General features: G+C 72.8%; 133 protein-coding genes and 2 pseudogenes. 73 read left to right on the plus strand and 62 right to left on the minus strand.

What is annotated here, in order from left to right:
- Positions 1-250 precede the first annotated feature (250 nt).
- Positions 251-1,543 carry a DUF6986 family protein gene (locus J2Z30_RS41355; protein ID WP_044582308.1) on the plus strand — a complete coding sequence of 431 codons (1,293 nt, stop codon included), beginning with the start codon at positions 251-253 and terminating at the stop codon, positions 1,541-1,543.
- A 140-nt stretch (positions 1,544-1,683) separates the two neighbouring features.
- Positions 1,684-2,895, plus strand: coding sequence for a hypothetical protein (locus J2Z30_RS41360; RefSeq protein WP_044582309.1), 1,212 nt, complete (start codon positions 1,684-1,686; stop codon positions 2,893-2,895).
- A 53-nt stretch (positions 2,896-2,948) separates the two neighbouring features.
- Here the strand turns inward: J2Z30_RS41360 and J2Z30_RS41365 are convergent, their stop codons facing one another.
- The gene (locus J2Z30_RS41365; protein WP_044579148.1) at positions 2,949-3,581 is read right to left on the minus strand and encodes a GAP family protein; all 633 of its coding nucleotides are present in this window, start codon (positions 3,579-3,581) and stop codon (positions 2,949-2,951) included.
- Between the two features lie 177 nt (positions 3,582-3,758).
- On the opposite strand from J2Z30_RS41365, the gene J2Z30_RS41370 reads away from it, so the two are divergent.
- On the plus strand, positions 3,759-4,142 hold the full coding sequence (locus J2Z30_RS41370) for an SHOCT domain-containing protein (protein WP_044579150.1): 384 nt from the start codon (positions 3,759-3,761) through the stop codon (positions 4,140-4,142).
- Positions 4,143-4,193: 51 nt separating this feature from the next.
- Here J2Z30_RS41370 and J2Z30_RS41375 read toward each other — a convergent pair whose 3' ends face one another.
- From J2Z30_RS41375 to J2Z30_RS41385, 3 genes are all read right to left on the minus strand, one after another.
- Positions 4,194-5,066, minus strand: coding sequence for an alpha/beta fold hydrolase (locus J2Z30_RS41375; RefSeq protein ID WP_044579153.1), 873 nt, complete (start codon positions 5,064-5,066; stop codon positions 4,194-4,196).
- A 94-nt stretch (positions 5,067-5,160) separates the two neighbouring features.
- Positions 5,161-5,613, minus strand: a complete 453-nt coding sequence (locus tag J2Z30_RS41380) for a hypothetical protein (protein ID WP_052701745.1) — start codon at positions 5,611-5,613, stop codon at positions 5,161-5,163.
- Between the two features lie 171 nt (positions 5,614-5,784).
- Complete coding sequence (locus J2Z30_RS41385; RefSeq protein WP_044579156.1) at positions 5,785-6,852, minus strand: LacI family DNA-binding transcriptional regulator; 1,068 nt, start codon at positions 6,850-6,852, stop codon at positions 5,785-5,787.
- A 145-nt stretch (positions 6,853-6,997) separates the two neighbouring features.
- Here J2Z30_RS41385 and J2Z30_RS41390 point away from each other — a divergent pair, with 145 nt between their 5' ends.
- Complete coding sequence (locus J2Z30_RS41390; RefSeq protein WP_044579158.1) at positions 6,998-7,972, plus strand: ROK family protein; 975 nt, start codon at positions 6,998-7,000, stop codon at positions 7,970-7,972.
- A gap of 297 nt (positions 7,973-8,269) precedes the next feature.
- The gene (locus J2Z30_RS41395) at positions 8,270-9,844 is read left to right on the plus strand and encodes a serine/threonine-protein kinase (RefSeq protein ID WP_044579160.1); all 1,575 of its coding nucleotides are present in this window, start codon (positions 8,270-8,272) and stop codon (positions 9,842-9,844) included.
- A gap of 120 nt (positions 9,845-9,964) precedes the next feature.
- Here J2Z30_RS41395 and J2Z30_RS41400 read toward each other — a convergent pair whose 3' ends face one another.
- Positions 9,965-12,022 (minus strand): NPCBM/NEW2 domain-containing protein, encoded by a 2,058-nt coding sequence (locus tag J2Z30_RS41400; RefSeq protein WP_044579163.1) that lies wholly within the window; start codon positions 12,020-12,022, stop codon positions 9,965-9,967.
- A 213-nt stretch (positions 12,023-12,235) separates the two neighbouring features.
- On the opposite strand from J2Z30_RS41400, the gene J2Z30_RS41405 reads away from it, so the two are divergent.
- The 4 genes from J2Z30_RS41405 to J2Z30_RS41420 all read left to right on the plus strand — a co-directional run bounded on the left by J2Z30_RS41405 (position 12,236) and on the right by J2Z30_RS41420 (position 16,605).
- The gene (locus J2Z30_RS41405) at positions 12,236-13,519 is read left to right on the plus strand and encodes an ABC transporter substrate-binding protein (RefSeq protein WP_209469056.1); all 1,284 of its coding nucleotides are present in this window, start codon (positions 12,236-12,238) and stop codon (positions 13,517-13,519) included.
- A 12-nt stretch (positions 13,520-13,531) separates the two neighbouring features.
- On the plus strand, positions 13,532-14,446 hold the full coding sequence (locus J2Z30_RS41410; protein WP_044579164.1) for a carbohydrate ABC transporter permease: 915 nt from the start codon (positions 13,532-13,534) through the stop codon (positions 14,444-14,446).
- The gene (locus J2Z30_RS41415; protein ID WP_044579166.1) at positions 14,443-15,363 is read left to right on the plus strand and encodes a carbohydrate ABC transporter permease; all 921 of its coding nucleotides are present in this window, start codon (positions 14,443-14,445) and stop codon (positions 15,361-15,363) included. The genes J2Z30_RS41410 and J2Z30_RS41415 overlap by 4 nt, the downstream gene beginning before the upstream one ends.
- A 207-nt stretch (positions 15,364-15,570) precedes the next feature.
- Positions 15,571-16,605, plus strand: coding sequence for an NUDIX hydrolase (locus J2Z30_RS41420; RefSeq protein WP_044579168.1), 1,035 nt, complete (start codon positions 15,571-15,573; stop codon positions 16,603-16,605).
- Between the two features lie 55 nt (positions 16,606-16,660).
- On the opposite strand, the gene J2Z30_RS41425 is transcribed toward J2Z30_RS41420, so the two are convergent.
- Positions 16,661-18,022, minus strand: coding sequence for a dipeptidase (locus tag J2Z30_RS41425; RefSeq protein WP_044579170.1), 1,362 nt, complete (start codon positions 18,020-18,022; stop codon positions 16,661-16,663).
- Between the two features lie 168 nt (positions 18,023-18,190).
- Here J2Z30_RS41425 and J2Z30_RS41430 point away from each other — a divergent pair, with 168 nt between their 5' ends.
- The 3 genes from J2Z30_RS41430 (at position 18,191) to J2Z30_RS41440 (ending at position 21,815) form a co-directional block, all read left to right on the plus strand.
- Positions 18,191-19,396 carry a geranylgeranyl reductase family protein gene (locus J2Z30_RS41430; RefSeq protein ID WP_044579171.1) on the plus strand — a complete coding sequence of 402 codons (1,206 nt, stop codon included), beginning with the start codon at positions 18,191-18,193 and terminating at the stop codon, positions 19,394-19,396.
- 466 nt (positions 19,397-19,862) lie between these two features.
- Positions 19,863-21,098, plus strand: a complete 1,236-nt coding sequence (locus J2Z30_RS41435) for a sensor histidine kinase (protein ID WP_044579173.1) — start codon at positions 19,863-19,865, stop codon at positions 21,096-21,098.
- 51 nt (positions 21,099-21,149) lie between these two features.
- A complete protein-coding gene (locus tag J2Z30_RS41440) occupies positions 21,150-21,815 on the plus strand; it encodes a response regulator transcription factor (RefSeq protein ID WP_044582312.1) in 666 nt (221 codons plus the stop codon).
- 117 nt (positions 21,816-21,932) lie between these two features.
- On the opposite strand, the gene J2Z30_RS41445 is transcribed toward J2Z30_RS41440, so the two are convergent.
- The 5 genes from J2Z30_RS41445 to J2Z30_RS41465 form a co-directional block, all read right to left on the minus strand.
- Positions 21,933-22,892, minus strand: a complete 960-nt coding sequence (locus J2Z30_RS41445) for a DUF2797 domain-containing protein (protein WP_078957082.1) — start codon at positions 22,890-22,892, stop codon at positions 21,933-21,935.
- Positions 22,892-23,134 (minus strand): DUF6332 family protein, encoded by a 243-nt coding sequence (locus tag J2Z30_RS41450; protein WP_044579177.1) that lies wholly within the window; start codon positions 23,132-23,134, stop codon positions 22,892-22,894. Before J2Z30_RS41450 ends, J2Z30_RS41445 begins: the two co-directional genes overlap by 1 nt.
- A gap of 6 nt (positions 23,135-23,140) precedes the next feature.
- Positions 23,141-23,671 carry a DUF4442 domain-containing protein gene (locus J2Z30_RS41455; protein WP_245389034.1) on the minus strand — a complete coding sequence of 177 codons (531 nt, stop codon included), beginning with the start codon at positions 23,669-23,671 and terminating at the stop codon, positions 23,141-23,143.
- 144 nt (positions 23,672-23,815) lie between these two features.
- Positions 23,816-24,550 (minus strand): maleylpyruvate isomerase family mycothiol-dependent enzyme, encoded by a 735-nt coding sequence (locus J2Z30_RS41460; protein ID WP_044579180.1) that lies wholly within the window; start codon positions 24,548-24,550, stop codon positions 23,816-23,818.
- A gap of 52 nt (positions 24,551-24,602) precedes the next feature.
- Positions 24,603-25,859, minus strand: a complete 1,257-nt coding sequence (locus tag J2Z30_RS41465; RefSeq protein WP_044579181.1) for an MFS transporter — start codon at positions 25,857-25,859, stop codon at positions 24,603-24,605.
- Between the two features lie 17 nt (positions 25,860-25,876).
- Between J2Z30_RS41465 and J2Z30_RS41470 the strand changes: the two genes are divergently transcribed.
- Complete coding sequence (locus J2Z30_RS41470; RefSeq protein WP_044579182.1) at positions 25,877-27,106, plus strand: ROK family protein; 1,230 nt, start codon at positions 25,877-25,879, stop codon at positions 27,104-27,106.
- Positions 27,107-27,110: 4 nt separating this feature from the next.
- Here the strand turns inward: J2Z30_RS41470 and J2Z30_RS41475 are convergent, their stop codons facing one another.
- The 4 genes from J2Z30_RS41475 to J2Z30_RS41490 form a co-directional block, all read right to left on the minus strand.
- Positions 27,111-28,778 (minus strand): carboxylesterase/lipase family protein, encoded by a 1,668-nt coding sequence (locus J2Z30_RS41475; RefSeq protein WP_044579183.1) that lies wholly within the window; start codon positions 28,776-28,778, stop codon positions 27,111-27,113.
- Between the two features lie 26 nt (positions 28,779-28,804).
- Positions 28,805-29,344, minus strand: coding sequence for a hypothetical protein (locus tag J2Z30_RS41480; RefSeq protein ID WP_209469057.1), 540 nt, complete (start codon positions 29,342-29,344; stop codon positions 28,805-28,807).
- A gap of 123 nt (positions 29,345-29,467) precedes the next feature.
- Positions 29,468-30,364, minus strand: a complete 897-nt coding sequence (locus tag J2Z30_RS41485; RefSeq protein WP_044579184.1) for a hypothetical protein — start codon at positions 30,362-30,364, stop codon at positions 29,468-29,470.
- Between the two features lie 285 nt (positions 30,365-30,649).
- Positions 30,650-31,255 (minus strand): TetR/AcrR family transcriptional regulator, encoded by a 606-nt coding sequence (locus J2Z30_RS41490; protein WP_052701749.1) that lies wholly within the window; start codon positions 31,253-31,255, stop codon positions 30,650-30,652.
- 87 nt (positions 31,256-31,342) lie between these two features.
- Between J2Z30_RS41490 and J2Z30_RS41495 the strand changes: the two genes are divergently transcribed.
- On the plus strand, positions 31,343-34,168 hold the full coding sequence (locus tag J2Z30_RS41495; RefSeq protein WP_052701751.1) for a helix-turn-helix transcriptional regulator: 2,826 nt from the start codon (positions 31,343-31,345) through the stop codon (positions 34,166-34,168).
- A gap of 73 nt (positions 34,169-34,241) precedes the next feature.
- Here the strand turns inward: J2Z30_RS41495 and J2Z30_RS41500 are convergent, their stop codons facing one another.
- Positions 34,242-34,826, minus strand: coding sequence for a DUF4865 family protein (locus J2Z30_RS41500; protein ID WP_044579185.1), 585 nt, complete (start codon positions 34,824-34,826; stop codon positions 34,242-34,244).
- A gap of 231 nt (positions 34,827-35,057) precedes the next feature.
- Here J2Z30_RS41500 and J2Z30_RS41505 point away from each other — a divergent pair, with 231 nt between their 5' ends.
- Positions 35,058-35,360, plus strand: a complete 303-nt coding sequence (locus J2Z30_RS41505; RefSeq protein WP_044579186.1) for an SHOCT domain-containing protein — start codon at positions 35,058-35,060, stop codon at positions 35,358-35,360.
- A gap of 286 nt (positions 35,361-35,646) precedes the next feature.
- Here J2Z30_RS41505 and J2Z30_RS50280 read toward each other — a convergent pair.
- Both J2Z30_RS50280 and J2Z30_RS41515 read right to left on the minus strand, forming a co-directional pair.
- A pseudogene (locus J2Z30_RS50280) lies at positions 35,647-36,150 on the minus strand (ATP-binding protein); the annotation flags it as partial.
- 184 nt (positions 36,151-36,334) lie between these two features.
- Positions 36,335-36,670: a hypothetical protein gene (locus J2Z30_RS41515; protein ID WP_020873483.1), complete on the minus strand. Its 336-nt coding sequence runs from the start codon at positions 36,668-36,670 to the stop codon at positions 36,335-36,337.
- A gap of 178 nt (positions 36,671-36,848) precedes the next feature.
- On the opposite strand from J2Z30_RS41515, the gene J2Z30_RS41520 reads away from it, so the two are divergent.
- Positions 36,849-37,997, plus strand: a complete 1,149-nt coding sequence (locus J2Z30_RS41520; protein ID WP_044579190.1) for a PLP-dependent cysteine synthase family protein — start codon at positions 36,849-36,851, stop codon at positions 37,995-37,997.
- A gap of 86 nt (positions 37,998-38,083) precedes the next feature.
- On the opposite strand, the gene J2Z30_RS41525 is transcribed toward J2Z30_RS41520, so the two are convergent.
- Positions 38,084-38,554: an SRPBCC family protein gene (locus tag J2Z30_RS41525; protein ID WP_044579191.1), complete on the minus strand. Its 471-nt coding sequence runs from the start codon at positions 38,552-38,554 to the stop codon at positions 38,084-38,086.
- 24 nt (positions 38,555-38,578) lie between these two features.
- On the minus strand, positions 38,579-39,424 hold the full coding sequence (locus J2Z30_RS41530; RefSeq protein WP_044579192.1) for a DeoR/GlpR family DNA-binding transcription regulator: 846 nt from the start codon (positions 39,422-39,424) through the stop codon (positions 38,579-38,581).
- 202 nt (positions 39,425-39,626) lie between these two features.
- Between J2Z30_RS41530 and J2Z30_RS41535 the strand changes: the two genes are divergently transcribed.
- Positions 39,627-42,011 carry a hypothetical protein gene (locus J2Z30_RS41535; RefSeq protein WP_372453394.1) on the plus strand — a complete coding sequence of 795 codons (2,385 nt, stop codon included), beginning with the start codon at positions 39,627-39,629 and terminating at the stop codon, positions 42,009-42,011.
- On the opposite strand, the gene J2Z30_RS41540 is transcribed toward J2Z30_RS41535, so the two are convergent.
- The 5 genes from J2Z30_RS41540 to J2Z30_RS41560 all read right to left on the minus strand — a co-directional run bounded on the left by J2Z30_RS41540 (position 41,981) and on the right by J2Z30_RS41560 (position 48,748).
- The gene (locus tag J2Z30_RS41540) at positions 41,981-44,416 is read right to left on the minus strand and encodes a right-handed parallel beta-helix repeat-containing protein (protein ID WP_044579194.1); all 2,436 of its coding nucleotides are present in this window, start codon (positions 44,414-44,416) and stop codon (positions 41,981-41,983) included. The two genes, J2Z30_RS41535 and J2Z30_RS41540, sit on opposite strands and share 31 nt — an antisense overlap.
- A gap of 204 nt (positions 44,417-44,620) precedes the next feature.
- Complete coding sequence (locus tag J2Z30_RS41545) at positions 44,621-45,223, minus strand: Rv1733c family protein (protein WP_044579196.1); 603 nt, start codon at positions 45,221-45,223, stop codon at positions 44,621-44,623.
- A gap of 80 nt (positions 45,224-45,303) precedes the next feature.
- On the minus strand, positions 45,304-47,061 hold the full coding sequence (locus tag J2Z30_RS41550; RefSeq protein WP_044579197.1) for a GAF domain-containing sensor histidine kinase: 1,758 nt from the start codon (positions 47,059-47,061) through the stop codon (positions 45,304-45,306).
- 114 nt (positions 47,062-47,175) lie between these two features.
- Positions 47,176-48,261: a universal stress protein gene (locus J2Z30_RS41555; RefSeq protein WP_372453395.1), complete on the minus strand. Its 1,086-nt coding sequence runs from the start codon at positions 48,259-48,261 to the stop codon at positions 47,176-47,178.
- 61 nt (positions 48,262-48,322) lie between these two features.
- On the minus strand, positions 48,323-48,748 hold the full coding sequence (locus J2Z30_RS41560) for an ATP-binding protein (protein WP_044582319.1): 426 nt from the start codon (positions 48,746-48,748) through the stop codon (positions 48,323-48,325).
- Positions 48,749-49,010: 262 nt separating this feature from the next.
- Here J2Z30_RS41560 and J2Z30_RS41565 point away from each other — a divergent pair, with 262 nt between their 5' ends.
- Together J2Z30_RS41565 and J2Z30_RS41570 are read left to right on the plus strand one after the other, a co-directional pair.
- Positions 49,011-49,460, plus strand: a complete 450-nt coding sequence (locus J2Z30_RS41565; RefSeq protein ID WP_044579199.1) for a Crp/Fnr family transcriptional regulator — start codon at positions 49,011-49,013, stop codon at positions 49,458-49,460.
- Positions 49,461-49,582: 122 nt separating this feature from the next.
- The gene (locus tag J2Z30_RS41570; protein ID WP_020873494.1) at positions 49,583-50,275 is read left to right on the plus strand and encodes a response regulator; all 693 of its coding nucleotides are present in this window, start codon (positions 49,583-49,585) and stop codon (positions 50,273-50,275) included.
- Positions 50,276-50,638: 363 nt separating this feature from the next.
- Here J2Z30_RS41570 and J2Z30_RS41575 read toward each other — a convergent pair whose 3' ends face one another.
- Entirely contained in the window at positions 50,639-51,136 is a 498-nt protein-coding gene (locus J2Z30_RS41575; RefSeq protein WP_044579201.1) for a DUF6643 family protein, read from the minus strand.
- Between the two features lie 237 nt (positions 51,137-51,373).
- Here J2Z30_RS41575 and J2Z30_RS41580 point away from each other — a divergent pair, with 237 nt between their 5' ends.
- Complete coding sequence (locus J2Z30_RS41580; protein ID WP_209469060.1) at positions 51,374-52,783, plus strand: TerD family protein; 1,410 nt, start codon at positions 51,374-51,376, stop codon at positions 52,781-52,783.
- A gap of 25 nt (positions 52,784-52,808) precedes the next feature.
- Here the strand turns inward: J2Z30_RS41580 and J2Z30_RS41585 are convergent, their stop codons facing one another.
- On the minus strand, positions 52,809-54,089 hold the full coding sequence (locus J2Z30_RS41585; RefSeq protein ID WP_044579203.1) for a glycosyltransferase: 1,281 nt from the start codon (positions 54,087-54,089) through the stop codon (positions 52,809-52,811).
- A gap of 80 nt (positions 54,090-54,169) precedes the next feature.
- Between J2Z30_RS41585 and J2Z30_RS41590 the strand changes: the two genes are divergently transcribed.
- Together J2Z30_RS41590 and J2Z30_RS41595 are read left to right on the plus strand one after the other, a co-directional pair.
- Positions 54,170-54,964, plus strand: a complete 795-nt coding sequence (locus tag J2Z30_RS41590) for a glutamate racemase (RefSeq protein WP_044579205.1) — start codon at positions 54,170-54,172, stop codon at positions 54,962-54,964.
- Positions 54,965-55,062: 98 nt separating this feature from the next.
- Positions 55,063-55,620 (plus strand): hypothetical protein, encoded by a 558-nt coding sequence (locus J2Z30_RS41595; protein WP_044579207.1) that lies wholly within the window; start codon positions 55,063-55,065, stop codon positions 55,618-55,620.
- A gap of 59 nt (positions 55,621-55,679) precedes the next feature.
- Here J2Z30_RS41595 and J2Z30_RS41600 read toward each other — a convergent pair whose 3' ends face one another.
- Positions 55,680-56,705 carry an O-antigen ligase family protein gene (locus tag J2Z30_RS41600; protein ID WP_245389036.1) on the minus strand — a complete coding sequence of 342 codons (1,026 nt, stop codon included), beginning with the start codon at positions 56,703-56,705 and terminating at the stop codon, positions 55,680-55,682.
- A gap of 203 nt (positions 56,706-56,908) precedes the next feature.
- Between J2Z30_RS41600 and J2Z30_RS41605 the strand changes: the two genes are divergently transcribed.
- The 3 genes from J2Z30_RS41605 (at position 56,909) to J2Z30_RS41615 (ending at position 60,550) form a co-directional block, all read left to right on the plus strand.
- Positions 56,909-57,388, plus strand: coding sequence for an NUDIX hydrolase (locus J2Z30_RS41605; RefSeq protein WP_044579208.1), 480 nt, complete (start codon positions 56,909-56,911; stop codon positions 57,386-57,388).
- Positions 57,389-57,443: 55 nt separating this feature from the next.
- Complete coding sequence (locus J2Z30_RS41610) at positions 57,444-58,250, plus strand: 3-hydroxybutyrate dehydrogenase (protein WP_044579210.1); 807 nt, start codon at positions 57,444-57,446, stop codon at positions 58,248-58,250.
- A 221-nt stretch (positions 58,251-58,471) separates the two neighbouring features.
- Positions 58,472-60,550: a helix-turn-helix domain-containing protein gene (locus J2Z30_RS41615; RefSeq protein WP_044579212.1), complete on the plus strand. Its 2,079-nt coding sequence runs from the start codon at positions 58,472-58,474 to the stop codon at positions 60,548-60,550.
- A gap of 13 nt (positions 60,551-60,563) precedes the next feature.
- Here J2Z30_RS41615 and J2Z30_RS41620 read toward each other — a convergent pair whose 3' ends face one another.
- Positions 60,564-61,991, minus strand: a complete 1,428-nt coding sequence (locus tag J2Z30_RS41620) for an MFS transporter (RefSeq protein WP_044579214.1) — start codon at positions 61,989-61,991, stop codon at positions 60,564-60,566.
- Between the two features lie 221 nt (positions 61,992-62,212).
- Positions 62,213-62,893: a TetR/AcrR family transcriptional regulator gene (locus J2Z30_RS41625; RefSeq protein ID WP_044579215.1), complete on the minus strand. Its 681-nt coding sequence runs from the start codon at positions 62,891-62,893 to the stop codon at positions 62,213-62,215.
- A gap of 123 nt (positions 62,894-63,016) precedes the next feature.
- Here J2Z30_RS41625 and J2Z30_RS41630 point away from each other — a divergent pair, with 123 nt between their 5' ends.
- Positions 63,017-64,210: a cytochrome P450 family protein gene (locus J2Z30_RS41630; protein ID WP_044579216.1), complete on the plus strand. Its 1,194-nt coding sequence runs from the start codon at positions 63,017-63,019 to the stop codon at positions 64,208-64,210.
- A 74-nt stretch (positions 64,211-64,284) separates the two neighbouring features.
- Here the strand turns inward: J2Z30_RS41630 and J2Z30_RS41635 are convergent, their stop codons facing one another.
- The 7 genes from J2Z30_RS41635 to dhaK all read right to left on the minus strand — a co-directional run bounded on the left by J2Z30_RS41635 (position 64,285) and on the right by dhaK (position 71,923).
- Entirely contained in the window at positions 64,285-65,646 is a 1,362-nt protein-coding gene (locus tag J2Z30_RS41635) for a cytochrome P450 (protein ID WP_044582323.1), read from the minus strand.
- A gap of 82 nt (positions 65,647-65,728) precedes the next feature.
- Positions 65,729-67,090: a cytochrome P450 gene (locus tag J2Z30_RS41640; RefSeq protein WP_044579217.1), complete on the minus strand. Its 1,362-nt coding sequence runs from the start codon at positions 67,088-67,090 to the stop codon at positions 65,729-65,731.
- A 14-nt stretch (positions 67,091-67,104) separates the two neighbouring features.
- Positions 67,105-68,028, minus strand: coding sequence for a terpene synthase family protein (locus J2Z30_RS41645; RefSeq protein ID WP_044579218.1), 924 nt, complete (start codon positions 68,026-68,028; stop codon positions 67,105-67,107).
- A complete protein-coding gene (locus J2Z30_RS41650; RefSeq protein ID WP_044579219.1) occupies positions 68,025-69,104 on the minus strand; it encodes a polyprenyl synthetase family protein in 1,080 nt (359 codons plus the stop codon). Before J2Z30_RS41650 ends, J2Z30_RS41645 begins: the two co-directional genes overlap by 4 nt.
- A 724-nt stretch (positions 69,105-69,828) precedes the next feature.
- Positions 69,829-70,239, minus strand: coding sequence for a dihydroxyacetone kinase phosphoryl donor subunit DhaM (gene dhaM / locus J2Z30_RS41655; RefSeq protein WP_044579220.1), 411 nt, complete (start codon positions 70,237-70,239; stop codon positions 69,829-69,831).
- Positions 70,236-70,871, minus strand: a complete 636-nt coding sequence (dhaL, locus tag J2Z30_RS41660; RefSeq protein ID WP_063791014.1) for a dihydroxyacetone kinase subunit DhaL — start codon at positions 70,869-70,871, stop codon at positions 70,236-70,238. Before dhaL ends, dhaM begins: the two co-directional genes overlap by 4 nt.
- Before the next feature lie 59 nt (positions 70,872-70,930).
- Positions 70,931-71,923 (minus strand): dihydroxyacetone kinase subunit DhaK, encoded by a 993-nt coding sequence (dhaK, locus tag J2Z30_RS41665; protein ID WP_044579221.1) that lies wholly within the window; start codon positions 71,921-71,923, stop codon positions 70,931-70,933.
- Positions 71,924-72,064: 141 nt separating this feature from the next.
- On the opposite strand from dhaK, the gene J2Z30_RS41670 reads away from it, so the two are divergent.
- Together J2Z30_RS41670 and J2Z30_RS41675 are read left to right on the plus strand one after the other, a co-directional pair.
- Positions 72,065-74,173: a pyridoxamine 5'-phosphate oxidase family protein gene (locus J2Z30_RS41670; protein WP_044579222.1), complete on the plus strand. Its 2,109-nt coding sequence runs from the start codon at positions 72,065-72,067 to the stop codon at positions 74,171-74,173.
- Between the two features lie 136 nt (positions 74,174-74,309).
- Positions 74,310-75,500, plus strand: coding sequence for an acyl-CoA dehydrogenase family protein (locus J2Z30_RS41675; protein WP_044579223.1), 1,191 nt, complete (start codon positions 74,310-74,312; stop codon positions 75,498-75,500).
- Between the two features lie 36 nt (positions 75,501-75,536).
- On the opposite strand, the gene J2Z30_RS41680 is transcribed toward J2Z30_RS41675, so the two are convergent.
- Entirely contained in the window at positions 75,537-77,930 is a 2,394-nt protein-coding gene (locus J2Z30_RS41680) for an ATP-binding cassette domain-containing protein (protein WP_044579225.1), read from the minus strand.
- A gap of 210 nt (positions 77,931-78,140) precedes the next feature.
- On the opposite strand from J2Z30_RS41680, the gene J2Z30_RS41685 reads away from it, so the two are divergent.
- The 8 genes from J2Z30_RS41685 to J2Z30_RS41720 all read left to right on the plus strand — a co-directional run bounded on the left by J2Z30_RS41685 (position 78,141) and on the right by J2Z30_RS41720 (position 87,780).
- A complete protein-coding gene (locus tag J2Z30_RS41685; RefSeq protein WP_044579226.1) occupies positions 78,141-78,569 on the plus strand; it encodes a helix-turn-helix transcriptional regulator in 429 nt (142 codons plus the stop codon).
- 10 nt (positions 78,570-78,579) lie between these two features.
- Positions 78,580-78,996: a VOC family protein gene (locus J2Z30_RS41690; protein ID WP_044582325.1), complete on the plus strand. Its 417-nt coding sequence runs from the start codon at positions 78,580-78,582 to the stop codon at positions 78,994-78,996.
- Between the two features lie 154 nt (positions 78,997-79,150).
- Complete coding sequence (locus J2Z30_RS41695; RefSeq protein WP_044579228.1) at positions 79,151-80,122, plus strand: oxygenase MpaB family protein; 972 nt, start codon at positions 79,151-79,153, stop codon at positions 80,120-80,122.
- A 22-nt stretch (positions 80,123-80,144) separates the two neighbouring features.
- Positions 80,145-82,403, plus strand: a complete 2,259-nt coding sequence (locus J2Z30_RS41700; protein ID WP_078957087.1) for a serine/threonine-protein kinase — start codon at positions 80,145-80,147, stop codon at positions 82,401-82,403.
- A gap of 141 nt (positions 82,404-82,544) precedes the next feature.
- A complete protein-coding gene (locus J2Z30_RS41705) occupies positions 82,545-84,101 on the plus strand; it encodes a phytoene desaturase family protein (RefSeq protein WP_044579229.1) in 1,557 nt (518 codons plus the stop codon).
- Positions 84,102-84,209: 108 nt separating this feature from the next.
- Entirely contained in the window at positions 84,210-85,313 is a 1,104-nt protein-coding gene (locus J2Z30_RS41710; RefSeq protein ID WP_044579231.1) for an NAD(P)H-dependent flavin oxidoreductase, read from the plus strand.
- Positions 85,314-85,406: 93 nt separating this feature from the next.
- On the plus strand, positions 85,407-86,978 hold the full coding sequence (locus J2Z30_RS41715) for an acyl-CoA synthetase (protein ID WP_044579233.1): 1,572 nt from the start codon (positions 85,407-85,409) through the stop codon (positions 86,976-86,978).
- A gap of 196 nt (positions 86,979-87,174) precedes the next feature.
- Positions 87,175-87,780 carry a chorismate mutase gene (locus tag J2Z30_RS41720; protein WP_044579235.1) on the plus strand — a complete coding sequence of 202 codons (606 nt, stop codon included), beginning with the start codon at positions 87,175-87,177 and terminating at the stop codon, positions 87,778-87,780.
- A gap of 128 nt (positions 87,781-87,908) precedes the next feature.
- Here the strand turns inward: J2Z30_RS41720 and J2Z30_RS41725 are convergent, their stop codons facing one another.
- Entirely contained in the window at positions 87,909-89,537 is a 1,629-nt protein-coding gene (locus J2Z30_RS41725; RefSeq protein WP_044579237.1) for an acyl-CoA synthetase, read from the minus strand.
- 165 nt (positions 89,538-89,702) lie between these two features.
- On the opposite strand from J2Z30_RS41725, the gene J2Z30_RS41730 reads away from it, so the two are divergent.
- The 6 genes from J2Z30_RS41730 to J2Z30_RS41755 all read left to right on the plus strand — a co-directional run bounded on the left by J2Z30_RS41730 (position 89,703) and on the right by J2Z30_RS41755 (position 96,281).
- Positions 89,703-90,509, plus strand: coding sequence for a crotonase/enoyl-CoA hydratase family protein (locus J2Z30_RS41730; protein ID WP_044579239.1), 807 nt, complete (start codon positions 89,703-89,705; stop codon positions 90,507-90,509).
- Between the two features lie 60 nt (positions 90,510-90,569).
- Positions 90,570-91,529, plus strand: coding sequence for a Zn-ribbon domain-containing OB-fold protein (locus tag J2Z30_RS41735; protein ID WP_044579240.1), 960 nt, complete (start codon positions 90,570-90,572; stop codon positions 91,527-91,529).
- Positions 91,530-92,606 (plus strand): thiolase family protein, encoded by a 1,077-nt coding sequence (locus tag J2Z30_RS41740; protein ID WP_044579242.1) that lies wholly within the window; start codon positions 91,530-91,532, stop codon positions 92,604-92,606.
- On the plus strand, positions 92,603-93,769 hold the full coding sequence (locus tag J2Z30_RS41745; RefSeq protein WP_044579244.1) for a thiolase family protein: 1,167 nt from the start codon (positions 92,603-92,605) through the stop codon (positions 93,767-93,769). Before J2Z30_RS41740 ends, J2Z30_RS41745 begins: the two co-directional genes overlap by 4 nt.
- 93 nt (positions 93,770-93,862) lie before the next feature.
- On the plus strand, positions 93,863-94,108 hold the full coding sequence (locus tag J2Z30_RS41750; protein WP_020873530.1) for a DUF397 domain-containing protein: 246 nt from the start codon (positions 93,863-93,865) through the stop codon (positions 94,106-94,108).
- A 340-nt stretch (positions 94,109-94,448) separates the two neighbouring features.
- Entirely contained in the window at positions 94,449-96,281 is a 1,833-nt protein-coding gene (locus tag J2Z30_RS41755) for an AMP-dependent synthetase/ligase (RefSeq protein ID WP_044579247.1), read from the plus strand.
- A gap of 33 nt (positions 96,282-96,314) precedes the next feature.
- Here the strand turns inward: J2Z30_RS41755 and J2Z30_RS41760 are convergent, their stop codons facing one another.
- Positions 96,315-97,415: an isoafricanol synthase gene (locus tag J2Z30_RS41760; RefSeq protein ID WP_044579249.1), complete on the minus strand. Its 1,101-nt coding sequence runs from the start codon at positions 97,413-97,415 to the stop codon at positions 96,315-96,317.
- 252 nt (positions 97,416-97,667) lie between these two features.
- Here J2Z30_RS41760 and J2Z30_RS41765 point away from each other — a divergent pair.
- Both J2Z30_RS41765 and J2Z30_RS41770 read left to right on the plus strand, forming a co-directional pair.
- Positions 97,668-100,595, plus strand: a pseudogene (locus J2Z30_RS41765) (ATP-binding protein).
- Between the two features lie 61 nt (positions 100,596-100,656).
- A complete protein-coding gene (locus tag J2Z30_RS41770) occupies positions 100,657-101,157 on the plus strand; it encodes a hypothetical protein (protein ID WP_044579251.1) in 501 nt (166 codons plus the stop codon).
- 88 nt (positions 101,158-101,245) lie between these two features.
- On the opposite strand, the gene J2Z30_RS41775 is transcribed toward J2Z30_RS41770, so the two are convergent.
- Both J2Z30_RS41775 and J2Z30_RS41780 read right to left on the minus strand, forming a co-directional pair.
- Positions 101,246-103,270 carry an N-acetylmuramoyl-L-alanine amidase gene (locus J2Z30_RS41775; protein ID WP_044579252.1) on the minus strand — a complete coding sequence of 675 codons (2,025 nt, stop codon included), beginning with the start codon at positions 103,268-103,270 and terminating at the stop codon, positions 101,246-101,248.
- 168 nt (positions 103,271-103,438) lie between these two features.
- Positions 103,439-104,542 (minus strand): aminoglycoside phosphotransferase family protein, encoded by a 1,104-nt coding sequence (locus tag J2Z30_RS41780; protein WP_044579254.1) that lies wholly within the window; start codon positions 104,540-104,542, stop codon positions 103,439-103,441.
- A 247-nt stretch (positions 104,543-104,789) separates the two neighbouring features.
- Between J2Z30_RS41780 and J2Z30_RS41785 the strand changes: the two genes are divergently transcribed.
- Complete coding sequence (locus tag J2Z30_RS41785) at positions 104,790-106,298, plus strand: DNA-binding protein NsdB (RefSeq protein ID WP_044579256.1); 1,509 nt, start codon at positions 104,790-104,792, stop codon at positions 106,296-106,298.
- A 174-nt stretch (positions 106,299-106,472) separates the two neighbouring features.
- On the opposite strand, the gene J2Z30_RS41790 is transcribed toward J2Z30_RS41785, so the two are convergent.
- A complete protein-coding gene (locus J2Z30_RS41790) occupies positions 106,473-108,047 on the minus strand; it encodes a PP2C family protein-serine/threonine phosphatase (RefSeq protein ID WP_044579257.1) in 1,575 nt (524 codons plus the stop codon).
- Positions 108,048-108,360: 313 nt separating this feature from the next.
- Between J2Z30_RS41790 and J2Z30_RS41795 the strand changes: the two genes are divergently transcribed.
- The 7 genes from J2Z30_RS41795 to J2Z30_RS41825 all read left to right on the plus strand — a co-directional run bounded on the left by J2Z30_RS41795 (position 108,361) and on the right by J2Z30_RS41825 (position 119,148).
- Positions 108,361-109,785: a hypothetical protein gene (locus J2Z30_RS41795; RefSeq protein ID WP_044579259.1), complete on the plus strand. Its 1,425-nt coding sequence runs from the start codon at positions 108,361-108,363 to the stop codon at positions 109,783-109,785.
- Between the two features lie 459 nt (positions 109,786-110,244).
- Entirely contained in the window at positions 110,245-111,411 is a 1,167-nt protein-coding gene (locus J2Z30_RS41800) for a glycosyltransferase family 4 protein (protein WP_044579261.1), read from the plus strand.
- A 118-nt stretch (positions 111,412-111,529) separates the two neighbouring features.
- Complete coding sequence (locus J2Z30_RS41805) at positions 111,530-112,744, plus strand: glycosyltransferase (RefSeq protein WP_044579263.1); 1,215 nt, start codon at positions 111,530-111,532, stop codon at positions 112,742-112,744.
- A 311-nt stretch (positions 112,745-113,055) separates the two neighbouring features.
- Positions 113,056-113,982 (plus strand): SGNH/GDSL hydrolase family protein, encoded by a 927-nt coding sequence (locus tag J2Z30_RS41810; protein WP_078957419.1) that lies wholly within the window; start codon positions 113,056-113,058, stop codon positions 113,980-113,982.
- Positions 113,979-117,623, plus strand: coding sequence for a hydantoinase B/oxoprolinase family protein (locus J2Z30_RS41815; RefSeq protein WP_044579265.1), 3,645 nt, complete (start codon positions 113,979-113,981; stop codon positions 117,621-117,623). The genes J2Z30_RS41810 and J2Z30_RS41815 overlap by 4 nt, the downstream gene beginning before the upstream one ends.
- Positions 117,620-118,624, plus strand: coding sequence for an ankyrin repeat domain-containing protein (locus J2Z30_RS41820; protein ID WP_052701755.1), 1,005 nt, complete (start codon positions 117,620-117,622; stop codon positions 118,622-118,624). The genes J2Z30_RS41815 and J2Z30_RS41820 overlap by 4 nt, the downstream gene beginning before the upstream one ends.
- A 257-nt stretch (positions 118,625-118,881) precedes the next feature.
- A complete protein-coding gene (locus J2Z30_RS41825) occupies positions 118,882-119,148 on the plus strand; it encodes a WhiB family transcriptional regulator (RefSeq protein WP_044579267.1) in 267 nt (88 codons plus the stop codon).
- A 220-nt stretch (positions 119,149-119,368) separates the two neighbouring features.
- Here J2Z30_RS41825 and J2Z30_RS41830 read toward each other — a convergent pair whose 3' ends face one another.
- The 3 genes from J2Z30_RS41830 to J2Z30_RS41840 are packed head-to-tail and all read right to left on the minus strand — an operon-like array spanning position 119,369 to position 121,703.
- Complete coding sequence (locus J2Z30_RS41830; protein WP_044579268.1) at positions 119,369-120,280, minus strand: 5-oxoprolinase subunit C family protein; 912 nt, start codon at positions 120,278-120,280, stop codon at positions 119,369-119,371.
- On the minus strand, positions 120,277-120,927 hold the full coding sequence (pxpB, locus tag J2Z30_RS41835) for a 5-oxoprolinase subunit PxpB (RefSeq protein WP_044579269.1): 651 nt from the start codon (positions 120,925-120,927) through the stop codon (positions 120,277-120,279). Before pxpB ends, J2Z30_RS41830 begins: the two co-directional genes overlap by 4 nt.
- The gene (locus J2Z30_RS41840) at positions 120,924-121,703 is read right to left on the minus strand and encodes a LamB/YcsF family protein (protein ID WP_107073413.1); all 780 of its coding nucleotides are present in this window, start codon (positions 121,701-121,703) and stop codon (positions 120,924-120,926) included. Before J2Z30_RS41840 ends, pxpB begins: the two co-directional genes overlap by 4 nt.
- A 241-nt stretch (positions 121,704-121,944) precedes the next feature.
- Here J2Z30_RS41840 and J2Z30_RS41845 point away from each other — a divergent pair, with 241 nt between their 5' ends.
- From J2Z30_RS41845 to J2Z30_RS41880, 8 genes are all read left to right on the plus strand, one after another.
- Entirely contained in the window at positions 121,945-122,691 is a 747-nt protein-coding gene (locus J2Z30_RS41845; RefSeq protein WP_245389040.1) for a GntR family transcriptional regulator, read from the plus strand.
- 140 nt (positions 122,692-122,831) lie between these two features.
- On the plus strand, positions 122,832-123,554 hold the full coding sequence (locus J2Z30_RS41850) for a DUF969 domain-containing protein (RefSeq protein WP_020873553.1): 723 nt from the start codon (positions 122,832-122,834) through the stop codon (positions 123,552-123,554).
- Entirely contained in the window at positions 123,551-124,519 is a 969-nt protein-coding gene (locus J2Z30_RS41855) for a DUF979 domain-containing protein (RefSeq protein ID WP_044579271.1), read from the plus strand. The genes J2Z30_RS41850 and J2Z30_RS41855 overlap by 4 nt, the downstream gene beginning before the upstream one ends.
- 14 nt (positions 124,520-124,533) lie before the next feature.
- On the plus strand, positions 124,534-125,178 hold the full coding sequence (gene pcp, locus J2Z30_RS41860; RefSeq protein ID WP_044579273.1) for a pyroglutamyl-peptidase I: 645 nt from the start codon (positions 124,534-124,536) through the stop codon (positions 125,176-125,178).
- 92 nt (positions 125,179-125,270) lie between these two features.
- Positions 125,271-126,314 carry a DUF2891 domain-containing protein gene (locus J2Z30_RS41865; RefSeq protein ID WP_044582331.1) on the plus strand — a complete coding sequence of 348 codons (1,044 nt, stop codon included), beginning with the start codon at positions 125,271-125,273 and terminating at the stop codon, positions 126,312-126,314.
- Positions 126,315-126,444: 130 nt separating this feature from the next.
- Positions 126,445-127,977 carry a hypothetical protein gene (locus J2Z30_RS41870; protein ID WP_044579276.1) on the plus strand — a complete coding sequence of 511 codons (1,533 nt, stop codon included), beginning with the start codon at positions 126,445-126,447 and terminating at the stop codon, positions 127,975-127,977.
- A gap of 67 nt (positions 127,978-128,044) precedes the next feature.
- The gene (locus tag J2Z30_RS41875; RefSeq protein WP_245389059.1) at positions 128,045-128,905 is read left to right on the plus strand and encodes a hypothetical protein; all 861 of its coding nucleotides are present in this window, start codon (positions 128,045-128,047) and stop codon (positions 128,903-128,905) included.
- 66 nt (positions 128,906-128,971) lie between these two features.
- The gene (locus tag J2Z30_RS41880; RefSeq protein WP_044579278.1) at positions 128,972-134,716 is read left to right on the plus strand and encodes a hypothetical protein; all 5,745 of its coding nucleotides are present in this window, start codon (positions 128,972-128,974) and stop codon (positions 134,714-134,716) included.
- Positions 134,717-134,726: 10 nt separating this feature from the next.
- Here J2Z30_RS41880 and J2Z30_RS41885 read toward each other — a convergent pair whose 3' ends face one another.
- The 6 genes from J2Z30_RS41885 to J2Z30_RS41910 all read right to left on the minus strand — a co-directional run bounded on the left by J2Z30_RS41885 (position 134,727) and on the right by J2Z30_RS41910 (position 152,008).
- A complete protein-coding gene (locus J2Z30_RS41885) occupies positions 134,727-144,359 on the minus strand; it encodes an Ig-like domain repeat protein (protein ID WP_044579279.1) in 9,633 nt (3,210 codons plus the stop codon).
- A gap of 245 nt (positions 144,360-144,604) precedes the next feature.
- Positions 144,605-146,071: an aldehyde dehydrogenase family protein gene (locus tag J2Z30_RS41890; RefSeq protein ID WP_044582332.1), complete on the minus strand. Its 1,467-nt coding sequence runs from the start codon at positions 146,069-146,071 to the stop codon at positions 144,605-144,607.
- The gene (locus J2Z30_RS41895) at positions 146,068-147,225 is read right to left on the minus strand and encodes an aromatic ring-hydroxylating oxygenase subunit alpha (protein WP_044579281.1); all 1,158 of its coding nucleotides are present in this window, start codon (positions 147,223-147,225) and stop codon (positions 146,068-146,070) included. The genes J2Z30_RS41890 and J2Z30_RS41895 overlap by 4 nt, the downstream gene beginning before the upstream one ends.
- Before the next feature lie 128 nt (positions 147,226-147,353).
- On the minus strand, positions 147,354-149,792 hold the full coding sequence (locus tag J2Z30_RS41900; protein WP_044579283.1) for a GcvT family protein: 2,439 nt from the start codon (positions 149,790-149,792) through the stop codon (positions 147,354-147,356).
- 8 nt (positions 149,793-149,800) lie between these two features.
- A complete protein-coding gene (locus tag J2Z30_RS41905) occupies positions 149,801-150,886 on the minus strand; it encodes an S-(hydroxymethyl)mycothiol dehydrogenase (protein ID WP_044579285.1) in 1,086 nt (361 codons plus the stop codon).
- 324 nt (positions 150,887-151,210) lie between these two features.
- Positions 151,211-152,008, minus strand: a complete 798-nt coding sequence (locus J2Z30_RS41910) for an IclR family transcriptional regulator (protein ID WP_044579287.1) — start codon at positions 152,006-152,008, stop codon at positions 151,211-151,213.
- A 151-nt stretch (positions 152,009-152,159) separates the two neighbouring features.
- Between J2Z30_RS41910 and J2Z30_RS41915 the strand changes: the two genes are divergently transcribed.
- A complete protein-coding gene (locus J2Z30_RS41915) occupies positions 152,160-152,522 on the plus strand; it encodes a bifunctional 3-phenylpropionate/cinnamic acid dioxygenase ferredoxin subunit (RefSeq protein WP_044579289.1) in 363 nt (120 codons plus the stop codon).
- The gene (locus J2Z30_RS41920; RefSeq protein WP_044579291.1) at positions 152,519-153,721 is read left to right on the plus strand and encodes an NAD(P)/FAD-dependent oxidoreductase; all 1,203 of its coding nucleotides are present in this window, start codon (positions 152,519-152,521) and stop codon (positions 153,719-153,721) included. Before J2Z30_RS41915 ends, J2Z30_RS41920 begins: the two co-directional genes overlap by 4 nt.
- On the opposite strand, the gene J2Z30_RS41925 is transcribed toward J2Z30_RS41920, so the two are convergent.
- Positions 153,669-154,118, minus strand: coding sequence for a hypothetical protein (locus J2Z30_RS41925; protein WP_281062813.1), 450 nt, complete (start codon positions 154,116-154,118; stop codon positions 153,669-153,671). The two genes, J2Z30_RS41920 and J2Z30_RS41925, sit on opposite strands and share 53 nt — an antisense overlap.
- Before the next feature lie 343 nt (positions 154,119-154,461).
- Here J2Z30_RS41925 and J2Z30_RS41930 point away from each other — a divergent pair, with 343 nt between their 5' ends.
- Genes J2Z30_RS41930 through J2Z30_RS41945 form a run of 4 tightly spaced genes read left to right on the plus strand, consistent with a single transcriptional unit; the run spans position 154,462 to position 158,553 of the window.
- Complete coding sequence (locus tag J2Z30_RS41930; RefSeq protein ID WP_044579293.1) at positions 154,462-157,146, plus strand: nitrate- and nitrite sensing domain-containing protein; 2,685 nt, start codon at positions 154,462-154,464, stop codon at positions 157,144-157,146.
- Positions 157,143-157,571: a roadblock/LC7 domain-containing protein gene (locus J2Z30_RS41935; protein ID WP_020873578.1), complete on the plus strand. Its 429-nt coding sequence runs from the start codon at positions 157,143-157,145 to the stop codon at positions 157,569-157,571. Before J2Z30_RS41930 ends, J2Z30_RS41935 begins: the two co-directional genes overlap by 4 nt.
- 15 nt (positions 157,572-157,586) lie before the next feature.
- A complete protein-coding gene (locus J2Z30_RS41940; RefSeq protein ID WP_044579295.1) occupies positions 157,587-157,982 on the plus strand; it encodes a DUF742 domain-containing protein in 396 nt (131 codons plus the stop codon).
- Entirely contained in the window at positions 157,963-158,553 is a 591-nt protein-coding gene (locus tag J2Z30_RS41945; RefSeq protein WP_044579297.1) for a GTP-binding protein, read from the plus strand. The genes J2Z30_RS41940 and J2Z30_RS41945 overlap by 20 nt, the downstream gene beginning before the upstream one ends.
- Before the next feature lie 88 nt (positions 158,554-158,641).
- Here the strand turns inward: J2Z30_RS41945 and glpK are convergent, their stop codons facing one another.
- From glpK to J2Z30_RS41965, 4 genes are all read right to left on the minus strand, one after another.
- Positions 158,642-160,174 (minus strand): glycerol kinase GlpK, encoded by a 1,533-nt coding sequence (gene glpK, locus J2Z30_RS41950; RefSeq protein WP_044579299.1) that lies wholly within the window; start codon positions 160,172-160,174, stop codon positions 158,642-158,644.
- Between the two features lie 14 nt (positions 160,175-160,188).
- Complete coding sequence (locus tag J2Z30_RS41955) at positions 160,189-160,953, minus strand: MIP/aquaporin family protein (RefSeq protein WP_044579300.1); 765 nt, start codon at positions 160,951-160,953, stop codon at positions 160,189-160,191.
- Positions 160,954-161,265: 312 nt separating this feature from the next.
- Positions 161,266-162,456, minus strand: a complete 1,191-nt coding sequence (locus tag J2Z30_RS41960; protein WP_044579302.1) for a lipid-transfer protein — start codon at positions 162,454-162,456, stop codon at positions 161,266-161,268.
- A complete protein-coding gene (locus J2Z30_RS41965) occupies positions 162,453-162,938 on the minus strand; it encodes a Zn-ribbon domain-containing OB-fold protein (RefSeq protein WP_209469058.1) in 486 nt (161 codons plus the stop codon). Before J2Z30_RS41965 ends, J2Z30_RS41960 begins: the two co-directional genes overlap by 4 nt.
- 140 nt (positions 162,939-163,078) lie before the next feature.
- Here J2Z30_RS41965 and J2Z30_RS41970 point away from each other — a divergent pair, with 140 nt between their 5' ends.
- The 4 genes from J2Z30_RS41970 (at position 163,079) to J2Z30_RS41985 (ending at position 167,138) form a co-directional block, all read left to right on the plus strand.
- Entirely contained in the window at positions 163,079-164,158 is a 1,080-nt protein-coding gene (locus J2Z30_RS41970; protein ID WP_044579303.1) for an ABC transporter ATP-binding protein, read from the plus strand.
- A gap of 91 nt (positions 164,159-164,249) precedes the next feature.
- A complete protein-coding gene (locus J2Z30_RS41975; protein WP_044579304.1) occupies positions 164,250-165,431 on the plus strand; it encodes an ABC transporter substrate-binding protein in 1,182 nt (393 codons plus the stop codon).
- A gap of 1 nt (position 165,432) precedes the next feature.
- Positions 165,433-166,278 carry an ABC transporter permease gene (locus J2Z30_RS41980; RefSeq protein ID WP_044579306.1) on the plus strand — a complete coding sequence of 282 codons (846 nt, stop codon included), beginning with the start codon at positions 165,433-165,435 and terminating at the stop codon, positions 166,276-166,278.
- 47 nt (positions 166,279-166,325) lie between these two features.
- The gene (locus tag J2Z30_RS41985) at positions 166,326-167,138 is read left to right on the plus strand and encodes an ABC transporter permease (RefSeq protein ID WP_044579308.1); all 813 of its coding nucleotides are present in this window, start codon (positions 166,326-166,328) and stop codon (positions 167,136-167,138) included.
- A 7-nt stretch (positions 167,139-167,145) separates the two neighbouring features.
- On the opposite strand, the gene J2Z30_RS41990 is transcribed toward J2Z30_RS41985, so the two are convergent.
- The gene (locus J2Z30_RS41990) at positions 167,146-167,946 is read right to left on the minus strand and encodes a M15 family metallopeptidase (protein WP_044582334.1); all 801 of its coding nucleotides are present in this window, start codon (positions 167,944-167,946) and stop codon (positions 167,146-167,148) included.
- Between the two features lie 552 nt (positions 167,947-168,498).
- Entirely contained in the window at positions 168,499-171,315 is a 2,817-nt protein-coding gene (locus J2Z30_RS41995; RefSeq protein WP_245389042.1) for a glycoside hydrolase family 31 protein, read from the minus strand.
- A 209-nt stretch (positions 171,316-171,524) separates the two neighbouring features.
- Between J2Z30_RS41995 and J2Z30_RS42005 the strand changes: the two genes are divergently transcribed.
- Complete coding sequence (locus J2Z30_RS42005) at positions 171,525-173,543, plus strand: acetoacetate--CoA ligase (protein WP_044579310.1); 2,019 nt, start codon at positions 171,525-171,527, stop codon at positions 173,541-173,543.
- A 402-nt stretch (positions 173,544-173,945) separates the two neighbouring features.
- Here J2Z30_RS42005 and J2Z30_RS42010 read toward each other — a convergent pair whose 3' ends face one another.
- Positions 173,946-175,346, minus strand: coding sequence for an aminotransferase class I/II-fold pyridoxal phosphate-dependent enzyme (locus tag J2Z30_RS42010; RefSeq protein ID WP_044579311.1), 1,401 nt, complete (start codon positions 175,344-175,346; stop codon positions 173,946-173,948).
- Between the two features lie 48 nt (positions 175,347-175,394).
- Between J2Z30_RS42010 and J2Z30_RS42015 the strand changes: the two genes are divergently transcribed.
- Entirely contained in the window at positions 175,395-176,759 is a 1,365-nt protein-coding gene (locus tag J2Z30_RS42015; RefSeq protein ID WP_308280238.1) for an MFS transporter, read from the plus strand.
- 22 nt (positions 176,760-176,781) lie between these two features.
- Positions 176,782-177,750: a DUF8829 domain-containing protein gene (locus J2Z30_RS42020; RefSeq protein WP_044579314.1), complete on the plus strand. Its 969-nt coding sequence runs from the start codon at positions 176,782-176,784 to the stop codon at positions 177,748-177,750.
- A gap of 87 nt (positions 177,751-177,837) precedes the next feature.
- Here J2Z30_RS42020 and ptsP read toward each other — a convergent pair whose 3' ends face one another.
- Both ptsP and J2Z30_RS42030 read right to left on the minus strand, forming a co-directional pair.
- Positions 177,838-179,508 (minus strand): phosphoenolpyruvate--protein phosphotransferase, encoded by a 1,671-nt coding sequence (ptsP, locus tag J2Z30_RS42025; protein WP_044579319.1) that lies wholly within the window; start codon positions 179,506-179,508, stop codon positions 177,838-177,840.
- Between the two features lie 105 nt (positions 179,509-179,613).
- On the minus strand, positions 179,614-180,060 hold the full coding sequence (locus tag J2Z30_RS42030) for a PTS sugar transporter subunit IIA (protein ID WP_044579320.1): 447 nt from the start codon (positions 180,058-180,060) through the stop codon (positions 179,614-179,616).
- Between the last annotated feature and the right edge of the window lie 427 nt (positions 180,061-180,487).

Here is a 180,487-nt window from a genome sequence, read left to right on the forward strand (position 1 = left end):
CCGATCTTCGATCTGGTCGACTACGGCGTGGTCGGCGACCTCTTCGAGGTCGTCCCGCAGCTGACCGAGGAGGTCAAGACCCGCAAGGGCTGACACCCGCCGGACCTCCGCGAGGCCCCGTACGCGATGCGCGTGCGGGGCCTCGCGGCTGCCGGGAGGGTGTTGACCCGCCGTTCCGTGGCTGGCTAACTTCACCTCACGGATCATCGTTTCCGTACAGCGGAAATGACGGGAAGGGTGGCGAATGGACATGGAGCCTCAGAAGACGGTGCGGACCAGCCTGCCCGGTGCCGTACGGGCGTCCATCGCCGACTCCCTCGCCGCCGTCGACGCCGAGCTCGCCCGCCGCTACCCCGGCGACCCGGGCACCCGTCAGCCAGTCCACACCGTCTACGTCCCCGCCGACCTCTTCACCGCCGGTACGGTGCGCGACTGGGGCGACCAGGCGCTGGCGGCCCTCGACCGGCACGCCCCCGACGCCGCCTCCTTCGCCGCCGTCCTCGGCCTCCCCGAGGAACTCGCCGAGCCCGTCCACACCCGGGTGCGGGCCAAGCTGGAGCGCGAGCCCGTGGAGGATCTGCGGATCGACTTCGAGGACGGCTACGGCCCCCGCCCCGACGCCGAGGAGGACGCCGCGGCCGCCCGCGCCGCCTCGCTCGTCGCGGCCGCCCGCGCCGAGGGCACCGCGCCGCCCTATGTGGGCATCCGCATGAAGTGCCTGGAGGCCGCCGTACGCGACCGCGGCATCCGCACGCTCGACATCTTCCTCACCGGGCTGATGGCGGCCGGAGGGCGGCCGGCCGGCCTCGTGCTCACCCTCCCCAAGGTGACGTACGCAGAGCAGGTCACCGCGATGGTCCGGCTGTGCGAGGAGTTCGAGAAGGCGCACGGGCCGGCCCCGGGCCGTATCGGCTTCGAGATCCAGATCGAGACCACTCAGGCCATCCTCGGCCCCGACGGCCGCGCCACCGTCGCCCGGATGATCGACGCCGCCGAGGGGCGGGCCACCGGACTGCACTACGGCACCTTCGACTACAGCGCCTCCTGCGGCGTCGGCGCCGCCCATCAGTCCATGGACCACCCCGTGGCCGATCACGCCAAGGCCGTGATGCAGGTCGCCGCCGCCGGAACCGGAGTACGGCTCTCCGACGGCTCCACCAACGTACTGCCGGTCGGCCCCACCGAGCGGGTCCACGACGCCTGGCGGCTCCACCACCGCCTGGTCCGGCGGTCGTTGGCCCGCGCGTACTACCAGGGCTGGGACATGCACCCCGGCCACCTACCGACCCGCTACGCCGCCGTCTACGCGTTCTACCGCGAGGGCCTGGAGGCGGCCGCGGAACGGCTCGCCGCGTATGTGGACCGTACGGCCGGAGGCACCGGCATCGCCGACGAACCGGCCACCGCGAAGGCGCTCAGCGGCCATCTGGTGCGCGGGCTGGACTGCGGGGCGCTCGACGGCGCCGAGGTCGAGCGGCTGACCGGGCTCGGCCGCGCCGAACTCGACGCGCTGGCGGGCCGCGCCGCCCCGGCCGCTTCCTGACCGACCCCGGAACACCAGATCCGCAGGAGCCCACAGATCGGCTCGTCCCGCCGGGCCCGCTGATCCGCTTGGCCACATCCGCTCACTCGCACGTGTCACCCGGGATGCGGCTGCGCCGGTGAAGGCGGGAGATGGGTGTCATGGCCAGAAGCGCCGTGTCGGCCCTGCTGATCCTGCTCGGTTGCCTCCTCGTACCGGTGTCCGTGCTGACGGTCTGGGTCCACGACATCGTCCTGGACACCGACCGCTATGTGGCGACCGTCGCCCCGCTCGCCAAGGACCCGGCGATCCAGGACACCGCCGTGGAACAGGTCAGCAAGGCCGTCGACATCCGCCACAACAGCCAGGAGATCACCGCCGACATCGCCTCCTGGCTGCGCGCCCACGGGCTCCCGGAGCGGGCCGCCGACACCATCGAGGGGCTGGCCCCGCAGCTGGACTCGGCCCTGGACCAGGCGGTGCGGAAGGTGGCCGCCCACATCGTGCGCAGCGAGCAGTTCCCCGCCGTGTGGACCGGCGCCAACCGGGCCGCCCACACCGCCGTCGTGAGCGCCCTCACCGGCAAGGGCGGCGGGCCGGTCGGCGTCGAGGGCCACACCGTCACCCTCAACGTCGGCGCCGCCGTGGAGCGGGTCAGACAGCAACTGGTGGACGCCGGGCTCCCCGCGGTGACCGGCGTCCCGGACATCCACCAGCGGCTCGTCCTCTTCCACTCCGACCGGCTCGACACCTTTCGGCGGTCGGCGCGCCTGCTCGACCTGGCCGGGAACTGGCTGCCCGTGCTGACGGTGACCCTCGGCGGCACCGGAGTGCTGCTCGCCCGCCGGCGCCGCCGTGCGCTCGCCCGCGCGGCCCTGGGCACCGCGCTCGCCTCCCTCGCCCTGGCCCTGATCCTGGTGGTGGGCCGCCGCTACTACCTCGACCATGTGCCGACGAGCGTGCTGTCCAGGGAGGCCGCCTCGGTCCTCTTCGACACGGTGGTCCGCTTCCTGCGGGTCACCGTGCTCACCGTGCTGGTGCTCGGCCTGGTGGTCGCGCTCGGCGCCTATCTGGTGGGGCCGGGGCGGCTGCCGAGCACGGTACGCGGCCGGGCCGAGATCCTCGCCGACGGCGCGGCCTGCTGGGGCGCGGCCCACGGGATGCGCACCGGCCGGGCCGGCACCTGGACCGCCGACCACCGACGGGGACTGACGACGGCGGCCCTGCTGGTGCCGGTCGCGGTGTTCGCCCTGTGGAACCACCCCACCGTGCTGACGGTGCTCTTCCTGGTGCTGATCCTGCTGGCCGCCCTCGGGGTGATCGCCCTGCTGGCCGCCACGGGCCGCACGGGCGCACACGGCCGGGGCGGTTGAAGCCGGGCCGGGGTCCGCCCACACGCCGTCAGCCGGGACCCGCCCACAGGCCATCAGGGGGCGAGGATGAGCACGATGAAGATCAGACACGCGGCGACATTGACCACCCAGCTATGGGTGGTGAGCCATTCCCGGAGCCGGGGCATCGCGTGCCGCGCCCGGTCACCGAGAAGGAGGTAGACCAGCAGCGGCAGTGCCGCGATCAGCACGGTGGCGGCGACGAACGGCAGCGCCGCCGTCCATTCCGCGTCATGCTGCTCCAGATTCGCCCCCACCGTCAGCATGACCGCGATGTCGGACGGCATGACCAGGATGATCAGAAAGCCGGTCGTGAGCGCCTTACGGGGACCGGCTTCCATCAGCGAGCCCAGCCACTTCGGCGGCTCGACCGTCCGCCGCTTCACCACGTTCTTCACGGCGACCAGCGCCAGCAGTCCCACCAGCACCAGCTGGACGACGACCGCCGCCACACCCCGATCGGACGGGTTGCCCGGTGCGATCGCCTGCCCCAGCAGCGCGAAGATCCCCCGGGCCAGGGCGACTCCCGCCGCCGTGGCGATCGCCACCCCCAGCAGAAACGCCAGGCACACCCGCACCGGTCGCGCCGTGGTCACGAGGACGACGGCGGCCACGATCTGCGGCCCCGCCATCATCGTGACGGCCAGGGGAAGAACCTGGAGCTCCATGGCCCACCCGCCCTTCCGGCCTCCGCCGCGTGGTGATGCCCCGCCTTCCCATTGGTACGCACCGCCGGCCCTCGTGGCATCCGCTGCTGCGCCGACCGGGGGCCGCCGTAAGCTGAAGATGTGGGCCCTGGTGGGGCCCTGGCGGCCCCGCCGGGCGTGTCCGACGGGAGGCAGACGATGGACTACCCACTGCTGAATATATTTCTGACCACGATGTGGGTCTTTCTGTGGATCCTGTGGCTGTTTCTGTTGTTCCGCGTGTTCGCCGATCTCTTCCGCGACGACTCGCTGAACGGATGGGCCAAGGCGGGCTGGACCGTCTTCGTCCTGGTGCTGCCCTTCCTCGGCGTCTTCGTGTATCTGGTGGCGCGTGGCCGGGGGATGGGCATGCGTGAGATGAAGCGGGCCGAGAAGGCGGAGGCGGACTTCCGGGAGTTCGTGCGGACGACCGCCACCACGGGCCGCGCGGCGGAGCTCGAGCACCTCGTGGAGCTCAAGAACCACGGCGACCTCACGCCCGAGGAGTACGAGCGCGCCAAGGCCAAGGTGCTCGCCGCCTGAGAGGCCGTGGAACCGACCGGCACGGGCGGGGTGCCGGGGTGTGTGCGGGGTTCAGCGCGCGCCCACGTGGGTGCCGAGGAACTTCCGCATCAGGGGGACCACCTCGTCCAGGCCGGTTTCGAGGAGGAAGTGACCGCCCTCCTGGAGGTGCACCTCGGCCTTCGGGTTGTCGCGGGCGAAGGCACGGGCGCCGTCGGGGCCGAAGATGGGGTCGTCGCGGCCCCATACGGCGAGCAGGGGCGGCTGGTGGGTGCGGAAGTACTCGTGCACCCGGGGGTACAGCGGGCTGTTGGTGGCGTAGTCCCGGAAGAGCTTGAGCTGGACCAGGTCGTTGCCGGGGCGGGACACCTGCTGGAAGTCGTGGTGCCAGGTGTCGGGGCTGACCAGGCTCTCGTCGGGAGCGCCGGTGACGTACTGCCATTTGATCAGGTCCAGGGAGAGGGCCTGGCGGATGGCCTCCTCGTTCTTCGGGCTCTGATCCTCCTGATAGGCCCACACCGGTCGCCAGAAGTCCTCGACGAAGCCCTCGTCGTAGGCGTTGCCGTTCTGCGTCACGATCGCGGTGACCGCTTCGGGGGTGCGCAGGGCCAGGCGCCAGCCGATGGGCGCGCCGTAGTCCTGGACGTAGAGGGCGTAGCGGTCGAGGCCGAGGTGGTCGAGGAGACCGGCGGTGAGGCCGGTGAGGGCGTCGAAGGTGTAGTCGAACTCGTCGACGCCGGGGGCGTCGGAGAAGCCGAAGCCCAGGTGGTCGGGGGCGATGAGGTGGTAGCCGTCCGCCAGGCGGGGCATGAGGTCGCGGAACATGAACGAGCTGGTGGGGAAGCCGTGCAGGAGGACGAGCGCGGGGGCGTCCGCGGGACCGGCCTCGCGGTAGAACAGCCGTCGGCCCTGGATGTCCGCGAACCGGTGGTGCACCTGTGACATGGCCTCTGCGCCTTTCGAGCCTGGTTCCTGGTCCCCTTGGGTCCTTGGGTCCTCGGGTCCTCGGGTCCTGGTGGTCAGTACCGGTCGGTGCCGGTCAGTACCGCACCGCCGTGCCCACGTTCGCCGTGATGCGGCCGGTGAGCTTGCGGTGGCTGCGGGCGGTGGCCGGAGTGGGCTGGTTCGGGGGCACCTTGGACAGGCGCAGGACGACGGCGTCCACCAAGTCCCCGCTCGTATTGCGGAAGTTGACCTCGATGGCGTAGCCGGCCGGGTGCTTGCTCCCGTTGGTCACGGTCAGCGGTGCCACGGCCCGTCCCACGCCGTCGCGGCTCACCCGGCCGACCTTCACCTCGCGCTTGGCCTGGGAGCCGCCCTTGATCTTGTCCAGCTCGGCCTGGGCCGACGCCCTCGCGGACGCGATGGCGGCGGAGGCCCGGGACACCTCGGACGATGGGGTGCCCCCGTCGTCCGAACAGCCGACGGCGGCCGGCGCCAGCACGGCCATGAGGCTCACCGCGCAGATCGTCCGCGTTCGGCGCCCGCTCATCGCGTCTCCCTCGTTCCGTCGGACGGGCCCCGGGCCCTCCGCCTCCACCCTCGGGGGAGTGGGAGACCGAGGCAACCGGAGCGGGGCCGTTCAGGCGTTCGGGGGAAGTGCGCCGTTCGGGGAGGGCCGATCGGACGTTCGGGGAGGGCGTGCCGCTGGAGGAGGGGCCGCTCAGGATGTCGCGGGCGGGGGCAGTTCGCCCGAGCCGCGCGGGATCAGCCGGGTCGGCAGGACGAGCCGCCGGGGGTCCCCGCCCGCGCCGTCGAGGCGGCGGAACAGCAGATCGGCGGCGGTGCGGCCGAGCTGGGCCGAGTCCTGGGCTATGACGGTGATCCCGGGGGAGAGCAGATCGGCGAGCTCGAAGTCGTCGAAGCCGATGAGGGCCACCGGCGTGGCGGGCGCGGGGCGCTCGGCCAGGACCCGTACGACCGTGACGGTGACCCGGTTGTTGCCCGCGAAGAGCGCCGTGACCGGCTCGGCGGCGTCCAGCATCGCGGTGGCCGCGGTCCGGACCCGCTCCGGATCGGTGGGGCCGAGCGAGACCCAGGCGTCATGGACCGGCAACCCGGCCTCGCTCATCGCCGCGTGATAGCCGCGCAGCCGCTCGGCGGCCGTGTGGATGCCCGGCAGGTCGCCGAGGAAGCCGATCCGGCGGTGGCCGTGGGCGATCAGGTGGGCGACGGCGTCGTGGGAACCTCCGAAGCTGTCGGCGAGCACGGCGTCGGCGTCGATGCGTCCCGCGGGCCGGTCGACGAAGACGGTGGCGATCCCGGCCGCCATCTCGGGCGCCAGATAGCGGTGGTCATGGCCGGCCGGGATGATGACGAGGCCGTCGACCCGGCGCGCGCACAGCGCCAGCACCAGCTCCTGCTCCCGCTCGGGGTCCTCCGCGCTGGACCCGTTGATCAGCAGCGCGCCATGGGCTCGGGCGACCTCCTCGACGGCGCGGCTCAGCGGACCGTAGAAAGGGTCGGCCAGATCCTCCAGGACCAGTCCGATGCTGGCCGTACGGCCCTTCCGCAGAATGCGGGCACTGTCGTTGCGGCGGAAGCCGAGCGCGGTGATGGCCTCCTGGACGCGGCGCTCGGTGTCGGGGGTGACGCCCGGCTCGCCGTTGACCACTCTGGAGACGGTCTTGAGGCCGACCCCGGCCCGTGCGGCGACGTCCTTCATAGTGGGCCGGGTGCCGTAACGGCGTGTGGGGGTGCGGTTGGCGGTGCCCGGGGCGGTGTCGGTCACAGTGCGCTCGTCCCGTCGCTGGTCGTCGTGGGGGAAGGAGTGACGAGCATAGCCCCTGGACAACGTTGTCACCGCCGGGAAGACTATTGCCGCACACTGAACGCGTCCATGCCCATCAGCATGCCCACCAGGAGAGTCGACACCTATGCCACGTGACCTCATCGCCGCACTGGACATCGGCGGGACCAAGATCGCGGGCGCTCTGGTGGACGGGAGCGGAAAGCTGGCCGTACGGACCCGCCGCGCCACCCGCGCCCAGGAGGCCGGCGCCACGGTGATGGGCCAGGTCACCGCCGTGCTCGAGGAGCTCGCGGCCACCGCGCACTGGTCGCGGGTCGCCGCCGTCGGCATCGGCAGCGCGGGTCCGGTGGACGCCTCCGTGGGCACCGTCAGCCCCGTCAACATCCCCGGCTGGCGTGACTTCCCGCTGGTCGCCGGGGTCCGGCAGACCACCGGCGCGCTGCCGGTGTCGCTGGTCGGCGACGGACCGGCGATGACGGCCGCCGAACACTGGCAGGGCGCGGCGCGCGGCCGTAGGAGCGCGCTGTGCATGGTGGTCTCCACCGGCGTGGGCGGTGGACTGGTCCTGGGCGGCCGGCTGCACCCGGGCCCCACCGGAAACGCCGGGCACATCGGCCACATCAGCGTGGAGCTGAACGGCGACCCGTGCCCCTGCGGCGGACGCGGCTGCGTGGAGCGGATCGCCAGCGGCCCCAACATCGCCCGCCGCGCCCTGGACGGCGGCTGGCGCCCGGGGCCGGACGGCGACACCAGTGCCGAGGCCGTCGCCGCCTCGGCGCGGGCCGGAGACCCCGTGGCGCAGGCCTCCTTCGAACGGGCCGCCCAGGCCCTGGCCGCCGGGATCGCCGCGACCGCCGCGCTCGTCGAGATCGAGGTGGCGGTCATCGGCGGTGGCGTGGCGGGTGCCGGGGACGTGCTCTTCGCGCCCCTGCGGCGCGCCCTGCGCGACTACGCGACCCTGTCGTTCGTCCAGGGGCTGGAGGTCGTCCCGGCGCAGATGGGCACCGACGCGGGCCTGGTGGGAGCGGCCGCCGCGGCGGCGCAGGAGGCGCGTCTCGAGGGGTTCGGCCCGGCGGGCACACCTCCCACCGGGGACTGAGCCCCGCTCCTTCACCGTTTGACCATGACCCGCTGTCACCGTCTGCCCCTAAGCTGTTCGCCCTGAGCCCGGCAGTGGCCGGGCGGGACCGAGGAGCGCGCTAGGGTCTGTCGTCAAAGGGGGCGCCCGGCCGCGAGCGGCGTCTGGTGCGGTCGATCGCAAGGCGGAGCATCGCCCTCGTACTGGGCGTACTCGGGTGATGCGACAACGCGGCGAGCGGCCGTGCCAGGCGTCGGGAGCAGGGCGCTCCGTTTGACGACAGGCCCTAGGGGAGGCGGATCGGTGGCACCGGCGGACATGGGCGGCGATCTGTCCGGGCGGCTGCTGGGCGGGCGGTACCGGGTGACGGGCAGCCTCGGCCGGGGCGGCATGGGCGTGGTCTGCAGGGCCGTGGACGCGGTGCTCGGCCGGGAGGTCGCGGTCAAGGTGCTGCGCACCCACACCGACGCCTCCAGCGCCGAACTGGCCGATCTGCGCACCCGGATGCAGCGGGAGGCGCGGGCGGCGGCCCGGATCCGGCACTCCGGTGTGATCACGGTCCACGACGTGGCCGAGGAGGGCGGGCTGCCGCTCATCGTCATGGAGCTGATCGACGGGCCCTCGCTCGACGATGTGCTCGACGAGCGGGGCACCCTCGACCCCCGGGAGGCCGCGGGGATCGGCGCCGAGGTCGCGGACGCGCTCGGCGCGGCCCATGGCGCCGGGGTGCTGCACCGGGATGTGAAGCCCGGCAATGTGCTGCTGGACCGCGAGGGCCGTGTCGTCCTCACGGACTTCGGCATCGCGAGCCTGGAGGCGCCCGAGGACGGCGCGACCACCAAGCTGACCCGCAGCGGCGAGCTGATCGGCTCCCTGGACTATCTCGCGCCGGAGCGCGCCCAGGGCCAGGACCCGAGCCCGGCCTCGGACATCTGGGCGCTGGGGATGACGCTGTACGCGGCGGTGGAGGGCTCGTCGCCGTTCCGCCGCACCTCCGTATGGTCCACGCTCACCGCGATCGTCAATGAGCCGCTGCCCGAGCCCCGGCTGGCCGGACCGCTGGCGCCCGTGCTCCATGCGCTGATGGACAAGGACCCGCGAGGGCGGCCGTCCGCCGCCGAGGCGCGCCGGATGCTGGCGGAGGTGGCGGCGGGGGAGACGCCGCGCGGCGCGGCGGGGCCGCCGTCCGTTCCACTGAGCGAGCCGGCCCCCTCCGTCCCGCCTCCGGGCTTCGGCCCGCCGCCCGTGGTGGAGCCGCTGGTGAGCGGGGAGCCGGGCGCGGTGGACGGGGCCGGTGCGCGAAGTGCGGGGCGCAGGCGCCGCGGAGCGCTCATCGCGGCCGCGGCCGCCACCGTCGCGCTCATCGGCGGCGGGCTGACGTACGCACTGGTCGGAGGCGATGACCACACCACGGAGTCGGGGCGGACGAAGGATCCGCCGAGCGAGCCGGCGGGCCCGGGGAAGACCGCCGCGCCGGGCGGCGGAAAGGCGAGCGCCACGGCCGGGCAGGGCAGCGCGCGGCCGGATGACACGGCCTCACCCACTCCGGGCGGCGGCAACGGCGACCAGGGCGGCCCGGCGGCTTCTTCGGCGCCGCCCTCGGGCATCGCGCCCGTCTGCCATGGCGGCGACGGCGGGCGGTACGACTGCGAGGTGTGGCGTGACGCCACCTCGTACACCCACGGCGGTGAGCCGGTCGGCACCCTCAAGCACGGAGTGAACTACTTCTACTGCCAGGAGAACCTGGGCCGCCGGGAGACCTACGGCAAGTGGACGAACGTGTGGTGGGCCAGGACCGACGACGACAACGGCCATCGGGATGTCTATGTGAGCGTCGTCTATGTCAAGGGCGGCGACAATGACGCGCCCCTTCCCGGGCTGCCCGAGTGCTGAGCCCGGGACGGCCGTGGGAAGGGGCGGATCTCATTGGCGGATCCCAGCGGGGCGGAGACGTCTCAGCGTGGTGGACTCAGCGGGGCCGAGACGTCTCAGCGTGGTGGTCTCAGCGGGGTCTCAGCAGGCGAAGGCCGCGTCGGCCCAGTCCCCGTGGTCGCTGGTGACCCCGTCCCCGCCGTCGGTGACGACGAGCCGGACCGTCTTCGCCCCGCCGATGGCGGCGTCGAGGGCGGTGGCCGGATCGGCGTTGGTCAGCGTCTTCGACGATGCCACCTTGGCGTCGTCCGCCCACACCTCGAAGCCGACCGTCCCGGCGGTGTCCTCCTCGTCGTCCACGCCGACCCGCGCGGTGAAGCGCGAGCACCGGCCCCCGGTGTAGTACGTGACCTCACTCGGCGCGTGCACGCCCAGGCCCTTGTCGTACGTGGTGCCGCCGAGGGTGAGCGGATGGCCGTCACCCGCCTCGTTCTCGCCGACGCTGGTGTTCTTCTCCACCGGGCCCCAGCCGTTGAGCGCGCTCAGCCAGGGCAGATCGCTCGCGTACGAGCTGCCGGAGGGCGGGGCGACCACCACATGGACCGCCGAGACCAGCCGGGCGGCCGCCTTGCCGCCTCCGGGTGAGCGGTAGTCGGCGCTGACCGTCAGGTCGTACGCACCGGGCGCGGCCCCGGCGGGCGCGGTCACCCGCCAGCGCGTGGCCAGCTTCGAACCGGTGGGCAGCGAGGCGGCCCGGGTCGGGGAGGTGGCCTTGATCCGCCAGCCGTCGGGGCCGGTGAGCCGGACCGAGACCTGCTGGGCCGGGGTCCGGCCGAGGTCGGTGAGCGTGGTGTCGACCTGGGCCGCGGCTCCGGCCTCGGTCAGCGCCGTGCCGTCGAGGCCGAGTTCGGCGGCGGGCGGGTAGGAGGCCCAGCGGGTGTCGGCCGAGGCCTGGTAGAGCACGGTGCCATGGGCCGGGACGGTGGCCGAGATGGCTCCGGCGGTGTTGTAGTCCTTGTGCGCCCACAGGTCGCGCAGCCGGTACGCGGTCGCCCGGGGCAGCCCGACCCCGGTCGCCGTGGTGGCGATGTGCTGCGGCCGGTCGGTCTCGTTGAACAGCGCGACGGCGCGGCTGCCGTCCGCCATCTCCTTGGCGATGACCCAGCGCCCGCCCTCGGAGGAGACCACGGTGCCCTGCTTGCCCAGCGGGTCCTGATCGACGGCGATCACTTCGTGATTGCCGAGGATTTCATAGGTCTCGGCGTTGGCCTTGCGCAGATCGGTCCCGATCAGCAGCGGTGCGGCCATGATCGACCACAGCGAGAAGTGGCTGCGGTACTCGGTGGCCGTCATCCCGCCGTTGCCGACCTCCAGCATGTCGGGGTCGTTCCAGTGGCCGGGCCCGGCGTATTTCGCGAGCGGCAGGTTCTGCTTGGCGATCGACAGCATGCTGCCCCAGCTGTCGCTGATGTCGCCCGTGGTCCGCCACAGATGGCCGACTTCCCCGGCCCATTCCCAGGGCTTGTTCTCGCCCCATTCGCAGATGCTGTAGACGATGGGGCGGCCGGTGGTCTCGGTCGCGGCCTTCAGGGCGTCGCGCATGGTGCGGTAGCGCTGTTTGGCGTCGACACCCTGGTTATTGCAGTTGTCGTACTTGAGGTAGTCGATGCCCCAGTCGGCGAACTGCTGGGCGTCGGACTTCTCATGGCCGAGCCCCCCGGGGAAGCCGGCGCTGTTGCAGGTCTTGGTGCCCGCGCTGGTGTAGATGCCGATCTTCAGTCCCTTGGAGTGGACATAGTCGGCGACGGCCTTGATGCCGTTCGGAAAGCGGACCGGGTCGGGCACCAGCTTGCCGTTGGCATCGCGCTGCGGCAGCGCCCAGCAGTCGTCGAGGTTGACGTACTGGTATCCGGCGTCCTTCAGTCCCTTGGCCACGAAGATGTCGGCGATGCCCTTGACCATCGCCTCGTTGAACTCCGCGCGGCAGTGGGTGGAGTTCCAGTTGTTGAACCCCATCGGAGGGGTGAGGGCGAGCCCGTCACCGGGCGCTGCGCCCGGGTCGGAGGCCGGTGTGGTGACCTCGGCGGGATGCGCGGGCTGGGCGACGGCCGGGAGGGCCAGGCCGACCGTGGCCAGCAGACCGGCGCTCAGTGCTCCGATGACTCTTCGTCTCGCGGGTCGAAAACAGCGGTGGCGCACGATGCGGGTCCTCCGTTCTCAACGGGGGTAACGCAGTGTCATGGCTGCGTCACATGCGAGCGTTTACGGTAGACCCTGTTGGAGTCTGTTGGAAGAGATGCGATAACAGTTGTTCGATATCTCGTCAAAACCCTTGACGATCCGCCTGGCCGCCGGGTGAGATCCCCTCACTTGCGTTCGGTTGTGTTTGATTGAACCTCTGTGGAGGGGCACATGGCACCGTCATCGTCAGGACATCGGATCTCCCGCCGTGCGCTACTGCGAGGCACCGCGGCCGGAGCCGGCGCGGTAGCCCTTCCGACGCTGCTGACCGCCTGCGGTGGTCCGGGCAACGAAGTGAAGATCGGCTCCAACGCCTCCGACGCCGTGCCCCGTAAGGCGTTCGCCGAGGTGTTCAACGCGTACGAGAAGAAGTCGGACAAGAAGGTCAAGGTCAATACCGTCAACCACGAGGCCTTCCAGGAGGGCATCAACCGCTATCTGAAGGGCACCCCCGACGACGTCTTCATGTGGTTCGCCGGGTACCGCATGCAGTTCTTCGCCGAACAGGGGCAGCTCGCCGAGATCAGCGACCTCTGGAAGGGCTTCGACGGCTTCTCCGACGCGCTCAAGGCGCAGTCCACCGGCAAGGACGGCAAGCAGTACCTCGTGCCGTACTACTACTACCCCTGGGCCGTCTTCTACCGGAAGAGCGTCTTCGCTCAGCGCGGCTACGAGGTTCCGAAGACCTTCGACGAGTTCCGGGCGCTCTCCAAGCGGATGGACAAGGACGGCCTCGACGCCATCGCCTTCGGCGACAAGGACGGCTGGCCCGCCATGGGGACCTTCGACTATCTCAATATGCGGGCCAACGGCTACGACTTCCATATCTCCCTCATGGGCGGCAAGGAGTCCTGGACCGACCCCAAGGTCCGAAACGTCTTCGACCTGTGGCGCGGGCTGATGCCGTATCACCAGAAGGGCGCCAACGGGCGGACCTGGCAGGAGGCCGCCCAGAGCCTGGCGCAGAAGAAGTCCGGTATGGCGGTCTTCGGGCTGCCCCACCCCGGGCAGCAGTTCTCCGCCGCCGACCGCGATGATCTGGACTTCTTCCCCTTCCCCGAGATCGACTCCGCCTATGGACAGGACGCGGTGGAGGCGCCGATCGACGGCTTTCTGCTGGCGAAGAAGTCCAAGCGGCAGAAGGAGGGCAAGGAGCTGATGAAGTACCTCGCCACCCCCGCCGCCGAGGAGATCTACCTGAAGCGGGACCCGAACAACATCGCCGTCAACGACAAGGCGTCCAGCTCCTCGTACAACGCGCTCCAGAAGAAGGCCGTCGACCTCGTCTCGAACGCCAAGCAGATATCGCAGTTCATGGACCGCGACACCCGGCCGGACTTCGCGTCCCAGGTGATGATCCGGGCTATTCAGCAGTTCATCAACAAGCCGAACGACATCGACTCCCTCACCAAGGACATCGAGTCCCAGAAGAAGACCATCTTCGCCAGCGACTAGGAGATTCGCGCCGTGCCGCTCACGACCGCGCGGCGTGCCAAACGGCGGGGTCCGCGGAGGTTCACCTCCCGCGACCTCGCCGTCATCGGCGTGCTGCTGGGCATACCCATCCTGCTCGAACTGGCCCTGATCTGGGGCCCGACCCTCGCCTCCATCGGCCTGTCCTTCACCAGCTGGGACGGCATCGGCGATATCCACTGGGTGGGCATCGACAACTACAAGACTCTCTTCACGGACTATCCGCCGTTCTGGCCCGCGGTCCGCAACAATCTGCTCTGGGTGGCCTTTCTCGGCTTGGTCGCGACCCCCTTCGGACTGCTGCTGGCCGTACTGCTGGACAAGGGCGTCCGGTTCAGCCGCTTCTACCAGTCCACCCTCTATATGCCGGTGGTGCTCTCCCTCGCCATCGTCGGCTTCATCGCGCAGCTGGTCTTCTCCCGCGACCAGGGTGCGCTGAACGCGATCCTCGCCAACAGACACGACCCGGTGGACTGGCTCGGAGACCCGGAGCTCAATATCTGGATGGTGCTGCTGGCGGCAGCCTGGCGGCACACCGGGTATGTGATGATCCTCTATCTGGCCGGGCTGAAATCCGTCGATCCCTCGCTCAAGGAAGCGGCCGCGATCGACGGCGCCAGCGAGACCCAGACCTTCTTCCGGGTGGTGCTGCCCACCCTGCGGCCGGTCAATGTCATCGTCGGCGTCATCACCGTGATCGAGGCATTGCGCGCCTTCGACATCGTCTATGCCATCAACCATGGCCGTAACGGGCTCGAACTGCTCTCGGTGCTGGTCACCGACAACATCATCGGCGAGGCCAGCCGGATCGGATTCGGCTCCGCGATCGCCGTCGTCCTGCTGACCGTGTCCCTGGGATTCATCGTGACCTATCTGATCCAGGAGTTGCGAGGGGGGAAGAAGGGATGACCGTCACCACTCCGCCCGCCCCCGTACGGACCGTGACCCCGGTGACCGGCACCGGCAAGCGCCGGGTGACCCGTGGCCGACTCGGGCTGCACGCCTTTCTGATGGTCGTGTCGCTCGCGTTCCTCGCCCCGCTGCTTCTCGCCATCTACGCCTCGCTGCGGCCGTACGAGGAGACCGCGAAATACGGCTATTTCTCGCTGCCGCGCCATCTGTCGTTCGACTACTACGCCAAGGCGTTCAATGACTCCGGGATGGGCAAGTATTTCGTCAACTCGCTCATCATCGCGGTGCCCGGGGTGCTGCTGACGCTGTTTCTCGCCTCGTTCGTCGCCTTCTGTGTGACCCGGCTGAGAATGCGCGGCGGGCTGGTGCTGCTGATGGTGTTCACGGCGGGCAATCTGCTGCCGCAGCAGGTCATCGTCACCCCGCTCTATGTGCTCTTCACCAAGATCAATCTGCCCTATTGGATGTCGGACTCGATGACGATGTACGACTCCTACTGGGCCGTGCTCGCCGTTCAGGTCGCCTTCCAGGTGGGATTCTGCGTCTTCGTCCTCGCCAACTTCATGCGCACCATTCCCGATGAGATCGTGGAGGCGGCGCGGGTGGACGGGGCGGGGGTCTGGACGCAGTACTGGAACATCACGCTTCCGCTGTGCCGGCCCGCGCTGGCGGCGCTCGCCACCCTGCAATTCACCTGGATGTACAACGACTTCCTCTGGGCACTGGTCTTCATCTCCGACGGCGACAAGCTGCCCATCACCTCCGCGCTCAACAATCTGCGCGGCCAGTTCTTCACCGACTACAACCTGCTCGCGGCGGGCTCGGTGATCGTGGCTCTTCCCACGGTGCTGGTCTTCCTGCTGTTGCAGCGCCACTTCATCGCCGGACTCACCCTCGGCGCCAGCAAGGGCTGATGCGAGAGGGGTCACTGTGGCTCATGTGGCCACAGTGACCCCTGTGGCACAAGGGCCACAAGGTCCCCGACCACGCTCCGCCGCCCCGCCCCGCGTCCCCCGCCCAACCCGTCCGGAGCGACGCGATCCGTCACTCGGTCGTCTTCGCGCGTTTCCGTGACAGGGTGATGCGGGCAACTGTCAGGAGGCGATGGAATAGGGGGAAATGTGATCGTCTGGCTGAACGGTGCGTTCGGTGCGGGTAAGACCTCCGCGGCCCGCGAATTGGTGGACTTCATGCCCGGCAGTACGTTCTACGACCCGGAGCTGGTCGGTAACGGTCTGCGGATGATGCTCCCGCGGAAACGTCTTGAGCAGGTGTCCGACTACCAGGATCTACTTTCCTGGCGCCGGCTGGTGGTGGACACCGGAGCGGCGCTGATCGCGGAGGTCGGCGGCCCGCTCGTGGTCCCGATGACGGTTCTCAGACAGGAGTACCGGGATGAGATCTTCGGCGGTTTCGCGGCTCGCCGCATCCCCGTACGGCATGTTCTGCTGCACACCGATGAAACGATCCTTCGCGAGCGCATAGCCGAACGCGAGGAAATACCCGGGGACGCGGACGCGAGCGAGTCCGTACGCCAGTGGTGCCTGGACCATCTCGCGCCCTACCGGGCGGCCCTGACCTGGCTGACCACCGACGCCCATGTCGTGGACACCACCGGGCTCACCCCGCGCCAGACCGCCCAGCACATCGCCGACGCGGTCCGCGAGGGCGCCGGGATCTGCGACATCGTGCAGACCCCCGAGCCGAGGGCGGAGACGCTGGCCGCCGGGGTCCTGCTCTTCGACGAGGAGGACCGGGTGCTGCTCGTCGACCCCACCTACAAGCCCGGCTGGGAGTTCCCCGGCGGCGTCGTCGAACCCGGCGAACCCCCGATGTGCGCCGGGGTGCGCGAGGTCACCGAGGAGCTGGGGGTACGGCTGGACGAACCGCTGCGGCTGCTGGTGGCCGACTGGGAACGCCCCCAGCCGCCCGGCTACGGGGGCCTGCGGCTGCTCTTCGACGGCGGCAAGCTCTCCAGCGCGGCCGCCCAGGAGGTGCTGCTGCCCGGCTCCGAACTGCGCGGCTGGCGCTTCGTCACCGAGAGCGAGGCCGCCGCGCTGCTGCCACCGGTGCGGCTGAGCCGGCTGCGCTGGGCGCTGCGCGCCCGTGAGCAGGGCCGCCCGCTGTATCTCGAAGCGGGCGTCCCCACGGGCTGACCACGCCGGCCCAGCCCGTGGGCCGCCCGCCGACCGGGTGCGAGGTGAACGGGGATCAGCTCTTGCCCGCCGCGTACGCCCCCAGGAACAGCGCCTCGGTGAGCGAGAGCTTCTCCAACTCCTCGGGCGAGACGCTCTCGTTGACCGCGTGGATCTGCGCCTCCGGCTCGCTCAGCCCGATCAGCAGGATCTCCGCCTCCGGGTAGAGCGAGGCCAGCGTGTTGCACAGCGGGATCGAGCCGCCCTGCCCGGCGATTGCCATCTCCTGGCCGTCGTACGCCAGGCGCATCGCCTCCCGCATCGCCGCGTACGCCGGGCTCGTGGTGTCCGCGCGGAACGCCTGGCCCTGGCCGAGCTGCTCCACTGAAAGCCGCGCACCCCACGGCACCGAGGACCGGAGGTGCTCGGCGAGCAGCCGGTTGGCCTCGGCCGCGTCCACGCCCGGCGGCACCCGCAGGCTGATCAGCGCCCGCGCGCCCGCCTGGACGGACGGGGTGGCGCCGACCACCGGCGGGCAGTCGATGCCGAGCACGGTGACCGCCGGGCGCGCCCAGACGCGGTCGGCGACCGTACCGGAGCCGATCAGCCCGACCCCGTCGAGCACCTTGGCGTCCTTGCGGAACTCCTCGTCCGGGTACTGCAGCCCGTCCCACGCCGCGTCCGCGTCCAGGCCCTTGACGGTGGTCGAGCCGTCCTCGGCGCGCAGCGAGTCCAGGACGCGGATCAGCGCGGCGAGCGCGTCCGGGGCCGCCCCGCCGAACTGGCCGGAGTGCAGATTGCCCTCCAGGGTCTCCACCGAGACCCGCAGCAGCGTCATCCCGCGCAGCGTGGCCGTGACCGTCGGCAGCCCGACCCGGAAGTTGCCCGCGTCGCCGATCACGATGGCGTCGGCGGTCAGCAGCTCCGGATGGGCCTCGGCGTAGCGCTCCAGACCGCCCGTGCCCTGCTCCTCCGAACCCTCCACGATCACCTTGACGTTGACCGGGACCCCGCCGTTCGCCTTGAGCGCGCGCAGCGCGGTGAGATGCATGATCACACCGCCCTTGCAGTCCGCGGCGCCCCGCCCGTACCAGCGGCCGTCGCGCTCGGTCAGCTCGAAGGGCGGGGTGTGCCAGGCGTCCTCGTCCAGCGGGGGCTGCACGTCGTAGTGCGCGTAGAGCAGCACGGTCGGGGCACCGGCCGGACCGGGCAGGAAGCCGTAGACGGACTGGGTGCCGTCGGGGGTGTCCAGCAGCGCCACGTCCTCGAACCCCTCGGCGCGCAGCGCGTCGGCGACCCAGCGGGCGGCCGCCTCGCATTCGCCGGGCGGGAACTGCGCCGGGTCCGCCACCGACTTGAAGGCCACCAGCTCGGCCAGCTCGGCCCTGGCGCGCGGCTGCAGGGCGGCGACGGTGGCGGCGAGAGGCGCCTTCTCCATGGGGGACCCTCCTGGGGTGCGACGGGCCGGCGGCGGGATGCGCGGCGATGGGCACGTATGTACGGCTTGATGCCGCGTGGCCGATCATCCCACAGCGGGGTCATCCGCCGGGGAGCCGTAGGATGCCGGTAGGCGCATCAGGTCGGTCGATTGGGAGCGGATCCACACGTGAGCAGCGACAACGCAGCCCCGGACAATGAGACGGTATGGGACGTCGTCGTGGTGGGCGCGGGCCCCGCGGGTGCCTCCGCGGCCCATGCCGCCGCCTGCGCCGGGCGCCGGGTGCTGTTGTTGGAGAAGGCCGAGTTGCCGCGTTACAAGACCTGCGGCGGTGGCATCATCGGCCCCTCGCGCGACGCCCTTCCGCCGGGTTTCGAACTGCCGCTGCGGGAGCGGGTGCACGCGGTGACGTTCTCGCTGAACGGCAAGCTGTCCCGCACCCGCCGCTCCAAGCACGCGCTCTTCGGACTGATCAACCGGCCGGAGTTCGACGCGGCCCTGGTCGACGCCGCCAAGGACGCGGGTGCCGAGGTCCGTACGGGCGTCGCGGTCACCCGCGTCGAGCAGCACGGCCCGGCCGTGCCCGACCGGCGCACGGTCGCCGTGGTGCTCTCCGACGGTGAGACCGTGCTGGCGAGGGCCGTGGTCGGCGCGGACGGCAGCGCGAGCCGCATAGGCGCGCACGTCGGCGTGAAGCTGGACCAGGTGGATCTCGGCCTGGAGGCGGAGATCCCGGTTCCGGAGACCGTCGCGGAGGACTGGGCGGGCCGGGTGCTCATCGACTGGGGCCCGATGCCTGGGAGTTACGGCTGGGTCTTTCCCAAGGGCGACACCCTTACGGTCGGCGTCATCTCGGCGCGCGGCGAGGGCGCCGGGACCAAGCGCTATCTGGAGGACTTCATCGCCCGGCTCGGCCTCGCCGGATTCGAGCCGAGCATCTCCTCCGGGCATCTGACCCGCTGCCGCTCCGACGATTCGCCGCTGTCGCGCGGCCGGGTCCTGGTGTGCGGCGACGCGGCCGGACTGCTGGAGCCGTGGACCCGAGAGGGCATCTCCTACGCGCTGCGCTCGGGCCGGCTCGCGGGGGAGTGGGCGGTGCGCGTCGCCGAGGCCCACGACGCGGTGGACGCCCGCCGCCAGGCCCTGAACTACGCCTTCGCGATCAAGGCGGGGCTGGGGGTGGAGATGGGTGTCGGCCGCCGTCTGCACACGGTCTTCGCCCGCCGCCCCGGGATGTTCCACGCGGTGATCACCGGCTTCCGCCCGGCATGGCGCGCGTTCACGAAGATCACCCGTGGTACGACCACACTGGGCGACCTCGTCCGCACCCACCCGGCCGCCCGCCGGGCCCTGGGGGCGATGGACCGGGGCTAGGGGCTAGGGGGGCGGATCTTGACGCCTGCGGCGCGCGGCTCCCCTCCCCGCCCCTTCCCGACACCTGACGATATGCGGCTCCGCCGCGTGGTCCGCCGGACACCGCGCAGGGCTTGGCTTCGGTCGCGTCGGGCTGATCTTCGCGGGTCTGCGACGGCCATGCCGGGGGCGCCCCGCCCGTATCGGAAGAGGCGGCGCTGCCGGGGACGGGCGACGCGAGGGCGCCGGCGGGCATGCTGGGCGACCCGCTGCCCGTGCGCGCGCTCGCACGGCTCGTCGCCGGGTGCCGCAGGTGTTCGGTTTGGGTTTGCCTCACGTCCGCCGCGCTGCGGTGGGGAGCCGGGCTCGGCTCGGCCCTGTCCCGCGCTCTGCCCGGCAGGGCATGGGCGCCTACTCCGCCGGGAGTAGGCGCGGGCACCGCGCAGGGGGGACGCCCGGGGCGCCTGGCCGGTTTAGCGTTGCCCGTATGCACGGATTCACGGGGGAGCACGGCCCGGGGCAGCGGCGGGGCGGATGGCGGCGCGGGGCGCCCTTCGACCCATCGCGTTCGGCCGTGCCCTGGCGCTCCTCGGTCGCCATCGCCGTCGTCCAGATGGTGGGCACCGGGTTCGCCGCTCACGATCAGCCCGTCCGGGCGGGCCTAGGGCCCGGGAGCGCCGCGTTGCTGCTCGCCGGGCCCGCGCTGCTGCTCATGCGCCATCGCCGGCCCGGGGCGGTCGTGGTCGGCACGGCGGTGGTGACCGCCGTCTACCTCGCCGCCGGATATCCGTACGGGCCCGTCTTCCTCAGTGTCGTCGTCGCCTGTGTGACGGCCATCGCGGCCGGGCGGCGGATCGCTGCGTGGAGCGCACTCGGGCTGCTGTGGGGGAGCCATCTGCTCATCGGCCACTGGCTCTACCGCTGGCTGCCGCCGGGCGACGACGGGCCCGTCGGATGGGGGCAGGAGCTGGTGGTCACCGCCTGGGCGGTGGCGATCGTGGCCGCGTCCGAGCTCGTCCGCGTACGGCGTGAGCAGTGGGCCCGGGAACGGGCCGAACGGGAGGCGGCGGCGCGCCGCCGGGCCGACGAGGAGCGGCTGCGGATCGCCCGCGAACTGCATGACGTCCTCGCCCACAGCATCTCGGTCATCAACGTCCAGGCGGGCGTCGGGCTCGCCCTCCTCGACCAGGACCCCGAGCAGGCCCGCACCGCGCTGACCACCATCAAGGCGGCCAGCAAGGAGGCGCTGGGCGAGGTCCGCCAAGTCCTCGACACTCTGCGGACCTCCGGCTCCGGCGCGCCCGGCGCCGCGCCGCGCTCACCCGCACCCGGCCTGGACCGGCTGGCGGAGCTCACCGGGCAGGCGGCGGACGCGGGGCTCGCGGTGCGGGTGGGGGTGGAGGGCGTACGGACGGCCCTGCCGCCCGGCGCCGATCTCGCGGCGTTCCGTATCGTGCAGGAGGCCCTGACCAATATCGTCCGCCACTCCGGCTCCCGGAACGCCCATGTGCTGCTGCACTATGCCCCCGGTGAATTGGAGCTGCGGGTGGACGACGACGGCCCCGCGACCGGGGACGGGGCGACGGGCGGCGGCAACGGCCTGGTCGGCATGCGTGAGCGGGCCGCCGCGCTCGGCGGCACAGTGGAGGCGGGCCCGCGCCCGGACGGCGGCTTCCGCGTCCGGGCCAGGATCCCGTTCAAGGGTGGGAGGGAGACCCCATGAGGGATGAGGGCGGGAGTCAGACCCATGAGGGATGAGGACGGGCCCGAGACCGTGATCCGTGTCGCGCTCGCCGACGACCAGCTCCTCGTCCGCGCCGGATTCCGCGCCCTGCTGGCCGCGCAGCCGGATATCGAGGTGGTCGGCGAGGCGGCCGACGGGGAGCAGGCGCTGGCGCTCGTACGGGAGCGGCGCCCCGATGTCGTCCTCATGGACATCCGCATGCCGGTGCTCGACGGCCTCGCCGCCACCCGGGGGATCACCGGGGATCCGGCACTCGGCGAGGTGAAGGTGGTCATGCTGACCACCTTCGAACTCGATGAGTACGTCTTCGAGGCGATCCGCTCCGGCGCCTCCGGCTTCCTGGTCAAGGACACCGAACCGGATGAGCTGCTGCGAGCGGTGCGCGCGGTCGTCGGCGGCGACGCGCTGCTGTCGCCCGGGGTGACCCGCCGTCTCATCGCGGAGTTCGCGGCCCGGTCCAGGGAACCCGCGCCCGCGGCGGCGCTGGCGGAGCTGACCGAGCGGGAGCGGGAGGTGATGGCCCTGGTCGGCATGGGGCTGTCGAACCAGGAGATCGCGCGGCGGCTCGTGGTCAGCCCGCTCACCGCCAAGACCCATGTGAGCCGCACGATGGTCAAACTGGGCGCCCGGGACCGCGCCCAACTCGTCGTGCTCGCCTATGAGTCGGGCCTGGTCCGGCCGGGCTGGCTCGGCTGAGCGAGCTCTGTGCTCCGGGATTTGTGCTCCGGGTTTCGTGCTCCGGGCTTTGTGCTCCGGACCCCTCGCTCAGCACGGCCCTCCGTCCAGCGTGGCCCCTCAGAACAGCCCCTCCGCTCAGAACAGCCCCTCCGGGGCCTCCGCTTCCCGCTCCCGCCGCGCCACCGGTGCCGTCGTCGGGGCGTCCGCCGCGGCCGACGCCAGTGGCCAGCCCGTCAGCTGCCGGGTGTCCATCACCAGGGCCTGGCCGTCCGCCGAGGTCAGATGGATGTCCGGGCCCGCCACGGCGTCGATACGACCGGCCACGGTGGCCTCGGGGACGAACTGGATCAGCCCCGGCGCGGGGCGCACCCGGTCCAGGTGGAACGCCGCATCGTGGTGCACCGGGTCGAACGGGGCGAGGGCCAGTGACTCCGGCAGACCGCCCAGGCCGCGCGCCCGCTGGTGGAGAGCGGCGAGGTCGGCGGCCCGTCGCTCCGGGGGTGGCGGGGCCTCGCGGGCGGTGCGCTTGGCGGCGTACGGGAAGCGGTCCGGGACGCCGAGCGCGGCGCCCAGCACGGCCTCGGCGCGGCGCGCGGCCATCAGCGGGCCCCGGCCCAGCAGGCAGTACGAGAGCGCGGCCTGCTCCAGCAGCCGTGCCCCCTCCCGCTCGGCCGCGGTGATCCCGACCTTGACCAACTCCGGTCCGAACCAGGCGAGATAGACGTCGTAAGGGCGCGGATCGTCCGTACGGGTGTCGGCGGCCACGGAGTAAGAGCGGTCCAGCCGGGCGCAGTCCGGGCACTGAGCCGATACGGCGGAGGGCGGGACCTCGGCCCCGGCCGGGCACGGGGTGTGCCGGGCGCCCCTTCGGACGCCGACGCAGTCGCGCCGGGGCCCGGTGGTGAACGAGAGCGGGCGGTCCGGCGTCAGCGGGGAGAGCCGTTCCCCCTGGGCCGGATGGCGCCAGACCAGCGCGGGCCCGCCGCGGCCCCAGCGTGCCCCGGCGCACTGCCATCGTGCGGGCTGCGGGTCCTGGCTCTGGTCCTGCGCGCTCTGGTCCTGCGCGCTCTGGCGCTGGCCCCGGCCCTGGGGCATCAGCGCTTCTGCCGGGAGAAGAGCCACAGCGCCCGCACCAGCCGGATGGCGAATCCGACGATGGCCACCGCGAAGGCGGCTCCCTGCCAGGCCCGCTCGTGGGCCCGGTCCAGGTCGCCGAAGAGGGCGGGGCTCGCGACCGCCACGTAGAGCACGGCTGCCAGCAGACCGGCCGTGACCAGGGCGAACACTATCTCGATGGTGAGCGCGTCGCGTTCGCTCTGGGTGCGGGGTCCGGTCATCTCGTCTCAGCCCTTCGCCTGGTGTCCGGTGGCCGCCGCCGGGTCGGTCCTCCCCGGCCCCGGCTCGCGCTGCCCGTCATCGTGCTTCCGGCGCACATACAGCTGCTTCCGTACGCGTGCCACGACCGTACCGTCCGCGGCGACCACCTCGTTCTCGAACCACGGCAGTGCCTTGCCGCCGTCCGCCGTGGCCTCGCGGATCTCCTCAAGCCGCTCCTCGGTGAGCTTGAAGTCGGCGAACACGTCACCGCGGCCGGGCGAGACGAAGTCGATCTCGCCGGCCTTGTCCCAGACGATGTAGTCCCGGCCGAGCCGTCGCATCACCAGCAGCATCCAGAACGGGTCGCTCATCGAGAACAGCGAGCCGCCGAAATGGGTCCCCACGTAGTTGGAGTTGAAGCGGTGCTGCCGCAGCCTGACGCGGGCGCTGCTCCAGTCCTCCGCGAGGTGGACCACCCGCACCCCGGCGAAGAGATAGGGCGGCCACCAGTTCATCGCGCGGCGCAGTCCACGCGGCGACATCGATCGACGTGACATGGCAGGAAGCTAACACGAGTTATTACTCGCCGGTAACCCAAATGGTTGGCCTGCCCGAGCGGTGGGCGCCAGCCGAGCGGTGGGCGCCAGCCGAGCGGTGGGCGCAACCCGGGCGGTGTGGTCGCACCCCGAGCGGCCGGGAGGTCAGATCCCCGAGTGCTCCCGCCACAGCTCGGCCAGCTTCTCGTCCCCCTCCGTGGTCAGCGCGGTGATCGGCAGCCGGTTCCAGAGCGCGAGATAGAGGTCGCGGGCCGGGCCGCTGAGCTCGCAGTCGGCCGCCCCCTCGCCGTGGCGCTCGGTGCGCGGAGCGTCCTGGGACAGCCGCATCGTCCAGACCGCGCCCTGGTCCGTGGTCCTCACCCGGAGCGTGCGCGGGGTGTCCGTGCGCACCCGGGACCGGTCCAGGCTGTGGAAACCGGCCAGCAGCTCATCGACCCCGTCGGCCGCGAACTCCGGGGTGAACGGGGAGAAGTCCCCGCCGCGCGCCGACTCCGCGTCGATCCGGTGGATGGCCGTCTCATGGGCCTGGCGCCGGGTCCAGAACTCCAGCGGAGCGTCCGAGGGCAGGAAGGTGAAGCACTTCACCTCGGGGTCGGCATGAGTGAGGACGTCGACCAGCCGGCCATGGACCTCGCGGTACCACGACACCAGCTCGGCGTCGGCCGGTGCCGCCCCGACCGCCGGCCGGACCGGGTCGGTCAGGCCCTCGGCGACGAACCGGGCGGCCCAGCCGTGCACCCGGCCGATGTGGGACAGCAGATCGCGGACGCGCCAGTCGGGGCAGGTGGGCACGGGGGCGTCGACCCCGGCCTCGGCCGCGGCGTCGGCCAGCAACCGGCCCTCGCGGTCCACGATTTCGATCAACTCGGCAGTCTCCATGGCGGAATCATGCCAGCCGCCTCCGACAACGCCCGGCCGGGTCGGCGGAATGTCAGCTTCCGGCCGTGCGCGCGGCGTTCCGCGTGCCGTACGCGACGACGGCCGCCACGGCCGCCAGCGCCGTGACCGTGGTGAGCGCGACCGGCAGCGAGTACCAGTCGGCGAGGAAGCCGATCGTCGGCGGGCCCAGCAGCATGCCGCCGTAGCCGAGCGTGGAGGCCGCGGCGACCCCGCCCGGCCCCGTCAGCGCGCCCGCCCGCGCGATGGCGACGGGGAAGAGGTTGGCCAGTCCCAGCCCGGTGACCGCGAAGCCGAGAAGGGCGAGCCAGATCGTGGGCGCGAGCGAGCCCAGCAGCATTCCGGCCGCGGCCGTGGCACCGCCCGCGACCAACGTCCTGGTCTGGCCGAGCCGTTCGAGCAGCGCGGTGCCGCTCAGCCGCCCGACGGCCATCATCAGGGCGAAGACGGCGTAGCCCGCCGCGGCGAGCCCGGCGGACGTGTCGAGGTCCTGGTGCAGATGGAGCGCGGCCCAGTCGGCCATGGCGCCCTCGCCGTACGCCGTGCAGAGCGCGATCAGGCCGAACACGGCGACGAGCCACCGGGCGCGGCCCGGCCGCTGTGCGCCGGGGGGCGTTTCGAGGTCGGTGGCCCGCCGGGACTCGGCCGCGGGCCCCGAGCCGATCCGCGGTGTGGGCACCGGCAGTGAGATCAGTGTCCGGCCCGCGACAGCCGTGAGCAGCAGCCCGAAGACCGCTAGCAGCGACAGATGGCGGGTGGGGGAGAGATGGTCGGCGATCAGCCCGCCCAGCCCCGCCCCGGCCATCCCGCCCAGGCTGAACGCGGCGTGGAAGCCGGGCATGACCGGGCGGCGCAGGGCGGCGATGAGGTCGACGGCCGCGCTGTTCATGGCCACGTTGAGCGCGCCGAACCCGGTGCCGAAGACCAGCAGCACCAGCGCGAGGGCGAGCGCGGAGTGGGTCAGCGGCGGCAGCGCGACCGAGCCCGCGAGCAGCACACCGGCGGCCACCGTCGTCGGATGGTTGCCGAAGCGGCGGCACAGGCGTCCGGTGGCCATCATCGTGGCCGTACCGCCCGCCGACACGCCGAGCAGCGCCAGCCCCAGCGCGCCCTCCGAAGCGCTCGTCTGGTCCTTGATCGCGGGGATCCGGGCGACCCATCCGGCGAACACGAATCCGTCGAGGAAGAAGAACGCGGTGATGGCGGCGCGGAGTCGGGTGAGGTCGCGATCCGTGGAGACGGAGCGGCGCGCGCCCGGAGTGGCCGTCCGTGTTTTGTTTGGAGTCGGCACAAAGTGAGAATAGAGGCGTGACCCAGACACGGACAAGGCTCGAGCGCGGCCGAAGCGCTCTTGGCCCGGCACTGGCACTCGTCCACACCGGCCGCGCACCCACCCGCGCCGTGCTCACCTCCGAACTCGGGGTGACCCGGGCGACCGCGGGCGCCGTCGCCGCCGAGTTGGAGGCGCTCGGCCTGATCCAGGTCGACTCGAGGCCGCTCGGGGCCGCCGGGGCACAGGGCCGTCCCTCGCACCGGCTGTCGATCGCGCCGCACGGGCCGGTCGCGCTCGCCGCCCAGGTGCACGCCGACGGCTTCCGCGCGGCGCTGGTCGGGCTCGGCGGGCAGACCGTGGCCACCGCGCCCGGCTGTATGACGGTGCCCGCGGACCCGGCGCATGTGATCGACGCGGTCGTCGAGGCCGGTGCCCTGCTGCTGCGGGAGACCGGCCGCCGCTGTGTGGGCGCGGGGCTCGCCGTCCCGTCCGCGGTCGCCGAACCGGAGGGCACCGCCCTGAACCCGCTGCACGTCGCCTGGCCCGCGGGCGCCCCCGTGCGCGAGCTGTTCAACCGCAGCCTGGCCGCGGCCGGGATCCGCGGCGACGACGGCGGGCCGGTCACCGGCTTCGCGGGCAATGACGTCAACCTGGCCGCGCTCGCCGAACACCGCCATGGCGCGGGCGGTGGCGCCCAGCACCTGCTCTGCGTCGCCACCGGGCACCGGGGCGTCGGCGGCGCGCTGGTGCTCGACGGACGGCTGCACACGGGCAGCGCGGGGCTCGCCCTCGAGGTGGGCCATCTGACCGTCAACCCCGAGGGCCCGCCCTGCCACTGCGGCAGCCGTGGCTGTCTGGACATCGAGGCCGATCCGCTCGCCTTCCTCACGGCGGCCGGGCGCGAACCGGGCCCGGAGGTGTCCCTGCTGCAGCAGGCCCGCGATCTGCTGCGCGAGGAGTACGCCACGGCGCCGTCCGTAAGGGCGGCCACCGAGCAGCTCATCGACCGTCTCGGCCTCGGACTCGCCGGTCTGGTGAACATCCTCAACCCGGACCGCATCATCCTCGGCGGGCTGCACCGCGAACTCCTGGAGGCCGACCCGGAGCGGCTGCGCGCGGTGGTGGCCGAGCGCAGCCTGTGGGGCCGGAGCGGGGGCGTGCCGATTCTGCCGTGCACGCTGGACCACAACAGCCTGGTCGGAGCGGCGGAGCTGGCGTGGCAGCCGGTGCTGGACGATCCGCTGGCGGCGCTGTCGGCCGTCTGAACCGTCAGCCCGTGGCCGAGGGTGGCTGCCAGAACCCGCAGCGGTGATCGGCCGCGAAACCGGTGGTGGGCGCGGTCCGGTCCGGTGCCAGCACCTGGGCGCGGTCGCGGTCGGGGGTGTACCGCGGCCAGCGGGGCGCGCCCGGCCCGTTGGGGTCACCGGTGGCGGCGAACCGCGCCCAGTAGCCGGTCATCGTGGCGGACAGCCTCCGCTGGGCCGGGTTCAGCGGGGGTACGGCGTCCATGGGGAACAGATAGGCCAGTTCCGAGGCGTGGAAGGCGCCCTGGGGGGTGTGCGGCGCCGGGATGAACGGGGGCGCCTGGGGATCGTTGAACTCATACGCGTAGACGGGCGCCCGGCCGCTGTACAGACGGCTGTCCGCGCGCGCCGGACAGGCGAACTTCTGGTCGGTGTTGACGGCCGAATAGGCCAGGTTCGGGGAGGGGTAGGAGGCGGCCGGATACATGGCGAGGACGGCCGCCGCCTCGGCGGGATACCGCGCCGCGATCTCGGCGGCGTACCGCTCGGGGGTGAGTGGGCCGCCGCCCAGCAGATCCATGGACAGCGCCGTGAAGTAGCGGTACTCGTCGTGGGTGGATCCGCTCAGGGTCGGGACCGCGTTCACCCGGCCCGTGGCCCATGCCGTGCGTGGCGACGCCGGGAGGACGCGCGGCCCGGTGTTGCCCGACCACAGGGGCAGCGCCCCGGGGACGGTGCGGATGAGCCGGGTGGTGGGCACGGCGCGCAGGCAGGAGGACGCGGCCTGTGGGTCGGCGCAGCCGAGGGAGGCCGCGAGGACCTGACCGCGCCTCTCGGCCTCGGCCAGGGAGAGCGGTGCGGACGCCTTCGGCAGACAGCTTCCGCTCTGCTGAACGGCCCGGTGGAACAGGCCCTTCGCGGTCGGGGAGGCGATATGCAGACAGGTGTCCACGGACCCGGCGGACTGACCGCCGAGTGTGACCCGGTTCCGGTCACCGCCGAACGCGCCGACGTCGCGTCGCACCCAGCGCAGCGCGGCCTGCTGGTCCATCAGACCGTAGTCCCCCGAGGCACGGTCCGCGCTCTCCGCCGACAGGGCGGGATGGGCGAGGAACCCCAGCGCTCCGAGGCGGTAGTTGACCGTGACCACGACCATTCCCCGCGCGGCGAGCGCGGCGCCGTCGTAGTCGCTTCCGGCGCCGTAGGCGTTGCCACCGCCGTGCAGCCACACCAGTACCGGCAGAGGGCCGCGCACCGCGCGGGCGGGAGGCGTCCACACGTTCAGGTAGAGGCAGTCCTCCGAGGTGCTGCCGGTCCGGTTGGAGTCGCCGGGCAGCACGGGCCCGCCGTCCGGGAGCAGGGTCAGCGGCGACTGCGCGCACGGACTGGCCGGTGCGGTGGCGTCCCGTATGCCCCGCCATGACGCGGCCGGCCGGGGCGGGCGCCAGCGCAGGGCCCCCGTCGGCGGAGCCGCGAAGGGAATGCCCTGGAAGACCCGGCCGCCGTCCTCCCCGAGCACGCCGCGCACCGAGCCGTGCGTAGTACGGACGACGAGAGAAGAGGAGTGGCCGGGGCCGGTGCGGGGGTCGGCCGGGGCCGCCACGACCCCCGGCGGAGCCATCGCCGACAGCGGCAGGGCGGCCAGGGCGACGGCGACGCGTAACACGGTGCGTAACACGGTGCGGGATCTCATACGGTCTCCTTGTGGGTCCTTGACGTTCATGACTGGTTGTTGATGAACCCGATCGCCAGGGCACCCCACCAGCCGAGTTGGGAGACGGCCGCCAAGATGCCCCCGCACATCAGCAGGCCCCGTGCCGACCCCGGCTCGCTCCGTCCGGCCAGCCGTCGGTGCAGGTCCCGCGCGTGCACCCCGTTGAGCGCCACCACCAGCACCAGCGCCAGCTTGACCCGGGTGAGCGGATCGGCCGGATCGGGGTGGAGCAGCACACCGCTCACCACCAGCCCGGCCAGCCCCGCCCACACCGGTGTGTGCAATGGCTCCGTGAAGTCCAGCAGTTGGCCCAGGGTCCGCCGGCCCAGCAGCCACAGGACCCCGTAGTAGTCGATGGTCAGCACCGCGCCCATGCCGAGGACCAGGGCCCCCAGATGTGCGAACAGCGCGGCGGTGCGCAGTGTGGCGCCCGCCTCGATCCGCGAGGCCACCCACACACTGGCCCCCCATCCGAGGCAGATGAGGGCGTCGGCGGCGCCCAGCGCCCACCCCGACACCGGTCCGCGGATCCTCTTCGGGTTCATGGGAGCCGGGTCCATGGGAGCCCCCCTCGGCGGTGGTGATCGGTGGGGCGGGCACCTCGCCCGCCCCACGGGTTCATCGGGGACGGGATCAGTCCTTGGCGATCCAGCCGACCATGATCCCCATTACGTCGTCGTGGGTGTGGCCCTCGATCTCGTACCTGCCGGTGACCTGGAGGACGTCGCCTTTGCGAATCGTTCCCAGGGGTCACCGCCGCAGGGCGGCATGTCCGAGATCTCGGCATGGCCATGGGGATCGATGAATTCGGGGCTGCCGCCCTCTTCCGCCACGACATTGCACAGGAGTTTTCCGGTGGTGAGGTTCTCGGTCCGTACGGAGTGCCCGCCGTGGTGGACATGACCCCGCATGTGCACAAGCTTTCCGGAGACGGTCGAGCGCCAGCGCCGGGACTTTTCGCTGACACCTTCCGGCGCGTCCCAGACGCTGCCGAGACAACTGCCGGCGTCCATCCAGATCGGCGTGACCGGGGTGAGCTGTGAGCCGTCGGCGAACTCATGGGTGTAGGTGATGGAAATGTAGACCTTCTTTTCCTCGGGCACATGGTTCATGAGGTCGTAGAGCATGTTCCACCGTTCGCCCCGAACGACCTTCACGCCGTACCCCGGCGGCAGTTTGGTTTCCACCCGTTCATTACCGGAGGCGAAAACCCGCTGCGGGCCCTTGCATACGACGTCGGACCTCTTGTGGGTGCCCAGCACCGCGTGGTGCAGCATCGGCCCGGTGTTGACGTTGGCGTTCGACCCGTCCGCGTAGACGAGATTGGGCTTGAAGCCCGTGACGAAGCAGTTTTCACATGGCTTCTGGACGTTCCACTCGATACGGTTGCGGGTTTCACCGTGATCGTCGTGCCCGCTGGCGGCGGGAATGGTGAAAGGCCCGTACCGTACCGTCGTGGTCTGCGGGTTTCGGGTCTGCCGCACGGATGAGTTGGTCTCCTGTGCGGCGGCGGGCGCCGGGCCGGTGGCCGTGATACCCAGTGCGGCGCCGACCACCGAGGCCATACCAATGGCACCGGCGGTTAAGGGATGTTTTCGCGAAGACACGGTTTCCTCTCTTCTTCAAGGGAAGTCCGAGTGGAGTGCTGTGTCAGGTGACCGCTCACCCTGACGAATGCGGGGCGGTTTCGCCGAGATGGCCCTGCCCCGGTTCACCGCAGAGTGGAGTCCGGCCTCGCACATGTCAACGCATCCGCAGAGCGGATGAAAACAGCTTTTCTCTCGCCGAGTTACTGACCAGGTCTTTTCATGGGCGCCCAGGTGATGACCGCCGGTCCGGGACCGGCGACTTCACCGATTGGTGAGCCCGGCGAACAGGTGGTGCATCAAGGTGAGCCACCCGTCGTGGTCCGGGCCCTCGACGCTCAACGCGGTCAGCACGTCCATGCCGATGGACACGCACAACATCAGACGCGCACAGGCCGCGGCGTCCAGCTCGGAGGAGAACGACCCGTCCCGCTGGGCGAGGGTGACCAGATCCGTCAGACGGCTCTCGACCCTGCCCAGGGCGGTATGGACCCTGCGGGCGACTTCGGCGTCCCGCCGTGCGGCCGCGAGGGCTTCACTGACCAGGGGTGCCCACATCCGCAGCCGGGTACCGGAGGAATCCGTTGTGATCAATCGCAGTACCTCGGCGGGGGAGGCACCGCGGTCCAGCGCCTGGCCGAGCCTGTGCGACGTGGACGCCAGGCCGTAGTCGACCGCCTCGGCGAGGAGTTCGGCCTTGTTGCGGAAGTTGCCGTAGATGGCTCCGGTCGAAAGCCCGGCACGGCGGGCTATGTCCTGCACCCGGGCTCGGTCATAACCCCGCTCGGCGAATTCCTCGGCCGCCGCCTCGATCAGCCGGTCACGGATCTGGGCACCGGACGGGCGGGAGAGGGAATCGGGCTCGGGCACGGACCCAGGGTAGCTGCGTCAGGTGGCAGGGCTGTGGAAGAATAATCATTATTCTCGCCCAGGCGTCGAGCCGGGAGGCCCGCGTCCATGACGTACGGCACCGAGCACCTCTTCATCGGCAGACAGACCGAGCGCCGTCGGCTCGCGGAGCGGGCCGGGGAATGCCGCCGCGCACACGGCGGTGCCCTGCTGCTCACCGGAGACCCGGGCATCGGCAAGACCGCGCTGCTCCGGCACGCGTCGCGGCTCCTGTCCGACTTCCGCGCCCTCCGTGCCGACGGAGTCCGTACGGAGGAGACCCTGCCCTACGGAGTGGTGCAGCGGCTGGTCCGGCCGCTGGCCACCGGTCTCCGGCGGCTCCCGGCGGCATCGCGGCAGACCCTGGAGCGGGTGTTGCGCGGGCAACTCCCCCCGGCCCGGGAGCGATTGCCCGTGGCGATCGCGGTGCTGGGGCTGCTGGCCGGGGAAGGCGCCCGAGGACCCGTGCTGCTCTGCGTCGACGACCTCCAGTGGACCGATCTCGAATCCCGGTTCGCCCTTGGCTTCGTGGCCCGTCGCATCAGCACCGAGCGCGTGCTGATCCTGGCCGCGACGGACGGCGAGGCGTCAGCGGCCATGCCCGGGGTGCCGGTGCTGCACCTCACCGGGCTGGGCGACCCCGACTGCCTGCGGCTGATCGCCGCCCACCGGACCTCGCCAGTGGCGCCTGCCGTGCGCGAGGTGCTCGTCCATGTGGCGGGCGGCAACCCCCTGGTCCTGGGCGAGCTGTTACGGACCCTGACCCCCGCCCAGCTGAGCCAGCCCTCCCAACTGCCCGATCCGCTGCCGCTGGGGCCTTTGGCCCTGAGCATTCGGCTCTCCCGGTTCCGCCGGCTGCCCGACGACTGCCGGCGGCTGCTGCTGCTCCTGGCCGCCGAGCCCCGTATGGACCCCTCCGCCCTCCTCCGCATCGCCCGGCAGGCGGGGATCGACCCGGCGGCCCTGGCCCCGGCCGAGGCCGCGGGGCTGGTGAGCTGGTCGACCACGACGGTCTCCTTCCGGCGGACCGAGGTGCGCCGGGCGATCCTCTGCCACGGCGCCCATCCGGCCGAACGGCAGTGGGCGCACGAGCTGCTGGCGCGCGCGTTCGCCGACACCGGTGACTATCGGCGCAGTTGGCACGAGGCGGCGCTGCTGTCGCCCCCGGACACCGGCCCGGCGGACCAGCCGGCCGGTGGACCGGCCGCGGAACTCGCCGATGAACTGGAGAGCCAGGCCGCCGCGGCCCGGCAGCGGGGCCAACTGGCCCATGCCGCGGCTCTGATGGAACGCTCGGCCAGGCTCACCCGCGAGGACGGCCGCAGGGCGAGCCGGTTGATCACCGCGGCCGACAGCACCGGACAGGCGGGGCGGCCGCGGCGCGCCGCCCGGCTCCTGGAGCGCGCGGAGCCGCTGGTCGGCGCCGACCGACCGGTCCTTCGAGGGCGTATCGCCTATCTCCGGGGCATGCTCGACCTCCACCACGCCACGGCGACCGACGCCTACGACCGGCTGCTGACCGCCGCCGATCTGCTCGCCGACGACGATCCCCGCCTCGCGGTCAAGGCGCTCGCCGCCGCGGGAGAGGCGGGCCTCTACGCGGGCGACGCGGACCTGTCCGTGCGAGCCGGCCGCCGTGCGCTGGCCATCCTCGACAGCTCAGCGGAACGCGGCCATCCCGCGACCCGATTCACCGGCGATCTGCTCCTCGGGGTCGCCGAGTCGCTTCAGGGGCGGCTGCCCGGAGCGGTGGCCCGGCTGCGCGGGCGCCTGGACGTGGCCGGGCAGGTGGACGATCCGCTGCTGCTCATCTGGGCCGCCCACGGTGCGCTGTTCGCCGCGGACGACGTCCGGGCCCGCGCGCTCGCCGCCCGTGCGGTGTCGCTGGCGCGCGCGGCGGGTGACGCCCTCACGACGGCCCACGCCATGCAGTACCTTGCCTACCCCGAATGCTGGCTGAACGGACCCGGCACCGCGACGCTCACCGCCACCGAGGCGTTACGGCTGGCGCGCGAGGCGGGTCAGGTCAACTGCGCGCGCAACTGCATGGGAATGCTGATGCTGGCCGCCGGGCTCGCGGGGGACACCGAGACCTGCGAGCAGTACGCCGATCGCGTCGTCGACGATGCCGCGGAACACGGACTGGGACTCGCGTCCGCCCTCGGCCTGTGGGGTCTGGCCCAGCTCGACCTCGCCTCCGGGAAGTGGGCCGAGGCGGCGGACAAGCTGCGCCGGCTCACCCGGACGGGGCTCGGGCACCCCGGTATCGCGGTCGAGGCGGTGCCCACCTTTGTGGAAGCCGCCGTCAGGGCGGGCCACCGGTCCCGCGCGGAGCGGGCCGCGGCGGCCTTCGCCCTGTGGGCGGAGGCCATCGGCCGGGACCGTCCGGCCGCGCTGGCGGCCCGCTGCCGCGCGCTTCTGGAACCCCACGACCCCGAGCCGCACTTCAGGCACGCCCTTCGGCTGCACCGCACCGGCGACCGGGAGCTCGAGCGCGCCCGTACGGCCCTGCTCTACGGCGAATACCTCAGCCGGGAGCGGCGGCGCAAGGACGCCCGGGTTCACCTCCGGGAGGCCGCGGAGACCTTCAGGAGGCACCGGGCCCGGCTGTGGCTCGACCGGGCCCGGTCCGAGTTGCGGGCCAGCGGTGAGGACTGGGGCACTGCCGAGGACCGGGACCCCGGCCGGGGCGGAGTGACGGAAACGCTGACCGCGCGGCAGCACGAGATCGTCGCGCTGGTGGCGGCGGGCGCGACCAACAAGGAGGTGGCCGCCCGCCTCTGTCTGAGCCCCCGTACCGTCGACTACCACCTGCGCCGGATCTTCGCTCAGTTGGGGCTGACCTCGCGTGCCGATCTGATCCGCCGCTTCACCGCCGGGCCGAAGCCCCCTTAGCCGTGCGAAACCCATGACGGGCGTGGCCGACGCCCGTACGCACGGGCGTCGCCGACGCCCATACGCACGGCCGTCACCACTGCCGTCCCGTGGGCAGCGCGTCCAGGCCGGGTGCGGACAGATGGAGCACCTGGTAGCGGTCGCCGGGTTCCGAGGGCGGTGCCGACTCCTCCCAGAGCGTGAAGTGGATCAGCTCCCAGCCGCGCGGGTCGATGCCGAGGGCCGTGGTGTGGACACCGTCCTTACGGGCGCGCTCGGCCAGCCGCGCCAGTGCGCCCTCGACGGCGGAGGCGGGATCGGCGGCCGGGACCGGCTCGGCGTGACGGGTGGCGGCGCGCGGCACGGTGCCCGCGGCGGGGCCCCGCTCGAAGCCGAGCCCCTGCCAGTGCTCGACCGGAGGCCTGCCGAAGTCCCGGACGACGCCCTGGAATCCGGGGCCCCACAGAAAGCGGTTCATGGCCTCTGGCGCGGTCCACAGATAGAACGGGGCGTACTGATGGACCGGCGAGCCGTCCACACCGTGCTCCCGGATGCCGTACGCCTTGAGGCCCAGCCCCGAGAAGTCGTCGAGCAGTGGCCCCTTCGTCTCCACCCGATGCCGGATGATCTTCATGTCGTAGTCGGCGGGCAGGGTGATCCGGTACTGCATGGCGAGCATCGGTGAACTCCTGTCGGCGGGGCGTGCGTTCGCGTGCGTGTTCGTTCTCGGCTCCTGTGATCGTACACACTAGTAGGTACAGAGCGAGGCCGGGCCGGTGCGCGTACTCCCCGGGAGGTACCGGAACTGTCGTCGGCCGTACGACGACCGGGGCACCGCAAGGGAGTGATCCTCGGGAGTGGCCACGAGACGAGGGCCATGAGAAATACACTCCCGAGGAGCGCGATCACCATGAACACCCTGGCGCACGGCTTCGCCGACGGCGATGGCCCCGGACCGTGGATTCTGCTCGTCCCGCTGATGTGGGCGCTGGTCGTCGGCGGCGCGGTCTTCGTGCTGCGGCGCGCCGGATGGCGCGGACGCGCCCCCTGGCGGCACGGCCCCGGCCCCGTGGACTTCGGCGAGCGATCGCCGATCGCGGTGCTGGGCCGTCGCTTCGCGGCCGGTGAGATCGACGAGGACGAGTACTGGCGCCGACTGTCGGTCCTGGACGAGCAGTTCGGCCGCCATACGACGAAGGGCGGGGCCCTCTGACGGCGGAGGCCGGGGCGGTACGGGCCGCCGGATGTATCCGGGCTGTCCCGCCTCGCCGGAGGCGGGACGCTCCGCGTGCTCAGCGGGAGGCTGCCGACCGGGCGGCCGCGGGGGCCCGCTCGCGCACCGCGGGCGCCGGGGCGGCGGCAGCGGCCGGTGCCGGGGCGGGAGCGGCAACAGCGGGGGCGGGCGCCGCGGCGACGGGTTCGGGGGCCACGGGCGCGGGCGTCGGTGCCGGGGTGACAGGCGCCGGTGCCGGGGCGGGTGCGGGTGCGGGGCCGGTGAGGGGCACGGTGGGCACCGGCGCCGGACGGGAGGCGTCCGTGCGAAGGGGCGGCGCGGTGCGGCCCGTCCCGTGCGAGGCGAAGGGCGGCTTGGCGGTGGCGGTGGGCCGCGGTACGGCCAGCGTGAACCAGACGACCTTCCCGCCGCCGTCGTCCCGCGCGTGCATCCCCCAGCTCTGGCTGACGGCCGCGACCAGCGCGAGCCCCCTGCCATGGGTGGCGAAGGGATCGCACGCCTGAACGCGAGGCAGTCGCGGATCCTGGTCGCGGACCGAAACGGTCAGCCGGTCCAGCATGAGAGCGATCTCCACCGTGCACTGCTTGTCCGGCTCGGCGTGCCGATGGACATTGGTGAGCAGTTCGGTGACGCCGAGCGCCGCCGGGTCGATGAGCGGATCCAGATGCCAGTAGCGCAACTGCGCCGACACGATTCTGCGGACCTGTCCGATCCGCGACGGCAGGGCCTGCAGCTCCACCGTGCAATGCCTGCTAGGACGACTGATCACGGCTGCGACTCCCTGAAGACGTGGGGCTAGCCTGATTCAGATGCGGGCGACGAACACGTTCAGCAGTGGTGGCTGCTGGGCGCGACCGGTGGGACGGTTCTCAGCGTCACCGCTTGTTGACCCTCAGTGATACTGATACTCGTCCAGGGTCGGTCCCCCCGCGCGCACGCGCAACTCGGCCGCCTCACCTCTTCGAGGCATGCCCCCGGGCGGACCGGACGGCGTCGAGGAAGCGGCTGGCGGCGCCCGAGCCGGACTTGGCCGAGGTGGACTTGGCGTCCTGTGAGCCGAGGGTGAGGCGGTAACGGGTGCCGTTGACGGTGGCCATGGCCTGGTCCCCGTCCACGAACCAGGGCTTGCTCGCACGCACCGACTGCACGGGCGCGCTGTCGATCTCGCTGCCGTAACTGGTCAGCAACTGCAGCCTGCCGTCCTTGATCATGACCTGTCCGGCGCGGGTGACCGAGCGCAGGAATCGCTCGATCCGCACTCCCCTGGCGTTGAACTCCGTATCGGCCATCACAACCGCCTCCCCGATGGCTCCGACTGGCACTGTGCCGACGCCTCTCATTTTCCCTGTTGCGCAGTGTGCCCGTGACCGGCCCCGGACACCAGGGCGCACTGGGGGACAATGAGGATCGAAACGGCATGAGTATGCCACCTGGGCTCGGCATGAGGCACAAGCGGCTGGGCTCGGCATGAGGCACAAGCAGGAGGAGTGGGCGTTGGGCGGCACGGCGCGCGGGAGTATCGAGACGATCGACGTGGACCGCAGCGACCACGGCTACCGCGAGTGGCTGAAGGAAGCCGTCCGTAAGGTGCAGGCCGATGCCCAGCGGTCCGCGGACACCCATCTGCTGAGCTTCCCGCTGCCCGAGCGCTGGGGGATCGACCTCTACCTCAAGGACGAGTCCACCCACCCCACGGGAAGTCTCAAGCACCGCCTGGCACGCTCGCTGTTCCTCTATGGGCTGTGCAACGGCTGGATCCGGCCGGGCAAGCCCGTGATCGAGGCGTCCAGTGGTTCGACCGCCGTATCCGAGGCGTACTTCGCCAAGCTGATCGGGGTGCCCTTCATCGCGGTGATGCCCCGCACGACCAGCCGGGAGAAGTGCCGCCTGATCGAATTCCATGGCGGTCAGTGCCATTTCGTGGACGACCCGCGGACGATGTACGAGGAGTCCGCCGCCCTCGCGGCGGAATCCGGGGGTCACTACATGGACCAGTTCACCTACGCCGAGCGGGCCACCGACTGGCGCGGCAACAACAACATCGCCGAGTCGATCTATCAGCAGCTGCGTCTGGAGCGCTATCCCGAACCGGCATGGGTCGTGTCCACGGCGGGCACCGGCGGCACCTCGGCGACCATCGCCCGCTATGTCCACTACATGCAGTACGACACCCGGGTGTGCGTCGCCGACCCGGAGAACTCCTGTTTCTTCGACGGCTGGGTCCACCACGACGCCCACGCCTCCAGCGACCACGGCTCACGCATCGAGGGCATCGGCCGCCCCCGGATGGAGCCCAGCTTCGTACCGGGCGCGATCGACCGGATGATGAAGGTCCCGGACGCGGCGAGCGTCGCGGCCGTGCGCGCCCTGGAGCGGGCCATCGGCCGTAAGGCGGGCGGCTCCACCGGGACCGGGCTGTGGAGCGCGCTGCGGATCGTGGCTGAGATGGTCGCCGCGGGGCGGACCGGGAGCGTGGTGACGCTGCTGTGCGATCCGGGGGAGCGGTATCTGGACAAGTACTACTCGGACGCGTGGCTCGAGGAGCAGGGGCTGGACATCGAGCCATATGTGAAGACGCTCGACATCTTCCTCACCACGGGCAACTGGACGGACTGACTGACTGCCCTCCGCCCGTACGGCCGCCACGCGCGTACGGCCGCCGTCATGCCCTTACGGTCGCCACCTCGCCCGGACGGCCGTCGTCAGGCCGCCGCCACCATCCGGTCCAGGTTCCGCACCGCCTGGTGGAACGCGCGCCGCAGACCCGGCCGCATCGCCCGTACGGCACCGCGCAGCACCGCCGTGCCGTCCACCGCGAAGACATAGCGCACCACGGTCCCGCCGTCCGAGGGCCGCAGCGTCCACTCCTCCAGCAGTGCCCGCAGCCCCGGTGCGTTGGTCTCGTCGACGCGGTAGGCGTAGCGCTCATGCGGATCCGCCGCCATGACCGTCTCGCGGAAGAGGGTGCCGCCCATGAGGCGGATCTCCCTGCCCTTGCCGCCGTCCGTGGAGCGGGCGTCCTTCACCTGCCGGAACCACCGCGGCCAGCCCTCGACATCGGTGAACGCCTCGAACACCGCCTCCGGAGCGGCCGAGATCTTGGCGACGAAGACGAGCCGAACCGGGGCGGTCTCGGCGTACTCCAGCCCGACGGAACGCAACCGGTGTGTCATGGCCACACGATAACTGCCGGGGTGTCAGATGTCTGCGGTGCGGACCGGCTCGCCCGCCACCACCAGCTCCGGCAGATACTCGGAGATCTCCGCCCGCGCATCCTCCGGCAGCCCCGGGTCCGTGACCAGCGCGTCCACCTGGTCCAGCGAGGCGAAGGAACTCAGTCCCACCGTGCCCCACTTGGTGTGGTCCGCGACCACCACCACCCGCCGCGCGGCCCTGACGAAGTGGCGGTTGGTCTCCGCCTCGGCGAGATTCGGCGTCGACAGACCCGCCTCCACCGATATCCCGTGCACCCCGAGGAAGAGCACATCGAAGTGGAGCGAGCGCACCGCCGCGTCCGCGACCGGCCCCACCAGCGTGTCCGACGGCGTCCGCACCCCGCCGGTGAGCACGACGGTGGCCGCACCCGGGCGCGGGCCCACCCCGCCGAGCGCCGCCGACCGCTGGGCGTTGTAGAACACGTCGGCCACCCGGACCGAGTTCGTGACCACCGTCAGATCGGGCACCTCCAGCAGCTGCTGGGCCAGCGCGAAGGCCGTGGTGCCCCCGGCCAGGGCGATCGCGGTGCCCGGCGTGGCCATCGCGGCCGCCGCCTTGGCGATGTCCTCCTTGGCGCTCAGCTCGAGGCCCGACTTGGCCTCGAACCCGGGCTCGTACGTGCTCGCCTCGGCCACCGGCACGGCCCCGCCGTGCACCTTCTCCACCACGCCCAGCCTGGCCAGCGCGTCGAGATCGCGACGAACCGTCATGTCCGAGACATTGAGCTTGCGCGTCAGCTCGTTGACCCGCACCCCGCCGCGCCGCCTGACCTCATCGAGAATCAGGGCACGCCGCTGCTCCGCGAGCAGGTTCTGGTTGTCGCTCACCCTGCCACGTCTCCCTCCGGCCGGCCCTCGTCGCCCGCGCGTTCATCTTCGCATGAGGCGAGGACAGCCGAGCGCCGGTGCACCCAGGGTTACGATTTCGCCACGCCCGCCGTGTCAGGGTCGGGGAAGGTGGCCGATGGGCACAATCCTGGAGCCAGAACGACCGCACCACACCGGATCGGGGGACACGGTGCCATCGACCATGCGTACGGACACACCGGCCGAGGCGTCGGAACAGGCGATGACAGCCCGCAAGGGCGGGGCGCCACCACCCGATCTCGAACTCCTCGTGCACGGCGTGGGCGGCACCACCCCCGAGGAGATGCTGGGCGATCCGCGCACCAGCCTGGTCACCGGCGACGAGACCGCGGCGGTCTACCGCAGGGCGGACGACATCGACGCCGAGCAGCGCCCGCCGGAGGACCGCGAGGGCCCGGACCGCGACGGCCCGATCCGCGAGGCGTACGTCTGGTGCAACCTCACCTCGGGCAACAGCTCCCGCGCCCTGTGGCTGCTTTTACTGCCGTTCATGGTCGCCAACCTCGCCCACTGGATGCGGCCCCCGGCCGACCGGCGCGAGCGGACCGTGCGCACCTATGGCCTGCTCGTCCGGCTCGTGGCGCTCACCCTGACCGTGCTGCTGATCGCCGGGGCCTGCGAGGTGGCCCTGGACCTGGTCGCCTGGCAGTGCGCCGGTTCGGCCGACTGCGCCGGGGGCAAGTCCTGGCTCGGCTTCCTGTCCCCGGAGAACCACGGCTGGTGGAGCCAGCCCGGCCGCAGGCTCGCGCTCGCCGCGGTGCTGCCCGGCGCGCTCACCGGACTGCTGTGGTACCTGTCCAACCGCACCTGGAGCGCGTACGAGGCCTCCCCGCCGCTGGAGCGCCCCGTCGACGAGTCGGCCCCCGAGGCGGGCAACCGCCCCGCGCTGTGCCTGCCCGGCTTCTGGTACGGCCGCAGGATCGTCGCGCGGCTGCGCGCCGCGCACACCGCCGCGGGCTTCCTCACCATCGCGGCGGGCCTGACCCTGCCCACCACCACCTATGACCGCGAACCGGGCGGCAGCGGGCTGCAGGACACCGCGGGCTGGACGCTGCTGACACTGCTCTGCGCGGGCGCGGTCACCGTGGTGGCCGTGGTGTGCCACCGCGGACGCAGCGAGTCCAAGGTCGACGGGGAGCTGGACCGCCTCACCATCACCGCGCTGCCCGGCGCGGCCCTTGCGGTGCTGGCCCTCTCCGTCCTGTACGCCGGCTGGTCCCGCCCCGGCTGGGTCTCCACCGACCAGCTGCCGGGCAACGAGGCGTTCTGCGCCATCGCCATCGGGGAGGGCGCGCTGATCGTGACCATGGCGGTGTGCGCCCTGGTCCTGCACCGGGCCGCGCCCGGCCGCACCCCGTTGTACGGGCTCGCCGGGCCCGCCGTCGCCGTGCTCGCCTGCGGGCTCGGCGCGGTGCTGGCGGGCGGGGTCGCCCAGCGCTTCGCCGACTGGCTGGACGGCGGTGGCACCCCGGGTGAGGGGCCGGGGATAGCGCCGCCGGTGCTGCTGACCTGGCTGGCCACGGCCATCCCCGCGCTGCTGCTGGTCCTGGTCGTCCTGCTGGTGATCTTCACCGTAAGGGTGTGGCGGGTGCGCAACCGGCTGCTGCCGACCATCATGGACGGCTATCCGGGGGAGCGGCCCGACGCCGTACGGACCCGGCGGATCGCGGGCACCATCGCCCGCGCGGGCCTCACGGACTCCGCCCCCTGGATCGTCGGCCCCGTCGCGCTGCTCACCCTGTTGTTCGGCGCCCTGGCCGTCACCGCGGCCTGGGTCACCCACGAGGTGCCGGGGCGGGCCGCCGACGGCGCGCCCGGGGCCGTGGACGCCGCCGCCCAGACCGCGCAGGCGCTGGGCTCCTGGCTGATGGGGCTGGCCTTCCTGATGCTGGTCACCTGGGCCCGCCGCGCCTACCGCAGCCCCTCCGCCCGCCGCACCATCGGCATCCTGTGGGACGTGGGCACCTTCTGGCCGCGCGCCGCCCACCCCTTCGCGCCGCCGTGCTACGCCGAGCGGGCGGTGCCCGATCTCACCTGGCGGATGGAGACCTGGACCCGCCGGCACGGCGGCCGGCTGGTCATCTCCGGCCACTCCCAGGGCAGTGTGCTGGCCGCCGCCGCGGTCTGGCAGGTGGACCCCCGCACCCGCGGCCAGGTCGCGCTGCTCACCTACGGCTCACCGCTGGAGCGGCTCTACGGGCGCTGGTTCCCCGCCTACTTCGGGCCCGCCCAGCTGCTCTCGCTCCACGGCGAGGTGCGCTGCTGGCGCAATCTGTGGCGCTACACCGACCCGATCGGCGGCCCCATCAAGCTGCCCGACGGCAGTGGGCCCGAGGTCGACTGCGGCGCGCTCAAGGACCCGCTGGCCTACGGCCGTACCACCGAACACCCGCTGCCCGCGCCGATCCTGGGGCACGGCGACTACCAGGCCGACCCCGTCTTCGACCGGGAGCGGGCCGGGCTGCTGGCCCGGCTCCCGGAGCAGACGCCGCCACCGGCGGCGGAGGCGGCCGCCGGTCAGATGAGCTCCGGCAGGTCCTCGGGGTAGAGCAGCGTGAGGTCGTCCGTGGTCGGGTCGCTCAGCTGGGCGACCCGGCCCGCATGCCGCTCCACCATGGCCTCGAAGGTCTGCCGGGCGGTGCGCCCGTTGCCGAACGCCGGGCCCTTGGGGAGCGCCGTGAAGTACTTGAGCAGCCCCTCCGACGCCCCCTCGCCGATCCGGTACTCATGCTCCTCGGCCTGCTGCTCCACGATCCGCAGCAGCTCCTCCGGGCTGTAGTCGCCGAAGGTGATGGTGCGCGAGAAACGGGAGGCCACACCGGGGTTGACGGACAGGAAGCGCTCCATCTCCGCCGTATACCCCGCGACGATGACCACGACCGAGTCCCGGTGGTCCTCCATCAGCTTGACCAGCGTGTCTATGGCCTCGCGGCCGAAGTCCCGGCCGGAGTCCTCCGGCGAGAGGGCGTACGCCTCGTCGATGAACAGCACTCCGCCGCGCGCCCGGTCGAACGCCTCCTGGGTGCGGATGGCCGTGGAGCCGATGTGCTCACCGACCAGGTCCACCCGGGAGACCTCCACCAGATGGCCGCGCTCCAGCACCCCGAGGGAGGCCAGGATCTCCCCGTAGAGCCGGGCCACCGTCGTCTTACCGGTGCCGGGGGAGCCGGTGAAGACCAGATGGCGGCGGACGGAGGCGGCCTTGAGCCCGGCCTCCTGACGCCGCCGGCCCACCTCGATCATGTCGGTGAGGGCCCGCACCTCGCGCTTGACGCTCTCCAGCCCGACCAGTGTGTCCAGTTCGCCCAGCACCGCCGTGGACGGGCGGACGGCGACCGGGGGCTCGGCGGCGGGCGCGGAGGTCTGGGCGGCTCGCTGCGCCGGGACGCCGCCCAGCAGCCCGCCCGTCGAGGCGGTCTCCACGGCGGGCGCGGTGACCAGGGGTTCGCCCGGCGCGCCCGGGGAGCCCAGGGCCGTGGTGGCGCTCTCGTCGCTGGAGCAGTCCTCGACGATCGGCCCCGCCTCGGAGAACTCGTAGCCCCCGCGCGCACAGCGCTCCGTACGGCACCGGGTCAGGGTGGTGCGGCAGCCGTCGATGATGTGGAAGCCATAGCCCCCGCTGCCGGTCACCCGGCAGCCGGTGAAGGTGCCGCGGCCCTCGGCGGAGACGTAGAACCCGGCCTCCGTCGGCCCGGAGACCGTGGTGCGCTCGACCGTCGGATCGGCGCCCTTGGTGACGATCACTCCGGTGGCCGCGCCGTCTATGGTGCAGTTGGCGAGCGTGCCGCCGCTGCCGTGGTCGCGGAACCAGGCCCCGGTGGCCGCCTCCCGGATGCGGCAGTCGTCCAGCTGGACGATGGCCCCGTCGCTGACCGAGACCGCGGTGGAGCGCACCTGGGACAGATCGCTGTCGACCACATCGACCCGCGACCCCCGGTCCAGGACGAACAGCGCGTCCGGCACCTCGCGCACCCGGCACGAGTCGAGCACCGCGGTCGCCCCGTCGCTCACCCACACCGCCGGATAGTCGCCGGTGCTCTCGTGCAGCTCGCACTGGTTGGCGTCCACCCGGGTACCCGGGTCCCACACCGACAGGCCGTTGCGCCCGAACCGGCGCACCGTGGAGCGGGTCAGCGTCAGCACCGAACGCGACCTCAGGTCGATCGCGTTCTCCGGGACGTCATGGATCTCGCAGTCGGCGAGCGTGAGCACCGCGTCCGTGTCCAGGTTGACCCCGTCGGCCGTCGTGCGGTGCACCCGGCAGTCGGTCAGATTCCCGGTCGCACGCCCGGAGACCTGCACCCCGGCGCCCCGGATCTCGTACACCTCACAGCCGACGGCCTCCAGCGAGGTGCCCTCGCCGGTCAGCGAGAAGCCCGCCCCGGACGCGTGGTGCACCCGGCAGCGGTCCAGGCGCGGACGGGCGCCGCCGCGCACCGCCACCCCGGACTGCCCGGCGGCCACCACCTCGCACTCCTCGAACACCCCGCCCGCGCCGTCCAGCACGCTGAGCCCGACGCCCGCGGGGTTGTCCACGGTGCACCGCCGCACGGTCGGGCGGGCGCCGCCGCGCACCTCGATGCCGACCGCCGAGCGCGTGGCCACTCGTACGTCGGTCAGCTCCGGGGTGCCGTCCTCGATCAGCAGCGCGGGGGCGGCCGAGTCCTGGCCCTCTACATGCAGATCCTGGACCACGGCGGAGGCCCGTACCGTCAGCGCGACTCCGTCCACCGGCGCGATCCGCACCGAACCGCGTGCCGAGCCCTCGGGCCCGCGCAGGGTGACGGCCCGGCCCACCACCAGATTCTCGCGGTAGGTGCCGGGCGAGATGGAGAGCACATCACCGTCCCCGGCGGCCTCCAGGGCCGCCGTGAGGGAGGCGTACTCTCCGGTGCGGCGCCGCCACCGCGACGTTCCGCTGTGCGTCACCTGGACGACCGAGCCCTGTGCCATGGTGCTGCTGTGCCCCCACCTCGTGCGTTGCCGGTGTGCGCGCCTGACCGCCGCTGCTGACCGCCGCTGCTGACTGCCGCTGCGCATATGGAATGCCCCACCGTAGCGTGCGCGAGGCGCCATGAGTTGACGTGGCTGTGGAGCACGGGGGGAGTTGTGTGTTCGTATGACAACTCCCGGCCGGGCGTTGCCCGCTCGCACAGGTCAGCTGTCGGCGTCCGCCCGTCCCCAGTCCTGACCGGCCCGCTCCCAGGCGATGCCCCACTGTGTGTAGCGCCGGCGCATGAGCCGCCATACGACCAGCCGCCGGGCGCCGTCCACCAGGACCACCGTCATCCCGGCCGCGCCGATTCCGGCCAGCACGGCGTGGGTGGCGGCCGTCGCGGCGTCCAGCGGGCGGCCCACCGGGCGGCCGCGGTCGTCGGTCCAGATCCGGAACCGCTCACCGGGATCCGCGCCGGGGTGAGCGCCGAGCGTGCCCTCGTGGCTGCTGCCGTCCGGCCCCGTCCAGCGCGCGAGGACGCGGCGATGGGCGTCTCTCGCGGAAGCGGTCTCGGGATCGGAGTCGATGGGCGGATGCGGCAGCACCTTCACCACGGTGGCCGAGAGCGGATGACGCTCGGCGCGCTGCTTCTGCGCGGCCTTCACCAGCGCTCCGTGTGCCAGAGACCCCGACGTCCAGCCGACGGCGGGGGCGACGAGCAGCATGAGCACCGCGGCGATCAGCGCCGCGCACGCCTCCAGCACGTCCGTCTTACGGCGCAGCGGGTTGCGCCGCCAGCGCCACAGCCCCCAGATCATTCGCATGGATCACATACCCCCTTACTCATTCGTGAGTACCGCATGGCGGGCCGGATATGCGCGTATTCGGCGGAGAGAGAGCAATATCACGGGGCCAGCCCTTTCGCCGTTCCGGCGGGCCGTCGGCGGTACAGGGGGACGCACCAGATCAGCCGGGTGCCGCCCGCCTCGGGCGCTTCGATGTCCAAAGTGCCGCCCAGGAGTTCGGCCCGTGACCGCATATTGATCAGTCCTCCGCTGGGGGCGGCGCCCCTGGTGCCCACCCCGTTGTCCGTGACCTCCAGGGCGATGTCGGCGCCGACGGTCAGCCGTACCTCCACCCGCTGGGCATGGGCGTGCCGCACGGTGTTGCTGAGCGCCTCGGCCAGTACCGCCAGCACATGGTCGCCGGTCTCGTCCGGAACATCGGTGTCCACCGGGCCGTCCATCAGCAGCGACGGGGCGAAGCCCAGGGTGTCCGAGGCCGAGCGGACGGCCTTGACCAGCCGGCGCCGCAGCGTCGCGGGTTCACCGCCGTCGTCCCCGACCGTGCGCAGGGCGAAGATCGTGGAGCGGATGATCTTGATGGTCTCGTCCAGGTCGTCGACGGCCCGCCCCACCCGTTCGGCCGCCTCCGGGCGCTCGATCAGCCGGCCCGCGCTCTGCAGGGTGAGCCCGGTCGCGAAGAGCCGCTGAATGGCCAGATCGTGAAGGTCCCGGGCGATCCGGTCCCGGTCCTGGAGCAGCGCCATGTGCTCGGACTCGGCGCGGTGCCGGGCCAGTTCCAGGGCCAGGGCCGCCTGCGCCGCGAACCCCGAGAGCAGCTCCACCTCATGGTCCTCGAACGGCTGCCGCCCGGCGAGCCGGCACAGCCGCAGCGCACCGGAGGCCCGCTCGCCCGCGACCAGCGGTACGGCCACCACCGGGCCGAACTCGCCCTCCGGAGCCGGCAGCGGCCAGGACCGGGTCCGCGAGTCCACCCGTACGTCCGAGGCGACCGCGGGGCGCCCGGTGCGGGCCGCGAGCCCGGCCAGCGAGCCGTCGGACGGCACCACGAGCCCGCCTATGAGCTCGGCGTCGTGCCCCTCGGCCACCTCGACCATCAGCGAGTCCGTGCCGGTGGCCGGCAGCAGGATCGCCGCCGAGTCGGCGAGGGCCACCTGGAGGGCGAGCCGGGCGATCAGGCTCAGCACCTCGCCCGCCGAGGTGCCCGCCAGCAGCGTACGGGTGATGACGCCGAGCGCCTCCAGCCACTGCTCGCGGCGCCGGCTCTCGTGGTACAGCCGGGCGTTGTCGATGGCCACCCCGGCGGCGACCGACAAGGTGGCCAGCACCGCCTCGTCATCGGCGTCGAACTGGGCGCCGCCGCGCTTCTCGGTCAGATAGAGGTTCCCGAATACCTCGTCACGGACCCGGATCGGCACGCCCAGGAACGAGCGCATCGGCGGATGGTGCGCGGGGAAGCCGTAACTGGCCGGATGCTCCGACAGATCGGTGAGCCGCAGCGGCTGGGGGTGGCGGATCAGCTCGCCGAGCAGCCCATGGCCACTGGGTAACGGACCGATGCGGTGCGCCTGTGCCTCGGACATGCCCACCGGCAGGAACTGCGAGAGCCGGTGCTGGTCGACCACGCCCAGCGCGCCGTACTCGGCGTCGGCCAGCACCACCGCGGACTCCACGATCCGGCGCAGCACCTGCTCCAGGTCCAGCTCGCGGCCCACGCTGAGCACGGCCTCCAGGAGGCTGTGCATCCGGTCCTGGGTGGACCGGGCCGCGTCCAGCCGCGCCTGGAGCTCGTCGAGGAGCTGGTCGAGCCGGAGTTGGGGGAGGGCCGGATGGCGCCCCTGATCCGCACTGCCCGACACCTGGCCTCCATCCCCCCATGACCCTCTCACCAGCAGGGTAGCCGGGGCGGGGGCCGGTGGTGGCGGGGATGGAAGGAACTCGGCCAGGGTCGGGGCCCGCCGGGGGACCGACGCCTAGGAAACCGGCACCACGGCGACCGGGCACTTGGCGTGATGCAGCACCGCGTGGTTGACGAGCCCCAGTTGCATGCCGAAGTGCCCCTGTCGCCGCCGGGCCCCCACCACCAGCAGATCCGCGTGCGCGGAGGCGTCCAGCAGCGCCTTGCGCGCCGAGCCCTCGACCGGGCGGTGGGCCACCGGCACCGGCGGCAGCCCGGCCGCCGTGGCGCCGCCCAGCGTCTCGTCCAGGAGCTCGGTGGCGCGCTGCTCGTGCGCCTCACGCGCACTTTGCGTTTCACGTGCCCCGTGCGTTTCACGTGCCCCGTGCGTTTCACGCGTTCCCTGCGTCTCACGCGCCCCCTGGTCCTCGTGCGCGCCGTGGTCCCCGCGCCCGCCGTGATTCCTGGGCCTCGCGTGGTCCCCGGGCCCGCCGTGATTCCCGCGCCCGCCGTGGTTCCCGGGCCTCGCGTGGTCCTCCGGGCCCGCGCAGCGCCAGGCGTGCACCGCCTCCAGCTCGCCGCCGCGCAGCCGCGCCTCGCGGAGGGCGAACGCGACGGCGGCGGAGGCCGGCGCGGGCTCCTGCTCGGCAGGGCGCTCGCGCTCGGCGATCCCCACGACCACCCGGTTCATCCCGCCGCGTACGTTCTCCGGGCGGCCGCGCACCACGACCACCGGGCACTGGGCGCGGGCCGCGATACCCAGTCCGACCGAGCCGAGCAGCAGCGAGGCGAACTCGCCGCGGCCGCGCGAGCCGACCACCAGCGCCTCGGCGCTCTTCCCGGCGCGCAGCAGGGCGGTCACCGCGTCGTCCGCCGCCAGGTCGGTCATCACCTTCAGGGCCGGCACCCGCCGCCCGGCCCGCTCGGCCGCGCCGGCCAGCACCGCCTCGCTGTGGAGCCGCTCGGCGGGGCGGTCGGCGGCGGTTCCGGGGATGTAGCCCTCGTATCGCTCCCACAGCGAGGCATGGACGACGCGCAGCGGCAGCCCGCGGCGCCCGGCCATCTCGGCCGCCCAGTCCAGTGCGTCCGAGGCGGCGTCCGAACCGTCGACCCCGACGACCACGGGAAGCTCCACCGTGCCCACCGCCTCTCCTGCCGGCACCTGGAAATGTCCCTTCCCATTGTCCCGCCGAAGCGGTCGCCGAGGGAGTCCGGCGGCTCACTCAGCGCAGCCGCATGGCCAGCGTCACCACGGCGCCCACCGCCCCCGCGCTGATCACCAGCCGGTCGGTGACCAGCTGGGTCAGCCACAGCCCGCGGCCGCTGGTCGCGCCGTCCAGCCCCGGCAGGATCCGCGGGATGACGTCCTCGGAGAAGCCGGGCCCGGAGTCGCTGATCCGGCACTCCAGCTCGTCGCCGATCCGCCGCAGCAGCAGGGACCCGGTGCCGCCCGCGTGCTCGACGGCGTTGTTGGCGATCTCGTCCACGGCCAGCACGAAGTCCCCGCGGCGGGTCTCGCTGAGCCCGGCCCAGGCCGCGCACTCCTCGACCTGCACCCGCAGCCGGGGCAGCTCATCGGCGGTGAAATGACGGTGGAGCAGGTGTTCTCCGGCTCGATCGGCGGACCGACGACGAGGGTCGGCTAGCACCAGTGCCTCCCGTTTGGTGACGAGTACGAGCGACAACACAGGGTCGGTGAAGCAGCCGAGGGTACGGGGAGCGGCGTCTCATTGGTCGCGACGACCACGAATGACGTGTCATATCGGAAACGTGACCGAAAATGGGTAAGGGTGAAGCGATACCCGATCGACGGTGTATCGCTTTGGATCGGCTGCCTCTCTTGTACGCACGGTTCGTACGCACAGTGACCGCCGAGGGGCGTGGGGGGAGAGGAGACGGCAGAGTGAGGTCATGATGGGACTGCTGAGCGCGCTGAAGACCGAACACCGTGAGCGGCTGATGGCGCTCGCCCACGATGTGTCCTTCCCCTCGGGCGGCCGCATCTTCGAGGAAGGCCGTAAGGCCGACCGCTTCTGGATCATCCGCACCGGCGCGGTCACCCTCGATCTGCATGTCCCGGGGCGGCGGGCCGCGGTGATCGAGACACTCGGCCCCGGGGAGCTCATCGGCTGGTCCTGGCTCTTCCCGCCGGACACCTGGCACCTGGGCGCGGAGGCGCTCAGCCCGGTGCGCGCACAGGAGTTCAACGCCGAGGCGGTGCGCCGGCTGTGCGACGAGGACCCGGAGCTCGGTTACGCCCTCGCGCTGGCCTGCGCCCAGGTGATCGGGCGCCGGCTGCAGAGCGCCCGCACCCGGCTGCTGGACCTGTACGGGCCCTACGCGGGCGGAATCTCGCCATGACCGGGCCGGAGGTGTAGCGGGCGGCCCGGGGGCCGAATGGCCCCTTACGCTTCCCCGCGCCAGAACGTAAAGCTGGGCAGCCGGATCGCGACCGGCGACCCGCGCGCCATGGAGGAGAGGCCGTGCCCCAGACAGCCGACCCCGACGGCCCCATCGGGGTCTTTCTGCTCGACGACCACGAGGTGGTGCGGCGCGGACTGCGTGATCTGCTCGACGCCGAATCCGATCTGAAGGTGGTCGGCGAGGCGGCCAACGCCCGCGAGGCCATCGCCCGCGCCCCCGCCGTACGGCCACACGTCGCGGTGCTCGACGTACGGCTCGGCTCCTCGGGAGAGGGCGGGGACCACGAAGGGATCGAGGTCTGCCGGGAGTTGCGGGCCCGGCTCCCCGACCTCGCCTGTCTGATGCTGACGTCCTTTGACGACGACGAGGCGCTGTTCGACGCCATCATGGCCGGGGCCGCGGGCTATGTGCTCAAGCAGATCAACGGGTCCGACCTGGTGTCGGCGGTGCGCACCGTGGCCGAAGGCCGTTCCATGCTGGACCCCGGCGCCACCTCCCGGGTGATGGCCCGGCTGCGCGGCCCCGCGCCGAGCGGGCCCGTGGAACTGGAGAAGCTGTCCCCGCGGGAGCGGGAGATCCTCCAGCTCATCGGCGATGGACTGACCAACCGGCAGATCGCCGAGCGGTTGTTCCTGGCCGAGAAGACCGTCAAGAACCGCATCTCCTCGATCCTGTCCAAGCTGGGCGTGGGGCGGCGCATCCAGGCCGCGGTGATCGCCGAGCGGATCAAGGAGCGCGAAGCGGGTCAGTGAGCCCGTGGACGATGGTGACCGCGTGCCCGGTGGCTGCCACGGTGACCGCGTGTGTTTCGCGAGGAGCGCGAGACCGGTCCCCTTCCGGTCCCGCGCCCCACGCCGAACGGGGCGGGACCGGTCGACATGCTCATCACCGCAGTGGAGTGAGAGCCCGGCCCACCCCCGGCGGTGGAGATGGCTCGCGGAACTGCTCGGTCCAGCATCGCGGTGCGCCCCGCCGCCGGGGAGGGGCCGAACGGCCCTCATAAATCGGGCGCGGACGGCCCTCACAACAAATCAGGGGCCGGACGGGGACACCCCATCCGGCCCGGACCTTCCCGCGACCGGGCACGGCCCGGTCGCATCACCTCCCGACGTGTGTCAGTAGCCGCCTCCCGGCTGCGGCGCCCGGCCGCCCGGGTACTGCTGACGCCCGTAAGGGTCGTCGTACGGAGTGGGCGCGGGCGCCGCCGGGCGAGGCGCGACCGGACGCGTCATGGCCGGGCGCATCGCCTCGTACCCCATCGGCGAGGCCGGCGCGGGGCGCTGCATCTGCGGCTGCTGGGCGCCCGGGTAGCCCCGCGGTCCCGTCGGCTGCGGCGGGATGTAGGGCGAATGCGCCTGCTGCAGGCCGGTGGGCTGCGGTGCGTGCTGCTGGTACCCCTGGTGCATGGGCTGCGGGGAGGGGGCGGCCGGCAGCGCGGGGAGCGCCGAGGGCAGCGCCGGAAGATGACTTCCGGTGTCATAGGCCGACGGCACTCTGATGGGCGCGATCTGCGGTGTCCCCCGCTCGGCGACAAGACTGTCGTAGATGGGGGTGTCCGGGAAGGACGGCGAGGAGTAGTAGCCGCCACCGTAAGTGCTGCGGGGGGAGGTCATAGACCATAAGTTAAGCCCACCATGTGCTGATTGGGGAGTCCGGTAGGAGGGTTGTTTTCAGTGTTCGGAGTGGCCGCGGATCCCCAATCCGAGCGAACCCGGGAAAATCGGTCGTCAGGGTACGTTGAGATCGTGTAAAGAGCGCGTTTTCAGCGGGTAGCCATCCGTCGTCCGCGCTGTGCGACGGCCGAGCGGCCCGATCCGAGTGAACAGAAAGGCAGGGGGACGGAAATGGCGATGCGCAAGGGCGGTAACACGCCAGTACCGGCTGACACGGTGCGGATCGAGCTCGGCTGGCGCGCCGGACCGGGGGCGCCGGACGTGGACGCCTCGGCGCTGCTGCTGGTGTCCGGAAAGGTCAGGTCCGACGGGGACTTCGTGTTCTACAACCAGGCGGCGCACGCCTCCGGCGCGGTGCGCCACGAGGGGAAGCGGACCGCGGGTGACACCGTGACCGACACCCTTTCGGTGGACCTCGCCCGGGTCGAGCCCGCCGTCGACACCGTGGTCCTCGCGGCCTCGGCCGATGGCGGAACGTTCGGCCAGGTCCCCGGTCTGAACATCCGGGTGCTGAACGCGGCGGGCGGCGCGGAGATCGCCCGCTTCGACAGCGAGGACGCCACGGTCGAGACCGCCTTCGTCCTCGGCGAGCTGTACCGCAGGCAGGGCGCCTGGAAGTTCCGTGCGGTGGGCCAGGGGTACCAGAGCGGCCTTGCGGGGCTCGCCACGGACTTCGGCATCTCGGTCGACGAGCCGCAGCAGGCGCCGGCCCGGCCCGCCGCCCCGGCTCCGGGCCCCGCCGCCCCGCCGAACGCCGGGCAGAACCCTTACGCGGCGCAGAACCCGCCCGCAGTCCCGGCACCGCCCGCCGCCCCCGCGCCGCCGTCCGGCCCGCCCGCCGGGGCGTACCCGCCTCCGACGCCTACCGCCGTCTCCACGCCCCTGCCACCGCCCCCGCCCCCGCCCACCGCACCGGCCACCCCGGCCCCCGCGCCCGCCGGGGCGCCGGTGAGCCTCAGCAAGGTCACCCTGACGAAGGAGGCGCCCTCGGTCTCGCTGACCAAGCAGGGCGGCACCTCCGGCACCATGCGGATCAACCTCAACTGGCAGGTGCACAAGCAGTTCTCGGGGTGGGCCTCCAAGCTGGGCCGGGCCATGGCGATGCACAGCGACCTCGATCTCGACCTGGGGGCGCTGTTCGAACTCGCCGACGGCAGCAAGGGCGTGGTCCAGGCGCTCGGCAACTCCTTCGGCTCGCTGCACCAACCGCCCTTCATCCACCTGGACGCCGACGACCGGACCGGTTCCCGGGCGGCCGGTGAGAACCTCACCATCAACCTCGACCACCAGAAGCTGTTCCGCCGGATCCTGGTCTTCGTGACCATCTACGAGGGCGCCCGCAGCTTCGCCAACCTCCACGCCACGGTCACCCTGCAGCCGCAGTTCGGCGCCCCGATCGACTTCTCGCTCGACGAGTGCACCGTCCCGTCCCCGGTCTGCGCCCTCGCGCTCATCACCAACACCGGCAGTGAGCTCGTCGTGCAGCGCGAGGCCCGCTATCTGGTGCCGCAGCGCGGCACCAGCCCGCAGCGCACCCTCGACCACGCCTACGGCTGGGGCATGAACTGGACCCCCGGCCGCAAGTGAGGCCCCGGTGCACGGGGCGCGGCCGTCAGGGCGCGGCTCTGGGGCGGGCGTATGTGCGCCCCTTCCAGGCCGCGCCCTGCCCGAGGTGGTGCCGCACCGCCGAGTCCACCGTCATCAGCAGATAGAGAAGGGCCGTCAGGGGCAGCAGCGGCGCCAGCCACAGCGTCTGCCGGTAGTAGCGCAGCATCGGGATGTAGCTGCCCGCCATCAGCGCCCAGGCGGCGCCGCCCAGCGCCGCCGGCGCGGGACGCCCCGTCAGCACCCCGGCGACCACGGCCGCGGGCGGCACCAGATACACCACCGCCAGCCCCGCGAGCGTCACCAGCAACAGCAGCGGATTGTGGCGCAGTTGGGTGTACGCGCTGCGCGAGACCATCCGCCACAGCTCGCCCAGCCGCGGATACGGCCGCACGCTGTCGACCCGGTCGGCCAGCCCCAGCCAGATCCGTCCGCCGGACCGTTTCACGGTGCGGGCCAGCGCCACGTCGTCGATGACCGCCTGCCGGATCGACTCCGGGACCCCGGCCCGCTCGGCCGCCTCCCGGCGCAGCAGCACACAGCCGCCCGCGGCCGCCGCGGTGCGTCCCCGGGGCCGGTTGACCCACCGAAAGGGGTACAGCTGCGCGAAGAAGTAGACAAAGGCGGGCACGATCAGCCGCTCCCAGTAGGTCACCACCCGCAGCCGCGCCATCTGGGAGACCAGATCCAGCCCGTTCGTCTCGGCCGCACGCACCAACTCCCGCAGGGAGTCCGGCTCATGGGCGATATCCGCGTCCGTCAGCAGCAGGTAGTCCACGCCGCCGTCGTCCTTACGGTCCGCGTCCCGGCCGTCCGCGTCCTTACGGTCCGCACCGTCCGCGTTCCCTCGGTCCGCGGCGAGGCGGGTCGTGGCGAGCGCCATGCCGTGCCGCACCGCCCACAGTTTGCCGGTCCAGCCGGGGCCGGGTTCGCCGGGGGAGCCGACGGTCAGCGGCAGCCCACCGTGTTCGTCGGCCAGTTCACGGGCCAGCTTTCCGGTGCCGTCCGTGCTGCCGTCGTCGATCAGGAAGATCTCCGCCGGCCCCGGATAGTCCTGGGCGAGCAGCGAGGGCAGACTGGCCGGAAGCACCGCGGACTCGTCCCGGGCGGGCACCACGACGGCCACCGAGGGCCACACCGCGGGCTCCGGCGGCCCGAACCCGTCCGGCTCCGGCGGCCCCGAGCCGTCCGGGCCGGTCCGGGGCAGCGTTACGTCCGTACGCCAGAAGAAGCCCTGGCCCAGCAGCAGCCACAGCCATGCGGCCAACGACCCGGCGGCGATCCACATCAGCGCGCTCACCCGCCGAAGTCTGCCCGAAGGTGTGCCCGGCCGCCGGGCGCACGGGACCGATCCATTAAAGTGACCGGGTGAAGATCGCGCTTATGGACTCCGGAATCGGGCTGTTGCCCACCGCCGCCGCTATGCGCCGACTGCGACCGGACGCCGATCTCGTCCTCTCCTCCGACCCCGCCACCATGCCGTGGGGCCCGCGCACTCCCGAGGACGTCACCGGGCTGGCCCTGGGCTGCGCCCGAGCCGCCGCCGCGCACCGCCCCGACGCGCTGATCGTCGCCTGCAACACCGCCTCCGTCCACGCCCTGCCCGCACTGCGCGCCGAGCTGGAGCCCGGGTTGCCGATCATCGGCACCGTGCCCGCCATCAAGCCCGCGGCGGCCGGGGGAGGGCCGATCGCGATCTGGGCCACCCCGGCCACCACCGGCAGCCCGTACCAGCGGGGACTGATCCGTGACTTCGCGGACGGCGTCGAGGTGACCGAGGTGCCGTGCCCGGGGCTCGCGGACGCGGTGCAGCACGGCGACGACGAGGGGATCGACGCCGCGGTGGCCGCCGCGGCGGCCCGCACCCCGCGCGATGTCACGACCGTCGTCCTGGGCTGCACCCATTACGAACTCGTCGCCGCCCGGATCCGGACCGCCGTACAGCGGCCGGACGCGCCGCCGATCGTCCTCCATGGCTCGGCCGGGGCCGTCGCCGCCCAGGCCCTGCGCCGGATCGGCACCGACCCGTTCCCGCCGGACGGCCCGGTCACCCCGGGCCGTCTGACCGTCATCCTCGGCGGACGCGAGGCCGCCCTGCCGGAGGTCGCCCTGACCTACGCCGAAGGCGTGCTGCTGGCACCCGTCGCCCCGACGCGCGCTTGACAGCGGTGCCTCGTGCGGTGAGCTGACCGAAACGCTCCTCACCAGCGGATTCACCCGCCCCGCTGCCGTGGTGCCGGAAGGTGAGTACGCTGCCAAGCATGAGGCACCACGACCACGGAGAGCCGACCGCCCACGGGCAGCCACCCGCGGTCTGGATCGGACGGGCCCACAATCGCGCGCAGTGGCTGCTGGCGGTGGCGGGCGCCGCGTGCCTGGCACTCGGTGTCGACCTCGCCGTCGACTCGCCCTGGGGCTCGGGCATCGCCCCGCTCCTGATGGCCGTCATCGGCTGTGTCGCCGCCGGGCTGCTGATGCTCTTCGGCACCCTCGCCTTCGTCCATGTGGCGGTACGGGTCGACGACGAGGTGCTGGAGATCCGCTGCGGCCATATGGGGCTCCCACGCCGCCGCATCCCGCTCAGCGACGTGGTCCACGCCGATGTGGCCCCCAAGGTCACCCCCTGCCAGTGGGGCGGCTGGGGTTACCGCTGGCGCCCCGAGAAGGGCACGGCGGTGGTGGTGCGCCGGGGCGAGGGCGTGGTGGTCCGCCTCGGGGACGGCCGGGTCTTCACGGTCACGGTGGACGACGCGGAGGCGGCGGTCCGGGTCATCCGCGACCGGCTGCGGCTGATCGCGGCCCGCACGTCCCAGGTCTAGCCGATCCCCGTTCCCCTCTTTCGGGGGATGCGTTCCCTTCCGCGGCCTCCGGGGCTCGCTCATGGGATCGGCCCCGGGCCGTCGTCCAGGCGGCGGGCGGTCGCCAGTCCGGCGAGGAGGCCCGCCCCCGCGGTGATCTGGGAGAAGCTGAGGGCGTTGCCCAGACAGGACTCGACGGCCAGGGCCGTGAGGGTCGCGGCCGCCGTAAGGACCACGGGAGTGGGGCGCGGGGAGCGCCACAGGGCGTGGAGCATCCAGCCGAAGGCCGCGCCCAGCAGCGCCACCCCCGGCAGCCCCTGACCGGCCGCCTGCTGGAGCGGCGCCGAATGCGGCTTGGCCTCAGGGCCCAGCGGCTGGGTCGCCGAAGGGCTCAGCTCGCCGAAGCGGTCCGGCCCCGCACCGCGCAGCGGGTCCGTCTCCTCGATACGGGCGGCGTCCTGCCACAGCCGGATCCGGTGCTCGGTGAGATGGGCGCGCAGGGCGGGCGGCAGTCCGCCCGGGATCGAGCCCTTGGCCACCGCCCAGGTGCCGCCGACCGCGACCGCGGCGATCAGCGCGCACGCGGCGAGCGCCGGCAGCCGCCGGCTCGGCCGGGCGGCGATGAGCGAGCACACCAGGACGGCACCGCTCGCCACCGAGCCGACCGTCGAGCCGCCCACCACCGCCGTGAGCGTGATCGCCGCGGCCGGCAGCCACAGCGCCGGGCGGAGGACCCGCGGGGCGGCCCAGGCCGCGCAGCAGAGCGCGCCCGTGGCCAGGGTGAGCTGGGCCGCGCCCGGCCCCTCGTGGCCGCTGAGCCCGTACGGCGAGGTGCTGGCCAGACCGAACCCCGCCAGCCCGGCGGCCGCCGCCCCGGCGACCGGCAGCAGCGATCCGGCGATCCGGCCGCAGGCGTACCCGGCGGCCACCGCCAACACCGCCAGCAGGATTCCCTCGGGGCGGGCCGGCCGCCCCATGGCCGCGATCAGCGCCCATACGGCGCAACCGGCCAGGATCAGAACCCCCGCGATATCGGACGCACCGGCGCAGCCGTCGGCCGGTCTGCCGTGGTCCTGCACGACAGGCTCCACCACTGATGACGTCATCCCGCCGACCCCCCGTCGTGACGGGCACCGCGCCGACGCCCTTACGGCCGTCGCGCGAGCCATGACACCCGAAACCGTAGCGCTTGTCGTAAGGAATGTGTATATGGTGCGCAGAAACGATGAGTCGGTCGTGAAACGCTCGCCGCGGAGGGCGCCGTACGGCCGCCGCGCGCGCCCCCATTTCCGCCCGATACCCTCGGCCCATGCCGACCCCCGACTTCATCCGTGACCTCAGGGCCTCCATCGGTCATGAACTGCTCTATCTGCCGGGCGTGAGCGCCGTGGTCTTCGACGACCAGGACCGGGTGCTGCTGGGCCGCCGGGCCGACAACGGCCGCTGGACCATCATCTGCGGCATTCCCGAACCCGGTGAGCAGCCGGCCACGGCGGTGGTCCGCGAGGTCGAGGAGGAGACCGCGGTGCGCTGTGTCCCCGAACGCATCGTGCTCGTACGGACCCTGGCGCCGGTGACCTACCCCAACGACGACAAGTGCCAGTTCGTGGACGTCTGCTTCCGCTGCCGCGCGGTCGGCGGCGAGGCGCGGGTGAACGACGACGAGTCGCTGGACGTCGGCTGGTTCCCGCTCGACGCGCTGCCCGAGATGGAGGACTTCTCCCTGTCCCGGATCAAGCAGGCGATCGAGGACGGCCCGACATGGTTCGAGCCCATCGTCGGGGAGTGAAGTATGTGCCGCCCCCACATCGGTCCGGGCCCGACGGCTGCCTAATGTGCCCCTCATGAGCGCGTCCACCACACCAGGCCCGGACTCACGGCCGTCCGGCGGCCTCGATTTCTCCGGCCGTACCGCACTCGTCACGGGCGCCGCCGGGGGCATCGGCCGGGCCTGCACGCTGCGGCTGGCCACCGCCGGAGCGCGGGTGCGGGCCGTCGACCTGGACGCCGAGGGCCTCACCGACCTCGTCGCCGCGGCCACCGGACTGCCCGGCCCGGTCGAGGCCCATCCCATGGACCTCACCGACCTCGACGCCGCCGAGCGGGCCGCCGCGGGCACCGACATCCTGGTCAACAACGCCGGGCTCCAGCTCGTCCGGCCCATCGAGGACTTTCCGCCCGAGGTCTTCTCCCGGGTGCTCACCGTGATGCTCGAGGCCCCCTTCCGGCTGGTGCGCGGCGCGCTGCCGCACATGTACGCCCAGGGCTGGGGCCGGATCGTGAACATCTCCTCGGTGCACGGGCTGCGCGCCTCCCCGTACAAGTCGGCCTATGTGGCCGCCAAACACGGTCTGGAGGGGCTCTCCAAGGTCGCCGCCCTGGAGGGCGCGGAGCACGGGGTGACGTCCAACTGTGTCAACCCCGGCTATGTGCGCACCCCGCTCGTCGAGCGGCAGATCGCCGACCAGGCGGAGGCCCACGGGATCTCGCAGGAGCGGGTGGTCTCCGAGGTCATGCTGGCCGACGCGGCGGTCAAGCGGCTGGTCGAGCCCGAGGAGGTCGCCGAGGCCGTCGCGTACCTCTGCGGTCCGCACACGTCCTTCATCACCGGGGCCTCGCTCAGCATGGACGGCGGATGGACCGCCCACTGAGCGGCCCGTCGGATCGGCCACCGGCCCTCGATGGCCGATTGGCTCAGCCACTGGACCAGGAAAGCGGATTGGCCGAGCCACCGGCGGACGGTGGCCGATCGGCTGAGACATCTCCGGACGGTGGCCAATTGGCTCAGCCACCGGACCATCCATTGCCCGGCCGCCCCGTCGACAAGGCACCGGGCCGCCTTACGGCTGGCGCCGCCGCGCCCGGCGGGAGTATGCCTGTGCCCATGCCCGACGACCGGCCGGAGAACCCCTACCTGGAACTGCTCGCACGCGGCGCGCCCGCCGAGGCGTACGAGCGCCCGGTGCTGCGCGCCCGCGCCGACAAGGCCCCGGCCGACCGGCTGGCGGCCCTGGAGGCCGCCAAGCTGCTCGCCCTGCGGGTGCGCGGTGAGCTGGAGGGGCGACGGCGCCGCGAGGCCGAGCTGTCCGCGCTCTTCGAGACCGCCCACGACCTGGCGGGACTGCGCGACCTGGACGCGGTGCTCCAGGCCATCGTGCAGCGCGCCCGTTCCCTGCTGGGCACCGAGGTGGCCTATCTGACGCTCAACGACCCGACGGCCGGTGACACCTATATGAGGGTCACCGACGGTTCGGTCTCGGCCCGCTTCCAGCAGCTGCGGCTCGGCATGGGGGAGGGGCTGGGCGGTCTGGTGGCCCAGACAGCCCGCCCCTACGTGACCGAGAGCTACTTCCACGATCCGCGGTTCCAGCACACCCACGCCATCGACGCGGGCGTCAGGGACGAGGGGCTCGTCGCCATCCTCGGGGTGCCGCTGCTGCTCGGCAGCGGTGTCATCGGCGTGCTGTTCGCGGCCGACCGCCGGGCCCGGGTGTTCGAACGCGAGCAGATCGCGCTGGTCGGCTCGTTCGCCGCCCACGCGGCCGTGGCCATCGACACCGCCCATCTGCTCGCCGAGACCCGTACGGCGCTCGCCGAGCTGGAGGCCGCCAACGAGATCATCCGGGACCGCAGCCGGGTCATCGAGCGCGCATCCGACGTCCACGACCGGCTCACCGAGCTGGTGCTGCGCGGTGGCGGGGTGCACGACGTGGCCGACGCCGTGGCCGAGGTGCTGAGCGGCTCGGTGGAGTTCCTCGAGGCCGACGAGGCGCCCGCGGCGGCCGTCGACCGGTCCCGGGCCGACGGCCACGCGGTGCGCGACGGCGAGGAGGACTGGGTCGCCGCGGTCTCGGCGGGCGGCGAACTGCTCGGCGCGCTCGTGCTGCGCGGCCACTCCCGGCTCGACCCCGTGGACCAGCGCACCCTGGAGCGCGCGGCGATGGTCACCTCGCTTCTGCAGCTCGCCCGCCGCTCCGCGGGCGAGGCCGAACAGCGGGTGCGCGGCGAGCTCCTGGACGACCTCCTCGACGCCCCCGACCGCGAGCCCCGGCTGCTGCGCGAGCGCGCCGCGCGGCTCCAGGCGGACCTGGACACGCCCCATGTGGTGCTCGCGGCGGGCATCGAGGCCCCGGGCAAGGGCACACCCACCACCGGGTCCGGCAACGCACACGGCACCACATACGGAAGCGGGCCCGGCGCCACACACGGCGCCACACACGGAAGCGGGCCCGGAAGCACGTCCAGCACGTCCAGCACGTCCAGCACGTCCAGCACGTCCAGCGGCGCGCCCGCCGAGGACGCCGCGGGCCGTCGGCGGCTGTGGTCCGCCGCGTCCCATCTGGCGGCCACCCGGCACGGTCTGGCCGCCGCCCGCGACGGCGGCACCGTCCTGCTGCTGCCGCTCGCCGACGGCGACACCGCCGACGCCCTCGCCCGCCGCACCGCCCGGCAGCTGGGCACCGCCGTGCACGCCGCGGTCACCGTAGGCGCCTCCGCGCCCGTTCCCGCGCCCGCCGCACGGCCCGGGGAGGTCGCCGCGGGCTACGCCGAGGCGCGGCGCTGTCTGGCCGCCCTGCGGGTGCTGGGCCGGGCCGGACAGGGCGCCGCCGCCGAGGACTTCGGCTTCCTCGGTCTGCTGCTGGCCGGGACCCGCGAGGGCGCCCCGGACGGCACCGGCGTCCAGGACTTCGTGCACCGCACCGTGGGCGCGGTCGTCGACTACGACGAGCGGCGCGGCACCGAACTGATCCGCACCCTCGACGCGTACTTCGCCGGTGGGATGAGCCCGGCCCGTACGAAGGACGCCCTCCACGTGCACGTCAACACGGTGGCACAGCGGCTGGAGCGGGTCGGGCGGCTGCTCGGCCCCGACTGGCAGTCGCCCGCCCGCTCCCTGGAGATCCAGCTCGCCCTGCGGCTGCACCGCCTGACCTCGGCCGTGGGCTACTAGCCCCGGCCGTGGGCTACTGAGGCGAGGCCGAACGGGCCGTGCGCTTCGCCGTCTCCGTCGCCGACCCGGGGGAGGGGGCCGAGGTCGGTTCGACGGCGGCCAGATCGCGGTCCCGGGTCTCCTTGGCGACGCCCACGGCCACCAGGGTGAGCACGGCCGCCGCGATCACATAGAGGGCGATCGGCGTGGCGCTGTTGTAGTCGGCCAGCAGCGCGGTGGCGATGAGCGGGGCGGGCGCACCGGCCGCGACGGACGAGAACTGCGCGCCGATCGACGCCCCCGAATACCGCATCCGGGTCGCGAACATCTCGGAGAAGAAGGCCGCCTGGGGCGCGTACATCGCCCCGTGGAAGACCAGCCCGACCGTCACGGCGAGTATCAGGGCCGGAAAGCCCTTGGTGTCGATGAGGAGGAAGAACGGGAAGGCCCAGGCGCCCACGCCCACCGCGCCCAGGAGATACACCGGACGGCGCCCGACCCGGTCCGACAGCGCGCCCCACGCCGGGATGACCGCGAAGTGCACGGCCGAGGCGATCAGTACGGCGTTGAGCGCGGTCTGCTTGCCGAGGCCCACATGGTCGGAGGTCGCGTAGACGAGGACGAAGGCGGTGATGACGTAGTAGCTGATGTTCTCGGCCATCCGCGCGCCCATGGCGATCAGCACATCCCGCCAGTGGTCGCGCAGGACCGCCACCAGCGGCATCTTCTCGGCGGCGTCCTCGTCCCCGCCCGCGGCCGCCTTACGGGCCTCGGCTCGGGCCAGCGCCGCCTTGAACACCGGGGATTCATCGACAGAGAGACGAATCCACAAGCCGACCAGCACCAGCACCCCCGAGAGCAGGAACGGCACCCGCCAGCCCCATGACTCGAAGGCGTCGTCGGAGAGCGTGGCCGTCAGCGCGGAGAGCACCCCGGTGGCCAGCAGCTGCCCCGCGGGGGCGCCGGTCTGCGGCCAGGACGCCCAGAACCCGCGCCGCCGCGCGTCCCCGTGCTCCGACACCAGCAGCACCGCCCCGCCCCATTCGCCGCCCAGCGCGAATCCCTGGAGCAGACGCAGCGCGGTGAGCAGTACGGGCGCCGCCGAGCCGACCGTGGCGTGGGTGGGCAGCAGCCCGATGGCGCAGGTCGCGCCGCCCATCATCAGCAGACTCAGGATGAGCAGCTTCTTACGGCCGAGCCGGTCGCCGTAGTGGCCGAATACCAGGGCACCGACCGGCCGGGCGGCGAAGCCGACCGCGTAGGTCAGGAACGACAGCAGGGTGCCGACGAGCGGGTCGGAGTCCGGGAAGAAGAGCTTGTTGAAGACGAGCGCGGCGGCCGAGCCGTAGAGGAAGAAGTCGTACCACTCGATGGTGGTGCCGATCAGGCTCGCGGCGACGATACGGCGCAGTGAGCCGGGTGGGGTCGGGGGAGCGGAGGCCGGAGATTCCGGGGTGGGCATGGGTCACCACTTCCGAGCGGGGTGCGGGGACGGTTCTGTGTCGCCACACCGTAGAAATGCGCAGTTCGGCTCGGATATGTAGGCGGGCGACATACTTCGCCCGGCCAGTGTGGTGACACGCCCCGCCCAGGACGCCCCCGCCCAGGACGCCCGCCCAGGACGCCTCGCCCAGGGTGCCCCGCCCAGGGCGCCCGCTCAGGACGTCCCGCCCCGGACGCCCCCTAGTCGGCGCGTCCCGTGCGCGGCCGCCGCACCTTGCCGAGCTGGAGCATGGCGGCGTTGAGCTGGTCCGGGGTGAGCGAGGGGGCCGGGAGCGGATGGGACCCCTCGGGGCGCAGCCCGTCGAGCAGCAGGGCCAGATAGCGGCGCCAGGCCAGCGGCGCGGCCACGGTCGAGCCGGGGACCGCGCGGCCGAGCGCGGCCAGCATGAACTGCAGGTCCTCCGCGGTGGCGTCCGGCCGGACCTTGCCCTGCTCCTGGGCGCGGCCCAGAAGGTCGTCGAGCGTCTTGTGGTTCTCCTTACGGAGCGCGTCGAGCGAGGGGACGCCCTGGATGCCGGTGGTCATCAGGTCGTTGGTGCCCCGGTCGGCGGCGAGCAGCCCGAAGATGCGCTCCAGGTAGGCTGTGAGCCCGGCCCAGGCGTCGGTCGCGGAGCGGGCCTCCTCGGCGGCCCGCAGAATGTCCCGAAGGGAATCGCCGAATACCGCCTCGATGAGTTCCGCCCGGCCGGCGAACCGCCGGTAGAGGGTGGCGCTGCCGACTCCGGCCCGACGGGCGATGTCGTCGAGCGGGGCGTCCACACCCTGATCCGTGTAGATCTCCCGGGCGGCAGCTATCAGCATCTCGCGGTTGCGCCGTGCGTCTCGGCGCAACGGTGTCTCTTTCTCCACACGGCTGCCCATGGCCCGCAACCCTAACACTAACCGGGGGAATCTCTCCGGTTAGGTGTTAAGATCATCCACAGGGCGGGGAACGATCCCCGGTTCTGGCTTCGGGGGAAGCCGCCAACCGACTGAGGGGATCGCATGCCCCAGGATCTGTCCGCGCTCGGCGCGGATTTCGTCGTCAACCCGTATCCGGTCTACGCACGTCTGCGGGAGCGGGGTCCGGTCCACCGGGTGCGCACCGACGCCTCCGGTGAGTTCTGGCTCGTCGTCGGCCATGAGGAGGCCCGCACCGCGCTGACCGACCCCCGGCTGAGCAATGACGTCCGTCACTCGGCCGCGTGGCAGGACGACGGCGGCAACGCCATCGGGCGGAACATGGTGCAGACCGACCCGCCGCACCACACCCGGCTGCGGGGACTGGTGGCCCGCGCCTTCACCCCGGCCCGGACCGAGGCCCTGCGGCCCCGCGTCCGGCAGGTCGCGGACGAACTGCTGGACGCGATGGCCCCGCTGGGCCGGGCCGATCTCGTCGAGGACTACGCGCTGCCGCTGCCCCTGGCCGTGATCTGCGAGCTGCTGGGGGTGCCGGAGACGGATCGCAAGGCGTTCCACGACTGGTATCTCGAGAGCACCGACCTGACCCGCCCGGAGGCCGCCGGTGCCGCTGCCCAGGCCCTGACGGGCTACTTCGCGGAGCTCATCGAGGCCAAGCGCCGCAGCCCCGGCGACGATCTGCTCAGCGCCCTGGTCCGCGCCATGGACGGCGACGGCGACGCGCTCTCCGACGAGGAGATGCTCGGCATGACGTTCGTGCTGCTGGTCGCGGGTTACGAGACCTCCGCCAATCTGATCTCCAGCGGCACCCTCGCCCTGCTCCGCCACCCCGAGCAGCTGGCCGCGCTGCGCGCCGACTGGTCGCTGCTGGACGGCGCGATAGAGGAGATGCTGCGCTACGACGGCCCGGTGGAGAGCGCCGCGTTCCGCTTCACCAGGGAACCGGTGGAGATCGCGGGCACGACCATTCCGGCCGGGGAGCCGGTGGGCGTCGTCCTGGCCGCCGGGTCGCGCGACCCCCGGCGCTTCGCCGAGCCGGATCGCTTCGACATCCGGCGCGCACCGCGCGGCCATCTCGCCTTCGGACATGGCGTCCACCACTGCCTGGGCGCCCCGCTGGCCCGGCTCGAAGCGGCCATCGCCTTCCGGGCCCTGCTGGAGCGCTGCCCCGATCTGGCCCTGGACGCCGATCCGGCCGAACTCGCCTGGCGGCCCAGCCTGATGCTGCGCGGGCTGCGGCGACTGCCGGTACGTTTCACCCCGGCTCCGGACGCCTGAGCCCCCGGCCGGGAACACTCGACGGACCGCGGTGGCCACCCACCGCGGTCCGCGGGGTGTGTGGGGCACGGCGTTCAGCGCGGTTCCGGAATCATCCGCAGCGGACCGGCCGTGAGGCTCATCTGCGGCCTCGGCCGGATCTTCGTCCCCGGAACCGGGCGCATCCGCCAGCGGCCCGCGATCGCGGCCAGGGCGAGCGTCGCCTCCGTCATGCCGAAGACGTCGCCGATGCACTTCCGGCTGCCACCGCCGAACGGCAGATACGAGCCGCGGGTCACCTCTTTGGCCCGCTCGGGGAGCCAGCGGTCGGGGTCGAAGGACTCCGGGCGGGGGAAGAGGGCCGGATCGCGGTGCAGCACATACGGGCTGATCAGCACGTCCGATCCCGGGGGCAGCCGCCGCCCGCCGAGCTCGGTGGTCTCGGTGGTGGTCCGGGTGAACAGCCACGCGGGCGGGAAGAGCCGCAGCGCCTCGCTGAACACCCGCTGGGTGTACGCGAGTCGGGGGACGTCGGCGTAGCGCGGCGCGCGCCCGCCCAGCACCTCGTCGACCTCGGCGTGCAGCGCGGCCTCGGCCAGGGGATTGCGGCCGAGCAGGAACCAGGCCCAGGTCAGCGCGGAGGCGGTGGTCTCGATCCCGGCCAGCAGCAGGGTCATGACCTGGTCGTGGATCTCCTGGTCCGACATCGTGCCGCCGGTCTCGTCGTCCTGTGCCGCGAAGAGCGCGGACAGCACATCGCCGCGGTCGCCGTCGTCCGACGCCTTGTAGTCGTCGATCATGCGGTCGATGAGCTGGTTGAGCCGGGCGAGCGCGTCGTCGAAGCGCCGGTTCGCCGCGAGCGGGAGCTTGGCCAGCAGCCCGGTGGGGTCGATCGCCTGCCGGTAGGCGCCCTCCACGACGATGGGCAGACAGTGCTGGATCTCGGCCACGGCATGCGGCGCCATATCGGTCGAGAAGAGCGCACGGGCCGTCACCCGCGCGGTGAGCGCGAGCATCTCGTGGCTTACGTCGATGGGCCGGCGCGCCGTCCACGCCGTGGATTCGGCCTCGCACTCCCGCTCCATCACCTCGGCGTACTTGGCGATCCGGGCGGCGTGGAACGCGGGCTGCACCAGCCGGCGCTGCCGCCGGTGGTCCGCCCAGTCGGAGGTGATCAGGCCGTTGCCCAGGATGGGCTTGGCCTTCTCCTTGACCGGCCCGCCGGTGTCGTAGACCCGCGCGTTCACCAGCACCTGCTGGATCAGCTCCGGATGACAGGGCAGATAGACGGGCCGGGGCCCCAGCCGGAGCTCGACCAGATCGCCGTGGGCGGGCAGGGAGGCCAGGAACTGAAGCGGCTTGCGGCCCATGAGCAGGGCATGGCCGGCCAGCGGAAGCCCGCCGGGGGCGACGGCGTGCCGCCAGTGGCGCGTCGCCGGTTGCTGCGCGGTCCTCATGCGGAAGACGTCCTTCACTCGCGAGGTGGGGTACGGAAGGTGCGGGGCGTCCGGTCCGGGTCGGACCCCGGACCGGATGTCGTCAGCGTGGCTCGCACACCATGGGCAGCGGGCCGGGTTCGAGCGTCGCCTTCGGCTCGGGGCGCAATGTCGTGCCGGGCACCGGGCGGAGCCGCCACCGGCTCGCGATCGTGGCCACGATGAGGGCCGTCTCGGTCAGCGCCAGGACGTCGCCGATGCACTTGTGGCTGCCCGCGCCGAACGGGAGCAGCGCCCCGCGCTCCACCTCCTTGGCGCGGTCGCCGAGCCAGCGCTCGGGGTCGAACCGCTCGGGGTCGGGGAACAGTTCGGGGTTGTGGTGCAGTGCCTGGGCGCTGTAGAGGATCATCGTGCCCGAGGGAACGGTCCGGCCGCCGAGTTCGGTCTCGGCCGCCGTGACCCGCATCGCCATCCACGACGGCGGGTACAGCCGCAGCGACTCGGTGATGACCCCGCGGGTGTACTCCAGGGACGGCAGGTCGTCGAAGGTTGGGCCGCGGCCCTCCAGAACCTCGTCGATCTCGGCGTGCACCCGCTTCTCCACCTCCGGGTGGGCGCCCAGGAGATGGAAGACGAAGGCGAGGGTCGAGGCGGTGGTCTCGCTCCCGGCCACCAGGAAGGTGACCACCTGGTCGAGGACCTCGCCGTCGTCAAGGCCCTTCCCGGTCTCGGGGTGTTCGGCGCGCAGCAGCGTGGAGAGCAGATCGCCGTGGTCGGCGCCGGAGCGCCGGCGCTCGCGGATCATCTCGTCCACGATCCGCCGCAGCCGGGCATTGGCCCGGTCATAGCGCCGGTTGCCCGGGGTGGGGAGCTTCTCCATGATTCCCAAAGGGGCCATCGTGCGCTTGTAGATGCCGTCCGAGACGATGCGCAGACAGTGGCGCGCCTCGTCGATCGTCGCCTCGTCGATCCCGGTGGAGAACAGCGTCCGCGCGGCCACCCGCATCAGCAGGGCGTGCATGGTGTCGCTGATGTCCAGGGTGCGCCCCGGCTCCCAGGAGCCGATCGCGGCGCGGGTGTCATCGGCGACCGCGGCGGTGTAGGTGGCGATCTTCGGGGTGTGGAACGCGGGCTGGATCATCCGCCGCTGGTAGCGGTGGTCCTCGCCCCGGGAGACCGAGAGGCTGTTCCCGAGCAGCTGCCGCGCCTTGTCGAAGACCCCGCCCTTGTCGAACACCCGGGGATTGAGCAGCACCTGACGGACCAGCTCGGGATGGCAGGCCAGATAGGCGCGGCTGGGCCCCAGCCTGACCTCCACCAGATCGCCGTGGGCGGGCAGGGAGGCCAGGAACTGCAGCGGACGGCGCCAGAGCGCCAGGGTGTGCCCCAGCAGCGGCACCGAGCCGGGCGCCGTGCCGGTGGTCCAGGAATGCTCCGGTTGTGCGGAGCTCTTCGCGGGAGTCACGGGTCCCCGTTCCCTCACTGGATGCGGGAGTTGACGTCGTTGACGGCCGTCTTGTAGCGCTTGTTGCTGGTGGTCCAGACGAAGTTGCCGTAGATCAGATCGAGGAAGACGTCCTGCGTCAGCTGGTCGAACGCCTTGATGCACTCGATGTCTTCGATCATGTCATCGAGCCGGGCCTGGAAGAACTCCTTGAACGCCGTCTCATCGCTCACATCGCAGAGCCGGAAACAGTTGGTGATCTGGCCCAGGGAGACCTCGCGGTCATAGGAGTAGAAGTCGTTGACGATGGTGAGTCCGCGGGTGGTCATGCGCGCGGCCAGGCTCGTCTTGGCGTGTTCGGTGAACTCCGGATGCCGGTAGATCGGATACGACATCTTCATCCAGAAGTCGACGCCGATGTCGGTGACCCGGAAACGGAAATACTGTTCCGGGGACGTGGTGCACAGCGCCGCCTTGATGGGCGAGTCGCGGAACATATGGTCGCTGGTGACGAAGGCGCGTGCCGCCTCATACGCGACCTCCGCGTCCTCGGGGCTGTAGTACTTCTCGCAGATCTTGCGCAGCTGGGGCAGGAAGAGTCCGAAGTCGTGGAGTGCGGGATCCATGTCGTCCCACACGAACGTCACGCAGTTCAGGACGCAGACGGCCTTGAACGCCTCCATGTCCTTGATATGACGGGGGCTCTGGGACCACAGCACCACCCCCACATAGGAGATCCAGCGCTCATCGGAAACCGATTTGCCGAGCGGGGCCACCGCCGCGTTGCAGTCGTCGATGACCTCGCGCAGTTCGGCGTCGGTCAATTCGACCTTGGTGGGCCGGGTGACGACATGGCGGTCGAACATCTCCTGGAAGCGGCGGGTGCAGTCCTCCAGGTACGGGCGGACGCTGTTCCGGCTGACGTCCTGGGCCCCGGCCGTGGAAAGTCCTGTCGTCATGAGTTCCTCACAGTGGCCATGCGGGCGATCTGCTTCAGCGCGTTGACCGCGTCCGCGGTGAATGGGGCGTCGTCGAGGGCCCGCAGGGCCTGCGTCCGGCGATCGTCGATCATCTGCTCGACGGCCTCCCGGGCGGTGGTGGCGGCGAAGATCTCCTGAATGGTCGCGGCGTCCCGCTCGTCCAGCAGCGGATTGCCGATGAGGCTGCGCAGCCGCGCCGCCTGGACGCTGTCGGAGCCGCGCAGGGCGAGCGCGATCAGCGTGGTGTTCTTCCCGGCCCGCAGATCGTCCAGCTGGGACTTGCCGGTCGACTCCGGATCGCCGTACACGCCCAGCAGATCGTCGCGGAGCTGGAACGCCTCGCCGAGCGGCAGGGCGTAGGCGGTGAACGCCTCCATGGCCTCCGGGCCGGCGCCCGCGACGGCGGCTCCGACGTGCAGCGGACGCTCGATGGTGTACTTGGCGGTCTTGTACCGGTTGACCGTGAGAGTGGCCTCGACGTCGTCCGTCAGCTCCCCGGTGGCCTGCAGATCGAGGTACTGGCCCAGCATCACCTCGGTGCGCATCTCCGACAGCAGCGGCAGCACGGCGTCGAACTGTACGGGCGTCAGGCCGGCCGAGTGCAGGAGCTCGTCCGACCAGGTGAGGGCGAGGTCGCCGAGCAGCACCGCCCCGCTGACCCCGAACCGCTCGATCTGATCCGGTCTGCGGTCGGTGGTGCACAGCGCGGCCAGGGTGCGATGGATGGTCGGCCGGCCGCGACGGGTGTCGCTGTCGTCCATGACGTCGTCGTGGATCAGCGCGAAGGCGTGGAACATCTCCAGGCAGGCGGCCACCCGGAACACCGCCTCGGTGTCCTCGCCGCCGCCGACGGCCTGCCAGCCGGTGACACACAACAGGGGCCGTATGCGCTTTCCGCCGGACAGGAAATCCTTCAGCAGCCCGGAGAGGTACGGCAGATGGTGTTGCGGAGTGGTGCTGGCCTTGGCCGTCAGGAAATCTTCGAGTACGACGTCCACCGACTTACGGACGGTATCCGCATCCAAGCGGCCGGGGCTGAGCGTGGGTGTGGTCATGCGACTGACTCCTCCACGTCGAAATGTCGAAATCCGTTGATTAAGGAGAAGAAAACAGGCACGCGGAAACCCTTGCTTTGTATGGAAAAAGATGGATTGCCGTCCGTGCTCTGTACGGCACCATGAAGGCAGGCGTGAGACATGACCGTCGCCCCATGGTCGATATATCGAACGCCCGTGACGGGCGCGAAGATCAGACGCTCAGGGAATCGTGAGGTCGGCGCGGGTGGGTCATTTCCGCGCATGGAATCCGGGCCGGGCCATAAAGAGGCCACGGCCGATGCGACACCCGCGTGGGCATCATCGGTTCGATGGATGCCAGGTGTGCGCGGGCACACTCAATTCCGTCCATTTATTCCCCCTGAGTGCCGCCGGTCCCCCCACTCGGACATGAGCAGTCTAGACGCAAGATCGACGGATTCGGAAGCCCGTTCTGGTATCGCACCTATCACTTGACGGCTGAAGGGGGGCGGGGTGCTGTCGCCGCGCCCGGAGCGGTCCGAAACCGGGCAACTCGCCCCGTACGTGCCGAGTATCAGTGGAATAAGCGGCGGCGCAATATGGGCCCGGAGTGTTCGTTGAAAACTGAACAGGAACCAGGCGGAACAGAGGCCAGGCCGAACAGGGTCCGGACCGACTGAACAGGGTCAGGACTGAACAGGGCTCAGATGGAACGGGGCCCCGCCGTCACCGGCGGGGCCCCGTTCAATAGCGTGCGGCGGTATCAGACCTTGCGGTAGTCGTACGCCTCCGAGGCCGCATGGAGCACCGCCTCCACATCCGCCCCGGTGGAGGCGGTGACGAGCGCCGCGACCGCGCCCTCCACGAGCGGCGCGTCCACCAATCGGGTGCCGTCGGGCAGTTCGTCGCCCTCGGCCAGCAGTGCCTTGACGGACAGGACCGCGCTACCCAGGTCCACCAGGACCGCCACTCCGGCGCCCCGGTCGACCGCCTGGGCAGCCTCCGCTATCAGCTCCGGACTGGTGCCGAACCCGCCGTCCGCGGTGCCGCCCGCGGCGCGGACCGGTGCCGTGCCGCCTCCGGACAGCGCCTTCGCCAGCTCGGCGACGGAGTCGGCCACCGCCGCGCTGTGCGACACCAGGACTATGCCGACCTTCCCGCTTTCGTCGGTCATCGGGCCGCCTCCGCCAGCGCGCCGATGATCAGCGCCGACGAGGTGGCGCCCGGGTCCTGGTGGCCGACGCTGCGCTCACCCAGATAGCTGGCCCTGCCCTTGCGGGCCAGCATCGGCACGGTGGCCAGCGCCCCCTTCTCGGCGGCCTCGCCGGCGGCCGCGAACGACCCGGTGCCCACGCCCAGCGCCTCGACGGCGGGGAGCAGGGCGTCCAGCATCGTCTTGTCGCCGGGTGCGGCGCCGCCGAGCTGAGCCACCGCGTCCACCCCGGCCCGCAGCGCGTCCGCCAGTTGCTGCGGGGTGATCCGCTCGGCGTCGCCGAGCGCCTTTCCGGCGCGCCGCAGCAGCGTCCCGTACAGCGGCCCGGAGGCCCCGCCGACCTTGGAGATCAGCTGGCGCCCGGCCAGGATGAGCGTGGCCCCGGGCGAGCCCGGCGGCTCCTTCTCCAGCGCCTCGGCCACGGCGGCGAAGCCGCGCTGCATATTGGTGCCGTGGTCGGCGTCGCCGATCGCGGAGTCCAGGTCGGTGAGACGGGCCGCCTCACGGCTCACGGACGTGGCCGCGGCGGTGAGCCATCGGAGGAAGAAAGGGGTGTCGAGCACGTCGTCGACGGCGGGTTCACTGCTGGACACAGACGCCTCCTCGGGGTGTAGCCAACGGCGACAGCGTACGTATCGGGGGCCGGCCGGCCTCAGGCGCCCCAGCGCAGCCCGGCGGTCCGCACGGGCGCGTCCCACAGCCGCAGGAGGTCCTCGTCGACCTGGCACAGCGTGATCGAAGCGCCCGCCATGTCGAGTGATGTGACGTAGTTGCCGACGAGCGTACGCGCCACCGCCACCTGGCGCTCGCCGAGCGCCCGGTGCACCTCGGCGGCGAAGCCGTACAGCTCCAGCTGCGGGGTCGCCCCCATGCCGTTGACGAGCAGCAGCACCGGGCTGTCCGGGCGCAGGTCCTCGACCACCACCTCCACCGCGTAGTCGGCGATCTCGCGGGAGGTCATCATCGCCCGCCGCTCACGCCCCGGCTCGCCGTGGATGCCCACGCCCAACTCCAGTTCCCCGGCGGGCAGATCGAAGGTGGGGCCGCCCTTGGCCGGGGTGGAGCAGGCGCTGAGCGCGACGCCGAAGCTCCGCGAGAGCTCGTTCACCCGCCGGGCGATCGACTCCACCCGCTCCAGCGGCGCGCCCTCGGCGGCCGCCGCGCCCGCGATCTTCTCCACGAACAGGGTGGCGCCGGTGCCGCGGCGGCCCGCCGTGTAGAGGCTGTCGGTGACCGCCGCGTCGTCGTTGACCAGCACCTTGGCGATCTGGATGCCCTCGTCCTCGGCGAGCTCGGCGGCCATGTCGAAGTTGAGCACGTCGCCCGTGTAGTTCTTGACGATGAACAGCACGCCCTCGCCGCTGTCCACCGCCGCCGCGGCGCGCACCATCTGATCCGGCACCGGGGAGGTGAACACCTCGCCGGGGCAGGCGGCGTCGAGCATGCCGGGGCCCACGAAACCGCCGTGCAGCGGTTCGTGCCCCGAGCCGCCGCCGGAGACCAGTCCCACCTTGCCCTCGGCCGGCGCGTCCCGCCGGACGATCACCCGGTCGTCGACGTCGACGATCAGCTCGGGGTGGCAGGCGGCCAGTCCGCGCAGGGCGTCGGCGACCACGGTCTCGGGGACGTTGATGAGCATTTTCATAGGTGTGTCCGTCCTCCGCCGGATGGGGGTGTGCACCGCTGCAACAGCGTACGGATCCACCGCGTCCCTGGCACCCCTTGGACACTGAGCCGAACGGCCTAATAGGACGAAAAAGGTACATAGTCATCATATGGTGCGCGCATGGAGAATACTGCCGCACCGGCGGCCGCCGTCCTGCCCCCGCGCCCCCAGCACCGCCCGCCGCAGCGGTACCGTCGTCCGGCCCCCTGGCTCGGTCTGGTCGCCATCGGATACGCCGTGGTCCAGCTCGCCATGGTGATCCCGCACACCGGCCACGCGCTGGGCTGGGACGAGTCCGTGTATGTCTCCCAGGTCGATCCGCGCACCCCGCCCGCGTACTTCAGCGCACCCCGCTCGCGCGGCGTCAGCCTCCTGGTCGCGCCCCTCGTGTCCGCCACCGACTCCATTCCGGCGCTGCGGATCCTGCTGATGCTGCTGTCCGCGGGCGCGCTCTACGGCGCCTTCCGGGTCTGGACCCGGCTGCTGCCCGCGCCCCAGGTGGCGCTGGCCGCGCTGCTGTTCTCCGGGCTGTGGATCACTCAGATCAGCGGGCCCGCGGTGATGCCCAACCTCTGGGTGGCGATCGGCGCCGTCGCCGCCGTCGGCTGGTTCCTCCGGGTGCCGGACGAACCGAACGCCCGCTGGTGGCTGGCCGCCGTCCTCGCGGGCGTCACCCTGGTGCGCACCCCCGACGGGGGATGGCTCACCCTGCCGCTGCTGATCGGCGCGATCGGGGTGCGCAGCTGGCGCCCCGCCCTGCTTCCGCTGATCGGCGGACCGCTGCTCGGCGCCGCCCAGTGGATCGGCGAGGCGTACGACCGCTTCGGCGGCATCGGGGAACGGCTGAACGTCTCCAGCGACGTCGAGGGCGGCATGGGCCTGCACTTCAGCGTCGGCGCGGCGCTGCGCAGCCTCAACGGACCCCAGCTGTGCCGCCCCTGCGAGGTGCCGCTGCGCCACCCGGAGCTGACCGTGTGGTGGCTGGCGCTGCCCGTGCTGACCCTCCTCGCCGTACACACCGCCCTGCGCGACCGGCAGGAGCTGCGCCGGGTGCGGGTGGGGCTCGGCCGCCCGGCCGTCCGGCCCCCCGCCGTACCGCTGACCGTGCTGCCCATCGCCTGCGCGGCCACCCTCGCCCTGCCCTATCTGCTGCTCATCGGCTACTCCGCACCGCGCTTCCTGATGCCCGCGTACGCGCTGCTGGCGCTGCCGATCGCCGGTCTTGTGTTCCGCGCCGTACGGGCCGCGCGGTCACCGCAGCACCTGGCGGTCGCCCTCGGGGTGATCATCACGCTCCATCTGGCGAGCCAGTTCGTCATCCTCAATCACACCGCCAAGCAGTCCGACGCCACCACCGGCCGCTATCGCACCGCCGCGAAGGGGCTGCAGCGGCTGGGGCTGCGTCCGCCCTGCCTGGTGACCGGAGACCGCGCCCTGCCCGTCGCGTACCACGCGGGCTGCTCCTCCGCCCAGACCAGCGGGAACAACCGGTCCACCACCCTGCCCTCGCTGCTGCGCCGCGCCGCCCGGGAACCGACCGCGCTGCTGCTGCGGCGCGGCCAGGCCCGGCCCCCGGCCTACGCCCGCACCTGGGTCGCCTATCCGCTGCCGGGCACCGAGTGGAACGCGTATCTGCCCCCGGACCAGGCGCGGGAGTGGGAAGCCCGGAAATCCCGACAGGAGACGTCCGGAAACGGTCCGAGCATGGGCGCCATGACGATGACCTACCCGACCACCAGCTGGGCCGGATTCGCGGCGGCCGAGCCCGCCTTCGCCGACTACGCCCAGGACCGCTTCCGGCGCTACCGCCACCATGTGCTGGCCACCCTGCGCCAGGACGGCTCCCCGCGGGTGACCCCGCTCGAAGTGAACTTCCTCTCCGGCGAGTTGTGGCTCGGCATGATGCCGGAGTCGCGCAAGGCGCTGGACCTGCGCCGCGATCCCCGGTTCTCGGTGCAGGCCAATCCCGGCCAGGGCGAGGATCTGGCCGAGGGCGACGTCCGGGTGAGCGGCCGGGCGGTCGAGGTGACCGACCCCGGGACGATCGCCCGCTTCGCCGAGGAGATCCGGCCGCCCGAGCCCTTCCACCTCTTCCGCGCCGAGGTGACCGAGGTGGTGCACACCGCCCTGGAGAACGGGCGGATGGTGCTGCGCACCTGGCGCCCGGGGCAGCCGGTACGGGTCGTACGGCCGGGCGGCGACGACACCCCGTCCCGGGTGGCGGGCTGAGACCCGGGCCGTGGACCGGGCCGAGCGGCCCGGTCCACGGCCCTTCCGTATTGTTGGAACACGTTCTACCGTGCCCCTCGATCCCAGGACGCTCCCAGCCCGCCGTCATGGCGCACGCGAGACTCCAGGAGGGGCCGTGGACCTCGAATACACCCCTGATCAGCGGCGGTTGCGCGATGAGCTGCGCGCGTACTTCGCCGAACTGGTCCCCGATGACGCCTACGCCCGCTACGCCGACTCCACCGGGCAGAAGCGGTTCTACCGCGAGACCATCCGCCGGCTCGGCACCGACGGCTGGCTGGGGGTGGGCTGGCCCGAGGAGTACGGCGGGCGCGGGCTCGGCCCGGTCGAGCAGTTCATCTTCTTCGACGAGGCGGCCCAGGCCGGAGTGCCGCTGCCGCTGATGGCACTCAACACCGTCGGGCCCACCATCATGCGGTTCGGCACCGAGGAGCAGAAGGCGTACTTCCTGCCCAGGGTCCTCTCCGGCGAGATCGACTTCGCGATCGGCTACAGCGAGCCGGACGCCGGTACCGACCTCGCGTCCCTCAAGACCCGCGCGGTGCGCGACGGCGACACCGCCTCCGGCTACTACACGGTCAACGGCCAGAAGACCTGGACCACCAACGGCGACACCGCCGACTGGGTCTGGCTCGCGGTCCGCACCGACCCCGGCGCCAAACCCCACAAGGGCATCAGCATCCTGCTGGTCCCGACCGACGACCCCGGCTACTCCTCCACCCTCATCAAGACCCTCGCCTCCCACGACACCACCGCCAGCTACTACGAGGACATCCGCGTCCCGGCCACCCGCCGCGTCGGCGCCGAGAACGAGGGCTGGCGCATGATCACCACCCAGCTCAACTACGAGCGGGTCACCCTCGCCGCCCACGGCACCATGGCCATCCGCGCCCTGCGCGGCGTTCGCCAGTGGGCCGCCGACACCAAGCTCCCCGACGGCCGCCGGGTGATCGACCTGGGCTGGGTGCGCACCCGGCTGGCCCGCACCCACGCCCGGCTGGACGCCATGAAGCTGCTCAACTGGCAGATGGTGGAGGCCCTCGAGCGCGAGGCCCTCACCCCGCAGGACGCCTCCGCCGTCAAGGTCTACGGCTCCGAGGCGCGCCGTGACGCCTACGCCTGGCTGATGGAGATCGTCGGCGCCGCCGGTCCGCTCAAGGAGGGCTCGGCGGGCGAGGTCCTCCACGGCGAGCTGGAGCGCGGCTACCGCAGCAGCGTCGTGTTCACCTTCGGCGGCGGCAACAACGAGGTCCAGCGGGAGATCATCTCCTGGATCGGGCTGGGGATGCCACGGGTGCGCCGCTGAGCCGCCGCACGGCGGCGCTTCCCATGAGGATCCCGGTCAGCTGCCGACGTACGCCGCGAGGTGCTCACCGGTGAGGGTGGACCGGGCGGCCACGAGGTCGGCCGGGGTGCCCTCGAAGACGACGCGGCCACCGTCGTGACCGGCGCCGGGGCCGAGGTCGACGATCCAGTCGGCGTGCGCCATGACGGCCTGGTGGTGCTCGACGACGATGACCGACTTGCCGGAGTCCACGAGCCGGTCCAGCAGCCCGAGCAGCTGCTCGACATCGGCCAGGTGCAGCCCGGTGGTCGGCTCGTCGAGGACGTAGACCCCGCCCTTGTCGGCCATGTGCACGGCCAGCTTGAGCCGCTGCCGCTCGCCACCGGACAGCGTGGTGAGCGGCTGGCCGAGGGGGAGGTAGCCGAGTCCGACGTCCGTCAGCCGCTGCAGGATCCTGTGGGCCGCCGGGGTGCGCGCCTCGCCGCTGCCGAAGAACTCCTCCGCCTCGGTCACCGGCATTGCCAGCACCTCGCTGATGTCACGGCCGCCCAGGTGGTACTCCAGTACCGAGGCGCTGAACCGCTTGCCCTCGCAGTCCTCGCAGGTGGTGGCCACGCTCTGCATGATCGCGAGGTCGGTGTAGATGACACCGGCGCCGTTGCAGGTGGGGCAGGCGCCCTCGGAGTTGGCGCTGAACAGCGCCGGCTTGACGCCGTTGGCCTTCGCGAACGCCTTGCGGATCGGGTCCAGCAGCCCGGTGTACGTGGCCGGGTTGCTCCGGCGCGAGCCGCGGATCGGGGTCTGGTCCACCGAGACCACACCCTCCGGGGCCGGGATGGAGCTGTGGACGAGCGAGCTCTTGCCGGAGCCCGCGACGCCGGTGATGACGCAGAGCACGCCGAGCGGGATGTCGACGTCGACGTCCCGCAGGTTGTTCGCACCGGCGCCGCGGATCTCCAGCTGCCCCGTGGCCTTGCGGACGGTCTCCTTGAGCGTGGCCCGGTCGTCGAGATGGCGGCCGGTGACGCCGTCGCTCGCCCGCAGCCCCTCGACGGTGCCCTCGAAGCACACGGTGCCGCCCGCCGTGCCGGCGCCGGGGCCGAGGTCCACGACATGGTCGGCGATGGCGATCGTCTCCGGCTTGTGCTCCACCACGAGCACCGTGTTGCCCTTGTCCCGCAGCCGCAGCAGCAGGTTGTTCATCCGCTGGATGTCGTGCGGGTGCAGGCCGATGGTGGGCTCGTCGAAGACGTAGGTGACATCGGTGAGCGAGGAGCCGAGGTGGCGGATCATCTTGGTGCGCTGCGCCTCGCCGCCGGAGAGCGTGCCCGAGGCCCGGTCGAGTGAGAGATAGCCGAGGCCGATCTCCACGAACGAGTCCAGGGTGTGCTGGAGCTTGGTGAGCAGCGGTGCCACCGGCGGCTCCGTCAGCCCGCGGACCCAGCCCGCCAGGTCGCGGATCTCCATCGCGCAGGCGTCGGCGATGCCGACCTTGCCGATCTTCGAGGAGCGGGCCTGCTCGCTGAGCCGGGTGCCGTCGCACTCGGGACACTCGGCGAAGGTGACCGCCCGGTCCACGAAGGCCCGGATGTGCGGCTGCATCGACTCCCGGTCCTTGGACAGGAAGGTCTTCTGGAGCTTCGGGATCAGCCCCTCGTAGGTGAGGTTGACTCCGTTGATCTTCACCTTGGTCGGCTCGCGGTAGAGGAAGTCGTGCCGCTCCTTCTTGGTGTACTTAGCGATCGGCTTGCCCTTGTCGAAGAAGCCCGACTCGGAGATGACCCGCACCACCCAGCCGTCCCCGGTGTAGGTGGGAATGGTGAACGGGTCCTCGGAGAGCGACTTGGAGTCGTCGTACAGCTGGGTCAGGTCGATGTCGGAGACCGTGCCCCGGCCCTCGCAGTGGGTGCACATGCCGCCGGTGCGGCTGAAGCTCACCTTCTCGGTCTTCGTCTTCTCGGCCCCGCGGTCGACCGTGAAGCCACCCGTCGCGGAGACCGAGGCCACGTTGAAGGAGTACGCGGCGGGCGGGCCGATGTGCGGTGTGCCGAGCCGGCTGAAGAGGATGCGCAGCATCGCGTTGGCGTCGGTGGCGGTGCCCACGGTGGAGCGGGGGTCGGAGCCCATCCGCTGCTGGTCGACGGTGATGGCGGTGGTCAGCCCGTCGAGCACGTCGACCTCGGGGCGCGCCAGGTTCGGCATGAAGCCCTGGAGGAAGGCGCTGTAGGTCTCGTTGATCAGCCGCTGCGACTCGGCGGCGATGGTGTCGAACACCAGCGAGCTCTTGCCCGAGCCCGAGACGCCGGTGAACACCGTCAGCCGGCGCTTCGGGATCTCGATGCTGACGTCCTTGAGGTTGTTCTCACGCGCGCCGTGCACCCGGATCAGATCGTGGCTGTCGGCGGCGTGGGGTTCAGGCGACCCCGTGTCCGTGCCCGTGGCCCTGCTCATGGTGTCTCCATCTGTTCGGGCGGGAGCCGTCGCGCGGCCCCCGCCGGTGTCGCCCGAATCGACCTGACCGGCTTCGAACAATACGTCCGGTTCGCAGGTTATGGCTTGACGCTAGCCACGCCCCCGTGACCGGGGCTTCTTCATTCCTGACCGGTTCCCCTCCGGACCGGTTCCCCTCCGGACCGTTTCCCGCTGTGGGAAACTGAGCCGGTGAAACGGCAGGATCTCGACGACCTCGTCCGGCTGCGGCGGGCCCGCGACCGGATGGACCGCGACTATGCCGAGCCGCTCGACGTCCCGGCGCTGGCGCGGGGCGCCCTGATGTCACCGGGCCACTTCTCCCGCAGCTTCCGCGCCGCCTTCGGCGAGACCCCGTACAGCTATCTGATGACCCGCCGCATCGAGCGGGCCAAGGCGCTGCTGCGGCGCGGCGACCTCACGGTGACCGAGGTCTGCATCGCGGTCGGCTGTACCTCGCTGGGGTCGTTCAGCTCGCGCTTCACACAGCTGGTCGGCGAGAGCCCGAGCGGCTACCGGGCCCGCAGCCATGACCACGGCGCCGCCATCCCGGCGTGCATGGCCAAGATCCACACGCGACCGGTCAGGAATGGAGAAGCGGGCTCCGCCCCCCGGCCGTAGCGTGAGCGGCATGGACATCACCCTTTCCACATGCTTCATCGCCGTCGACGACCACGACAAGGCGATCGCCTTCTACCGCGATGTGCTCGGCCTCGAGGTGCGCAATGACGTCGGGTTCGAGGGGATGCGCTGGGTGACGGTCGGGTCGCCCTCGCAGCCGGACGTGAGCATCGTCCTGGAGCCGCCGCTCGCCGACCCGAACGCCTCACCGGCCGACAGACAGACCATGGCGGAGCTGTTGGCCAAGGGCCTGCTGCGCGGCGTCCTCTTCGCCACGGACGACTGCGACGCCACCTTCGAGCGCATCAGCAGCGCGGGCGGCGAGGTGCTGCAGGAGCCCATGGACCAGCCCTACGGCGTGCGCGACTGCGCCTTCCGCGACCCCGCCGGCAATCTGCTGCGCTTCACCCAGCCGCTCAAGAAGTGACCCCGGGCGGCCCGCCCTGAAGGGGCGCGGGGCGGTGCCGATGTGCGGCTCCGCCGCGCGGGCGCGACCAGCCACGATGGTGCCGCAGACGATCGACGGCAGGCCAGGGCACTTCCAGCGGAACGCCTAGGCTGGTCGTCGGGAGGTGGTGGCCATGGCGGCGGCCATACGGCGGGGCGGACCGGACGGCGAGCGGGGCGGACCGGACGGCGACCCGGGGCTCTACGGCCCCCGGTCGGTCACCTGGCAGATGCACGGCGACCCGGTGATGTGGATCGCGGGCGTGCGCGCCCTGTACCTCCAGGCGCTGCATCCGCTCGCGGTGCGCGGCGTCACCCAGAACTCCGACTTCCGCAAGGACGCCTGGGGACGGCTGCTGCGCACCGCGCGGTTCGTCGCCACCATCACCTACGGCACCACCGAGGCCGCCGAGCGCGCGGGCGCCAAGGTCCGGGGCATTCACCGCAGGCTCTCCCTGACCGACCCGGTCACCGGGGCCCGGCACGGGGTCGACGAGCCCGAGCTGCTGCTGTGGGTGCACTGCGCCGAGATCGACTCCTACCTCCATGTGATGCGGCGCTCCGGCTATCCGCTCACCGACGCCCAGGCGGACGCCTATGTCGCCGAGAACGTGGTGTCCGCCCGGCTGGTCGGCCTCGACCCAGCCGCCGTACCGGCCGATACGGCGGCGCTCGCCGCCTACTTCGCGGCGGTGCGCCCCGAACTCGCCGCCACCCCCGACGCCCGCCAGGTGGACGCCTTTCTGCGGCGGCCCCCGGTCCATGCCCTGCTCGTCCCGGCGCGCGAGGTGATCTGGGGGCGCTTCGCCTCGCTCGCCTACGGGACCCTGCCCCCGTACGCCCACGCACTGTACGGGCGCCCCGCGCCCCCGCCGCGGGTGGTCACCCGCAGGCTGCGGGCGATGGGCGGGGCGCTGCGCTGCATCCCGCCCGCGGCCCGCTGGCAGCTGCCGCCGAAGCACATCATGCGGGCGGTCGAACGGCTCGGTCCGGGCAGCCGCCCCTCGCCCTACAAACTGCGCAGAAACGCGGCCATACTGGACAGCGGGGATGCGACGGGGGTACGGCCGTTCGCGGCCGGTCTCCACGGGGGCGGCGGGAGCTGACTTCCGCCAAGGCAGGGGGAGCATGGCGGACATCAAGCTGATCCAGGGCCGGTACCGGCTGCTGGACCGGATCGGGCGCGGGGGAATGGGCGAGGTGTGGCGGGCGCGGGACGAGTCACTCGGCCGCCGCGTCGCCGTCAAATGCCTCAAACCGCTGGGGACGCGGCATGACCCCTCGTTCACCGGTGTGGTGCGCGAGCGCTTCCGCCGGGAGGCGCGGGTGGCCGCCGCGCTGCAGCACCGCGGGGTCACGGTGGTGCATGACTTCGGCGAGCACGAGGGCGTGCTGTACCTGGTCATGGAGCTGCTGGAGGGCCGTGACCTCGGCCGGCTGCTGGGCGACGACGCGCGCCGGCCGCTGCCGGTGCCCGAGGTGCTGGACATCGCCGAGCAGGTCGCCGAGGCCCTCGCCTACACCCATGACCAGGGCGTGGTGCACCGCGATCTGAAGCCGGCCAACATCATGCGGCTCACCGACGGCACCGTGAAGCTCTGCGACTTCGGCATCGCCCGCCTCGGCGACGACGTCGGCTTCACCTCCCGGCTCACCGGCACCGGCGTCGCCATGGGCACCCCGCACTACATGTCGCCCGAGCAGATCGCGGGCGGCCCGGTCGACCACCGCAGCGATCTGTACTCGCTGGGCTGTGTGCTCTACGAACTGGCCACGGGGGCACCGCCGTTCGCCCTCGACGACGCCTGGGCGATCCTCGTCGGCCACCGCCACACCCCGCCCGCCCCGCCGCGCCGCCACCGGCCCGAGCTCCCCGAGCCGTTCGAGCGCGCCGTCCTCGATCTGCTGGCCAAAGCCCCGGAGGACCGCCCGCGCGACGCCGCCGAGTTCGCCGGGCGGATCGCGCCGGGGCGCGCATCCCGGCGGCCGTCGCCGTTCCCCGAGCCGCGCGGCGCGCTCCCGGCCGCGGGACCATTGGCTCCGCGTCTTCTGACCGCCGGGCCGCCGGCTCCGCGCCTCCCGGCCTGGGCCCGCCGGATGACCACCGGGTCCAAGGCGCACACCGGCGGTGTGGGACTGCTGTCGGCGACCCCGCCCGACGCGTCGGCCGGGCTCACCGGCGCCTGGACCGGGGGCCGCGGCACCGCTGACCCCGCCGCGCCGACCCCGCCGGGGGTGCGGGCCCGGTTCGCCGAGCGGCACCGCGCCGGACTGGACCTGGGGCGGGCGGGCCGCTGGGCGGAGGCCGTGGAAACCCACCGCGCGGTGGCCGTCGAGCGCGAGCGCGCACTGGGCGCCGACCACCCCGACACCCTCGCCGGCCGCTACGAGATCGCCTTCGCCCTCGGGGTCCTGGGCCGCCCCGGCGACGCGCTGCGCGAGTACGAGCGGGTCGCGGCGGGCCGCCGACGCGTCCTGGGCCCCGACCATCCGGACACCCTCGCCGCCCGCCAGGAGACCGCGTTCACCCTGGGCCGCCTCGGCCGCTTCACCGAGGCCCAGGACGTCTACACCGCCGTGCTCGCCGCCCGCGAGCGGACCATCGGCGCCGACCACCCCGACACTCTGCGCTGCCGCCACAACCTCGCCTTCAACCTGGGCTGTCTGGGGCGCCGGGCGGAGGCGTACCGGATGGCGGAGCGGGTGGCCGCGGCCCGCGCCCGGGTGCTGGGCCCCGACCACCCCGACACGCTGGTCACCCGCTACGAGGTGGCGTGCGCCCTCGGCCGCCTCGACCGCTTGGGGGAGGCCCTGGGCATCTTCCGCGAGGTGGCCGCCGCCCGCGCCCGCACCCTCGGCCCCCACCACCCCGACACCCTCGCGGCCCGCTATGAGATCGGCGCCGGTCTGGGGCGGCTGGACCGGGGCGAGGAGGCCCTCGCGGTCTACCGCGCGCTGGTCGAGGACCGCACCCGCGCCCAGGGCCCGGCCGATCCGGAGACCCTGCGCGCCCGGCACGGCCTCGGTGTCGGCCTGGGGCGGCTGGGCCGCTGGGAGGAGGCGCTCGCCGAGGCGCGGGAGGTCTGCGCCCTGCGTGAGCGCACCCTGGGCCCGGACCACCCCGACACCCTGGTCAGCCGTCGCGAGGTGGCCGTCGCCCTGGGCTGGCTCGGCCGCTGGTCCGACGCGCTGACCGGCTACCGCCGGGTGACCCGCGCCCGCGTGCGCGTCCTGGGCCCCGACCACCCCGACACCCTGGTCAGCCGCGGTGACGAGGCGCACTGCCAGGAGCGGCTGGGCCGCCGCGGAGAGACGGCCGGGACGGCTGAAGCGGCCGAGACAGCCGAGGCGGCCGAAACGGCGGGGCGGCGGGCGCGGCGGAGGTGATCTCCGGCGGCGGGGTTGACCTCCGGCGGCAGGGTTGATCCCCGGCGGCAGGGTTGATCTCCGGCGGCGGGGTGCTCCCCGCGGCCGAGGTGATCCCCCGGCGGCCTGGCCCCGGCGATCACCGCGTGCTAACCAGAGGGCATGTCTCACAGCGATGCGTACGACGTCGTCATCGTCGGCGGTGGTCACAACGGTCTGGTCGCCGCCGCGTACCTCGCCCGCGCCGGGCGGAGCGTGCTGGTGCTCGAGCGCCTCGGCCACACCGGTGGCGCGGCCGTGTCCACGCGGCCCTATCCCGGGGTGGACGCACGGCTGTCCCGCTACTCCTACCTGGTCAGCCTGTTGCCGCGGCGGATCGTCGACGACCTCGGACTGCGCTTCGCGGTGCGCAAGCGCGCGGTGTCCTCGTACACGCCCGACGTCCGGGGCGGGCGCCCCACCGGGCTGCTGGTGGACACCGCCGCCACGGGCAGGACGCGTGCCGCGTTCGAGCGGCTGACCGGGTCGGAGCGGGAGTACGCGTCCTGGGAGCGGTTCTACGGCATGACCCAGCGCGTCGCCGAGCGGGTCTTCCCCACGCTGACCGAGCCGCTGCCCACCCGGGAGGAGCTGCGGACGCGGATCGGGGACGACGCGGCGTGGCAGGCGCTGTTCGAGCGGCCGCTGGGGGAGGCGATCGAGGCCGCGTTCGACGACGACCTCGTCCGGGGCGTGGTCCTCACCGACGCGCTCATCGGCACCTTCGCCCAGGCCCACGACCCGTCGCTGCGTCAGAACCGCTGCTTCCTGTACCACGTGATCGGCGGCGGCACCGGCGACTGGGACGTTCCCGTCGGCGGCATGGGCGCGCTCACCGACGCCCTCGCCGACGCCGCCCGCGCGGCGGGCGCGCGGATCGCTACCGGGCGCGAGGTCACGTCCATCGCCACCGATGGCACCTCGGCCGAGGTGCGGTACGAGGGCGAGGCGGGGGAGGGCACCGCGGCCGCCCGGTACGTGCTCGTCGGGGCGGCGCCGCGCGAGCTGGCCCGGCTGCTGGGCGAGCAGCCGCCCGCCCCGCCCGCCGAAGGGGCACAGCTCAAGGTGAACATGGTGCTGCGCAGGCTGCCCGCGCTGCGCGACCGCGAGGTGGACCCGCGCGAGGCGTTCTCCGGGACGTTCCACATCGGCGAGGGGTACGGCGCGCTGGAGGAGGCGTACCGCCAGGCGGCCGCGGGGGAGCTGCCCCACCGGCCGCCGTCGGAGATCTACTGCCACTCGCTGACCGACCCGTCGATCCTCGGCCCGGACCTCGCCCGCGAGGGCTATCAGACCCTGACCCTGTTCGGACTGCACACCCCCGCCCGGCTGTTCACCGAGGACAACGACGGCGCGCGCACCGCGCTGCTGCGCGCCACCCTCGCGGAGCTGGACGCCCATCTCGCCGAGCCGATCACCGGCTGTCTGGCCCAGGACGCCGACGGGCGGCCGTGTATCGAGGCCAAGACCCCGCTGGACCTGGACGCCGACCTGCGGCTGCCCGGCGGCAACATCTTCCACCGGGACCTGGCCTTTCCATACGCCCAGGAGGGCACCGGCCGCTGGGGTGTGGAGACGCGCCACGCCAATGTGCTGCTGTGCGGCGCGGGCGCGGTGCGCGGCGGCGGGGTGAGCGGGATCCCCGGGCACAACGCGGCCATGGCGGTGCTGGAGAAGTGACCCCCCGGAGCCCTCCGGACGGCCCGGGGACGGTTTTCTTGCGCCGAATCTGACGTAGCGTCAGAAAAACTCTTCCTTCGTCCGGCGCCCTGCGGCATCCTGCCGCCCATGCAGACGGAGCTGAGCACAAGGCTGGGTGTCGAGCACGCCGTCTTCGGCTTCACGCCGTTCCCCGCCGTGGCCGCGGCGATCAGCCGGGCCGGCGGCTTCGGCGTGCTCGGCGCGGTCCGCTACGGCGCGGGCGAGGAGCTGGCCCGCGACCTTGACTGGATGGAGGCGCACACCGACGGCAGACCGTACGGCCTGGACGTCGTCATGCCCGCGAAGAAGGTGGAGGGGGTCACCGAGGCCGATATCGAGGCGATGATCCCCGAAGGCCACCGCGCGTTCGTCCGGGAGACCCTCGCCAAGCACGGCGTCCCCGAGCTGGCCGAGGGCGAGGTGTCCGGCTGGCGGATCACCGGCTGGCTCGAGCAGGTGGCCCGCAGCCAGCTCGACGTGGCCTTCGACTACCCCGTGAAACTCCTGGCCAACGCCCTGGGATCACCCCCGGCCGATGTCGTCGCCCGCGCCCATGACCACGGCATCCTCGTGGCCGCCCTCGCGGGCAGCGCCCGCCACGCCCTCCACCACAAGGAGGCCGGGCTGGATGTCATCGTCGCCCAGGGCTACGAGGCGGGCGGCCACACCGGTGAGATCGCCTCCATGGTGCTCACCCCCGAGGTGGTGCGGGCCGTGGACCCGCTGCCCGTGCTCGCCGCGGGCGGCATCGGCAGCGGTGAGCAGATCGCCGCCGGGCTGGCGCTGGGCGCCCAGGGCGTGTGGATCGGCTCCCTCTGGCTCACCACCGAGGAGGCCGAACTCCATTCGGCGGCCCTCATCCGCAAGCTGCTGGCGGCCGGATCCGGGGACACCGTGCGCTCCCGCGCCCTCACCGGCAAGCCCGCCCGCCAGCTGCGCACCGAGTGGACCGACGCCTGGGAGGGCCCGGACGGCCCTGGGCCGCTGCCCATGCCGCTCCAGGGGCTGCTGGTGGCCGAGGCCGTCTCCCGCATCCAGAAGTACGAGGTGGAACCGCTGCTCGGGACGCCGGTCGGCCAGATCGTCGGCCGGATGGACTCCGTCCGCCCGGTGCAAGCGGTCTTCGACGAGCTGACCCGCGGCTTCGAGCGCGCCATCGACCGCGTCAACCGTATCGCCGGACGCGCCTGAGCGCGCCCGCCCCGCACACCACCGCCCACCCCGTCCATCCACCCCCGTTCGACATTCCCCTGACCCCGCCGTCAGAAGGAGGACCGGACCGCCATGTCCCCTACACCCAACGGCTTCTGGGCCCAGGCCGCGCTCGAGCCCGACCGCACCGTGCTCATCGCCCCGGACGGCGAGGAGTGGACCGCCGGGCGGCTGCACAGCGCGTGCAACCGGCTCGTCGCCGGGCTGCGCGCCGCCGGGCTGCGCCGCGGCGACGCCCTGGCGGTCGTCCTGCCCAACGGGGTGGAGTTCTTCGTCGCCGCGCTCGCCGCCACCCAGGCCGGGCTCTATCTGGTGCCGGTCAACCACCATCTGGTCGGCCCCGAGATCGCCTGGATCGTCTCCGACTCCGGCGCCAAGGTGCTGATCGCGCATGAGCGCTACGGCGGGCAGGCGGCCGCGGCCGCCGACGAGGCCGGGCTGCCCGCGACCCACCGCTACGCCGTCGGCGCCATCGACGGCTTCCGCCCGTACGCCGAGCTCCTCGAGGGGCAGCCGGAGGAGCCGCCCGCCGACCGTGAGCTGGGCTGGGTGATGAACTACACCTCCGGCACCACGGGCCGGCCGCGCGGAATCCGCCGTGCGCTGACCGGCAAGCTCCCCGAGGAGAGCCACCTCGGCGGCTTCCTGCGGTTCTTCGGCATCACCCCGCGCGCCGAGGAGCCCGACCACGTCCATCTGGTGTGCTCACCGCTCTACCACACCGCCGTCCTGCAGTTCGCGAGCTCCTCCCTGCACATCGGTCATCCCCTGGTGCTCATGGACAAGTGGACGCCCCAGGAGATGCTGCGCCTGATCGACACCTACCGCTGTACGCACACCCATATGGTGCCGACCCAGTTCCACCGGCTGCTCGCCCTCCCCGACGAGGTCAAGCGGTCCTACGACGTCTCGTCGATGCGCCACGCCATCCACGGCGCCGCGCCCTGCCCCGACCACGTCAAGCGCGGGATGATCGACTGGTGGGGCGGCTGTGTCGAGGAGTACTACGCGGCCAGCGAGGGCGGCGGCGCCTTCGCCACCGCCGAGGACTGGCTGAAGAAACCGGGGACCGTCGGCCGCCCCTGGCCCATCAGCGAGATCGCCATCTTCGACGACGAGGGAACCCGGCTCGCCGCCGGTGAACTCGGCACCGTCTACATGAAGATGAGCACCGGGGGCTTCGCCTACCACAAGGACAAGTCCAAGACCGAGAAGAACCGCATCGGCGACTTCTTCACCGTCGGCGACCTCGGCCTCCTGGACGAGGACGGCTATCTCTACCTCCGCGACCGCAAGATCGATCTGATCATCTCCGGCGGGGTCAACATCTACCCCGCCGAGATCGAGGCCGCGCTGCTCACCCATCCGGCCGTGGCCGACGCCGCCGCCTTCGGGATCCCCCACGAGGACTGGGGCGAGCAGGTCATCGCGGTCGTGGAGCCCGCCGAGGGGCATGCGCCGGGGCCCGGTCTGGCCGAGGAGATCCTCGCCCACTGCACCACCCGGCTCGCGGGCTACAAATGCCCCAAGTCGGTGGAGTTCATCGCCGAGATGCCGCGCGACCCCAACGGCAAGCTCTACAAGCGGCGGCTGCGCGAGCCGTACTGGGAGGGTGCGGTCGACGCGGGCCGGACCCCACATTGAGCGTGGGGTTGGCCGCGACGGCCCGCCCGATCCATCTCGCTCACGGGGCCGGTTCCGCTTCCCGTGGGACCGGTTCCCGTGGGACCGGCCCCGTGGCGTGCTCGCGGTGCGGCGCCCTATCGTTCCAGGACCCGCCACCCGGACCCCTGGACGATGGTGCGGGCCCGCCCGTACCGTCGAGAGAGGAACCTCGCCCATGCGACCGCATCCGTCCCCGCGTCATGCGCTGATCGCCGTGCTGGCCGCCACCGTGCTGGCCACTGGGGCCACCGCCGCCGTCGCCGCACCGGCCGGTTCGGCCCGTGTCCAGCAGGGCACCCTGCGGCCGCTGGTCGACCTGTCCGCGCAGCGGGTCCTGGTGGCCGACGAGGTCGCCGCCGCGAAGTGGGGCACGGACAGCCCGATCGACGACCCGGCGCGGGAGCGGGAGGTGCTGGAGGCGGTGGCGCGGCAGGCCGAGGAGCTGGGCGCCGACCCGGTGGCCACATCGAGGATCTTCCGCGACCAGATCGAGGCCAGCAAGGTCGTCCAGCGCGGCCTCTACGGCCGTTGGGACGCCGACCCCTCACAGGCGCCCACCGAACGTCCCGACCTCGGCCGGGTCCGGCTGGAGATCAACCGGATCAACGGCGAACTCGTGCGCGCCATCGCGGACTCGGCGGCCGTGCGCGAGTCCCCCTCCTGCGTGGGACACCTCACGGCGGGGGCCGCCGCGGTGGTCCACGGGCGGCGTCTGGACCCGCTGCACACCGTGGCGCTGGGCCGTTCGCTGCCCTCGGTGTGCGAGCGCGGAGCGCCGTAAGGCGGCGGTCAGGGCACGCGGCGGTCGTTGAGGGCCGGCGAGAGGCACAGGAGGAAGGCTGTCCGTTACGGGAGTCGCGGGAGTCACAGGCGGTGGGGCCGCCCGGTCAGCCCAGTGGGCGCGGCGGTTCATCCACCGTGCGAGGTGTCCTGGTCCGCTCCCTCCGCCACCGCCCGCGCCCAGCGGTAGTCCGCCTTGCCGCTGGGGGAGCGCTGGATGCGGTCGGTGAAGACGACCGTACGGGGGATCTTGTAGCCCGCGAGCCGCTCCCGGCAGTGGTCGCGGACCGCGTCGGCGGTGAGCCCGGTCGCCCCCGTACGGGGCTGGACGACGGCCGCCACGCGATGGCCCCAGCGGGTGTCCGGCACGCCCGCCACCAGCGCGTCGTACACCTCCGGATGGGCTTTCAGGGCCTGTTCGACCTCCTCCGGATAGACCTTCTCGCCCCCGGTGTTGATGCACTGGGAACCGCGCCCGAGGACGGTGATCACACCGTTCTCGTCGACGGTCGCCATGTCGCCGAGCAGCACCCAGCGCTCCCCGTCCGCCTCGAAGAACGTCTCGGCGGTCTTCTTCGGGTCGTTGTAGTAGCCGAGCGGCACATGGCCGCGCTGGGCGATCCGGCCGGGCTCACCGGGTGCCACCGGGGCGAGGGTGGCCGGGTCCACCACCGTCGTCCGGGCGTTGACGCGCAGCCGGAAGCCCTTCTCGGGGCCGGAGTCGGCGGTGGCCGTGCCGTTGAACCCGGACTCCGAGGAGCCGAAGTTGTTCAGTAGCAGGGTGTGCGGGGAGAGCTCGGCGAACTGGGCGCGTACGGTCTCCGAGAGGATCGCGCCCGAGCTGCTGACGCTGAGCAGCGAGGAGAGATCGGTGCCCTTGAGGGGGCCGGTCAGGGCGTCCACCAGGGGCCGCAGCATCGCGTCGCCGACCAGCGAGACCGCCGTGACCTTCTCCTCCTCGATGGTCCTCAGCACCGCCTCCGGCATGAACTTCCGGTGCAGCACCACCTTCTGACCGAAGTTGAACGCGATGAAGGCCGTAAGGGTGGAGGTTCCGTGCATCAGCGGCGGGGTGGGGAAGAAGACCAGTCCCTCGCCGCCCGCGGCCACCCGCTCGGCCAGCTCCTCCGGGCGCTCGACGGGCTGGCCGGTCGGGGCGCCGCCGCCCAGCCCGGAGAAGAAGAGGTCCTCCTGCCGCCAGACCACGCCCTTGGGCATCCCGGTGGTGCCGCCGGTGTAGATGATGAAGCGGTCGTCGGCGGACCGGGCCGGGAAGCCGCGCTCGGGCGACCCGGACGCCTCGGCGTCGGTGAACGCCACGGAGGGGCCGGGGCCGTCCTCGGTGCCGACCCGCACCAGATGGCGCAGGGTGCCGGTGTGGGGCAGCGCGGCGGCCACCCGTTCGCCGAACTCGGCGTCGTAGACCAGCGCGGCCAGCTCCGCGTCCCGGTAGAGGTAGACCAACTCATCTTCTACGTAGCGGTAGTTGACGTTCACCGGCACCGCCCGGATCTTCAGGCAGGCCAGCGCGGTCTGGAGATACTCCACGCCGTTGCACAGATGCAGTCCGACATGCTCGCCCGGGGCGATACCGCTGTCCATCAGATGGTGGCCGAGCCGGTTGGCGGCCGCGTCCAGCTGGGCGTAGCCGAGCCGTCGTTCGGCCCCGGTGCCGGGCTGGTCGAGGTGGACCAGCGCCTCTCTGTCGGGCACCGTGTCGACGATCGACTCGAACAGGTCGGCAAGGTTGTACTCCATGTCTCCTCCTGACCCCTCGATCCGGCGGCTCGGCGCTCATTAGAGCCGCGCCGGGATGAGGTGGGAAGGGCTGCGGAACAAGAAATCTGACTGAGCATCAGATTTCTCTTGAAGTCGGTCCCCGGCTGCTGCAACCTGTTCTAGGTCTCGAGACGGGAGGACGTCGTGACAAGCGGGACCGAACACCTCATCGTCGAGCGCGTCGGCGCGACCCTGGTACTTACCTTGAACCGGCCCGAGGCCAGGAACGCGCTCTCACTGCCGATGCTGGTCGGGCTGTACGACGGCTGGACCGAGGCCGACGAGGACGACGCCGTGCGCTCCGTGGTGCTCACCGGCGCCGGCGGGGCCTTCTGCGCGGGAATGGACCTCAAGGCGCTCGCGGGCGGCGGCCGGATGGACGGACAGCACGTCCGCGACCGCCTCGCGGCCGACCCCGATCTGCACTGGAAGGCCATGCTCCGCCACCATCGGCCGCGCAAGCCGGTGATCGCCGCCGTGGAGGGCCCCTGTGTCGCGGGCGGCACCGAGATCCTCCAGGGCACCGACATCCGGGTCGCCGGCCGCGGCGCCACCTTCGGACTCTTCGAGGTCCGGCGCGGGCTGTTCCCCATCGGCGGCTCCACCGTACGGCTGGCCCGCCAGCTGCCCCGCACCCACGCGCTGGAGATGCTGCTCACCGGGCGCCCCTACCCGGCCGAGGAGGCGGCGCGGATCGGGCTGATCGGCCATGTCGTCCCGGACGGCACGGCGCTCGAGAAGGCCCTGGAGCTCGCCGAGCTGATCAACGCCAACGGCCCGCTGGCCGTCGAGGCGGTCAAGGCGTCGGTCTACGAGACCGCCGAGATGACCGAGACCGACGGCCTGAAGTCCGAACTCGAGCGCGGCTGGCCCATCTTCGACACCGCCGACGCCAAGGAGGGCTCGAAAGCCTTCGCGGAGAAACGGCCGCCGGTCTACCGCCGGGCGTGACCCCCACACCTCAGGCCCGCCGCGCCCACCCCGCGGCCGCGCGGAAGGAGACGCACCGCCATGACCCCGGCCCCCTCACCCGAGGTGCTCCAGGCGCCTCTGGTCGTCGAGTTCCCGTTCACCCGCTCCCTCGGCCCGGTGCAGAGCGCCTTCCTCACCGGACTGCGGACACGCACCGTGCTGGGGGTGCGCACCACCGACGGCCGGGTGCTGGTGCCGCCCGTCGAATACGACCCGGTCACCGCCGACGAGCTGGCCGATCTCGTCGAGGTCGCCCCCACCGGCACCGTCACCACCTGGGCCTGGAACCCCTCGCCGCGCCGCGGCCAGCCCCTGAGCGCCCCCTTCGCCTGGGTGCTGGTGCGGCTGGACGGTGCGGACACCGCCCTCCTCCACGCCCTCGACGCACCCGGCCCCGACGCCGTGCGCACCGGGATGCGGGTGCGGATCCGCTGGGCCGCGGAGCGCGAGGGTGCCATCACCGACATCGCCTGCTTCGAACCGTACGACGGCGCCGAGGGCGGCGAGGCCGTGCCGCACACGGGTACGTTCACCGATCCCGTCCGCAGCATCGTGGCCCCGGCCCGCCTCGACTACACCTACGCGCCCGGCCGCGCCCAGTCGCGCTATCTGAAGGCCCTCGCGGGCCGAGCCACCTACGGGGAGCGCTGCCCGTCCTGCCGCAAGGTGTACGTCCCGCCCCGGGGCGCCTGCCCCACCTGCGGCGTCGCCACCGCCGAGCAGGTGGAGGTCGGCCCGCGGGGCACGGTCACCACCTTCTGCATCGTCAACATCAAGGCCCGCAACCTCGATATCGAGGTGCCGTACGTCTACGCCCATATCGCCCTGGACGGCGCCGATCTGGCCCTCCACGCGCGCATCGGCGGCATCCCCTACGACGAGGTGCGCATGGGGCTGCGCGTGGAGCCCGTATGGAGCGAGGACGGCCGCTACCCCGACCACTACCGCCCCACCGGCGAACCCGACGCCGACTACGACACCTACAAGGAGCTGTTGTAGATGCGAGAGGTGGCCATCGTCGCCTTCGGCCAGAGCGACCACCGGCGCGACACCGCGGAGATCTCCGAGGTCGAGATGCTGATGCCCGTCCTCCACCAGGTGCTCGACGCCGTCGGACTCCGGGCGGGCGAGATCGACTTCACCTGCTCCGGCTCCTGCGACTATCTGGCGGGCCGCGCCTTCTCCTTCACCATGGCCCTCGACGGCGTCGGCGCCTGGCCGCCCATCTCGGAGTCCCATGTGGAGATGGACGGCGCCTGGGCGCTGTACGAGGCATGGACGCGGCTGCTGACCGGCGAGGCCGAGACCGCGCTCGTCTACTCCTACGGCAAGTCCTCGCCCGGCGACCTGCGGGAGGTCCTGACCCGCCAGCTCGACCCGTACTACGTGGCGCCCCTGTGGCCGGACTCGGTCTCCCTCGCCGCCCTCCAGGCCCAGGCGCTGCTCGACGCGGAGGACACAGGGGACACCGTCGCCGACGAGCGGGCGCTGGCCGGGGTCGCGGCGCGCAGCCGGACCGCCGCCGAGGACAACCCCCATGCCCAGCTGGCCGGTTCACCCCCGCCCGACGCCCTCCTGGAGGAGCCGTATCTGGTGCGGCCACTGCGCCGCCACGACTGCCCGCCGGTCGGCGACGGCGCGGCCGCCGTCGTGCTCGCCGCCGGGGACACCGCGCGCCGGCTCTGCCGCCGCCCCGCCTGGATCCGCGGCATGGACCACCGGACGGAGGCGCACAGCCTCGGCGTACGGGACCTCACCCGCTCCCCGTCCAGCCGGCTCGCCGCCGAGCGCGCGGGCGCCTTCGAGGCCCCCGTCGACCTGGCCGAACTGCATGCGCCCTTCACCTCGCAGGAGCTGATCCTCCGCCGTGCGCTGCGGCTGGGCGAGGACGTACGCGTCAATCCGTCCGGCGGGGCGCTCGCCGCCAACCCCATGATGGCCGCCGGGCTGATCCGCCTCGGCGAGGCCGCCGCCGCCATCCACCGCGGCGCCGCCGACCGGGCCCTCGCCCATGCCACCTCGGGCCCTTGTCTCCAGCAGAACCTGGTGGCCGTCCTGGAAGGGGATGCCTCGTGACGAAGGAGCCGGTGGCCGTCGTCGGGATCGGCCAGACCAAGCACACCGCGGCACGCCGGGACGTCTCCATCGCCGGGCTGGTCCGGGAGGCCGCCGTACGGGCCCTGGAGGACGCCCAGTTGACCTGGTCGGACATCGACGCCGTCGTCATCGGCAAGGCCCCCGACTTCTTCGAGGGCGTGATGATGCCCGAGCTGTACCTCGCCGACGCGCTCGGCGCGGTCGGCAAGCCGATGCTGCGCGTGCACACCGCGGGCTCGGTCGGCGGCTCCACCGCGCTGGTCGCCGCGGGCCTGGTCGCCGCCCGTGTCCACCGGACCGTCCTCACCCTCGCCTTCGAGAAGCAGTCCGAGTCCAACGCCATGTGGGGGCTGTCCCTGCCCATCCCCTTCCAGCAGCCGCTGCTGGCCGGGGCCGGCGGCTTCTTCGCCCCGCACGTCCGGGCGTATATGCGGCGCACCGGCGCGCCCCCCGGCATCGGCGCCCTCGTGGCCTACAAGGACCGCCGCAACGCGCTGCGCAACCCCTACGCGCATCTCCACGAGCACGATCTGACGCTGGACCAGGTGCGGTCGTCCCCGATGCTGTGGGACCCCATCCGCTACTCCGAGACCTGCCCCTCCTCGGACGGCGCCTGCGCCATGGTGCTCACCGACCGAGCGGGCGCGGACCGCGCCCCGTATCCGCCCGCCTGGATGCACGGCGGCGCCATGCGCAGTGAGCCGACGCTCTTCGCGGGGAAGGACTTCGTCTCGCCGAGGGCGGGTCGGGACTGCGCGGCCGATGTCTACCGCCAGGCCGGGATCACCGACCCGCGCCGGGAGATCGACGCGGTGGAGATGTATGTGCCCTTCAGCTGGTACGAACCCATGTGGCTGGAGAACCTGGGCTTCGCGGACGAGGGGGCGGGCTGGAAGCTCACCGAGTCGGGGGTGACCGAGCTCGACGGCGAACTTCCGGTCAATCCCTCGGGCGGGGTGCTGTCCACCAACCCCATCGGGGCGTCCGGCATGCTGCGGTTCGCCGAGGCCGCGCTCCAGGTGCGCGGGCGAGCGGGCGAACACCAGGTCGACGGCGCCCGTAAGGCGCTCGGCCACGCCTATGGGGGAGGCTCGCAGTTCTTCTCGATGTGGGTGGTCGCCGACACTTCACCCGCCGGGTGAGTCTCCTGCTCACTCCTCCTTTCGTGGCCTGTGCGGCACCGGCCGCGATCGCTAGGGTGGGGCGCGGACGACGATGCGGGAGGATGAGCTGACGTGGCCGATACCACCACCACCGAACAGCCACTGACAGGAAGCGGCGAGAAGCCCGAACTCGACCTCTCGGGCGCCCAGTGGCAGTCGAGCAGCCAGGGCGTGGGCGATGTGGAGATCGCCTTCATCGAGGGATTCATCGCGATGCGCCACGGCCGCCGCCCCGAGGGCCCGGCGCTGATCTTCACCCCGGCCGAGTGGCGCGCCTTCGTCCTGGGCGCGCGTGAGGGCGAGTTCGACCTCACCTGAACCGGGGAGGCTGATCGGGGCGGGCGGATCCGGCCGGACCGGATGGCCCGCCCCGTAGTGTGTTATCGGCCAGGATCAGAACGCGCGGCAGCCTGATGGCGCCTCATATCGCGGCGCAGGGCCTCCGGGTCCGTGTCCCATGAGTTCACTGGGGCTTCACGACCCCTTCACGCCCCATGCCGAAATGTGAGCGTGACTCACGGTAACACCGGCAGGTCGTGCGGCCTGTCCATGAGTGGAACAGAATCGTCCACGCTCTATGCAGCCTTGGCCCCGGGAGGTAGTTTTCCCTCCCACTCCCCGTTGCGCGGGGCGGAAAGTCGGCTGAAAAGGGAGTGTCGTGCACGAATTCAGTCTCCCTCAGATGGTGGAACCCCTGCGCGCGGGCGGGCTCGCGGACTCGGTGTACGAACTGGCGGACCGCGAACCGGACCGGGTCCAGTTCGCCCGGCGCGACGCCGCCGACCGCGACCAGTGGACTCCGGTGACCACCGCGGCCTTCCGGGACGAGGTCCTGGCGCTGGCGAAGGGCCTGCTGGCCGAGGGAGTGCAGTTCGGGGACCGGGTGGCCCTGATGGCCCGGACGCGCTACGAGTGGACGCTGTTCAGCTATGCCCTGTGGTCCGTCGGCGCCCAGGTGGTGACCGTCTACCCCACCTCCTCGGCGGAGCAGGTGGGCTGGATCCTGGCCCAGACGCGGGCCGTGGCCGTGGTGGTCGAGGGCGAGGACGACGCCATGACCGTCGGCGCCGTCTGCGACGCCCTTCCCGCGCTGCGCTCCATCTGGCAGATGGACCAGGGGTGCGTGACGGAGCTGTGGCGGCGCGGCGCCGGGGTCCACGACGAACTGGTCACCGAGCGGCGCTGGCTCGTCGAACCACGCTGTACGGCGGTCATCTGCTACACCTCGGGCACCACCGGACGGCCCCTGGGATGCATGATCACCCACGCCAATCTCGCCGCCGAATGCGACACCGTGTTCGCGGGCTGGAGCGGGCTCTTCGCCGAACCCGGGCAGCAGCCCGCCATCCTCGCCTTCCTCCCGCTGGCGCACATCTACGGACTGATGGTCCAAGTGCTCTGTGTGCGCAGCGGCATCCTCATGGGGCACGAGCCCGAGCTCAGCCCGTCCTCGCTGCTGCCGTCCTTCCAGTCCTTCCACCCGACCTGCGTCTTCGCGGTGCCCTACGTCTTCGAGCGGATCCTCGGAGCCGCCCGGACCGCCGCCCAGGACGCGGGCAAGGTCTCCCTCTTCGGGCGGGCCATGGACACGGCGGTGCGCTACGCCGCGGCCGTCGAGCAGCAGACACAGGGCGCGGGGAAGGGGCCGGGCCCCGGGCTCAGGGCCGCCCACGCCGTCTTCGACCACATGGTCTACCGGCGGCTGAGAGCCGTCCTGGGCGGCCGGGTGCGCTACGCGGTCACCGGCGGCTCACCGTTCAGCCGGGAGCTGGGGCTGATGTTCGCCGGCGCCGGGATCACCGTCTACAACGGCTACGGCCTTACCGAGACCACCGCCGCCATCACCGCGCAGCCGCCCGGCCGCCCCCGGCAGGGCACCGTGGGCCGCCCGATGCCGGGAACGGCGGTGCGCATCGCGCCGGACGGCGAGGTGTGGGTGCGCGGCGGCACTGTCTTCGCGGGCTATGTGGACGATCCGAAGGCCACCGAGGCCGCGCTGCGCGACGGCTGGCTGCGCACCGGAGACATCGGAGTCCTCGACGACGAGGGCTATCTGACCATCACCGGCCGTAAGAAGGACATCATCATCACCAGCGGCGGCAAGAGCGTCTCCCCGCTGCTGATGGAGGAGCGGCTGCGGGCGCATCCGCTGATCTCGCAGTGCGTCCTGGTGGGCGACAACCGCCCCTTCGTCGGGGCGCTGATCACCCTGGACGCCGAGATGCTGAGGCGCTGGCACCAGGTGGTCGGCGCGCGGCTCCCGGTCGGCCGGGAGCACGCGTCGGCGAACAAGGCGCTGCACGCGGAGATCCAGCAGGCGGTCTCCACGGCGAACCTCTCGGTGTCCAGGGCGGAGTCGATCAGGGCCTTCCGCATCCTCCCGAAGGAATTCACCGTGGAGGAAGGGCTGTTGACGCCCTCGCTCAAACTGCGGCGCGACGCGGTCTACAAGCTCTGCGCCGCGCAGATCGAGCAGCTCTACGCGAACTGAGCGAGCTCTACGCGAACAGGGCGGTCGAGCGGCCTACCCCAACTGAGCGCCGGTCAGCTGGGCCCAGGGCCGCTGCCGCCCCCCGCTGACCGCCTCGGTGCCCTGCTCGTCGTACCGGGCCGTACGCAGCGACCAGCCCAGATTGCCCGTCATCACATGCCGCATGCCGTTCACATAGCGCGCCACGGCGCGGTGGGTGTCCGGCTCGGACCCCGCCTCGGCGAGCAGTGCGGGCAGCTCGGCCGCGGTCTCCTCGAACCAGCGGTACCGGGCATTGGCCAGGTGGGCGATATGGCGTACCGCCTCCTCCAGTTCACCACCCGCGCGCTCCCACTGGACGATGACGCTGTTGTGGACGTCGCCGACGGCCAGCTCCTTGTCGAGGGAGGCGATGTCATTGGTGAAGACCACCACATCGTCCGTAGCCTCCCGCATCCGGGCCAGCGGGAAGCCGCCGTGCAGCGCGGGCGGCAGGGTATAGCCGCCGAACGGCTCGTTCAGATCGAGGCAGGGCTGTACGCCTATCGAGTGGCGTCGCAGCGCCAGTACGTCCTCCACCGTGCGCGGCGCGTCCGCGCCGCCGGACCCGGCCAGGGCACCGGTCCGCTCCAGGGCCTCGCGGTGGTAGGAGTGCAGGTATTCCAGCCAGTGGTGGCGGAAGCGGTCCCGCCACACCTGAGGCCGCCCGGAGTTGATGCGGCGCCACAGGTCGCGGAAGCTCTCCAGGAGCGGCCCGTCGCCGCCGCCCGCCCTACCGTGCGTCAGATCCCCTTCGGTGATCCGTTCGACGTCCGCCACCAGCCGCGCCACCGCCTCCGGGCGGCTGCCCAGCTCCCCGTCGAACTGATCGTCGAAGACGAAGTACCAGCCCACGAGGTCACTGCCCAGGTTCAGGTCGGCGCCGGTCGCCCGGGGATAGAACAGGCCCGCCAGTACGTCGAAGCGGAGCGCGTCGTACTCCGCGACGGACGCGCGGTCCTCGAAGACGCCGAACCGCGAGAGCCATTGGACGGTGTGGTGCCTGGCCGCCTCGGTGCCGGGACTGAGGTCCGCGGAGGCCGGAAAGCCGAACAGGGCCGCCCGGCGCAGCAGTGCCGTCCGACGGGCGTGTGGTCGCGCAGCGTGTGTGTGCATGAGTCGTGTCCGCCCCCTTCGTCGTTCGGGCAACCCGAGCCCGCATATACCACAGGCGAAAGCGGTATCTGGCCAACCCGTTGAATCCGGTCATCCTCGCGTGCGGAACGTGGCATCGATAGAGGAGGTGGTGAATTGGCGTGTGCCACTGGCAATGCCCGGCGGAAATCCCCCCATGGGGGAGCTACGCAGCGTGCCATCCGCGCTACGCTCGGCGTCACCTGCCGGAGGGGAAGCAACGTGGCGGAGTACATGAGCCAACAGAACCGGACGCGTCGGACACTGCTGGAGCGGGAGCGGGAGCTGCGCGCGGTGGACGCCGCGCTGACCGAACTGTGCGGCACGGATCCCGCCGACGGGACCGGGAACCGCGGCGGCGGAGTGATCGCCTTCGAGGGGCCCGGCGGCGTCGGCAAGACCGCGCTGCTCGGCGAGGCGCGCCGGCGGGCCGCCGCGCGCGGCTGCACCGTGCTCCGGGCCCGCGGCGGCGAGCACGAACAGGGCGCGGCCTTCCATGTGGTGCGCCAGCTCTTCCAGCCGGTGCTCGCGGAGACCGACGAGGACGAGCACCGCAGGATCCTCGGCGGCTGGTACGAGATCGTCGCGCCCGCGGTCGGCCTGGTGGTCTCGGGCCACGGCGGCGCACCCGATCCGCAGGGCGTCCGCGACGGCCTCGACTGGCTGGTGACCCGCTTCGCCGTGGAGCACGCCCCGGTCGTCATGATCCTCGACGACGTCCACTGGGCCGACCCCGAATCGCTGGACTGGCTGACCCGGTTCGCTCCGCGCACCGCCGACCTGCCCCTGCTGCTCGCCGTCGGTTACCGCCCGGAGGATCTGACCGCCGACGTCGCCGCGATACGGACTCTGATCGAGCGCTAGGGATCACGGCCCCATGTGCTGGCGCCGCTCACCCCGAGCGGAGTCGGCAGGATCGTCCGTGAGGTCCTCGGGGACCACGCGGACGAGGCGTTCTGCCGCGAGTGCTGGGCGATGACCGGCGGCAACCCCTGGGAGGTCACCGAGCTCACCGCCAAGATCCGCGACCGGCGGCTGAAACCGCAGTCGGAGAACCTGCCCGCGCTGCGCGAGCTGGTCTCCTCGGCCAAGGACAGCGGGCTCAACGACCGGCTGACCCGCCTCGGCACCGCCGCCGTCCGCCTCGCCTGGGCCGTCGCCGTCCTCGGTATCGAGGCCACCCCGTCGCTGACCGCCAATGTCGCCGGGCTCAGCGAGACCGAGGCCGCCGACATGGTGGCCCGGCTCGTCGACGCGCGGATCCTGGCCCCGCCGCGCCCCGGGAACGGCACCCGGCCCCTGGAGTACCTCCACCCGCTCATCGCCACCGCCGTCTACCAGGCCATCCCCGGCGCCCTGCGGGTGGCCATGCACGGTCAGGCCGCCACCGTGGTGCTCGGCGCGGGCCTGGGCTCCGCGGCCGCCGGCCGGCATCTGCTGGAGATGCACCCCGAGGGCGACCCCTGGGTGGTGCGCCATCTGCGGGCGGCCGCCCGGGAGTATCTGCGCGCCGGAGCCCCCGACGCCGGGCGCCGCTGTCTGGCACGGGCCCTGCGTGAACCGCCCGTCCTGGAGGAGCGCGCCGCCGTGCTGTACGAGCTGGGCTGCGCCGCCCAGCTCACCGAGCCCGACGTCACTGTCAACCATCTGCGGGCCGCGCTCGAGGAGCCCGCGCTCGGCGCCGAGCTGCGCGAGGCGATCACCTACCGGCTCGCCCAGGCGTATGGCCACAGCGGCCGGATGGAGGAGGCCGCCCAGGTCTTCGCCGACGAGGTCGGGCGGGCCACCAGCGCCCGCACCCGGCTGCGGATGCAGACCGAGCAGCTGATGTGGAACATGTTCCGCGCCGACGAGAAGGAGTCGCCCGCCCGCTCCCGGCGGCTCGCCCGGCTCGCGGACCACCTCACCGGCCGCGGCATGGCCGAGCGCTATCTGATGGGGCTGCGCGCCTGGGACGCGATGACGCGTGGAGAGCCGGTCGCCACCGCCCTGCACTACGCGGAAGAGGCCCTCGGCGACGGCCTCAGCTGGACCGATGACGACTGGGGCTTCGAGGTGCCCATCCTGGTCGCCCTGGTCTTCCTCCACTGCGACCAGCCCGGACGTGCCGAGGAGCTGTTGAACAAGGGCATCGCCGAATGCGAGCGCAAGGGCTGGCGCGGCTCCCACCTGGCGTTCGGCTTCACCCTGCTCGGCTACGCCCGTCTGCGCCGCGGCGCCCTCGGCGAGGCGGAGGAGCTGGCCCGTGAGGGGATGCGGATCGCCGATCTGGTGGGCTCCTCGACACCCGCCCACTGGACCGCGGTCGGCACCCTCATCGGAACGCTGACCTGCCGGGGCCGGGTCCAGGAGGCTCAGGAGTTCGCGGCCCGCCACCGCGGCGAGACGCTGCCGCAGGCCACGCTCTGCCCCGATGTCCCGTCGGTCCGCGGTGAGCTGCTGCTGGCCGCCAATCTCCACGGCGAGGCCCGGAGCCAGCTCACCGAGGTCGGCCGCCGCATGGACGGGCGCGGTATGCGCAACCCCGCCTGGTGCCCCTGGCAGCTCCACCTCGCCCAGGCCCTCGCGCTGACCGATCCCCGGCAGGCCGCCGAGGTCGCCGACGACGCGGTGCGCCGCGCCCGTCAGTTCGGCACCCACTCCGCCATCGGCAAGGCGCTGCACACCGCCGCCACCGTGACCCAGGGGCCGGACCGGATCAAGCTGCTGGCCGAGGCCGTCAGCCATCTGATGCGGTCACCGGCCGCGTACGACCTGGCCGTGGCGCTGGTCGACCACGGTGCCGCGCTGCGCCGCATCGGCCTGCCCCAGGAAGCCGGCGACCGGCTCTACCGCGGTCTGGAGGGAGCGGTGCGCTGCGGCGCCGACGCGCTCGCGGCTCGGGCCCGCGACGAGCTGTCCGCCGCCGGGCTGCGCCCCATGCAGCTGCGCGTCGACCACACCAGCCCGCTGACCTCGCAGGAGCAGGGCGTCGCCGAGCGGGCCGCCGAGGGCTGGTCGGACGCCCTGATCGGCGAGGCCACGGGGCTCGAGGAGCGTGAGGTCGCCCGGCTGCTGTCCGATGTCTACCGTAAGGTCGGCACCGACCGGGCCGGGCTGGCCAAGCGGCTCATCACCCCCACGGTCGGCCTTCCGCAGCGCCCGGCGCCCGACCCCGGATGAGGGGTGCGGCCCGGCCGTTCCCCGGCACGGCAACCGGCGCGCGGCCACGTACCATGTCCGCATGTCCTTCCTCCGCCGCCGCAGCGCCGCCACGCCCACCGGGCCGGACTTCGACGTCCTCGCCATGGACCCGGGAGACTGGCCCGGCGACCTCGGGGCGGGGCTGCTGCCCGCTCCGGACGGCACCTGCCAGGGCGTCTTCCTGCGCTACGACCTGTTCGGCGGCCGCGGCCCCGCGATGATCATCGGCAATCTGCCCGAGGGCTCACCGGCCCGGGAGGTTGCCGAGGGCCAGCCGCCGTTCGAGGTGACCCAGCTGCTGGCGGCGCTGGGGAACGACGAGCCGGTCCAGGTGGTGGACACCGAGGACAGCCCGGTCATGCACGAGGACAATCTGCTCATCGTCCGCCGGATCAAGTTCTCCGAGGGCCGGATCTCCTGCGCCCAGTTCGACCGCAGCGACGGTGTGCTCGTCACCATCGCCAGCTGGGACCGGCCGATCACCGACGATCTGTACCGGCTGCTCAAGCCGCTGCCCGCGGAGATGTTCCAGCAGCGCTGAAAGACCTTCGCCGGGGGCCGTGAGACGCCCGTAGGGCCGCTCACGGCCCCCGGCGCCCGTCATACGGCGGACCGACGGCCCATCAGGCTCACTTCCCCGAGCGCCGGACCGTCACATCGGCGGCCCGGACGAACGCCACCCGGTGCCCGAACTGGATCTGGTAGTACACATCCTGGCCGCGCACCACCTTGTGACCGGCCGGATCGAAGGTGGTCGCCCACAGATACTCGCCCCGCACCCTGAGCCCCAGCGGATAGGACTGCCCGGCGAGCAGCTTGTACGGCAGCGGCGAGACCGCCTGCACCGGCACACCCTCCGGATACGCCTCCTTCTCCGGATAGGCGCGGCCGTACACCGGAACCTCCGCGGCCCCGGCCTTCGGCGTCACCACGAGCCCCTTGGCGCTCACCGCCGTCGGCCGCCGCTCGGGGTTCTGGAACCAGGCCCGCTGGCCGAGGTACCAGATCGCCGTCCAGTCGCCCTCGTGCCCCGCGACCGCGAACTGCTGCCCGGTGGTGGCGCGGGCGCCGGTGTCGTTCACCCCGGTCGTGGAGTCCGAGCCGTCCGGGCGCAGCCCGATGTCCTTGACCAGCGGGGCGTCCGCGCTCGGCGCGGTGTGCAGCCGCACCGCGGACGAGCCGTGCGGGGCACAGGCCTGGCCCGCCGTCTCGCAGTCGGTGTAGTCGGGCCGGTTGGTGTCGTAGTCGGGGCGGATGGTGACCAGGCCGCCGGAGGAGCCCGCGGTGCGCCGGAAGGGCGCGCCGAGCAGGGTGAAGTAGTGCGCCCAGTCCCAGTAGGGGCCGGGGTCGGTGTGCATGCCCTTGATGGTGGAGGTGGTGGTGCCCGGCACATTGTCATGGCCCAGGATGTGCTGGCGGTCCAGGGAGATGTCGAACCGCTTGGCGAGATAGCGCACCAGCCGCGCCGAGGAGCGGTACATCGCCTCCGTGTACCAGGCGTCCGGGGCGGTCAGGAACCCCTCGTGCTCCAGGCCGACGGACTTGGCGTTGACGTACCAGTTGCCCGCGTGCCAGGCGACGTCCTTGAGCGGCACATGCTGGGCGATATGCCCGTCGGAGGAGCGCAGGGTGTACTGCCAGGACACATAGGTGGGGTCCTGGACCAGCTTGATGGTGGTGTCCCAGGAGCCCTCGGTGTCATGGATGACGATGTAGTCGACGGACTGCGAGGAGGGGCGGTCGCCCAGGTCGTGGTTGCCGTAGTCGCTGTCCCCGAACTCCTCGTAGGGCGCCGGGATCCACTCGCAGGACACGTCCTTGGGGGCCTCGACCCGCGGATCCCGCGCCCGGGACGGCAGACCGAGCGTCCGCAGCTGCCGGGTGTCCGGGGCGGTATCGGGGGCCGCGTCGAGGGAGACCCGCTCGCCGTCGGCGGTCGTCCGCGCGGCACCGCCGCGGATCACCCCGTACACCTCGTCGGCGAAGAAGGCCGCGGCCGCGGCGTCATCGGCACCGGAGTAGGCCGCCACCGCCGCGTACCAGTCGGCGGGATCCTCGCTCGGCGGCAGCCCCAGCCGCTTCTGCGTGGCGGCCAGCAGCGCCGCGCCGCCGCGCACATTGGCGCTCTCGTCGCCGCGCAGCGCCTCCGCGGACAGCCCGGTGAGGTCCGCGGCGCGGCTGAGGGTGCGCAGCCGGGCGGGCAGCTGCCGGGGCTGGGGAACGGTGGCCTTGGGGACCCTCAGCGGCCGGGCCAGATCACCGCGCGCGTCCTCGGTGCCCTGGCTGTGGTGCGGGGCGGTGAGCAGGGCGGTGTGGGCGTCGGTGAGGTGCATGGGGCCGTAGCCACCGGTGACACTGGGCGCGCCGCCATGGCCGTCCCAGCGCGACTGGAGATATGACACGCCCAGGAGCACGCTCAGCGGAACGCCGTACTCGGCGGCAGCGGCCGCGAAGGCGCGCTGCAGGGCCCCGCCGTCGGCACCAGGTTCATCGGCCGGGCGCTGGTCGGCATGGGCGGCGGGGGTGGCGGAGACCAGCGGGAGCAGAAGGGCGGCGGACGCCGCGGCTCCCGCGGTCCGCAGCGTGACTCTCCGAGTGGGGCCGGACGGGGCTCTGTGCGCGTCGTAGGCGCTGTCCTGTGCGGATCCTGGCATTGCAGCCTCCTCAAGCGGGCCGGGCCGAGCCGAGCCACTTAGAGATATGCGCTGCCAGGCGTGGCGTCAATCGCCGTCACCCGGACGGACGTTCGTATGTCCACCCGCCTGCGGCGCGTCACCGGTCCAGACCGGTGACGCGCCAGGCGGCCGCCACCCCGCCTCCGCTCAGCGGGTGCCGACCGCGGCCCGCACCGCGCGCCGGGCCAGCGCGCAGTCGTCGTGCAGCCGACGCAGCAGCAGCCGCTGCTCCTCACCGGCCGGCACCGCGCCCGGCACCACGGGAGCGGGGTCGTGCATGGTGCGCTGCACCGCGGTCTCGTACTGCCGGATCTCCCGCGTCAGCACCAGCATCAGATTCACCAGGAAGGAGTCCCGCGCGGCCGGGCCGGCGGCCTGCGCCAACTGGCTGATCTGGCGCCGGGTGACGGGGGCGTCGCCCAGCACCGTCCACAGCGTGGCCAGGTCATAGCCGGGCAGATACCAGCCCGCGTGGTCCCAGTCGAGGAGCACCGGGCCCGCGGGGGACAGCAGGACGTTGTTCAACAGGGCGTCGCCGTGGCAGAACTGCACCGGGGTCTGCCGCCCGCAGGCCTGTGAGACGCCGCGCAGCAGCTTCTGCAGATCGCCCATGTCCCGGTCGGTCAGCAGCCCGAGGTCGTGATAGCGGGCCAGCCGGGCGGCGTAGTCGATGGGGGCGTCGAACAGATCGGCGGGCGGCCGCCACTGGTTGATCCGGCGGATCGCACCCAGCACCGCGCCAAGATCGGCACGGGGCGGGGGCTCGGTGGGGTGGCGCTGCGCGGCCGCGATCCGTCCGGGCATCCGCTCGATGACCAGCGCGCAGTTGTCCGGGTCCGCGGCGATCAGCCGGGGCACCCGCACCGGCGGGCGCTGGCGGACGAACGCCCGGTACATCGCTATTTCCCGGCGGAACCGCTCGGCCCACGCGGGGGAGTGGTCCAGCAGGCACTTGGCCACCGCGGTGCTGCGCCCGGTCGCCCCGATCAGGAGCACGGACCGGCCGCTGCGCCGCAGCACCTGCACCGGGTTGAACTCCGGGCAGATGCGGTGGACCGAAGTGATCGCGGTGCGCAGCTGCGCACCCTGTGGACCGGACAAGTCGAGTCTCCCGCGGGGCGGCACGGGGCCGAGGGCGGCGGTCCGCCGGGCCCGGCCGCCGGGGGCGGGATCGAGGTACGGCCCATTGCCGGGCAGCTGCCGCCGGTACGGCCGGGGCGGGGCGGACACGGAGGACGATGCTGCGTACATGGGCGAGACAGATCCCTTCGTGTGCCGACGAATTGCGTACGCACCCGGCCCCGTGGCGGGGCCGCACCCTGGGGAATGCGGTTCGGTCGAACTCGAGCCGCCACCGGGCCGGGTAACGCACTCCTACATCACACCCCTGTGCGGGTGGCACACCATCTGGCGGACCCTGGCGAACCCTGGCGAATAGTCGCACGGCTCGTGACGGGGCCGTTACTGTCAAGTCAGCCGAGGAACCTGGGGGCTTGACGTGACGAGGGAACCCAACACCCGTCTTGCGGACCTGTTCGGCCTCGCCGGCTGGTCCAAGGGGGAGCTCGCGAGGCTCGTGAACCGGAAGGCGGCGGCCATGGGCCATCCGCAGCTGGCGACCGACACCTCGCGGGTGCGGCGTTGGATCGACACCGGCGAGACGCCGCGCGATCCCGTGCCCAAGGTGCTGGCGGCCCTGTTCACCGAGCGCCTCGGTCGAGTCGTGACCATCGAGGATCTCGGGTTCGGACGAGGGGGGCGCGCGGGAAAGGGGCAGTCCGGCGACGGGCTGCTCTGGCCGCCCGAGTCCACGGCCGCGGTCCTCACCGAATTCACGGGAATGGACCTTATGTTCAACCGACGCGGCTTGGTGGGTGCGGGTGCCGCGCTCGCCGCGGGATCCGCCATCACCGGTGCCATGAGCGACTTTCTGCTTTCCGACCCCACCCTCGCCACCGACGCGCCCCGTACCGACAATCCCCTCTCCGTGGAGCCCGTGGGCTTCGACCGCTACGAGGCCGCCCCCGTGGGCTCCCAGGAGATCGACGCCCTGGAGACCTCGGTCGAGGTCTTCCGCGCCTGGGACGCGGCCCGCGGCGGCGGGCTCCAGCGCAAGGCCGTGGTGGGCCAGCTCAACGAGGTGGGCGGCATGCTCGCCTATCGCCACCCCGAGCATCTGCAGCGCAGACTGTGGGGGGTGGCGGCCAATCTGGCCGTCCTCGCCGGCTGGATGTCCCATGACGTCGGCCTGGAGCCGACCGCCCAGAAGTACTTCGTCATCGCCGCCCACGCGGCCCGCGAGGGCGGCGACCGGCCCCGGGCGGGCGAGGCGCTCTCCCGGGCCGCCCGGCAGATGGTGCACCTCGGCCGCCCGGACGACGCCCTGGAGCTGATGAGGCTGGCCAAGTCCGGTGCGGGCGAGGCGGCGCTGCCCCGCACCCGGTCCATGTTCTGCACCATCGAGGCATGGGCGCAGGCGTCCAAGGGCCAGGGCCAGGCGGTGCGGCGCGCCCTGGGCGAGGCGGAGGAGCTGTTCGTCTCGGACCGGGACGACGGACCGGCGCCGAGCTGGATGCAGCTGTTCAACGAGGCCGATCTGCACGGTATGCAGGGGCTGGTCTACCGCACCCTGGCGGAGCATGAGCCGGGGGTGGCGGGCATCGCCCAGAGCCATGCCAAGAAGGCGCTGCGGATGCGGGAGGGCGGGCGCCAGCGGTCCCAGATCTTCGACCACATCTCCATCGCCTCGGCCTGTTTCCTCGGCGGCGATCCCGAGCAGGCCGATCGCTATGCCCGGATGGCGCTGCTGACGATCGAGCAGAACTCCTCGCACCGCACCTGGGACCGGCTGCGCGAGATGTACCGGCTCACCGGGCGGTACGACACGTCACCGGCCATCCGGGAGCTGCGCGAGGAGATCCAGCAGGTGATGCCGAAGGGAGGCGCGGGGAAGGGCGGCACGGGGCTGAAAGGGCCCGGCTCCATCGTCAAGAGCGCGGCCGTCTAGCGACCGCGCCACGCCGTACGAAGGGTATGACGAGGGGCAGCACGCGGGGTCGACGCCCTATGAGGGGCCGACGTCTTACGCGGGGTCAACGCCTTACGGGGAGTCGACGCCTTACGCGGTGTCAACTCCTTGCGAGGGGCCATTCACCGCGTCGCGCCGACGCGGGGCGTCGCGTCATGCGCGGGCGCCGGTGACCCTGGCGATCAGCACACAGGCGTCGTTCTTGCGCGGCTCGTCGCCGAACTCCTCGGCCACCGTCCGTACGCACTCCTGTGCGCCATGGGCGGCGGTCAGCCGTGGCGCGAGCGCGAGCAGCCGCTCGGTGGCGCCCTCGGCGTCCCGGGCGAGCCGTCCGGTGTGCAGCACCAGCAGATCGCCCGGCTCCAGCCGCTCCTCGCACTGGGTGTACGCGGCGCCCGTCGTGGCGCCGAGCAGCACGCCGTCAGGAGAGCGCAGCGGGCGCCCCGTCCCGTCGCGGAACAGCAGCGGGGCGGGGTGTCCGGCCTGCGCCCACGACAGGGTGCGGGTGCGCGGGTCGTACTGCGTGCAGACGGCGCCGACCAGCGCGGGCTGGGAGGAGACGGCGAGCAGCTGGTTGAGCCGCCCCATCAGCGCGCCCGGCTCGATCCCGGCCACCGCCATGCCGCGCACGGCGCCCAGCAGCATGGCCATGCCGCAGGTGGCGGTCACACCGTGGCCGGTCAGGCCGCCGACGCTCAGCAGGGTGTGACCATCGGGGAGTTCGAGCGCGTCGTACCAGTCGCCGCCGATCTGGGCGCTGGACTCGGAGGGGAGGTAGTGGGCGGCGAGGTCGAGGGCGGCGCCGTCGGGCGCCGGACAGGCGCCCGGGAAGCCGTCACGGGCCGGGAGCCGGAGGGAGCCGCGCCACGGCGGCAGCACGGCCTCCTGCACCTCCACCGCCAGCCGGCGCTCGGTCCGGGCGATCCGCCGCTGGTGCCGCAGCGTGTCCCGGCTCTCGCGCACCGCCCGCTCGCTGCGGCGCAGCTCGCTCACGTCCCGGAGCACGGCCCACATGGAGGCGGTGCTGCCGTCGGTGTCCAGCACCGGCTCGCCCGCCATATGGATGGTGCGCACCACCTCGTCCTCGCGCACGACACGGAACTCGCCGTCGATCGGCTTTCCGTCCACCAGACAGTCCGTGACCATCCCGGTCAGGATCGGCTGGTCCTCGGAGAAGACCCAGGAGGGCAGCTCGTCGAGGGTGAGCCCACCGTCCCCGGGGTCGCGGCCGAAGATCCGGCAGAGCTCGTCGGACCAGGTCACCTCGTCGGTGAGGAGGTTCCACTCGGCGCTGCCGACCCGGCTCAGCAGCGAACCGCGCCCGGTGGGGGCATGACCGGCGGCCCCGCTCCGGGCCGGGGCCCCCGCCGCCGCGTCGGCCTCCGACTCGACGGTCTCGACGGTCTCGACGGTCTCGACGGGGTCGATGGTCTCGACGGGATCGACGGTCTCGGAACGATCGACCGTCTCGGGGGCATCGGCGGGCAGTCCCTCGCGCAGCTCGCCCAGATGCCGACCAAGATCGTCCAGCTGGTGGACGGCGAGCTCGCACAGCGCGCGCTGCCAGCGCACCTGCGCGTCATCCGTGTCGCCCAGGTCCGCGACGGTGTCGCGGCGGACGGCGTCGAGCCCGCCGCGGAGCCGCTGGGTCTGCGAGATGAGGGCGTCCACCGTGTCACGCTGGGGAGGCGATACGGGGGGATGGTCCGCGGAGCGGGGGGACGGCATGACGTTCTCCGATACGGGCGCGGCGCGGCCGGGTCTTGAGGGAGGGACCGGTAACGACTCTTGCACAGGCTGCGACATCCCGTAAGCGGTTTGGCAATACCCGATCCGGTGGTGCTTGCGGCATATGCCGATGGCCTTCCGGGGGCATGTCGGGCGCGAATCGGCGGAGGGCGCGATTCCGGGTAGGCTGCGGCGCTCGGGAGTCCCTCAGTCTCGCACCGTTCATCAGGCATACGGCGGCAGGACATCGGCAAGAATGCCGATCGACGGAAATCCCGTTGCCACCGAACCTCCCGCACCGGATGCTGACCTCATGTTCGATCCAGACATAGCGCCCAGCGGCACCCTGCTCGGCCTCCTGCAGCGAGGCCGCGGCGACGGGACCCTGCACGCCCTCGCCGCGCCGCGGGCCGAGGCGCTCGCGGCACTGCACCACTGTGTGCTGCGCGACCCCCGCCGTGACTGGCAGGTCGAGAACCGCTCGCTCTATTACGCCAGGCTCTGTCTGGACCTCGACGCCGGGCTCGACGAGATCGAACAGCATCTGTTCCACCCCGACGACCTCGTCAACGACGACGAGGAGCGCACCGGCCTCGCCCTCTCCGTCCTCGGCCACCTCGCCGCCTACGGCAGGTCCGACGCGCTGCGGCTGCTGCGCCGCTACGCCGCGGCCGGCAGCAACTGGGAATGGGCCCTCGACGAGCTGGCCCTGCGCGACGACGACACCGGGCTGCGCGGCCTCGCCCCCGCGATCCTCGCCCACTTCCCCCGGACCCCCGACGGCGACGCCGAACTGGCCACCGTGGTGCGCGGCGCCTACGAACCGCGGCCCTGGCGGCTGTGGGCCGACGATCCGGACCACGGGCCGCGGGTGCGCGCGGCGGCCGAGCGCGGCGCCTTCGACCGGTGGCAGCGCCAGCTGCGGCCCTCGGGGCCGCGCCCCGGCTGGAGCGTCCACGACATCCTGCTGTGGGCCCAGCGCGAGCACGATCTGAAGCCGGACGCCCGCCGCCCCGACGCCGCCGCCCGCTGTCTGGCCGCCGTCGCCGGTCCCGAGGACCGGCCCGAGCTCCTCGCCGCCGCCGCGTCGGCCCCCGACGCCGCCCGCGCCGCGGCGCTGCGGCACCTCGCGGAGATCGGCGACCCCGAGGTGCTCGACCTGATCGAGGCCGCCGTGACCGAGCCGGACGCCTCGCAGCTGGTCTCCCAGGCGGCCCTCTCCGCCTTCGAACGCATGCGCAGTATCGCCGCCCTCGACCGGGCCAGGGTCTGGGCCCACCGCCCCGACGCCCTCGGGGACGCGGCGGCCGCGATGCTCTCCTGCCGCGGCGGTCAGTACGACACCCCGCTCGTGCTCGCCGCACTCCGCCGCACGGTGCGGGCCGAGGGCCCGGATGCCCAGACCCTGTGGACGCTCGTCGACGGCGCCGGGCGCCTGGCGATCTCCTGTGCCGCGCCCGTCCTGCGCCATATCTACCGGGAGACGGCCTCCTCCCACCTACGCGGCCGCGCCGCCCGCGCGCTGGCCGCCACCGATCCGACCTTCGCGGCGGGCTTCGCGGTCGAATGCCTCTGGGACTGCGAGGAGAGCACTCGCGAAGTCGCCGCCCGCCACGCCGCCACCGCCGACGCCCGTGTCGTCGAGCAGCTCCGCCGGCTGGCCGCCGACCCGGCGGAGGAGGCCGAGGTCCAGACGGCGGTCCGCAGCCGCATCGGACCCGAGACCCCGGGCTTCTGACCCCTCCCCGGCCGCCCCCGGCGTACGGCCCCGGGGGCAGGCGTCCCAAGACCCGGGGCAGGCGTCCCCCAAGGCGCCGGGCGCAGGCATCTACAAGGCGCCGGGCGCAGGCACCATCTACAAGGCGCCGGGCGCAGGCACCTACAAGGCGTCGGGCGCAGGCACCTACAAGGTGTCGGACGCAGGCAACCCCCAAGGCGTCGGGCGCGTCTTTCCGGGCATGGGTGAGAGGCTCATCACCCTCCGTATCTCCGCTCCACCCCGGACACGGCGTTCGCGGCGAAACATTCACGCCGAGTGATCGACCGCCGATTCCAGCGGGTTCATACGGGTTCGCGGCGATCCCTCCGGGGCCCTGAACGGGCCCCTCGGGGTGCGAGGGCCAACGCTCATGGGACGTTCCACGGCGCGAAACGTTCACGATGCCGGGGCCACCCTTCGTACGCCGACAACACCGGTATGCGTGTCGCCATCGTGACTGAATCCTTCCCACCCGACATCAACGGCGTCGCTCACTGCACGCTGCAGACCGCGGACCACCTCCACCGCCGTGGTCATCACCCCTTGGTCATCGCACCGGCGGGTCCCCCCGGGGGCCCACCGCCCGCCTCGGCCGGCGGTCCACCCGAGAGCCAAGGGGAGATGGACCGGTCGCATCCGTACCCCGTCGTCCGTATCCCGTCCCTGCCCCTGCCCGGCTATCCGCAGGTGCGGGTCGCGCTGCCCAGCCGGAAGCTCGCGGCCGCGATCACCTCCCACGGCAGCGATGTCGTCCACCTCGCCAGCCCCTTCGTCCTGGGCGCGCGCGGGATGACGGCCGCGCTACGGCTGCGGATACCCGCGGTCGCCGTGTACCAGACCGACCTGGGTTCCTACGCCCGCACCTACCTCGGCGCGGGCGAGAACGCTGCCTGGCGGCGCATCCGCGCCGTGCACACCGCCGCCGACCGCACCCTCGCCCCCTCCACCGCCGCCGCTCGCGACCTGGACGAGCACGGCGTGCCGCGGATCCGGCTGTGGCCGCGCGGGGTCGACACCGAGCGCTTCCACTCCTGGCGCCGCGACCCGGAGCTGCGCCGCTCGTTCGCCCCCGGCGGCGAGCTGATCGTCGGATACATCGGCCGCCTCGCCCCGGAGAAGAACATCGAGCTGCTCGCGCCGCTGAGCGAGTTCCCCGGTGTCCAGGTGGTCGTGGTCGGGGACGGGCCGAGCGAGCCCGCGCTGCGGGCGGCCATGCCGAGGGCCCGCTTCCTCGGCCGCCGCACCGGCGACGACCTGGCCCGCGTCTTCGCCTCGCTGGACGTCTTCGCCCATACCGGGCCCCAGGAGACCTTCTGCCAGACCGTGCAGGAGGCCCAGGCCAGCGGCGTACCGGTGATCGCGCCCGCGGCGGGCGGCCCGCTGGACCTCATCGACCACGGGCGCACCGGACTGCTGGTGCCGCCCGGGGACGCGACCGGGGTGACCGACGCCGTATCGCTGCTCGCGGCCGACGCGAAGCTGCGCGCGGCGCTGGGCCACGCCGGCCGGGAGGCGGTCGAGGGCCGTACCTGGGAGGCGATCGGCGACCAGCTCATCGACCACTACACCGAGGTCCTGGCGGCCCGCACGGCGGTCGCGGCATGAGCGCCGCACGCGCGGCCGCCGGGCCGCGGTGGATGGCGACACCCGCGCCTCCGCGCCGCGCGGGCGGAGAAGCGAATGAAGGCGGCGCCGCATGAGCGCCGTGGGAGGAGAGCAGAGCATGAGCGACGGCAAAGGGCTGCGCATCGTCCGGCTGGCCAACTTCGTCACCCCCGCCTCCGGCGGCCTCCGCACCGCACTGCGCGAGCTCGGGGCCGGATACCAGGCGGCCGGGCACGAGGCCGTCCTGGTGGTGCCGGGCGAGCGGGTCTCGGACGAGCACACCCGGCAGGGGCGGGTGATCACGTTGCCCGGACCGACCGTCCCCGGCACCGGTGGCTACCGCGTCCTGACCGACCGGCGGCGGCTGGCCCGGCTGCTCGACGGCCTCGCACCGGACCGGCTCGAGGTGTCGGACCGCACCTCCCTCCGCTGGACGGGGGAGTGGGCGCGGCGCGCCCGCGTACCGGCCGTGATGGTCTCCCATGAGAGCGCGGACGCCGTGCTGCGCACCTGGGGGGTGCCGGACGCGTTCGCCGAGGGAGCCGCGGACCGGCTCAACCTCCGTACCGCGCGGGCGTACTCGCGGATCGTCTGCACCACCGAATGGGCGGCGCGCGAGTTCGTACGGATCGGCGCGCGGAATGTCGTACGCGCCCCGCTGGGCGTGGATCTCGGCCACTTCCACCCCTCCCACCACGACCCGGCGCTGCGGGACCACCACCGCGGTGCGGCGGCCGTGCTCATCGCCATGTGCTCGCGGCTCTCGCCCGAGAAGCGGCCGGGCCGGGCGCTCGACGCGCTCGCCGAGCTGCGGCGGCGCGGCGTCTCCGCGGCGCTCGTGGTCGCCGGGGACGGGCCGCTCCGGCCGCGCCTGGAGGCCCGCGCCCGCGCCGAGGGGCTTCCGGCCGTCTTCCTCGGCCATATGGCGGAGCGGGCGGGGCTCGCCGCCATCCAGGCGAGCGCCGATGTGGTGCTGGCGCCGGGTCCGGCGGAGACCTTCGGCCTCGCGGCGCTGGAGGCGCTGGCCTGCGGTTCGCCCGTCGTCGTCAGCGCGCTCTCCGCGCTGCCGGACATCGTCGGCGCGGCGGGCGAGACCGCGGCCGACAACGGAACGGCCTTCGCGGACGCCGTCGAGCGCGTCCTCGGCCGCTCGGAGCCGCTGCGCCGGGCGGCGGCGCGGGCGCGGGCCGAGCGCTACGGCTGGCCCGCCGCGGTCGCCTCCTTCCTGGCCGCCCATGACGCGTCCACCGAGGGCGTCCGGTGCGCCGACGGCGGTCGGCTCCCGGCCGCTCCGGCGGTCTCCGCGCCCCGGGCCGTCGGCGGTGTGCGGTGAGCGCACCCGGCGCTCACACGGGGGACCGGGCTGGTACGGAACCGTCTCGTAAGGAGGCCGTCCTTACGGAGGCCGTACCTACGGAGGCGGCCCTTACGGAGACCGTCCCTACGGAGGCCGTCCCTACGGAGGCCGTCCTTACGGAGGTCGTCCTCGCGGAGGCCGTCCTTACGGAGACGGGGTATGCGGGGCAGGACGCGGCCAGTGCACCGCACCGGGCGGGCCGGACGCCGGGCGCGACGCCGGGCACGACACCCGGCGACGGGGAGACCACGGGCGCGGGCGCGGGCGAGGGTGCGGAGCCGCGCAGGCTGCGGTTCGCCGCCCTCGGCGACTCGCTCACCGAGGGGCTCGGCGACCCGGCGCCCGGCGGCGGATGGCGTGGCTGGGCCGCGCTGCTGGCGGCGGCGGCCGGGCCGCACCCCGATGAGCCCGTGGAGTTCGTCAATCTGTCCCGCAGCGGGGCGCTGGCCGCCGATGTCGCCGACGAACAGCTGCCCGCCGCCCGCCGCACCCGCCCGCATCTGGTGTCGGTCGTGGTCGGCGGGAACGACACGCTGCGCGACTCGTTCGACATCCACCGGGTCGCCGAGGCCCTCGACCGCACGATCGGCGCGCTGCGCGCCGAGGGTGCCGTGGTGCTCACCGCCTGCCTGCCCGACCCCGGGCGGATGCTGGGGCTGCCGTCCGCGCTAGCGCGCCCGCTGGGGCGCCGCATGCGCGCGGTGAACACCGTGGTGCACGCGCTGTCCCAGCGTCACGAGGCGGTCCATGTGGAGCTGAGCGACCACACCTGGGTAGCCGATCGGCGGGCCTGGAGCGTGGACCGGCTGCATCCGAGCGAGCTCGGGCACCGGCTGCTGGCCAGGGAGTTCCACAGCGCCCTGCGCGCCCGGTCCATCGCGACCGGCGCCCCGCCCTCCCTGGAGCTCGACGGGCCCGCACCCTCGCGCGCCGCCTCCGCGTGGTGGATGGCGACCCGCGGCACCCGCTGGATCGCGGACCGCTGCACCGACCTCCTGCCCGGTCTGGTCGCGCTGGCGGCCCTGGAATGGCGCCACCACCTCAAGGGCACCGGACATCTGCTCGAGGACCGGGACCGGCGGGCGACGCTCGCCGCGCTCACCGTGGTGACCCGCGGCCCGGCCCCCGCCCACCTTCCTCACCCGCTTCCTCACCCGCCCGCCGATCCGCTCATCGCCGACACACCGCCGTCCGCTGCGACAATGGCGGGGTGACGGGTCGCTGGGAATTCTGGATCGACCGGGGCGGAACCTTCACGGACGTCGTGGGCAGGCGTCCGGACGGCCGCCTGGTCACCCGCAAGCTGCTGTCCCACCACCCCGAGCGCTATACGGACGCGGCCGTCGCCGGGATCCGGCAGACGCTGGGGCTCGGCCCCGGCGATCCGGTCCCGGCCGACCGGATCGCCGTCGTCAAGATGGGCACCACGGTCGCCACCAACGCCCTCCTGGAGCGCAAGGGTGAGCCCACCGTCCTCGTCGTCACCGAAGGGTTCCGGGACGCGCTCCGCATCGCGTACCAGAACCGCCCCCGCCTCTTCGACCGCCGGATCCTGCTGCCCGAGGCGCTGTACGACCGGGTGTTGGAGATCCCCGAGCGGGTGGACGCCCATGGCGAGGTCGTCCGCCCCCTGGACCTCGACGCCGCCGCCGAGGCGCTGCGCACCGCCCACCGCGACGGCTTCCGCAGCGCCGCCGTCGTCCTGCTGCACGGCTATCGGCACGCCGCACACGAACAGGCGGTCGCCGCGGTGGCGCGCGACCTCGGCTTCGCCCAGGTGAGCTGCTCCCACGAGGTCAGCCCGCTGATGAAACTGGTGTCCCGCGGCGACACCACCGTGGTCGACGCGTATCTGTCGCCCATCCTGCGCCGCTATGTGGAGGACGTGGCCGCCGAACTGCGCGGTATCCGGCTGATGTTCATGCAGTCCAACGGAGGGCTGCGGGAGGCCGCGCACTTCCGGGGCAAGGACGCGGTGCTGTCCGGGCCCGCGGGTGGTGTGGTGGGCATGGCACGCTCCTCCGGTGAGGCCGGACACGACCGCGTCATCGGCTTCGACATGGGCGGCACCTCGACCGATGTCTCCCACTACGCGGGCGAGTTCGAGCGGATCTTCGGTACCGAGGTCGCCGGGGTGCGGATGCGTGCCCCGATGATGAACATCCACACCGTGGCGGCGGGCGGCGGTTCGGTGCTCCACTTCGACGGCCGGCGCTACCGCGTGGGGCCGGACTCGGCCGGGGCCGTCCCCGGCCCCGCCTGCTACCGGCGCGGCGGCCCGCTGACCGTGACCGACGCCAATGTGATGCTCGGCCGGATCCAGCCGGACCACTTCCCGGCAGTCTTCGGCCCGCACGCCGACCAGCCAATGGACGCGGCGACGGTCCGGGAGCGCTTCGCCGCGCTCGCCGAGGAGATCGCGGAGGCGACCGGCGACCGGCGCGGACCGGAGGAGGTCGCGGCGGGCTTCTTGGACATCGCGGTGCTCAACATGGCCAACGCGGTCAAGAGGATCTCCGTGCAGCGCGGCCGTGATGTCACCCGTTACGCGCTCACCAGCTTCGGCGGCGCGGGCGGCCAGCACGCCTGCGCGGTCGCCGACGCGCTCGGCATCGGCACGGTGATCGTGCCGCCGCTCGCGGGGGTGCTCTCCGCGTACGGCATCGGGGTGGCCGACGCCACCGCCATGCGTGAGCAGGCCGTCGAGGCGGAGCTGGGCGAGGAGGCGCTGCCGCGGGTGCGCGAGCTGTGCGCGCGGCTGGCCGATCAGACCCGTGGCGAACTCCTCGCGGACGGGGTCCCGGAGGACACCCTGGACACCGTCGCCCGGGTCCATCTGCGGTACGCGGGCACCGACTCCAGCATCCCCGTCCCGCTCGGCTCCGCCCCCGCGATGACCGAGGACTTCGTCCGGGCGCACCGCAGCCGCTACGCCTTCACCATGGACAAGCCGCTGGTCGTCGAGGCGGTGTCGGTCGAGGCGGTCGGCGCGTCCGGGCCCACCGGCGGCCATGCCGTGGAACGGCCGCCCAGGGAGGGCGAGCTGGCGCCCGTGACGACCGTAAGGATGTTCTCGGACGGGCGCTGGCAGCGGACAGCGCTCTACGAACGTGACCGTATGCGCCCGGCGGACCGGGTGACCGGGCCCGCGATCGTCGCCGAGGAGGACGCCACCACCGTGGTCGACCCGGGCTGGCAGGCCACCATGGGCGAGCGCGGCCATCTGCTGCTCACCCGGGTCCGGCCGCGGCCGAGCACCACCGCGGTCGGCACCGAGGTGGACCCCGTGATGCTGGAGGTCTTCAACAGCCTCTTCATGGCCATCGCCGAACAGATGGGCGTCCGCCTGGAGCACACCGCCCACTCCGTCAACATCAAGGAGCGGCTCGACTTCTCCTGCGCCCTCTTCGACGCCGAGGGCAACCTCATCGCCAACGCCCCGCACATCCCGGTGCACCTGGGCTCCATGGGCGAGTCCATCAAGGAGGTGCTGCGGCGCAACGGGGGCGCGATGCGGCCCGGCGATGTGTACGCGATCAACGACCCGTACCACGGAGGCACCCATCTGCCGGACGTCACCGTGGTCAGCCCGGTCTTCGACGAGCCGGGGGACCGACTGCTCTTCCTCGTCGCCTCGCGCGGCCACCACGCCGAGATCGGCGGCATCACCCCCGGCTCCATGCCCGCCTTCAGCCGCACCATCCAGGAGGAGGGCGTCCTCTTCGACAACTGGCTGCTGGTGCGGGACGGGGCGTTGCGCGAGCGGGAGACCCGCGAGCTGCTGACCGGCGGGCCGTATCCGTCCCGCGCCCCGGACGCCAACCTCGCCGATCTGCGTGCCCAGATCGCCGCCAACGAGAAGGGCGTCCAAGAACTCCGCCGAATGATCGGGCAGTTCGGCCTCGACGTCGTGCACGCCTATATGGGCCACGTCCAGGACAACGCCGAGGAGTCGGTGCGCCGTATCGTCGCCGGGCTGCGCGACGGCTCGTACCGCTACGAGACCGACGGCGGGGCGGTCATCCGCGTCGGCCTTACGGTGGACCGCGACGCGCGCGGCGCCGTCCTGGACTTCACCGGCACCTCGCCCCAGCGGCCGGGCAACGACAACGCGCCCAGCTCGGTGGTGATGGCGGCCGTGCTCTATGTCTTCCGCACGCTGGTGGCCGAGGACATCCCGCTCAACAGCGGCTGCCTGAAGCCCCTGGAGGTCCGCATCCCCGAGGGCTCCATGCTGGCGCCCGTCTTCCCGGCCGCCACGGTCGCCGGGAACGTCGAAACCTCCCAGGCCGTCACGGGCGCCCTGTACGCGGCCCTGGGCGTCCAGGCCGAGGGCTCCGGCACGATGAACAATGTCACCTTCGGCAATGACCGCGTCCAGTACTACGAGACGGTCGCGAGCGGCTCCGGAGCGGGGGACGGCTTCGACGGCGCCGACGCGGTACAGACCCATATGACCAACTCCCGGCTGACCGACCCCGAGGTGCTGGAGTGGCGGTATCCGGTGCGGGTGGAGAGCTTCGCGATCCGCCGGGGCGGCGGCGGCCGCGGCCGTTGGCGCGGCGGCCACGGCGTCACCCGCCGCATCCGCTTCCTGGAGCCGATGACCGTCGCCCTCCTCACCGGCCACCGCCGGGTGGCCCCGTACGGCATGGCCGGTGGTGAACCGGGAGCGCTGGGCGCGAACCTGATCGAGCGCGCGGACGGTTCGGTGGACCGCCTGGACGGCCGTGACGCGGTGGACGTCGGGGTGGGGGACGTCCTGGTCGTCCACACCCCGGGCGGCGGCGGTTACGGCCCGCCGGAGGAGGCCGGGGACGGATTGTCGGTGGCGGATGCCAGATTGGACGCATGACCGACTGGCAGGACATCCACGACTGGACGGATCTGAGGGCCGTGCGCACCGCGCTCGCCGCGAGGGCCGACCCCGACCGCATCCTCGGCGGCCATATGGCGCCGTTGCACTCCGCGGCCTGCTCGGGAAGCGCCGAGGTGCTGGCCGAACTGCTCACGGTGGCGCGGGAGGTGGACCAGCCGGACGCGGCGGGCCGCACCCCGCTGTGGCACGCGGCGCGCAACTGGGACCGGGAGAAGGCGTCGGCGCTCCTCGCTGCCGGGGCCGACCCCTGGCGGCCCCGGGAGGCCGACGGACGATGTCCGGGCGAGCTGGCGTGGTGGACGCCGCTGGCCGACCTGGTGGCCGGGGCGCCCGGCGCCCGCGAGCCGTCCCCCGAGGAGCGGGCCGCGCAGCGGACGGCCGATGAGCTGATAGCCGCCTTCGACGGCGAGGGCGGGGAGTATCAGGACTGGGGCTGTGTGGCGTTCGTGGCCGGGCGGAGCGTGCCGGAGGTCGTGGCCGCGCTGGGCGGAGACATCGTCGCCACCATCGGCGAGGACGAGGGCGAGGGCGAGGACGGTGCGGAAGGCGGCGAGGCCGACTACGCGGATGTCCTGTTGGAGGAGGAGGGGCGGCTGCTGGTCGGCGCGGCGCCCGGCGGCGTGGTGCTCCAGCAGTTCGACGGGATCGCCATCCATGGCGAGGAGGTGCTGGCACCGCTTTCCCGGGGCACCGTGGCCGTCTCGGTCTTCGACCACCCCGACGCGTTCATCCATCCCTCCATAGCCCGTGACGGGGCGATGTGTTCCTGCCAGGAGGTCATGCTCGATCCGGAGCAGGGCGATCCGGAGGAGGCGTGGCGGTATCGGTTCGGGGACGGCGGGCATCCGTCCGGCTGGACGGCGCGGGCGCTGGCGATGGCCGCCGCGGTCACGGGGGTCGCGGTCGACGGCGGTCCGCGCTGGATCGGCCGGCCGGGCAGCGCCGTCATTCTGCTGCCCGAGCGGCTGCGGGACTGACTCCCCTGGGAGGGGCGTCAACTGCCGGGACTGCCGCTCCTGGGAGGGGCCCCAGGCCGCCCCGGGGCTCAACCCGGTAGCCCGATATGAGACATGGCGTGTTCGGATCCGTTTGCCGCCGCCACGATCGGAAACCCGAGCCTTGTCAAAGCCCGCCCGGACGCGCCCGCATGACCCACGGGCGCCCGCCCCGCGCACCCCGCGCGTGAGCCCGACGGCGGGTGCTTTCAGCAACGTCGTTCACGGAAGGGGCAGCCATGGCCTGGTGGCATGAAGCCGAATGCACGCACGAGGATCCGGAGCTGTTCTTCCCCGTGGGGGTGGCGGGTCCGGCCGCCCGGCGGCAGGAGACGCTGGCCAAGGAGGTCTGCCGGCGCTGTCCGGTGATCCAGGAATGCCTGGACTACGCACTGGAGAGCGGAATGACCCACGGGGTTTGGGGCGGTACCGGTGAGGAGGAGCGCCGCGCGCTGCGCCGCAAGGCACAGCGCAGGGAGCGCGTCGGCGCACGGCGCGCCCGCTGAGCGCTCCGCGGGAAGCGCCGCGAGGCGCGGTCGTTCATCCGCGGCCGCGTCGTGGCCGGCCACGCGGCGGAGCCGCATATCGACGCAGCCGCGGCGGAGCCGCATATCGACGCAGCCGCGGCCTAGCCGCATATCGACACAGCCGCGGCGGAGCCGCGCATCGACACGGCCCCACGCCCTTCGGGCGCACCCGAACCGCACCGGACTTCAGCGAGGCCGCTCAGCCGCCGTCCGGCACGGTCCGTCCGGCAGGCGGCCCCCAGGAGACCCGGACCAGCGGGGCGAAGCGCACCGGAGTGCCGGGGGCGGCCTGCGCCGCGGCGGCCAGATACCGCTCCGGCACGACGCCGACGACCGGGTAGCCGCCGGTCGTCGGATGGTCGGCGAGGAAGAGCACCGGCCGTCCGTCCGGCGGGACTTGGAGCGCGCCGAGCGCCATGCCCTCACTGGCCAGCTCGCCGTCGCGCGCCCGCTCCAGCGACGGGCCCTCGGTCCGCAGGCCGATCCGGTTGCTCGCGGCCGCGACGCGGAAGTCTCCGGTGGAGAGGGTGCGCAGCCCCGCGGGGGTGAACCAGTCGTCGCGGGGGCCGAGTACCACGGGGAGCACCAGTTCGGGTGCGACGCCCCGATGCGGCACCCCGTCCACGGCGGGCACCGGCCCGCGCGGCCGCCCGAGCCGCAGCACCGCGCCGTCCGCGAGCGGCGCCGGGCCCAGCCCGGAGAGCACATCCGTGGCCCGGCTGCCGAGCACCCGCTCGGCCTCGACACCGCCGTCGAACGCCACATAGCTGCGCACCCCGTGGGCGGCGGCCCCGGCCTCCAGGAGCGCGCCCGACGGCACCCGTACGGCCGCGCCCCACGCGACGGGGCGGCCGTCGACCGTGACCGGGCAGGGCGCGCCGGTGACCGCGACCGTCGCGGGGCGGCGCAGCCGCACCGCACAGCCGGTCAGCGTGGTCTCCAGGGTCGCGGCCCCTTCGGCGTTGCCCACCAGGCGGTTGGCGAGCCGGTGGGCGGGCTGGTCGAGCGCCCCCGAGCGGGGCACTCCGAGATGGGCATGGCCGACGCGGCCGAGATCCTGGACGGTGGTCAGGGCTCCCGGCCGTACGACGACGAAGGCGCTGTCGGTCATGGAGCCGCCCCTGCCGGGGCCGGGCTATCCGATACCGGGATGAAGCGGACGCGAGTGCCGGGGGTGAACAGCGCCGCCGGTTCCCGTGCGGCGTCCCACAGCACGGTGTCCGTGGTGCCGATGAGCTGCCAGCCGCCGGGGGACGAGCGCGGATAGACGCCCGTGTACCCGCCCGCGAGGGCCACCGAGCCGACCGGCACCCGGGTCCTGGGCGTGGCGTGGCGCGGTACGTGGAATCGCTCGGGCAGCCCCGTCAGATAGCCGAAGCCGGGCGCGAAGCCGCAGAAGGCCACCCGGAACTCGGCGCCGGAGTGGATCCGTACGGCCTCCTCGGGCGTCACCCCCCACCGCCGCGCGACCTCGTCCAGATCGGGCCCGTCGTAGCGCACGGGCACCTCGACGATCTCGCTGTCGCCCCGGTCGAGGGGCGGTATCCGCCAGCCGGGCAGCTCGGCCGCGAGCCGTCCGGGGTCGGCGAGCCCGTCGAGGAACACGGTGCGGGCGGCGGGCACGATCTCGCGCAGGGCGGGCAGCCGCCGCTCGGCGGCGCGGCGCAGCAGCTCGGCGTGGAGCGCCTCGGCCGCCTCACCGCTGTCGAGCTCGATGAGCAGCCCGTGCTCGCCGACGGGCAGGGTCCGCACCGTCATATGAACGCCGCCACGCGCACCCCCGCGGCGGCCAGCTCGGATCGCACCCGGCGGGCGAGGTCGGCGGCGCCGGGGGTGTCGCCGTGGACGCACAGCGAGCGCACGTCCACCTCGATGCGCCGTCCGTCGACCGAGGTCACCGCGCGGTCGCGGGCGAAGCCCAGGGCGCGCTTGACCACCGTGTCCGGGTCGTGGACCACGGCGCCGGGCTCGCCGCGCGGCACGAGCGTCCCGGCGGCGGTGTAGGCGCGATCGGCGAACGCCTCGGCGATCACCGGCAGCCCGGCCACGCGGGCCGCCTCGTGCAGCCGGGACCCGGGCAGCCCCAGCACCGGCAGCGGACCGCCGGCGGCCAGGTGGACGCCCTCGACCACGGCGGCGGCCTGCGCCTCGTCGTGCACGCTGCGGTTGTAGAGCGCGCCATGGGGTTTGACGTAGTGCACCCGCGTCCCGGCGGCGCGGGCGAAGATCTCCAGCGCCCCGATCTGATAGGCGATCTCGTCGGCCAGCTCCCGGGCCGGTACGTCCATGCTGCGCCGGCCGAAACCGGCCAGGTCCCGGTAGGAGACCTGGGCCCCGACGCGCACCCCGCGCTCGGCGGCCAGCTCGCACACCCGGCGCATGGTCGAGGGGTCCCCGGCGTGGAAGCCGCAGGCGACATTGGCACTGGTGACGATGGACAGCAGGGCCTCGTCGTCGGTGAGCTGCCAGCGGCCGAACCCCTCGCCGAGGTCGGCGTTGAGATCGATGGACAGGTTCGCCAAGGATGCGGTCATATCCGTCCGTTCGGGCGTGGGGGATACGTGAGGGGATGCGGATGGCACCACAAGGTAAGCGATCGTTGAACGATCCGACAAGATGGTTGTTGTCCGGCGACGGTTTCTGGGCTTGACTTCTCGCTATACGGGACGAACGAGACACCGAACAGGGGCTGATGTGGCGAACGGGGCAAAGGGTGCAAACCGCCGTTCCGGCGAGTCGTCGGACGAGTCGCCGGAGGTGTCGGAGGCGCCGGCGATGGCGGAAGTCGCGGAGCCGGTGGAACCGGTGGAGCCGGCCGGGTACGCCCCGGCCCCCGGTCTCGCCGCCGGGCTCGAGGCCGACCGGGCGCTGCTGGGGCGCACCAGCACGGCCGAGCGCGTCGCGGACATCCTGCGCGACCGCATCGCCGAGGGGTTCTTCCCGCCCGGCACCCGGCTGTCCGAGGACAGCGTGGGCGGCGCGCTCGGCGTCTCGCGCAACACCCTCCGGGAGGCGTTCCGCCTGCTGACCCACGAGCGGCTGCTGGTGCACGAGCTGAACCGCGGCGTCTTCGTCCGCGTCGTCACGGTGGACGACCTCAACGACATCTACCGCGTTCGCCGGCTCGTCGAATGCGCGGCGGTGCGCGGCCTGGGCGAGCCGCCGTACGAGGTGCGGGCGGTCGAGGCGGCGGTCCTGGCGGGCGAGCGCGCCGCCCGGGACCGGGCCTGGCAGGACCTGTCCACCGCCAATATCCGCTTCCACCAAGCGATCGTCTCCCTCGCCGGAAGCCCCCGCGCCGATGAACTCATGCGCGGGGTGCTGGCCGAGCTCCGGCTGGTCTTCCACGTCATGGCCGACCCCCGCCGCTTCCACGCCCCCTATCTGGTGCGCAACCGACAGATCCTGGAGGTGCTCCAGGGCGGCGACGCGGTGGAGGCCGAGCGGCTGCTCGCCTCCTATCTGGACGATTCCCAGGGACAGTTGGCCGACGCCTACGGGCGCAAGATGTCCCGTCGATAGAGGTTTCCCAGCGGTAAACGATCCGGCGGGGCCGGAACAAGTTCGTTTCAGGCTCTTGTCGGATCGTTGAACGAACGCCTAGCCTCCGGTGCACCCTCCTCACGCCCCCGTGAGGTCCTTGTGCGCGGAAGGCGGGACGCATGATCGTTCTCCTTGGCGTCCTCGTGGTGATCCTCGGATTCGCCACACGACGCAACCCGTTGCTGGTGGTGGGGGTCGCCGGCATCGCCACCGGACTGCTGGCCAAGCTCTCGCCCCAGGAGATCCTGGCGGCCTTCGGCAACGGCTTCGCCTCCAGCCGCTCGGTGACGATCTTCGTCATCACCCTGCCCGTGATCGGCCTCCTGGAGCGCCACGGCCTCCAGGAACAGGCCCGTACCCTCATCGGCCGGCTGGGCAAGCTCACCACCGGCCGGTTCCTCGCCCTCTACCTGTTGCTGCGCCAGCTCACCGCCGCCCTCGGCCTCACCAGCATCGGCGGCCCGGCCCAGAGCGTCCGGCCCATGGTCGCGCCGATGGCCGAGGGCGCCGCGGAGCGCCGCCACGGCCCGCTGCCCGAGCGGGTCCGCGAGCGCGTCCGCTCGTACTCCGCCAGCGCCGACACGGTCGGGCTGTTCTTCGGCGAGGACTGCTTCCTGGCCATCGGCTCGATCCTGCTGATCACCGGGTTCGTCAACACCACGTACCACACCCACCTGGAGCCCCTGCAGCTGGCGCTGTGGGCCATCCCCACCGCCGTCTGCGCCTTCCTCATCCACGGCTTCCGGCTGCTGCGCCTGGACCGCTCGCTGGACCACGACCTCGCCGCCTCCGGCGGCCGATCCGCTGCCGAGGGCAGCCGCACCGCGGAGGAAGCCAAGTGATCAAGGCGGAGTGGTTCTACTGGCTCGTCGGCGCCGTCTTCCTCGCCATGGCCGCCCAGATGGTCGTCGACCGCACCAATCCCAAGCGCCTGGGCTCGGCCGCGTTCTGGGGGCTGCTCGGCGGCTGCTTCTTCTACAGCAGCTGGGTGGTGGAGAAGAAGGCCCCGGCCGAACCGCTGGGCGTCGCCGTCCTCGCCATGGTCTGCCTGGGCGGCTTCCCGCTCACCGGGCGCGGGGTGCCGCGCACCACCACGCCCGAGCAGCGCGTCGCATCCGCCGCCCGGCTCGGCAGCAGGCTGTTCGTCCCAGCGCTCACCATTCCGCTGGTCGCCGTCGTCTGCGCCTCGGCCGTCAAGCACTGGCACATCGGGGGCGAACCGGTCCTGGAGGCGGGCAGCGAGACCATCCTCGGCCTCGGCTTCGGCGCGATCGTCGGGCTGCTGGTCGCCATGGTCGTGGTGCGCGAGCGGCGGCCCACGGTGCCCCTGCACGCGGGCCGGAGCCTGCTGGAGTCCATGGGCTGGGCGCTGCTGCTGCCCCAGCTGCTCGCCGTGCTCGGCTCCATCTTCCAGGAGGCAGGGGTCGGCACCCAGGTCGGCAAGATCACCGAACAGGTGCTGCCGGAGGGCCAGAAGTACGTGGCCGTGGCCGTCTACTGCGTGGGAATGGCCCTGTTCACCGTCATCATGGGCAACGCCTTCGCCGCCTTCCCGGTGATGACCGCCGCCATCGGCTGGCCCGTGCTCATCCAGCAGATGCACGGGGACGCGCCCGTCGTCCTCGCCGTCGGCATGCTGGCCGGATTCTGCGGCACGCTCGTGACGCCCATGGCCGCCAACTTCAATCTGGTGCCCGCCGCCCTGCTGGAACTCAAGGACCAGTACGGGCCCATCAAGGCGCAGATCCCCACCGCCGGGGCGCTGTTGGTCTGCAACATCGCCATCATCTCGCTCTTCGCCTTCTGAAGGGGGCCGCTGCTGTGACCCGCGTGCTTCTCACCGGCTTCGAACCCTTCGCGGGCTCGGCCGTCAACCCGTCGTGGCAGGCCGTGTCCCTGGTGGCCGCCGATCCGCCGCCCGGCACCGAGGTCACGGCCGTACAACTCGCCTGCGTCTTCGGCACCGCCCTGGAGGAGCTTTCCGCCGCCGTGGCGGAGGCCGACCCCGACCTGGTGCTGTGCGTGGGCCAGGCGGGCGGCCGTCCCGGTGTCACCGTCGAACGAGTGGCGATCAACGTGGACGACGCCCGCATACCCGACAACGCCGGGCGGCAGCCCATCGACGCACCGGTAGTCCAGGGCGGCCCCGCCGCCTACTTCGCGTCCCTGCCCGTCAAGGCCTGTGTCGCGGCCGTCCGCGAGGCCGGGATTCCGGCCGCCGTCTCACAGACCGCCGGAACGTTTGTGTGCAATCACGTCTTCTACGGTCTGGCCCATCTCATCGCCACCGAGCGGCCCGCCCTGCGCGGCGGCTTCGTCCACCTCCCGTACGCGCCCGAACAGGTCGTGGACGGCGCCGAACCCGCACTTCCCGCCGCCATGGCCGCCGACGCGCTGCGGGCGATCATCGGGGCGGCCGTGAACACCCGGACCGATCTGCGCGTCGCCGAGGGGGCAACGCATTGAACGCCTACGAGCCGTACGGGGCGAACGAGCCGAACGAGCCCGACGCGGCGAACGATCCGAATGAGCCGGACGAGCCGGATGAGCCGGATGAGATGGATGAGCCGGACGGGACGGGGAGCGAACTCGGCCGGTACGCGGCCCGGTTCGCCGCCCTCGCCACCGCCAACGTCACCCGGGCCTACCCCAACGCCCCCGCGCATCTGCTGCGCGGACCCGAGGACCTGATCGAGCCACGCCGGCACCACCCCGCCTTCTACGGCTCGTACGACTGGCACTCCGCGGTCCATATGCACTGGCTGCTGGTCCGGCTGCTGCGCCGCTGCCCCGACCGCGTCCGGGCCGACGAGGTCACCGCCGTACTGGACGGGCACCTTACGGCCGGTGCCCTCGCCGCCGAGGCGGACTATCTGCGCGCCCACCCCTCCTTCGAGCGCCCTTACGGATGGGCCTGGCTGCTCGCGCTGACCGCCGAGTGCCGAAGCCTGCCGGGGCCTGCGGGCGAGCGCTGGGCCGAGGCCCTGGAACCGGCCGCCGACGCCGTGTGCGCACTGCTGAGCGGATGGCTGGAACGCGCCACCTACCCGGTACGGCACGGCGTCCACACCAACAGCGCCTTCGCCCTCGGCCTGGTCCTGGACAGCGCGGCCGCCGCGGGCGCCAAGGGGATCGTCGAACCGGTGACCGAGGCCGTCCTCGACTGGTTCGCCGACGACCGCGACGCCCCCGTCCACTGGGAGCCCTCCGGGCAGGACTTCCTCTCGCCCGCGCTCACCGAGGCCGAGACGGTCTGCCGGGTGCTGCCGGAGGAGGAGTTCGCGCGCTGGCTGGAACGCTTCCTCCCCGGCGTCGAATGGGGCGCGCCCGTCACCGTGCTCACCCCGCCCATCGTCTCCGACCCCGCCGATCCGCAGATCGGCCATCTGCTGGGCCTCATCCTCAGCCGGGCCGCCGCGCTCCGCCGCCTGGCCGCCGCGCTGCCGTACGGCGATCCGCGCGCGGACGTGCTGCGGACGGCGGCCCGTGACCATCTGGCCGCCGGGCTCCCGGCCGCCGTCTCCGGGGACTTCACCGGCGACCACTGGCTCGCCACCTTCGCGGCGCTCGCCCTGGACGGACCACCGGCCGGTGAGCCGTAGACTGACGGATCGGTGAGGTGCGGGGGACGCGCCGGTGTACGCGCGTGCACGCGCAGGGGACCTGGTGTGTCATAGCGGGATCTCCGTGCCGTTTCGTACGTTGTCGGTGCGACCGCCTACTCTGTGCGACGTGACATCTCCACCCCCGGGGGCCGCCGCGCCCCAGCTCAACACCGCTGAAGGGGCCGCCAGGCCGGCCCCGGGCCCGGCCGCCGACGAGGGCCTGGCCCGGCGGCTGCGCGCGCTCGCCTGCACCGCGCCGCTGCACGACCTGGACGCGCGCAAGGCCAACCTCGCGGGGGAGTATGGGGTGTACGCGATGGCGGAGGTCGCCCTCGCCGCCATCGACCTCGTCACGCTCCACATGGACTTCGACACCGGCGCGGACCACGAGCAGATAGTGGCCAGGCTGCTGCCCCGGGTGGCGGCCCAGGCCCCCGGGCGTCCCGCCGCCGAGCACGACCGGGTCGCCCGCTGGGTGCTGGAGAACCTGATCAACGTCGGCAGTGTGGACCGCGGCTTCCGCGCCGTTTACGGCACCTTCGGGCCCGATGGGGTGTATGTCCGCCGGGACTACGACTTCAAGCTGATCGAGGAGGTGCCGGGCCCCGGCGGCAGCGTCTATCTGCGCACCACCGACGAGGCGGTCAACGTCCTGGTCGGCGCCCTCGACACGGATGTCACCAGCGCCCAGATCGCCGCCGAGGTCAAGCTGGAGGTCCTGATCAGCCGGGGCCGCCTCGCCGATGCCCAGCTCGCCGCCGAGCAGGCCCGCTACCGCACCGTGCAGTACTCGGAGACGCTGCGCCGCACCCTCGACGCCACCCGGCGCAACGTCCGGGCCGTCGACTGGCTGAGCACCGTCCCCGAGCTGATCAGCGAGGCGCTCGACCACGTCGCCGACCGCTACCGCCATGAGAACGCGATCCTCACCAACATCCGCAAGGCGCGCGACGAGGCCGAGGGCACCGAGCACAAGCGGCGCGCCGCCGAGCTCGTCGACATCGTCAAGGACTGCATCCGGCGCCACACCCAGCTGCAGTCCCGGCTGCTGGAGGCCGGTCCGCTGTTCCGGGCCGAGCAGGACCGCCAGGCCTTCGCGCCCCCTGCCCCGCGCTCCGGATACGACCTGTACGGACAGCTGCTGGCCCCCTTGCTCCCGCTGCCCCTCGAGCGCGCGGGCCGGGTCACCGACGCGTTCTTCGCCCGCGGCACGGGGCTGCGCACCCCGACCTCGGTACGGATGAGCGACCTGGTCGAGATGCTGCTCACTCCTCCCGTGGAGCGGGAGCACCTCGGCGCCGAGATGCCCGAGCCCGACCTCATCGCCACCCCCGACGACAGCCGCTTCAGCGAGGAGCAGCTGGCGGTGGCCATGGAGTTGCTCGAACTGCCCGCGGACGCCCCGCGACGGCTGTCCGGGCTGCTCGCCGACGCCCGCCGCCGCGACCGCGATCTGCCCTATCTGATCGCCCTCCTCGCCGTCCACGCCGCCAGCCCCCCGGTCGGCACCGCCTACCGCCAGGGCGAGCAGCGGCTGCTGTTCGCCGTGGACGACGGCACCGAACTGGACGACCCCGAATTCGGCGGCGCCGACCTGATAGTGGGCACCGCCCTGCTGGACGCGGCCGGTATGGCGGCCGACCGCGCGGAGGTGGCGTGATGGCCGCGACTCATGAGTACGCCCCGCGCGAGGAGGTTCAGCCGTGACCGAGTACGACATCGACGAGATGACACCGCCGGACGCGGCGCCCGCCCCGGCGGCGGCCGGGCTGACGCCCGCCGACGCGGCCGACGCCGCGCGGCTGGTGGCCTTCGGGCTCCAGCCCAAGCTGTTGCCCGCGCGGGACGTCGAATACGCCGAGCTGCTGCGCCGCCACCGCGACGAACCGGCGTTCGCGCGCCTCACCGACGCCATCGCCGCCGGGCTCGGGCTCATCGTGCTGGAGGTGTCGACCCGCGCCGGAATGGCGGTGACCGCCGCCGAGGACTCCGTCTTCGCCGTCCGTATGGGTGACTACGCCCGCCGCGCCGCCACCGACTCGGCCGACCGCTTCCTGCACGGCCTCGCCCATCTCGCCGTCGCCGCCCTGGCGTTCCCCCGCCCCGAGGACCTCGCCGACGACGGCTATATCGGCCGCGTCACCGTCAACGGGGTCGACGCCTTCGTCCGCCAGGCGTGCCGGCGGCTGGAGGAGCGCGCCGAGGAGCAGGGGGAGAACACCGACCCCGCCACCGGTGCGCCCGGGTTGGAGTCCGCCTGGCGGGTCTACGCCCGGCGCAGCGCGACCGGCGCCACCAAGGACGCGCGCAGGCTCGCCGGTTCCACCACCGGCATCGTCGGCAAGGCCGTCGCCTTCCTCGTCGACTCCGGCTTCCTCCAGCGCACCGGCGACGAATCCGGCGGCACCTACCGCACGACCGCCCGCTATCAGCTCCAGGTGCGCGACATGGCGGCCTCCGCCGCCATGGCCGAGCTGCTGGAGCTCGGCGTCGTCCCCGTCGGCGACGGCGGCGCCACCCTGCTGCCCCCCGACCAGGGAGACGACCTCGACCTGGTGGCCGACGCCGGTCTCCCCTTCCACTCCTGAACCCCGACGCCCGGCCCCCCACCCGCCCGACACCACCACACCTTCCGACAACGAGAGTCCGCCGCCATGTACGAGCTGTCCCGGATCCGCCTCTACTCCATCGGGCCGGCCGGTGCGCGTTACGCCGACACCGTGCTGGACCTGCGCGGAGTCGGCGAGCCGGTGCCCAGCCCCGCACCCACCCAGGCGGAGTTCTTCGAGGAGGAGCCGGTCGGCCCGCCGCGCCGCCCCGCCCCCGCCGGGGTGCTCTTCCTGGAGAACGGCGGCGGCAAGTCCGTCCTGCTCAAGCTGATCTTCTCGGTGATGCTGCCCGGCCATCGCAACACCCTGGGCGGCGCCAGCTCCGGTGTGCTGCGCAAGTTCCTGCTCGCCGACGACTGCGGGCATGTCGCGCTGGAGTGGCAGCACACCGTCACCGGTGAGACCGTCGTCGTCGGCAAGGTCAGCGAATGGCGCGGTCGTCAGGTCTCCAACGACCCGCGGAAGTTCGCCGAGGCGTGGTACTCCTTCCGGCCCGGCCCCGGCATGAGCCTGGACTCGCTGCCGGTCGCCGAGTCCGCCGCGGTGCGGCCCGTCGTCGAGGGCGCCTCCACCGCACGCGGCCGCCGCCGCACCATGAAGGGCTTCCGTGACGCCCTTACGGAGGCCGTCAAGGCGTACCCGCATCTGGACGTGGTCTGGGTGGAGATCCACGAGCGCTGGAACGAACACCTCGGCGAGCTCGGCCTCGACCCCGAACTCTTCCGCTACCAGCGGGAGATGAACGCCGACGAGGGCGAGGCCGCCGGGCTCTTCGCGGTCAAGAACGACTCCGACTTCACCGACCTCCTGCTGCGCGCGGTCACCGACACCCGCGACACCGACGGGCTCGCCGACCTCGTCCATGGCTTCGCCCACAAGCTGGGCCGCCGCGCCGAGCTGACCGCCGAGCGTGAGTTCACCGCCGGTTCGCTCGATCTGCTCCAGCGCATCGCGGACGCCGCGGAGCGGCGTGAGCAGGCGCGCGGTGTGCACGCGGGCGCCGAGCGCCGCACCCGTGCGCTCGCCCGGCGGCTGTCCGCGCGCGGCGCGGAGGAGCGGGCGCGTGCCGCCGAGCTCGCCGAGCGGGTCGCCTCCGCCGCCGAGGCCGTCACGGACGCCGAGGGGGCGCGCGGCCGCAGCGACCTCGTCGCCGCCGAACTCGCCTTCCGGCACGCCTCCTTGGCGCTCGCCGCCGCCGAGAAGGGCGCCGCCGCGCAGCGCCGTGAGCTCAACGACGCCCGCACCCTGCACTCCGCCTGGCAGGCCGCCGAGACGGTGCTGCGCCACCGCGCCGCCGCCGACCGCTCCGCGCGCGTGGCCGCCGCCATCCGCGAGGCCGAGCGGGACGCGGCCCCCGCCCTCGCCGCGCGTGCCAAGGCCGCCGCCGACCTCGTCCGCACCCTGCACGCGGCCGCCGAGGACGGCGAGCGGGTCGCCAACGAGGAGGAGGAGCGCTCCGCCGGCCTCCAGGAGGCGGGCGAGGCCGCCCACCGCGACGCCACCTCCGCCGCCACGGCGGCCCAGCGCGCCCGCAGCGACGCCGAGCATCTGCGCCAGCGGCTCGCCGAGGTCGAGCAGGAGACCGCCGAGGCCGTCCGCGCCGGATGGCTCGACGACTCCGCCCCCGACGCCGACCCGGCCCGCGCCGCGCTCGCCGCGAGCGACGCCGAGAAGACCACGGTCGCCGCCTTCGACGAGGCCCGCGAGACCGCCCGGCGCACCGCCGACCACGCGAAGTCGGCCGCCGCCGACGAGGCCCGCACCGAACTGGCCGCGGCGCGAGCCGTGGACGCGGCGCGGGCCGCGGAGTCCGCGTACGACGCCGAGCGGCGCGCCGCGGAGGCGCTGGGCGCGGAGCAGCGCCTGGTCGAGCTGCTGGGCCTGCCGCAGCCTTCCGCCGCCGTCCCCGCCCCACGCGGTGCCGCCACCCGCCCGTCAGCGGCGGACGCGCGCGCGCCGCGCGGGGTGACGGTACGCATTCCGGACGCGGACGGCATGGGCCGCCGAGGCGCCCGAGCCCTGCCGACCGACTCCGACCGGGCCGGGTGGGTCACGGTCCACGTGGACGAGGAGGACGGGGACGACGTCGGCCTCTCCCAACTCCCCGCCGCCTTCCGCGCGGACCCCTCCGCCCGCACGATCCCCGTGGACGGCGAGCCCGCGCCCCACGACCACGCCTACGCCCCCGAGGAGCCCCCCACCCACACCCGTGAGCGCCTCGCGGCAGAGGACTACGCCGGGCCGGGTCCCGACTCCGGCTCGGCGGCCTGGTCGACGAATGCCATCGCGGACGCGGAAGGCGATGCCGCGGCTTCGGGCGACCGGCTCCCAGGCACCGGACCGGCGCCCGGTGACGGCGTTGCCGCCACATGCGCGCTCGGTGAGCCGTGCCCGGTGGGCGAGGTGCCGGGGCACGTTGCGGGGGCGCGGGACGGCTCCGCCCCCGTCGGCGGTGGACAGGCTGATGCCGGACCGGTGGACGAGGCGGAAGAGACGCGTCCCACGCGCCATGGAGCGGCATCTGCTGAGGACGCGGAGGCGGGTCCCGGGGAGGCCCCCGGGCGCCGTCCGCTCGCGGCGGAGTCGCGGCCCGCGGGGCGGGTGACGGTGCGGATCGACGAGGTCGAGGACGATCCGTCGGGCGGTGGCGGTCCGCACCCTGAGGGCCAGGGTGGCGAGGCCCCGGCCGTGGCGGCCGATTCCCGCGGTGACGGCGGTCAGGCCGGGACGCAGGCCGCTACGGACCTCACCGGCGTCAGCCAGGCGGCCCCGTCGGGCGCCCCGCGCGGTGGCGCCCGGGTTGTGGCGGCCGATTCCCGGCCGCCTGGGGAGGTGTCGGCTCGGGTCGGCGACGGCGACGGCGGTCGGGTCGAAGCGGAGGCCGCCGCCACCGACACCCGGCCCGGCCCCGACGACGCCGACTCCGCCACCGCCCCCGACGACTCCGACTGCTGGAGCCCCGAGCCCGGCAGCGAACCCCAACCCGATCCCGATAGCGACCGCAGTCGCCACCCCCAGCCCGCCCCGCGGACCCTCGCGGAAGGCCCGCTCACCGCCGAGGAGTTGGACCGGAACGCCGAGGCGTTGCGGGAGCTGCTCGAGGAGAGTGTGGGCTCCGCCGAGCGGCAGTTGTTCGAGTTGCGGACCGCTGCCGCCGAGGACGCGCGGATCCTGGGGGCGCTCGGTGACGGGGGGCTGTTGCCGCCCAGTGCCGATGTGCTGGCGGCCGTCGAGTTCCTCGGCGAGCACGGCATCCCCGCGCTCCCCGGCTGGCGCTATCTCGCCCAGGCCGTGGACCCCGTCGACCACGCCGCCGTGCTCGCGGCCCGGCCCGAGCTGGTGGACGGTGTCGTCATCACCGACCCCGGCACCCACGCCCGCGCCCGTGAGGTGCTCGGTCAGGCGTCGCTGCTGCCGCGGTCCGCCGTGGCCGTAGGGACGTCGGCCGCGCTGCTCGCGCCGACGCCCGCGCCCGACGCCGAGGACAGCGGGGTCTTCCTCGTGCCGCCGAACCCGGCGATGCACGACGAGCGCGCCGCCGACGACGAGCGGCGCGAGCTGCGGGCCCGTGCCACCGCGCGGGACGAGGAGATCAGGGCGCTCGCCGCCCGGCTGGCCGGGGACCGGGCGCTGTCCGCGCGGCTCGCCTCCTGGCGCACCGGCTGCCCGCCCGGCCAACTCGCGGAGCTCGCGGCGGCGGCCGAGACCGCGCGGGAGAACGCCGACGCCGCGCAGAGCGACCTCGTGGAGGCGCGTACGGCACGGGCCGAGGCCGACGAGGCCGCCACCGAGGCCGCTCGCGTCCGGGACGAGCGCCAGGAGGCGGCGCAGCGGGCCCGCCGGGTGGCGGACGCGCTGGCCGGTCTGGCGTACCGGCTGCGGGAGCGCGCCACCTGGCAGGCCCGGCTGCGCGAACTGGCCGAGGAGGCCGTCGAGTACGAGGAGCGGGCCGCGGGCTGCGTGGACCGGGCCCGCGCCGCCGACGAGGACCGGCGCGCCGCCCAGCGCGCGGCCGACGACGCGCGCCGTACCGCCCGCGCCCTGCGCGCCGAGCGTGCGGAGATCGCGGGCGCCCCCGACGATCTCGGCGAGGCCACCGAGCCGCCCTCCGCCTCGCTGCCCGCGCTCCGCGAGGCGTACCGCGCCGCCTCCCAGGTCTACGAGAAGGTCGGCGTCGGCGCCGACCTCCGCGCCGAACAGGCCCGCGCCGAGAGCGACGAGAGCGCGGCCCTCGCCACCCTCGACCGGCTCACCAACAAGGTCCGCACCCGCGCCGCCCAGCTCCTGGAGGGCACAGACGGCGCCGACGGCCCCTCCCGGCAGGCCGCCGCCGCCCGCGCCGAATCGCTGGTCCAGATGCTGGAGAGCCGTGCGTCGGCGGCGAGCGAGCAACTGGGCCGGCTGCGCGGCGAGGCCGAGCGGCTCGCCCCCGCCGACGGCGACGCCCACACCGAGCTGCCGGAGGAGACGGTCCCGGCCGACGCCGAGCAGGCGAAGGAGCTGCTGCGCACCGCCAACGGCGAACTGGCCGCCCGTACGGACGCCCTGGACACCGCCCGCACCGCCCACGCCGACCTGGTGCGCGCCCACCGCGCCGCCGAGGACGCCGCGGGCGGCTTCGACGAGACCGCCGCCCTGCTGCGGGATCTGCTGCGGGACGGCCCCGGCGCGGAGGACGACGGCGAGCGGCCCGAGCCGTACGCCGGGGAGCTCGCCGAGGCCCGTCAGGCCGCCGCCGAGACCCGCCGCTCACTGCGCGGCTGCGCCGCCGACCTGTCGGCGGCCGAGTCCTCGCTGCGGGAGGCGAGCGACGTCCTCGTACGGCACGCCAACTCCACCCGCTACGAGCAGGTGCGCACCCCCGCCCGCCAGCAGATCCGCGAACTCCCCGCGGCCGCGCTGCCCGAGCACGCCGCCGCCTGGGCCGAGGCGTTCGCGCCCCGGCTGCGGGTGCTCACCGACGAGCTGGAGCAGCTGGAGCGCAACCGCGACTCGATCGTGGACCGGCTGCGCGGCCTCGTCGAGTCCTGCCTGGCCACGCTGCGTTCGGCGCAGCGGCTCTCCCGGCTCCCGGAGGGGCTCGGCGAGTGGTCCGGCCAGGAGTTCCTGCGGATCCGCTTCGAGGACCCCGACCAGGCCTCGCTCACCGAGCGGCTCGGCGAGGTCATCGACGAGGCCACCCGCTCCGCCGTCCGGAAGAACTCCGATCTGCGCCGGGACGGCATGTCGCTGCTGCTGCGCGGGGTCCAGGCCGCGCTCCAGCCGCGCGGAGTGGCCGTGGAGATCCTCAAGCCGGACGCGGTGCTGCGGGCCGAGCGGGTGCCGGTGGGGCAGATGGGCGATGTGTTCTCCGGCGGCCAGCTGTTGACCGCCGCCATCGCGCTGTACTGCACGATGGCCGCCCTGCGCAGCAACGACCGGGGCCGGGACAAGCACCGCCACGCGGGCACCCTCTTCCTCGACAACCCCATCGGCCGCGCCAACGCCACCTATCTGCTGGAGCTCCAGCGGGCGGTGGCGGACGCGCTGGGGGTGCAACTGCTCTATACGACGGGGCTGTTCGACACCACGGCGCTGGCCGAGTTCCCGCTGGTGATCCGGTTGCGCAATGACGCGGATCTGCGGGCCGGGCTGAAGTACATCAGCGTCGAGGAGCATCTGCGGCCGGGGCTGCCGGTCCGCGAGCCGGAGGAGGAGCAGCAGGTCCACGGCCAGATCACCGCCACCCGGATGTACCGCCGCCCCGAGGCGGACGCGGAGGCGTCCGACGGGGCGGCGGACCGGCCGTGAGCCCGGTGGGCTACCCCGAACCGGTGTTCACCGTCTGGGTGATGCTCCGGGACGAGGACGTGAAGTTGACATCGCCGTTGTAGTTGGCGGTGACGGTGTGCGTCCCCTTCTGCAGTGGGTTGAACGTCGCGGAGGCGGTGCCGTTCACCAGTGTCACCACCTGGGGAGTGCGATTGGTGATGGCCAGGGTGACGGTTCCGGTGGGCGTCCCCGCGCCGGGGGCGACGGGGGAGACGGTCGCGGTGACCGTCACCGGATCGCTCACCAACGAGGGGTTCGGGGAGGAGACCACGGCCGTGGTGGTGGCCGCCTTGTTCACGGTCTGGGTGTCGGTGCCGCTGGATGTGGCGAAGTTCTCGGTCCCGTTGTAGGTGGCCGTGATGGTGAACGGGCTCCCGGTGGTGGTCGTGTAGGTGTGGGTGACGGTCGCGATGCCGCCGAACAGGATGCCCACGGCGGTGTTGGTGCCGTCGCCGAAGGAGAAGGTGACCGCCCCGACCGGGGTGCCGGACGCGGACGAGACCGTGGCCCTGATGGTCACCTGCTGGCCGACCACCGAGGGGTCGGGGGTCGAGGTCACGGTGGTGGTGGTCGCGGCCTTGGCGTTGATGGTCTGGGTGTCGGTGCCGCTGGAGGTGTTGAAGTTGGTGTCCCCGTTGTACGTGGCCGTGATGGGGAAGGGGCTGCCGGTCCTGGTGGTGTAGGTGTGGTTGACGGTCGCGACGCCGCCGGAGAGGGTCACGGTGCTGTTGCCCGTACCGTCGCCGAAGCTGAAGGTCACCGTGCCGGTCGGGGTTCCGGCGCCGGGGGAGAGGGATGCCACGGTGGCGGTGAGGGTCACCGACTGCCCGGTCGCCGAGGGGTCCGGCGCGGAGACCACGGTCGTGGTGGTGGCCGCACGGCCCACGGTCTGGCTGTCGGTGCCGGTGGAGGTCGTGTAGTTGGTGTCCCCGTTGTAGGTGGCGGTGACCGGGTAGGGGCTGCCGGTCCTGGTGGTGTAGGCGTGGGTGGTGGTGGCCGTGCCGCCGGACAGGGGCGCGGTGACGGTCGGTGCGCCGTCCCCGAAGGAGAAGGTGACCGTCCCCGTCGGGATTCCGGCGCCCGGGAGGATCGATGCCACGGTGGCGGTGAGCGTGATGGTCTGGCCGGTGACGCTGGGGTCGGGCGCGGAGGCGACGGTCGTCGTGGTGGTCGCCTTGTTGACCGTCTGGGTGTCGGCGCCGGTGGACGAGGTGTAGCCGCTGTCCCCGTTGTAGGTGGCGGTGATGGTGTACGGGCTGCCCGAGGTCCCCGCGTAGGCGTGGGTCACGGTGGCCGTGCCCCCGGCGACCGGCGCCGTGGCGGCCGGTGTGCCGTCCCCGAAGGAGAAGGTGACGGTGCCGGTCGGGGTTCCGGCGCCCGGCCCCACCGCGGTGACGGTGGCGGTGAGGGTGACGGTCTGGCCGGTGACGGTGGGGTCGGGGGAGGAGGCGACGGTCGTGGTGGTGGTCGCCTTGTTGACGGTCTGGGTGTCGGTGCCGGTGGAGGGCGCGAAGCCGGTGTCGCCGTTGTAGGCGGCGGTGACCGTGAAGGGGCTGCCCGCGGCGCCGGCGTACGCGTGGGTGGCGGTGGCCGTGCCACCGGACAGCGGTGCGGTGATGGCCGGTGTGCCGTCCCCGAAGGAGAAGGTGACGGTGCCGGTGGGCGTTCCGGCGCCCGGGGCGAGCGCGGTGACGGTGGCGGTGAGGGTGACGGTCTGGCCGGTGACGCCGGGGTCGGGCGAGGAGGACACCGCCGTCGTGGTGGCCGCCCTGTTGACCGTGTGCACATCGGTGCCGGTGGACACCGTGTAGTCGCCGTCCCCGTTGTAGGTGGCCGTGACGGTGTACGGGCTGCCGGAGGCACTCGCGTAGGAGTGGGTGACGGAGGTGAGGCCGTCGGCGAGCGGTGCGGTGGCGGTCGGCGTGCCGTCGCCGAAGTCGAAGGCGACCGTCCCGGTCGGCACCCCGGCCCCCGGGGCGGTCGGCACCACCGTCGCGGTGAAGGTGGCGGGCTGACCGCTGACCGTGGGATCCGGCGCGGAGACCACCGCCGTCGTGGTGGCGGCCTGGTTCACGGTCTGGGCGTCGGTACCGAGGGACGTGAGGAAGCTGGGGTCGCCGTCGTAGGCGGCGGTCACCGTGAAGCCGTCGGCGCTTGTATAGGTGTGGCTGATGGCGGCCACCCCGTCGGCCAGCGGCGCCGACGCGACCGGGGTGCCGTCGCCGAAGTCGAAGGTGACGGTGCCGGTCGGCACCCCCGCCCCCGGGGCGACGGGGCCCACAGTCGCCGTGAGGGCCACCGGTTGCCCGACCACGGAGGGATCGGGCGCGGAGGCCACCGTCGTGGTCGTGGCGGCCGGGGCGATCGTCTGGGTGTCGGTACCCGCGGATGAGCTGAAGTTGACGTCCCCGCTGTAGGCGGCGGTGACCGTGTACGGGCTGCCCACCGCGGTCGTGTAGGCGTGGACCACGGTCGCCACCCCGGCGGAGAGCGACGCGGTGGCGGTCGCCGTGCCGTCGCCGAAGTCGAAGGTCACCGTGCCGGTGGGCACCCCGGCACCGGGCGGGGTCGGTGCCACGGTCGCGGTGAACGTCACCGCCCGGCCGGTCACCGAGGGGTCCGGCGAGGAGGCCACGGTGGTCGATGTGGTGGCGGCGCTCACCAGCACCGTATGCGTCCCGGTGGCGGCGGACGGCGCGAAGTCGGCATCGCCGCTGTAGGTGGCGGTGACCGTGAAGGGGCTGCCGACCGAGGTCGCGTAGGGGTGGGTCACGGTGGCCACCCCGCCGCTGACCGGTGCGGTGGCGGTCGGCGAGCCGTCGCCGAAGTCGAAGGTGACCGTCCCGGTCGGGCTGCCCGTCCCCGGAGCCGCGGCGGAGACCCTGGCGGTGAAGGTGACCTGCTCGCCCGCCACGGACGGGTCCGGAGAGGTGACCAGGGAGGTGGCGGAGTCCGCCTGGCCGACCGTCTGGGTGTCCGTGCCGGTGGAGGCGGTGAAGTCGGCGTCGCCGCTGTAGGAGACGGTGATGGTGTACGGGCTGCCGGAGGTGCCGGCGTAGGTGTGGGTGATGCTCGCCGCCCCCTCGACGAGCGGCGCGGTCACGGCCGGGGTGCCGTCGCCGGGGTCGAAGACGACGGTGCCGGTGGGGATTACGTCCCCCGGTACGGCCGGTGCGACGGTGGCGCCGATGGTCACCGCCTGACCGGCCACCGAGGGGTCGGGGGCCGAGGTCACCGTGGTGGCGGTCGCGGCCGGGTTCACGGTGTGGGTGGTGGTGCCGGTGGAGGCGGTGAAGTCGGCGTCGCCGCCGTAGTCCGCCGTGATGGTGTACGGACTGTCGAAGGCGATCGGATAGGCGTGGGTGATGGTCGCCACCCCGCCGGTGACCGGCGCCGTGACGGCTCCCGTCCCGTCGCCGAAGTCGAAGGTGACCGTGCCGGCGGGGGTTCCGGCTCCGGGGGCGACGGCCGCGATGGTGGCGGTGACGGTCACCGCCTGGCCGGTGACCGACGGGTTGGGCGAGGAGTCGACCGTCGTCGTCGACAACGCCCGCTCGACGAGGTGCGTTTCCGTGTTCACCGAGCCGATGAAGTGGGTGTCTCCGCCGTAGGCGGCGGTGACCGTGTACGGGCTGCCCGCCGCGGTGGAGTACGTGTGCGCGGCCGTCGCCACGCCGTCCGCCACCGGGACGTCGACCGTGGGAGTGCCGTCGCCGAAGTCGTAGGTCACCGTGCCCGTGGGCGCGTCCGTGCCCGGGGCGACCGGCGCCACCCTCGCGAGGAACGTCACCGGCTGGCCCGTGGCCGACGGCTCCGGCAGATCGCTGATGGCGACGGTGGTCGAGGCGCGGCCCACGGTCTGGGTATCGGTGCCGAGGGACGTCAGGAAGTCCGCGTCGCCGTCGTAGGTGGCGGTGATGGTGTACGGGCTGCCGGCGCCGTCGGCGTAGGCGTGGGTGACGGTGGCCACGCCCGCGGTCATGGGCGCGGTGACGGCCGGACTGCCGTCGCCGGGGTCGAAGGTGACGGTTCCGGTGGGGGTTCCGGCTCCCGGGGCGACGGCCGAGACGGTGGCGGTGAGGGTCACCGGCTGGCCCGTCACCGAGGGGTCGGGCGAGGAGGCCACATCGGTGTGGGTGGCGGCCGGGGTGACGGTCTGGGTGTCGGTGCCGGTGGAGGCGGTGAAGTCGGTGTCGCCGCCGTAGTCCGCCGTGAGGGTGTACGGGCTGCCCGAGGTGTCGGCCCAGACGTGGGTGATGGTGGCCACCCCGGCCGTGACCGGCGCGGTGGCGGGGGCCGTGCCGTCGCCGAAGTCGAAGGTGACGGTTCCGGTGGGGGTTCCGGCTCCCGGGGCGACGGCCGAGACGGTGGCGGTGACGGTCACCGGCTGGCCCGTCACCGACGGATCCGGTGTCGAGAACACCGCCGTCGTGGTCGGGGCCCGGCCGACGGAGTGGGTGACGAGGTCGCCGGAGCCGGTGAAGTCGGGGCTGCCGCCGTATGTGACGGTGACGGGGTACGGGCTGCCCGCCGCGGTCGTATAGGCGTGCACGGCGGTCGCCAGGCCGTCGGTGACCGGGGCCGCGGCCGGGGTGCTGCCGTCGCCGAAGTCGAACGTCACCGTGCCCGTGGGCGAGCCCCCGCCCGGTGCCACCGGCGCCACGGTCGCCGTGAAGGTGACCGGCTGGCCCACGACGGACGGCTCCGGCGCGGAGCTCACCGTGGTGGTCGTCGCGGACTGCAGGACGGTTTGCGGCTCGGTGTCCACCGAGGACCGGAAGTCGTCGCTGCCGCCGTACGTCGCGGTGATCGTGTACGGGCTGCCGAGGCTGCTCGCGTAGGTGCGCGGAAGGATGGCGGTCCCTCCGGTAAGGGGCACGTCGACCGTCGGAGCGCCGTCGCCGAAGTCGAAGGTGACCGTGCCGGACGGCACCCCGGCCCCCGGCGGCACCGGGGCGACCGTCGCCGTGACGGTCAGCTCCTCGCCCACCACCGACGGATCGGGATCGGCGGTCACCGTGATGGTGGTCGAGGACGGCTGCACGGTGTGGACGTCGGTGCCGGTGGAGGGGGCGAAGTCGCCGTCGTCGCCGTAGGTGGCGCTGATGGTGTACGGACTGCCGGACGTCTCCGCGTAGGCGTGGGTCACCGCCGCCACACCGGCCACGCTGGGGGCGGTGACCGTCGGGGTGCCGTCGCCGAAGTCGAAGGTGACGGTGCCGTTGGTGGTGCCCGAACCCGGGGCGACGACCGCCACGTTGGCGGTGACGGTCACGGGCTGGCCGACCTCGGTCGGGTCGGGCGAGGAGAAGACGGTGGTGGAGGTGGCCGCCGGGTTCACGGTCTGGGTGAGGGTGTCCGTGGATCCGGTGAAGCTCACGTCCCCGTCGTAGGTGGCGGTGACGGTGTAGGGGCTGCCCGCGGTGTCCGGGTAGGCGTGGACGGCGATCGCCGTCCCGTCGGCGAGGGGCGCCCGGACCGCCTGCGTGCCGTCGCCGAAGTCGAAGGTGACCGTGCCGGGCGGGGTCCCCGCGCCAGGCTGCCCCGATGCCACGGTCGCGGTGAAGGTGACCGGCTGGCCCGTCACGGACGGATTCGGCGCGGAGCTCAGCGTCGTGGAGGACGAGGCCGGGGTGACCGTCTGGATGTCCAGCCCGGTCGACCCGGTGAAGTCGTCGTCCCCGCTGTAGACCGCGGTGATGGTGTACGGACTGCCCGCTGTCGAGGCGTAGACATGGCTGGTCGTCCCCGTGTCGCCGGTCAGCGGGACGGTGACGGTCGTGGTGCCGTCGCCGAAGTCGAACGTCACGGTCCCGGTGGCGGTGCCCGCGGCGGGCGGCAGGACCGCCACCGTCGCGGAGACGGTCACCGCCTCGCCGACGGCGGACGGGTCCGGGGTGGTGCTCACCGTCGTCGCGGTGGCCGAGACGTCCATCTCCACCGGCTGGACGGCGGTGCCGGTGGACGTGGCGAAGTTGTCGTCACCGCTGTAGGTGGCGGTGATGGTGTACGGGCTGCCCGCAGTGGAGACGTAGGCGTGCGTCGTCGTGGCCACACCGTTCGCGACCGGCACGGTGGCGGTCGTGGTGCCGTCGCCGAAGTCGAAGGTCACGGTGCCGGTCGGCGCGCCCGCGCCCGGCGGCACCGGCGCCACCCGCGCGATCAGCGTCACGGTCTGGCCCACCGCCGACGGAGTCGGCGACGAGGTCACGACGGTGGTGGTCGCGGCCGGTGTGACGGCGTGGACGAGGGTGTTCTCGGACGGGGCGAAGTCGCCGTCGCCGCCGTACTCGGCCGCGATGGTGTACGGGCTGCCCGCCGTGCCGGCGTAGGCGTGGGTGACCGTGGCCGAGCCGTTCACCAACTCGGCGGTGACCGCCGGGGTGCCGTCCCCGAAGTCGATGGTGACCGGCCCGGTCGGGGTGCCCGCGCCGGGCCCGGTGGGGGCCACGGTGACCGTGACCAGCTCCCCGGTGACGGTCGGGTCGGGCGTGGCGGTGATCGTGGTGGCGGTTTCGGCCGGGTCGACGGGGTGGAGGCGGGTGCCGACGGACGCCACGAAGTTGGCGTCGCCGTCGTAGTCGGCGGTGACCGTGTACGGACTGCCGACCGCGGTGGTGTAGGCGTGATCGGTGGCCGCCGAACCGCCGGTGAGGGGGAGGGCGACGGGTGCGGTGCCGTCGCCGAAGTCGAAGGTGACCGTGCCGGTCGGCGTGCCGGAGGCGGGGGGCACGGCCGTGACGGTCGCGGTGAAGGTCACCGTCTCGCCGGTCACCGAGGGGGACGGCGAGGCGGTCAGCACCGTGGTCGACACGCCCTGGACGACCTGATGGGTGTCGGCCGCCGAGGACGTCAGGAAGTTGGTGTCGCCGCTGTAGGTGGCCGTGACCGTGTACGGGGTCGCCGACTCCGGGTTGGTGTGGTCGACCGTGGCCGTGCCGCCGGTCACGGGTGCCGTGACGGGTGGCGTGCTGTCGCTGAACTCGAACGTCACCGTGCCGGTGGGCGAACCGGCCCCCGGGGTGTCGGGGGTGACCTTCGCGATGAACGTCGTGGACTGCCCCACGCTGGACGGGTCGGGCACGGAGCTGAGGGCGGTGGCGGTGGCGGCCGGTTCGACGGTCTGGGTGTCGGTGCCGCTGGACGCGGTGAAGTCCACGTCGCCGTTGTAGGTGGCGGTGACCGTGTAGGGGCTGCCCGCGGTGTCGGTGTAGGTGTACGTGGTGGTCGCGGTGTCACCGGAGAGGGGCGCGGTGAGGGGCGGGGTGCCGTCCCCTGGGTCGAAGGTGACCGTCCCGGTGGGGGTGCCCGCGCCGGGTGGCACGGCCGTGACCGTGGCGGTGAAGGTCACGGGGTCGCCCACCGCCGAGGGGTCGGGCGCGGTGGTCACGGCGGTCGCGGTGGCGGCCGGCTGGACGCTCTGCGAGTCGGTGCCGAGGGACGTCAGGAAGTTCGTGTCGCCGCTGTAGGTGGCCGTGATGGCGTACGGGCTGCCGGAGGCGCCGGTGTAGGTGTGCGCGGCCGTCGCCTGGCTCGCGGACACGGGCTGGGTGACGGTCGGGGTGCCGTCGCCGAAGTCGAAGGTGACCGTGCCGGTCGGCGTTCCCGCCCCCGGGGAGACCGCCGTGACCGTGGCGGTGACGGTCACCGGCTCGCCCACCGCCGAAGGATCGGGTGCGGAGGACACGGCGGTCGCGGTCGAGGACCGCCCCACCGACTGGAGGTCCGTCCCCGTGGAGGCGGTGAAGTTCGTGTCGCCGTTGTAAGTGGCGGTGATGGTGTAGGGGCTGCCGGTGGTGTCGGTGTAGGTGTGGCCGGTGGTCGCCGTGCCATCGGCGAGGGGTGCCGTCACGGTCGGGGTGCCGTCGCCGAAGTCGAAGGTGACCGTCCCGGTGGGGGCGCCCACACCGGGCGGTACGGCCGTGACCGTGGCGGAGACGGTCACCGGCTGGCCGACGACGGACGGATCCGGTGCGGAGCTCACCGCGGTGGCCGTCCCCGCCTGCTCGACGATCTGGGCGTCCGTGCCCGTGGAGGCGGTGAAGTTCGTGTCGCCGTCGTACGTGGCGGTGACCGGGTACGGGCTGCCGGAGACGTCCGCGTACGCGTGGGTCACCGTGGCCGCACCGTTCGTCAGCGGCTGGGTCACGGCCGTGGTGCCGTCGCCGAAGTCGAACGTCACCGTGCCGGTGGGCGCACCGGCCCCCGGCGGCGCGGGGGCCACCTGGGCGACGAAGGTGACGGTCTGTCCGGGCACGGACGGATCGGGGGCGGAGTTCACCGCGGTGGTGGTCGATGCCTGGCCGACGGTCTGGGTGTCCGTGCCCGTCGAGGCCGTGAAGTACGGATCGCCGCCGTACTCGGCGGTGACGGCGTACGGGGCGATCGACGGCGCGGCGTAGACGTGGCTCACCGTGGCCGTACCACCCGTGAGGGAGACGGTCACGGTCGGGCTGCCGTCGCCGAAGTCGAAGGTGACGTTGGAGGTGGGGGTGCCCGCCGTGGGCGGAACGCCCGCCACCACGGCGGTGAAGGTCACCGGCTGGCCGACGACGGAGGGGTCGGGCGCGGAGGTGACTTCCGTGGTGGACGGCGCCACGTAGTTGAAGCCGTCCGGAACCGTCACGCCGCCCCCGGCGGTGGTGACGGTGATGTCGGCGGGGCCTGGCACGTTCGGGGGCGTCACCACGACGAGCAGGGTGTCGGAGATCGACCCGAAGGACGTGGCGGGGACGCCGCCGAAGGTGACGGCGGTGACATGCCCGAGCCCGGTGCCGGTCAGGACGACGGGCTCACCGCCCGCGGTGGACCCCGTGGTCGGGCTGACGTCGGTGACGACCGGCACGGCGGCGTAGGTGTAGAGCAGCCGGTTGCTCACCCCGCCCACCGTGATGACGTAGACCGGAACGGTGCCGGGCCCCGAGGCCGGGGGAGCGGTCACGAGGAGGTGCTGGTCGGACACGGCCGTGGGGTGGGCGACGGAGTCGCCGAAGTGCACCAGCCCCGCGGTGCTCAGATTGACGCCGGTGAGCTCGACGATGTCGCCCCCGCCGAGCGGTCCGGCGACGGGCGCGATGTCGGTCAGGGTGGGCCAGGGGAGGTAGAAGAACGAGCCGATGGGGGCCGTGCCGCCCGGGGTGGTGACATACACCGGTACCGAGCCCGACCCCGAAGGGCTCACCGCGACGATGGTCTGGTCGTCGAGGACGGAGAAGCTCGCCGCCCGGCGGGTGCCGAAGAACACGTCCGTGGCGCCCGAGAAGTGGCTGCCGATGACGGTCACCAGCGTCCCGCCGCTGTACGGGCCCTGGTCGGGGAAGATCCCGGCGAACTGGTTGAAGAGCTCGTACGCGCCCAGCGGGCGAACGGCCTCGAGGCCCGACCGCGCCCCGGGGAGCACCGGCCGGTCCGGATCGCCGGGGAGGGGGCCCATCAGGGTGCCGCGGCGGAGGGCGGCCAGCGCGTCGAGGCGGTCGAGCGCCGTGCGCACCACCAGCCGGTCGGGCATGCTCCGCGCCGGGAGCGGGATCGGCGCGCTCAGCGTCGGAACGAGCCTGTGGGATTCCGGATCGACGACGGCGATGCAGTTCTCACCGGGATCGGTGACGAGGATGAGTCCCAACGGGCGACAGGGCATGACGGCTCCGATCTGGCAAGGCGTCTTCCACTCCGCCGGAAAGGATGGGCAGCCCACCGGAATCGGACGGATTCAGTAACCCATTCCGGTGGGACCCGGGCAATATCCTTGGCCGCGGCTCACCCGAATGGCGCAGCGCGCACCGCCCCGCCCGCCCGTTGTCCCGCCCCGCCCCGCCCCGCCCCGCCCCGCTCCGCCGTCCCGGACTCGGAGCCGGACGGACTCCCCGGTCAGGCGAACCAGCCCTGCGGACGCGGACGCGTATTGCGCCAGATGTGCTTGGCCTCCCGGTACTCCGCGAGCCCGCTGGGCCCCAACTCCCGCCCGGTCCCGGACTGTTTGAACCCGCCCCACTCCGCCTGCGGGAGACAGGGGTGGTAGTCGTTGATCCAGACGGTGCCCAGCCGCAGCCGCGAGGCCACCCGCTCCGCCCGCCCCTCGTCGCCGGACCATACGGCCCCGGCGAGCCCGTACACGGTGTCGTTGGCCAGCCGCACCGCCTCGTCCTCACCGGCGAAACGTTCAACCGTGAGCACCGGCCCGAAGGACTCGTCGGCCAGCACCGACATCCCGCTGTGGCAGCGGTCGAGGACGGTCGGCAGGAAGTAGTAGCCGTCGGCCAGGGCCGGATCGTCGGGGCGGGTGCCACCGCAGCGCAGCCGGGCGCCCTCCGCGAGCCCGGCCGCCACATACGCCTCGACCTTGGCCCGGTGCGCGGCCGAGATCAGCGGGCCGGTCTGGGCCCGCTCGTCGAACGGCCCGCCGAGCCGGATGCCCCGGGCCCGGCGCACGACCTCCTCGACGAAGGCGTCGTGCACCGGATCCTCCACCAGCAGCCGGGCCCCGGCCGAGCAGACCTGCCCGGAGTGGAGGAAGACCGCGGTGAGCGCGTAGTCCACGGCCGTGTCGAAGTCCGCGTCGGCGAAGACCACATTGGGGTTCTTGCCGCCCAGCTCCAGCGAGGTCCGCTTGACCGTGCCCGCGGCCGCGGCCATGATCCGGCGCCCGGTCCGCAGCCCCCCGGTGAAGGACACCATGTCCACATCGGGGTTGTCGGTGAGCGGGGCCCCGGCCTCGGCGCCGGGGCCGAGCACCAGATTGGCCACCCCGTCCGGCAGTCCGGCCTCCGCCAGCAGCCGCATCAGGGCGATCGCGGTGCTGGGGGTGAGCTCACTGGGCTTCAGTACGAAGGTGTTGCCCGCGGCGAGCGCGGGCGCCACCTTCCACGCGGTCTGCAGCAGCGGATAGTTCCACGGGGTGATCAGCGAGCAGACCCCGACCGGTTCATAGACCACCCGGCTGACGGAGTGCTCGCTGCCGGTGTCCACGACCCGGTCCGCCTCGGTGCGCACCAGCTGTCCGTAGTAGCGGAAGCACGCCACCACACCGTCGATGTCGACGTCGCTCTCGGCCAGGCGCTTCCCCGTGTCCAGGGACTCGGCGCGGGCGAGCGCGGCCTTGTCGCGCTCCACCAGACCGGCGACGCGCAGCAGCAGATCGCCGCGCGCCCCGACCGGGGTACGGGGCCAGGGCCCCTGGTCGAATGCCTGCCGGGCGGCGGCGATCGCCTCGGCCGCGTCCTTGCCGCCGCCCTCGTCGACGACCGCCACCAGCGATCCGTCGGCCGGGCAGCGGATCTCCCGGGTGCGCTCGTCGATCGAGCCGGTCCACTGGCCACCGATGAAGAGGTCCGTCACGGGCATTCCTCCGCTTCCGGGGTCGGGACATGGTCGGTCACCCATCGGTGGAAGGCGCCGATGTGGTGTTCGCTGGGGACGAGCACCCCGCCGTCGCGGTAGGCGCGGGAGTCCATGGCGGGCTGGGTGCGCTCACAGGCGTCGAAGTCCTGGGTGTTGACCCGGTGGAACAGCTCCACCGACTTCGACAGATCCCGATCGGACGCCACCACTTCGGGTGCGTAGAGCCAATCGCATTCGACCAGCGTGTGATCGGGAGCGAGCGGGAACATCCGGTGCATGATCACGTGGTCGGGGACCAGATTGAGGAAGACCTGCGGCCGTACCGTGATCGCGTAGTAGCGGCGGTCCTGCTCGTCGGCGATCCCCGCGAACCGGTCGAACCCCTCGCTGCCGTCCACCGTGAACCCCTGCGCCTCCTCGGCGAACTCGGCGCCGTGCCCGACGAAGTACTGCGCCGCCAGCCCGTCGGCGAACTCCGGGAGCACCTCGGTGAGTTCGGGGTGAATCGTCGCGCAGTGGTAGCACTCCATGAAGTTCTCGACGATCAGCTTCCAGTTGGCCCTGACGTCGTAGGAGATCCGGCGGCCCAGCGCCAGCCCCGCCACGCCGTAGCGCTCCACGGAGTCCGTGTCGCCGAGCCGCTCGGCCACCTCCCCGATCACCGTCTCCTCGAACGACGGTGGCTCCTCGGCCAGGCAGACCCAGACATAGCCGAGCCATTCGCGAAGCCGTACCGGCACCAGCCCGCGCTCGACCCGGTCGACATCGGGCATCTTCTGAAGATTGGGGGCGGCGGTGAGCCGGCCGTCCAGATCGTAGGTCCACGCGTGGTACGGGCACTGCAGCGAGCGCCGCACCGTACCGGACTCCTCGGTGCACAGCCGGGCGCCGCGGTGGCGGCAGATATTGAGGAACGCCCGCGCCTCACCCCGCCGGTTGCGGGTGATCAGCACGCTCTCCCGGCCGACCTGCACGGTGCGGAAGGCACCCGGCCGGTCCAGATCGGCCCCGCGCACCGCGCAGAACCACATGGCCTCGAACAGGTGCTCCTGCTCCCGGCGGAAGACCCCGGGAGCGGTGTACCAGTGGCCGGGGAGAGTGGCGAGCAGACTGGGGGGCGTGATGGCGGGGGACTCGGGAGCCACAGTCATGGGTTCTCCTCAGGCGGTCGCGGCGGTCAGCCGGCGGGGGTCGAAGAGCTCGATGGGGTGGGCGGTGTCACCGGTGAGTGCCGTGGGGGCCGCCAAGCGGTCGTCTCCCGCTCCCGCGGCGCTCGGTGTCAGCGGCGGATGCGCTCCATGCGCGGGTCGAAGAGGGGCTCGGCGGCGACGGTCGCGGGCACCTTCTCGCCGAAGTACTCGATGTGGACGGCGGTGCCGGGCACGGCGGCCGCGGCGGGCAGCCAGGCGTAGGCGACGGTCCGGCCGATGGTGTAGCCGTAGGACGCGCTGGTCACATAGCCCGCCGGGACGCCGTCGGCGTACACCGGCTCCTTGCCCATGACGACCGCGGCCGGGTCGTCCAGGGTGAGACAGGTCAGCCTGCGCGCCGCCGTCTCCTCGGAGCGGCCCTCGAGCGCCGCACGCCCGGTGAAGTCACCCTTGTTCATCCGGACGGCGAAGCCGACCCCGGCCTCGTAGGGATCGTGCTCAGTGGTCATGTCATGGCCCCAGGCGCGATAGCCCTTCTCCAGCCGCAGGCTGTTGAAGGCCGAGCGCCCGGCGGCGATCACACCCAGGCGCTGTCCGGCCTCCCACAGGGTGTCCCACAGCCGCAGGCCCATGTCGGCGGTGGTGTACAGCTCCCAGCCGAGCTCGCCGACGTAACTCAGCCGCATCGCGGTCACCGGGACATGGCCGATATAGGTCTGCCTGGCCTTGAAGTAGCCGAACGCCTCGTGCGAGAAGTCGTCGCGGGTCAGCGGTTGGACCAGCTCCCGGGCGAGCGGGCCCCACACGCCGACGCAGCAGGTGCCCGGGGTGATGTCGGCGACATGGATGTCATCGGGCGCGTGGCGCAGCAGCCAGTCCAGGTCCAGTCCGCCGTTGGCGCCCACCTGGAAGTGGTGCTCCGAGAGCCGGGCGACGGTGAGGTCGCTGCGGATGCCCCCGGCCTCGTCCAGCAGCAGGGTGTAGGTGACCGCGCCGGGCTTCTTCGCCAGCTGATTGGTGGTCATGCGCTGCAGGAAGTCCAGCGCGCCGGGGCCGGTGACCGCCAGCCGCTTGAGCGGTGTCATGTCGTACAGCGCGACCCGCTCCCGGGTGGCCCTGGCCTCGGCGGCGGCGATGGGCGACCAGTAGCGGGCCGACCAGGCGTCGCGCGGGGGCAGTTCGACGGACTCGGCGAGCGGGGCGTTCGCCTCGTACCAGTGCGGCCGCTCCCAGCCCGCCGCCTCCAGGAAGTGGCCGCCCAGCTCGCGCTGCCGGACGTGGAAGGGGCTGACCCGCAGCGGACGGGGCTGCTCCATCGGCTGCAGCGGATGGATGACGTCGTAGACCTCGACGAAGTTCTGCTGACCCCGCTCGGTGACGTAGGCGGGGGAGCGCTGGGCGTCCTCGAAGCGGTACAGATCGCATTCATGGACGTCCATGCCCGGCCGCCCGTCCGTCATCCACTCGGCCACGGCCCGCGCCACGCCCGCGGAGTGGGTCACCCACACCGCCTCGGCCAGCCAGAAGCCGCGCACCTCGCGGGACTCGCCGATCAGCGGCATACCGTCGGGGGTGAAGGAGAAGACGCCGTTGAAGCCCTCCTCGACCCGGCTCGCGCCGAGCGCGGGGAGCAGCTTGACGCTGTCCTCCCAGCTGGGGGCGAAGTCCTCCGGGGTGAACGGCAGCGAGGACGGCATCACCGGGGCGTCGTCGTACGCGGGCAGCCCCGCCGGGTCGACGGGGAGCGGACGGTGGGCGTAGCTGCCGATGCCGATGCGGTCGGTGTGCTCGCGGTAGTACAGATCGCGGTCCTGGAACCGCAGGATCGGCTTGCTCGCCTCCGTACGGGGGTCGTTCACCCCCGCGAGCTCGGGCAGCGGCCCGGTCTTGGCGTACTGGTGGGCCAGCGGCTGCAGCGGGACGGGGACCCCCGCCATCGCGCCGATCAGCGGGCCCCAGAAGCCGGCGGCGGAGACCACGATGTCGGCCGGGAAGGTACCCCGGTCGGTGACGACGGCGGTCACCCGGCCGCCCTCCCGCTCGATGGCGGTCACCGTGTGCCGGTCCAGGAACCGGGCGCCGTGCGCGGTGGCCCGCTCCATCTGGGCGCGGGAGGCGAGCAGCGCCCGTGCCAGTCCGTCGTCCGGGGTGTGGAGGCCGCCGAGGATCCGCTCCGGGTCCAGCATCGGCCACATCTCGGCGCACCGGGCCGGGCCGAGCAGCTCGGCCCGTACGCCCCAGGAGGCAGCGAGACCGGCCTTGCGGTGCAGATCGGCCCAGCGCTCCTCGCTGGTGGCGATCTCCAGACCGCCCACCGGGTTGAAGCAGGGCAGCCCGTCGACCTCGAGGGAGGAGAACTTCTCCACGGTGTACCGGGCGAGGTCGGTCAGGGTCTTGGAGGGGCTGGTCTGGAAGACCAGACCGGGGGCGTGCGAGGTCGAGCCGCCGGGGGCGAGCAGCGGGCCCTGCTCCAGGACGGTGACGTCCCGCCGGCCACGGGCGGTCAGCTCATCGGCGAGCGAGCAGCCGACGATGCCTGCACCGACGATCACAACACGGGAGCCCATTCGCGCGTTCACAGGACCACCACCGACCGCAGCACCTCGCCGCGCTGCATCTTCGCGAACGCGGCCTCGACCTCGTCCAGCGTGATCGTCTCGCTGACGAACGCCTCCAGATCCAGCTTGCGGCTGAGGTGGAGGTCGACCAGGACCGGGAAGTCCCGGCTGGGCAGGCAGTCGCCGTACCAGGACGACTTGAGCGCGCCGCCCCGCGAGAACAGATCGATCAGCGGCAGATCGATGCGCATCTCCGGGTCCGGCACCCCGACCTGCACCAGCACCCCGGCCAGATCGCGCATATAGAAGCCCTGGGCGTAGGTCTCGGGGCGGCCCACCGCGTCGATGACCACATTCGCGCCGAAGCCCCCGGTCAGCTCGCGCACCGCCTCGACCGGGTCCGTACCACGGGAGTTGACGGTGTCGGTGGCGCCGAAGCGGGTCGACGCGTCCAGCTTGGCGTCGTCGATGTCCACGGCGATCACCCGGCGGGCCCCGGACAGCGAGGCCCCGGCGATCGCGGCGTTGCCGACGCCGCCGCAGCCGATGACCGCGACCGTGTCGCCGTTGGACACCCCGCCGGTGTGCACGGCCGCGCCGTACCCGGCCATCACCCCGCAGCCGATCAGGCCCGCCGCCTCGGGGCGTGCCGAGGGGTCGATCTTCACCGCCTGCCCGGCCGCGACCAGCGTCTTCTCGGCGAACGCGCCGATGCCCAGCGCCGGGCTGAGCGGGGTGCCGTCGGTCAGGGTCATCGGCTGGGCGGCATTGCGGCTGTCGAAGCAGTACCACGGGCGGCCCCGGCGGCAGGAGCGGCAGCCGCCGCACGGCGCCCGCCAGGCCAGGACCACATAGTCGCCCGGGGCGAGTGCGGTGACGCCGGGGCCCACGGCCTCGACCATGCCGGCCGCCTCATGCCCGAGCAGATACGGGAATTCGTCACCGATCGCGCCGTCCCGGTAGTGCAGGTCGGTGTGGCACACCCCGCACGCCTGCACTCCCACCAGCACCTCACCGGGGCCGGGCTCGGGCACGAGAACGGGCACCACTTCCACCGGGGCGCCCTTTTTGACCGCGACGACGGCGCGGGCTTCTTGCGGCATGGCTCACTCCTCTGTTCTCCTGCGATCGCAGGGACCGGTGCACGGGAGCTGGCATGACTGCCTCGAAGGAGGGTGAGACCGAGGCCGTTCAACGGCCGCCGGTTACCCCCCAGTTGCGTATAGCGCGGCGTGTTGCGCGATGGGAGACATCCTGAAAGTCGCCGCCCCGTGCGGTCAAGGGGTGCGCGTAAACCGTCTGTGAACCGGCGCTGACGGGGGAATTCGCGTAGATCGCACGCCTCACGGAAGGCCCTGGGCACAGACGCGACGAGGGGGCCGGAGTCGTCCGGCCCCCTCGTCGGGTGGGTGGGGTGGTGGGTTGGCTCAGCCGGGGAAGCCCATCCGCCGGGACAGCTCCTCGGCGGTCTTCACGGCGTACTCGGCCAGATCGGGCAGCCGGCTCTGGGCCATCCGGTATGCCGGTCCCGAGACGCCGATCGCGCCCATGACCGCGCCGTCGTGGCCGCGCACCGGCGCCGCCACCGCGTTCAGCCCGATCTCCAGCTCCTCACAGGAGTAGGCGAACCCGCGCTCGGCCGCCGTCTCCAGCTGCTGCCGCAGCTCGGCGGCGGTGGTGATGGTGTGCTCGGTGAACCGCGGCAGCTTCCGCGTCACCAGCCGCTCCCGGCGCTCGCCCGACAGATGCGCGAGCAGCACCTTGCCGCTCGCGGTCGCGTGCAGCGCGGTGCGCCGCCCCAGCCAGTTGAAGGCGGTCACCGCGGCGGCGCCGCGCGCCTGCATGATGTTGACCGCCGCGTCCCCGTCCAGGACGGCGATATTGGCCGTCTCGCCGGTCTCGTCGGCCAGCGCCCGGCACACCGGGGCGCCCTCCTGCGAGATGTCCAGGCGGATGGCGGCGGCGCCCGCGAGTCTGAGCACCCCGGCGCCCAGGTAGTACTTCCCCCGGTCCCGTTCCTGTCCGACGAGTCCGCGGTTCTCCAGGACGCCGAGCAGCCGGAAGGCGGTCGACTTGTGGACCCCCAGCTCGTCGGCGATCTCGGTCACTCCGGCCTCGCCGAGTCTGGCAAGGATCTCCAGGACGCTGACCGCCCTGTCCACCGACTGCACTGCCCCGGCGGCCCCCCGCTTCTCCTCGGCCCGATCCTCGGTCGTGTTCGTCATGGTTCTGATCTCACCATCCGACGGCTCTGCGTGGGGCCCCTCGGGCCGGGGAACTCTTGACGGCTGCCTTCCCGATCTGGATTCTGTTGCGCATCGCGCTTTTCAGTGCACTATCCACAACGCATGATACCGATCAACGTGAGGGGGGCCAATGATTCCCGTCTGCCGTATCGAGGACCTGCCGGAGGGTGAGTCGGTGCGTATCGAGGCCGGCGACGCCACCGCGCCGATCGCGGTGTTCCACACCGACGGTGCGTTCTACGCCATCGACGACACCTGCAGCCACCAGGACGCCTCCCTCTCCGACGGGTGGCTGGAAGGCTGCTACGTGGAATGCCCGCTGCACGCCGCGCTGTTCGATCTGCGATCCGGCGAGCCGACCTGTCTGCCCGCCCGTAAGCCCGTACGGACCCACGCTGTCACGGTCGTGGACGGAATGCTGTATGTCCACCCCGCGGTGCAGACCGTTCCCGGCCAGCCCGTGCACGCGGCGCCGGAAGAAGCCGTGGCATGACGGCGGTCAGGACGGTCACCGTGGTCGGGGCCTCGCTCGCGGGTCTGCACGCGGCGCGGGGCCTGCGCTCCCAGGGGTACGACGGACGGCTGGTCGTCGTCGGCGAGGAGCGCCATCGCCCCTACGACCGCCCGCCGCTGTCCAAGGAGTTCCTGACCGGGGACGGCGACCCGGGCGAGGGCCTGGGCCCGCTCGCCCTCACCGACCCCGAGGAGGAGGCCGAGCTGGACGCCGAGTGGCTGCTCGGCATCCGGGCCGAGGCGCTGGACACCGCGGCCGGGGAGATCCGTCTCACCGGCGGCCGCGCCCTGCGCACCGACGGCGTCGTCATCGCCACCGGAGCCACGCCCAGAACGCTGCCCCTCCCGCCGCTGGACGGGGTGCACACCCTGCGCACCCTCGACGACGCGCTCCGGCTCCGCGCCGAACTCCGCGCGGGCGCCGAGCGGGCGGTGGTGATCGGCGCGGGCTTCATCGGCGCCGAGGTGGCCTCCTCCTGTGCCGCACTCGGGCTCGACGTCACCGTCGTGGAGGCCGCGCCGCTGCCGCTGGTGCCCCAACTGGGCGAGGAGATGGCCCGGGTGTGCGCCGGGCTGCACGCGCGGGGCGGGGCCACCCTGCTGTGCGGCACCGGTGTGGCCGGTCTGCGCGGAGCCGGCCGGGTCACCGGTGTGGAGCTCACCGACGGGCGGGTGCTGCCCGCCGATGTGGTGGTCGTCGGTGTCGGGGTGCGTCCCGTCACCGGGTGGCTGGAAGGCTCCGGTCTGGCCCTGGACGACGGGGTGCGGTGCGACGAGGGCTGTGTCACCGCGCTGCCGGGCGTCGTGGCCGTGGGGGACGTGGCCCGGCTGGCCCAGCCGGGCACCGCCCGCACCGTCCGGGCCGAGCACTGGACCAGCGGCATGCTCCAGGGCGACGTGGCCGCCCGCAATCTGCTCGCCGGGTCCACCGTCGAACGCTTCGACGCGCTCCCCTACTTCTGGTCCGACCAGTACGGCGCGCGCATCCAGTACGCCGGGCGGCGCGCATCCGGGGACACGGTCCGGATCCTCGAGGGGGACCCGGCCGACGGCGGCGGCTTCCTCGCCGTCTACGAACGCGACGGGGTCCCCACCGCCGCCCTCGGCGTGGACCGGCCCCGGCCCTTCATGCGGCTGCGCCGCGAGCTGGCCCGCGCTCCGCAGCCGGCCGGGAGGTGACCGTCGGGTCCGCCTCACGGGCCCGTTCCCGGCGGCGTTGGCGGCGCATCTCGCGGGCCGTGCTGCTGGGCCGGGACACCACCCCGTAGCGCTGGCGCCAGACCTGCCGGGTCACCCACACGTCCAGCACCCCCCAGGTCGCCACCACCGTGCTCGCCACCGTGGCGAGCACGACGGGGAAGGCGGACCACGAGCCCGCCAGGGTGCACAGCAGGGCGACCATCACCTCCACCAGAGTCACGGCGATGATGATGACCGCCCGCACCGCCGCCGTACGGACGGGATCGGGCAGCCGCCGCCTGCGCGCCGGCTCCTCGGTCCACAACGGCCGGACCCCGTGCGCCGGGATGTCGCGATCCTTGTCCATCGCGTCCATGACGCTCCCACCCCTTTCCATGCTCTGCCCCGGCGCGGCCGAGTCAGATAGCGGGACTTGGGTCGTATGCCCCCTAGTGTGCCCGGTTGGATCACGAATGGCACCGACCACGGGTTCCCCCGGGGAGGGGAAAACAAGCCACGCGCCGCCGAATGGCCGTATGCGGCGACCGGGGAGGGGTATCGAGCGGTGGGTGGTAAGTCGGGGAATCACCCGACAACTCCCGATCACGGACTGTAAGGGACTCCCTGCATCAAGTGGACACGCCTTCGAACTGTTCCACCGGCAGTAGTAGGCTCGCGCCCGCTCGGTGTCGGAACTCGGAACCCCGCCCCTGGAATTCGGGGTAGACGTTAGGGAGGCCATGCGCTTTCGCGGTAAGTCCATCCGCAGGAAGATCGTGGCGCTGTTGCTGGTGCCGCTCGTGTCGCTGACGGCGATATGGGCGTTCGCCACGGTGATCACCGGTCGCGAGGCAATGCAACTGCTGGACGCGTCCGACATCATCGACAAGGCGGGCCAGCCGGCCGAGGACGCGGTGCACGCCGTCCAGAAGGAACGCCGCCAGACGCTCATCCTGCTGGCCGATCCGCGGCAGTCGGACGCCCTGCCCGTGCTCCACTCCATGCAGCGCAAGACCGACCAGGCGATCGACATGCTGCGGGCCGCCGAGTCGGACGGCGATGTGCACGGCAAGATGAACGACGACTCCGAGGAACAGCTCGACAACATCCTCAAGGCCGCGGACGGACTGGACAGTCTGCGCCGCAAGGTCGAGGACGACGGCATCTCCTCGACCCAGGCGTATGAGTATTACAACAAGCTCGTCGACCTCTGCTACACCTTCCGCAGCTCCCTCCACGCGGTGCCCGACACCGACCTCGACAAACAGGGCCGCGCGCTGGTCGCCATGATCCGCGCCCGGGAGGCGCTCTCCCGTGAGGACGCGCTGTACGCCTCGGCGCTGACGGCGCGCAAGATGACGCTGGCGGACCTTCAGGCGATGTCCGACCTCATCGCCGAGCGCACTCTGCTCTACGAGATCAACCTGCCGATCCTCCCCGACTCCGAGCAGAAGGTCTTCGCCGACTACCGGCGCACCAACGCCGCCCCCGCCGCCCTGCGCGTGGCCGAGGGCAAGATCCTCTCCTCGATGGACCCCGCCACCGCCATCAAGTCGCTGGACCAGGAGCACTGGGAGGCCGCGGCCCAGCCCGTCCTCAACGACTACGACCGGCTGGGCGAGGAGGCCACCGACCGGCTCCAGAAGCGCATCGACCCGGTGGCCAGCAGCGTGATGCTCAAGGCGGGCATCGCCGGCATCCTCGGCCTGATCGCCCTCATCGTCTCCATCTTCGTCTCGTTCCGCATCGGCCGCAGCCTGGTCCGCGATCTGTCCCGGCTGCGCAGGGACGCCCAGGAGGTCTCCGGCGTCCGGCTGCCGAGCGTGATGCGCCGCCTCGGCGCGGGCGAGCAGATCGACGTGGAGACAGAGGCGCCCCGGCTGGACTACGGCCCCGATGAGATGGGCCAGGTCGGCCAGGCCCTCAACACCCTCCAGCGGGCCGCCGTCGAGGCCGCCGTCAAACAGGCCGAACTCCGCCAGGGCGTCTCCGAGGTCTTCGTCAACCTCGCCCGCCGCAGCCAGGTGCTGCTGCACCGTCAGCTCACCCTCCTGGACACCATGGAGCGGCGCACCGAGGACACCGACGAGCTGTCCGACCTGTTCCGCCTGGACCACATGACCACCCGCATGCGGCGGCACGCCGAGGGTCTGGTCATCCTCTCCGGCGCGGCCCCCTCCCGGCAGTGGCGCAAGCCGATCAAGCTGATGGACGTCGTGCGCGCCGCCGTCGCCGAGGTGGAGGACTACGAGCGGATCGAGATCCGCCGACTGCCGCGGATCGCGGTCGTCGGCCCGGCCGTCGGCGACCTCACCCACCTCGTCGCCGAACTCCTGGAGAACGCCACCGTCTTCTCGCCGCCGCACACCGCCGTCCAGGTGCACGGCGAGCGGGTCGCCAAGGGCTTCACCCTGGAGATCCACGACCGCGGTCTCGGCATGACGCCCGACGCGCTGCTGGAGGCCAACCTCCGGCTCGCCGAGACCCCCGAGTTCGAGCTCTCCGACACCGACCGGCTCGGGCTGTTCGTGGTCAGCCGGCTCGCCCAGCGGCAGGGGGTGCGGGTCTCGCTCCAGCCCTCCCCGTACGGCGGCACCACGGCCATCGTGCTCATCCCCTCCAACCTGCTCACCGACGACGGCACCCGGGGGGACACCGACGACCGCGACACCGGCGGCCGTCACACCGACACCGCGCGGCACGGCGTGGGCGACGTCCGGCTCGGGCCAGCCGACGAGGCCGAGCCGGCCTCCCCGCTCGCCTCCCTGACCGCGGCCCTGGCCCACGAGGCCCACCACGACGACGCCGACGAGGACGACGAAGTGGGCGGCATCTTCCGCGCCCGCGGCCTCAAGACGCGCCAGTCCGTGCGCACCGGACCCGTTCCGTCCACCGTGGAGCAGCACCAGCAGGCTCCGGACGGCCCGGACCCCGAACCGGGCGGCGGCCCCGCGCCGCTGCCCCGCCGTGTCCCGCCGGTCCTGGTCGCCGACCACGGCCGGCCGGTCGAGGGCACGGCCGGCGGACGGCAGAGCCGTGTCCAGGGCCCGGGGCAGCCGTCCTGGGCCGAGCGCTCCGAACGCCAGGGCCAGGACCAGGCCCAGGGCCGTGACCAGGGCCCGCGGCGCACGGGGCCGGAGCGCCGGGGACCGGAGCAGAGCCCGGTGCCCACTCAGCGGGCGGCCTCCGGCCTCCCCAAGCGGGTACGGCAGGCGAGCCTGGCCCCGCAGCTGAAGAACGATCCCGCACCCCCGACCGACGACCGAACCCCTGCCGGACACGATCCCGAGCGCGAAGCCGAGCAGGCGAGGGCCACCATGGCCTCGCTCCAACGGGGTTGGCAGCGCGGTCGGCGGCAGTCGGCCACCGGATCCGGAGGCGCGGACGTAAGTCCGGGAACGACACATGAGGGGGACGGTCGATGACCGCATCGAACGCCGCAGCGCCCAACGGATCGCCCAATGCGTCGGGCGAGCTGAACTGGCTGCTGGACGAACTGGTCGGAAGAGTGGGCAGCATCCGCAAGGCACTGGTGCTCTCCGGGGACGGACTCCTCACCGGCGGCTCACGCGATCTGTCCCGGGAGGACGGTGAACACCTGGCCGCCGTGGCCTCGGGCTTCCACAGCCTCGCCAAGGGCGTCGGCCGCCACTTCGACGTCGGCCGGGTCCGGCAGACCATCGTCGAGCTCGACGACGCCTTCCTGTTCGTCACCGCGGCCGGCGACGGCAGCTGTCTCGCCGTCCTGGCCGACGCCGACTCCGATGTGGGCCAGATAGCGTACGAGATGACGCTGCTGGTCAAGCGGGTGGGCGTGCATCTGGGCTCGGCCCCGCGCTCCACCGGGTGACGGAGGCCGGGGGAAATGAGCGGAGACCCGGAGCGCGCCGCCCGGTGGTTCGACGACGCGGCGGGACCGGTGGTCAGGCCCTACGCGATGACGCGGGGACGCACCCGCAGCGCCGCCGAGGAGAAGCTGGATCTGATCGCTGTCGTCGTCGCCGACAGCGCGGCCCACCGGACCGTCGCCGACCAGACGCTGTCCCCGGAACACATCGACATCGTCGAACTGAGCCGGGACAGCCCGCAGTCCGTCGCCGAGCTGGCGGCCGAGCTCGACCTTCCGATCGGCGTGATCCGTGTGCTCATAGGCGATCTGCTCCACGCCGCACTCGTCCGAGTGTCCCGGCCCGTACCTCCGGCGGAACTGCCGGACGAGAGGATTCTGCGCGAGGTGATCAATGGTCTACGGGCACTCTGACCCGGGCCGCCCTCATATCGTCGAACCGGTCACACTGAAGATACTGGTGGCCGGCGGCTTCGGGGTGGGCAAGACGACACTGGTGGGCGCGGTCAGCGAGATCAGACCGCTGCGCACCGAGGAGATCCTCACCGAGGCGGGCCGGCCGGTCGACGACATAGCGGGGGTGGAGTCCAAGACGACCACCACCGTCGCCATGGACTTCGGGCGCATCACGCTCCGCGAGGATCTGGTGCTCTACCTCTTCGGCACACCGGGCCAGGACCGGTTCTGGTTCCTGTGGGACGAGCTGGCCACCGGCGCGCTGGGCGCGGTGGTGCTGGCCGACACCCGCCGTCTCGAGGACTGCTTTGCCGCCATCGACTACTTCGAGCGGCGGAAAATCGCCTTCACCGTGGCCGTCAACTGCTTCGAGGGGGCCGACCGCTTTCCGGAGGACTCGGTGCGGGACGCCCTGGACCTCGATCCGGGCACCCCGGTCGTCCTGTGCGACGCCCGGGAGCGCGAGTCGGCCAAGCATGTGCTGATCTCGGTGGTGGAGCACGCGATGCTGGCTTCCGCGCGGGGCTGAACGGCACGGCCCGTACCCCGCCGTCCGGGGTACGGGCCGCCGTTCGCGTCGGCGGCACAGGCCGCCGTTGGCCGGCGCGGGGTGCGGCTCAGGAGCCCTCGGCCGGCTGGCCTTCCCGGTGCCAGCCGAAGCTGCGCTCCACCGCCATGCGCCAGTTGCCGTACTCGCGCGTCCGCTCCTCCTCGGTCATCCGCGGGGTCCACTCGGTATCCCGCTTCCAGTGGGCCCGCAGCTCGTCCAGGTCCTGCCAGGCGCCGGTGGCGAGCCCGGCCGCGTACGCCGCGCCCAGGCAGGTGGTCTCGGCGACCACCGGACGGATCACCGGGACGCCCAGCACATCGGCCTGATGCTGCATCAGCAGGTCGTTGGCGGTCATGCCGCCGTCGACCTTGAGCGTGCTGATCCGCACCCCGGAGTCCTGGTACATCGCGTCGACCACCTCGCGCGTCTGCCAGCTGGTCGCCTCCAGGACGGCACGGGCCAGATGAGCCTTGGTGACATAGCGGGTGAGGCCGGTGATCACACCGCGGGCGTCCGAGCGCCAGTACGGGGCGAACAGCCCCGAGAAGGCCGGGACGATGTACGCCCCGCCGTTGTCGTCCACGCTCGCGGCGAGCGGTTCGATCTCGTCGGCGGAGCGGATGATGCCCAGCTGGTCGCGGAACCACTGCACCAGCGCGCCGGTGATCGCGATCGATCCCTCCAGGCAGTAGACGGGCCGCTCCCCGCCGAGCCGGTAGCCCATCGTGGTCAGCAGCCCGCTCTTGGACGGCACCGGGCGGTCACCGGTGTTCAGCAGCAGGAAGCTGCCGGTGCCATAGGTGTTCTTGGCCTCGCCGACGCCGTAGCAGGTCTGGCCGAAGACGGCGGCCTGCTGATCGCCGAGCGCGGAGGCCACCGGCACACCGGCCAGCTGCCCGATCGCGGTGCCGTACACCTCGGCGGAGGAGCGGATCTCCGGCAGCATCGCCTCGGGGAGGCCCATCGTGGAGAGGATCGAGGTGTCCCACTGGAGGGTCCGCAGATCCATCAGCAGAGTGCGTCCGGCGTTGGTCACATCGGTGACGTGCACCCCGCCGTCGGTGCCGCCGGTGAGGTTCCAGATCAGCCAGGAGTCGATGGTGCCGAAGGCGATCTCGCCCATCTCGGCGCGGCGGCGCAACCCGGGCACATGGTCCAGCAGCCAGGCGGCCTTGGGCCCGGAGAAGTAGCTGGCCAGCGGCAGTCCGGTGGTGTCCCGGAAGCGGTCCTGGCCCACCTCGCCGCCGAGTTCCTCGCACAGGCCGGAGGTGCGGGTGTCCTGCCAGACGATCGCGTTGTGCACCGGTTTGCCGGTACGGCGGTCCCACAGGACCGTCGTCTCGCGCTGGTTGGTGATGCCCAGCGCGGTCAGCTCGTCGGCCCGCAGCCCCGCCTTGGCCAGCGCACCGGCCACCACGGCCTGCACCTTGGACCAGATCTCGGTGGCGTCGTGCTCCACCCAGCCGGGCTTGGGGAAGATCTGGCGGTGCTCGCGCTGGTCGACGGCGACGATCGCGCCGTTCCGGTCGAAGATGATGCAGCGGCTCGAGGTGGTGCCCTGGTCGATCGCGGCGACATACGTGTCCGTCGGATGCGGCATGGCGTCTCCTTCGGTCAGAAGGCTGCGTTGAAGACGAGACCCGCCAGCACGGCCCCGATCAGCGGGCCCACCACCGGTATCCAGGCGTAACCCCAGTCCGAGGTGCCCTTGTTGGGGATGGGCAGCAGGGCGTGGGCGAGGCGCGGCCCGAGGTCGCGCGCCGGGTTGATGGCGTAGCCGGTGGGCCCGCCCAGGGAGAGGCCGATGCCGACCACCAGGAAGGCGACGAGCAGGACGGAGATGCCCGAGCCGAGGACCACGGTGCCGCCGCCCTCGGCGACCGGGCCGATCCCGATGCCGTCGACCTGGCCGAACGCGAGCAGCGGCAGCACCAGCGCGGCCGTCGCGATGATCTCGGTCACGAGATTGGCCACCGGGTTCCGGATCTCCGGGACGGTGGAGAAGACCCCGAGCGTGGGCAGGGCGGTCTTCTCATCGGCGTTGGCGGCGAACTGCGCGTAGTACAGCGCCCAGGTCAGCACCGCGCCGATCACGGCGCCCACCAGCTGACCGAGGATGTAGAGCGGCACCTTGTCCCAGTCTCCGGTGTCCACGGCGACGCCCACGGTCACTGCCGGATTGAGATGGGCGCCGGACAGCGGGGCCGCGGTGTACGCGCCGGCCATGACACCGAAGCCCCAGCCGAAGGCGACCACGATCCACCCGGCCGACTTGGCCTTGGAGTGGTTCAGGGTGACGGCGGCGCAGACGCCCGCGCCGAAGAGAATCAGTATCGCGGTGCCGATGACCTCACCGGTGAATATGTCCCCATTGCTCATGGCGGCTCCTAGGACCTCGCCCGGGGCGGACGGCCCCGGTCCTCCGTGCTGGGTCGTTTCGAGCGTGCGGGTGCATCGGAATCGCCCGTGGGGGGTGACCATGGAGAGAGCCTGCGCGCGGCGACGCCGACTGACACCGCAGCAGTGTTCACCGGTGGTCAGGGGGCGTCAAGGTGATGGACGGCAACGGTGTTCGTGACAACCGTGAGGGCGCTGCCCTGGTGTCGCCGCGCACTCGGGCACCACTTGGGCAGCGGGCAGTCACTCGACAGCCACCCGGCAGCCATCGGACAGTTGCCGCTCCGGCGCCGCTCAGCGGACCGCGACGACCGACGAGCCGTGCCCGAACAGCCCCTGGTTGACGGTGATCCCGGCGCGCGCGCCCGGCACCTGCCGCTCGCCCGCCTGCCCGCGCAGCTGCCAGGTCAGCTCGCACACCTGGGCGATGGCCTGCGCCGGAACCGCCTCCCCGAAGGACGCAAGACCCCCGCTCGGATTGACCGGAATCCGCCCGCCCGGCGCCGTCGCCCCCTCGCGGAGCAGCTTCGCGCCCTCCCCGGGCGCGCACAGCCCCAAGTCCTCGTACCACTCCAGCTCCAGGGCCGTGGACAGGTCGTACACCTCGGCCAGCGACAGATCCTCCGGTCCAAGCCCCGCCTCCTCGTACGCCGCCCGTGCGATGGAGGGCCGGAACGGATCGGGGACGGGGGAGCCCGGCGGGGCGGAGTCGGTGGCGATGTCCGGCAGATCCAGCGCGGTGCGCGGATGGGTGGGGGAGACCGACGAGACGGCGCGGATGCGGACCGGGCGCGCCATCCCGAGCCGCCGCGCCGTCTCCACGCTGCCGAGCACCAGCGCCGCCGCGCCGTCGGAGGTCGCGCAGATGTCCAGCAGCCGCAGCGGATCGGCGACCACCGGCGACGCGGCGACCTCCTCGGCGGTGACGGGGGAGCGGTAGCGGGCGTACGGATTGGCGGCGCCCGCGGCCGCGTTCTTCACCTTCACCCGCGCGAAGTCCTCGGCCGTGTCGCCGTACAGCGCCATCCGGCGGCGGGCCCAGAGCGCGAAATAGGCGGGGTTGGTGGCGCCCAGCACCCGGAAGCGCAGCCAGTCCGGATCGTCCGGCCGCTCACCCCCCGCGGGGGCGAAGAACCCCTTGGGCGCCGCGTCGGAGCCCACCACCAGAACGGTGTCCGCCATCCCGGACAGGATCTGGGCGCGGGCGGTGTCGATGGCCCGCGCGCCGGACGCGCAGGCCGCGTACACGCTGGTGACACGGGCGCCCTGCCAGCCCAGCGCCTTGGCGAAGGTCGCGCCCGCGACCTGCCCCGGATAGCCGCAGCGCACGGTGTTGGCGCCGACCACGGACTGGATCGCGGACCACTCGAGCCCGGCGTCGGCGAGCGCGGCGCGCGCCGCCTTCGTGCCGTACTCCACGAAGCCGCGGCCCCATTTCCCCCAGGGGTGCATCCCGGCGCCGAGCACCGCCACCTCACCGGTCATGACGCCTCCCCGGGAGCGGGCCGCCCGTCGGGAGCGGGCCCCTCCTCCGGAACGGGCCGCCAGTGCCAGGTGGTGAGGGTGCGCCCGTCCTCCTCGGCCAGCACCCCCGGCACCACCTCGACCTCCATGCCGATGGCCAGATCGGCCAGGGCCACCCCGGGGGCGCCCTGCCCCAGCACCACCATCCGCTCGGCGGCCAGTTCCACGGCGATCAGTGTGTAGGGCCGCCATGTGCGCTCGGGGCCGGACGGATAGGGGGCGGGCGGCCGGTAGCGGCCGTCGGTGTAGGACCACACCCGCCCGCGGCGGGACAGCGGAACCTCCGCCAGCTCGGTGCCGGAGCAGCCCGGGGCACGGCAGAAGGCGTCCTCCCGGGGGAAGTACACCGCCCCGCAGTCCCGGCAGCACGTCCCCAGCAGCCGGAACTCCCCGCCCTCGGCGGTGAACCACCCGTCGACCACGGGCACACGTGTGGGGGACACGGTCCCTCCCGATACCTCGTAACTGACGATGTGTCAGAAGTGTGGCACGGGGACCGCAGCGCGCGTAACCCCGGTACAGTGACCGCGATCACGGGCCGCGATCACGGGCCTGATCAGCCGAAGGGCGAGGGGAGCGGTCGGTGGCGGAGACGGAGACCAGGACGCGGACCGGGACCACGACGACGCGCACGGCCGTCCGGCTCGAGGCCGTCACCAAGGACTTCGGGACGGTGCGCGCGGTGGACGCCGTCGATCTCACCGTCCGCGAGGGCGAGTTCTTCTCGCTGCTCGGCCCCTCCGGCTCGGGGAAGACCACCCTGCTGCGGCTGGTCGCGGGGTTCGAACAGCCCACCGCGGGGCGTATCGAACTCGCCGGGGACGACGTCACCGCGACGCCTCCCAACCGCCGCGACGCACACACCGTCTTCCAGGACTACGCGCTCTTCCCGCAGATGAGCGTCGAACAGAACGTGGCCTACGCCCTGACCGTGCGCGGCGTCCGCAAGGCCGAGCGGCTCGCCCGCGCCCGCGAGGCGCTGACCACCGTACGGCTGGACGGCTTCGCCGCCCGCCGCCCCGCCGAGCTCTCCGGCGGCCAGCGCCAGCGCGTCGCCCTCGCCCGTGCCCTCGTCGACCGGCCCGCCGTGCTGCTGCTCGACGAACCGCTCGGCGCGCTCGACCTGGCGCTGCGGCAGGAGATGCAGACCGAGCTCAAGGAGTTGCAGCGCACCACCGGCATCACCTTCCTCCTGGTCACCCATGACCAGGACGAGGCGCTGACCATGAGCGACCGCATCGCCGTGGTCCGCGACGGCCGCATCGAGCAGACCGGCCCGCCGGTCGAGGTGTACGAACGCCCCGCCACCGCCTTCGTCGCGGGCTTCGTCGGCACCACCAACCTGCTGCGCGGCGAGGCCGCGGTGCGTGTCGTGGGCCGCCCCGGCACGTACTCCATCCGGCCCGAGCGCATCCTGCTCACCGAGCCCGCGGAGCCGCCCGCCGAAGCCGTGTCATCCGCTGACGGCCGACGGACCGTCACGGGGCGCGTCACCGACATCGTGCACGCCGGGGCGCACACCCGCTTCACCATCGCGCTTCCGCACGGCGACCGGCTCACCGTGCTCCGCCAGAATCTCACCGGACTCCCTCAATCCGCCCGCCCGGACGGTCAGATCGGGCTGTCCTGGGACGAGAAGGACGCCTTCCCGGTACCGAGTTGACCTTGTCATTGCCGACGGCACCCTGGCGAGGGCCCACCGCCCGCCCGATACTGGCCGGGCCTCAAGTGCCTAGTGGGACGAGGAGGACCGGATGCGGAAACGGAAGACGTCTGCGTGGAGGTCCGCGGCCGCCGTCTGCGCGCTGCTGCTGACCGCGGCCGGGTGCGGCTCGGGCGGCGGCGACGACAAGGGCGGCCACGCACCCGACAAGCTCGGTAAGGGCGAGGGCAAGGTCAACGTCATCGCCTGGGCCGGCTACGCCGAGGACGGCTCCAACGACCCCAAGGTGGACTGGGTTCACCCGTTCGAGAAGAAGACCGGCTGTCAGGTGAACACCAAGACGGCCGGCACCTCCGACGAGATGGTCTCGCTGATGAAGACCGGGCAGTACGACACGGTCTCCGCCTCCGGCGACGCCACCCTGCGCCTCATCGCCTCCGGCGACGCGGCCCCCGTCAACACCAAACTGGTGCCCAACTACAAGGACATCTTCCCGGCCCTCAAAAACCAGCCGTTCAACTCCAGGGACGGCCGGATGTACGGCATTCCGCACGGCCGGGGCGCCAACCTCCTCATGTACCGCACCGACAAGGTGAAGCCCGCGCCCGACTCCTGGCGCGCCGTCTTCGACGACTCCGCGCGGTACGGGGGGCACGTCACCGCCTATGACTCGCCCATCTACATCGCCGACGCCGCGCTCTATCTGATGCGTGCCAAGCCCTCGCTCGGCATCAAGAACCCCTACGCGCTCGACCAGAAGCAGCTCGACGCGGCCGTATCCCTGCTGAAGAAGCAGCACAAGGCGGTGGGGGAGTACTGGAGCGACTACCAGAAGGAGATCACCGCCTTCAAGGGCGGCGACAGCGTCATCGGCACCACCTGGCAGGTCATCGCCAACCTCACCAAGGCCGAGAAGGCCCCGGTCAAGGCGGTGCTCCCCAAGGAGGGCGCCACCGGCTGGTCCGATACCTGGATGGTGTCGGCCAAGGCCGAGCACCCCAACTGCGCCTACAAGTGGCTCGACTGGATCGTTTCGCCCAAGGTCAACGCCCAGGTCGCGGAGTACTTCGGCGAGGCTCCGTCCAACCGTAAGGCGTGCGCCGAGACCTCCGACCCGAACCACTGCGCGATCTTCCACGCGGACGACGAGAAGTACTTCCAGCGCGTCCACTTCTGGACCACGCCCATCAAGGACTGCCTCGACGGCCGCAAGGACGCCACCTGCACCGACTACGCCCAGTGGACCCGGGCCTGGACGGAGGTCAAGGGCTGAGATGCCCGCCGCGCCCACCTCAGGCTCGCGGCTGCGCCTCATCGCGCTCCTCGCCCCGCCCCTGCTCTGGCTGACCCTGGCCTATCTGGGCTCGCTCGCCATCCTGCTGCTGTCGGCCTTCTGGGCCACCGACTCCTTCACCTCCGACGTCGTCCACACCTGGAACACCGACAACTTCCACGAGCTGCTGACCACCCCCGTCTACCGCACCATCGCCCTGCGCACCCTGTCCATCGCGGTCGCCGTCACCGTCATCGACGCACTCCTCGCCCTGCCCATGGCGTTCTGCATGGCGCGGGTCGCGGGGCGGCGGTGGCGGCGGCCGCTGCTGGTCGCCGTGCTCACCCCGCTGTGGGCCGGCTATCTGGTCAAGGCGTACGCCTGGCGGGTCATGCTCGGCGAGGACGGCGTCGTGGGCGCCGCCCTCGCCCCGTTCGGGCTGCACGGGCCCGGCTACGGCACCACCGCCGTCGTCATCGTGCTCGCCTACCTCTGGCTGCCGTACATGATCCTGCCGGTGTACGCGGCCCTCGAACGGCTCCCCGAGCGGATGCTGGAAGCCTCGGCCGACCTCGGCGCCGGCGCCTGGCGGACCCTGCGCTCCGTCGTCCTGCCCGCCGTACGCCCCGCCGTGTTCGCCGGATCCGTCTTCACCTTCTCGCTCAGCCTGGGCGACTACCTCACCGTGCAGATCGTCGGCGGCAAGACCCAGCTGCTGGGCAATGTCATCGCCTCACAGGTCACCCTGGACCTGCCGATGGCCGCCGCGCTCTCCGCCGTACCCGTGGTCCTCATCGTCTGCTACCTGGCCGCCGTACGCCGTGCGGGGGCTCTCGACTCGCTCTAGCCGTCCCTCCAGCCGCTCCAGCCCCAGCCACCCCAGGAGGTGGGCCCATGCGCCTCTCGCGCACCGCCCGAGTGGTCCTCGGCTGTGTCACCGCGGCCGGCCTCGCGATCGTCTACGTCCCCCTGCTGCTGGTGCTGCTCAACTCCTTCAACGCCGACCGCTCCTTCGGCTGGCCGCCCAGCGGCCTCACCGGCCGCTGGTGGCGGGCCGCCCTGCACAGCGACGGCGCCCGCGAGGCCCTGCTCACCTCGCTCAAGGCCGGACTCGCCGCCACCGCGATCGCCCTGGTACTCGGCACCCTCGCCGCGTACGCCGTCCACCGCCACCGCTTCTTCGGGCGGCGGACCGTGTCCTTCCTGCTCGTCCTGCCGATCGCGCTGCCCGGCATCGTCAGCGGCATCGCCCTCAACGCCGCCTTCCGCACCGTCCTCGACCCGATCGGCATCGGCTTCGGCCTGTTCACGGTGGTCGTCGGGCACGCCACGTTCTGCGTCGTCATCGTCTTCAACAACATCGGCGCCCGGCTGCGCCGTATCGCGCCCTCCCTGGCCGAGGCGTCCGCCGACCTCGGGGCGCGCTCCTGGCAGACCTTCCGGTACGTCACCTTCCCCGCCATGCGCTCGGCCCTCTTCGCGGGCGGGCTGCTGGCCTTCGCGCTCTCCTTCGACGAGATCGTCGTCACGACCTTCACCGCCGGGCCCGGCACCCGCACCCTGCCCATCTGGATCTACGAGAACCTGGCCCGCCCCCACCAGGCCCCCGTCGTCAACGTCGTCGCCGCACTGCTCATCCTGGTGTCCGTGCTGCCCGTGTACATCGCCCAGCGGCTCTCCTCGGACACGGCGGGCGGACGGCTGTGACGCCCGCTCAGCCGGTCAGCGAGCGGCGCGAGACGGGAAAGTCGAAGTAGGTGTCCGGGAACAGCTCCGGCTTGAAGGTGTAGTGCCACCACTCCTCGGCCAGATTGACGAACCCGAGCTTCTCCAACGTGCCCTTGAGCAGCAGCCGGTTGGCCCGCTGCACACCCTTGATCCGTGGATCGAGCGTATGCGAGCGCGTGTCGAAGCAGTCGTAACCGGTGCCCATGTCCACCGAGTTGTCCGGGAAGCGGTCCTTCTTGGCCGCGTAGCACGGCACCAGCTTCTCGCCCGGCACATACGGACGCGTGGGCGGCGCGGGCAGCCGCGCGATCGTCAGATCCACCGTGCTGCCCCGGCTGTGCCCCGACTTCTCGGCGATATAGCCGTCCTCGAACAGCCGCGTCTTGTCGACCTCCGGATAGAACTCGCCCTTCATCCGCTGATCGCCAAGATCCTTGGCCCACTCCACGAAGTCGTTCACCGCGCGCTGCGGCCGATAGCAGTCGTACACCTTCAAGGTGTAGCCGCGCCGCAGCAGTTGACGCTGCGCCCGACGCAGCGCCTCGGCGGCCGGGCGGGTCAGGACGCACATCGGCCGGCGGTATCCGTCCACCGGATCGCCCGTGAAGTTGTGCGGTGTGAAGTAGCGGATCTCCTGCCGGATCGTCGGATCGACGTCCCGGAGAGCCACGAACTCCTTCGGAGCCTTGGGCTCCGCCTTCGCCTGCGCCGGGGTGTACGGCGCGACGGCCAGCAGAGCGGCAACGGGCAGAACGAGCGCACGCAGCGCGACGGCGAGTCTTGGCATGCCCATCACTTATCCCACCCCGAGAAGCGAAAACAAGCCCGCGTCCGCGGGTATCCCTTCGCCCTGTCGCGCTGGGGTCCTGCCGCGGCTGCGCGACGCGCTTCGGCCGGTGCTCGCGGACGCGAGCCCGCACTGCGGGGTGTCCTTGGCGCCGACGCGGCGGGGTCTCGGCATGGCCTTCGGCTTCTTGCGGGCCGGTCTTGGCTTCCCGTGTCGCGACCGGCCCTGGCCTCCCGGCACCCAGAGCTCCCGGCACCCTGGCCGTCCGGGCGCGACTTGCCGCCTCCGCCCCGCGCTCTGCTTCCGGCGGCGGCCCCTCGCCGAGCCGTCAGGGCTCCCGCCGCCGACCATCGCACGGCGGTCCACGGCGGACAGCTTCGACCGGGGCCGTTTCCGACGGGGCGCGCTTCGGCCTCGCCCGCTTCCGCTGAGCCGCGGCCTCCCTCCGGTGGGCCCGGGAGCCTGGGGGCCCGGGGGGCCCGGGGAGCCCACAAGGGCGGCCGCCTGCCCGGTTGACGCTTGGGGCGGCGCACTGGGCAGACCGCGCCGCGGTCAGTTCGTACGGGGGCCGCGGCGGTCCTCGGAGGGCGGGGCCTCGCCTCGTACTCGTATCCGGTAGTCCACCTCGCCGCCGCCCTCGCGCTCGACCGTCACCTCGCCGTCCCGTAGCCGGGTGGTGAAGCGCAGCAGTTCCGGCTTCTTCCAGCCGTCGCCCGTGTCCACGGCCAGCGTGCCCGCGCCCACGCCCTTGCGGCCCTGGGACGGGGTCCACACCTCCAGCTCCACCCCGCCGTCCGGCGCCGCCACCGGCACCACCGAACCGGCCCGAGCCAGGACCGGGATGCCCGACAGGGGAGCGTCCAGCACCACCTGTCCGGGGCCGTGGTACGCCCGGCCGGTCACCGTGTCGTACCAGCGGCCGCGCGGCAGCCGGACCGGGCGGCGGCGGGCGCCCTCCTCCAGCACCGGCGCCACCAGCAGCGCGTCCCCCAGCAGAAAGGCGTCCTCGCAGTCGCGCAGCGCCCGGTCCTTGGGCGTCCGCCACCACACGGGCCGCACATAGGGGGCGCCGGTGCGCGCGGCCAGCTGTGCCAGTGTGGTGAAGTACGGCAGCAGCCGCTGCCGTTCGCGCAGCGCCGCCGCTGCGTGCTCCAGCACCGACGACCCGAACTCCCACGGCTCCCGCCGCCCCGCCGAGATCGCCGAGTGGGTGCGGAACAGCGGCAGATACGCGCCCAGCTGGAACCACCGCAGATACAGCTCCGGCGAGGGAGAGCCGGTGAAGCCGCCGATGTCGGGCCCCGAATACGGCACCCCGGACAGGCCCAGCCCGATCACCAGCGACAGCGAGGCCCGCAGCCCCGCCCAGCCCGTCGCCACATCGCCGGACCAGCTGCCCCCGTACCGCTGCAGCCCCGCCCACCCCGAGCGGGAGAAGAGAAACGGCCGCTCGTCGGGGCGCAGCTCGCACAGCCCCTCGTAGCCCGCCCGAGCCATCGCCAGCCCGTAGACGTTGTGCGCCTCGCGGTGGTCGCCGCCCCGGCCCTCCAGGGCGTGCCGGGCCGAGCGCGGCAGCGTGGTCTCGCCGAAGGCGGCGAACGACACCGGCTCGTTCATGTCGTGCCACACCCCGGAGAAGCCCTGCGCCAGCCGCTCCGCGTACAGCCCGCCCCACCACTTGCGCACCCGGGGATCGGTGAAGTCGGGGAACGCCGACTCACCCGCCCACACCACTCCGCGCACCTCACGCCCCCGGGCGTCGCGCACGAAGACGTCGTCCGCCGCCCCGCTCTCGTACACCGCGTTGCCCGGCTCCGCCTTCACCGCGGGGTCGACGATCGACACCAGCCGCACCCCGTCCTCGAGCAGCTCGGCGGCGAGCCCCGGCAGATCGGGGAAGCGCGCGCCGTCCACCGTGAACACCCGGTGGCCGATGAGGTGATCGATGTCCAGATGCAGCGCGGACAGCGGCAGATCCCGCTCCCGGTAGCCCGCCACCACCCGCCGGACCTCCTCCGCGTCGCGGAACCCCCAACGCGCGTGGTGATGGCCGAGCGCCCACCGCGGCGGCACCGCCGGGGCGCCGGTCAGCGCCGCCCAGCCGTGCAGCACCCGCGCCGGGGTGGTGCCGACGATCACCCAGTAGCGCAGCGGGCCGCCCTCCATCCGCGTCCGGCAGCCGCCGGGCCGGTCATGACCGGAGCCCGCGCCCTCCTCGCCCTCCCGCAGGGTGACCGTGCCGTCCCAGGAGTTGTCGTGGAACACCAGATGGGTGCCCGCGTCGGCCACCACGAGCTGCACCGGCATGGTCAGATACAGCGGATCGTCCCCCGGCTCGAAGCTGCCGCCGGGATCGGTGTTCCACAGCCGGTACACCCCGTCCCGCAGCCGGGGCCCGGAGGCCCGTCCACCGAGCCCGAAGAAGCGCGCGTCCGCGGCCACTTCGGACAGCTGGAGCCAGCGGGCACCGCCCTCCCCGCCCAGCCCCGGCTCGAGCCCTGGCTCGGTGGTTCCGGGCGCCGCCCCCGGCTCGGTGGGTCCGGACGCCGCCCCTGGCTCGGTGGGTCCGGGCGCCATCCCTGGCTTTACGGGGCCGGGCGCCGTCCCCGGCTCGACGGATCCCGGCCCCGCCTCCGGCTCTGCGAGCCGTGGCTCGGCGGGTCCCGCTCCCGGCTCCGGCTCCGCTCCCGGCCGCGGCTTCGGCTCCGCTCCCGCCCCCGCTCCCGCCCCCGCTCCCGGCTCCGCCCCCGCTCCCGGCCGCCGCTCTGTCCCCGCTCCCGGCTCCGCCCTCGGCCCCGTGAGCCCTACCCCCGGCCTCGGCGTGGCGGATCCCAGCCCCGGCCTCGGCCCCGTGGGCCCTGCCCCCGGCCCCACGGGCCCCCGCGCCCCCGCAGGCTCCCACCACCGCGGCGGCAGATCCCGCCGCAGCACCACCCCGCCCGGGGTCCGCACCTCCACCGTGCCGGTCCGGCCCACCGTCACCGTGACCCGCTCGGACACCACCCGCCAGCCGCCGCCGGTGTCCGGCTCCAGCTCCGCCCGCTCGTCCGCCTCCGGACAGGGCCCGTCCAGCGCGTACGACGGCTCCGGCTCGGCCCCGTCCCAGCCGCAGAACACCGCGCCGCCCGTGGTCACCCGCACCCGCAGCGAGGATCGCGCGAACCGCACCACCCCGCCCCCCGGCTCCGGCTCGGCCCCCTGCACCGCACCCGGCACCCGGGCCAGCTCGGTGCCGCGGCGGGGCAGCGCGGCCGCGTCGGAACGCCGACGCCGCCACGCCGAGCGCAGCGACCGCAGCCCCTGCGCGGTGCAGAGCACCCTCACCGACCGCACCAGCTTCTCCGACCGCACCAGGTCACGCGCATCCATACTGATCAGCCTGCCATTGCCGACGCCCGGCAGGGACATGGTTCAACTGCCGTTCACCTGTGGTCCTCGCACATGATCCCGCCCTGTGATGTGGAGTGACGCCCCTGGTGCGGGAGTCGATCACATGGCATCGTCCTGACCGGACGCATACGAGGCGGATGTGCCACTCACGGACACATCCGACGCGGAAAGCCCGGGAGCCGACACCCATGACCACCGCAGCCCACTCCGACCACCGGCCGCACCCCCTGTGGCAGCCCGGCGCGGACCGGATCGCCCGGTCCCGGCTGACCGCCTTCCACGCCTGGGCGGCCGAGCGGCACGGCGCCCCCGCGCCCGGCCTCGACGACCCGACCGCGAGCTACGCCGCGCTGCACCGCTGGTCGGTGGCGGAGCTGGAGACCTTCTGGCGGGCGGTCGCCGAGTGGTTCGAGGTGCGCTTCACCACCCCGTACGAGCGGGTGCTCGCCGACGCCACCATGCCCGGCGCCCGCTGGTTCCCCGGCGCCACCCTCAACTACGCCGAGCACGCCCTGCGCGCCGCCGAGGACCCCGCCCGCGCCGACGGCCCCGCGCTGCTCCACGTCGACGAGGTCCATGACCCGCGCCCGGTCAGCTGGGCCGATCTGCGCGGCCAGGTCGGCGCGGTCGCCGCCGAGCTGCGCCGCCTCGGCGTCCGCCCGGGAGACCGGGTCAGCGGCTACGTCCCCAACATCCCCCAGGCCACCGTGGCCCTCCTGGCCGCCGCCGCGGTCGGCGCCGTATGGACCTCCTGCGCCCCCGACTTCGGCGCCCGCAGCGTCCTGGACCGCTTCCAGCAGGTCGAACCGGTGGTGCTCTTCACCGTCGACGGCTACCGCTACGGCGGAAAGACCCACGACCGCACCGCGACCGTGACCGAGCTGCGTGCCGAGCTGCCCAGTCTGCGCGCCGTCGTCCACATTCCGCTGCTGGGCACCCCCGCCCCCGAGTCCACGCTGGTGTGGGACGACATCGTCCGCGAACCGGCGGAGCCGGTCTTCGAACAGCTTCCCTTCGACCACCCCCTGTGGGTGCTCTACTCCTCCGGCACCACCGGCCTGCCGAAGGCGATCGTCCAGTCCCAGGGCGGCATCCTGCTCGAACACCTCAAGCAGCTCGGCCTCCACAGCGACCTCGGCCCGGACGACCGCTTCTTCTGGTACACCTCCACCGGCTGGATGATGTGGAACTTCCTGGTGTCCGGGCTGCTGGTGGGCGCCACCGTCGTCCTCTACGACGGCAGCCCCGGCTACCCGGACACCGCCGCCCAGTGGCGCGTCGCCGAACGCACCGGCACCACGCTCTACGGCACCTCCGCCGCGTACGTCATGGCCTGCCGCAAGGCCGAGGTCCACCCGGGCCGCGACTTCGACCTCTCCGCCGTGAAATGCGTCGCCACCACCGGCTCCCCCCTGCCGCCGGACGGCTTCCGGTGGATCCACGACGAGGTGGCCGAGGACATGTGGATCGCCTCCGTCAGCGGCGGCACCGACGTGTGCAGCTGCTTCGCGGGCGCCGTGCCCACCCTCCCCGTCTACATCGGCGAACTCCAGGCCCCCGGCCTGGGGACCGACCTCCAGGCGTGGGACCCACAGGGCGAACCGGTGGTCGACGAGGTCGGCGAGCTGATCGTGGCCCGCCCCATGCCGTCGATGCCCGTCCGCTTCTGGAACGACCCCGATGGCAGCCGCTACCGCGAAAGCTACTTCGAGATGTTCCCCGGCGCCTGGCGCCACGGCGACTGGATCACCCTGACCTCCCGAGGCACCGTGATCATCCACGGCCGCTCCGACTCCACCCTCAACCGCCAGGGCGTCCGAATGGGCTCCGCCGACATCTACGAGGCGGTCGAACGCCTCCCGGAGATCCGCGAATCCCTCGTCATCGGCGTCGAACAGCCCGATGGTGGCTACTGGATGCCCCTCTTCGTCCATCTGGCCCCCGGAGCCACCCTGAACGAGGAACTCCTGACCCGCATCAAAACCACCATCCGCACCCAACTCTCCCCCCGCCACGTCCCCGACGAAGTCATCGAGGTCCCCGGCGTCCCCCACACCCTCACCGGCAAACGCATCGAGGTCCCGGTCAAGCGCCTCCTCCAGGGCACCCCCCTGGACAAGGCGGTCAACCCGGGCTCGGTGGACGATGTGGAACTGCTGCGGTACTACGAGCGCCTGGCCCAGGGGAGGGGCGGGGCGGGGGCTTGAGTTTTGAGCGCCTTCGGGGCTTTAGAAGCCCCGGTGGAGCCACGCACTCCGGGGCTTGAGGAGCCGGGGTGGAGCTACACACTCCAGGGTTTGAGGAGCCGGGGTGGAGCCACACACTCCAGGGTTTCAGGAGCCCGGGGCCGAGTACCACCCTCCAGCCCTGCTGGTGCTCGAGGTGCGGGTGCAAGAGGGCCGGAGCCTCCCCAGCGCCGGTTCTTGAGGAGCACGGGGCGGAGCCCCACATCCAGCCCCTCCGGCGTTTGAGGAGCGGGGTCCAGGGGCGGAGCCCCGGCGGGGGTACGGGGGCGGAGCCCCCGAAACGGGGTCTGGGGCGGAGCCCCAGCGGGGGCCGGGGCCGCGCCCCGGTTTCGGGAAGGGGCGGGGTGGGGGAACAACCCCCGCCTACCCCCCATACGTCGCCTGCGCCTCCCCCAACACCCCCGCCACATCCCCCGCCAACACCCCCGCATCCGCCTCCCCCAACCCCGCCGTCGTAATCCGCACCCCCGCCCCGGCAGCCAGCCGAAACCTCGCACCGGCCGCCACCCACCACCCCCGCGTCCGCAACCCGTTGACCACCGCCGCCTCGTCCCGCACCGGCACCCACACATTCATCCCGCTCGCCCCGTGCGCGGCGATCCCCCGGTCCGACAGCGCGGCCAGCAGGGCCTCACGCCGCCGGGCGTAGGCGGACCGGGCCGCGGCCACCAGGGCCTGGGTCTCCGGGTCGGTCATCAGCCGGGTGACCGTTTCCTGCAGCACATGGCTGACCCAGCCGGAGGTCAGCAGCATCCGGCCGTCGTGGCGCGCCAGCGTCGTACGGTCGCAGGCGAGCGCGCCCCACCGCAGGTCGGTTCCCAGGTGCTTGGAGACGGTGCGCACATGCGCCCACCGCGCCGGACCGCCCCCCGCACCGCCGCCCCGGCCACCCCGGCCACCCCCACCACCCCCACCACCCCCACCACCCCCGCCACCCCCGCCACCCCCAGCGAGGCTGTACAACGGCACCCCCACGACATCCGCCGCATGATCATCCTCGATCACCAGCACCTCACCCGGCGCCTCGCCCAAAACCCCCAGCAGCGCATCCCGGCGCCCGGCCGAAAACCAGCCGCCGTAAGGGTTCTGCCCACGCGGGCTGCAGATCAGCGCACGCGCCCCGGCCCGCAGCGCGGCCCGCAGCGCGTCCGGCCGGATCCCCTCGTCGTCCACGGCCACCGGCAGGCTCCGCAGCCCCAGCGCCGGGACGAGGTCCAGCAGATGGTGGTAGCCGGGGTCTTCCATCGCCACCGCGTCACCCGGCCTGAGCTCGACGGACAGCAGCCGGGCCACGCAGTCCAGCGCGCCATGGGCGAAGGTCAGGTGCTCGGCGGGCACGCCGTCGCGCTCGTACCAGGCGCGGGTCAGCTCCTCCAGACCGGCCAGCCGAGGCTGGGCGCGGTGCGACCGCACTCCGGGGGAGAGCCGGGCGGTCGGCAGCAGGGCGGGCAGGAAGGCCGGATCGGGGTGACCGCCCGCCAGATCGCGCACCCCCTCCGGCACCGGCGGCGGGCGGCGCGAGGCGACGGCGGGCGTCGGCGCGACCACCGTGCCGCCCCGCCCCTGGGTCACCACGATTCCGCGCCGCCGCAGCTCCTTGTAGGCGGTCGCGACGGTGCCGGGACTCACGCCCAGCCGCTCCGCCAGTCGGCGCACCGGGGGCAGCGCGGTACCGGGCGCCAACGCCCCCTCCACCACACCCTGTTCGACGGATGCGGCAATCCCCTTGGCCGACGCACCGGTGATCTCATATTGTGTCGCCACAGAAAACACTCTGTATCAATACAAAAGAGAATGTCAAGGGGGACCAGGGTGGGCAAGCCAACGCGCCGCACCGCGCTCAGCGACCGCATCCCCGGCGGCCGGGACGGCCGACGCATGCTGATCGTCACCTTCGTCGACCGGATCGGTTCGGGCCTGTGGGGCGCGACCGCGACGCTCTACTTCACCTTCGCCGCCGGGCTCAGCACCGCCGAAATCGGCGTACTGCTCGCCGCATCCGGAGCCATCGGCATCGCGGGCCCGCCCCTCGGCGGCCTCCTCGCCGACCGCGTTCGGCTGCGCCCGCTCCTGATCACCGTCCAACTGGTGCGCGCCGCCGCCTCATTGGCCCTCCTCACCACCACCGACCTCCGGCTTCTGCTCGCCATCGCCTCGGTGGGCAGCCTCGGCGACCGCGGGGCCTCCGTCCTGACGAAGCTGTACGCGACCCGGGTCGCGGGCCCCGAGCGCGTCCGCTACCAGGCCATCAGCCGCACCGCCATGAACGTCGGCTGGGCCGTCGGCGGCCTCGCGGCGGCCGCGGCACTCACCGGCGGCACGGTCACCGTCTACCGCTGGCTGCTGATCGGCGACGCGCTCTCCTTCGTCGCCTCCGCGCTGTTCACGCTCGCTTGTGCCGAACCGCCCTCGGCCTCCCGCATCGCGGCAAAGTCCGCATCCGCATCCGCATCCGCGGAACGCGGCGAATCAACCCCCGCGGAATCCGCACCCGCCCCCGCGGAACCCGCATCCGCATCGGCGGAAACCGCATCCGCATCAGAGAAAACCACCGCCCCCAACCCCTGGCGCGACCGCCGCTATCTCGCCTACACCTCCAGCGAGGCCGTCCTCTTCCTCGACGACTCGGTCTTCAAGGTCGGCCTGCCGCTGTGGGCCGTGACGGCCACCAGCACACCGCACCAACTCGTCCCCCTGCTGCTCGTCCTCAACAACCTGCTCGTGGTGGTCTTCCAGGTCCCGTTCGCCCGCTTCGGCGCCACCCCGCACACCGCCCGCACCTCGCTGTGGCCACTGGCCGCCGCCTTCCTCCTCGGCGGGGCCGCGCTGGCCGCCTCGACCGTCGGCGCACCCTGGTTCGCGGCAGGCACGCTGGTGCTGGCCGCCAGCGCCTTCACCGTGGCGGAGATGCTGCACGCCACGATCTCCTGGGAGCTGTCCGTGGCCCTCGCCCCGCCCACCGCACAGGGCGCCTACCTCGGCGTGCACGGTCTGGCCCAGGCCGTCCAGCGCAGCGCGGGACCCCTCGCGGTGACGGCGGCGATCGCGGCGGGCCCCCTCGGCTGGCTCGGCCTCGGCGCCGGGCTCGCCGCGATGTGCGGCGCCCAGCGCCACCTGGTGCGGGACCGTGGTGACGGAGCGTTGTCAGTGGCCCCGGTTACGGTGAGTGAGCACTGAACATCCGCGCTGAGGGGGAGTCATGGCGCACACCGGACGCAGGAGCCACCGGAACCGACCGGGCGAGCACAGGAAGCCGAAGACACACAAGCCGAAGACACAAAAGCCGAGCACGCGGCAGCGTACGAGGAGGCAGACCACCCGGCGCGTCCTCCGCAGAGAGGTGCCCAGCACCGTGGCCCTGCTCGCCGACGAGCGGGACTTCGCCGCCATGCGGCACTACGCGTCGTTCGCCTTCGACGACCACGGAGCGTATCTACGGGAGATGGAGGGGCTGCTGAAGGCGCTCGCGGCCAAGGGCGTCCACACCACCATCGCCCTCTTCGACCCCGTCGCCTACGAGGAGTTCTGCGCGGACACCCGGCTCGACCCGGACACCGCCGCGAGCCGCACGCGCTATACGGCGGAACTGGCCGTCGCGGGCGGCACCGTCACATACGAGGGCCAGCCGATCGCCCGCCTGGTGCCACGGCTCATCGGAGTGGCCGAAGAGCAGGCCACCTGGGAGTACGCCACGGCGCTGCTCTCGCGTGCCGGCCACCACGGGGAGTGTCGAGACGACACCACCGCCCGCGCCGCGTTCGACCGCGCCGGGGCCGCGCTGGGCGCGGTCGTCGAGGCGGTCGGGCCGGGCATCCACCATCTGGTCTGCAGTGTCCCGGCGGACGGCAGTTCACTGGTCGCCGTGCTCCACGCAGACGCGCGGGAAGCGGGCTCGCCGAAGCTGGCCGAGCCCTCGGGGCTGGTCTTCCGCACCGTCCTGGCCTGCGGTTTCGCCCTGCGCAGCCCCGGCGGCCTGGTGCTGCGCACCATCGTGGCGGACTCCCCGGAGACGGTCCGCGGCTGGGCGCTGCAGGACGGCTGGCTGCGCCCGCTGAGCGAGGCGGAGGTGTTCACGGCGTACTGCACCGACGCGGAGACCGGTGAACCCATCCCTCCGGAGCACGGCGTCGAGTACCGGGCGGGCATCCCGCTCAGCCGCCCGGAATGACCGAAGGCGTCCCGCCACCCGGCGGGACGCCTTCATCCACAGCTCAAAGCCGAAAGCTCATATTTCACCAGCACACGGCTCACCGGCTCATTCGCCGGATAGCACCGCCTGCGCCGCCCGGCGGGCATCCTCCGCGGTGTCCGCCGCGCGCGCCGCGGAGGCCGCCCGCTCGCACTGCGCCAGCGTGTGCTTGGCCAGCGTCGCGCGCACATACGGAATGGAGGCCGCCCCCATGGAGAGGCTGGTGACACCCAGACCGGCCAGCACACACGCCAGCAGCGGATCGGAGGCGGCCTCACCGCAGACACCACAGCTCTTGCCCTCGGCCTGCGCGGCTTCCGCCGACGCCGCCACCAGGTCGAGCAGCGCGGGCTGCCACGGGTCCTGCAGCCGCGACACGGCACCGACCTGACGGTCGGCCGCGAAGGTGTACTGCGCCAGGTCGTTGGTGCCCAGCGACAGGAACTCAACCTCCTGGAGGATCGAGCGCGCCCGCAGCGCGGCGGACGGAATCTCCACCATCGCGCCGAACTTGGCCCGCAGCCCCGCCTCGCGGCACGCGTCGGCGAACGCCTTGGCGTCCAGCCGGTCGGCCACCATCGGGGCCATCACCTCGAGATAGACCGGCAGCCCCTCCGACGCCTTGGCCAGCGCCGTGAGCTGCGTCCGCAGCACCTCGGGGTGGTCCAGCAGGGTGCGCAGACCGCGCACGCCCAGCGCCGGGTTGGGCTCATCGGCCGGGGTGAGGAAGTCCAGCGGCTTGTCCGCGCCCGCATCCAGGACCCGCACCACCACCCGGCCCTCGGGGAACGCCTCCAGCACCTGCCGGTACGCCTCGACCTGCTTCTCCTCCGACGGCGCCTGAGTGCTGTCGTCGAGGAAGAGGAACTCGGTGCGGAACAGCCCCACACCCTCGGCGCCCGCCTCGACCGCCGCGGGCACATCGGCCGGACCGCCGACGTTCGCCAGCAGCGGCACCTTGTGCCCGTCCGACGTCGCACCCGGACCGGAAGAGGCGGCCAGCGCGGCCCGCCTCTCCTCGGCGGCGCGCGTCAGCTCGGCCCGCTTCTCCTCGCTCGGGGACACGAAGATCTCACCCGTGCTGCCGTCGACGGCGATCAGGGTTCCCTCGACCAGATCCCCGGCACCGGGCAGCGCGACCACGGCCGGCACCCCCAGGGCACGGGCGAGGATCGCGCTGTGGCTGGTCGGCCCGCCCTCCTCGGTCACGAACCCCAGCACCAGCGTCGGGTCGAGCAGCGCGGTGTCGGCGGGCGCGAGGTCCCGCGCGATCAGCACATACGGCTCATCGCTGTCCGGCACACCCGGCATCGGCACACCCAGCAGCCGCGCCACGATCCGGTTCCGCACGTCGTCGAGGTCGGCCACCCGGCCCGCCAGGTAGTCCCCGGCCCCCGCGAGCAGCGCCCGGTAGGCGGCGAAGGCGTCGTACACCGCGCGCTCGGCGGTGCTGCCCACGGTGATGCGCCGCTCGACATCGGCCATCAGCTCCGGGTCCTGCGCCATCATGGCCTGCGCCTCGAGCACGGCCTGGGCCTCGCCGCCCGCCAGATTGCCGCGCGCGACCAGGTCGGCCGCCACGGCCTCCACCGCCTGGCGCGCCCGCCCCTGCTCACGCGGCGCCTCATCGGCCGGAATCTGCTTCGCCGGCGGCTCCAGGACCGCCGTCCCCATATGGCGCACCTCGCCGATGGCCACCCCGTGGCTCACGCCGACGCCTCGCAGCGTTGTCTCCATGTCACCCGTCCCCGGTCGATACGGCGGAACCCCGCCATGGTGGATGTCGTACCCGCGGTGCGCCGCCCGGCCCGGTCCCCATCGGCCGCCGGGCGCACGCCCGGCTCACCAGTTGAAGAGTGTGTCGCCCGTCTTCACATCGACGTCCTCCTTGACGTCGGACAGGGCATCGGCCGTGGCCTCGAGCGCCACGATCGGGCAGATCGGCGACTTGCCCGCGGCCACGGCGGTGGCCGGGTCCCAGCGCACGATCGCGTCACCGCGCTTGACGGTGTCCCCCTTGTTGATGAGGACCTCGAAGCCCTCACCGTTCAGCTGCACGGTGTCGATGCCGAGGTGGGTGAGCACACCGTGTCCCTCCCCGTCCACGACGACGAACGCGTGAGGGTGCAGCGAGACGACGATGCCGTCGACCGGGGCTACGGCCACGAAGGGCTCGAGGACTGGGTCGATCGCCGTACCCGGACCGACCATGGCGCCGGAGAACACCGGATCGGGTACTGCTTCGAGTCCGATCACGCGGCCGGCGACCGGTGAGGTCACGCTGGTCATGGGAGCCTCCCGGGGGGTGAAGATTCATCACGCGCCGTCACCACCTGTCCCGGACAGCGCACTGCCCAGAAGAGTAAGTCATAGGAACTACGGATTCCGCACACCTGGCGCAGGCAGGAGGGGGTGCCCCGGGCCGGGAATCGATTTGCCACGGCCGCGCGGGGCGCTGTACTGTCGTATCCCTGCCCACCAGATGAAGCACTGCGGACATCTGCGTGTACATCCAGGTTCAGGGCGGCGCCATCAGCTACTTGATCCAAATCTCGGATCCGCTTTCGCATGCCTTGCGAGAGACACGGGTACGGAGAGCCGGAAATAGTCTGATAGCGTGTGAAACACCGAAGGGAAGCGCCCGGAGAAGCCGGTGAAACGGTTTCGAAGGAAGCGTCCGTTCCTTGAGAACTCAACAGCGTGCCAAAAGTCAACG

It is taken from the genome of Streptomyces iranensis, from assembly GCF_017874715.1.
In the GTDB taxonomy this organism is placed as follows: domain Bacteria; phylum Actinomycetota; class Actinomycetes; order Streptomycetales; family Streptomycetaceae; genus Streptomyces; species Streptomyces iranensis.

Coding starts and splice junctions, on each gene's coding strand:
- J2Z30_RS41355 (WP_044582308.1), top strand. CDS start 251: ATGGAGCCTCAGAAGACGGTGCGGACCAGCCTGCCCGGTGCCGTACGG.
- J2Z30_RS41360 (WP_044582309.1), top strand. CDS start 1,684: ATGGCCAGAAGCGCCGTGTCGGCCCTGCTGATCCTGCTCGGTTGCCTC.
- J2Z30_RS41365 (WP_044579148.1), bottom strand. CDS start 3,581: ATGGAGCTCCAGGTTCTTCCCCTGGCCGTCACGATGATGGCGGGGCCG.
- J2Z30_RS41370 (WP_044579150.1), top strand. CDS start 3,759: ATGGACTACCCACTGCTGAATATATTTCTGACCACGATGTGGGTCTTT.
- J2Z30_RS41375 (WP_044579153.1), bottom strand. CDS start 5,066: ATGTCACAGGTGCACCACCGGTTCGCGGACATCCAGGGCCGACGGCTG.
- J2Z30_RS41380 (WP_052701745.1), bottom strand. CDS start 5,613: ATGAGCGGGCGCCGAACGCGGACGATCTGCGCGGTGAGCCTCATGGCC.
- J2Z30_RS41390 (WP_044579158.1), top strand. CDS start 6,998: ATGCCACGTGACCTCATCGCCGCACTGGACATCGGCGGGACCAAGATC.
- J2Z30_RS41395 (WP_044579160.1), top strand. CDS start 8,270: ATGGGCGGCGATCTGTCCGGGCGGCTGCTGGGCGGGCGGTACCGGGTG.
- J2Z30_RS41405 (WP_209469056.1), top strand. CDS start 12,236: ATGGCACCGTCATCGTCAGGACATCGGATCTCCCGCCGTGCGCTACTG.
- J2Z30_RS41415 (WP_044579166.1), top strand. CDS start 14,443: ATGACCGTCACCACTCCGCCCGCCCCCGTACGGACCGTGACCCCGGTG.
- J2Z30_RS41425 (WP_044579170.1), bottom strand. CDS start 18,022: ATGGAGAAGGCGCCTCTCGCCGCCACCGTCGCCGCCCTGCAGCCGCGC.
- J2Z30_RS41435 (WP_044579173.1), top strand. CDS start 19,863: ATGCACGGATTCACGGGGGAGCACGGCCCGGGGCAGCGGCGGGGCGGA.
- J2Z30_RS41445 (WP_078957082.1), bottom strand. CDS start 22,892: ATGCCCCAGGGCCGGGGCCAGCGCCAGAGCGCGCAGGACCAGAGCGCG.
- J2Z30_RS41450 (WP_044579177.1), bottom strand. CDS start 23,134: ATGACCGGACCCCGCACCCAGAGCGAACGCGACGCGCTCACCATCGAG.
- J2Z30_RS41455 (WP_245389034.1), bottom strand. CDS start 23,671: ATGTCACGTCGATCGATGTCGCCGCGTGGACTGCGCCGCGCGATGAAC.
- J2Z30_RS41460 (WP_044579180.1), bottom strand. CDS start 24,550: ATGGAGACTGCCGAGTTGATCGAAATCGTGGACCGCGAGGGCCGGTTG.
- J2Z30_RS41475 (WP_044579183.1), bottom strand. CDS start 28,778: ATGAGATCCCGCACCGTGTTACGCACCGTGTTACGCGTCGCCGTCGCC.
- J2Z30_RS41480 (WP_209469057.1), bottom strand. CDS start 29,344: ATGAACCCGAAGAGGATCCGCGGACCGGTGTCGGGGTGGGCGCTGGGC.
- J2Z30_RS41485 (WP_044579184.1), bottom strand. CDS start 30,364: ATGGCCTCGGTGGTCGGCGCCGCACTGGGTATCACGGCCACCGGCCCG.
- J2Z30_RS41495 (WP_052701751.1), top strand. CDS start 31,343: ATGACGTACGGCACCGAGCACCTCTTCATCGGCAGACAGACCGAGCGC.
- J2Z30_RS41500 (WP_044579185.1), bottom strand. CDS start 34,826: ATGCTCGCCATGCAGTACCGGATCACCCTGCCCGCCGACTACGACATG.
- J2Z30_RS41505 (WP_044579186.1), top strand. CDS start 35,058: ATGAACACCCTGGCGCACGGCTTCGCCGACGGCGATGGCCCCGGACCG.
- J2Z30_RS41515 (WP_020873483.1), bottom strand. CDS start 36,670: ATGGCCGATACGGAGTTCAACGCCAGGGGAGTGCGGATCGAGCGATTC.
- J2Z30_RS41520 (WP_044579190.1), top strand. CDS start 36,849: ATGAGGCACAAGCAGGAGGAGTGGGCGTTGGGCGGCACGGCGCGCGGG.
- J2Z30_RS41525 (WP_044579191.1), bottom strand. CDS start 38,554: ATGACACACCGGTTGCGTTCCGTCGGGCTGGAGTACGCCGAGACCGCC.
- J2Z30_RS41535 (WP_372453394.1), top strand. CDS start 39,627: ATGCGTACGGACACACCGGCCGAGGCGTCGGAACAGGCGATGACAGCC.
- J2Z30_RS41540 (WP_044579194.1), bottom strand. CDS start 44,416: ATGGCACAGGGCTCGGTCGTCCAGGTGACGCACAGCGGAACGTCGCGG.
- J2Z30_RS41545 (WP_044579196.1), bottom strand. CDS start 45,223: ATGCGAATGATCTGGGGGCTGTGGCGCTGGCGGCGCAACCCGCTGCGC.
- J2Z30_RS41565 (WP_044579199.1), top strand. CDS start 49,011: ATGATGGGACTGCTGAGCGCGCTGAAGACCGAACACCGTGAGCGGCTG.
- J2Z30_RS41575 (WP_044579201.1), bottom strand. CDS start 51,136: ATGACCTCCCCCCGCAGCACTTACGGTGGCGGCTACTACTCCTCGCCG.
- J2Z30_RS41580 (WP_209469060.1), top strand. CDS start 51,374: ATGCGCAAGGGCGGTAACACGCCAGTACCGGCTGACACGGTGCGGATC.
- J2Z30_RS41585 (WP_044579203.1), bottom strand. CDS start 54,089: ATGTGGATCGCCGCCGGGTCGTTGGCCGCATGGCTGTGGCTGCTGCTG.
- J2Z30_RS41595 (WP_044579207.1), top strand. CDS start 55,063: ATGAGGCACCACGACCACGGAGAGCCGACCGCCCACGGGCAGCCACCC.
- J2Z30_RS41600 (WP_245389036.1), bottom strand. CDS start 56,705: ATGACGTCATCAGTGGTGGAGCCTGTCGTGCAGGACCACGGCAGACCG.
- J2Z30_RS41605 (WP_044579208.1), top strand. CDS start 56,909: ATGCCGACCCCCGACTTCATCCGTGACCTCAGGGCCTCCATCGGTCAT.
- J2Z30_RS41610 (WP_044579210.1), top strand. CDS start 57,444: ATGAGCGCGTCCACCACACCAGGCCCGGACTCACGGCCGTCCGGCGGC.
- J2Z30_RS41615 (WP_044579212.1), top strand. CDS start 58,472: ATGCCTGTGCCCATGCCCGACGACCGGCCGGAGAACCCCTACCTGGAA.
- J2Z30_RS41620 (WP_044579214.1), bottom strand. CDS start 61,991: ATGCCCACCCCGGAATCTCCGGCCTCCGCTCCCCCGACCCCACCCGGC.
- J2Z30_RS41625 (WP_044579215.1), bottom strand. CDS start 62,893: ATGGGCAGCCGTGTGGAGAAAGAGACACCGTTGCGCCGAGACGCACGG.
- J2Z30_RS41630 (WP_044579216.1), top strand. CDS start 63,017: ATGCCCCAGGATCTGTCCGCGCTCGGCGCGGATTTCGTCGTCAACCCG.
- J2Z30_RS41635 (WP_044582323.1), bottom strand. CDS start 65,646: ATGAGGACCGCGCAGCAACCGGCGACGCGCCACTGGCGGCACGCCGTC.
- J2Z30_RS41645 (WP_044579218.1), bottom strand. CDS start 68,028: ATGACGACAGGACTTTCCACGGCCGGGGCCCAGGACGTCAGCCGGAAC.
- J2Z30_RS41650 (WP_044579219.1), bottom strand. CDS start 69,104: ATGACCACACCCACGCTCAGCCCCGGCCGCTTGGATGCGGATACCGTC.
- dhaM (WP_044579220.1), bottom strand. CDS start 70,239: ATGACCGACGAAAGCGGGAAGGTCGGCATAGTCCTGGTGTCGCACAGC.
- dhaK (WP_044579221.1), bottom strand. CDS start 71,923: ATGAAAATGCTCATCAACGTCCCCGAGACCGTGGTCGCCGACGCCCTG.
- J2Z30_RS41670 (WP_044579222.1), top strand. CDS start 72,065: ATGGAGAATACTGCCGCACCGGCGGCCGCCGTCCTGCCCCCGCGCCCC.
- J2Z30_RS41680 (WP_044579225.1), bottom strand. CDS start 77,930: ATGAGCAGGGCCACGGGCACGGACACGGGGTCGCCTGAACCCCACGCC.
- J2Z30_RS41690 (WP_044582325.1), top strand. CDS start 78,580: ATGGACATCACCCTTTCCACATGCTTCATCGCCGTCGACGACCACGAC.
- J2Z30_RS41695 (WP_044579228.1), top strand. CDS start 79,151: ATGGCGGCGGCCATACGGCGGGGCGGACCGGACGGCGAGCGGGGCGGA.
- J2Z30_RS41700 (WP_078957087.1), top strand. CDS start 80,145: ATGGCGGACATCAAGCTGATCCAGGGCCGGTACCGGCTGCTGGACCGG.
- J2Z30_RS41705 (WP_044579229.1), top strand. CDS start 82,545: ATGTCTCACAGCGATGCGTACGACGTCGTCATCGTCGGCGGTGGTCAC.
- J2Z30_RS41710 (WP_044579231.1), top strand. CDS start 84,210: ATGCAGACGGAGCTGAGCACAAGGCTGGGTGTCGAGCACGCCGTCTTC.
- J2Z30_RS41715 (WP_044579233.1), top strand. CDS start 85,407: ATGTCCCCTACACCCAACGGCTTCTGGGCCCAGGCCGCGCTCGAGCCC.
- J2Z30_RS41720 (WP_044579235.1), top strand. CDS start 87,175: ATGCGACCGCATCCGTCCCCGCGTCATGCGCTGATCGCCGTGCTGGCC.
- J2Z30_RS41725 (WP_044579237.1), bottom strand. CDS start 89,537: ATGGAGTACAACCTTGCCGACCTGTTCGAGTCGATCGTCGACACGGTG.
- J2Z30_RS41735 (WP_044579240.1), top strand. CDS start 90,570: ATGACCCCGGCCCCCTCACCCGAGGTGCTCCAGGCGCCTCTGGTCGTC.
- J2Z30_RS41740 (WP_044579242.1), top strand. CDS start 91,530: ATGCGAGAGGTGGCCATCGTCGCCTTCGGCCAGAGCGACCACCGGCGC.
- J2Z30_RS41760 (WP_044579249.1), bottom strand. CDS start 97,415: ATGCACACACACGCTGCGCGACCACACGCCCGTCGGACGGCACTGCTG.
- J2Z30_RS41770 (WP_044579251.1), top strand. CDS start 100,657: ATGTCCTTCCTCCGCCGCCGCAGCGCCGCCACGCCCACCGGGCCGGAC.
- J2Z30_RS41775 (WP_044579252.1), bottom strand. CDS start 103,270: ATGCCAGGATCCGCACAGGACAGCGCCTACGACGCGCACAGAGCCCCG.
- J2Z30_RS41780 (WP_044579254.1), bottom strand. CDS start 104,542: ATGTACGCAGCATCGTCCTCCGTGTCCGCCCCGCCCCGGCCGTACCGG.
- J2Z30_RS41790 (WP_044579257.1), bottom strand. CDS start 108,047: ATGCCGTCCCCCCGCTCCGCGGACCATCCCCCCGTATCGCCTCCCCAG.
- J2Z30_RS41795 (WP_044579259.1), top strand. CDS start 108,361: ATGTTCGATCCAGACATAGCGCCCAGCGGCACCCTGCTCGGCCTCCTG.
- J2Z30_RS41800 (WP_044579261.1), top strand. CDS start 110,245: ATGCGTGTCGCCATCGTGACTGAATCCTTCCCACCCGACATCAACGGC.
- J2Z30_RS41805 (WP_044579263.1), top strand. CDS start 111,530: ATGAGCGACGGCAAAGGGCTGCGCATCGTCCGGCTGGCCAACTTCGTC.
- J2Z30_RS41820 (WP_052701755.1), top strand. CDS start 117,620: ATGACCGACTGGCAGGACATCCACGACTGGACGGATCTGAGGGCCGTG.
- J2Z30_RS41825 (WP_044579267.1), top strand. CDS start 118,882: ATGGCCTGGTGGCATGAAGCCGAATGCACGCACGAGGATCCGGAGCTG.
- J2Z30_RS41830 (WP_044579268.1), bottom strand. CDS start 120,280: ATGACCGACAGCGCCTTCGTCGTCGTACGGCCGGGAGCCCTGACCACC.
- pxpB (WP_044579269.1), bottom strand. CDS start 120,927: ATGACGGTGCGGACCCTGCCCGTCGGCGAGCACGGGCTGCTCATCGAG.
- J2Z30_RS41840 (WP_107073413.1), bottom strand. CDS start 121,703: ATGACCGCATCCTTGGCGAACCTGTCCATCGATCTCAACGCCGACCTC.
- J2Z30_RS41845 (WP_245389040.1), top strand. CDS start 121,945: ATGGCGGAAGTCGCGGAGCCGGTGGAACCGGTGGAGCCGGCCGGGTAC.
- J2Z30_RS41850 (WP_020873553.1), top strand. CDS start 122,832: ATGATCGTTCTCCTTGGCGTCCTCGTGGTGATCCTCGGATTCGCCACA.
- J2Z30_RS41865 (WP_044582331.1), top strand. CDS start 125,271: ATGGATGAGCCGGACGGGACGGGGAGCGAACTCGGCCGGTACGCGGCC.
- J2Z30_RS41875 (WP_245389059.1), top strand. CDS start 128,045: ATGACACCGCCGGACGCGGCGCCCGCCCCGGCGGCGGCCGGGCTGACG.
- J2Z30_RS41880 (WP_044579278.1), top strand. CDS start 128,972: ATGTACGAGCTGTCCCGGATCCGCCTCTACTCCATCGGGCCGGCCGGT.
- J2Z30_RS41895 (WP_044579281.1), bottom strand. CDS start 147,225: ATGACTGTGGCTCCCGAGTCCCCCGCCATCACGCCCCCCAGTCTGCTC.
- J2Z30_RS41900 (WP_044579283.1), bottom strand. CDS start 149,792: ATGGGCTCCCGTGTTGTGATCGTCGGTGCAGGCATCGTCGGCTGCTCG.
- J2Z30_RS41905 (WP_044579285.1), bottom strand. CDS start 150,886: ATGCCGCAAGAAGCCCGCGCCGTCGTCGCGGTCAAAAAGGGCGCCCCG.
- J2Z30_RS41910 (WP_044579287.1), bottom strand. CDS start 152,008: ATGACGAACACGACCGAGGATCGGGCCGAGGAGAAGCGGGGGGCCGCC.
- J2Z30_RS41915 (WP_044579289.1), top strand. CDS start 152,160: ATGATTCCCGTCTGCCGTATCGAGGACCTGCCGGAGGGTGAGTCGGTG.
- J2Z30_RS41920 (WP_044579291.1), top strand. CDS start 152,519: ATGACGGCGGTCAGGACGGTCACCGTGGTCGGGGCCTCGCTCGCGGGT.
- J2Z30_RS41925 (WP_281062813.1), bottom strand. CDS start 154,118: ATGGAAAGGGGTGGGAGCGTCATGGACGCGATGGACAAGGATCGCGAC.
- J2Z30_RS41930 (WP_044579293.1), top strand. CDS start 154,462: ATGCGCTTTCGCGGTAAGTCCATCCGCAGGAAGATCGTGGCGCTGTTG.
- J2Z30_RS41935 (WP_020873578.1), top strand. CDS start 157,143: ATGACCGCATCGAACGCCGCAGCGCCCAACGGATCGCCCAATGCGTCG.
- J2Z30_RS41940 (WP_044579295.1), top strand. CDS start 157,587: ATGAGCGGAGACCCGGAGCGCGCCGCCCGGTGGTTCGACGACGCGGCG.
- J2Z30_RS41945 (WP_044579297.1), top strand. CDS start 157,963: ATGGTCTACGGGCACTCTGACCCGGGCCGCCCTCATATCGTCGAACCG.
- glpK (WP_044579299.1), bottom strand. CDS start 160,174: ATGCCGCATCCGACGGACACGTATGTCGCCGCGATCGACCAGGGCACC.
- J2Z30_RS41955 (WP_044579300.1), bottom strand. CDS start 160,953: ATGAGCAATGGGGACATATTCACCGGTGAGGTCATCGGCACCGCGATA.
- J2Z30_RS41960 (WP_044579302.1), bottom strand. CDS start 162,456: ATGACCGGTGAGGTGGCGGTGCTCGGCGCCGGGATGCACCCCTGGGGG.
- J2Z30_RS41975 (WP_044579304.1), top strand. CDS start 164,250: ATGCGGAAACGGAAGACGTCTGCGTGGAGGTCCGCGGCCGCCGTCTGC.
- J2Z30_RS41980 (WP_044579306.1), top strand. CDS start 165,433: ATGCCCGCCGCGCCCACCTCAGGCTCGCGGCTGCGCCTCATCGCGCTC.
- J2Z30_RS41985 (WP_044579308.1), top strand. CDS start 166,326: ATGCGCCTCTCGCGCACCGCCCGAGTGGTCCTCGGCTGTGTCACCGCG.
- J2Z30_RS41990 (WP_044582334.1), bottom strand. CDS start 167,946: ATGCCAAGACTCGCCGTCGCGCTGCGTGCGCTCGTTCTGCCCGTTGCC.
- J2Z30_RS41995 (WP_245389042.1), bottom strand. CDS start 171,315: ATGGATGCGCGTGACCTGGTGCGGTCGGAGAAGCTGGTGCGGTCGGTG.
- J2Z30_RS42005 (WP_044579310.1), top strand. CDS start 171,525: ATGACCACCGCAGCCCACTCCGACCACCGGCCGCACCCCCTGTGGCAG.
- J2Z30_RS42020 (WP_044579314.1), top strand. CDS start 176,782: ATGGCGCACACCGGACGCAGGAGCCACCGGAACCGACCGGGCGAGCAC.
- ptsP (WP_044579319.1), bottom strand. CDS start 179,508: ATGGAGACAACGCTGCGAGGCGTCGGCGTGAGCCACGGGGTGGCCATC.
- J2Z30_RS42030 (WP_044579320.1), bottom strand. CDS start 180,060: ATGACCAGCGTGACCTCACCGGTCGCCGGCCGCGTGATCGGACTCGAA.